The sequence below is a fragment of the Ktedonobacter robiniae genome, from assembly GCF_016587375.1.
Taxonomy (GTDB): domain Bacteria; phylum Chloroflexota; class Ktedonobacteria; order Ktedonobacterales; family Ktedonobacteraceae; genus Ktedonobacter; species Ktedonobacter robiniae.
Map to the genome: position 1 here is coordinate 1,149,068 of NZ_BNJG01000003.1, position 230,686 is coordinate 1,379,753.

The 230,686-nt window shown below is 52.8% G+C and carries 196 protein-coding genes, 2 rRNA genes and 2 pseudogenes (1 of these 200 only partly in view); 114 read left to right on the plus strand and 86 right to left on the minus strand.

The features are described from left to right. Positions 1-154: 154 nt before the first annotated feature. Entirely contained in the window at positions 155-1,906 is a 1,752-nt protein-coding gene (locus JMJ04_RS37580; protein ID WP_201375483.1) for a DUF262 domain-containing protein, read from the plus strand. A gap of 215 nt (positions 1,907-2,121) precedes the next feature. Here JMJ04_RS37580 and JMJ04_RS49205 read toward each other — a convergent pair whose 3' ends face one another. From JMJ04_RS49205 to JMJ04_RS37620, 8 genes and pseudogenes are all read right to left on the minus strand, one after another. Next, complete coding sequence (locus JMJ04_RS49205) at positions 2,122-2,679, minus strand: putative phosphothreonine lyase domain-containing protein (protein ID WP_420799567.1); 558 nt, start codon at positions 2,677-2,679, stop codon at positions 2,122-2,124. A 232-nt stretch (positions 2,680-2,911) separates the two neighbouring features. Beyond that, positions 2,912-3,334, minus strand: coding sequence for a hypothetical protein (locus tag JMJ04_RS37590; protein ID WP_201375485.1), 423 nt, complete (start codon positions 3,332-3,334; stop codon positions 2,912-2,914). Between the two features lie 77 nt (positions 3,335-3,411). After that, complete coding sequence (locus tag JMJ04_RS37595; RefSeq protein ID WP_201375486.1) at positions 3,412-4,815, minus strand: ATP-binding protein; 1,404 nt, start codon at positions 4,813-4,815, stop codon at positions 3,412-3,414. Between the two features lie 752 nt (positions 4,816-5,567). Continuing rightward, a complete protein-coding gene (locus tag JMJ04_RS37600; protein ID WP_201375487.1) occupies positions 5,568-6,173 on the minus strand; it encodes an HD domain-containing protein in 606 nt (201 codons plus the stop codon). A 116-nt stretch (positions 6,174-6,289) separates the two neighbouring features. Then, a pseudogene (locus JMJ04_RS37605) lies at positions 6,290-6,429 on the minus strand (transposase); the annotation flags it as partial. Positions 6,430-6,445: 16 nt separating this feature from the next. Next, positions 6,446-7,579, minus strand: coding sequence for a glycine oxidase ThiO (gene thiO / locus JMJ04_RS37610; protein WP_201375488.1), 1,134 nt, complete (start codon positions 7,577-7,579; stop codon positions 6,446-6,448). A gap of 304 nt (positions 7,580-7,883) precedes the next feature. After that, positions 7,884-9,122: an NAD(P)/FAD-dependent oxidoreductase gene (locus JMJ04_RS37615; RefSeq protein WP_201375489.1), complete on the minus strand. Its 1,239-nt coding sequence runs from the start codon at positions 9,120-9,122 to the stop codon at positions 7,884-7,886. Between the two features lie 299 nt (positions 9,123-9,421). Then, positions 9,422-9,574: a hypothetical protein gene (locus tag JMJ04_RS37620; RefSeq protein WP_201375490.1), complete on the minus strand. Its 153-nt coding sequence runs from the start codon at positions 9,572-9,574 to the stop codon at positions 9,422-9,424. A 1,829-nt stretch (positions 9,575-11,403) separates the two neighbouring features. Here JMJ04_RS37620 and JMJ04_RS37625 point away from each other — a divergent pair. The 3 genes from JMJ04_RS37625 to JMJ04_RS37635 all read left to right on the plus strand — a co-directional run bounded on the left by JMJ04_RS37625 (position 11,404) and on the right by JMJ04_RS37635 (position 14,195). Next, on the plus strand, positions 11,404-12,765 hold the full coding sequence (locus JMJ04_RS37625) for a hypothetical protein (RefSeq protein WP_201375491.1): 1,362 nt from the start codon (positions 11,404-11,406) through the stop codon (positions 12,763-12,765). Beyond that, complete coding sequence (locus JMJ04_RS37630) at positions 12,765-13,532, plus strand: PKD domain-containing protein (RefSeq protein ID WP_201375492.1); 768 nt, start codon at positions 12,765-12,767, stop codon at positions 13,530-13,532. Before JMJ04_RS37625 ends, JMJ04_RS37630 begins: the two co-directional genes overlap by 1 nt. Before the next feature lie 225 nt (positions 13,533-13,757). Beyond that, positions 13,758-14,195, plus strand: a complete 438-nt coding sequence (locus tag JMJ04_RS37635; RefSeq protein ID WP_201375493.1) for a DUF4383 domain-containing protein — start codon at positions 13,758-13,760, stop codon at positions 14,193-14,195. Positions 14,196-14,308: 113 nt separating this feature from the next. Here the strand turns inward: JMJ04_RS37635 and JMJ04_RS37640 are convergent, their stop codons facing one another. From JMJ04_RS37640 to JMJ04_RS37650, 3 genes are read right to left on the minus strand one after another with little or no spacing between them, the layout of a single operon-like run. Continuing rightward, positions 14,309-15,163, minus strand: coding sequence for a sugar phosphate isomerase/epimerase family protein (locus JMJ04_RS37640; protein ID WP_201375494.1), 855 nt, complete (start codon positions 15,161-15,163; stop codon positions 14,309-14,311). A 12-nt stretch (positions 15,164-15,175) separates the two neighbouring features. Beyond that, a complete protein-coding gene (locus JMJ04_RS37645; protein WP_201375495.1) occupies positions 15,176-16,339 on the minus strand; it encodes a dihydrodipicolinate synthase family protein in 1,164 nt (387 codons plus the stop codon). 18 nt (positions 16,340-16,357) lie between these two features. Continuing rightward, positions 16,358-17,518, minus strand: a complete 1,161-nt coding sequence (locus JMJ04_RS37650; protein WP_201375496.1) for a Gfo/Idh/MocA family protein — start codon at positions 17,516-17,518, stop codon at positions 16,358-16,360. A gap of 289 nt (positions 17,519-17,807) precedes the next feature. Between JMJ04_RS37650 and JMJ04_RS37655 the strand changes: the two genes are divergently transcribed. From JMJ04_RS37655 to JMJ04_RS37680, 6 genes are all read left to right on the plus strand, one after another. Continuing rightward, positions 17,808-18,860, plus strand: coding sequence for a LacI family DNA-binding transcriptional regulator (locus JMJ04_RS37655; protein ID WP_201375497.1), 1,053 nt, complete (start codon positions 17,808-17,810; stop codon positions 18,858-18,860). Between the two features lie 213 nt (positions 18,861-19,073). After that, a complete protein-coding gene (locus JMJ04_RS37660; RefSeq protein ID WP_201375498.1) occupies positions 19,074-19,607 on the plus strand; it encodes a (2Fe-2S)-binding protein in 534 nt (177 codons plus the stop codon). Further along, on the plus strand, positions 19,604-21,556 hold the full coding sequence (locus JMJ04_RS37665) for a xanthine dehydrogenase family protein molybdopterin-binding subunit (RefSeq protein ID WP_201375499.1): 1,953 nt from the start codon (positions 19,604-19,606) through the stop codon (positions 21,554-21,556). The genes JMJ04_RS37660 and JMJ04_RS37665 overlap by 4 nt, the downstream gene beginning before the upstream one ends. Beyond that, a complete protein-coding gene (locus JMJ04_RS48260; RefSeq protein ID WP_268887419.1) occupies positions 21,541-22,122 on the plus strand; it encodes a molybdopterin cofactor-binding domain-containing protein in 582 nt (193 codons plus the stop codon). Before JMJ04_RS37665 ends, JMJ04_RS48260 begins: the two co-directional genes overlap by 16 nt. Next, a complete protein-coding gene (locus JMJ04_RS37675) occupies positions 22,122-23,108 on the plus strand; it encodes an FAD binding domain-containing protein (RefSeq protein ID WP_201375500.1) in 987 nt (328 codons plus the stop codon). Before JMJ04_RS48260 ends, JMJ04_RS37675 begins: the two co-directional genes overlap by 1 nt. Before the next feature lie 64 nt (positions 23,109-23,172). Next, positions 23,173-24,447 (plus strand): phenylacetate--CoA ligase family protein, encoded by a 1,275-nt coding sequence (locus JMJ04_RS37680; protein WP_201375501.1) that lies wholly within the window; start codon positions 23,173-23,175, stop codon positions 24,445-24,447. Positions 24,448-24,482: 35 nt separating this feature from the next. Here JMJ04_RS37680 and JMJ04_RS37685 read toward each other — a convergent pair whose 3' ends face one another. Continuing rightward, a complete protein-coding gene (locus tag JMJ04_RS37685; RefSeq protein ID WP_201375502.1) occupies positions 24,483-25,382 on the minus strand; it encodes a class I SAM-dependent methyltransferase in 900 nt (299 codons plus the stop codon). Positions 25,383-25,754: 372 nt separating this feature from the next. On the opposite strand from JMJ04_RS37685, the gene JMJ04_RS37690 reads away from it, so the two are divergent. The 3 genes from JMJ04_RS37690 (at position 25,755) to JMJ04_RS37700 (ending at position 29,201) form a co-directional block, all read left to right on the plus strand. After that, the gene (locus JMJ04_RS37690; RefSeq protein ID WP_201375503.1) at positions 25,755-27,863 is read left to right on the plus strand and encodes an ATP-binding protein; all 2,109 of its coding nucleotides are present in this window, start codon (positions 25,755-25,757) and stop codon (positions 27,861-27,863) included. Positions 27,864-27,895: 32 nt separating this feature from the next. Then, positions 27,896-28,642, plus strand: a complete 747-nt coding sequence (locus JMJ04_RS37695) for a GntR family transcriptional regulator (protein ID WP_201375504.1) — start codon at positions 27,896-27,898, stop codon at positions 28,640-28,642. Between the two features lie 259 nt (positions 28,643-28,901). Then, on the plus strand, positions 28,902-29,201 hold the full coding sequence (locus JMJ04_RS37700; RefSeq protein WP_201375505.1) for a GlsB/YeaQ/YmgE family stress response membrane protein: 300 nt from the start codon (positions 28,902-28,904) through the stop codon (positions 29,199-29,201). A 266-nt stretch (positions 29,202-29,467) separates the two neighbouring features. Here the strand turns inward: JMJ04_RS37700 and JMJ04_RS37705 are convergent, their stop codons facing one another. Together JMJ04_RS37705 and JMJ04_RS37710 are read right to left on the minus strand one after the other, a co-directional pair. Continuing rightward, positions 29,468-30,793: a sulfatase family protein gene (locus JMJ04_RS37705; protein ID WP_201375506.1), complete on the minus strand. Its 1,326-nt coding sequence runs from the start codon at positions 30,791-30,793 to the stop codon at positions 29,468-29,470. A 132-nt stretch (positions 30,794-30,925) separates the two neighbouring features. Next, positions 30,926-31,516, minus strand: a complete 591-nt coding sequence (locus JMJ04_RS37710; RefSeq protein ID WP_201375507.1) for an HNH endonuclease signature motif containing protein — start codon at positions 31,514-31,516, stop codon at positions 30,926-30,928. A 466-nt stretch (positions 31,517-31,982) separates the two neighbouring features. Here JMJ04_RS37710 and JMJ04_RS37715 point away from each other — a divergent pair, with 466 nt between their 5' ends. The 4 genes from JMJ04_RS37715 to JMJ04_RS37730 all read left to right on the plus strand — a co-directional run bounded on the left by JMJ04_RS37715 (position 31,983) and on the right by JMJ04_RS37730 (position 37,247). Further along, the gene (locus JMJ04_RS37715; protein ID WP_201375508.1) at positions 31,983-32,990 is read left to right on the plus strand and encodes an ABC transporter substrate-binding protein; all 1,008 of its coding nucleotides are present in this window, start codon (positions 31,983-31,985) and stop codon (positions 32,988-32,990) included. 215 nt (positions 32,991-33,205) lie between these two features. After that, entirely contained in the window at positions 33,206-34,138 is a 933-nt protein-coding gene (locus tag JMJ04_RS37720; RefSeq protein WP_201375509.1) for an aldo/keto reductase, read from the plus strand. A gap of 529 nt (positions 34,139-34,667) precedes the next feature. After that, the gene (locus JMJ04_RS37725; protein ID WP_201375510.1) at positions 34,668-35,231 is read left to right on the plus strand and encodes a hypothetical protein; all 564 of its coding nucleotides are present in this window, start codon (positions 34,668-34,670) and stop codon (positions 35,229-35,231) included. 237 nt (positions 35,232-35,468) lie between these two features. Further along, a complete protein-coding gene (locus tag JMJ04_RS37730) occupies positions 35,469-37,247 on the plus strand; it encodes a GGDEF domain-containing protein (protein WP_201375511.1) in 1,779 nt (592 codons plus the stop codon). A gap of 334 nt (positions 37,248-37,581) precedes the next feature. Here JMJ04_RS37730 and JMJ04_RS37735 read toward each other — a convergent pair whose 3' ends face one another. From JMJ04_RS37735 to JMJ04_RS37745, 3 genes are all read right to left on the minus strand, one after another. After that, positions 37,582-38,313 carry a pentapeptide repeat-containing protein gene (locus tag JMJ04_RS37735; RefSeq protein WP_201375512.1) on the minus strand — a complete coding sequence of 244 codons (732 nt, stop codon included), beginning with the start codon at positions 38,311-38,313 and terminating at the stop codon, positions 37,582-37,584. 301 nt (positions 38,314-38,614) lie between these two features. Continuing rightward, a complete protein-coding gene (locus JMJ04_RS37740) occupies positions 38,615-40,486 on the minus strand; it encodes an ABC transporter ATP-binding protein (RefSeq protein WP_201375513.1) in 1,872 nt (623 codons plus the stop codon). Beyond that, a complete protein-coding gene (locus JMJ04_RS37745) occupies positions 40,483-42,411 on the minus strand; it encodes an ABC transporter ATP-binding protein (protein WP_201375514.1) in 1,929 nt (642 codons plus the stop codon). The genes JMJ04_RS37740 and JMJ04_RS37745 overlap by 4 nt, the downstream gene beginning before the upstream one ends. Positions 42,412-42,837: 426 nt before the next feature. On the opposite strand from JMJ04_RS37745, the gene JMJ04_RS37750 reads away from it, so the two are divergent. Together JMJ04_RS37750 and JMJ04_RS37755 are read left to right on the plus strand one after the other, a co-directional pair. Continuing rightward, positions 42,838-44,520, plus strand: a complete 1,683-nt coding sequence (locus tag JMJ04_RS37750; protein ID WP_201375515.1) for an ABC transporter permease — start codon at positions 42,838-42,840, stop codon at positions 44,518-44,520. A gap of 174 nt (positions 44,521-44,694) precedes the next feature. Beyond that, positions 44,695-45,681 (plus strand): helix-turn-helix transcriptional regulator, encoded by a 987-nt coding sequence (locus JMJ04_RS37755; protein WP_201375516.1) that lies wholly within the window; start codon positions 44,695-44,697, stop codon positions 45,679-45,681. A gap of 52 nt (positions 45,682-45,733) precedes the next feature. On the opposite strand, the gene JMJ04_RS37760 is transcribed toward JMJ04_RS37755, so the two are convergent. Continuing rightward, positions 45,734-46,948 (minus strand): glycosyltransferase, encoded by a 1,215-nt coding sequence (locus JMJ04_RS37760; protein ID WP_201375517.1) that lies wholly within the window; start codon positions 46,946-46,948, stop codon positions 45,734-45,736. A gap of 186 nt (positions 46,949-47,134) precedes the next feature. On the opposite strand from JMJ04_RS37760, the gene JMJ04_RS37765 reads away from it, so the two are divergent. From JMJ04_RS37765 to JMJ04_RS37795, 7 genes are all read left to right on the plus strand, one after another. Next, on the plus strand, positions 47,135-50,341 hold the full coding sequence (locus JMJ04_RS37765) for a HEAT repeat domain-containing protein (protein WP_201375518.1): 3,207 nt from the start codon (positions 47,135-47,137) through the stop codon (positions 50,339-50,341). Positions 50,342-50,595: 254 nt separating this feature from the next. Further along, the gene (locus JMJ04_RS37770; RefSeq protein WP_201375519.1) at positions 50,596-51,183 is read left to right on the plus strand and encodes a hypothetical protein; all 588 of its coding nucleotides are present in this window, start codon (positions 50,596-50,598) and stop codon (positions 51,181-51,183) included. Positions 51,184-51,452: 269 nt separating this feature from the next. Then, positions 51,453-53,552, plus strand: coding sequence for a PAS domain-containing sensor histidine kinase (locus JMJ04_RS37775; protein ID WP_201375520.1), 2,100 nt, complete (start codon positions 51,453-51,455; stop codon positions 53,550-53,552). Further along, positions 53,542-54,036, plus strand: a complete 495-nt coding sequence (locus tag JMJ04_RS37780; protein WP_201375521.1) for a response regulator — start codon at positions 53,542-53,544, stop codon at positions 54,034-54,036. The genes JMJ04_RS37775 and JMJ04_RS37780 overlap by 11 nt, the downstream gene beginning before the upstream one ends. Then, the gene (locus tag JMJ04_RS37785; protein ID WP_201375522.1) at positions 54,002-55,159 is read left to right on the plus strand and encodes a hybrid sensor histidine kinase/response regulator; all 1,158 of its coding nucleotides are present in this window, start codon (positions 54,002-54,004) and stop codon (positions 55,157-55,159) included. Before JMJ04_RS37780 ends, JMJ04_RS37785 begins: the two co-directional genes overlap by 35 nt. A gap of 186 nt (positions 55,160-55,345) precedes the next feature. Next, entirely contained in the window at positions 55,346-55,939 is a 594-nt protein-coding gene (locus JMJ04_RS37790; protein WP_236038867.1) for a nitroreductase family protein, read from the plus strand. A gap of 156 nt (positions 55,940-56,095) precedes the next feature. Further along, positions 56,096-57,268 carry an alpha-hydroxy-acid oxidizing protein gene (locus JMJ04_RS37795; RefSeq protein WP_201375523.1) on the plus strand — a complete coding sequence of 391 codons (1,173 nt, stop codon included), beginning with the start codon at positions 56,096-56,098 and terminating at the stop codon, positions 57,266-57,268. A 103-nt stretch (positions 57,269-57,371) separates the two neighbouring features. Here JMJ04_RS37795 and JMJ04_RS37800 read toward each other — a convergent pair whose 3' ends face one another. Then, the gene (locus JMJ04_RS37800) at positions 57,372-62,807 is read right to left on the minus strand and encodes a type I polyketide synthase (protein WP_201375524.1); all 5,436 of its coding nucleotides are present in this window, start codon (positions 62,805-62,807) and stop codon (positions 57,372-57,374) included. Between the two features lie 733 nt (positions 62,808-63,540). On the opposite strand from JMJ04_RS37800, the gene JMJ04_RS37805 reads away from it, so the two are divergent. Then, positions 63,541-64,674 (plus strand): hypothetical protein, encoded by a 1,134-nt coding sequence (locus tag JMJ04_RS37805; protein ID WP_201375525.1) that lies wholly within the window; start codon positions 63,541-63,543, stop codon positions 64,672-64,674. 165 nt (positions 64,675-64,839) lie between these two features. On the opposite strand, the gene JMJ04_RS37810 is transcribed toward JMJ04_RS37805, so the two are convergent. Continuing rightward, positions 64,840-65,376, minus strand: coding sequence for a hypothetical protein (locus JMJ04_RS37810; RefSeq protein ID WP_201375526.1), 537 nt, complete (start codon positions 65,374-65,376; stop codon positions 64,840-64,842). A gap of 639 nt (positions 65,377-66,015) precedes the next feature. Further along, positions 66,016-67,041: a LacI family DNA-binding transcriptional regulator gene (locus tag JMJ04_RS37815; protein WP_201375527.1), complete on the minus strand. Its 1,026-nt coding sequence runs from the start codon at positions 67,039-67,041 to the stop codon at positions 66,016-66,018. A gap of 179 nt (positions 67,042-67,220) precedes the next feature. Here JMJ04_RS37815 and JMJ04_RS37820 point away from each other — a divergent pair, with 179 nt between their 5' ends. Continuing rightward, complete coding sequence (locus tag JMJ04_RS37820; protein WP_201375528.1) at positions 67,221-68,165, plus strand: DMT family transporter; 945 nt, start codon at positions 67,221-67,223, stop codon at positions 68,163-68,165. Here JMJ04_RS37820 and JMJ04_RS37825 read toward each other — a convergent pair. Together JMJ04_RS37825 and JMJ04_RS37830 are read right to left on the minus strand one after the other, a co-directional pair. Continuing rightward, a complete protein-coding gene (locus JMJ04_RS37825; protein WP_201375529.1) occupies positions 68,162-68,704 on the minus strand; it encodes a hypothetical protein in 543 nt (180 codons plus the stop codon). The two genes, JMJ04_RS37820 and JMJ04_RS37825, sit on opposite strands and share 4 nt — an antisense overlap. A 203-nt stretch (positions 68,705-68,907) precedes the next feature. Next, positions 68,908-70,440, minus strand: coding sequence for a chitinase (locus tag JMJ04_RS37830; protein WP_201375530.1), 1,533 nt, complete (start codon positions 70,438-70,440; stop codon positions 68,908-68,910). Positions 70,441-70,852: 412 nt separating this feature from the next. Here JMJ04_RS37830 and JMJ04_RS37835 point away from each other — a divergent pair, with 412 nt between their 5' ends. Both JMJ04_RS37835 and JMJ04_RS37840 read left to right on the plus strand, forming a co-directional pair. Continuing rightward, positions 70,853-71,872 carry an AraC family transcriptional regulator gene (locus JMJ04_RS37835; protein WP_338001080.1) on the plus strand — a complete coding sequence of 340 codons (1,020 nt, stop codon included), beginning with the start codon at positions 70,853-70,855 and terminating at the stop codon, positions 71,870-71,872. An 85-nt stretch (positions 71,873-71,957) separates the two neighbouring features. Continuing rightward, complete coding sequence (locus JMJ04_RS37840; protein ID WP_201375532.1) at positions 71,958-72,482, plus strand: nitroreductase family protein; 525 nt, start codon at positions 71,958-71,960, stop codon at positions 72,480-72,482. Between the two features lie 131 nt (positions 72,483-72,613). On the opposite strand, the gene JMJ04_RS37845 is transcribed toward JMJ04_RS37840, so the two are convergent. The 4 genes from JMJ04_RS37845 to JMJ04_RS37860 form a co-directional block, all read right to left on the minus strand. Beyond that, positions 72,614-72,823, minus strand: a complete 210-nt coding sequence (locus JMJ04_RS37845; RefSeq protein WP_201375533.1) for a hypothetical protein — start codon at positions 72,821-72,823, stop codon at positions 72,614-72,616. Between the two features lie 182 nt (positions 72,824-73,005). Beyond that, positions 73,006-73,665 carry a response regulator gene (locus tag JMJ04_RS37850; protein WP_201375534.1) on the minus strand — a complete coding sequence of 220 codons (660 nt, stop codon included), beginning with the start codon at positions 73,663-73,665 and terminating at the stop codon, positions 73,006-73,008. 144 nt (positions 73,666-73,809) lie between these two features. Next, positions 73,810-74,511 (minus strand): sensor histidine kinase, encoded by a 702-nt coding sequence (locus JMJ04_RS37855; protein ID WP_201375535.1) that lies wholly within the window; start codon positions 74,509-74,511, stop codon positions 73,810-73,812. Then, complete coding sequence (locus JMJ04_RS37860; RefSeq protein ID WP_236038870.1) at positions 74,444-74,680, minus strand: hypothetical protein; 237 nt, start codon at positions 74,678-74,680, stop codon at positions 74,444-74,446. Before JMJ04_RS37860 ends, JMJ04_RS37855 begins: the two co-directional genes overlap by 68 nt. Before the next feature lie 350 nt (positions 74,681-75,030). Here JMJ04_RS37860 and JMJ04_RS37865 point away from each other — a divergent pair, with 350 nt between their 5' ends. After that, complete coding sequence (locus JMJ04_RS37865; protein ID WP_201375536.1) at positions 75,031-75,900, plus strand: LLM class F420-dependent oxidoreductase; 870 nt, start codon at positions 75,031-75,033, stop codon at positions 75,898-75,900. A gap of 19 nt (positions 75,901-75,919) precedes the next feature. On the opposite strand, the gene JMJ04_RS37870 is transcribed toward JMJ04_RS37865, so the two are convergent. From JMJ04_RS37870 to JMJ04_RS37895, 7 genes are all read right to left on the minus strand, one after another. Beyond that, entirely contained in the window at positions 75,920-78,097 is a 2,178-nt protein-coding gene (locus tag JMJ04_RS37870; protein WP_201375537.1) for an FUSC family protein, read from the minus strand. Between the two features lie 36 nt (positions 78,098-78,133). Next, complete coding sequence (locus JMJ04_RS37875; protein ID WP_201375538.1) at positions 78,134-78,700, minus strand: GNAT family N-acetyltransferase; 567 nt, start codon at positions 78,698-78,700, stop codon at positions 78,134-78,136. A gap of 127 nt (positions 78,701-78,827) precedes the next feature. After that, the gene (locus tag JMJ04_RS48265; protein ID WP_307811807.1) at positions 78,828-79,127 is read right to left on the minus strand and encodes an FAD-dependent oxidoreductase; all 300 of its coding nucleotides are present in this window, start codon (positions 79,125-79,127) and stop codon (positions 78,828-78,830) included. Beyond that, positions 79,112-80,014 (minus strand): FAD-dependent oxidoreductase, encoded by a 903-nt coding sequence (locus JMJ04_RS37880; RefSeq protein WP_268887420.1) that lies wholly within the window; start codon positions 80,012-80,014, stop codon positions 79,112-79,114. Before JMJ04_RS37880 ends, JMJ04_RS48265 begins: the two co-directional genes overlap by 16 nt. Positions 80,015-80,121: 107 nt before the next feature. Continuing rightward, a complete protein-coding gene (locus JMJ04_RS37885; protein WP_307811802.1) occupies positions 80,122-80,928 on the minus strand; it encodes an amino acid ABC transporter ATP-binding protein in 807 nt (268 codons plus the stop codon). 27 nt (positions 80,929-80,955) lie between these two features. Next, a complete protein-coding gene (locus JMJ04_RS37890) occupies positions 80,956-81,699 on the minus strand; it encodes an amino acid ABC transporter permease (RefSeq protein WP_201375539.1) in 744 nt (247 codons plus the stop codon). An 83-nt stretch (positions 81,700-81,782) separates the two neighbouring features. After that, positions 81,783-82,664 carry an ABC transporter substrate-binding protein gene (locus JMJ04_RS37895; protein WP_236038872.1) on the minus strand — a complete coding sequence of 294 codons (882 nt, stop codon included), beginning with the start codon at positions 82,662-82,664 and terminating at the stop codon, positions 81,783-81,785. Between the two features lie 467 nt (positions 82,665-83,131). Here JMJ04_RS37895 and thiO (JMJ04_RS37900) point away from each other — a divergent pair, with 467 nt between their 5' ends. Beyond that, positions 83,132-84,256 carry a glycine oxidase ThiO gene (gene thiO / locus JMJ04_RS37900; RefSeq protein ID WP_201375541.1) on the plus strand — a complete coding sequence of 375 codons (1,125 nt, stop codon included), beginning with the start codon at positions 83,132-83,134 and terminating at the stop codon, positions 84,254-84,256. Between the two features lie 83 nt (positions 84,257-84,339). Here thiO (JMJ04_RS37900) and JMJ04_RS37905 read toward each other — a convergent pair whose 3' ends face one another. Next, positions 84,340-85,149 carry a phytanoyl-CoA dioxygenase family protein gene (locus JMJ04_RS37905; protein WP_201375542.1) on the minus strand — a complete coding sequence of 270 codons (810 nt, stop codon included), beginning with the start codon at positions 85,147-85,149 and terminating at the stop codon, positions 84,340-84,342. Positions 85,150-85,324: 175 nt separating this feature from the next. On the opposite strand from JMJ04_RS37905, the gene JMJ04_RS37910 reads away from it, so the two are divergent. From JMJ04_RS37910 to JMJ04_RS37930, 5 genes are all read left to right on the plus strand, one after another. Next, positions 85,325-86,185 carry a helix-turn-helix domain-containing protein gene (locus JMJ04_RS37910; protein WP_201375543.1) on the plus strand — a complete coding sequence of 287 codons (861 nt, stop codon included), beginning with the start codon at positions 85,325-85,327 and terminating at the stop codon, positions 86,183-86,185. 36 nt (positions 86,186-86,221) lie between these two features. Continuing rightward, positions 86,222-87,229, plus strand: a complete 1,008-nt coding sequence (locus JMJ04_RS37915) for a phosphotransferase enzyme family protein (RefSeq protein ID WP_201375544.1) — start codon at positions 86,222-86,224, stop codon at positions 87,227-87,229. Positions 87,230-87,477: 248 nt separating this feature from the next. After that, on the plus strand, positions 87,478-87,912 hold the full coding sequence (locus JMJ04_RS37920) for a hypothetical protein (RefSeq protein WP_201375545.1): 435 nt from the start codon (positions 87,478-87,480) through the stop codon (positions 87,910-87,912). A 131-nt stretch (positions 87,913-88,043) separates the two neighbouring features. After that, positions 88,044-88,556: a pentapeptide repeat-containing protein gene (locus JMJ04_RS37925; protein WP_201375546.1), complete on the plus strand. Its 513-nt coding sequence runs from the start codon at positions 88,044-88,046 to the stop codon at positions 88,554-88,556. Positions 88,557-88,752: 196 nt separating this feature from the next. Further along, positions 88,753-88,983 (plus strand): heavy-metal-associated domain-containing protein, encoded by a 231-nt coding sequence (locus JMJ04_RS37930; protein WP_201375547.1) that lies wholly within the window; start codon positions 88,753-88,755, stop codon positions 88,981-88,983. Between the two features lie 64 nt (positions 88,984-89,047). Here JMJ04_RS37930 and JMJ04_RS37935 read toward each other — a convergent pair whose 3' ends face one another. After that, the gene (locus tag JMJ04_RS37935) at positions 89,048-89,572 is read right to left on the minus strand and encodes a DUF1326 domain-containing protein (protein ID WP_201375548.1); all 525 of its coding nucleotides are present in this window, start codon (positions 89,570-89,572) and stop codon (positions 89,048-89,050) included. A gap of 326 nt (positions 89,573-89,898) precedes the next feature. Between JMJ04_RS37935 and cbiM the strand changes: the two genes are divergently transcribed. From cbiM to JMJ04_RS37950, 3 genes are read left to right on the plus strand one after another with little or no spacing between them, the layout of a single operon-like run. After that, complete coding sequence (gene cbiM / locus JMJ04_RS37940; RefSeq protein WP_201375549.1) at positions 89,899-91,209, plus strand: cobalt transporter CbiM; 1,311 nt, start codon at positions 89,899-89,901, stop codon at positions 91,207-91,209. A gap of 42 nt (positions 91,210-91,251) precedes the next feature. Continuing rightward, positions 91,252-92,127: a cobalt ECF transporter T component CbiQ gene (cbiQ, locus tag JMJ04_RS37945; RefSeq protein WP_201375550.1), complete on the plus strand. Its 876-nt coding sequence runs from the start codon at positions 91,252-91,254 to the stop codon at positions 92,125-92,127. Beyond that, on the plus strand, positions 92,124-92,942 hold the full coding sequence (locus JMJ04_RS37950) for an energy-coupling factor ABC transporter ATP-binding protein (protein WP_201375551.1): 819 nt from the start codon (positions 92,124-92,126) through the stop codon (positions 92,940-92,942). The genes cbiQ and JMJ04_RS37950 overlap by 4 nt, the downstream gene beginning before the upstream one ends. A 145-nt stretch (positions 92,943-93,087) precedes the next feature. On the opposite strand, the gene JMJ04_RS37955 is transcribed toward JMJ04_RS37950, so the two are convergent. Then, complete coding sequence (locus JMJ04_RS37955) at positions 93,088-94,125, minus strand: hypothetical protein (protein ID WP_201375552.1); 1,038 nt, start codon at positions 94,123-94,125, stop codon at positions 93,088-93,090. Continuing rightward, positions 94,118-94,663 (minus strand): RNA polymerase sigma factor, encoded by a 546-nt coding sequence (locus JMJ04_RS37960; protein WP_201375553.1) that lies wholly within the window; start codon positions 94,661-94,663, stop codon positions 94,118-94,120. The genes JMJ04_RS37955 and JMJ04_RS37960 overlap by 8 nt, the downstream gene beginning before the upstream one ends. 495 nt (positions 94,664-95,158) lie before the next feature. Here JMJ04_RS37960 and JMJ04_RS37965 point away from each other — a divergent pair, with 495 nt between their 5' ends. Next, a complete protein-coding gene (locus JMJ04_RS37965; protein ID WP_201375554.1) occupies positions 95,159-95,440 on the plus strand; it encodes a hypothetical protein in 282 nt (93 codons plus the stop codon). A gap of 117 nt (positions 95,441-95,557) precedes the next feature. Here JMJ04_RS37965 and JMJ04_RS37970 read toward each other — a convergent pair whose 3' ends face one another. Further along, entirely contained in the window at positions 95,558-96,529 is a 972-nt protein-coding gene (locus JMJ04_RS37970; protein WP_201375555.1) for a carbohydrate kinase family protein, read from the minus strand. Positions 96,530-96,596: 67 nt separating this feature from the next. Next, positions 96,597-98,009 carry a glycoside hydrolase family 32 protein gene (locus JMJ04_RS37975; protein WP_201375556.1) on the minus strand — a complete coding sequence of 471 codons (1,413 nt, stop codon included), beginning with the start codon at positions 98,007-98,009 and terminating at the stop codon, positions 96,597-96,599. Positions 98,010-98,337: 328 nt separating this feature from the next. On the opposite strand from JMJ04_RS37975, the gene JMJ04_RS37980 reads away from it, so the two are divergent. The 3 genes from JMJ04_RS37980 to JMJ04_RS37990 all read left to right on the plus strand — a co-directional run bounded on the left by JMJ04_RS37980 (position 98,338) and on the right by JMJ04_RS37990 (position 101,697). Further along, positions 98,338-100,035, plus strand: a complete 1,698-nt coding sequence (locus JMJ04_RS37980; protein ID WP_201375557.1) for a phospholipase D-like domain-containing protein — start codon at positions 98,338-98,340, stop codon at positions 100,033-100,035. Between the two features lie 91 nt (positions 100,036-100,126). Beyond that, positions 100,127-100,759 carry a serine/threonine protein kinase gene (locus JMJ04_RS37985; protein WP_201375558.1) on the plus strand — a complete coding sequence of 211 codons (633 nt, stop codon included), beginning with the start codon at positions 100,127-100,129 and terminating at the stop codon, positions 100,757-100,759. Positions 100,760-100,896: 137 nt separating this feature from the next. Next, the gene (locus JMJ04_RS37990) at positions 100,897-101,697 is read left to right on the plus strand and encodes a hypothetical protein (RefSeq protein ID WP_201375559.1); all 801 of its coding nucleotides are present in this window, start codon (positions 100,897-100,899) and stop codon (positions 101,695-101,697) included. Between the two features lie 400 nt (positions 101,698-102,097). Here the strand turns inward: JMJ04_RS37990 and JMJ04_RS37995 are convergent, their stop codons facing one another. After that, positions 102,098-102,634 carry a DinB family protein gene (locus JMJ04_RS37995; RefSeq protein ID WP_201375560.1) on the minus strand — a complete coding sequence of 179 codons (537 nt, stop codon included), beginning with the start codon at positions 102,632-102,634 and terminating at the stop codon, positions 102,098-102,100. Between the two features lie 277 nt (positions 102,635-102,911). Between JMJ04_RS37995 and JMJ04_RS38000 the strand changes: the two genes are divergently transcribed. After that, on the plus strand, positions 102,912-103,793 hold the full coding sequence (locus tag JMJ04_RS38000; protein ID WP_201375561.1) for a LysR family transcriptional regulator: 882 nt from the start codon (positions 102,912-102,914) through the stop codon (positions 103,791-103,793). 232 nt (positions 103,794-104,025) lie between these two features. After that, entirely contained in the window at positions 104,026-105,081 is a 1,056-nt protein-coding gene (add, locus tag JMJ04_RS38005; protein ID WP_201375562.1) for an adenosine deaminase, read from the plus strand. A 79-nt stretch (positions 105,082-105,160) separates the two neighbouring features. On the opposite strand, the gene JMJ04_RS38010 is transcribed toward add, so the two are convergent. Together JMJ04_RS38010 and JMJ04_RS38015 are read right to left on the minus strand one after the other, a co-directional pair. Continuing rightward, positions 105,161-106,144: a DMT family transporter gene (locus JMJ04_RS38010; RefSeq protein WP_201375563.1), complete on the minus strand. Its 984-nt coding sequence runs from the start codon at positions 106,142-106,144 to the stop codon at positions 105,161-105,163. Positions 106,145-106,270: 126 nt separating this feature from the next. Next, a complete protein-coding gene (locus tag JMJ04_RS38015; RefSeq protein WP_201375564.1) occupies positions 106,271-106,906 on the minus strand; it encodes a pyridoxamine 5'-phosphate oxidase family protein in 636 nt (211 codons plus the stop codon). A 404-nt stretch (positions 106,907-107,310) separates the two neighbouring features. Between JMJ04_RS38015 and JMJ04_RS38020 the strand changes: the two genes are divergently transcribed. Further along, the gene (locus JMJ04_RS38020) at positions 107,311-107,607 is read left to right on the plus strand and encodes a hypothetical protein (protein WP_201375565.1); all 297 of its coding nucleotides are present in this window, start codon (positions 107,311-107,313) and stop codon (positions 107,605-107,607) included. A gap of 174 nt (positions 107,608-107,781) precedes the next feature. Here the strand turns inward: JMJ04_RS38020 and JMJ04_RS38025 are convergent, their stop codons facing one another. After that, positions 107,782-108,114 carry a hypothetical protein gene (locus JMJ04_RS38025; protein ID WP_201375566.1) on the minus strand — a complete coding sequence of 111 codons (333 nt, stop codon included), beginning with the start codon at positions 108,112-108,114 and terminating at the stop codon, positions 107,782-107,784. A 793-nt stretch (positions 108,115-108,907) separates the two neighbouring features. Between JMJ04_RS38025 and JMJ04_RS38030 the strand changes: the two genes are divergently transcribed. From JMJ04_RS38030 to JMJ04_RS38050, 5 genes are all read left to right on the plus strand, one after another. Further along, on the plus strand, positions 108,908-109,246 hold the full coding sequence (locus tag JMJ04_RS38030; RefSeq protein WP_201375567.1) for a PadR family transcriptional regulator: 339 nt from the start codon (positions 108,908-108,910) through the stop codon (positions 109,244-109,246). After that, the gene (locus JMJ04_RS38035; protein ID WP_201375568.1) at positions 109,239-110,060 is read left to right on the plus strand and encodes a sugar transferase; all 822 of its coding nucleotides are present in this window, start codon (positions 109,239-109,241) and stop codon (positions 110,058-110,060) included. Before JMJ04_RS38030 ends, JMJ04_RS38035 begins: the two co-directional genes overlap by 8 nt. Continuing rightward, on the plus strand, positions 110,053-110,991 hold the full coding sequence (locus JMJ04_RS38040; RefSeq protein WP_236038874.1) for an ABC transporter ATP-binding protein: 939 nt from the start codon (positions 110,053-110,055) through the stop codon (positions 110,989-110,991). Before JMJ04_RS38035 ends, JMJ04_RS38040 begins: the two co-directional genes overlap by 8 nt. Continuing rightward, the gene (locus JMJ04_RS38045) at positions 110,951-111,739 is read left to right on the plus strand and encodes an ABC transporter permease (RefSeq protein WP_201375570.1); all 789 of its coding nucleotides are present in this window, start codon (positions 110,951-110,953) and stop codon (positions 111,737-111,739) included. Before JMJ04_RS38040 ends, JMJ04_RS38045 begins: the two co-directional genes overlap by 41 nt. A 417-nt stretch (positions 111,740-112,156) precedes the next feature. Next, the gene (locus JMJ04_RS38050; RefSeq protein ID WP_201375571.1) at positions 112,157-113,335 is read left to right on the plus strand and encodes a S53 family peptidase; all 1,179 of its coding nucleotides are present in this window, start codon (positions 112,157-112,159) and stop codon (positions 113,333-113,335) included. Positions 113,336-113,452: 117 nt separating this feature from the next. Here the strand turns inward: JMJ04_RS38050 and JMJ04_RS38055 are convergent, their stop codons facing one another. The 3 genes from JMJ04_RS38055 to JMJ04_RS38065 all read right to left on the minus strand — a co-directional run bounded on the left by JMJ04_RS38055 (position 113,453) and on the right by JMJ04_RS38065 (position 117,266). Beyond that, complete coding sequence (locus JMJ04_RS38055) at positions 113,453-114,430, minus strand: ABC transporter permease (RefSeq protein WP_201375572.1); 978 nt, start codon at positions 114,428-114,430, stop codon at positions 113,453-113,455. Between the two features lie 14 nt (positions 114,431-114,444). Further along, positions 114,445-115,431 (minus strand): ABC transporter permease, encoded by a 987-nt coding sequence (locus JMJ04_RS38060; protein ID WP_201375573.1) that lies wholly within the window; start codon positions 115,429-115,431, stop codon positions 114,445-114,447. 152 nt (positions 115,432-115,583) lie between these two features. Beyond that, positions 115,584-117,266 carry an ABC transporter substrate-binding protein gene (locus JMJ04_RS38065; RefSeq protein WP_201375574.1) on the minus strand — a complete coding sequence of 561 codons (1,683 nt, stop codon included), beginning with the start codon at positions 117,264-117,266 and terminating at the stop codon, positions 115,584-115,586. 349 nt (positions 117,267-117,615) lie between these two features. On the opposite strand from JMJ04_RS38065, the gene JMJ04_RS38070 reads away from it, so the two are divergent. Together JMJ04_RS38070 and JMJ04_RS38075 are read left to right on the plus strand one after the other, a co-directional pair. Beyond that, complete coding sequence (locus JMJ04_RS38070; protein ID WP_201375575.1) at positions 117,616-118,695, plus strand: LacI family DNA-binding transcriptional regulator; 1,080 nt, start codon at positions 117,616-117,618, stop codon at positions 118,693-118,695. 59 nt (positions 118,696-118,754) lie between these two features. Continuing rightward, a complete protein-coding gene (locus tag JMJ04_RS38075; protein ID WP_201375576.1) occupies positions 118,755-119,411 on the plus strand; it encodes a nitroreductase family protein in 657 nt (218 codons plus the stop codon). Between the two features lie 53 nt (positions 119,412-119,464). On the opposite strand, the gene JMJ04_RS38080 is transcribed toward JMJ04_RS38075, so the two are convergent. Next, complete coding sequence (locus tag JMJ04_RS38080) at positions 119,465-120,109, minus strand: hypothetical protein (protein ID WP_201375577.1); 645 nt, start codon at positions 120,107-120,109, stop codon at positions 119,465-119,467. Between the two features lie 248 nt (positions 120,110-120,357). On the opposite strand from JMJ04_RS38080, the gene cobT reads away from it, so the two are divergent. The 3 genes from cobT to JMJ04_RS38095 all read left to right on the plus strand — a co-directional run bounded on the left by cobT (position 120,358) and on the right by JMJ04_RS38095 (position 124,895). Further along, on the plus strand, positions 120,358-121,416 hold the full coding sequence (gene cobT, locus JMJ04_RS38085; protein WP_420799568.1) for a nicotinate-nucleotide--dimethylbenzimidazole phosphoribosyltransferase: 1,059 nt from the start codon (positions 120,358-120,360) through the stop codon (positions 121,414-121,416). A gap of 344 nt (positions 121,417-121,760) precedes the next feature. Continuing rightward, positions 121,761-123,602 (plus strand): S8 family serine peptidase, encoded by a 1,842-nt coding sequence (locus JMJ04_RS38090; protein WP_201375579.1) that lies wholly within the window; start codon positions 121,761-121,763, stop codon positions 123,600-123,602. Positions 123,603-124,019: 417 nt separating this feature from the next. Beyond that, a complete protein-coding gene (locus JMJ04_RS38095) occupies positions 124,020-124,895 on the plus strand; it encodes a metallophosphoesterase (protein ID WP_201375580.1) in 876 nt (291 codons plus the stop codon). A gap of 4 nt (positions 124,896-124,899) precedes the next feature. On the opposite strand, the gene JMJ04_RS38100 is transcribed toward JMJ04_RS38095, so the two are convergent. Then, positions 124,900-125,736, minus strand: coding sequence for an isocitrate lyase/PEP mutase family protein (locus JMJ04_RS38100; protein ID WP_201375581.1), 837 nt, complete (start codon positions 125,734-125,736; stop codon positions 124,900-124,902). Positions 125,737-126,086: 350 nt separating this feature from the next. Between JMJ04_RS38100 and JMJ04_RS38105 the strand changes: the two genes are divergently transcribed. From JMJ04_RS38105 to JMJ04_RS38135, 7 genes are all read left to right on the plus strand, one after another. Further along, positions 126,087-126,632, plus strand: a complete 546-nt coding sequence (locus JMJ04_RS38105; protein ID WP_201375582.1) for a hypothetical protein — start codon at positions 126,087-126,089, stop codon at positions 126,630-126,632. Positions 126,633-126,797: 165 nt separating this feature from the next. Beyond that, the gene (locus tag JMJ04_RS38110) at positions 126,798-127,421 is read left to right on the plus strand and encodes an RNA polymerase sigma factor (protein ID WP_201375583.1); all 624 of its coding nucleotides are present in this window, start codon (positions 126,798-126,800) and stop codon (positions 127,419-127,421) included. Beyond that, positions 127,385-128,491, plus strand: a complete 1,107-nt coding sequence (locus tag JMJ04_RS38115) for a HEAT repeat domain-containing protein (protein WP_201375584.1) — start codon at positions 127,385-127,387, stop codon at positions 128,489-128,491. The genes JMJ04_RS38110 and JMJ04_RS38115 overlap by 37 nt, the downstream gene beginning before the upstream one ends. A 74-nt stretch (positions 128,492-128,565) precedes the next feature. Beyond that, positions 128,566-129,303 carry a hypothetical protein gene (locus JMJ04_RS38120; RefSeq protein WP_201375585.1) on the plus strand — a complete coding sequence of 246 codons (738 nt, stop codon included), beginning with the start codon at positions 128,566-128,568 and terminating at the stop codon, positions 129,301-129,303. Positions 129,304-129,307: 4 nt separating this feature from the next. Beyond that, positions 129,308-130,099 carry a hypothetical protein gene (locus JMJ04_RS38125; protein ID WP_201375586.1) on the plus strand — a complete coding sequence of 264 codons (792 nt, stop codon included), beginning with the start codon at positions 129,308-129,310 and terminating at the stop codon, positions 130,097-130,099. A gap of 19 nt (positions 130,100-130,118) precedes the next feature. Further along, entirely contained in the window at positions 130,119-131,009 is an 891-nt protein-coding gene (locus tag JMJ04_RS38130) for an ABC transporter ATP-binding protein (protein ID WP_201375587.1), read from the plus strand. Between the two features lie 173 nt (positions 131,010-131,182). Next, the gene (locus tag JMJ04_RS38135; protein ID WP_201375588.1) at positions 131,183-132,139 is read left to right on the plus strand and encodes an alpha/beta hydrolase; all 957 of its coding nucleotides are present in this window, start codon (positions 131,183-131,185) and stop codon (positions 132,137-132,139) included. An 85-nt stretch (positions 132,140-132,224) separates the two neighbouring features. On the opposite strand, the gene JMJ04_RS38140 is transcribed toward JMJ04_RS38135, so the two are convergent. From JMJ04_RS38140 to JMJ04_RS38150, 3 genes are all read right to left on the minus strand, one after another. Next, on the minus strand, positions 132,225-133,190 hold the full coding sequence (locus JMJ04_RS38140) for a D-alanyl-D-alanine carboxypeptidase family protein (protein ID WP_201375589.1): 966 nt from the start codon (positions 133,188-133,190) through the stop codon (positions 132,225-132,227). Positions 133,191-133,223: 33 nt separating this feature from the next. Further along, positions 133,224-134,486: a phospholipase D-like domain-containing protein gene (locus JMJ04_RS38145; RefSeq protein ID WP_201375590.1), complete on the minus strand. Its 1,263-nt coding sequence runs from the start codon at positions 134,484-134,486 to the stop codon at positions 133,224-133,226. Positions 134,487-134,692: 206 nt separating this feature from the next. Beyond that, positions 134,693-135,904: a 6-phosphofructokinase gene (locus JMJ04_RS38150; RefSeq protein WP_201375591.1), complete on the minus strand. Its 1,212-nt coding sequence runs from the start codon at positions 135,902-135,904 to the stop codon at positions 134,693-134,695. 225 nt (positions 135,905-136,129) lie between these two features. On the opposite strand from JMJ04_RS38150, the gene JMJ04_RS38155 reads away from it, so the two are divergent. Beyond that, complete coding sequence (locus JMJ04_RS38155) at positions 136,130-136,399, plus strand: hypothetical protein (RefSeq protein WP_201375592.1); 270 nt, start codon at positions 136,130-136,132, stop codon at positions 136,397-136,399. A gap of 90 nt (positions 136,400-136,489) precedes the next feature. Here the strand turns inward: JMJ04_RS38155 and JMJ04_RS38160 are convergent, their stop codons facing one another. Continuing rightward, on the minus strand, positions 136,490-137,401 hold the full coding sequence (locus tag JMJ04_RS38160) for a hypothetical protein (RefSeq protein WP_201375593.1): 912 nt from the start codon (positions 137,399-137,401) through the stop codon (positions 136,490-136,492). 329 nt (positions 137,402-137,730) lie between these two features. Here JMJ04_RS38160 and JMJ04_RS38165 point away from each other — a divergent pair, with 329 nt between their 5' ends. The 4 genes from JMJ04_RS38165 (at position 137,731) to JMJ04_RS38180 (ending at position 140,572) form a co-directional block, all read left to right on the plus strand. Further along, positions 137,731-138,246, plus strand: a complete 516-nt coding sequence (locus JMJ04_RS38165; protein WP_201375594.1) for a MarR family transcriptional regulator — start codon at positions 137,731-137,733, stop codon at positions 138,244-138,246. A gap of 3 nt (positions 138,247-138,249) precedes the next feature. Beyond that, positions 138,250-139,503, plus strand: coding sequence for an epoxide hydrolase family protein (locus tag JMJ04_RS38170; protein WP_201375595.1), 1,254 nt, complete (start codon positions 138,250-138,252; stop codon positions 139,501-139,503). Positions 139,504-139,641: 138 nt separating this feature from the next. After that, positions 139,642-140,001, plus strand: a complete 360-nt coding sequence (locus JMJ04_RS38175) for a thioredoxin family protein (protein ID WP_201375596.1) — start codon at positions 139,642-139,644, stop codon at positions 139,999-140,001. Between the two features lie 226 nt (positions 140,002-140,227). Then, a complete protein-coding gene (locus JMJ04_RS38180) occupies positions 140,228-140,572 on the plus strand; it encodes a PLD nuclease N-terminal domain-containing protein (protein WP_201375597.1) in 345 nt (114 codons plus the stop codon). Here JMJ04_RS38180 and JMJ04_RS38185 read toward each other — a convergent pair. Further along, positions 140,460-141,806: an MFS transporter gene (locus JMJ04_RS38185; RefSeq protein WP_201375598.1), complete on the minus strand. Its 1,347-nt coding sequence runs from the start codon at positions 141,804-141,806 to the stop codon at positions 140,460-140,462. The genes JMJ04_RS38180 and JMJ04_RS38185 overlap by 113 nt on opposite strands. Positions 141,807-141,909: 103 nt before the next feature. Here JMJ04_RS38185 and JMJ04_RS38190 point away from each other — a divergent pair, with 103 nt between their 5' ends. The 3 genes from JMJ04_RS38190 to JMJ04_RS38200 all read left to right on the plus strand — a co-directional run bounded on the left by JMJ04_RS38190 (position 141,910) and on the right by JMJ04_RS38200 (position 144,979). Beyond that, the gene (locus JMJ04_RS38190) at positions 141,910-142,509 is read left to right on the plus strand and encodes a CGNR zinc finger domain-containing protein (RefSeq protein WP_201375599.1); all 600 of its coding nucleotides are present in this window, start codon (positions 141,910-141,912) and stop codon (positions 142,507-142,509) included. Positions 142,510-142,697: 188 nt separating this feature from the next. Then, positions 142,698-143,174, plus strand: a complete 477-nt coding sequence (locus tag JMJ04_RS38195; RefSeq protein ID WP_201375600.1) for a PLD nuclease N-terminal domain-containing protein — start codon at positions 142,698-142,700, stop codon at positions 143,172-143,174. 179 nt (positions 143,175-143,353) lie between these two features. Beyond that, positions 143,354-144,979, plus strand: coding sequence for a thiamine pyrophosphate-binding protein (locus JMJ04_RS38200; RefSeq protein WP_201375601.1), 1,626 nt, complete (start codon positions 143,354-143,356; stop codon positions 144,977-144,979). 35 nt (positions 144,980-145,014) lie between these two features. Here the strand turns inward: JMJ04_RS38200 and JMJ04_RS38205 are convergent, their stop codons facing one another. From JMJ04_RS38205 to glk, 4 genes are all read right to left on the minus strand, one after another. Further along, entirely contained in the window at positions 145,015-145,764 is a 750-nt protein-coding gene (locus JMJ04_RS38205; protein WP_201375602.1) for a YjbE family putative metal transport protein, read from the minus strand. Between the two features lie 655 nt (positions 145,765-146,419). Further along, a complete protein-coding gene (locus JMJ04_RS38210; RefSeq protein ID WP_201374085.1) occupies positions 146,420-147,667 on the minus strand; it encodes an IS110 family RNA-guided transposase in 1,248 nt (415 codons plus the stop codon). Positions 147,668-147,998: 331 nt separating this feature from the next. After that, positions 147,999-148,196 (minus strand): helix-turn-helix domain-containing protein, encoded by a 198-nt coding sequence (locus JMJ04_RS38215; protein WP_201375603.1) that lies wholly within the window; start codon positions 148,194-148,196, stop codon positions 147,999-148,001. A gap of 820 nt (positions 148,197-149,016) precedes the next feature. Beyond that, positions 149,017-149,994 (minus strand): glucokinase, encoded by a 978-nt coding sequence (glk, locus tag JMJ04_RS38220; RefSeq protein ID WP_201375604.1) that lies wholly within the window; start codon positions 149,992-149,994, stop codon positions 149,017-149,019. A 617-nt stretch (positions 149,995-150,611) separates the two neighbouring features. Between glk and JMJ04_RS38225 the strand changes: the two genes are divergently transcribed. The 3 genes from JMJ04_RS38225 (at position 150,612) to JMJ04_RS38235 (ending at position 156,628) form a co-directional block, all read left to right on the plus strand. Further along, positions 150,612-151,973 (plus strand): hypothetical protein, encoded by a 1,362-nt coding sequence (locus JMJ04_RS38225; RefSeq protein ID WP_201375605.1) that lies wholly within the window; start codon positions 150,612-150,614, stop codon positions 151,971-151,973. A 152-nt stretch (positions 151,974-152,125) separates the two neighbouring features. Next, positions 152,126-153,469, plus strand: coding sequence for a hypothetical protein (locus JMJ04_RS38230; protein ID WP_201375606.1), 1,344 nt, complete (start codon positions 152,126-152,128; stop codon positions 153,467-153,469). 177 nt (positions 153,470-153,646) lie between these two features. Then, positions 153,647-156,628 (plus strand): ATP-binding protein, encoded by a 2,982-nt coding sequence (locus JMJ04_RS38235; RefSeq protein WP_201375607.1) that lies wholly within the window; start codon positions 153,647-153,649, stop codon positions 156,626-156,628. Positions 156,629-156,638: 10 nt separating this feature from the next. Here the strand turns inward: JMJ04_RS38235 and JMJ04_RS38240 are convergent, their stop codons facing one another. Then, positions 156,639-157,001 carry an STAS domain-containing protein gene (locus JMJ04_RS38240; RefSeq protein WP_201375608.1) on the minus strand — a complete coding sequence of 121 codons (363 nt, stop codon included), beginning with the start codon at positions 156,999-157,001 and terminating at the stop codon, positions 156,639-156,641. Between the two features lie 229 nt (positions 157,002-157,230). Between JMJ04_RS38240 and JMJ04_RS38245 the strand changes: the two genes are divergently transcribed. From JMJ04_RS38245 to JMJ04_RS38270, 6 genes are all read left to right on the plus strand, one after another. Beyond that, positions 157,231-158,901, plus strand: a complete 1,671-nt coding sequence (locus tag JMJ04_RS38245; RefSeq protein WP_201375609.1) for an ATP-binding SpoIIE family protein phosphatase — start codon at positions 157,231-157,233, stop codon at positions 158,899-158,901. Then, positions 158,882-159,253, plus strand: a complete 372-nt coding sequence (locus JMJ04_RS38250; RefSeq protein ID WP_201375610.1) for an STAS domain-containing protein — start codon at positions 158,882-158,884, stop codon at positions 159,251-159,253. Before JMJ04_RS38245 ends, JMJ04_RS38250 begins: the two co-directional genes overlap by 20 nt. Before the next feature lie 54 nt (positions 159,254-159,307). Continuing rightward, positions 159,308-159,718: an STAS domain-containing protein gene (locus tag JMJ04_RS38255; RefSeq protein ID WP_201375611.1), complete on the plus strand. Its 411-nt coding sequence runs from the start codon at positions 159,308-159,310 to the stop codon at positions 159,716-159,718. Further along, on the plus strand, positions 159,715-160,461 hold the full coding sequence (locus JMJ04_RS38260) for a hypothetical protein (RefSeq protein WP_201375612.1): 747 nt from the start codon (positions 159,715-159,717) through the stop codon (positions 160,459-160,461). The genes JMJ04_RS38255 and JMJ04_RS38260 overlap by 4 nt, the downstream gene beginning before the upstream one ends. Before the next feature lie 226 nt (positions 160,462-160,687). Continuing rightward, entirely contained in the window at positions 160,688-162,127 is a 1,440-nt protein-coding gene (locus tag JMJ04_RS38265; protein ID WP_201375613.1) for a phytoene desaturase family protein, read from the plus strand. A gap of 318 nt (positions 162,128-162,445) precedes the next feature. Next, positions 162,446-163,072: a hypothetical protein gene (locus JMJ04_RS38270; RefSeq protein ID WP_201375614.1), complete on the plus strand. Its 627-nt coding sequence runs from the start codon at positions 162,446-162,448 to the stop codon at positions 163,070-163,072. A gap of 54 nt (positions 163,073-163,126) precedes the next feature. On the opposite strand, the gene JMJ04_RS38275 is transcribed toward JMJ04_RS38270, so the two are convergent. The 3 genes from JMJ04_RS38275 to JMJ04_RS38285 form a co-directional block, all read right to left on the minus strand. Next, positions 163,127-163,585, minus strand: coding sequence for a MarR family winged helix-turn-helix transcriptional regulator (locus tag JMJ04_RS38275; protein WP_201375615.1), 459 nt, complete (start codon positions 163,583-163,585; stop codon positions 163,127-163,129). A gap of 60 nt (positions 163,586-163,645) precedes the next feature. Further along, positions 163,646-165,301: an FAD-binding dehydrogenase gene (locus JMJ04_RS38280; RefSeq protein ID WP_201375616.1), complete on the minus strand. Its 1,656-nt coding sequence runs from the start codon at positions 165,299-165,301 to the stop codon at positions 163,646-163,648. 174 nt (positions 165,302-165,475) lie between these two features. Then, positions 165,476-166,366: a LysR family transcriptional regulator gene (locus tag JMJ04_RS38285; protein ID WP_201375617.1), complete on the minus strand. Its 891-nt coding sequence runs from the start codon at positions 166,364-166,366 to the stop codon at positions 165,476-165,478. Positions 166,367-166,486: 120 nt separating this feature from the next. On the opposite strand from JMJ04_RS38285, the gene JMJ04_RS38290 reads away from it, so the two are divergent. From JMJ04_RS38290 to JMJ04_RS38300, 3 genes are all read left to right on the plus strand, one after another. Then, on the plus strand, positions 166,487-167,458 hold the full coding sequence (locus tag JMJ04_RS38290) for a DMT family transporter (RefSeq protein ID WP_201375618.1): 972 nt from the start codon (positions 166,487-166,489) through the stop codon (positions 167,456-167,458). Positions 167,459-167,610: 152 nt separating this feature from the next. Next, positions 167,611-168,006, plus strand: a complete 396-nt coding sequence (locus JMJ04_RS38295) for an NUDIX hydrolase (RefSeq protein WP_201375619.1) — start codon at positions 167,611-167,613, stop codon at positions 168,004-168,006. A gap of 48 nt (positions 168,007-168,054) precedes the next feature. After that, a complete protein-coding gene (locus JMJ04_RS38300) occupies positions 168,055-168,546 on the plus strand; it encodes a pentapeptide repeat-containing protein (protein ID WP_201375620.1) in 492 nt (163 codons plus the stop codon). Between the two features lie 554 nt (positions 168,547-169,100). Here JMJ04_RS38300 and JMJ04_RS38305 read toward each other — a convergent pair. Both JMJ04_RS38305 and msrB read right to left on the minus strand, forming a co-directional pair. Then, the gene (locus JMJ04_RS38305) at positions 169,101-169,307 is read right to left on the minus strand and encodes a TOBE domain-containing protein (protein WP_201375621.1); all 207 of its coding nucleotides are present in this window, start codon (positions 169,305-169,307) and stop codon (positions 169,101-169,103) included. A gap of 31 nt (positions 169,308-169,338) precedes the next feature. Further along, complete coding sequence (msrB, locus tag JMJ04_RS38310; protein WP_201375622.1) at positions 169,339-169,764, minus strand: peptide-methionine (R)-S-oxide reductase MsrB; 426 nt, start codon at positions 169,762-169,764, stop codon at positions 169,339-169,341. Between the two features lie 627 nt (positions 169,765-170,391). Between msrB and JMJ04_RS38315 the strand changes: the two genes are divergently transcribed. Continuing rightward, positions 170,392-170,556 carry a hypothetical protein gene (locus JMJ04_RS38315; RefSeq protein WP_007919565.1) on the plus strand — a complete coding sequence of 55 codons (165 nt, stop codon included), beginning with the start codon at positions 170,392-170,394 and terminating at the stop codon, positions 170,554-170,556. 138 nt (positions 170,557-170,694) lie between these two features. On the opposite strand, the gene JMJ04_RS38320 is transcribed toward JMJ04_RS38315, so the two are convergent. The 3 genes from JMJ04_RS38320 to JMJ04_RS38330 form a co-directional block, all read right to left on the minus strand. Continuing rightward, a complete protein-coding gene (locus JMJ04_RS38320; protein WP_201375623.1) occupies positions 170,695-171,210 on the minus strand; it encodes a hypothetical protein in 516 nt (171 codons plus the stop codon). Positions 171,211-171,216: 6 nt separating this feature from the next. Next, on the minus strand, positions 171,217-171,627 hold the full coding sequence (locus JMJ04_RS38325; RefSeq protein ID WP_201375624.1) for a hypothetical protein: 411 nt from the start codon (positions 171,625-171,627) through the stop codon (positions 171,217-171,219). A gap of 135 nt (positions 171,628-171,762) precedes the next feature. Then, complete coding sequence (locus JMJ04_RS38330; protein ID WP_201375625.1) at positions 171,763-172,398, minus strand: YIP1 family protein; 636 nt, start codon at positions 172,396-172,398, stop codon at positions 171,763-171,765. Between the two features lie 215 nt (positions 172,399-172,613). Between JMJ04_RS38330 and JMJ04_RS38335 the strand changes: the two genes are divergently transcribed. Next, entirely contained in the window at positions 172,614-173,303 is a 690-nt protein-coding gene (locus JMJ04_RS38335) for a CPBP family intramembrane glutamic endopeptidase (protein WP_201375626.1), read from the plus strand. 16 nt (positions 173,304-173,319) lie between these two features. Here the strand turns inward: JMJ04_RS38335 and JMJ04_RS38340 are convergent, their stop codons facing one another. From JMJ04_RS38340 to JMJ04_RS38360, 5 genes are all read right to left on the minus strand, one after another. Then, on the minus strand, positions 173,320-175,866 hold the full coding sequence (locus JMJ04_RS38340) for a LuxR C-terminal-related transcriptional regulator (protein ID WP_201375627.1): 2,547 nt from the start codon (positions 175,864-175,866) through the stop codon (positions 173,320-173,322). A gap of 423 nt (positions 175,867-176,289) precedes the next feature. Beyond that, positions 176,290-179,257 (minus strand): 23S ribosomal RNA (locus JMJ04_RS38345). A 290-nt stretch (positions 179,258-179,547) separates the two neighbouring features. Next, positions 179,548-181,026 (minus strand): 16S ribosomal RNA (locus JMJ04_RS38350). Together the 16S and 23S rRNA genes form the textbook arrangement of a ribosomal RNA operon. A gap of 83 nt (positions 181,027-181,109) precedes the next feature. Next, a complete protein-coding gene (locus JMJ04_RS38355) occupies positions 181,110-181,340 on the minus strand; it encodes a hypothetical protein (RefSeq protein WP_201375628.1) in 231 nt (76 codons plus the stop codon). A gap of 475 nt (positions 181,341-181,815) precedes the next feature. Continuing rightward, positions 181,816-182,823: an NADP-dependent oxidoreductase gene (locus JMJ04_RS38360; protein ID WP_201375629.1), complete on the minus strand. Its 1,008-nt coding sequence runs from the start codon at positions 182,821-182,823 to the stop codon at positions 181,816-181,818. A 282-nt stretch (positions 182,824-183,105) separates the two neighbouring features. On the opposite strand from JMJ04_RS38360, the gene JMJ04_RS38365 reads away from it, so the two are divergent. Beyond that, a complete protein-coding gene (locus JMJ04_RS38365) occupies positions 183,106-183,951 on the plus strand; it encodes a sugar phosphate isomerase/epimerase family protein (protein ID WP_201375630.1) in 846 nt (281 codons plus the stop codon). A 112-nt stretch (positions 183,952-184,063) separates the two neighbouring features. On the opposite strand, the gene JMJ04_RS38370 is transcribed toward JMJ04_RS38365, so the two are convergent. Both JMJ04_RS38370 and JMJ04_RS38375 read right to left on the minus strand, forming a co-directional pair. Further along, a complete protein-coding gene (locus JMJ04_RS38370) occupies positions 184,064-184,888 on the minus strand; it encodes an SDR family oxidoreductase (RefSeq protein ID WP_201375631.1) in 825 nt (274 codons plus the stop codon). Positions 184,889-185,007: 119 nt separating this feature from the next. Then, entirely contained in the window at positions 185,008-185,787 is a 780-nt protein-coding gene (locus JMJ04_RS38375; protein WP_201375632.1) for a GNAT family N-acetyltransferase, read from the minus strand. 149 nt (positions 185,788-185,936) lie between these two features. Here JMJ04_RS38375 and JMJ04_RS38380 point away from each other — a divergent pair, with 149 nt between their 5' ends. After that, the gene (locus JMJ04_RS38380; RefSeq protein ID WP_201375633.1) at positions 185,937-186,905 is read left to right on the plus strand and encodes a GNAT family N-acetyltransferase; all 969 of its coding nucleotides are present in this window, start codon (positions 185,937-185,939) and stop codon (positions 186,903-186,905) included. Between the two features lie 21 nt (positions 186,906-186,926). Here JMJ04_RS38380 and JMJ04_RS38385 read toward each other — a convergent pair whose 3' ends face one another. Together JMJ04_RS38385 and JMJ04_RS38390 are read right to left on the minus strand one after the other, a co-directional pair. Then, positions 186,927-187,769 (minus strand): helix-turn-helix domain-containing protein, encoded by an 843-nt coding sequence (locus JMJ04_RS38385; RefSeq protein WP_201375634.1) that lies wholly within the window; start codon positions 187,767-187,769, stop codon positions 186,927-186,929. 262 nt (positions 187,770-188,031) lie between these two features. After that, positions 188,032-188,994, minus strand: coding sequence for a class I SAM-dependent methyltransferase (locus JMJ04_RS38390; protein WP_201375635.1), 963 nt, complete (start codon positions 188,992-188,994; stop codon positions 188,032-188,034). A gap of 336 nt (positions 188,995-189,330) precedes the next feature. Here JMJ04_RS38390 and JMJ04_RS38395 point away from each other — a divergent pair, with 336 nt between their 5' ends. Then, positions 189,331-190,011 (plus strand): thiamine pyrophosphate-dependent enzyme, encoded by a 681-nt coding sequence (locus tag JMJ04_RS38395; protein ID WP_201375636.1) that lies wholly within the window; start codon positions 189,331-189,333, stop codon positions 190,009-190,011. Between the two features lie 77 nt (positions 190,012-190,088). Next, positions 190,089-190,988 carry a transketolase family protein gene (locus JMJ04_RS38400; RefSeq protein WP_201375637.1) on the plus strand — a complete coding sequence of 300 codons (900 nt, stop codon included), beginning with the start codon at positions 190,089-190,091 and terminating at the stop codon, positions 190,986-190,988. A 37-nt stretch (positions 190,989-191,025) separates the two neighbouring features. On the opposite strand, the gene JMJ04_RS38405 is transcribed toward JMJ04_RS38400, so the two are convergent. Continuing rightward, positions 191,026-192,054 (minus strand): phosphotransferase enzyme family protein, encoded by a 1,029-nt coding sequence (locus JMJ04_RS38405; RefSeq protein WP_201375638.1) that lies wholly within the window; start codon positions 192,052-192,054, stop codon positions 191,026-191,028. A gap of 227 nt (positions 192,055-192,281) precedes the next feature. Here JMJ04_RS38405 and JMJ04_RS38410 point away from each other — a divergent pair, with 227 nt between their 5' ends. From JMJ04_RS38410 to JMJ04_RS38420, 3 genes are all read left to right on the plus strand, one after another. Then, the gene (locus tag JMJ04_RS38410; protein ID WP_201375639.1) at positions 192,282-192,731 is read left to right on the plus strand and encodes a GNAT family N-acetyltransferase; all 450 of its coding nucleotides are present in this window, start codon (positions 192,282-192,284) and stop codon (positions 192,729-192,731) included. Between the two features lie 90 nt (positions 192,732-192,821). Further along, positions 192,822-193,514 carry an HAD family hydrolase gene (locus JMJ04_RS38415; RefSeq protein ID WP_201375640.1) on the plus strand — a complete coding sequence of 231 codons (693 nt, stop codon included), beginning with the start codon at positions 192,822-192,824 and terminating at the stop codon, positions 193,512-193,514. A gap of 105 nt (positions 193,515-193,619) precedes the next feature. Next, positions 193,620-194,057, plus strand: a complete 438-nt coding sequence (locus JMJ04_RS38420) for a hypothetical protein (protein ID WP_201375641.1) — start codon at positions 193,620-193,622, stop codon at positions 194,055-194,057. Between the two features lie 30 nt (positions 194,058-194,087). Here JMJ04_RS38420 and JMJ04_RS38425 read toward each other — a convergent pair whose 3' ends face one another. Both JMJ04_RS38425 and JMJ04_RS38430 read right to left on the minus strand, forming a co-directional pair. Beyond that, positions 194,088-194,585 (minus strand): YiiD C-terminal domain-containing protein, encoded by a 498-nt coding sequence (locus JMJ04_RS38425; RefSeq protein WP_201375642.1) that lies wholly within the window; start codon positions 194,583-194,585, stop codon positions 194,088-194,090. Between the two features lie 192 nt (positions 194,586-194,777). Then, entirely contained in the window at positions 194,778-195,968 is a 1,191-nt protein-coding gene (locus JMJ04_RS38430) for an IS256 family transposase (protein WP_201372653.1), read from the minus strand. 416 nt (positions 195,969-196,384) lie between these two features. On the opposite strand from JMJ04_RS38430, the gene JMJ04_RS38435 reads away from it, so the two are divergent. The 6 genes from JMJ04_RS38435 (at position 196,385) to JMJ04_RS38460 (ending at position 205,374) form a co-directional block, all read left to right on the plus strand. Next, positions 196,385-196,882: a hypothetical protein gene (locus JMJ04_RS38435; RefSeq protein WP_201375643.1), complete on the plus strand. Its 498-nt coding sequence runs from the start codon at positions 196,385-196,387 to the stop codon at positions 196,880-196,882. 1,293 nt (positions 196,883-198,175) lie between these two features. Further along, on the plus strand, positions 198,176-198,982 hold the full coding sequence (locus JMJ04_RS38440) for a hypothetical protein (RefSeq protein WP_201375644.1): 807 nt from the start codon (positions 198,176-198,178) through the stop codon (positions 198,980-198,982). A 112-nt stretch (positions 198,983-199,094) separates the two neighbouring features. Beyond that, positions 199,095-201,224, plus strand: coding sequence for a hypothetical protein (locus tag JMJ04_RS38445; RefSeq protein WP_201375645.1), 2,130 nt, complete (start codon positions 199,095-199,097; stop codon positions 201,222-201,224). A gap of 98 nt (positions 201,225-201,322) precedes the next feature. Further along, entirely contained in the window at positions 201,323-202,957 is a 1,635-nt protein-coding gene (locus tag JMJ04_RS38450; protein ID WP_201375646.1) for a protein kinase family protein, read from the plus strand. Positions 202,958-202,999: 42 nt separating this feature from the next. Then, positions 203,000-204,568: an amidohydrolase family protein gene (locus JMJ04_RS38455; protein WP_201375647.1), complete on the plus strand. Its 1,569-nt coding sequence runs from the start codon at positions 203,000-203,002 to the stop codon at positions 204,566-204,568. 107 nt (positions 204,569-204,675) lie between these two features. Continuing rightward, entirely contained in the window at positions 204,676-205,374 is a 699-nt protein-coding gene (locus JMJ04_RS38460; RefSeq protein ID WP_201375648.1) for a hypothetical protein, read from the plus strand. A 78-nt stretch (positions 205,375-205,452) separates the two neighbouring features. Here JMJ04_RS38460 and JMJ04_RS38465 read toward each other — a convergent pair whose 3' ends face one another. Further along, positions 205,453-207,192, minus strand: coding sequence for an ABC transporter substrate-binding protein (locus JMJ04_RS38465; RefSeq protein ID WP_201375649.1), 1,740 nt, complete (start codon positions 207,190-207,192; stop codon positions 205,453-205,455). A gap of 325 nt (positions 207,193-207,517) precedes the next feature. Between JMJ04_RS38465 and JMJ04_RS38470 the strand changes: the two genes are divergently transcribed. Next, a complete protein-coding gene (locus JMJ04_RS38470) occupies positions 207,518-207,949 on the plus strand; it encodes a MarR family winged helix-turn-helix transcriptional regulator (RefSeq protein WP_201375650.1) in 432 nt (143 codons plus the stop codon). Between the two features lie 113 nt (positions 207,950-208,062). Here the strand turns inward: JMJ04_RS38470 and JMJ04_RS38475 are convergent, their stop codons facing one another. Then, on the minus strand, positions 208,063-208,854 hold the full coding sequence (locus JMJ04_RS38475) for a DUF1838 family protein (protein ID WP_201375651.1): 792 nt from the start codon (positions 208,852-208,854) through the stop codon (positions 208,063-208,065). A 264-nt stretch (positions 208,855-209,118) separates the two neighbouring features. Between JMJ04_RS38475 and JMJ04_RS38480 the strand changes: the two genes are divergently transcribed. The 10 genes from JMJ04_RS38480 to JMJ04_RS38525 all read left to right on the plus strand — a co-directional run bounded on the left by JMJ04_RS38480 (position 209,119) and on the right by JMJ04_RS38525 (position 224,136). Then, positions 209,119-210,408 carry a hypothetical protein gene (locus JMJ04_RS38480; protein WP_201375652.1) on the plus strand — a complete coding sequence of 430 codons (1,290 nt, stop codon included), beginning with the start codon at positions 209,119-209,121 and terminating at the stop codon, positions 210,406-210,408. 2,113 nt (positions 210,409-212,521) lie between these two features. Then, positions 212,522-214,549, plus strand: a complete 2,028-nt coding sequence (locus tag JMJ04_RS38485) for a hypothetical protein (RefSeq protein WP_236038878.1) — start codon at positions 212,522-212,524, stop codon at positions 214,547-214,549. Between the two features lie 129 nt (positions 214,550-214,678). Next, complete coding sequence (locus JMJ04_RS38490; RefSeq protein ID WP_201375654.1) at positions 214,679-215,647, plus strand: P-loop NTPase family protein; 969 nt, start codon at positions 214,679-214,681, stop codon at positions 215,645-215,647. Between the two features lie 8 nt (positions 215,648-215,655). Beyond that, positions 215,656-217,053: a replicative DNA helicase gene (gene dnaB / locus JMJ04_RS38495; RefSeq protein ID WP_201375655.1), complete on the plus strand. Its 1,398-nt coding sequence runs from the start codon at positions 215,656-215,658 to the stop codon at positions 217,051-217,053. Positions 217,054-217,148: 95 nt separating this feature from the next. Then, positions 217,149-217,463, plus strand: coding sequence for a hypothetical protein (locus JMJ04_RS38500; RefSeq protein WP_201375656.1), 315 nt, complete (start codon positions 217,149-217,151; stop codon positions 217,461-217,463). 271 nt (positions 217,464-217,734) lie between these two features. Then, a complete protein-coding gene (locus JMJ04_RS38505; protein WP_201375657.1) occupies positions 217,735-218,493 on the plus strand; it encodes a ParA family protein in 759 nt (252 codons plus the stop codon). Beyond that, positions 218,477-219,484, plus strand: coding sequence for a hypothetical protein (locus JMJ04_RS38510; protein WP_201375658.1), 1,008 nt, complete (start codon positions 218,477-218,479; stop codon positions 219,482-219,484). Before JMJ04_RS38505 ends, JMJ04_RS38510 begins: the two co-directional genes overlap by 17 nt. Before the next feature lie 1,178 nt (positions 219,485-220,662). Next, the gene (locus JMJ04_RS38515) at positions 220,663-221,853 is read left to right on the plus strand and encodes an IS256 family transposase (RefSeq protein ID WP_201375659.1); all 1,191 of its coding nucleotides are present in this window, start codon (positions 220,663-220,665) and stop codon (positions 221,851-221,853) included. A gap of 503 nt (positions 221,854-222,356) precedes the next feature. Then, complete coding sequence (locus JMJ04_RS38520) at positions 222,357-222,605, plus strand: hypothetical protein (protein WP_201375660.1); 249 nt, start codon at positions 222,357-222,359, stop codon at positions 222,603-222,605. A 115-nt stretch (positions 222,606-222,720) separates the two neighbouring features. Then, the gene (locus JMJ04_RS38525; RefSeq protein WP_201375661.1) at positions 222,721-224,136 is read left to right on the plus strand and encodes a PP2C family protein-serine/threonine phosphatase; all 1,416 of its coding nucleotides are present in this window, start codon (positions 222,721-222,723) and stop codon (positions 224,134-224,136) included. An 82-nt stretch (positions 224,137-224,218) separates the two neighbouring features. Here the strand turns inward: JMJ04_RS38525 and JMJ04_RS38530 are convergent, their stop codons facing one another. Both JMJ04_RS38530 and JMJ04_RS38535 read right to left on the minus strand, forming a co-directional pair. Continuing rightward, positions 224,219-224,635, minus strand: coding sequence for an MGMT family protein (locus tag JMJ04_RS38530; protein ID WP_201375662.1), 417 nt, complete (start codon positions 224,633-224,635; stop codon positions 224,219-224,221). 76 nt (positions 224,636-224,711) lie between these two features. After that, positions 224,712-224,951: a hypothetical protein gene (locus JMJ04_RS38535; RefSeq protein WP_201375663.1), complete on the minus strand. Its 240-nt coding sequence runs from the start codon at positions 224,949-224,951 to the stop codon at positions 224,712-224,714. A gap of 134 nt (positions 224,952-225,085) precedes the next feature. On the opposite strand from JMJ04_RS38535, the gene JMJ04_RS38540 reads away from it, so the two are divergent. Further along, on the plus strand, positions 225,086-225,595 hold the full coding sequence (locus JMJ04_RS38540) for a pyridoxamine 5'-phosphate oxidase family protein (RefSeq protein ID WP_201375664.1): 510 nt from the start codon (positions 225,086-225,088) through the stop codon (positions 225,593-225,595). 186 nt (positions 225,596-225,781) lie between these two features. Here JMJ04_RS38540 and JMJ04_RS38545 read toward each other — a convergent pair whose 3' ends face one another. After that, positions 225,782-226,741 (minus strand): sigma-70 family RNA polymerase sigma factor, encoded by a 960-nt coding sequence (locus tag JMJ04_RS38545; protein ID WP_201375665.1) that lies wholly within the window; start codon positions 226,739-226,741, stop codon positions 225,782-225,784. 412 nt (positions 226,742-227,153) lie between these two features. Between JMJ04_RS38545 and JMJ04_RS38550 the strand changes: the two are divergent. Together JMJ04_RS38550 and JMJ04_RS38555 are read left to right on the plus strand one after the other, a co-directional pair. Further along, positions 227,154-227,489, plus strand: a pseudogene (locus JMJ04_RS38550) (pentapeptide repeat-containing protein); the annotation flags it as partial. A gap of 89 nt (positions 227,490-227,578) precedes the next feature. Then, on the plus strand, positions 227,579-228,568 hold the full coding sequence (locus JMJ04_RS38555; RefSeq protein WP_201375667.1) for a pentapeptide repeat-containing protein: 990 nt from the start codon (positions 227,579-227,581) through the stop codon (positions 228,566-228,568). A gap of 117 nt (positions 228,569-228,685) precedes the next feature. On the opposite strand, the gene JMJ04_RS38560 is transcribed toward JMJ04_RS38555, so the two are convergent. Together JMJ04_RS38560 and JMJ04_RS38565 are read right to left on the minus strand one after the other, a co-directional pair. Then, entirely contained in the window at positions 228,686-229,300 is a 615-nt protein-coding gene (locus JMJ04_RS38560; protein WP_201375668.1) for a TetR/AcrR family transcriptional regulator, read from the minus strand. 76 nt (positions 229,301-229,376) lie between these two features. Then, a complete protein-coding gene (locus JMJ04_RS38565) occupies positions 229,377-229,880 on the minus strand; it encodes a nitroreductase family deazaflavin-dependent oxidoreductase (protein WP_201375669.1) in 504 nt (167 codons plus the stop codon). Positions 229,881-230,318: 438 nt separating this feature from the next. Between JMJ04_RS38565 and JMJ04_RS38570 the strand changes: the two genes are divergently transcribed. Then, a protein-coding gene (locus JMJ04_RS38570) for a zinc-ribbon domain containing protein (protein ID WP_201375670.1) crosses the window boundary here: on the plus strand, positions 230,319-230,686 show its 5' portion. 1 nt of this gene lie beyond the right edge of the window; the window shows 368 of its 369 coding nt (coding positions 1-368); it begins with the start codon at positions 230,319-230,321; only part of the stop codon is in view: it crosses the right edge, with 2 bases visible at positions 230,685-230,686.

Here is a 230,686-nt window from a genome sequence, read left to right on the forward strand (position 1 = left end):
GGTTATCTTTTATCTTCTCAACAAATCCACTTTAACTACTGAAATAAATATAAAATTTTAAATATATCAATAAATTGAAAACACATCATAAATATATTAAAATTAAGAAAAGCAGTATATCGAGAAAAAGATTAAGTAGAGGGGAAATAAAGAGATGGAATGTTACATCCATACTATCTCACGCATCTTTAATAACGGCGGTAATACTCACTACGTTCTCCCCCATTTTCAACGGGAGTACATTTGGGAAAAGGAACAATGGAAAGAACTTCTTCGAGATCTCTTCTATGTTCATCAGGAATATGAGGCAGGAAAACAAAAAATTGTTCATTTTCTTGGCTTGATGGTTATTGTCCCGGATGGAATGATTAGCGGCACTATCCCCAAATCTCGCGTTGTTGACGGTCAGCAAAGGTTGATTACAATCTCCCTGATTCTATGTGTGTTAAGAGATTTATGTAAAAAGAAGAAAAAACTGAAATCATATGCGCTACGGATTGAAACCATGCTGATCAATCAGTACGAAACTGGCTACTCACGCTTCAAAGTTTTGCCAAGCTCACGTCGTGAGGATTGCTCTGTCTATACGACGATTGTTGATAACCACTCTTTGGGAAAACGTCCATCTCGTATTCTCGATGCCTATCGATACTTGTACCGCGAGATCAGCCGTCGTATTTCTGCCAACGGCATCCTTCCAGAAAAGTTATACGAGGTTTTAGTGAACTGTTTCCAAGTAGCATTAGTCATTCTCAATCAAGATAATGACATTGAAAGCCCTTATAAAATCTTTGAGAGCCTTGATGGGAAAGGCAAGATTCTTTCTCAGGCAGATTTAGTACGTAACTATATTGCCATGACCCTACCCCTCGATTTGCAAAAGCAGGTCTTTGAGGATGACTGGATAAAGATAGATGAAATGCTTCAAGAACAACGCGAACATGGAAAGCCTGGACAATTGACTGTGTTTCTCCGGCACTATCTGGCGATGCGTCGTAACATCCTCCATCCAGAAGAGCGCGTTTATATTCGCTTTCGCGACTATATCGAACAATATTATCAAGAAAGCGAAGCATTTCGGCAAGAAATTTCAAATCTGCGTCTCTTTGCTGAGTATTACCACAAACTCCTTCTTCCCAATAAAGAGGTGCATGAAGGTATTCAGAAAACGCTCATTCGTCTTATGCCTTTAGATCTCTCTATTTCTTATCCGTTTCTTCTAGCAAACTACCATGCCTGTACGAATGGCCACATCACAACACGCGAATTCATTCATGTCCTTGAAATAATAGAAAATTTGCTGGTACGTCGCTACCTCTGTGGCCTCAGCCCAAGTATTCTAGGGAAATGGTTTGCAGGGCTCTGGAGAGAAATTGAGCAAGAACAAAACGGAAATAATCTTGTTGAAACATGTCAAAAGCATATTGCTTCAACAAAATACTATCCAACCGATCGACAAATTCGTCAAGCTATCCAGGAAGTAAGACTTTATGGAGGAAAACTGCCACAAAATCGCGCCAAAATTACATTTGTGCTGAGATCAATTGAAGAATCATTGTGGCAACATACTGACATTGTCGCTCAACTTAAAGGAAACTCAACTATTGAACATGTGATGCCCCAAGTCCTCACTCAGGCATGGAAAGAGGAGCTGGGCGATAATTGGGAGCAGGTACATAAAGATTTCTTGCATACGCTAGGAAATTTGACCCTGGTGACACAAGCAAAGAACGGGCAATTAGGAAACTCTTCATTCAAAGAGAAAAAACAGCTTTTATTAAGTCAAGGTTTACGACTCAACGCGTATTTTGATCATCATCTTCCGTGTTGGGATGAAAATGCTATCTCCACACGAGCACAATGGCTGACACAGCACATACTAACAATCTGGCCGACATTAGTATGACGCTATCAACAAATAGCTCAAACGTATGAAACGGCATTATATATCCCCGCTTGCTCCTGAAGGAGGGAGGATGTAGAGGGTACTACATGAAGTAGAGGGGCTTATATGCGCCTCTATAACGACCTCGACGGGTATCCTCATCGCGTTTATATTCTAATGGTTCGCAAATCCCTAGATTTCGTAATTGATCACGAATACGCATGACATCTTGTGTGTCATGCGTATTCGTATGAATACACACAAATCACAAATGCTGCTTCTCGCTTACTGTGACAAGAAGCGGCAGTCGAAACCTTGGCGACGTCTCCCAAATACTCTTGTAAAAGAGCTGTCCGTACTCGAGACCACACCTCGTCAACGTTGTCCTGAGAACAGAAAATGAGCCACTTCCCACCTGTATAGGTTGCCTGAGGGTAGCTCTGCGTGCACCGCCACGCATACAACCATTTCTGTCGGTATTCCTGAGAGGGAGGATTTGCCTGATCGTTGTCATCCATATTCACACCTATCAGTGCCAACCTGAAGCTCCAGACGTTTGCACATGCGTTGGAGCAACAATGACCTTCCCTCCCCCAGTAGCGCATTCCATCAATCCATTGTGGAGACACGAAGAGGCTCACACTCTTTTTCCCAAGGACGTTAAAGCAATTACTACAACGAGGAGGGTACGGAAGGTGTTTATATTCCTCCGGTGCGTTCAATGGGTAGCGCTCAATAGGGATATCCTCAGAACCTGCTTGTGGCTCCTTTCTCCATTGTGACATGTCAAACATATCGTGCTTCCTTTGTTGCAGTCCTTTTACAAAATAGTTCGAAACTCGGATATATAAACATTGTTTCTTGTTCGTCAATCAGGCCAAATCGCTGATGATGCTTGAATACAGCATTCACTCATTCTGAAGGGATCAATGCGGATGAAGGAGCGATCCTTATACTCTTGAATGATCAGCCCTCACTTCAATTCTTCTCGCCCCTTGGGGTTATTACCAACTTCAGCCTCTGGTTTTACTCAACACTGACATGTTGCTCGATAATTGTTGCGCTAAAACATTCGCGAATACTCTGCGAAATCTCATTAAATTCTACCTTTTCGTAGGTACAAATCCTTTGCCATTCTGATCCATAAGGTTCTAGAAGTTGTTCAATGGCATCACGTAGACAATATCGAGGTAGTTCCCCTTCATCACATGGATAGCCAAGAATTTCTTTGCTCACCCCCTCAATTTGGTAAAAATCTAATGCATTCACAGCGGCATCCGCTAATAATAAATCAGCTTTCTCCGGAGAGGATATAATCAGTTGATGGAGCAATGCCAGGTCGAGTTGCTTCACCTCATCATCATTTCCTGACTCGTGGATGCTTTTGTCGTCTATGGTTGCCTCCAGAGTAAATGTAATTTGAATACGTTTTTTATAGAGCCCTGTCATTTTTCTCCGCTCTCTCGCAAGGCATTTATCGTCCACGTTACAATGAATCTCATAGTTACTAGTAGAGGAAAATTTCGTTAGAATTCCTTGCGATTAAATCCCATATCGCGTCGCCTTGAAGGCGGTGGGGCAAAACGCTCAGCATCGCCCGCGATTTCGCGGCCTCGTAAAATAGCATTGTGTGCCTGCAAAAGATCACTCCCTAGAATATTGTCTCGCCCGTCATTAAGCGCAAGTAACACCGCTCGAGAACAAACCTCTTGAAGGTGACTACCAGTTTGCTTAAGCAATTTGGAGGCAACAGGGGCATGCTCCTGCTCGCAATAATCCTTGTCCAAAAATCGTCGGAGAAAACGAAGAACGAGATCTTCTTGCTCCACCGGACCAATTTCAATAATCGCGTCCACACGGCCAGCTCGATCTTTGATACGAGGATCAATGCGATTTGGCGCATTGGTTGAAGCCAAAATCATGGTTCCTGCGGGATTATCTGGTGTGTTCACGCCGTCCAGCACATTCAGCAACTCATGCATATTTTCTACGTCGCAGATGCTTTCAAAATCGTCAACCACAAGAAGTGTCGGGAGTTGACTCTCGGCAGCTGTTTCTAGTGCCTGGGTAAACAAATCCCAAGAAGCACGGAAGCGCTGTCTTTTGACAAGCATGTAAAGAACTGAGCCTCCCTGTTGTGCATGATCCGTAGCTACAGCTTTCAAAAGAGTTGTCTTGCCAGTTCCAGGAGGGCCTGCCAGAAGCACCAACCGCTTCCGAGGCAAATGACGCGATGCGTAGCGTTCTAATATCTCTGGCCGGAAGAATGATCGATGCATCTGTATCTCATTGAGAATAGATTCAGGGAGAATGACATCTTCGAACCTGGTGTGTTCAATGACTTTGACAATGTCATCACTCCCATCCTTACTATCGCTCATGACATCAATGATTCCCCGACGATTTTTATGGCGCCTTTCATCAGAAAGCGTCTTAAGGGCCTGTAAAAACGCCAGCCATTCATCTTGCCGTCCGTAGGGAATAGCAACAAGTGAGATAGCATCTCCGCCTTGATCTGGAGGCAGCATGACCGCAAATGCCGTCCAACCTCCAAGAAATGTATACCGATACCATCCTGCCACCGGACCAATAACAGTGTTACGATCATCAATACTCGCAATATCGTATGCATTTGCTTGAAGAAGTGGACCAGATAATGGAGCCTCAGCGATACCATAGGCATCAGGAGGAGGTGCGAAACGCTCCCATATAGAGAGAAGGCAGTACTCGTCCTTTGCAGCCCTCTCAACCACCATATTTAGAAAAAAAGCCTGATGATGCCTCAGAGAACCATATTTTGCTCCAAAGAAGAGCAATAATTCTTCTTCAGGAAATTCCCTTTTCCACAGCCGTTGTAGCACAGTGGCTACGATTTCTTCGGGTAGAGTAGCCTCTATCGGGCGAGCAGGGCTCGCTTCAGTTTCAAGCATATGGTCAGTTCCCATTTTCGTGTTAGGCATCCTTTCGCAGCCCTTTGTGATAACTAAAGCTATTCGTAGCTTCTGAGACACCTCTTCGCCAAAGAAAAAACCGCCTGGCTCCCTGCAACGAATGAACAGGAATATGCGGCAAGTCCAATTGATCAGATTTATTTCCCCTAAGCTCCAGTCCCTGTTATCTCTTATGCATGAATAATAGACATACTTGTAACTCGTTTAGAGCTCTATTATAACCATATTAGAACATTTTGTCTACTCATACCTGCGCTAATACTAATTGATGACATATGCAACGGAATAAACTCGGCACTGGTGTTAGGAGTAACAATGATCGCCCCTTAAGCGTTGCCAAAACCATCTAGACCAGATAGTTTAAACACCAACCATTATTGTTATAAAAACAGTTGGATCGAGGCTATTGAGGATTAATATCCAGCAAGCCACCTCCACCACTTAATCTCGCTAGAAACGTACTGTCGCCCGAAGCTAGTCTTGCTCCATTTGTCATTGTCTATCAGGAAAAACGTTTTATGATTGCATTGCGAAGGCCGCTTGATCCCAAAGTGATACTTGAGGTGATAAAACGGAATCGTTATTGATATGTATTGCGGAAAGCAGTAAAAGACCAAAGAGGAACAGAGGGCAACCTAGAGGTAGGAAGGAAGAGCCCTGACGATGGTATACTTTGTCCAGAACATAAGACGAGGCTCCTAGCATAACAATCGGAATGCATGCCAGGGGCCTTAATTGGTAGCATCAGTTGAGCCAGAAGAGGGATTCTCCTGCAAGGTTTCGAACCACTGCCCTGGGTCGGCGATCAGGCACTCTCTCGCAAGGTTTTGAGCGGTTTCTGTGCGCAGTCCCGCATAACACATATCTGCCCAGGATTGGGCTTTTACATATCCCTGCATCGCATACTCACGACATTGCAGTAAACATTCTAATAGGTCAGCATCTTTGGCCAATTGTGCTTCACGTGATACACGACTATTGAACTCTTCGGACAGCGCAACCACTTTTTGCGCTATAACCTGAGGGAGTTGAGCTGTTTGTTCAAGGATTGCCTTTCGCTCCCCCTCTTTTGCGCCTGCAATATAGCGCTGATTGAGCCAACTCAAGTCACCTGTTCTGGTCTCTGATGTATCATGGAACAAGCAAAGTACTGCTACTCGCTCTGCGTTAACTCCCTCTTCGAGAGATGCAAGTATATATCCGATAACTGCCGCCCTGTGACTATGTTCCGCAACCGATTCGGGGTCTTTGACCATCATGCGCCACCATCCCGTGCGCTTTTGATGTTTAAGGAGCCCAACCTCATAGAGGTAGTTTATGATTCCGTTCAGTTTCAAAATGTCCTCCTTGCTTGATGCAGTCATACGTCAAATAAGAGCTAACCTTCCGAACTCCTCCTGAGTATCAGGATTAAAAACATCTAGATGTAATGCTTAGAGCTGGTTTGAAAAGGTCACCCTTTAGCCAAACGTCGGATCATCAAGCGAGCCAAGGCAATAAAATCATCGTTTCGCTGCTCTCTGTCAGGGTCTCGTAATCCTTACTCAAACGACGACATTGGGTCATCCAAGCAAACGTTCGTTCGATAACCCAGTCACACTGCCGTCTGTCAACCCAGCCGTGGGGCAAAAGGGCCGATCACTTCGGATGTTTGTCCACTTGCGATCAAATGAGCGATGCATTCCCCGGTGAGTGCGCTCATCGTCACGCCAAAGCCACCATGTCCCGTGGCGAGGGTTACATTCTCCCACGCTGGTATCCGGCCCAAAATAGGGCGCGAATCTGGCGTTTTCGGGCGCAGGCCAGCCCAGGTGCGCTCGATGGTGCAGTGTGCCAGAGCGGGGATGAGGCGCGTGGCCACATCGAGCAGATGCAACACCCCTCCGACCGACACCGACGTGTCGTATCCGACCTCTGCCTTGGTGGCCCCTATGACGACTGTCCCATTGGGTTTCGGGGAAATATACACATCGATGTCGTAGACCCCCTCGTCAAATATCATCCGCTTGAGAAGTGGCGGTGAAGGCTGGCGCAGCGAGACCAGTTCTCCACGCACGGGTCGCACCGGTATTGGCATGCGAAGCCAGGAAGAAAACTGTGAGGACCAGGCTCCTGCCGCAATCACAAGATGACCGCAAGTAAAGAGCTCACCCCTCCTCGTCTGGACTCCAGTAACCCGATTCCCGTCTTTGCTTATCTGAATGCTCACGACCTCGGTATGGTCGTGGAGAAAGGCTCCTTGTGCCTGCGCTGCCCGCGCGACTGCACTCATCAGGAGAACCGGGGTGACCTGGGCCTCGTCGGCAATATAGACCGCGCCTTGTACTCCTGGAAAGAGGTGTGGCTCGCAGTCCCTCGTCTCTTCGGGCGAAAGCGTCTCTATCTGAAAGCCCTTGCCGCACCATTCTCTTGCCCATTCCTTGGCTGAAACAATTTTTTCGGGCGGGAGAATGCGCAGCGTTCCAGTCCGCTCGTACTCGACAGAGATGCCGCTGACCTCTTCCAGTTCCGGAACAAATGAGGCGAGGCGCCGCATTCCGGCAATCTGGAGCAGTTTAAACGCATCTGCCTCACCGAGTGGCCTCATGGGAGCCAGCAATCCGGCAGCGGCGCTCGATGACTGGGCACCGATCTCCCCTTTTTCGAGTACGATCACCTCAATACCCAGTTTCCGGAGGAAATACGCGATAGAGCACCCAATCACACCACCACCTACAATAAGTACATCAGCAGACTGCTTCATCTGAGTTGCGCCTCCTCATTCTTTTTGTCTCTTCAGAAGCGTACCACGCGCGCTGGAAGGTTTTCAAGGACAAAGGAGAAAGGCGAGGCGCTATCATCTCCATAGGTCAAACAGAGCGGTGACCTGGAGGAGCCTCCAGAAGCTGAGCATGTCAATTGATCAGGCCGGTGAAAAAAGCATGAGAGACGAGTATTTTGGACAGGTGCCTTTCCCCGGAGCCTCATGCACCATGACAAAAACGTTCACGCATGGCTATTTGGAGAGCATTATCCAGCATACTCAGGATCTTCACTATTCCTCTCTTTCACGAACCAGGCCAGAGAAATAACGAGGGGCGATTCAGTCGAAAAGGCCACAGTTCTGTTGCAAGAACACCGCTCGTCACACTTTCTGCAAGCAACTGTCCCAAACGCAAGCCAAAAGGCATGCCATGGCCGGAGAATCCTCCGACAAAGATCACGCCTGGGAGTCCTGGAGCCCTATCCACAACCGGATGAGCATCGCTGACACAACCCATCAGGCCCGCCCAGCGGGCAGCAACGCTGAGTTGGGATGAAAGTCTGGGAAATAGACGCGGTACAATCTGCTCCAGTGCCTCCTGAACAACTGCGAGCGGTCGTGATTCCCAGACGCCTACCCCCGCATCTGGAGCAAGGACACCACAACCACCAACCAATAGCGAGCCATCTGGAGCCTGCTGGAGATACTCCCCATCCACCACATCTACCCCAATCCCAACCGTAAAAAGCGGCGGAAGTGGTGCATAGGCCAGCATTTGTTCGAGGACCGGCACCAGGATCGGAGCCAATTCAGGGAGCAGCTTGCCGGTCCAGGCATTGACAGCCAGCACAACTTGGTGAGCCTTGAGAGTGCCCTGGTCTGTCTGGACAAAAAGCCCCTCCTTTTCACTCCCCACCTGAAGCACTTCCACCCGATACAAAGCAGCTCCATACCGCATGGCAGCCTGCGCGAGTCCCTGGACCAGGAGGGCTGAATGGACCAACCCTTGCTCGGGACGAAAACGCGCGCCGACGATCTCTTCTCCCAGGGGCGTTTGGATCAGTTCTTGCGTTTGCCCCCGGTCCAACCAGAGCGCGTCATAGCCATCGGCCACAAGCTCGGCAATCTCCCGGCGAAACTGTCTCGCTTGTTCCTCCGAAAGCGCAAGGCGTAAAGAGCCTGGCTCCCGATACGCACAGGCAATTGCTTCCGTCGAAAGCACCTGCCGGAGCAATGTCCGATTCTCAGTGGTAATCCTCATCACCTGTCGGACAATCTCCTCGCCCAGGCGTTCTTTGGCATCCACATACGAACCAGCTGGCCCAATACGGACAAAACCTCCATTACGTCCGCTCGCGCCAGATGCCAACCCTTCACGCTCCAATAAAACAACGCGCAAGCCTGCGCGTGCCAGCCAATAGCAGGTTGCCGTTCCAAGAAGACCTCCGCCAATGACGGCAACCTCGACGGCAGAAGGGAGAGGAGAGGCAAGCGCAAACGCTGGGGCAGTGCGCTGCCAGTAGGAAGGAGGTACGTCATTCATGAAAGCAATCCTTTCTCGTTTTGGCAAGCGAAAGCATGGTCCCAGCGAAAGTATACCATAGAGAACGTTTCTCTTGCTCTCCATAACGCTTCACTTTTGTTTTGTTTTTCTTCCCTCACATGCTTCTTTTCACTTTCCAAGACCCCAACAAGGATGAGAAGAGTTTTTTTCTATACACACCCTTGATCTTCAAAGCAGGATACTCCTCGCACTTGAAAAAGGTTGATCTCGCTGACTAATTTGTGGTTTATCAACGGTATCTTACATTGCCAAGACTCGCTAAATGATCCGACACTTGGCTAATCAGTGGAGCCGGGAGTACTGGCATAGGGGAAACCATTGGGCGCGTCATTGGTCACAACGCTAAAGAAAACCAGTGGCGTCCAGTCAGGAGCAGTGGGAATAAGAATACTAAAAAGTATACTTTTAAACGTTGCATATTTATCAGACACATATTTGTAATAGTATCCTTGATTAACAAAACATGGAATTTACGTTATAGATGTAACACTTCAAGAGGTTCAGGATATATTAGGATAGACACTCCACCAGTGGGGTATTGATCTCTTTCTGTAATAAAGAAGGGCATGCAATGTTTGGTCTTATTCCACTTCACATGATTGAAGAGACCTTCTCTCAAAATCCCAAAAGAGGAAGCAAATCAATTTCTCAGGATAAGGCTCAACCTCTGGGGATGCGAAAAGGCCACAAATGGGGATGGAAGCAGTATCTACCTACTCACCACTGACTGTCAATTTGACAGTAATGTGCTTAGTCAGGGGTAGACACAGTTCAACACATTTAGGCAACGTTGCAGCTTCTGCAAGCGGAAAAGCCCTGCTCAACTCTTGGTCAAGCAGGGCCTAAAATGGCTTGTATGCTACTTTATGTAACATAGGTGCTATTCCTCTCTTTGCTTTTTTATTGATTATACGATACTTCTCAGCGCCTGTGGCGCTTCGCGAGTTGGTAGAGTATCGTGGCCGTCGCTGACGCGACGGCCACGATACTCTACCAACTCAGTTTGCTTTGCGTGTAGATATATCACCAGTTCGGTTCGCTTTGCGTGTAGATATATCACCAGTTCGGTTCGCTTTGCGTGTAGATATACCACCAGTTCAGCTCGCCTTGTTTACAAAGACAAATATGTGAGTTATTTCACACTTTATACAGCAAACACCTTTTTTCCTTGATTGACCCCAATAGCTCTGTTATAATTAGGGCGCTTCAATACATTGCTTTCAATATAGTATCTACAAGCAAAAACATTAGGAATGTAAGGTGGTATTATTGCTATGTTTTGTCCCCAATGTGGCAAAGGAACGCTACCAGATGGATTATTCTGCAATTATTGTGGAACGCGATTACCCACACCAGGGAGTACCTCGAAAGAGGATGTAGAGGATGATAAGACTGTACGCGTCAATACCCAACCTGGTGCCAGCGAAGCTGAAAACAAGGTTTCCAGCCAATCAGCACAGGCAACCACCATCCAGGCTCAGTCTCCTGTTGAGGATGCGCCTGCAATCAACGCAACTGGGCCGATCAGTACACCTTCTCCACAGGTTACGCCTGCCTCATCCCAGCCTTTGACAAGCGGCACCTATCCCTTCCATCCATCCGTGCCAACAATGCCGGGCGGGTTTTCGGGTGCCTATCCTCCTGTACCCCAGGCTCAACCTGCGTTCCCTCCACAGGCGACTTCGGGCGCCCACTATGCTCAGTCCTCCTATTCAGCCCAGCCTGGAGCGCCAGCTCAGCCCCGACAGCCCATGATTATCGTGCTGCCAGAGCGACCTAACTGGGCACAAAAGTTTAATATTCGTCTCTTCCAGCCCTACCTAGCGAGCAACGCCATTTTCGGTATCATCCTGGGCGCGCTAGTCTCGACTCTGCTTGGCATGCTCTGTTTTTTTTGCATTATCAGCCTGTTAAGCAATGCTGTACCGGAAAACATTTCCCGGCAGTACTATAATGCGTCTGGCAACACTCAAAAATCAAATGGTGGAGAGTTTACTGCTGGCAATCTGCTCCAGTTTCTACCACTACAGAGTCCTTTCCGCGATACCGCTGAATTATTCTTGATCTCCCAAAACGCGCAGACGACTCTGCAAGATACCTTTCCTGGGGGTTCGAACGGGACGGTTACGACCTACACTGAGACGATGACCTCGCCCTTCCATGGCCTCCTGCTACTCCAGGCTCTACTACTGGTATTGGGGGGTATATCGCGGCCAGCACAGACTTCCGCAATAGACGTGGCGCTTCCCTGGTACGAGGCATGGCCATTGCTATTCCTTATACCGTCCTGCTCTTCCTGCTCGCAACCCAGGTCAACGGAAACATTCCATTGGCGACCAGTACTTCTGCGACACAACAGAGTACTTCCACGTTCTCCGTCGATAGTACGACTCTGCTCCTATATGGTCTACTGTGGGGCGCAGTCTTTGGCTTTGTAGGCGCTACAATCAAGCTGGGGCAGGGACAGATGCGCCATCACCTGCATAGCTATCTGTATACTCAGAAACATCCCCAGCTAACTGGTATCATCACCGGCGGCCTGAGCGCGCTCCTGCTAGGGCTCTCCCTGGCTTTGATCTTTGGCTATAGCTTGTATTCACAGATCAATCATTATGCCCTCAATAGCTCCATCCCCGACGTAATTCTGAATCCAAACACACCTACAGATCCAAATACTGGGCCACTCCAGGCCGTGGCAATTTTTGTGCAGGGACTGGCAAGAGCCGTTGGCCTTCTCGCCTATGCCTGTGGTATTCCTCTTGTTGTTCAGCACGCTAAGGGACAAGATAGCTACTTTAATGCAGAGCCAGGTTCCTACCAGGTATGGAAACAGCTTGGCATGGGAGTTCTGGCACATCCGTGGGTCTTCGTGCTGCTGCTGGTACCTATCGTGGCACTCTTCCTGGGCGGGCGAGTAAGTGTGGCTATCTCACGCGTGCGTGGTGTCGGACCCGGCGCTATCCAGGGCGCACTTATTGCGCTCCCCTTTACCGCCTTGCTGCTGCTCTTTACTGCGATTAATACCAATAGCATAACCCAGTTCTCTACAGCCAATATAGCCAGTACGGGCACCATCTCTATTGGGACACAAGCAGGAGATGTGTTGCTCTGGGGCCTGGTAAGCGGGGTACTCTTGGGAACACTCGGTGGAGCCTACCAGAATAGCAGCTTACGCTCGGTCATAAGTAGGGTGCTTGGCCTCCTGGTTAAACCGGTCACGCTCCTCTTTACCCCACTCTATATCTTCTTCGATCTGCTCCTGGGGCGTCCTCGACAGATGAAGCGGAGTAGCGCCTATGTACTGCTCTATACAGCACTGATTGTGGCAATTGTGCTGGGTATTCTCTCTCTCTTCGTTGGATTGATGCTGGTCCAACAGGCCCAGGTGCTTACCCGCGAGCAGAGCGAGAATTTCCGCAATGCTATGGCGCTCTTGTTGATCGCTCTGCCTGGTATCTTGCTTGTTAGTTCGGCAGCAACGGCCCTGGCTCACGACCCGCTATTGCCCTACTTTGCATCACTTCAGGGGCAAACTGGAGCGCAACCTCAACCTCCGACGTCGCCGCCAGCTGAAGCATCACAGCCGCTTACAGAATCAAATATTCAGGGAGGGAACGCATAATGCAGCCCGGTACCACCATCCCTACATTTACACCCACAAATTCAAGCTTTTATCCACTGCCAGCGGGATTGAGCACACGACGACGCATTGCGCTGGTACTCACCATCCTGGTGATCATTGTGATCCTGGCTGCCGGCTTGATCTGGCTCTCCTGGTCAGGCCAGCAAGGATTGGAACTGGGATATCCCCAGCCAGTCGTGCACATCAATCAATTGACGGCACAAACCTACCATACGCAAGACGAAATCCAATTTAGTGCCCAGAGTACCGGACGCGATTTGAAATACACCTGGGCCTTCGACGATACGCCCTCTGCGAACACCAGCGATACCTCAAACACCAGTAGCAGTGGAACAAATGTCGTAAATAAAGAGGGCCAGCACGTCAACTTTGTCTTTACAAGCGTAGGCTCACACAACGTCACAGTGACCGTGACCGATCCGCTAGGACATACGAGCCAGGATAAAATGTCTGTCACTACCTATCCACCCAAACCGGTCGTTACCTTTACGACAGATAACACCTTTTACACGTATGTTTACTTCCGCGTTGATACCTCAAATATTGATGAGAGTACATCAATTGCTAGTTGCACCTGGGACTTTGGCGATGGCACCGTCGAGGACGATACTAGCTCTTATAACTGTACTTCAAATTCACACAGTTATAGCAAAGGCGGAACCTATACAGTAAAACTCGTGGTCACCGATACTTTCGGCCAGAAAAGCGACCCGGCCACGCAGACTATCCAGGTTCAGGATTCTTAACGCCCTTTTACACAAACCTGATAATGAAGCATCCAAGAAAGAGGTGTATGCATGGGAAATTGGGCAATGCCCAATTTCCCATGCATACACCTCTTTCTCCCTGCACGCCGTAGGCGCGAAAAATTAGATATCCACGCTTGCTTTATCCATTCACACATACTAAAATAGATTTATACACCTCTTCTATGGTCTTCCTGCTCAGTTGCCACACAAGGAGGCGCGGATATGCCCTGGACAGTCAATCGCTACTTCACCCTGGCTATCGCGATTATATTCCTCATCGTAGGCACCACTGGTATTGCGTACTCCGCAGATATGCAAACAGGACACATGCTCATCTTCGATGTCGATGTTGTACACAATATGATGCACTTCCTGACCGGAGTGGTAGCTATGGTCGTGGCTATTATGGGTCCCATATGGTCTAGGACCTTTAACCGTACGATAGGCGTGATCTATCTCCTGGTAGGGCTTCTCGGCCTGGCCTATCCCGTTCTCTACTTCGATGGTCGCCTGCTGGGCATTATGCATGCCAATCTGGAGGATCATATCCTCCATCTCTTACTCGGCGTTATCGCCCTGGCCATTGGCTTTGCCACCGAACGCCTACCTGGCGTGGCATCATCCACAGTCTCAGAAGCCTCGGTACAGGACGCTAGCTGACGCCATATGCAATTTGCTGGCATGCCTTCTCGCGCCTGCGGCGCTCGTCTAAGGTAGAGGGTATGCTGCGGGTTGACAGCCGTAGGCTGTCAACCCGCAGCATACCCTCTACCTTAGACACATTGCTTGTAGCGCTCGCTCATCAAGTGTAGGACCTCCATGCCTGGTAGCTCCCAGAGCGCTTGATTGAAGATCTCCACTTCAATGGGACCGCTATAGCCTGCGGTCTCCACCAGGCGCCGCAGGCGGCGCAGGTCGATGACGCCATCGCCCATCATGCCCCGACCATTCAACATATCGGGCGTGGGTACAAGCCAATCACAGACATGGAAGCCCAGGATATGCCCGCCCGCTGCGGCAACCTGTTCTTCCAGTTCGGGGTCCCACCATACATGATAGGCATCAATGATGACGCCGATGCCTGGATGAGCCAGGCGCTGCACAAGCCGATTTGCCTCGCCCAGGCTGACGATCACTGAGCGGTCGCCCACGTACATGGGATGTAGTGGCTCAATACCTAGCTTTACGCCGTGCTCTTGTGCATATGGCAGTAAGATGCTTATCGACTCTTCGACATAGGCACGCGCCGCGGGCAGATCCCGATCCGCGGCGGGGCCGCATACCAACACCAGCGTCTCTGTCCCCAGGGTTGCCGCCTCTTCTATGGCGCGCCGATTATCGTCGAGGCGCTCCTGGCGCTCCCGCGCGCTCGCGGCACAAAACCAGCCCCCACGGCAGAGACTGGATACCTTGAGACCCGCATCACGTACAAGGCGCGCGCTCTCCTGTAGCCCCGTCTCAGCCACCTTGTCGCGCCAGAGACCAATCGAGGGGATACCAGCGCAGACGCAGCCCTCAACGGCCTCGCGTACGCTCCAGGGCTTAGTGGTCATCTGATTCAGGCTCAAGCGCGAGAGATCCGAGAGATCTGAGGGATCTGAGAGATTTGTAAATATGTCGTCGTGCATGCTTCTTCCTCTCTAGGCCATGCCAGCCACAGCCAGCACACGCCGCATGCGTTCACAGGCCATAGCAGGATCTATAAGTAGGCCTGCCTTATCCGCCAGGATAAACAGGTCGGCCAGATGCACAAGCGAGCGCGCGCTCTCCAGGCCTACAACCAGGCGAAAATGCTCCTGGTGCCCATTCAGGTACGCCATAAAAACGACGCCGGTTTTGTAGTAGTAGGTAGGAGCCTGGAAGATATGACGCGAGAGTGGCACCGTGGGTGCCAGGATGGCTTCATAGCGCTCCCATTCCTGGGCGTCTAATGCTTGAAAAGCGGCGGCGGCAGCGGGCGCAATGGCATCAAAGATCCCCAGCAGAGCGTGACTATAGCCCTGTTCATCTCCACGAATGAGGCGGGCAAAGTTGAAGTCGTCGCCGGTATACATGCGCACTCCCTCTGGCAGGCGACGCCGCATCTCGACTTCGCGTTCAGCATTTAAGAGAGAGATCTTGATGCCATCAATCTTGCTAGCGTGGCGCTGAATGAGGTTGAGGCAGACTTCCATAGCCGCGCCATGCTCAGCATACCCCCAGTAGGAGGCAAGAGCGGGATCAAACATCTCGCCAAGCCAGTGCAGAATAACGGGTTGGCTTACCTGCGAGAGAATGGTGTCGTAGACGTAGACGTAATCCTCTGGCGCACGCGCACAGGCGGCAAGGGCGCGACTCGCCATCAAGATGATGCGCCCACCCTGCCCTTCGATAAAGGCGCACTGCTCCTGATAGGCCTCTATGACATCGGCGAGGGTCAGGCCTGGCCTGGACAGTAGGTGATCTGTACCTGCGCCACAGGCGATCTCGCCTCCACAGGACCGTGCCTCAGTCAGCGAACGGCGTATCAATTCCTGGGATACCGTCCAATCCAGGCCCATGCCGCGCTGCGCCGTATCCATGGCTTCCGCGACTGAGAAGCCCAGGCCCCAGAGATAGCGGCGATAGGCCAGGGTCGCATCCCAATCCAATGTCGCCCCCGCGCCAGGAGTATTATCGGCGAAGGGGTCGGCAACCACGTGCACAGCGGCGTAGGCCTTGCGCTGGCGTGCTGGCGCGCTTGTCAGGGAATATGGTGAGACCTCTGAAAGGGTGTATGTTTCCAGCGTATGGTTAACGCGTGGCAGATGTATCTGATAGGTCATGTGTGCTTCCCTCCTCACCTAACTCAGTTCAGCAGTCAGGTCGGGAACGTCTACCCAGCGTCTCTCCTGCCAGGAGCGTAGCCCCAATTCGGCTACCTGCACGCCTCGAGCACCTGCCAGCAAATCCCATGGGAAGGGGGTATCACAGGCGACATGCTTGAGAAACATCTCCCACTGGACCTTGAAGGCATTCTCAAATATGGCATTATCTGGCACGTCCTGCCAGTTGGCATAGAAATCAATGGGGTTTGGAATGTCGGGGTTCCAGACCGCCTTTGGCGTGTTCACGCGGCTCTGCACCTTGCACTCACGCAAGCCAGCTACCGCGCTGCCATGGGTGCCATCAACCTGGATCGAAAGCAGTTCATCGCGATACACACGGACGCACCAGGATGAGTTAAAGTGAGCTATAATACCGCCCGCTAGCTCAAATGTGGCATAAGCGGCATCGTCAGCGGTGCTGGCATAGGGCTGGCCCTGCTCATCGACGCGCTCAGGAATATGTGTAGCTCCCAGGCAAGAGAGGGCCTGAACCTCACCAAAGAGGTTCGCCAGGACATAGCGCCAGTGACAGAGCATGTCTACAATGATGCCACCTCCATCCTCCTGGCGATAGTTCCAGGATGGTCGCTGCCCGGGCTGCCAATCGCCCTCAAAGACCCAGTAGCCAAACTCGCCGCGCACCGAGAGGATACGCCCAAAGAAACCACTATCGATCACACGTTTGAGCTTTAAGAGGCCCGGCAAAAAGAGCTTATCCTGCACCACGCCATGTTTGATCCCCGCCTGGCGCGCCTGGACTGCCAGCGCGAGGGCTTCGCGCGTATCGGTCGCGGTCGGTTTCTCGCAGTAGATATGTTTCCCGGCGCGAATGGCGGCACTGACGCTCTCATAACGCTGCTTCGTCGTCTGGGCATCAAAGTAAATCTCGTCTTCCTGGTTGCGCAAACAGCTCTCCAGATCGGTGCTCCAGCGCGTGATACCATACGCTCGCGCCAGGGCCTCTATCTTTTGGGCATTGCGCCCAACCAGAATAGGATCGGGCATTAATACATCGCCATCAGGCAGCTTAACGCCCCCCTGCTCACGAATGGCGATAATCGAGCGGATCAAGTGCTGATTCATGCCCATGCGCCCGGTAACGCCATTCATAATGATGCCAATTCTACGCGTTGCCATTGTCCATTCCTTTCGCGGCTATGCCACACTATCTCGTCATCGAGAAAACGTTATCCTCTCGCACTCATATTCAGAATAAAATAGAAGGGCTTTATAAGCTCCTATCCCCAAGATATGACTACTTTCAAATTCACTTTACAGTAAACGTTTACTACCACTAACTATAAACAACCTGGAGTATTTTTGTCAATATCTTGACAAAAGTGGGGGACTCAGGAATACTTGCATAGTAATCCATTACTAATACAGCTTGCGTATGTGCGCAATGGGAGAGTAGAGAGTTAGAGCGATGGGGAAACAGTTAGTCTCAATTGTGGATGTGGCCAGGCGCGCCGGGGTCTCGGTGGCCAGCGCCAGTCGTGTTTTAAGTAACGCCTCCTATCCTGTCAGCGAGGAGACACGCAGCAAGGTGCTACAGGCCGCCCAGGAGTTACATTATGCACCCAACTCTCTGGCACGTAGCCTGCGCGCTCAGCGCAGCAACCTGATCGCGGTCCTCGTGGGCGATAACGCCGATCCCTATTTCGCTGAGATCACACGCGGCGTCGAAGAGGTGGCGAACGATTGCGGCTATCTCACTATCGTCTGCAATACTGAGCGCAAGGGTGAGCGCGAGCTACACTATCTCCAAATGCTCCAGGACTACCGCGCCGATGGTGTCGTCTTCGCGGGAAGCGGCCTCAATGAACCTGGCCATACCGAGCGCCTCAATACCATAGTGCAAACTATGCGTGAGCGCGGGGCGGCAATAGTAACCCTGGCTCAACATACACTTCAGGTACCCGCTATTCAGGTTGATAACGCTAGCGGAGCGCGCGCCATGACACGCTATCTATTGGAGCTGGGACACCGGCGAATCGCGTTTATAGGCGGCCCCTCCAACCTGATCGCGGCCAATATGCGTCTACAAGGCTACATGGCCGCGCTCATTGAAGCAGGCCTGGATGTTGATCACACGCTTATCCTGGCGGGAAGCTTTGACCGCGAGGGAGGCGAGCAGGCGGTGCGCAACCTGGAACAGTTGCCTGAGCCTCAGCGTCCCAGCGCGATTTTCGCCGCCAACGACGAGACAGCCTTTGGCGTTCTTCGAGGACTTAACAGCCTCGGCTGGCGCGTGCCAGAAGACATCTCCGTCTGTGGTTTTGGCGACCTCCCTATGGCCCAGGTGGTTGTTCCCTCCCTCACGACGGTCCATATTGGCCTGCGCGATTTAGGCCGAAGCGGCATGCGCAAACTCCTGGCCCAGCTTCAACACGATGATACCGCAGACACCGAACTGCTACCCGTACAGGTCGTCCCCCGCGCTACAACCCAGACCTATTCACCACCCATCACAGGCTAACTGTGCACCTGCGGTGCTCAGAAGGTACATATGTGGTATGGAGGGCGTGCGAATGCACGCCCTCCATACCACATATGTACTTATAGGCGAGCTTGTGAGCCGAGAAGGTACAGCTCTTGCATCTGCTCACCCCTGAACATATACTTGTTCTTATGAACTAACAAAATATTCTTCAGTTTGAATAACGGGCTTCAAAAGGAGCGAGCACTAGCTATGCAACGAACGCTCATTACGCTCACTATCAATGGCGAAGAGAGAGAAGTCGCGGTCCTGCCTCATCATACCCTTATGGAAGTGTTGCGCGAGGATCTTGGGCTGACTGGCACTAAGCACGGCTGTGAACTGGGCGAGTGTGGGGCCTGCACCATCCTACTGGATGGCGAACCTGCCCTCTCCTGCCTGGTGCTACCTCTGGCAGTGCAGGACCGTGCTATTACAACTATAGAGGGTCTGGAACGCTCTGGTAGAATTCACCCCCTACAGGAGGCCTTTGCGGAACTGGGCGCGGCCCAGTGTGGCTATTGCACTCCCGGAATGCTCCTGGCGGGCGCGGCCCTGCTGGCAAAAAACCCTCGACCTACCCCCACAAAGATGAAGGAGGCCCTGGCAGGTAATCTCTGCCGTTGTACTGGCTATACCAAGATCTATGAGGCTCTGGAAAAGGTGGCTGAACGAGGGGAGGTAGAAAAGCACGAGACTGCCACGCCAGCTTCATCGTCGAACGGGATAGGAGGCAAACGACAATGAAAGAACAGCAATTGGACAACAGGCAGCCTCACCCCTATAGTATAATCGGTACGTCCAGACCTAAAGTCGATGCCTACCCAAAAGTTACTGGCCGCGCCCTGTATGCAGACGATATCTCGCTGCCACGCATGCTCTATGGCGCCTTGCTGCGCTCCCCTCATCCCCACGCCAATATTCTCGCCATTAATACACACCGCGCCCTCGATCTTCCAGGCGTGATTGCTATCCTCACAGGCTCAGACCTTCCACGCAAGTTCGGTATCCTCCCCTCCAGCCAAGACGAGTACGCCCTGGCGCGCGGTAAAGTACGCTATGTCGGCGATCCCGTGGCCGCCGTGGCTGCGCTCGATCCCGAGACCCTTGAGCAGGCCCTGAAGCTGATCGAGGTTGAGTACGAGGTCCTGCCCGCCTTGATGAACATCGACGAAGCCCTGGCTCAACCCGATGTCAAGGTCAATGAGGAGGCACGCATCGGCAATATCCACAAGGCCGTCGCCTACGAATTTGGAGATGTGGAGGCAGGCTTCGCTGAGGCCGACTACATGCGCGAGGACTGGTTCTACTACGAGGGCAATACACACGCGCCAATCGAGGAGCACGCCTGCGTGGCGAACTGGGAACCTAATCCCAGCGACCCCATAGGCGGCAAGCTGACCCTCTGGAGCTCAACGCAAACGCCTCACTATGTGCATCGCGAGTTGAGCAAGGTCCTGGGCCTGCCTCAATCGCATGTGCGTGTGATCGTCCCCAATGTGGGTGGCGGCTTTGGTGGCAAGTCTGATCCTTTTTCACACGAGATCTGTGCCGCCGAACTCTCACGACGCACTGGACGACCCGTAAAGATTACTTGCACACGTGAGGAGGTCTTCCTGCTGCACCGGGGACGCCATCCCGTTAAGATGTGGATTAAGACGGGCGTAAAGCAGGATGGTACGCTAACAGCTATGCACTTCCGCTCCTTCCTGGATGGAGGGGCTTATGGCTCCTATGGCATCGCGACTACCTATTATACTGGTGTGCTCCAGACTGTCACCTACAAGTTGCCATGCTATAAATTCGAGGGCATGCGTATCTTTACCAATAAGCCTCCCTGTGGTCCCAAGCGCGGACATGGCACGACCCAGCCGCGCTACGCCCTGGAGATACACCTGGACAAGCTGGCGTGTGACCTCAACATAGATCCTCTCTCTTTGCGCAAACACAATCTGATCCAGCCCTACACCCGTACCATCAATGGGCTACGTGTAACCAGTTGCGCCCTGGACAAGTGCCTGGACGCTGTCACCGAGCGCTCCCACTGGTATGAGAGGCGCCAGAATACTCCAAATCAACCGTCTGTGGTGAGTCCATTTCGCCGGGGCCTGGGCATCGCCGCCGCCTCCTACATATGTGGAGCAGGTAAACCTATTTACTGGAACGATATGCCGCACTCCGCAGTGCAGATTCGCCTGGACCGTGGCGGCGGCGTGACCATCTACTGCGGCTCAACGGATATCGGGCAGGGCTCGACATCGATTCTGGCCTATATCGTCGCCGAGGAACTAGGCATCACACCAGAGCATATCCACGTAGAGACCGCTGACACCACACTTACTCCCGTTGATTTGGGTTCCTACTCCAGTCGTGTGACCTTCATGGCAGGCAACGCCGCCATCAGCGCCGCTCGTAAGCTCAAACAGCAGCTTTTTGAGGTCGCCGCCACACGCCTGGCTGTTCCAGTTGAACGCCTGCTCGCAGCAGAAAACACTCTCTACGACGAGGCTGATCCTGGTCGCTCACTACCCTTCACTTTGGCAGTCCAACTTGCCGAGACGAAGTTTGGCGCGCTGGTCGCGGCTGGAACATACGCACCCCCGAGGGCATTCACGGCAATTATAAGGGCGCGGGCGTCGGCCCATCACCAGCCTACTCCTACTCGGCTTGTGCAGCCCAGGTGGCGGTCGACATAGAGACTGGCGAGCTGACCGTTGAGAAGCTCTGGCTGGCCCATGATGTTGGGCAGGCTATCAATCCCCTGCTTGTGGCGGGTCAGGTCGAGGGCGGGGCATATATGGGCTATGGCGAGGCCGTGATGGAACAGCAAATCTTCCGCAAGGGTCGCCATAAGATCCCTTCACTGCTCGACTATAAGCTTCCTACAACCCTGGATACGCCCGAGATCGAGACGATTCTTATCGAAGAGGCCGACCCGGAGGGGCCCTTCGGAGCCAAGGAGGCGGGGCAGGGGCCGCTCAATCCCGTGATTCCAGCCATAGCCAACGCCGTTTACGACGCCATAGGCGTCCGCATTGATGAGACGCCCATCACTCCCGATAAGATCCTCCAGGCCCTCAAGGCCCTCTCTGGTCAACGCGTCCAGGCACGCAGGATACAACCTGTTACCGCCCCCAGTCCCTGGCCCACTCGCCTCATTCAATGGCAACCCGACGAGCAGGCAAAAGTTATTGAGCCTGCATCACGTTATGGCTATAAGAGCAATCAGCGCGCTACGTTGATGAAAGGAAGAGATATCTGATGCTTCGCCTTCCCCCATTTCGTTACCTGGCACCCTCCACACTTGCTGAGGCCGCGCATATGCTCAGTGAGGAGGGCGAGCAGGCCATGCTGGTCGCGGGCGGTACCGACCTCTTCCCAAATATGAAACGCCGCCAGTTTACCCCGCAAGTCCTCATTGGCATCGGCAATCTTCCTGAGCTAAGCCATATCACAGGCTCGCCCGAGGGTGGGATGCACATTGGCGCGGGCGTGACACTCGCCAGGCTCTCCGAGCGGTCCGACATCCAGAGTGCTTACTCTTCCCTGGCCAGCGCGGCTAGCTCGGTCTCGACGCCTCAATTACGCGCTATGGGTACGCTTGGCGGCAATATCCTGCTTGATACACGCTGCAACTACTACAATCAGAGCGAGTTCTGGCGTCACTCCATTGGCTATTGCATGAAGAAAGATGGTGAGATCTGTCTGGTCGCGCCGGGCAGTCCACGCTGCTGGGCCATCTCCTCCGCCGATACCGCACCTGTACTGCTCAGCCTGAAGGCCCAGGCGCGACTCGTTAGCGCACGTGGAGAGCGCATGTTACCAATCCAGGAACTTTATTGCGACGATGGCATGCATCCCTATACCCACGAGCCTGATGAGATATTGCGCGAGATCTATCTTCCACCTGCTGAGGGCTGGAAGAGTACCTACCTCAAGCTACGGCGTCGTGGTTCGTTCGATTTTCCCCTACTGGGTGTAGCCATCGCTCTGCGTCAAGAGCACGATGGCACCATACAAGAGGCGCGCATAGTACTTGGTGCAGTCGCCTCGTATCCGATTGTAGCAGAGAAAGCCGCAGCGCTCCTACATGGTCAGCGCCTCAGCGTCAATCTCATTGAACATGTCGCCCAAGAGGCCACCAGGCTCGCCAAGCCACTCGATAATGCCGATCTTACCATCAACTACCGCAAACAGGTCACGCCCGTCTACATCCGGCGCGCCCTCAGCCAGTTTCTCACTGAATAACGATCAATACGTAGAGTAGAAATTATCCGCATGAACACATATGTTCAGAGAGGATGACGGGACCATGATGGACCTAGAAGGTGCTATGAGAGCACAGATCGCTGCTCATCAACTACAACGGCTCCAGGAAGGGCTACGCCGTATCTCCACTCATAACCGCTTCTATGAGCGCAAGTTCGCCTCCGCCGGGCTTAATATTGATGGTATTCAATCTATAGCCGACCTGGCGCGGCTTCCTTTTACTGTCAAACGTGAGTTGGTGGCCGATCAAGAGGAATATCCCCCCTTTGGGAGCAATCTGACTTATGCGCCATCGGCCTATATACGCCTGCACCAGACCTCAGGTACTACAGGCCACCCATTGAAGATTCTTGATACACAGGAGAGCTGGGACTGGTGGGCAAAGTGCTGGGAGACTGTATATAGGGCGGCAGGCGTAACGAAGGAGGACATTCTCTTTCTGGCCTTTGGCTTTGGCCCTTTTATTGGCTTCTGGTCGGCTTATGAGGGGGCTAAACGCATAGGCACATTGACTGTGCCTGGCGGCGGCATGACCTCGCTACAGCGATTGCAGGTCCTTCAGGATGTGGGCGCAACCGTCCTGGTTTGCACACCAAGCTATGCTCTGCACCTGGCCGAGATCGCTCGCGAGCAGCATATTCCTTTACATAAGAGCCGCATCCGCCTGACCATTCACGCAGGCGAGCCCGGGGCCTCAATTCCCGCAACGCGCAAACGGATTGAGGAGGCCTGGGGCGCGGAGATCTTTGATCATGCAGGTATGACGGAAATGGGAGCCTATGGCTTCACCTGTAGCGCCCATACCGGCATTCATGTCAATGAAGAGGAGTTTATCGCCGAGATCCTTCAGCCCCATTCTGGGCAAGCAGTCGCGGAGGGCGAGAAGGGCGAGCTGGTACTGACCAACCTGGGGCGCTGGGGCAGTCCCGCCTTGCGCTATCGCACGGGCGACCTGGTTGAGCATGGAGGCTATGCCTGCGCCTGTGGACGAGGCGCTCTCCTGCTGAAGGGAGGCATTCTCGGACGCGTGGATGATATGCTTATCGTACGCGGGGTCAATCTATATCCCTCGGCCCTGGCAGATGTACTGCATCGCTTCTCTGAGATTGCGGAGTACCAGGTGCTCGTTACTCGTGATGGCAGGATGGATGAAATTACCCTCAAAGTCGAGTGCCCCATAGAGCTTGTTCCTCGCCTTCAGGAGAACCTACGGCTTGCTTTCAGCCTGCGCATCCCTATAGAGGCCGTTGAGCCGCAGACGCTGCCGCGCTTTGAACTAAAGGCCCGGCGTGTCATCGATCAACGACCTCGTGCATGATTTAGGGAGAGAAGGCTACCCCTTTCTCCCTTAGATCAAGCCTTATTTGGATCGGGAACTTCACCAAGCACGGTCACGAAGGTCCAGAGGGCGCAGAAGTCCGGCGAATTCATGTCTTCCAGCGCCAGGTGATAGAGGCGGTCTAGCTCTTGCTGCGTCGCCAGTCCCAACTGGAGCAGGTATGGCTGTACCAGTTTATAGACCGTCTGCCCATTCTGATAGGCTCTCACACGCTCAAGGCTGCTTGCCGAACAATCAATGGCATAGCTAAAGAGGCGCACATTGTGACAACCTGCGTCCTGCAACAGGCGCTTCATCACTGGTATCAGACCAACGTGGCGCCCATCAGGTGAGAAACCAAGTCCCCCAACCTTCATGCTCTGGGCAATCAACGCGTTCAACTGTTCACAGGCGGCACTATTGGTGAGCGGCGCCTCCGCTTCTACGACGCGAATAGCTCCGCCCGGTCGCGTGATACGCGCACATTCCCGCAAAAAGGTGGGCCATTTGCTCGTTGGCATAAAACTAGAGAGCAGCCTCGCATTGACAAGGTCGAATGTATTGTCGGAAAAATCCAAAGGCCCGGTTGCGTCCATGAGGTGCAAGTGCAAATTCTGTACATCCTCTTCCTGAGCCTGTGAGCGCGCATATTCGAGCATTCCCGGGTTGATATCAACGCCCGTCACCTGGACAGTCGGGTGCTCAAGCGCGATATCAACGACCCATCCTCCGGCACCACACGCAATATCAAGCACATCTTGAATATAGGAAAAGTCGCTTATCTCTGGCAGGGCACCTCCCATGCCATTCGCCAACAGGCGATGCTGTTTACACAGGCGCGCGACCTCGCCGAAATTATCGGCATCTATAAAATATGTGCTCTCACCAACCTGTTCTTCTCTCTTCGCTTTAATAGCTTCCCATTGCTCCGACATAGAGTCCTACTTCCTTAAAGTATCAAAAATAACCTCTCTCCAAAACAATTATAATATGCTGACTTTAGTACCGCAATATAGCTTAACCTCTTGACACATGTCCTAATTACGGTTTAGATTACAACAATTGTGTATTCAGTTGCCTCTCATCCGTTATACATATATGTTTAAAAAAAGTCCTGAAGTAGAACGCAGAAAGTAGCTACTCAGATCCTCTCTCCAAGAGACATTGCAGCGTCTGCGACGCTGCGCAGGGTTATGGGATGTGGAAAAAAGGCCTTCGGCTTTTTTTCCACATCCCATAACCCTGCGAGCCACGTAGTGGCGAGAAGTCCTGAGCAGTTGCCGCAGCAATTTTAAGCAGGTGCGCTTATGAGTTCCCTTATTAATACCAGACCATATCACTATGCGGAGACAATGTTAGAGCATACTCCAGTAGGTATGGCTATTTATGATGCCGCCGATTTTCGTTTGCTTGAGGCCAATTCGCGCTTCCTGGGCTTTTTTGATACCCACTTTGCGACTCAACCGGAGCATAAGCTCCGGCCCGATCAGACTGTTACCGATTGGGTATATCATCCCCAGAGCGCGCAGCTTCTCGCCATCTTTCAGCAGGTCAAAGCCAGCGGCCAGGCCTATCAGAACCCTGAGTTTTGTTTCCACAGCGGCGAAGGCGTTTCTTATTGGAGTTGGACTCTCCAACCGGTCTTTGATGATCAGCAGAATATCACGCACATTATTCAGAGCATTACGGAAGTAACTGAGCAAGTCCTGGCACGCCAGAAAGCTGATGCGACTCTCAGCACAAAGAGCGATTTAGCCGAAATAGAGCACCAGGCGGTGGCAGTCATCGAACACATTGCGCGCAGCCTGCGCAACTCCCTCGAAATCGAAACCGTGGCTCAGACGGCTATTCATGCGATTGCACATCATATCCGTCCCCTCAAGGCCAGCCTCTTTGTCAGCGACACCACGCACCGCGCGCTACGTTGTCTGTCCTCGCACCAAGACGCCCAGGCCAAGCATCACCTGCTAGACGTTGACTACCTGCCCTTCGAGAGCCAGGATCTCCCCCTTACTTCCTCAATTCTCCAGCAGCGCGAACCTGTACTCATTACTGATCTCCAACTGGCCGCCGCTCAGGAGCGTGTGCCCGCCAGAAACCCATTCGTGACCGCCGGGATACTGGGCTATGCCTACCTGCCCCTCTGGCATAGCAATCGCTTTGAGGGGGCGCTCTGTGTACTCTTCCAGACCCCCATCGATCCCGCCGGACCTGAGATCCGCATCTTACGCGGATGCAGCGCGTATATCGCCTCGGCTATGGCACATGCGCGCATCCATACCTCTGTAGAACGCGAACAATCCTATCTCCAGGCCGTTTTGGATCAGCTCCCTGAAGGCATCCTGATTGTTGAGGCAGCCAACGCGACCATCAGTTACGCGAATGAGGCCGCCGCTAACATCCTCGGTTTAGAGTCACAGGATGTTATTAATCAGCCATTGCACCATTATCGACGGCAAATGAAGAACGAGGATATGCGCGTGGGTGGGCAAATGCTCACGCCCTGGACGGTTATCGTGGTGCGGGCACTCTGTGGCGAAACCATTAAAGGCAAAGAGGCTATCGTTGTGCATGCAGGAGGAAGTCGTCTGATTACACTTGCTTCCTGCGCGCCCTTCTACACAGAAGATGGTATTATGAAGGGCGCGGTCGTCGTCCTGCAGGACGTCACAACCCAGAAGACCTTCGAACAGCATAAAAATGAGTTCTTCTCTATCGCCAATCATGAGCTACGCACACCAATCACGGTCATTCAGGGCTTTGCGGAGATCCTCCAGATGAAGGCCCAACAAGAGCCCATCTTTGATGGCACAACGAAATATGCCTTGAGCAGCATCTCGGAACAGAGCCAACATCTTACCCACTTGATCGAAGAGATGCTCGATATCTCGCGGATTGAGCAATCTCGCTTCACCCTTCAACGCCAGGCATATGACCTGCTACCCATTATCACCAATGTGTTTCAGGGTCAGCAGGTAGCAGCTCGCCAGCACCAGCTTCACTTCATACTGCGTGGTCTCAGGGCCAGCGACCGCCTGCTGGCCCTGGTGGATGAAGAGCGTTTAATCCAGGCGCTCAATAATCTTATTGGCAACGCGATAAAATATAGCGCGCCAGGCAGTGAAATTGAGGTTGGTTTGCGTTACAATAGAGAGCAAGAGGGAGATCAGGAAGTTGTTTTCTGGGTTAGGGACCAGGGCATTGGCATCGCCAACGATGAAATCCCGCTGATCTTCAAGCGCTTCTATCGAGCGCGCAACGTTGATCAGAGCCAGAGCGGCTTCGGTATTGGCCTCTACCTGGTCAAAGAGGTAATTTCCAGGCACGGTGGGCGCATCTGGGTTGAAAGCAAGGAGGGCAAAGGGTCAACGTTCTATTGTGCCCTCCCAATCGTAACGCTCCAAACCACACCTTAACAGTGGTGTTCTTACATTGGGAAGATGTTTGCATGAGTATTATTTCTAGAAATAGTCCTTTACCGCGCTATTATCAGTTAAAAGAGATTATGCGCGAAAAGATCCGCAACGGTGAGTGGCAGCCAGGGAACCTCATTCCCTCGGAACGCGAACTAAGCGAACAATACGGTATCAGTCGCATGACAGCGCGCCAGGCCATCACTGAATTGGTCAATGAAGGACTCTTTTACCGTGAGCAGGGGCGCGGCACCTTTGTGAGCCACCACCGCATTACGCAGCACCTGACGCAGCTAACCGGCTTTAGCGAGGACATGCACGCGCGCGGACAACGTCCCAGCGCTCACGTCCTCTCGGCGAAGATGTGGCCTGTTGACGAAACAGTGGCTGAACGCCTGCATATTAAACTAGGCGACAAGGTCTTTCGCCTGCACCGTCTGCGCCTGGCTGATGGCGATCCACTGGCCCTGGAGACCTCATTTATTCACTTTATGGGCTGCGAACGGCTGCTTGAAGAGGACCTCAATCAGCACTCGCTCTACTACTTGCTAGAAACAAAATATGGTCAGCCCCCCATGGAGGCCGATCAAGAGCTTGAGGCGGGCCTGGTGGGGCCAGAGGAGGCCAAAGTCTTAAAAATCGCCGTGGGTAGCCCCGTCCTCTACACACGCCGCACCACCTATACCGAGCGCAAGCAGCCTCTTGAGTACGCAACCTCCATGTACTGTGGCCACAAATATACCTTCTACACCCACCTGCAACGCGAACAACTTACACGCTAGAAGGTAGAAATAAATTATAAACACAATTTATGGGGCACTGGCGAAGCTAGCCACCTCATAAATTGTGTTTATAATTTATTTCTTAAAAAGCTTAACGCCGCTTTAGAGTATAATAAATTCCTCTATAATCGGTTATGATGCTGAAACTTTTTCTATCGCTAGCCCGTACTAGTAAATGTAAATGATACAGCAATGGTTTTTCATAAAAGGTATCAATTAAGTCACTTTTTCAGAGCAAGGAAATGGAGGATCTAGAGTTATGTTTACACAGGCTACTCTCGTACTTGCGGCCCTTGACCTTACCAGCATTGTATGGTGGCTGCTCGTCGGCTTGATCGCCGGTTTCCTGGCCAGCGTAGTGATGCGTGGTGGCGGCTACGGTATCGTCGGTGACATCGTCGTCGGTCTGATTGGCGCCTTCATCGGTGGCTTCCTGGCCAGCCTGGTGGGTATGGGTTCGAGCGGTTTCATCGGCACGATTATCATCGCCTTCATTGGCGCTTGTGTGTTAATCGCTCTCTTGCGCCTCGTCTCCCGTGGTACGGCTCGCCGCTACTAATAGCGCCTCGTCAATCCACGAGAAAAAATAGACAGAGAGAAGGAGCAGCCTCGCGAGGCTGCTCCTTCTCTCTGTCTGTTACTGCTGAAGACTTCTCGCCACTACGTGGCTCGCAGGGTTATAGGGTGTGGTGGAAAAATGCCTGAGGCATTTTTCCACCACACCCTATAACCCTTTATGGAGGGCGCGTAGTGCCTGATGAGCATGCTCTTGAGGCTGAAAATTCAGATACCTGATAAAGTCAGGAGTTGAATTCACGTTTTTGTCTATTCAATAAGCTGTGCAGGCTCCTCGGGTGAGGTTTGGTCAGGACTGTTGGCTAGTGCGCCTGTGGGCAAAGGGATAGCTCCATGCAGTAAGGGATCGTGTGTGGCCTGCATCCATTGCATTAAACGCTGGCGCATGGCATCGGCAATTGTGGATAACTCAGGGTCATCGATGCGGTTACAGGCTTCATTTGGGTCAAAGAGCAGGTCATAGAGCTCTTCATCGCGCCTGGTCGCCTCCCCCCAGCCAGAACGCATCAGGAGATCCTTGGTGGGACCATCATCGCAATTGGCCAGGATTGGCCTGCGATGGTGCGTATCGAAGTAGCGGATATACTTCCAACGCTGCGTACGTACGGCCCGCTGTGGCTCGTAGGCGGCGTGATAGTTCACCTCGGCGAAGATGGCCTCGTTAATCTGCTCACGCTCCTCGCGTATCAAGGGCAAGAGGGAGCACCCCTGCACCCACTCAGGCCTGGGCACATGTAGCAACTCGCAGAGCGTTGGATAGATATCGATATGCGAGACCAGGGCATCACAGACCTTCCCGCCACGAAATCCACCTGGGCCGCGCATCAAGAGCATCACCCCGATACCATGATCAGTCAGGTTACACTTCATCCTGGGAAAAGCGAGGCCGTGATCGGTAGTACAGATTACCAGCGTATGCTCCGCCAGACCACTCTCCTCCAACGCCGCCAAGACCGCGCCAATGGCTTCATCAAGCTTTTGCACACTGGCCTTAAAGGCCGCCATGTCGCGCCTGACTTCAGGCGTATCAGGCAGTGGCACGGGTGGCAAGATATACTTTTCATCCTGGGTAGAGAGCGGCTCGTGAAAGGGGCGATGCGTCTCCGAAAAACCAATGGAAAGAAAACAGGGTTGAGGCAGGCCACTCTTCAAGAGTTGAACCGCTCTGGGAACAACATCTTTCGTATCTGCACTGGCGACCTCTACTATCTCATCATAGCCAAGCAGAGTAGGATCGCGCGCCTCATGCTGCATACCAAGCAACAGCGAGGAGTAGCCCGCCGCGCGCAAAGCGTTCGCCAGGTGTTGTTGATAATCATAGAGTGAGAAGCCGCGATGAGCCAGGCCTAGCATACCCGCCGAATGAGGACTCTGCCCGGTAAGCAGAGCGGCGCGACTGGGAGAGCAGGTAGAAGAGGCAGAGAAGGCCTGGCGAAACAGCACCCCCTGCTCCGCCAGGCGTTGCAGGTGTGGCGTGAGCAGAGCATGCCCATACGGTTGAATATAGCGACCTGTATCATGCGAATGAATATACAAAATATTAGGCTGCAAAATATTGGGTCGTGCTTGCTCCATAATTTTGCTCCTTTTTCTAGCTATCCGCTTACCTGGGTGTTAAAAGTCCATGTCTGCATGGATCCTATAAATATAACATAAGGTCCATGCCTAGACATGGACCTTATGTTATATTCCCAGCAGGCAGGCTCATTAATTGCCGCCCATTTTGTTATAGACGTCGAGCCAGTTGGTCGCGATCTCAATCTGGGCGTCTTTCAGGCTGATCGCGCCGGAGCACACCTGATCGTGCAGGTAGTTCTCAACCTTGTCTTTCTCATGGAAGCCCGGCTTAGGGCTGGCAGCCTCGGGCCAGAGATTGGAGATGTCATTAGAGCCACCCAGCTCCAGGCTTACCAGGTGGTCGACCTCATACTCGCCCGTCGAGTGATGCGTAATGCCATACTCCTGGTAGACCTGATTCTTCTCGCTTGTTGGCACGTTGCGCACCGAGGAGGCATAGCCCGAGCGACAGATATCCGTCTTTGTCACGTTGGGAAAGATGGCGCCTGGCGAACAGGCTTTATCCTGAAGCGGCCCCTGGACCTGGCAGCCAGAGGTCTTGCTTTGCACGCCCCAGTTCGGCGCACCGCCGCTGCTCGAGCCTGAGTTTGAACCTGTACTATCAGGACTTGAGGTCACACCCGGAACATCTGAACCACCATAGCTAGATGAGTTACATGCTGTAAGCAAAAGTGCTGCAATCATGCAGGCACCAAGCAGATGAATCCATACTTTGCGCATATTCCTTATCTCCTGTCGTCTACTCCACCCAACATTCACCCCTGAGTACAAAGACTCATAAAGGGTCCATGCTTGCATGGACTAAAACGCTCAGGCAAGCATACTATTGCTATATATACATGCAGGGTCCATGCTTGCGTGGACTAAAGCGCTCAGCAAGCATACTATTGTGTTATATATAAAGGCTCTAGCTTATATACGTTTGTACAGTAGCAAACGGACGCACCTGTATTGAGCTCAATTCAGGCTCATCCGCCATTTTGGTATAAGGAGAATATCTGAGCGGCAATGCGTATTAAAAATCCATCGATTTAGTTGGATGGAGCAGTATGTTTAGCGCCCAGGGGAATAATATCAAATTGTGTTTCTGTTTATAACTCTGATCGTTCGCCTTATCATCCAGGTGGCTGAATTGGTCATGGCTAAATTCGCTTATATTATATTTCACATATGGAGTAGGTAATTAATGTTCCGACGTCCTCGTTCGTTTTCCCTTCTGGTATTCGGCTTGTGGTTGTTGTCCATCAGCCTGTTAGCGAGTGGTTGCGGAGGAAGTACAACCACGACAACGGCCTCTTCAAATAGAGTACAACAGGTTTCTATTGGTCTAGGGTATATACCAGACATCCAGTTCGCACCCTTTTATGTTGCTCAATCAAAGGGGTATTATAGTGAGTCAGGTCTAAATGTTACCTTTCATCATGGTATCGTTCCAGATCTCGTCGGTTCGATGGTGGCCGGAAAAAATACATTCGTCATGGCTGGCGGCGATGAATTGCTTACCGCCCGCAATGAGCATATACAGGCAAAAAATGTCGCAACAATTTTCCAGAAGTACCCCATCAGCTTAATTGTTCCTGCCGACTCACCAATTAAGTCTCCAGCTGATTTAAAGGGACACTCTGTCGGCATACCCGGCCCCTATGGTTCAAGCTATACTGCGCTGCTAGCATTCCTCTACAAGGAACATCTCTCGCTTTCTGATATCAAGCTTCAATCCATAGGTTTTACACAGGTTGCGGCCTTGCTGGCTCATCGTGTGGATGCGATTATAGGCTACTCCAATAACGAACCACTACAGCTCGCCAGGCGCAACGTACAGGTTCGCACATTCGCTGTCTCGGATTATCAACCACTCGTCTCAGAAGGAATTATTGTCCCTGAAACAACACTTCAGGAACAACCACAGGTAGTCCATGAGTTTGTGCTGGCCACATTAAAGGGGCTACAGTATGTGGTCGATCATCCTGAGGATGCGATCACGCTGAGTAAGCCTTATATTCCCGGCATGACCAATACTCAACAGACGCTGGAGATATTGAAGGCAACCATTCCTATTTGGCAAGGGAATGGAACGCTTGGTATCAATGATGAGGCAGCCTGGCAAGCGATGGAGCAATTCATGGTTGCACAGAAGATGATAGGTCCCATCCAGAATGTCTCGGACGCCTATACCAACCAATACACAAAATAAACACCACTCTCTTGTTTACCAGGGTTTCTTGGATGTGGCACGAAAGGTCGCTTTTCGTCTCAACCTCGTTCGTCATTGTGCAAGTGGCAAGATTGAGGTGGAGATGGAATACGTTACATCCCTGTTCCATGTAAAGCGCCATTAGTGCTGAGAAGCCTTCGGCAAACAGGCACTGAATAGCCACTACTAATGAAAAAATGAGGAGATCACTCACCATGCAAACACATCAGTTTGGCAGAACAGATATGCAGATTACAGCCATCGGGCTGGGAACATGGGCACTTGGTGGAAATCAATGGGGTCCTCAGGACGACCAGGAGTCTATAGCAACGATACAACGAGCTCTAGACCTGGGTATCAACTGGATTGATACAGCTGCTATTTATGGGTTGGGAGGATCCGAGAAAGTGGTGGGAAGAGCTATTAAAGGGCGCAAACAACCTTATATCTTCACGAAATGCTCACTGATCTGGGATGAGGAGATGCAGGTAAGGAGCAGCCTGAAAGCTAGTTCGATCCGTCATGAAGTTGAGGAGAGTTTGAGACGACTCAATATCGAGACCATTGATTTGTACCAGATACACTGGCCCAATCCCGATCCAGAGATTGAAGAAGGGTGGAATACGCTTGCCGAACTCAAACAGGAAGGGAAAGTACGCCATATAGGCGTATCAAACTTCAACGTAGCACAACTGCAGCGCGCGGAGAAGATAGCGCCAATTGAAACATTACAGCCACCGTACTCATTAATTCATCGCCAGGCGGAGCACGAAATTCTGCCCTATTGCCAGCAAAACACGATTGGTACGATCGTCTATTCCCCTATGGCATCGGGCCTCTTGTCTGGGCACATGACCCGTGAGCGCATTGCACAGCTGCCAGATGGTGATTGGCGCAAACAGGGTCAGGAGTTTCAGGAGCCGCGCTTGACGCGTAATTTGGCGCTCGCCGATCTCCTCACATCAATTGGAAAGGCACGCAACGTCACAGCGGGAACGATCGCTATTGCTTGGGCGCTACATAACCCAGCAGTGACGGCGGCCATTGTTGGCGTGCGCCACCCATATCAAGCCAATGAACTGGCCTTCGCTGCCGATTTCCATCTGAGCGAGGCTGAATATCAGCAAATTGAACAGTTCTCCGCCTAAGCGTTGATCGGGGAAACACGCCAACCCTGGTGAGCGCCTGCAATATGCAGAGAAGAAGGCCCGGATTTAGCTTCTCCAGCAGATTCAGACTATGCAGCAAGAGAGGCGAACTGGCAAACATAGTGTACGCATTGTCCCGTGCTGATTGCCAGCAAAAGCCTCTGCTCAGCTGGATTGAGCTGAAGCGGGTTCAAGGCAAAAGAGTGATTGTCGAACCCGCTCAGTTTTTGACTGCTCGGGTACTCTCCATCAATTATTATTCCACACTATCTGAGGCACAGGGTATAACGAGGAAGTAGATTATATTCGCGTCTACTTGCATACTCTGCGCCTCAAGTGCGAAGACGACCCCAGGCGCCCTTGACCTTGCCACGCTTTTGCGGAAGAGTAAAAGCTTTGGATATACTGTTCCTCAAGGAGGGTAAGAGGTTTGCCCGCCTGATGCGCGAAATGAAACCAGTTGCGTGCCGTCCTCGACAGCAACACTTACTTTGCGCCTTACACAAAGTGAATATGTGGGAGAATCTTCATGCATGATGCAAAGACAGTCGTTACCAGCCCCAGACCAGTGTCAGCCCTTAAATACGCTCTCCTCACGGCCCTTATCATCTTTGTGCTGAGAGTTATCCTCTTCGTGATAATACCACAAAAGGCTATGTTCAGCTACCATTCAGATATGTCACTCACTTTTAAGACCAATGATGTCGTTGCTCTCACGGATACCCTCATCCTGAGTTTCGTTAACCTCCCCTTTTATGCCTTCGCGGGGTGGCTCATAACCAGGAAAACAGGAAGCATTCGTACCGGCCTGCTAACAGGGCTAAAGGCTGGCCTCTTCAGCGGGTTGGCTATCTATATCATTATTGCGATTATTGCCATTTCGTTTGCCTCATTGCTCATGCTCGTGGCATCGGGCATCCCTCACGGCCAGGGCACTTTCCCTCAACTTGTGGGCAATACGACGTGGTGGGTTGTCAGGACAATACTCGTCAATAACCTCTTGTTCATTGCCTTCGACATGGCCTGCGGTACTCTCATGGGTTGGTTCGGGGCTATGCTAGGCCTTACGAGCAAGAAGACTGCTTGCTCGTAAGGAATATCAACAGGTTCCGCCAAAAATTAGAGGTTGAAAAAAGTTCATTGCAACACAACCTTATTCATCATATATCGCCAGTGTGTCCGCTGGCGGATAACGTTCTGACCATTGGAGTATATTGCAAAGAAGAGGGGCAAATCATGGGCCGGTAGAGATATTTTCAGGGAGCAATGACAGCCGAGAAATGATACGAAAATTCTAAAGCAAAGGAGATGCAGGAAAGGAAGAACAATCATGGACCACGAGAACCATGGACACCACAGCAACACGTCCGAGCCTATCCCACGCTCGTCTCCTGATCCGCTGCTTGTGGCCAAGTTCCTTCTCCCGGTATTTGTCAAAATCAGCCTTTATCGCCGCCGCTTTTTTAGCACTGCGGCCATGACTATGGCTGCCTCCCATGATAGTGAGACACCTACTCCTACCACATCCATCCCCCCGCGTGTGTTTGTGGGGCTCCTTCTGGGAAGCCTTGTCTTGGGGGCTTTCTCTTTTCTCAGACCGTTCAGCCTGACGTTTGGTGGCCAACTCCTTGACGCTTTAAGCATCTTGTACGCACTGTTCCTGGCGCTGGTGTGTTTTCGCGGCTCATGGGAGCGGCTTCGTATGGTTGGTCCCCCTGGGACTGGCACGCGGACCGGACAGCATTTCATCCCATTTCTGTTGGGCATGAGTACATTGTGGGCTGCGCTTGCACTCCTTGGCTGGGTGTCCGAGACCATGTGGACCCAGCGGGCATCGACCTATCCTACCCTCTTTCATGTGCTCGAATTGGGAGTGTATCCGTTCTTCATTGCGGCGGTTCTGCTTCTGCCCTCGCCAAACCTCTCCCGGCTCTCGCGCCTGCGGATCCTGCTTGATAGCTTGATCATCCTGGCGACGGTCGTGACCCTCTATGTCTATGTGTTCGCAGTTCCCATGCTTGTCACTACCAGGCTAACACTCCTGGAAAAGACCTTGGGGAGTCTCTTCGTCACTGCCAACCTGGTGTCGCTCTTTTGCTTGCTGTTCGTCGCCTTCCAAACGGTCCATGTGGGTATCCGACAGGTCATCGCTCTGCTCACGCTGGCCATGGTCATTTTCCTGGTCGGTCATGTGGTCTACTACACGCTCTTGCATTCGGCAGAGGCGATCCTCACAACCGGACCAACCCCTGGCCTGCTTGGAAGTCTCACCCTGATCGCTGTGGCAGCCCAAAGGATGCGGCGCGTGCTGGTTCAGGGCACGCCTGCGGAACGTGGTCCCACAGTGCTTTTAGAGGAAACATGGGCATTTGCCCATTGGAAAATCTGGCTGGTGTCTATCCTGGTGCTGATCTTTGCACTGCTGCTGGTGTCTCTCGCGATCCAGCCTGCCAATGTGTACACCCCCGCAAGGTTACAGGTCGTTGAGTTTGGTGGAACCGGTATTCTGACCTTGCTTGTTCTACGGCAGTTGCTAGTAACACATGAATTGTACAGCTTGAAGCGAGATCTCCGAGAGAAGAATGCACAGTTAGACAGGCTGGCGGCTTCTGATCCCCTGACCGGTGTGCCCAACTATCGAAGGCTAGTGAACACGCTTGACGAGGAGTTGGAGCTCGCAAAGGCCCAGCAGGCGCCGTGCTCCGTCCTGTTCATGGATATCGACCAATTCAAAGCTGTCAACGACCAGTATGGGCACGCTTTGGGAGATCTGGTCCTGTGCCAAGTTGCCAGGTTGGCAGCGTCACTTCTGCGCTCAAAAGATTGCCTGGGGCGGTGGGGAGGTGAGGAGTTTGTTGCTATTTTGCCAGGACAAGGTCCCACTGAAGCATTCATAGCAGCTGAACGAATACGGATGCGGGTCTCAGAGCAGGTATTTGCGGATCAAAAAGATCTCCACGTGTCCTGTTCGCTAGGAGTGGCAACCTATCCACAGATGGCCACTGAGCGGGAACAGTTGCTGATTTGCGCCGATCAAGCCATGTATGAGGCCAAGCGTCTCGGACGCAATCAAACCTGCCTGGCGAAGTTGGAAAAGAACATAATATAGAGTCAGATGCTAGTGTCGCAAAAAATTTAGAGCAAAGAAAACGAAGTAGACAATTACGACATAAGAATCATTTTACCGACCTGTAAGCAAACACAGGCATTGCTCAAGTTTGTCGAGGGCCATAAGCTGGAATTCCTTGTCACGTTGGTGCTGGCAACTGGTATGTGCAAAGGCGGGTAGATTCCTTGCACTGGTCAGATTTGGGCACTAAGAACGCTCTACAAGCGGGTTACGAGAAGACATACTCTCAAGACTCTAGCCTATATACGTTTGTATAGTAACAAATAGACGCACAAACGCTTACAAGCTAGAGCCACACTATGCACCTCTGCCATCATGACAATTCATCTGTCTGCGGTTGAGCATATGGCCACTCAATGACGACCCCTAACGCTTGAATCAGCGCCACCGCCTGCACGGGATCTATGACCAGACCTTGCAACTCGGTTGGTCCAATATGTACGCCCTCGATCTCACAGCCTGCCAGGTTCACACCCTTGAGCCTGGTACCCGAAAACTGCACATGGTTGAGGCGGCAGCGCTCGAATACAGCACCTGCCAAGTCCGAGGCCTGAAAGTCCACGTCGCTAAGATCACACTCTTCAAAGCGGACCGAGCGAAACTTACTAAAACGGAACTGCGCCAGGTTCAAGGTACAGCCCTGAAATACCACGTCCTGGAAGCGCGATTCGTTGGCCTGCAAGCCAGTCAGAAGGCATGAGCGAAACTCGACCCGGTCCATATTGACCTGCGGCCAGCAGGCGCTCGCCATTTCACACGCCTCCAAGCGGCAATCCTCCAGGCGCGCAAGGTCGAACTGGCTCTCGTTCAGCTTTACCCGCTTGAGCAATACCTGCTCGATATGGACATGGGACGCGACCTGCCCGCTCAACTCCTCACGCGCAAGGACGAACGTGCTATAGTGCCCATGATCTTCCACATACGGCGTCGGCAACGCATGCGTCTCCATCCGCCGAGGCAAGAGCGGCGCTTTGATCGCTCTGACTACGGGCAATGGCCCGGTTTGACCAGCGGGAAGTGGACCAGATTGGTACTGGCTACACATTTCACTTCTCTCCTTTCAGCGAAGAACACCTACAGCAAGCGACACAAAAAAATTGGAGGGCGATCTACTCACCCTCCAGTGTACACTAAAATTTTTCGCTTGTCGTCTTGCTCTACTTTTCAATCCTCGGCGGTTCATAGGAAATTGCCGCAACGTTTGCTTTTCATCTTACCATACTGAAAGCTCTCACCTTTTATACGACAAGTCCACCCCCATCCATCACAAGCATTGTTCCCGCAACAAACAGGCCCGCGAAACAGCATGTCGTGTTTCGCGGGCCTGTTTTGGTGTGATACAGCGTTTAGACGGCTTCGGGCAGCGTCTCCTTCACATCCGTGTGACGGAAGCCCATCGCGTAGAGCGAGGCATAGGCGCCATCGGCCTTCAACAGCTCATCGTGCGTACCCTGCTCCATGATCTCGCCCTTCTGCAAGACAATGATCTTGTCCGCGTTCTTGATGGTCGAGAGGCGGTGCGCGATGACGAAGGCGGTACGTCCATACAGCAGGCGGCGCAAACCCTCCTGCACCAATACCTCTGTGAAGGTATCAATACTGGCTGTGGCCTCGTCGAGCACCAGAATACGAGGATCGGCCAGCAAGGCGCGCGCGAAGGAGATCAACTGGCGCTGGCCCACGCTCAGGTTGCGCCCACGCTCGCGAATGACGGTATCATAGCCATCGGGCATGCCAATGATCAGATCATGTACCCCCACAACCTTCGCGGCCTCCTCCACCTCGGCGTCGCTGGCGTCCAGGCGTCCATAGCGAATGTTCTCGCGAATGGTACCCGTGAAGAGGAAGGGTTCCTGCAACACGATGCCGATCTGCCTGCGCAAGGTCTGCTGCTTCACCTCGCGAATATCGTGCCCGTCAATGAGCAAGGCGCCATCCAATACCTCATAGAAGCGAGGCAAGAGACTGATGATTGTGCTCTTACCCGCGCCTGTTGGTCCCACAATGGCAATGGTCTGGCCTGCCTGGGCCGTGAGATTCAGCCCACGCAGCACGGGATGCTCTTTTTTGTAGCCAAAGACCACGTTCTTGAACTCGACGTTGCCCACGACCTCTGGCATATCATAGGCATTTTCACGATCCTGAATGGAAATTGGTACATCCAGAATCTGGAAGATACGCTCAGCAGCAACGCCCGAGCGCTGCAACTGGGTATACAACATACTCAGGTCGCGAATGGGATCGAAGAAACGGTTGATGTAGAGCGTGAAGGCGACCAGTACGCCAACCTGTAAATCACCATGCGCGACCAGCCAGCCGCCATAGACCACCGCCAGGGCCGTAGCCACCGCCGCTACGACCTCAACTAGTGGCAGGACAAGCGCGGCCACCCGGCTCGACTCCAGGTTCGTATCCAGGTTGTAACGATTCAACTCGTCGAACTCGCTGCGGTTGCGATCCTCACGCGCCAGACTCTGGATAACGCGCATGCCGGAGATGTTCTCCTGCAAGGTCGCGTTTACCAGCGAGATGGCGGCACGCGTGCGACGGAAGGAACGCTGCGCGTAACGCTGCCAGAAAATGGCAATGATGACCATGATTGGCAGAACGGTAAAGGTCAGCAGGGCCAGACGCACGCTCAGCGCCAGCATGGTTCCGATAATCCCCACCAGGGCCACCAGCGAACCCAGCATGGAGAGCAGGCCCGAGCTAAGCATGGATTCCATGACATCGATGTCGCTTTGCAGACGCGACATGACACGCCCAATCTGCGTGTGGTCATAGAAGCTCAGCGAGAGCCTCTGCAAGTGCGCGAACATGTCGGCACTGATTTTATACAGGATGCGCTGGCCCGCCCAGGACATGCTCCAGATCTGCCAGTACTGCGACTGCCACATCCCCACATTTACGAGCAAAAGGATTCCGCTAATCCAGGCCAGGCCAACCAGGTCGCCATGACTGATATAGCTATCAATTGCTACACCAATAAGGTAGGGGTTCGCCAGGTTGAAGGCGGTATACAGCAGCACCAGGACACAGCTCAGAATGGTCGCGGTCTTGTATTTACCAACATAGGGACCAAAGCGACCAATCAGCTTCCAATCAAACTTGCCTTCTATATCTTCATCTGAGCCCGCCAGGCTATTCTCGCTCCAGGTACGGCGAGCTGAGAGCTTATCATACAAGTCGGACTTGGGTTTACTCTTGCGCAAAATCACCGCATCGCCTCCCTTTTCTCAACATTCTCGGCATCCAGGCGAGGACGCTGCTGCTGCTCCTCGCTCGCCTCTTTCTTCTCTTTAGAGCTCTTGCGCAGGTCCTCGTCCACCTGCTGCGCGAGCAGGCGAGCTTCGAACTCCTCCTGCTCACGGAGCTGTAGATCGTACAGGTGAGCATAGGGGCCATCCTGCGTCACCAGGGTATCGTGCGTGCCGTGCTCGACGATATGCCCGTCCTCGATCACCAGGATCTGGTCGGCATTTTTGACGGTACGCAGGCGCGAGGCCACCACAAAGGAGGTGCGCCCCTTCATGACCGCTTCCAGCGCCTGCTGGATCAAGTATTCCGTCTCCATATCCACGCTGGAGGTCGAGTCATCCAGGACCAGGATGCGCGGATTCAGCAAGAGGGTACGCGCAATAGCAACACGCTGCTTCTGGCCGCCCGAGAGGGTGACACCACGCTCACCAACCCAGGTCTCATAGCCATCAGGCAAGCTCAGGATAAATTCATGGATACGCGCCACTTTGGCCGCCGCAATAATCTGCTCCTCGGTGGCATGCTCTACGCCATAACCGATGTTATCACGAATCGTCGCGTTAAAGAGGAAGACGTCCTGCAAGACCAGACCAATATTGCGCCGCAGTGAACTCTGCGTGACCTCGCGTACATCCAACCCATCAACCGTGATCGCGCCATTGGTGACATCATAGAAGCGCGGCAGCAGGTGCAACAGCGTGCTCTTACCGCTACCCGTCACACCTAGCAAGGCCACAACCTGACCTGGCTGCGCATCAATATTCACATCATGAAGAATCTGGCGGCCACGGGCGTAGGAGAATTCTACGTGATCAAAGCGTACATGGCCCTCGATATTCTTCAGTTCCTTGGCATTGGGGGCATCGGTTACTGTCGACTTAGTATCCAGCACGGAGAAGATGCGCTCACCGCCCGAGAGACCGCGCATAAACCAGTTCACCATAAAGCCAAAGGTACGCACGGGCGTCGCCAGCAAGAGCGCGTACTGCGTCACCGCGACCATCGTGCCCAGGCTCAGGTGATGCTGAATAACCGCGATACCACCGACCCAGAGCACCAGCACAGTCACGACGTTCAGCACAAACACCAGCAGAGGCTGGTTCCAGGCCATGAAGCGCATGGCCTTCAGGCTGTAATCACGCAGATGCTGATTCTGCTTATCGAACTTCTCCATTTCGAACTCTTCGCGCGCGAAGGACTTGACCACGCGCACACCACTCAGGCTCTCCTGCATAATGGTGCTGAGTTCGCCATTCTCATTCTGGACAGCCAGCCAGAGCGGGCGAATACGGATCGCCACCTGAGAGGTAAAGATCGCCAGAAAGGGGACGCAGATCAAGGTCACCAGCGCCAAAGCCCAGTCCAGCGAGAAGAGAATCGCCGCCACCGTGACAAACGTGACGAGGGCCAAGGCAGCGCGCATCAAACCAAAAGGGAGGAAGTTACGCACCGCTTCAATATCCACCGTCATACGCGACATCAACTGTCCCGTCTCTGAGTCATCGTGAAAGGCGAAGCTCAGGCCTTGAAGGTGGTCATACATCATGTTACGCAGGTCATACGCGACCTGGTTCGAGACTGCCTGAGAGAGATAGCCCTGTCCATATGAGAAGAGACCACGCAATGAGCTGGCCCCTAAAATCGCTACTGCGGCAATGATCAGATCAGTAAGGTTGCCATTCCGCACACCGACATCGATCACCCACTGCAACAACTGCGGCACCACCAGTGAGGCGCCAGTTGCCAATGCGACACATACGAGAGTAGTAATGGACCAGAACCAGTGAGGGCGTAATAAGCCTAGAATACGAGTAAAGATACGCCAATTAAACTTAAATGATTCAACATACGATGAGAACAATTTTTGCTTTTTTTCTAATGGCATTGCAAGCAGGTCCTTTCTTGACATGCCTAACCGCTACGCACATCCACTCCTTCTCTTAAAAGTCTAGCCTGCAATGGCTGACAAGGGGGTGTCAGTCTTTCGATGAGATTTGAGGAGGTATAAAAAAGAGCGACATGAGGTTGTGTGCACCTCGTGGCTGCACGCTGGCTTTGGCTGGCTATGCCTGTACAAGCAGAAGCGCATAATTCGTTCCTACCAGCCAACCTATTATCGTACATACACAGCTATTTGTCGCCTATATAAGAAAATTGGTATAGTTCTACATGGGCACTGTATGGAAGCAATGGGCGTAACGGAAAAGCTTGCTGGCACGTATCTGTTTTGGCGACATCCCTGCTTTATTGCTTTAGATAAACGTCAAGAAAGGCGATTGGATACCCAATTCAATCGAGAAACTGGTCTGTTATGCGGATTCGTGGAGATAGAGTACGTTGGCTCTTCTGGCTGCGTTGGAAAATGTTCTCGCGTATGTTTACCGCCCGCCAGACCAGGCAAATTACCGGTCTGGTACTCTCCCTTCTCATCATCGTGCCGCTCTCACTGGGCATCGCTGCTGCGACATATCTCGCGTATCGCTTCTTGCCAGCACCAGCCAATGCTGAAGTCCTAACCCTTGTGTTAAGCGGCTTATTCATTTTGTGGCTCACTCTACCACTTTTCGAATACAACGTCAATGAAGGGCTGAATGTCGCGAAATTAGTCCTATTTCCGCTTAGTCGCGAAGAATTAATGCTCAGCCTGTTGCTCTCAACCTTGTTTGATGTTCCCACCCTCGGTATGCTCCTGCTCTGCCTCGCGGTCATCATTGGCTGGGCCAGTTCGCCTCTCGTGGTCCTTATGTCGAGCGTGACCATGCTCATCTTCTTCGCCCAGCTTATCGGATGTAGTCAGCTTGTACTGGCCCTCCTGGGGCGCGTAATGCAGAGCCGCCGCTTCCGCGATGTCAGCATCCTGCTGGTTGGCCTCTTCTCCTCCTCGTGCTATCTCATCCAGCAACTGGTCTTTCGCGGCCTGGGCGCACGCCAAATGATTCACGCCCTCTATGACCAGGCCTTCTCGCGCTACCTGCAATGGCTGCCACCTGGCATGGCGGCCCAGGTGATCTTACAGGCTACACGTGGCAACTGGCTTTTGAGCTTTGTCTGGCTGCTTCCGCTGCTGGCCATTACCCTACTCGTCCTCTATCTCTGGCAGATCGTCGTCGAACGCGCGCTTACCGCTACCGAGGGCGCTGGAGCCGTCCGTGTACGCCGCGCACCTGCTAGCCAGCGTGCCCTCGCCACCGCTGCTCCCACGATGCGCTCACGCCTGGTGCACTGGCTGCCGGAGCAGACCAGGGCCATCGCACTCAAGGACTTGAAGTACTACCGACGCGATCCCATGCTCCTACGCCTCATCATTCAATCCCTGATCTCGATGGTGGTGCTGATTGTGATTACGCTTTTTAGTCCCACGCGCTTTGGCGATGGCCTGCAATCCTCCTGGACCGTGCTGGCTGTTCCCTTTTACGCGCTCTTTTTCGTCACTAGCTTTTCGCATAATGTGCTTGGCCTTGAGCGCCAGAGCCTGGCCCTACTCTTTATCTTTCCTATTAAGCCTCAGCATTTACTCCTGGGCAAGAATCTAATTGCCTTTGTCCTGGGCACTCTCAATCTGCTCATAGTGATCCTGCTAGGAGCATATGTCGCGCACAGCTGGGAGTACGTGCTGCCCGCGCTGACTATTGGGCTAGCTGGTCTGGGGATTGTCCTGGGCTGTGGCAATCTCTCTTCCGTCTATTTTCCCAGCCGTATGCCCCAGGAGCAACGCGGCTACCAGGCCAGTGCCATCACGACCTCGCAAGAGAATGGCTGCCTGCGCCTGATTCAGACCTCGGCCCTCTTCTTGCTGATGCTGGTGCTCCTGACGCCTGTGGCCGCCGCCCTCCTCCTACCTGTCTTCTTCCATGTACTCTGGCTCTGGAGCCTCTCTATTCCGGCCTCCCTCGTCTACAGCTGGCTGCTCTACTTTATAACCACCCACCTGGCCGCCCAACGCATGCTCCAGAAAGCCCCCGAAATCCTCCGCATCACCACCGCCCGCGAGTAAAAAATATGTATGCTGGGCGTTCCTGGGCAACGCCCAGGAACGCCCAGCATACATATTAATCAGGCGCCGCAGACGCAAAAAGTTTTGCCATACAAAACTTTTTGCGTCTACAATACCTTGCCTTTTGGCACAGCTTCATGCCACAATACAAGTATGCAAAAAATCGAGCGTCTCGTGGCTATTACACTGCTCCTGCAAGCACGTGGAAAAATGACAGCCAGGAGACTGGCCGAGATTCTGGGGACATCCACACGCACCATCTACCGGGATATAACCTCGCTTTCACTGGCTCACGTACCAATCTCAATGGACTACGGCCCCGGCGGAGGCTACTATCTACCGGCGAACTATCAATTCGATTCGACTGTCTTCACACGTGAAGAGGCAGTCTCGCTTATTTTAAGCACAGATATTGCGGGCAACTATAGTCTCTTCGCGGGAGACGACGGGCTACAGCGCGCACTCATCAAACTGGAAGCGACGCTGCCGGAGGAGTATCGCGATAACGTACGCGCCGCGCGTGAGCGTATCTTCTTTGATACCAGCGCCTGGCACTATGGGAAGGCACAGCACACGACCTATCTGGAACGCATTCGTTCCGCCGTGCTAGAGGCCTACCAGGTTGAGATTCTCTATCCCTGCGTCTCGTGCATTGATAAGCCTGGCATCAAATGGCGTCGGCTTGATCCCATCGGTCTGGTCTTCAAGGGCCTGTCGCTTAAACATATTCGTTCAGGTATCTGGTATCTCGTCGCGTATTGCCACACCTGTAGTGCGTACCAGACCTTCCGCGTAGCCAATATCGAGAATATGCGTGTCCTGAATGAGGCCACGTATACTCACCATGACTTCGATCTACAAAGCTACTGGGAAGAGGAGCATATCACTATCGATGCCATTCAGGCCCCCATCAATGTCATTCTGCACATCGACGCCCAGGGCCGCCACAAGCTTGAGGGACGCTATACCATTCTGGACTCCCGCCATGACGGCAGCATCGTTGTGGAGGTCAAAATGAACTCTATCGAGAGCGCGGTTCCCTACGTACTCGCCTTTGGCACCGAGGCACTTGTGCTCGAACCCCGCGAGCTACGTGACGCAATCGAGGTCGCCGCACGCCAGATTGCCGAAAAATATCTTGAAAATAGTGAATGCTGCTAGGCAAATGGCCGCGGCCATTTGCCTAGCAGCATTCACTATTTTCTTACCTCTTTTATTCCTCGGCCCCGTGATAGGTGCGCCCACGCCACTGTACGCCTTTGCGCGAGAGCACAAGCCAGGCCGAGCGAGCCAGGATACCCTCGAAGACTGCCGCGCCCAGCGGGTGGGTCAGGGCCTGCCAGCGCGGTAAGCCTAGCTTGCGATTGAGCCAGAAGCGATACGAAAGCAGCGCCCATAACTCCAGGGCCGTCGCCCGCGTAATATCCCTCTTACTCAGACCCTTGATTCGTGCAAAGAAGAGCAGTGGCAGGAGGAAGGGCATGATGCAAACGTTAACGAGGCCAACAAGCTGCACTACTAAGAAGGGTAGGCCTCCGCGATTGCCGAGATAGGCGTTCTTGAGCCAGCCACGCCAGATCTCGCCAAAGGTGCGATACATACGCACAAAGACCAGGCCGCCCCCGTCCAGAAAACGCGTGCGATAGCCCTGGGCTTTGACCGTACGCGCCAGGTCCAGGTCATCAAGTACGGTGGCACGCAGGCGTGGTGCGGCATAGCCACCGATGTGCTCATAGACCTCGCGACGAATCAGCATAAACTGACCGGCAGCGATAGCCAGCGGGTTGTTGGGATCATTGACCTGTCGCGGTGGATAGAGCATGCTGATACCCATATAGGCGATAGGAATCAGCGCCCTCTCCCAGAAGGTGGGTAGCTCCTGCTCCGCTCCCATGCTAAAGAGATCCGCGCCCTCCTCCTGCGCCCGCGCAAAGGCCGAGCGCAGCGCCTGAGGCGCGTGACAGGTATCAGCATCGGAGAAGACCAGCCACGCGCCACGCGCCGCCAGCGCCCCCTGGTGCATGGCGTGTGGCTTCCCCGCCCAGCCAGTGGGAAGTTCCTTTACCTCAACCACGCGCAGTAAATCGCCGTGTGGGTGCTGCTGCTGTATAGCTTGCAGAATCTCGCCCGTCCTGTCCTGTGAGTCGTCGTTGACAACAATGACCTCAAAGTTACCATAATCCTGCCCCAGGAGTGACTCAACACAGCGCTGAATATTGTGCTCCTCGTCACGCGCCGGGACAATGATGGAGACCAGCGGAAGATCACTGACTCTGGGGCGCGCGGCAACCGAGAGGCTCTCCACCCGGTCGCTCTCGCGCGGCCTTGTGCGCCACCAGTTGATCATATAAAAGCCCGCCACCGCTATAGCATGACTCCATAACAACAGGCGCGGCCAGGATTGCTTCCAGAAAGGTGTTTTTCGCATATCCCTTAATTGATTACTTTCTATATAATTTCTTTGTTTAGATTGTATCCTACCGACGCTGCTGAAGCACGCGTCGCGTACCAACCCTGGATATTGACAGGCAAACTGCCTTCGCGTACGATGCTCAAGCATACAAGAAAACATAATAGCTACTCTTTGCTAAAGAGACGTGATGGAGAAGAAAGCATGACACTGGAAGATTTGTTACAAGAGTGTGAGACTTTAACGCATCATGGGCGCATGTACCGCATGGTAGAACTGGGTCTCCTGGCTGTACAGGATGCCAGCATGCGCGAGCTTATAGCAGCCCTGGCTCGCGGCAACATCTATGAGCGCACCCTGGCGCTCCAATCCTACTATGGCAGCCAGAACTCAGCCCTGGCTCTCCAGGCGCTCTCCGACCCCTCGCGTTGCGTGCGCTCCCTCGCGCTCCCCCTCGTCTCAATACTATGCAGCGATACAGAGATACAAGCCGCGCTGGATACAATATCTAATGACTTACAAGTTATAATCCTTACTAACCTGGCACGCCGCCGTAGGCAAGAGCCAATCAATATGTACATCGAGGCACTTGCGGCACGCCAGGATGCACGTCTCAAGCGGTTGCTCCCTTTCGCCTCGCTTGACATCGTCACGCACCATCTTGGACAGGTCATTGACAAATTTGAGCTTGATGATTGGAAGCGCTTGACCAGGAGCCATCCTGCCTTCGCGAGCACTCAGTTACGCGCTCGTATTACCGCCAGCGATGTCCTGGATCAGCAATTCATCCTTCAGGTCAACGCTGTCATGCCCCTGCTTGCTCAGCTAGATCCCGATGCCGGGCTTGAGCTAGTGCGCGGAGCGCTCACGCTTATTCCCTTTCAACGCTTGAGCATACAATCGCTCGTTCTCAGACGCCCCAGAGAGATTTTCGACCTACTCAGGCATTCAGGTCAGCAGAGCAGCATAAACTTTAGCAGGGCCATACCCATCCTGGATACAGAGCAGATTATCGCTCTGTTTACTCATTACGCGACAAACTTTGGCAGCCACCACTTTTTCCATAAATACTTTCGCAAGCTTAAGCCAGAACAGCGCCTTGAGATCTATACTGCCTGTGCACGTGGTTGGCGCGATAAAGATGGTATTTTACCATTAGACATTATCAAATCTCTGCCGACTGTTCAACGTATGCAGGAGGCACACCGCCATATAGCACTTCCGGCGCTGGCAACGTCCCCTATCTCCAGACTACGCTATGCCGCCTTCCTACCCTGGGATGAGGCCCAGGAACTGGTGAGTAGCTACCTGAACACCCCTGACGCCGATCTGCGCGCTGCGGCTCTTAGCGCCTTGATTGCCTCAGCCCGCTATCAGCGGGAGCGCCTTAGTAATGTGCTGCAACTTGTCCGCGTCCGTCGCTATGAACAAGATCCTGTACGGCTCGCTTTACTTAATGCGCTTTCGGAGCTGCCGCGTCATATATGGTCTTCCGCAGACCTGGACAATCTTGAACAGATCATTCTCGATGCACTCAATGCCCGAGACCTCTCAGCCGCTACTGCGAACACGCTTGAGCGTATTGTGCTACAACTCTTTTCCTTCCATCCTACATGGTGCTCAACGCAACTGACCAATCTCTATCGTAAACGCGGGTACACGAGCGTCACTAAGCTCTACACCTATATCAGTAAAGCCCATACACAGCTCTTTGCAGATACACTCCTACCGTTGATAAAGGAATGGAAAGGACGCGAACGCGAGGCCGCGCTAGTAAGTCTGGCAAACGCCTTTGGTCCGCGCTTGCGCGTGATGAGTGAACTGGCAGATATTCTAGAATCTCTCCTGAGCCAGACGCGTCAAGCCTCAACCATAAACACGGCCCTTGAGCTCTTCGCCGAATATCAAAGGCCACGCCTGTCCTCGCTTATTCCACGCTTGCTGGAGCAGGATAAAAGTTGCATTACGCTTACCTCTGTCTCCGCCTATCTCCATCGCAATCGGCAAGACTTGCTGACCCCCTTCCTGGGACAGCAGGCCTATCAAGGCAGATTTAGCACCGGCAAGACTCGCTATGTCCTTTCCTTTAGCGAAGGATTCTACCGCTGGACACCAACGCAACAGGAACTCTTTGCGCTCACCCTGCTTGAGGTCGCGAACGATGAGAAGCGCCCTACCTCTTCTCTCACCTACACTATTCATCAACTGGCAGCCATGCCAGCGCTCGACCCGGCTTATCTCATTCCCTTCGCGAGCGATACACGTGAGCCAGTACGCGATACAGCCCTGCAAGTGCTGGGTAAGCTGGATGCCGGTCAGGGTATCCCAATCCTACTTGAAGCCTTAAATGATGCACGCGCTCGTGTCGCTATTTATGCCCTGCGCAAGGCCCTGCTCTCATTGCCACAGGCTGAAGCGCTCAAGATTTTACGCGGGGTGCCAACCACCCAGGTCACAGTCGCCAAAGAGACCATACGCCTGATCGGAGAACTGGCAACAGAGGAGGCGTATCGCGAATTGCTCACACTCAACACACATGAGCTCCATCGTGATGTACGCGTGGCCCTCTTGCGTGCTTTCTGGTCCTATTTGGAGCGAGATGAGACCTGGGAGATATTCAACCAGGCGGCCCATGCCTCCGATATCTCCATCGCGCGTGGCGTGATCCAAATTCCTGCCGATGGACTCTCACCTCAAGCTCAGAAACGCCTGGCAACCCTGCTCGCCACCTTACTTAACCATCCAGATCCCACTGTGCGTATGCATGTGCTTCAGCGCTGCATGCATCATCCAGTAACCGATACTGAGCATACCCTGCTTACCCATCTCTCTGCGCTGCTGAATTCTCCACTACCAGGTGAATGTGCGCTCGCCTCCAGGGCCTTTTTTGCCATCTATATGGGAAGAGATGCCAACCTTGTCGGAGAAGCTATACGCCAGCTCCTCAATAACCGCCAGGCGTTATATGTTGCCTACAACAATTATCTGCCCACGCTACACAACGATCAACGACGCCTGGTACCCACCACGCGGGCCATCTTAAGCGCACTCGCCAGTGATCGGCTTACCATATCCATGCGCCTTAACCTTATTATTCAGGGCCTCCCCTGGTCGGAGGTAGCACCGGAAATTATGCGCCTGGCAAAGGATCTGCACCCTGATGCCCTGGCAAGAGCAATACAGGCTATCGAAGGGGTCGCGAAACGCCCTGATATTGATTTAGCAACCCTGGAGCAGGCACTTGCAAATAGTCGCGACGAGCGTTTACGTCGTCTCGCGCTCGCTGCTCTCATCACGCAAGGTAGGCAAGCCAGCGGCTGGACAGATGAACGAATAAAACGCCTGGAGCGCTATAAAGCCGATCTCTCACCCCTGGTCGCTGAGACCGCGCAATTTACCTTTGTCTCCTAGCATGAAGTGTGGAAGCGATCTCTCGCCACTGCGTATGACTCGCCGGATAGAGGTTGTTGATGGCGCACTGGCTTCGCCAGTGCGCCATCAACAACCTCTATCTATGTAAAACGTCCCAGGTGCTAGCTTAGTAAGAAGCACACACGCACCTTGAGAGAAGCACTCAGAACATAGCCAGCTACACCGAGAGACGCTATGCTTGTTATGGCAAGAAATAGGAACAAACCTGAGCGTGCTTCAAGGAGGAAATCTCGATGCTCAAAACTATCCTGAAATACTGGCTGCTAACAGCTATTATTATCTCTGGTCTCTTTGTCATTATGTACGGTCTGGCGCAGCAGGTCGAGCGCCTGGGCGCGGATGATCCGCAGATCCAGATGGCCGAGGATGCAGCGGCACGCCTGGCAAATGGGGCCTCTCCACAACAGGTGGTGCCTACGGAGAAGGTCGATATCGCTACCAGCCTGGCTCCCTACCTTATCGTTTTTGATCGCGACGGCAAGCCCCTTGCCTCCTCCGCGGAACTCAATGGCGGGACTCCTACTATCCCCGCGGGCATATTTGAGAATGTAAAGCAACAGGGGGAGGATCGGATCTCCTGGCAACCACAACCCGGTGTCCGCAGCGCCATCGTTGTCACCCAGATAAAAGGGGGAGCAGGCTTTGTGCTGGCTGGTCGCTCCCTACGCGAGGTAGAGAAGCGCGAGAACGGCCTTGAAGAAATCGCCCTTCTTGGCTGGGGCGGTCTCCTACTTGTAACGCTCCTCGCGATGTTTCTCCTCTTCTGGTGGCGCCCCCTGAAAGGCGCGACACCTGTTGCCACGCCTCAAGCTCAAAATTAAAAAACTGAACATATGTACTGTTTCTTGCCCAAACCACTAACCTTCTGCTACCATAGACATATATATTCACAATCAAAAGTAAGGCCCTTTCCCCAGCCTCATCTATTTGCGCTTCCCTTACGTGTTAAGTAGTATATGTCTTAGACACCGGCTATGAGAAACCCTATCGGGCCATTTCCCATCTTTTTCAGCACCACCCGTCTGCGAAGACGCCAAAGTGCTCATCTCATCCTTATAGAAACATAGGGAAAGGGAGAACAAACAGACGCATGACACAAAATACGCATACTTCCTCCTCGCAAGAAGATCCAGGCTCCATTTCACAACTCCAAAACAATGTACGCCAGGCTGAACGTCGCTTTCAAGGCGTCTTCGACCAGGCCGCTGTCGGAATGGCTCTGGTCTCCCTTGATGGGCAATGGTTACAGGTCAACCAGAAACTATGCGATATTCTGGGTTATACACGTTTAGAGCTTCGTCGTATGACCTTTCAGGATATTACTCATCCTGATGATCTAGATGCAGACCTGGCCTATGTTCAGCAGTTGCTGGCTGGCAAGATCGAAACATATGCCATGGATAAGCGCTATTTTCGCAAAGATGGCTCTCTCGTCTGGGCACATCTTACGGTCTCCCTGGCTCGGGATAAAACCGAAGCGGCGCAATATTTTATCTCAGTTGTCGAGGATATTACCGAGCGCAAGCGCCTGGAAGAGGCGCTCTATGAGCAGCAAGAGGCCACACGTCAGATGGCGGCAAATGCTGAGGCCGAGCGTCAACGCTTCTATGATCTCTTTACTCAGGCTCCGGCCTTTATCTGTCTACTTCAGGGACCACAACATGTGTTCGAGTTCGCCAATGACCACTATCGTCGCCTGGTAGGAAATCGAGGTCTCTGGCAGAAACCAGCACGTGAAGCTTTATCAGACTATGATCCACATTTCTTCGAGCTACTCGACACTGTATATACCACCGGAAAACCATATATTGGCAAAGAAGTGCTCGTGTATAACGGCGGGCAGGAAAGCTATTTTGATTTTGTCTACCAGCCTACTCGCGACGCTCTGGGCAAGGTCGATGGCATTCTTGTACATGCAGTCGAAGTCACGGAAAAGGTTCGCGCCCGCGAAAACATTAAGAAAAATGAGCGGCGCCTGCAACTGGCACAGCGCGTTGGGCGCATCGGCACCTTCGAGTGGAATATTCCCAGCAATAAAATCATCTGGACGCCAGAGCTAGAGGCACTCTATGGCCTACCAGCAGGTGGCTTCGAGGGCCGGTACGAGAACTGGGCACAGCGCGTTCATCCCGATGATATCGCGGAAGCCGAAGAGAATCTACAACGTGCAGTGGCAGGCGGACCTCCTTACAACGTAGAATTTCGTGTGATCTGGCCTGATGGTACGACTCACTGGTTGCGTGGTATGGGCGAGATCATCTCCTACGACGGCCAGGGCCGTCCCCAGGATATGGTTGGCATTAATATTGATATCACCGGACGCAAAGAGACTGAACAGCAGCTGGTACGCGTAACCCAGGAGCTACAAGACTTCGCCAGCATGCTAGAGGACCGCGTCAATCAGCGAACAGAAGCTCTGAACCAGACCAATAAAGAGTTGCAGCGCAGTAACCAGGAATTACAGGAGTTTGCCTACGTCGCCTCCCATGACCTACAAGAGCCGTTGCGCAAAATCCAATCCTTTGGTAATCTCCTGGAAGAGGACCATGGTAAGGAATTGGGTTCAGGCAAAATGTACCTGGATCGCATGCGCCAGGCCGCCGCGCGTATGCAGGTCTTGATCAACGATCTGCTTACCTTCTCACGCGTGACAACGAAGGCCCTCCCGTTCTCTACCATTGACTTAAACCAGATTGCCCAGGAAGTCGTAGATGATTTAGAGGTACAAATCCAGACCACACAGGGAACAGTCGAGATCGGCCAGCTACCAACCATCCAGGCCGATCCCGTACAAATGCGTCAGATGCTACAGAATTTAATCGGAAACGGGCTTAAATTCCACCAACGCGACGTTCCACCTGTAATTACCGTGTCGGCTGAACTTCTTCCCGCGACAGAAGAAGAAGGACAGGCAGAGAACCCTGCACCCGCGTATTGCCAGCTTACCATCAAGGATAACGGCATTGGCTTCGATGAGAAGTACCTGGATCGCATCTTTATTGTCTTCCAGCGCCTGCATGGCAAAGGACAGTATGAAGGAACAGGGATTGGCCTGGCCGTGGTACGCAAAATTGTCGAGCGCCACGAGGGCACCATCAATGCCACCAGCACCCTTGGCGAGGGTTCAACCTTCGTTGTAACCCTCCCTATTTCTCACGCAGCACAACAGGAGTACACATATGACGAATAAAGAGACCCTTGTCATTCTAATGGCTGATGATGACGATGATGATATTTTGTTAGCTCAGAAGGCCCTGGAAAAAGGCAAACTACTCAATCCTCTCTACACAGTCCATAATGGCGAAGAGTTGCTCGATTACCTCTTACGCAGGGGCGAGTTTACTGATCCAGCCAAGGCGCCACGCCCGGGAGTCATCCTGCTTGACCTCAATATGCCCCGCATGGATGGGCGCGAGGCACTTAAAGAGCTGAAATCTCACGAGGAATTGCGTGATATCCCCGTTGTGGTCTTTACTACCTCGAAGGCGGAAGAGGATATCTACCGTTCATACAAACTCGGAGTGAACTCTTTCATTACCAAGCCAGTTACCTTTGAAAACCTGATTGAAGTAATGCAGATGCTGGGAAAATACTGGTTTGAGATTGTTACTCTACCTCCTGAAGAAAAGAACAATGCGTATGACGATACCAATAATCAGAATTCTGCTCATTGAGGATGACGAGGAGGATTTTATCCTCCTCCGCAAGCACCTCTCGCGCATCTCGGGAGTGCGCTATGAGCTTGAATGGGAAACCTCGTATATCCATGGCCTGACGCGCATGCTTGAAGATACCCAACATGATCTCTGCATGCTTGACTATCGCCTGGGTGCTCACAACGGTATTGAACTACTGACAGAGGCCCGCGAACATGGATATGTGCGTCCCATCGTTCTCCTCACGGGTGCGACTGAAGGCGAGATCGATATCCAGGCCCTACAGGCTGGCGCGGATGATTACATCGACAAGGGTCATTTACAGGGTGAACTCCTGCATCGTATTATTCGCTATGCCATCGAGCGTAAAAAGGCTGAGATTGAGCGCGAGAAGCTGATCAGCGAAAAGATGGCAGTCCAGGAACTGGAGAAACGCAAAAATGAGTTCATGAGTATGGTAGTTCATGAGGTCAAAACGCCACTCACCAGCATCAAGGGCTATGCTCAATTGCTCAACAAACGTTACAAGCGCTCAGAAGATGATCAGGCCCTGCAACTGGTAAATCGCATGAACGCCCAGGTCTCTAAACTCACCAGCCTGCTCGATGACCTCCTCGATGTCACACGCATCTCTGGTGGAATGTTTTCGATCTCCGAGGAGTTTTTCCCCTTCGATGAGCTGGTAAAAGAGATCGTAGAAGATCTACAGGCAATCAATGAGCAATTTACGCTTGAGTTGGAAGGCGAGAGTGGCATTACAATTTGGGGTGACCGCATGCGCCTTGGCCAGGTCATTACCAATTTTCTGACCAACGCCATGAAATACGCCAGTACTAGCCAACGCGTAGTTGTGAAGACCCACCTCTCGGATCAGGATGTAACGCTCTGTGTACAGGATTTTGGTCCGGGCATTGCTAAAGATGTTCAGGAGAAAATTTTCACGCCTTTCTTTCGCCAGGAACGCCCCGAGCAACGCTCAATCCCGGGCCTGGGACTTGGCCTGCATATCGCTTCGGAGATTATCAGACAACATGAGGGTCGCATCTGGGTCGAGAGCGAAGAAGGCCAGGGCGCAACCTTCTGCTTCTCCCTCCCCCTTGAGCGCAAGGAAAGCATCGTCACCCAACCCGAAACTGTGTAGGGCAAGGATAAGGGGCATGTATGTGGAAAATGAACTTAGCTCGTTTTCCACATACATGCCCCTTATCCTTTTGACGCAGATCTAGCCAAAGGGCTTGACAACCTCGCAGGCTTATGGTGAAATAATACAAGCGACTAATAATAAGTAACCTATATACGCAAATATAGGCAATAGAGGAATAGAATAGTGACAACAACAACCCACTATAAACCTGCTGACAACCTGCATCCCATCCATGATTTGATTCGTCATCGCTGGAGTCCTCGTGCCTTCTCCAGTCGCTCTGTCGAACAGGAAAAGCTCGATAGCGTCTTTGAAGCCGCGCGCTGGGCCGCTTCCGCCAACAACATGCAGCCCTGGCATTTCATCTACGCAACTAATGAACAGCCAGAGGAGCACGCTCGCCTGACCTCGATTCTCTTTGAGCGCAATGCGATGTGGGCGCAGAAGGCCCCCGTCCTGGTCCTCGTCGTAGCCAAACTCTACGAAGCTCCTGGCAGAGAGACGGTCAGCTTCTATGATGTGGGCATGGCCTCCGGTGCCCTGGTTACGCAGGCGGTCGATCTTGGACTGGCTACGCACCAGATGGGTGGCTTCGACGCCAGCAAGGCTCGCGAAGAACTCAACATTCCCGAGGGCTATGTCCCCCTGACCATGATCGCAATCGGCTATCCCGGTCACGCTGACGACCTATCTGACGACTTCCGCGAGCGCGAACTGGCTCCTCGCGTCCGCAAAGAGCAGAAAGACTTCGTCTTCCAGGGCCGCTGGAACGGCTAATCCTACACTCATACTTATAATAGTAGGAGGGAGTCGAGCGCCGCTTGACCCTCTCCTACTATTATTTTCGCCCTTTTTTCTTGTGTGATGGGGTAGCTATAAGGCATACTTAGAGTGGTGGCGACACCGCTAACCGCACAGAGAAAGGATGACGACATGAGTTCTCTACCCCCTCCCTCTTCATATGGGCTACAGCGCCAGTTTCAGGTCTATATGGCTGGCCTGCAAGGTCAACGCCCCAGTCTACCAGTCGATCCCGAAGCCCTGGAGCAGGCAGCGAATAGGGCAATGACGCCCGAGGCCAGTGGCTATCTCAATGGTATGGCGGATAGCATGCGTGCCAATCTGGCGGCCTTTCAGCGCTGGCGCATCGTTCCTCGCATGTTGCGCAATGTAGCGGAGCGCGATCTAAGCATCCAACTTTTCAATAAGCGCTATCCAGTCCCGATCTTGCTCGCGCCTATCGGTGTCCAGTCGATTGTCCATACGGAAGCCGAAACAGGGGCCGCACGCGCGGCAGCTTCGGTTGGCCTACCCTTTATCTTCAGTACAGCCTCCTCGACGCCACTCGAACAGGTGGCACAGGCAATGGGCGATGCGCCACGCTGGTTCCAGCTCTACTGGAGTAAGGACCCGGAATTCAATCAGAGCATTGTTCAGCGAGCGGAACGGGCCGGGTGCGAGGCTATCGTAGTCACGCTTGACACATATCTCCTGGCCTGGCGTCCCTCTGATATTCAAAACGCCTATCTCCCCTTTATCCTGGGCCAGGGCATTGGCAACTATCTGAGCGATCCCGCCTTCCGCAAGGGCCTCTCACAGCCGCCCGAGGTCAATCCCCAGGAGGCCATTCAGCGCTTCCTCGCTATTTTCACCAATCCCTCTCTGACCTGGCAGGACCTGGCTACCCTGCGCCAACAAACAAAGCTCCCCATCCTGCTCAAGGGCATTCTCCATCCCGATGACGCGCGCAAAGCCATCGACGCCGGCATGGATGGTGTGATCGTTTCCAATCACGGTGGCCGCCAGGTAGAGGGCGCCATTGCCTCGCTCGACGCGCTTCCCGCCATCTCCGAGGCAGTACGGGGAGAAGTTCCCATCCTCCTCGATAGTGGCATTCGGCGGGCATCAGATGTACTTAAAGCCATCGCCCTGGGAGCACAGGCGGTCCTCCTTGGACGCCCCTACATTTGGGCTTTGGCTCTGAATGGCGAACAGGGCGTTCGCGAACTACTGGCCAACCTGCTTGCCGACCTGGACCTCACCCTGGCCCTCAGCGGCTGCACCTCCTTTGCCGAGGTAGATGCCAGCGCCGTCGTGCGCATGTGACGACTCCACATGCCTGGTGGAACTTTGTCAATGAAAAAAGTGATAGGCCCAAGTAGTCGTGTACGCCAGTAGCTAGCCAGCTACTGGCGTACACGACTACTTGCTACAATTGTTCGCTGACCTGCGTGATAAGTTGCTCGAAGGTCACACCTTGCAGGAAGGTGGTGACTGGCACAGTTATCTTCAGATCGGAGTTGATGCGATTCTTGAGTTCAACGGACATGAGCGAGTCGATGCCCAGGCGGTTGAGCTGCTGCTGCGCGTCAAGCTTGAGCGAGGTGTGGCCCAGCACACGGGCGATCTGCGCGCTGAGGTACTGACTGAGCTTTTCCCGGCGCCCCTCATCGTTGAGGTCAGTCAATACCGCGCGCGTCACGCCTGAGTTCTGGATTCCACTGGCTTCCTGGGCCTGGGCTTCTGTGACCAAGCGCGTGAAGAGTGAGGAATTGCGGAGATCGGGATAGAACTGACTCCACCTGGGCAGGTCAAAGGACATGACGCCGACCTGCGGTGGGCTCTGGCGCAGCAGGCTCCCCAGGACCGCTAGCCCCTCCTTTGGCTTCATGCTGGCAAAGCCACGGAAGTCCAGGCGCTCTCCTCGATCACCCTTTGTCGCCTGGCCGATCTCACCCCAACGCCCCCAGTTGATACAGAGCGCGGGATACCCCTGCCGCCTGCGGTAAAAGGCCAGCGTATCCATGAAGGCGTTCGCCGCGGCATAGTTGCCCTGTCCCGGCGAACCGATAAGCGAGGCCGCCGAGGAGAAGAGGACAAAGTAGTCCAGCGGGTCTTCCAACGTCAGGCGATGCAAGTTCCAGGCGCCATCAACCTTGGGCGGCATCACGCCCAGGAAGCGCTCCTGATCCAGTTGCAGAAGAATGCTATCATCCAGCACAACGGCAGAGTGGAAGACACCACGCAGGGGTGGCATAGTCTGGCGTATCTCGCTGAGAGCACTCGCCAGTTGCTCTTCCAGGGCCACGTTCACCTGCATAGCACGCACACTGGCACCCTGGCTCTCCATGACTTGAATGGCCGCACTGGCCTCTTCGCCAGGAGTACGCCTTCCCATAAGAACGAGATGACGCGCTCCCTGCTCGACCATCCACTGCGCGCTCCGCAGGCCGACGCCACTCAGGCCTCCCGTCACCAGGTAAGTTCCATCAGCGTGGAAGCGTGATTGATTCGTCGTTTCCGGCTCCACCAGGGTAGCATGCGCCAGGCGAGCCTGGTAGCGTCTCTCGCCGCGCAAAGCCACCTCGTCCGCACCGACATCTGACCAGATTTCGCGGAAGAGCGCCTCAACGGTGTGCTCGTTGGCTGTGGCGTCGAGATCTATGAGCGTACTGTGAAGGTCCTCGTGCTCGTAGACGATGACGCGCCCCAGGCCCCAGAGTTGGCTTTGCACCAGCGCGCTCGAGCTGTCGCGTGCCTCTATTCCCTGAACGCCACTCGTGATGATCCAGAGGCGTGTGGAGTGCTCGCCTTTAGTGGCGTTTACGGCCTGAACCAGGTGCAGCAGACCGAGGCTGGATTGCTCCATGTCGATATAGAAGGCCTGGGACGCCAGTTCTTCACTGGCCGGTTTCGTTCCCAAACCCCAGAGATAGACGATGCCGAGCGCCTGCGTACCATATGCATCATAAACCTCGTGAAAGAGCTGGTGGAAGTCAGCCGCCGAGGTCGCTACCAGCTCGTAATGCCCCGTATCTATCGAACTATAGGAATATCCAGGAGTAACAGTAAGGCAGCGTCCTCCAGAGGCTCGCAGGCACTCAGCCAACGCCCGTCCTGGCCCCTCGGACTCACTAAAAAGTAGCCAGGTGCGCGGCTGTGCTGGCTGTTGCACGGCGTTCAGAGCCTGCTCTTCCCATTCAATGGTATAGAGCAACTGGTTGAGGCGCTGGCGCATGAGATCCTGCGAACCGCTGTCCAGCGACTGCAAGCGGAAACCCAGCACCTCCAATAAGACCTGGCCTTGCTCATCCAGCAGGAAGATATCTCCCTCCAGCATACGAGGATCACGATTCTTCTCCATATCCACAAGCGCGTGCGACCACAGACCGACTCCAGGCACGGGCCGCTGGTGAAACTTTATACGCCTGGCTTCGACTGGGACATAGCTATCATCATTTTCCTCCGGCAGGAAGGGTGTGATCGCCTGGAGAATTGAGTCCATCAGCGCCGGGTGAAGTTGATAGCCAGCCATATCGTAGGCGACATCTTCCGGTAACGATAGGTGCGCCATGACCTCGCCCGGGCGCCGCCAGACATGCGTCACGCCCTGGAAAGGCTCACCGTGTTGAATGCCGCGGTTACGCAATCCCTGATAGTAGATTGGCGCCTCCATAGCTAAGGTCCAATCACGCTGCACCTCTTCGGGAATTGGATGCATCACACTCTCAGAGCTGAGTGCCTCCTCTATGCGACACACAGTAACCCTGGCGTGCTCGCTCCAGGTGAGCGCCTCACTGCTCTGTCCCGCCTGGGTACTAAAGAAACGTAGCTCCATATATTCCGACTGTTGTTCCGGCATCATAATAAGCTGGAGCGTGAAGGGGGGCGCGCCTTTGGGGAAGAAGAGCGCCTGCTTCAGTTCCAACTCCTCCACCAGGAACTGCTGGGAACCGAAGATCTCTGTGGCCGCCGCCAGGGACAGTTCAATATAGGCCGCTCCCGGTAGCACCGGTACATCATAGACCCGATGTTCACCCAGGTAGGGGAGGATGTCGGGGCCAATCTGGGTGGTCCAGAAATAGGTGTCAGGGTGAAGCGCCGACTGCGTGCTCAGCCCCAGGATCGCATGAGCCGTTGCGTTCCTGGTACCCTGATGCTGAACTGGCGAGCCATAGAAGTAGTGCTCGGCATTGGAGTTCCAGTAGCGCTGGCGCTGCCAGGGGTAGGTTGGAAGAGCAACATGCTGAACGCTTGTGGGAAACAACCTGGCCCAATCAGGATCATATCCATGGGTATACAGCGTTCCCAGAGTCCCCAGCAGGGCCGCGCGACCTTCCTCCTCACGCCGTAGCGAAGCCAGGGCCAGGCCGGGTATTTCGTACTCCTCCAGCGTCTGTCTGATGGCTCCAACCAGGATCGGGTGCGGACTTATCTCCATAAAGACATCGATACCCTCCGCCAACAATGCCCTGGTGGCTTGCAAGAACAGCACGGGCTGGCGCAGGTTATCCACCCAGTAGGGGGCCACCAATTCAGCGCCCTGAAGATAGGCACCGCTAACGGTCGAGAACATAGGTATCTGGGCCGTGCGAGGTTGTACACGCTGCATCAAGGCCAGCAGGTCATCGTGTAAGGGGTCCATCTGTGGACTATGCGAAGCCACATCCACGCGCACGAGGCGTCCAAAGATACCATTGCGTTCCAGCAGAGCCAGAATCTCTGTTAGCGCCTGAGGGCCTCCCGAGAGAACCGTTGAGTGAGGACTATTGCTTACCGCGACGGAGACGCGTCCCTGGTAATCACGCACGAAGGCCTGCGCCTGACCCATTGAGAGTTCTACGGCGGCCATCGCACCCTTGCCACTGACGCGTAATAATAGTTGACTACGCGCACAGATGATCCAGGCAGCATCCTCCAGACTCAGCGCACCCGCCACATACGCGGCTCCCACTTCGCCCATTGAGTGACCAACAACCACATCTGGTTCGATTCCCCACGAGCGCCAGAGGGCTGCCAGGGCCACTTCGATGGCGAAGAGCGTCGGCTGCACCACATTGATCTCGTTGAGCCGGGAATATACCTCGTCCGCCTGCAATTGCTCCAGCAACGACCAATCGACATAGGTACGCATAACCCGGTCGCACTCCTCAATCATGGCTCGAAAGACTGGTTCGCGCTCCAGCAGATCGTGCCCCATCCCCAACCATTGCGAACCCTGGCCGGGAAAGATCCAGGCTACTCTGGGCCGCTGATCATTGCGCTTACACCCACTCATAATCTCCAGACCCGTCTCGCCGCGTGTAAACGCCTCAAGCTTCTGGCGCATATCCTGGCGCGAGTGGCCAACGATGGTCAATCGTTGCTCAAAGTGTGAACGATGCTCGCTGGCTGTGTAGCAGATGTCGCGCAGGGCCTGGTCCGCGTATACCTCATCTTCGAGATGCTGAAGATACTTCGTCGCCAGGTCTTGTAGCGCCTGCGTATTCTGCGCTGAAAGGGGCAGAAGATAGCTGGTCGGCTCAGCATCCGCCGTTGGTATGACAGGCTCGCGGACAGGGGCCTCCTCCACAATCACATGCACATTTGTTCCGGCGATACCGAAACTGCTCACACCCGCCAGGCGTGAACCCTCGCTCTCGGGCCAGGGCGTCAGCTCCATCGGCACCTTCAATGCGTAATCATCCCAGGGAATTTTTGGGCTGGGTTCTTGAAAATGCAGGTTGGGCGGGATCATCTTGTGCTTAAGGCAAAGTACGACCTTGATCAGGCCTGCGAGACCAGCCGCTCCCTCAGTGTGACCGATATTGGTTTTCACTGAACCTACCAGCAGCGGCCTGACAGGTGAGCGACCAGCGCAAAGGACGCTGCCCAATGCATTGATCTCAACCGGGTCGCCAGCCTGGGTGCCTGTGCCATGTGCCTCGACATACTGCACCTGTAGCGGGTCGAGACCCGCATCCTTGTACGCCAGGCGCAGGCCAGCCTGCTGTCCCTGTACGCTTGGCGCCATAAACAGGTCACAATGTCCATCATTATTAGAAGAACTACCACGGATGACGGCGTGAATCTGATCCCCATCCGCCAGGGCCTTCTCAAGCGTCTTCAAGGCTACGACACCGGCGCCCTCGCTACGAACATAGCCATCGGCCCTGGCATCAAACGCCTTACAATGCCCATCGGGAGCCATCATACGCCCTTGCGAGAAGCCAATGGTATGATCAGGATTCAGGATAATATTGACGCCCCCGGCCAGGGCCATAGTGCAGGCACCTGTACGTAAGCTCTGACATGCCAGGTGGACCGCGACCAGCGAGGAGGAACAGGCAGCATCGAGGGCCACACTCACACCTTGCAGACCGAGAGCATATGAAATACGACCAGCGGCACCACTACGTGAATTCCCCGCCGTGCTATAGACATCGAGATCGGTTGGATTGCGGAACTGCCTATCCCAGTAATCACTAGTAATCACACCAATAAAGACTCCGGCAACCTCGTCACGCAGCTTTCCCGGCACCAGGCCAGCATCCTCCATCGCCTCCCATGCCACCTCGAGCAATAAGCGATGCTGGGGGTCCATACGCGAAACTTCGCGTGGAGAGAGACCAAAAAACGCGGCGTCAAACTGATCTACCTGGGCTAAAAACCCACCAAAGCGGCTCATCACTTTCCCTGGCGTCGCGGGGCGCGAATCGTACACAGCATCCACGTCATACCGATCACGTGGTACCTCTGTAATCGCATCTCCACCCTCAGCCATTAATTTCCAGAATGCATCGGGGTTGGGGGCTCCAGGAAAGCGACAACCCATACCAACAATAGCAATCGCATTTCCGGGTACGTTGGACAAAGTGGTACTCAAGCTTTATATATCCTTCCTGGTTACAGGTCATAACGACTACTATTTGACGCCTACTACTTTTCTTGTGTACTACCGCTGTAACAAAGCAAACAGTTAGCATGCATATTTGCACATAAGAAACTGCAAAGATGCAAACATATTTTAACTAAATTTTTATAGCAAAATATACTTACATATGCTATCTTATACTACAAATACGACAATATCATAATAACATATCCCTAAGGAGGTAAGATCCCTAACATAAGCTTTTCAATACAATTACCTTTACTGCTGATACGAAGACGAAAGAGAAGCGATCAGGAGCAGGCTAGTTTTTACCATTTCTTGTCACAAAGAGACCATACGATACCTTCTTTGTTGATGGTATAAGACAGCTTATCCAGCGCATCCAGAGGAAAACGAAAGGAAAAGCTACCGTTTCACCTGAAATGACTTTGCGCACACATCTCCAAAATACATCTGACTGCTTTTGTACAACATACGAGCACAAAATTTATGCATTTAAATAGAGTTGTTGTTAAGAAGGAAGGCAGAGATGTGAGACAGTCTGGCAGGTTGAAAGGTTCAACGCGTAAAGTTGGTATCGCACATACATAGTGCAAATTTTTAGATATAGAGCTTTTCAGGGCTTTATCGCACACAAAATGCTGCTTCGTGGAAGTGGCGCGAGCATTTTGAAGCTTGTTTTTTTCTGCTCTCTTGCTTGTTGATGATGATGAGGAGGTTCTTTGTGTCGATGTCCACTAATAGTCAGTCCACTCAGGATCGCTGGTCTCCGTCCGATCTAATTGAACCAGATGTGAAAAAGAAAAGCAGCCTGATCCAACGCTGGAACGAGTTGACCTCTATTCCTGATGCTCCCCCTGACGCCGACTTTGCCAGGCGCGAAAACGTACGCAAATCGCAGATGACCAGCAATATCCTCTTCTTTTTCACGATCATGGTCATCTTTCTCTTGCCTGCTTGCTACTTTGCTCCCTACCCATCCTACTTCTGGTTAGATATAGTGCTTAGCATCACCTGTATCGCCGCTTTGCTACTGAATCGAAGAGGAATGTCCCTGACGGCGGGTCTACTTGTGACAATTGGTAGTTTTACGGTGCTCACCGCCGCGCTCTTCTCCAGCGTCCCCTTTGATGAGACGACCCTTCAGGGCTACGATATGTATGTGATTGTCGAACTGCTCGCGGTCTCGCTATTGCCCAGTCGCAGTATCTTCGTTGTCTTTGTCGCAAGTGTGGGTTGTACGCTGGCAACACTACTCTACATGCCACATACAGCAGTGCTACAACAGGATATCCATGACCGCCTCCTCATCATTGCGGCACGCCCGGTAGGAACGCTTCTGCTGGTCGCGGGTGCGGCGTATATTCTCTCCACCACCATGACAACCGCGATTAAGCGTGCAGGGCGGGCTGAACTGATCGCGAAATTGGAGCACGAGTTAGCGGACCAGAAGAACGATCTAGAGGAAGGCATACAACAGATTCTGGATACACACGTCTCCGTTGCCAATGGAAATTTAAGTGCGCGCGCGCCTCTCAACAAGGATAACGTTCTCTGGCAGATCGCCCGTGCGCTTAACGTACTGCTGGTGCGCCTGCAAAGGGCTGTGCAGGCAGAGAGAGAGCTTCAGCATGTTGAGCAGGCGGTAACGCACTACGTGAGCGCAATCCAACAGGCTGAGGCACAGCGGAAGACTCCAACCCTTCCTCTGAGCCATACCAAGATCGATCCCTTGATCGCGGCCTTGCAAGGCCAAACTATCAACCGTGCCCATCTGCCTTCGCCTACACCTCCCCCCATGCCTATGCCCAGCCAGGGATGGTCACAGCGAACAACGTCATTTCCCCACTCCAAGTGAACGCGTAGGCGCGTACGTAAGTAGCTTACGTACGCGCCTACGCGTTTCCCTATGATGCATCCATCTGGCTTTGTGCACACAAAAAGCAGTGCATCGGCTTTGATACACTGCTCCGTCAACTCAAACAATTGACTGTTGGAGAAAAAAAGTGGAGATAATACAGGATTAGTTAATCGCAATAACCCCCAGGGAGAGAAGCACGCGTAGCGCCTCTTCGGTGACATTGGCCTGTAAAGGAACCTCCTTCTTCAAGGACTCAATATCCTTGCGGCTATCAATCGCCTCATAGACGGTCGAAAGCATTAACTTCTGCTTCGCGGACCACCCTCGCAAGAGTTCAAGATCCAATGGCGCAATCACTTTCGGCACAGGCGTATTATATGTGGCATGCTCAAAGGTGTGCACAGCTTTCGCCGTCGAAGGTGGCGCGGGCAGGGGTGCAAGTTGCCAATCAAAGGGTCCGCGCTCGTCATCCACGGCAGCCAGGATAGTAGCCGAGATCGAGTGACGTCGACCCTCCCTGTCCTCAACATAAGAAGAGGTGACCTTCCCCTCAACCAGTTGAATATACCCCTTACACCGACCACGTATACCAGGAACATGCTGTAATTCTGCCCGGAGCACACCATTCTTTCGATAGCGCTCAAATAAGGTCAGACTAAAACGCAACCCGACACTTGCATCAATGTGTTCCTTACCCATGCCAAGCCCTCTAACCCAAACTGTTCGACACTACTTCGATACATAGAATACCCTTGCTTCAAACCAAGTATGACACATAGCAGGCTATCTCTACCCCGTTAAACAGCCAGACACAACAAAAAACACCGTCTCACCTGCTAAAATGAATGTAACATATTTGTATATATTAGTCCATTAAAGAAAAATGAATATTCCTCTTTTTTATTCATTGAAAGGTCATAAAAGGTTTAAACAGTAACAAGCTATTTCATATTTTTAGAGAATTTACGCTTTTTGATCAGCCTACAAAGCCATATCAGAGCAGTCGCGACATTCTCATCTCGAGAATGTCAGCCATTAGCTAGATGTATTTTTTTTCATTTTATGGTGCAGAAGAAGCTCAATTTTTCTTTTGCAAATAGTAAGAAAGTCATAACAACAGGTATTTTCTTTAAACTATATTTCATGTAGGAACCGTACTTCTCTTGATGTAACTGCCAAATATCTATCCTACAACCCCTTCTGCTGACCCCTGGCCGTGGCATTACTTTCTCTATGAACATTTTGTAACTTGTAGATAGCATGATGCTGCTCAAGCACGCGTCTACATATAGACGTCATATGTAGACGCGTGCTTGAGCAGCATCGGTCGGATACCCTCTATGCCTTACCTGCAATCGCTGTGGTCGAGCCGCGAACGTGCAGTTCTAGGGGAATAACCTCGCTATGCAGCTGTTCTAAAACTTCGAAATCGGCGAGTAAGACTTCGATGGCGCGCTTTCCCAGCGCAGCTGTGGGGATGGAGACCGTGGTAAGCTCTGGCGCGAGGGTTTGCGCGATGAGGCCATCGCCAAAGCCGACAATTGAGAGCTGGCGTGGCACCTCCCACCCTAGCTCAGCCGCCGCTTTATAGGCTCCAATCGCCAGCAGGTCATCGTCACAAAAAATCGCCGTGGGTGGCTCGGAGAGATGCAGCAGCTTGCGAGCCGCCTGAAGGGCCGAGGCAGGATTGAGAGCCGCACGTGCGGTATAGCGTGCCTCCAGGACAAGACCACGGAGCGCCAATTCCTGCTCATAGGTGCGCTGGCGCTGGCGAAAGGTCTCCACATTGACATCCGCCGCCAAGTGGGCAATCTGGCGATGACCAAGCCCAAACAGATGGCGCATAGCCGCCTGCGTGCCGCCAACGATGTCCAGGCTCAGCGAAGAGAGGCCAGTCCAGGTTTCATCTACAATAACGGCGCGTGAACGCAAGATGGCAATATCCATATCGCCGGGCGGGCGAACCGCGCATAAGACAAAGCCTTCAATAGAATGCGTGGTCAGAGCGTCCATCACGACACGCTGCCACTCCTGGTCATCACCCGTACTTACCAAAATCACCGTATAGTTATGCAACCTCGCGGCCTGCTCGGCACCTTTCAACACGGCGGCAAAGAAGGGATTGCTCACATCTGGAATAACAAACGCGATAATGTTGGTATGTCCAAGGCGCAGAGTGCGCGCCACTGTGTTGGGGCGATATCCCATCTCCTCAGCTATACGCAAGACTTCCTGCTGCGTCTGAGGAGAGACACGTCCCGACGCTTTGCCCGCAAAGACAAGCGAGACGGTCGATTGCGAGACACCCGCTTTACGCGCGACATCGACGCTGGTAATACTCCTGCTCTCTTTTCCTCGTACCATGATGTACCTTCTCTTGCTTTAAGATGTGCTCATTGTAGCGCAAAGTGCTTTCGGTATAAAGGGTGCGTGATATCAGGCTGGCTACTCCAGCCTGATATCACGCACCCTTTATACCGATTTTTTCTCTATTGACAAAGTCATACGTATGACGTACTCTACAAGGAGAGAAGAGAAAGGATATGATGGTGAAAATAAAGGGATTTCTGTTGACGCTCGCTACGGCGTGTATGTTTGGTCTGGGTGCGGTTCTGGGCAAAATGGCCTCTTCCGTACTCAATCCGTTGCTGGTAACGTTCTTAAATTTCGCGGTGGGGGGTGGCTTGCTGCTTATTTTTCTCCTGGTACGCAGGATCGCTCTCTTTAAGCGCTTGGAGCGACGTGACTGGCTGAATTTACTGTTGCTGGTGGTCTTTGGCACAACCCTGCCTGCCTGCTGTGTACTCTATGGACTCGCCTTGACCAGCGCCATCAAGGCTGGCTTTCTCATGCAGATGCAGGGCATCTCGTCGGTCCTATTCGCGGTACTCTTCCTGCGCGAACGCCTGAACTGGAAACAGGTGGGGGGAATGTTGCTGCTCCTGCTTGGCAGCCTCTTTGTAGTTATGAAGACTACGCAAACGTCGATCTTGAGCGCCTTTAACCTGGGGGATATACTGGTTATTTTAGGGGCTATTGGCTTTGGCTATGCGATTCTCCCGGCAAAGGCACTAACAGGAAAAATAGATTCGCTGCCATTGACGGTCTGGAAGTTGTTGATCAGCGCCCTGATGATTCTGCCATTCCTCTCACTCCAGCCCACTGCCTGGCCGACATATCTGTCACCATTTCTGCTCTGGCTGCTGCCTGTTTACATTATTTCCAATTTCTGTATTGGCTATGTGACCCAGCAGGAGGGCCTCAAGTACCTGCAAGCCTGGGAGTCGGCAACAACGATGCAGAGTACGCCCATTTTTTCCACATTCTTCGCCATGCTTCTCCTGGGAGACAGCCTCTCGCTGCTGCAACTGGTTGGAGGCATCATTGTGCTTGCAGGTGGCTGCGTTATCGCCCTGGGCGGGGCAAACCTTTCGCGTAAGTCCCTGACACGCACCAGCCAGGTCGCACCAACAGGCCAGGAAATCTAAATGGTTTGCTCACGAAAAACCTTATGTGTCACCTCACGAAAATGCTCTAAATTGTGGAAATCTCCTGCTTTCTGGCTTTCTTCGATATATGTCAGCGCGTCCTGCGCCCATTCCTCTTGAATGGATTGAAGGTAGCTTACTGTAGAAGCAACGCCAGCTCCGACTAGAAACTGGACATCAAAACCGCACATGGTATCAAAGCTCGTGGTTTTGGCCTCCCACAAGAGACCTACATCCTCTACCTGGGCAAGAAGAGAGAGGAGGAAGCCACACAAACGGATGCTCTCATAAATGCACCAGGCATTTTCATGAAAAGTAATTTCTTGCTTCAGGAGAAAGCGGACGAGGGGCCAATCTCCTGGTGAGAGGGTTTTATGCAATTTTTCCAGGACCGCCAAACGGAACTCAGCATTTTGATCCCCTCTCTCTTCGGTATTAGGGAAAATTTCTTCTTTGTAGGCAACCAATTGGAGTAGCTGTGGGGAAAGAAACTCGAACTGCGTGTTTCGAACCTCGCGAACAAAATCTTCTGCCTGCATCTGGCCTCTCTTTTCTCCTGGTTCTTCTCAGCAAAACTCTCCCAGCAGTATACAGGCAACAAAGCAATTGCTCAAGCCGACAAGAAGCAAAAGAGCGTAATCCCAGTAGCTACGTACGCAAGTAGCGGGTCCGCTACTTGCGTACGTAGCTACTGGGTTGCCTATGGCTTCACATCTATTGGTGAAACACAGAGGCGCGCGTGCTAGGGCAAAGAGTTGAGGTGCGGTTTGACAGTATTGGCGAAATTGTAGCTATTGGAGGCATCCCAGCTTATCGACCATGTCATTGCGCCGCGAATGCTTGGATAGGTCGTAGCCGGCTTGAAGGAGCCGCAATTTGTACCGTAAGCGAGGCAATCGAGCGCGGCATTGACCACCGAGGGCGAGACATAGCCGCTACCTGCTGCCGAGCTTGAGGCGGGTAGACCAAAGCCGACCTGGTCCGCGCGCAGTCCTCCCTGGAGTTGGATGCAGGCCAGGGCGGTCAGGAAATTCACGCTTCCCTGGGAGTACACATTGCCGTCGCAACCCAGCATAGAACCGGAGTTATAGTACTGTGTATTGACGACGGTGAGGATATCTTTGATGTTGAGGGCCAGTTGGAAGTAGGTCCCGCTCGTGGATTGCATATCAATTGTCTGAGGAGCCAGGGTGATAATGAGGCTTGAGCCAACCTTGGTGGAGAGCTGACGCAATGCGCTCGCCATATAGGTCGCATTAAGCCCATTTTCAAAATCGATATCTACGCCATCGAAACCATACTGCTGGATCAGACTATAGACGCTGTTGGTGAAATTGGTCGCGCTCGTCGCATCATTGACCGTGACCGTTCCGTTCTGACCACCCACAGAGAGAATGACCTTTTTCCCCCTGGAGTGAAGCGTCGCGATATCGCTGGTAAACTGCGCATCGCTATAGCCACCAAGCGCGCTGGATAGGCCTGAATCGATGCTAAACGTTACGCCACCCGTCTTCGACGTATCGGCATTGGCGAAGGCCACGGCGATCAAGTCATAGTTTGCATTGACATTGCTTAAGCGCAGAGGCGTAGCTCCATTAACGAAGTCCTGCCAGTAACCAGTCAGGATATGCTTGGGGAGGCTACCTCCACAGGTGGGACATGGGGTTGGAGTGGGCGTGGGCGTCGTGGTTGGGCTGGGCGTTGGGGTTGAGGTTGGAGTCTTTGTCGGAGTAGGAGTTGGCGTCGTTGGCGTTGGGGTAGGCGTGCTAGATCCCCCGGGACCGCTGAGCGTCACGTCGTCCACATAAACGTTCCCCTGCGCATACCAGCCATGCAGATAGATTGTTACGCTGGTAGCAGAAGCACCTGTGGTAAATGAATACGACAGCAGGGTATAGCTGCTGCTGCTAGTCCAGTTATTACTGTAGCCATTGACTCCAATATAAGCATAAGGGCCGTTTACATACGCGCTAAGCGTGTACGCGGTATTGGGCTGCACACTAATCGTCTGAGTACACTGACCGGTGGTAGAACTGCTGGGGGTAAGCTGGCCCGCGTAAGATCCACCATGTACGGGAGTCGAGGTCACGACGTCCCCGGGATCACAGCTCCAGCTAGTGAGGTTGCCTGTTTCAAAACCAGGATTACTAACGAGGTTGTTTCCAGCGGCATGAGCCTGGGAAGGTTCATAAAAGAACGAAATAGCGCCAATGCTACTCCCTACAAGAAAGAGGGCGAAGGACATAAGCATGACGAGACGACGGTAACGCAACATAACAGCTCTCCTTGCATGAATGCGCGCAACAATACTTTCAGGTCCGCACCACCATTGGGCGGGCCACATATCCCGAGAACGCGATCCAGGCAATATGCCTGCAATTATGGCTTTCTTGCCAATCATCGCGTAGATCTCATGCATAAGATCTATGCTAAGCATAGCCAAAACAAGGTTACGTTGTCAAGTCATCTAGACCAATAAATCAGGGAACATCCAATACTTCTCTCATAACCAGCCTCGGCTCGCTACGTAAGTCATTGAGTAAGGGTATGCATGCGGAAAATTGGGCAAAACTTAATTTTCCGCATACATGCTCTTACTCCTGAGTGCCGCAGGCGCGAAGGCAGGAATTCGTGATAAAATAAGCGCATCTTTGCTACAACTGTTCTTGCATAGAAAGATCTCTATTATGCTACTGGACTCAATCAATATCCCGATTTATTCTCTTAGTACATGTTCTGGTATACTCTGGCGCAATTCACAGGGTCTGATCGGCTATGAGCCCCTAACTGCAAGAGAGAAATTCACGGGGATGCACCTCGATGATATGTATACCCTGGAGTTGGTCTGCCAGGGTATGCAGGAGATCTATCTTGATGGGTGCTGGCGTCCTGTGCCTCCTCTACATGTTGTCTGGACGAGCCCCAGAATTATGCACGCGCATCGCACCTCAGGCGAGTTGGAAACCATTTTCGCGCTCTTTCCATCGGCTATGGTCGAACATGTATGGGAAGAACTCTATGGAGGCTGCTCATTGCAGGTTCCACATGCCGCCATTCTTCCCTCTCCCCCTCAACTACAAAATGCGCTACACCATCTTCTACAAGAGGTTCGTAGCTGTAATCAGACCCCCGACTATATCATCTCCCTTCTTCTCCATCTTGCATTAGCAGAATTTCTGCGCCTTGCGGTTCAACCAACGCCGCCCGTTCCTTCAATTGCTACGCAGCCATTACCTCAAGAACGTATAAGTAGTGAGATGCTCCATGCTACCCAACTTTTGAAGGAGTCACATACCTGTTCTTCGCTCTCACTAGAATGTACAGCGCAATATGTTGGTCTAAGCGTGTTTCACTTCTCACGTCGCTTTAAACAGGAGGTTGGCATAACACCTGGTCACTATTTGCGCCAGCAGCGTTTGAATCATGCATTGCAACTTCTCTTTAGCACGACACTAAGCATGGAAGAAGTTTCTTATCTGAGTGGCTTTGGTTCAGCTCGCCAATTGACTGAAGCGTGTAAAGCCGCCTTCGGGCAATCCCCATCAACACTGCGTAAAGAGCGTGGTTTCTTCTTTCTTTCCAGCAATTCATCTCCTTCACTATATGTTTTGCCCTCTCCAGAGCATATCCATCCCTTGAGAGAGTCACAAGCGCTTCTCATCACTAACGACGCCAAAGAGCAAAAATCCGTGGCAGAAGCGCAATAAAACGCGCGCCCTTTCCCTTTATAACCAATATAATTCTATCGTAACCACTCAGTTCTATCATCAATGATAAAAGGGAAAAGGTATTATGCAAGAAATAAAAGGCAAAGCACAGGTAGCAGAACTTATTCGTACACAGCGCGCAACACGCCAGTACAGCCAGCAAGCGGTATCAGAAGAGAATATCCGGACGATATTGAACGCGGGTCGGCGGGCGCAAAGCTCAAAAAATACTCAACCATGGCAATTCATCGTGGTTCGCGACCGTGAGACACTCAAACAACTGGCGGAAGGCGGCATGTATGCTGCTCATGTGCCTCATGCCGCCTTTGCTATCGCACTTGTCACGTCGGAGGCTGGTCGTCCTAATTTTGATCTGGGACAGGCCGCTGCCTATTTGCAACTGGCCGCGTGGGATCTGGGCATTGGCTCATGCATTACCTGGATGCATTATCCGGAGAAAGCTAAAGAAGTGCTGCATGTTCCCGCTGACCTGGAATTTCACGTAGTTCTCTCCTTTGGCTATCCAGCACCGCAAGAGCATCCCCAGCCCCCCAAAAAGAATGGGCGCAAGCTCTTTGATGAAGTGGTCCATTGGGAACGTTGGTCATAGAAACCCAATCCTACTAAACAATCTATGGCCTCTTTTTGTGAAGCATAAAATAGACAGTAAAACAAGTGGCCTTCCGAACAATGCGTTCGTTGGCCACTTGTTTTTGGTGCTCACCATTGTTATGGTGTTTACTATTGCTGGCCGTTACCGCCACTGCCCAGGAGGCCACCGAGAAGAGAGTCCAAGACAGAAAGCATGGGGAGTGATCCAAGCAGGTCGCCTCCAAGGCCACCTTCCACGCCTTCCAACTCCACATCATCTAATTCTCTCACCTGAGGCTCCTGTACAAAGGTTTCCTCGCTGGCATAGTTACGAGAGAAAAGATTTTTTACCCACTCCATGTGTGTCGTCCTTTCCTATTATATCCAGGATTTTTGAATGTAACCTGGATAAAAAGCTGTATTTTTGTATGTGCTTGAAGCATCTCTCGAGCATTACTTGCTCTAAATCTAATTATACTTGCTCATGTAAATCATATTCTTTTATATATCTATAAGCGTTTAATATGGATAATTGTTTGTCTTTATGGATCATACCGCATGGCCAGCCCCTGTTGCCAGGCAAAGACCGCCGCCTGGGTACGATCTACCATGTGCAGCTTGCCAAGGATATTGCTAACATGCCCCTTGACCGTCTTCTCACTGATAATGAGTTTTTGCGCAATCTCGCTGTTCGAGCATCCATCCGCGATGAGGCGCAGGACATCTAGCTCACGATCACTCAACTGTGTAAAGGGATTGGGCGCGTCGCGTCGGTTACCACGTAACGCCTCGACGACACGCGCCGCCACGCGCGGGTGCAAGACCGACTCTCCACGCGCCGCTTTGCGTACCATGTCAGCCAGTTCCTCTGGACCAACATCTTTTAGCACGTAGGAGAGCGCCCCGGCACGCAGAGCGGGAAAAATATATACGTCCTCGTGATAGGAGGTCAGAACGATAACCTGCGAGCGAGGACTGACCTGCTTGGCCTGCCTGGTCGCTTCGACGCCTCCTATCCCGGGCATGATCAGATCCATCAGTACGACATCGGGGGCAAGCTCTCCCGCCAGGCGTACAGCTTCTTCGCCCGAGGAGGCCTCCTCAAGTACCGCCAGGTCAGGCTGCAATTCTAAAAATACACGTATTCCCTGGCGGACGAGCGCATGATCATCAGCGATGATCAGCGCGATCTCATTTGGCATATATGCTCCTCGCTTGTAAGGTTTACTTGCCGCCTGCGGCGGCAAGTAAAAGAGGGGAGATTTTGTGGGGACACCCCACGCCCCGGCAAAGGGCTAGCCACTCTTGGCAATCCCGCTTCGGAGACACCTGTGCTCTGCTCAAGGCTAGCCGCCCTTGGCAATCCCGCCGCTGGCATGTTCTGCGAAATATTCAGCGGGCTCTATGTGAGCATCTTGTAACAAGCGTTTACAACGCGCGACAATGCACACTCCTTTCGTGACGACACTCTCAATCTGGACATCTCCACCCAGATGCCGCATACGCTCTTGCATGGAGGACAAACCTATACCCGGATGATGCTCCTCGCCAACAGCAAACCCCTGACCGTTATCTCTCACGGTAAGCGTTACCAGGTCATCCTCGACCTCCAGAGAGATCTGAACGAGTGTGGCATGACTATGGCGCGCTACATTCGCCAGGGCCTCCTGTGTGACGCGGAAGAGCGCCTCTTCCACGGTAAGCGCGAGGATCTGCATCTCTCCAATACGTACATTTGCCACGATGCCGGTCTGCTGCGTCCACTGCGTTGTAAGTTCACGTATGGCTGCAACCAGGCCCTTCCCCTCTAGCGCGGCCGGGCGCAGCTCACGAATCAACGACGTTAACTCCTGCTGGGCCTGGCGCACAAGCTTCTCCGCTTCGAGCAAGCGCTTTTCGGCGGCATCTATATCCTGCCTGAGGAGAAAACGAACAGCACCTATTTGCATAGCTGCCGCGAAGACCTGCTGCTTAACACTATCATGTAGATCTCGGGCCAGGCGATTCCGCTCTTCCAGCGTCGCGATCTTCTGACGAACTTGTAGCAACTACAATCGAGACAAACTCGCCGCTCATCACCTGGAAACTGATACCCTTCAAAATTTCAATCTTCTCGCGACCGAGGGGGAGGCTCTTCCTGATCTCCTGAACCTCTATGACTGCGTGAGCTTCTGGCTTCTGCGCCTGGTCATCTGTAAGATTCGTGCTGGTTGTCATGTGCGAAATCCTTTCAAAATGTTTGAATATTTGTATTATCAACTAGAAGTTCTTGAACAGTTATCGTGCTCTAAGCATAAATTGAAAACCAAGATTTTCCATGCGTCTGTAGGCGTGTTGTGAGCGGGGCTTTAGACGGGGATAAATGACAAAGATTTCGCGACTGAAGGAGTATCCAGGAAACCAAAGGTTATATAGGGATGTTGCGCTGTCCGGCGCGAACGCACCGGACAGCGCAACATCCCTATTACCACATGCGAGCCACCGCAGGTGGGGAGAAGTCATAGACCGCTGGTCTGAGATATACTAAAGAGTTATCTGAAAGCTATTTAATGGAGAAAGGAAACAACATGACAGCGAAAAAGCCCTTAAGCTTTGGCATCAAGACCGCCCCACAGCATACGACCTATGAGGATATGCTGGCCATATGGCTGGCGGCGGATGCCGAGCCGGCCCTGGAACATGCCTGGCTCTTCGATCACTTTATGCCTATCGTTGGCGACTATAAAGGTCCCTGCCTGGAGGGCTGGTCGCTCCTCTCCGCCTTTGCCGCGCTGACCAAACGTATTCGTATCGGTCTGATGGTCACCGGCAATACCTATCGCCATCCCGCCGTACTCGCCAACATTGGGGCAACTGTGGATGTGATCTCCAATGGGCGCCTGGACTTTGGTATTGGCGCGGGCTGGAATGAGCGCGAGCATAGCTCCTACGGTATTCCTCTCTATACGACGGGTGAGCGCATTCGCCGCTTTGGTGAGGCCTGCGAGGTCATTCGTCAGATGTGGACCGAGGAGGCTCCCACCTTTGAGGGCCGATATTACCAGATCAAAGAGGCCTATTGCGAACCCAAGCCAGTGCAGAAGCCCTATCCACCCTTTGTTATTGGCGGGAGTGGCGAAAAGCTCACGCTGCGTATCGTGGCCCAGTATGCCGACATCTGGAATATGGCGGGTGGCTCTATCGACGACTTTAAGCATAAGAGCACGGTCCTGGATGAGCACTGTGCCGCCATCGGTCGTGATCCCAATACGATCTCGCGCTCAATCCAGATTCCCATTACGCCCAACGACCTGGCCCAGACACGTGAACTGACGCAGCAATTCATTGATGCGGGCGCGAACCATTTTATCCTGAACCTGCGCCCTCCCTTCCCTGAGGGCATCGTCGGTCGCCTCGTTGCCGAGGTAGTCGAGCCTCTCAAGGCCACAAACCAGTAGCATCTACTTACACCAGAGCCTATGCGCGCGACTTCTCTCTCTCCGCGAGAAGTTGTGCCATAAGCGTTATAGCATTCACGATATGCCTGAGTTCGGCAACAATAGCTCGCATATCCGAACATTCCATATAACCACGTGCCTTTACTGCGCAATTCAGGTCATGCAGGGTCTGCTTGATTGGTGGCAACTGCTGGGCTGGCCTCTGCTCTCGTATCGCTTCTGCGAGCAGATGGAGCGCCTCCTCATACTGTTGTTTGAATGCGACCATCTCTGTTAGCTTGTGATTCACCGGGTGCGCTAAGAGGTGCGCCTCCAGGGCAAGCAGACTTTGCGCTATTGCGTCCTCTGCTTCAAGCAAGCTCTGGGCCAAATCGGGATCAAAATGATGGGAGACTGGCTCTTCGAGAGAGCGTCGAATGGAGACATCGGCATTGGAACGCGCCAGGCGAGCCTGCTGCAACAACTCGTGGGACCGGACTGACTCATATGGCTGCGAAGTGGCATAGGCCGTAAGCACAGTAGAGCCATAGGCACACAGTGACTCCAGGTGGGCCGCAAGATCCCGTGGAACCTGTTTGAGTTGCCAGGTAGGCCAGGCGGTGTAGATGAGTAGCGCTAGTATCCCTCCTATAAGCGTGTCTAAGGCGCGATCCAGAGCGGTTGTGAGTGGTTGGGGAATCACAAAGGACAGGAGGAAGACGATCTGCATGGTAATAAAGGCTGAGAAGATGGCATAATTGGCATAGAGAAAGGTAAAAGCCAGGTAGGCCATAATCGCGTCGATAACTACCAGGACTTCGTTTGCTGGCGCCAGCAATGCTATCAGTAATGACGTCAAGGCCGCCCCCAGCATAGTGCCCAGCATACGCGCCAGTCCCCGAGTAAAGGTCGTGCTAAAATCGGGCTTAAGCACAAGGAGAGCCGTCAATGGTATCCAGTAGCCACGCTCAATCGGCCAGGGGCCAACCCGGTAGAGCGCGGTCGCCAGGGTCAGAGTGACACCCAGGCGAATGGCGTGCCGAAAGATAGTTGACTCCAGGGAGAGGTTAGCCCTTAGCGTTACCAGGGCATTATGCCATTGGAGGCGATTAGGATGCCGATTCCTGAAGCTCCCCAATAATTCCTGGGGTGGGTGAAGTTGCTTATACCGCAAGGATTTCGCCAACTTCTTCGTGGCATGCAACTGATCGCGCAAGGCGCTACTATAGCCAAACACCTGTTGCATGCTTGCCTCGTCGCAGAAGGCTCCCAGTTCCTGCCGTAAGCCTGTCAGAGCCTCCTTCAACTCTTGCTGTGGCTTGTGAAAATGTACAAAGCCCTTCCGCGGCTCTAGCTCATCTGCGATATTATTCAGTTCTTCAGCCGTTGCTTCTAGCACGCGGTCCAGATATGACGAACAGTGGGCACACCTCTCATCATCACTATCTATACTCTTCCGTAATTGCTGCAAGGCAAAACAATATAAGCGAATACGCTCCGCCGCCTCTAAAAGCCCATAGAGAACATTGCCTTCCCTCTCTGATATACTGCTCTCCGCCAGCACTGTCTGGGCATTTGACAGGGCATCTCGGGTCTGGGGAAATGTGCTACCGGGATCACTTGCATAGTCGGCAAGCTGCCGGTACGCCGTCGCCAGGACATGACGCTCAATCTTGGTGCGCTGCCAGCGGGCCGTCAGCAGGCCCAGTCCAGCTTGAAATAAAGCTCCTACAAACATCAATAACGCCTGGAGTGCTGCGTCAAGCGGATCAAGCTTAAAATGAGAAAGAATGATCAAGGCTATCGTGGATTGCAGGCCAATAATCATGGCAAAGCGATTGAGCGCCACAAGCACGCCCGCACCAAAGCCCCAGATACCAATTACCAGGATCGCTAGCCAGTCAATCTGGCTCGTAACGCTGCCCATAAAGGCAGAGACCGCGATCCCCACACATGCCAGAAACATGGTGCGCGTACGCGCCGACGAAGAGGCATCCAGGGCTACGGAGCCAAGGCTAGCCGCGCCGCCCGCGATAGAGACGCCCTCCACGACGTGTCCAGTCGCCACACCAAGAGCCAGTGGAATGACGAAACCTAGCATACTATACAAGGCCTGAATCGCCATGATCTGCGAGCGATCAATGCGCAAGGCTGTGCGCCAGGAAGACCTCAATGCCGAGAACCAGGATGTAATTTCCGTGTTTAGAACATAAGCCAACGTTGTCCTCCCTCCCACTCACCTGCTGCTTTATTCCTATTTTATATCCCTGTTCAACCACTTACCCATAAATACAAGATCGATATACTGGCCTTCAGCAATCTTTACCTGCCGTTGCAGGCGCCCCTCCTCGACAAAGCCCAGCGCCTGGTAGAGGTGGATAGCGCGCATATTAGTGGCCACCACCTGCAAAGACAGCTTCTCGATACGTGGGTGTTTCTCGGCCCAGACGAAGAGCGCCAGAAAAAGCTGGCGCCCCAGACCCTGATCGCGCCACTCCTGCTTGACCGAAATACTTATCTCACCCTGGTGCGCCAGACGCTTGAGATGCCCGTTGTTGAAACTGATGAAGCCGACCACGTCCCCCTGGCTCTCCGCCAGCAGCAAAACCTTCTCTGGCGCCTGCTCCAGCATCTCCACCCACTTGCGTTCATGCTCCCTGGTGGGCAGATCCTCCAGCGTGTTCAAGTCGTGCACTTGCTCCTCAAGGACCGAGGCCCTGACAAGCGCGAAGACCCGGTCGGCATCCGCGCATATGCCTGAGCGTATAAGCACCTCTCGTCCGCCTGGCAAAATGCATTTATACGCATCAATACCGCTCATACCTGTGTCTCTCCGATTCGTAGGGGCAGAGCTTGCTCGGTCTTCTTTCACAACCGAGCAAGCTCTACTCTGCATGCGTTTTTAGTCCATGCAAGCATGGACCCTACATAAGATGCGCCAATACAGGTCAGGCACCAGCGTGGTGTGTACTAAGGTGCTCGCGGATCGCGATGGCGGCGGCGGCACCCTCACCGGCCGCGCTGACCAGTTGCTTGGTGCTTCCGGCGCGTACGTCGCCCGCGGCGAAAATGCCCTCGATGTTCGTCTGGAAGTCCGCGCCTGTCCGTATAAAACCCTGGGCATTGGAGGCAACGGTGGCGCGAAATGGCTCGCTATTGGGCTGGAGGCCGATAAAGATAAAGGCTGCGGCAGGATGCAGTTCCTCTTGCTTCCCACTCTGCGTGTCTTTGACTACAAGCGTCGTGATGCGATTATTCTCCCCTTGAACTCCACAATCTCGGTATTATAGCGTACCTTAATCTCGGGGGTCGAGAGCGCTTTATCAATCGCGAGCTTGCTGGCGGAGAGGCGCTCTCCTCGCGCGAGGATGGTCACCTGAGGACTGAAGCGCGTCAAGAAGACGGCCTCCTCTACAGCGCTATTGCCACTGCCCACCACTACAACATCCTGCCCCTTGTAGAAGGGCCCATCGCAGGTGGCACAGAAATGGATGCCCGCGCCAATATACTCACTTTCGCCGGGCACATCCAGGCGCTTATAGCTTGAACCTGTGGCAAGCAAGATGGCATTACAGCGATAGCGAGTCCCATCCTCGGTCTCGACGAAGTGCGCGTCGAGATCGTTGCCCACGCGCACTACGTTCTGAGCCGAGATCATCTCGACGTCGAAGCGCTTTGCCTGCTCGATCACGCGCTCGGCGAACTCACCACCCGTCACACCGTGGGGAAAGCCGGGATAGTTGTCCAGGCGCTCGGTAATGCCCGCCTGCCCACCCAGGCTCGAACGCTCAATCACCAGCACATCATAGCCATCACGAGCAATATAAATCGCAGCGGTAAGAGCAGTGGGGCCACCACCGACGACGATGAGATCATAGAAGGTACACTGTGCCTTGATATCCAGACCCAACTTCTCGGCAAGCTCCGCGTTAGATGGCTCTATGAGCACACCCTGGTCATCAAACACGATGGTTGGGATCGACATTCCACCCTTTTGCAGTTCGCGCACATACGCCTGCGCCTGCTCATCCTCTTCAATGTCGATGTAGTCATAGCGCACCCGCTGTTCGCCCAGGAACTTCTTGCTCCGCTTACAATCACTGCACCAATTGGTGCCATATAACTTAATGGTCATACCTGGCCTTCTCCTCCCTGTAGTCACTATACCTTTCTTCAGCATACCCGATAAAGAGCAAGAAAAAAAGCGGCTCGTGTGAGCCGCTTTTTTTCTTGTTTCTTCATCTAACCAAGCACACGTCCGAGGAATTTGCGCGTACGCTCGTTTTGTGTATCATTGAAGATCTGTTGAGGGGGACCTTGCTCCACAATCTGGGCCTTGTCCATAAAGACCACGTGATCCGCGACATCGCGGGCAAAGCCCATCTCGTGAGTCACGACGACCATGGTCATGCCCTCTTCGGCCAGCTGGCGCATAACGGCCAGTACCTCACCCACCAACTCGGGATCCAGGGCCGAGGTCGCTTCGTCAAAGAGCATCAATTTAGGGTTCATCGCCAGCGCACGCGCGATTGCCACGCGCTGCTGCTGACCACCGGAGAGCCGGTGTGGATAAGCATCGGCCTTCTCTGACAAACCAACCTTGCGCAATAGTTCATGGGCCTGCTCGATTACTTCGGCCTTCGGGCGGCGCTGAACCTGGATAGGGGCCTCGATAATGTTTTGTAGGGCGGTCTTATGCGCAAAGAGATTAAAGCGCTGAAAGACAAAGCCAACCTGCGAGCGCATACGCGCGATATTAGCCTCGCTATCCTCAATCAGCTTACCGTTCTTCTCGCGATAGCCAACGAGCTGCCCATCAATATAGATACGCCCACTATCGATCTTCTCAAGATGGTTCAAACAACGCAGCAGGGTTGTCTTGCCCGAGCCGCTGGGGCCAATGACGACGACCACCTGTCCGCGATCAACGGTAAAATCGACGCCGTCAAGCACAACGTTGCTACCAAAGCACTTCACCAGTTGTTCGGTGCGCACCATGTGCGTTGCTGTCTGCACCTCTGAGGCCGCTGTCTGCTGTACATCTTCCATTAGTGCATCCCTCCTCTATCTAGCAAATTAACGTATACGAGGACTACCAAAACCAAGGACACGCTGGCTAAAGCTCTTGTTGACGCCGATTGCTGGCTTACGATCAGGATCCAGGCGGCGTTCAATCCAACGCTGGATCACATCCCAGATGGTGGTCAGGACCAGGTAGTAGACGGTCGCCACGATGAGGAGTTCGAAGATGTTGAAGGTTGGCGCACCAAAGGTACGCGCGGTGCCAGTCAGCTCAAGCATACCGATAACGGTCGCGATAGAGGTTGTCTTGAGCATGTTATTGAATTCGTTGCCCAGAGGAGGAATAACCACGCGCGCGGCCTGAGGAAGAATAATACGCCGCATCGCTACCCAGTAGCGCATGCCAAGCGCCTTAGAGGCCTCCATCTGGCCGGGATCAACCGCGCCAATAGCCGCGCGAATAATTTCGGACATATATGCGCCTTCGTTAAGAGAGAAGGCTACCAATATACAGGCAAAGTCGGGGAGCAAGAGGCCAGGCACGATCTTCGGTAGACCGGTCCACAGGAGCAGGACCTGCACCAGCAGCGGGCTACCACGGAAGAACCAGATGTATGCTCGTGCGATCCATCGCAGCGCTGGCCACTTAGACATCTGCATCAGGGCCAGGAATAAGCCCAGGATGACGCCCAGCGTCTGAGCCACGACGGAGACCCATAGCACGAGCCAGGCCGCCTTTAGGAAATAGAGATTGGGGTCCTGGAAAAGGTAGAACCAGACAAGATCCCAGTTAAACATGAACGCCCTCCTGATAACGTAGGCTGATGTGTTTTTTTCAGCCCTCCTGACGTATATCAGGAGGGCTGAAAAAAACACATCAATTATATTTTCTCATCATTGGTTAAGCCCCACTTTGTAAAGAGCTTATCGTAGGTGCCATCAGCTTTCAGCGCCTGAAACGCCTTCTGCACCGCATTCTGCATCTCCGCGTCTCCCTTGCGGATGACTATCCCACTGGGAGCGGCCTCAATCACGGGACCACCGTATGCGAACTGCTCAGGATGGAGCTTGTTATAGTAACCAGCGGAGAGCGAACCCTGGAAGGTCGCATCCACACGGCGGTCAACCAGCGCCTGAATAACATCGGTCTCCGTACCCAGTACCGTCACCTTAATCGCAGGCTTCCCTTTGGCCTCGCAGGCCTTTGAGGTCGCGGTCAACTTCTCCTGCTGGCTGGTACCGTTCTGGACACTGACATTCAGGCCACACAGGTCATCAACACCTTTGACGTTCTTGGGGTTGCCGTCCTGGACGAGAAGCGCCGAACCAGCCTGCATATACTTGACGAAGTCAAATTTCGGCAGGCGCGCAGGGCTCATGTAGACGCTCGACACGATAATATCGAAGCGCTTATTATTCAGATCATCGAAGATGGTGTCAAAGCTCGTCTTCACGACGTTTACCTTCACCCCCATATGCGCGGCCAGGGCCTGAGAGAGGTCGATATCGAAGCCAGTATACTGATTACTCGTTTGATCGACATACTCCATAGGGAAATAGGTTGGATCAGTGCCAATAGTGAGCGTATCTGCGGTCTGGAGGTCCTTGGGCGCGGGTACGTTGGGTGTTACCTTGGCCAGCTGGTCATTCGAGGTTGTGCTACTGTTGCCACCGCAGGCAGAAATAATGAGGGTGAGCAGCAACATACACATAAGCATAGATAGGCGAAGGCGCCGAAGAGAAGCGTTCTTCTGCGAGTTCATGAAGTACATGTACCTTTCTCTTGTGCTTTGTGTCAACAGTTACGTTTCCACGCAGCACTCTTCTGCCCGCCCGATTCAGGAACAAATAGCTCTCTCAAATAAGACAACCCGAGGTACCATAGGAAGACATTAACAAGACACAAATTTACAAAAATCGATGTATTAGAACACACCTTAAGGAGGAATGATAACACACCTCGCCCCTGATTAAAAGAGCAACACCCCAGCCAGGGAAAAGTATACGCACTATATTCGGATGGAGTGGCATAGTAAAAAAATACCTACGGCCTTCTCAATCACGATTACTTTGTACCATTAACCAGAATACTTGAGCTTGTATAAGCGTTATGCTTGTATGTATGCTTTAAAGAACAGAAGTAAAGAATATGGGGATTTGCGCAAGCCAGGAATATCGGTTTGCGACAATGCCGGGTGAAGGTCATGACATACAAAGGAGGATTCTGTAAATGACCATTACAAGCAACGCAGACACCATCATTATGGGAGGAGGAGTTACAGGCTGCTCTATTGCTTATCATTTGCAACAAGCAGGGGCCAGAGTGACAGTCATAGAGCGCGAAGAGATCGCTTCCGAGTCTTCAAGTGCCGCCGCTGGTATGCTAGCACCCATTGGAGGGATGCGCCAGGGAGATGCCTTTACCGACCTGCTCATTGCCGGGCGCAAACTCAACCTTGAGTTGCTACCACAAATCCAGGCAACCAGCGGCGTTCAGACGGAATATCATCGCCCGGGCTCACTACGCATCGCCAATAGCGATGCGGAGGCACAGCGTTTACGCGAGCGCTTTAACGACTGGCAAAATCTGCAACAGGAGGTGCGCTGGCTCAATGGATATGAGGCGCGAGAAATTGAGCCCTTACTCGGAGCAGAGACATGCGCAGCTGTCTACGCGCCTCACGAGGGATCGATGAAACCCGCGGGCGTCACCCGGGCGTACGCAGGCGCAGCACGTGCCATAGGAGTGCGCTTCATTGAACGCTGCGAGGTAATCGGCATCGAACGCGAGGACTATATGGTTACTGCTGTTCGCACCTCAACCGGAGATATCCTGCCCTGCCAGCACCTGGTTGTCGCAGCAGGAGCCTGGTCGGGACGCTGTGGCGATTGGCTAGGCTTTGATCTCCCCGTCACGCCGACACGGGGACAAATCCTGGCCCTGCATCAGCCCGAGCCTCCCCTGACCCATATCCTCTCTGGCGAGAGCGTCTACCTGATTCCCAAGCCAGACAATACTATATTTGTAGGCGCAACAGTCGAAAAAGCCGGGTTCGACAAGCGCCTGACCGCTGGCGCCATCGCGTCGCTACTTAATAGCGCCATTCGCGTCGCACCTTCGCTAGAGCAGGCCTTCATTGCCAGAATGTGGGCGGGCCTGCGCCCAGGCACACCTGATAACCGTCCTATCCTGGGACCCGCCCCCGGCTGGCACAATGTCACCCTGGCAACCGGCCATAATGGCGTGGGTTTCGAATTGAGCGCAATAACAGGCAAGCTAATTTCCGAGCTAATCCTGACGGGTCAAACACCCTTCCTCCTCCAACCCTTCGGTGTCGAACGTTTCACACAGTAGAGTAACGCTACTAAAGAACGCGTCTACGTATAATAGCGCTATTATACGTAGACGCGTTCTTTAGTAGCGTCTTGCTCCTCTCTCTAATGCGGGCCGCCGATCTCGACCCCACATGGGCCGCCGCCAGTGTTCTCATCGATTGTGACCTCTGCGCCCTGCATAGTTAGGATGGGGCGATACCAGCGCGACATGCGCTCGGATGAGCGGCCGATGTAGTGACAGATGAAGGAACGCCGGAAGCGGTCACGAGTCGAATTCGGCTGTGATCCATGCACTAAACTGCCATTGAAGAAGAGAACATCGCCAGAAGCTAGATTGACCGGAACAGCCTCTAGCCCCTCGGGGATTGGCACAAAATCGCGTGTAAAGGAGACGCTGGCATCCGCCTCCTCGGGGCAGAAGATATCCATCTTATGTGTCCCGGGTACTACTTCCAGACCGCCATTGGCGCGATCCGCGGAATCAAGCGCGACCCAGGCCGCGATACAGGTCCCAGGCTCAACGCGCAGGTAGAAATTATCCTGGTGCAGAGCCTGTCCACGCCCGCCAGCTGGCTTGAAGTAGAGCATACTCTGTGCCGCCAGTGGCTCCTCGTCAAAGAGGTCCTGTAAGATAACAGCCAGACGTTGATCCAGCAGGTAGCGTCGCGCCATCTCGTTAAAGCGATGAGGATGCATGATGCGTGGATACTGCTTGAGAATGTCGCCACCACTCTGCTCAGGCGCCACTGGCTCAAAGAAGCCGGGTACGGGACCCTGTGCATGGATGTCCATAAAATTGTCAATCAATGCCTGCACCTCGTCCTGGTTAAAGACTCCAGGTAAGACCAGGTAGCCCTGCTCATGAAAGCTTGCAAGCTGGTCAGGTGTCAAACGTGTAGCCGCCGTTGCCATAATCTAGTCATCCTTCCTTCTAATTCTATGTTCATGTGTGGTGTGGATTGGCAGCCGCAGGCGCGAGAGGTCAAGCGAATCACTCGTACATAGGCATGAATCCTAAGAAGAATACTACCCAATAAAGCGCAGAAGAAGAATAGACACGACAGTCAAAAATATGTACAATACTGCTATGCCACATTATGAGACACCCTCCCCACCCTCAGATATTTTTGTCAGTGGACATTTTAGGGAGCAGTATGGGTACGCGGTACAACGCTCCCACGGCTCAAGCAATTGGCTGATCACCTATACGCTGGAGGGAGAGGGACGCTACCGCCTATACGGCAAAACGATCTCGGCCAGGCCAGGTGATATTATTCTGCTCAAACCTGGCACGCCTCATGACTACTCCGTGCCACTGGACGGCCTATGGGACTTCTTCTGGGCACACTTCCAACCGCGCATCAACTGGTTTAGCTGGTGGAATCTGCCCGAGCTGCAACTCGGCCTCTTCAAAGCAGCCCTCCGCACATCACACAGTCAGGAGAGAGCCTACCAGGCCTTTCTCCAATTGCATACTGATAGTAACGCCTCGCTCCTGGAGCAAGCTCATCAGGCAGCCAGCGCCAGCGCCCTCCTACGGCGCGAATTAGCCCTCAATCGGCTGGAAGAGCTACTCCTGCTCACTACGCTAGAGACAGAACAGGAGAGACAGCACCTCCTCGATCCACGTGTGCAACAGGTCCTGGACATCATCAGTAAAAACCTGAGCGCCCGGCATACCGTGGCAACCCTCGCCCAGGAGGTCGCACTCTCCCCCTCCAGACTGGCACATCTCTTCAAACAAGAGGTAGGCGATTCACTCATCAATACACTTGTAGGACTGCGCCTGACGCACGCGGCACGCCTGCTGATCTTCGCCAACGATAGCGTTGCCACCATCGCCGACGAAGCTGGCTTCCACTCTGCCTTCTACTTTAGTCGCCAATTTCAGCAACACTTTGGCATGAGTCCACGCGCATATCGAACTACCCAGAAGCAGCATTCGTAGATAAATGAAAACGCCAGCGCAAGGAGAAAGCAGAATATGCAACCAGAGGAGCAAAGAAACCAACTGGCTCAGTTGGTAAGGGAGAACTACGATCTAGGAGGCGATATCACACTGCACGATGTAGCCCACTACTGGTTTGAGGACCGAGGCATCTACCAGGTCAGCTCACCTGATAACAATGGCTTTCTCTTGCGCGCCTTCGGCTACGATGCCACGCCATGGTTAATAGGACAAACCACTGTCCTTTCATATTTCCACCAACAACAATATCCCGCACCCAGAGTACAATACACACGTCAGGGCGAGATTATCGCTCATGCCGGACAGTGGACAGCCATCCTGGTCTCCTTCATTGAGGGCCAGATGGCAGATTTTACTCCGGAAACACTTGCCGCTATGGGCGAGCAGCTTGCACGCCTCCACAAATTACCAGCTGTAACTAACACTATGCTCCCGCTCTCGCGTCTGCATCCTACACTGGTAACGCCAGAGCAAATGCAACAATTAGAGCAATCCCTGGCTTCTCTTCCCCAAGAGCTACAAAACATGGGCGACGAGTTTCTCGCCTCACTGCAACGCATACAGCAAGCCCATGATCTGCCACAGGGCCTGCTCCATGGAGACTGCTGGCCCCACAATGCCATATGCACCACTGCTCAAACGCTGGCCTTTATCGACTGGGATGGCGCGGGACTCGGTCCACTGATCCTTGATCTCGGCTATCTACTCATGTATTGTCACCTGGGCAAGCCTCAACTGCCCTCGCTGGAGGCCGAACCGGCCCTCATTCAGGCTGTTATCGAAGGGTACCTGAAAGCGCGCCCCCTTACTGCTCATGAGCAGACCTATCTTCTCGACGCCATCCGCTACAATCTGGCGCGTCGGGCTGCCAGCGAGAACCTGTTCGCCGCCCTTACTGCATCCACTCCCTGGCAGGAGCAGCTCTGGCTACAAAAGATGCGCTCTCAATTTGAGACCAGTGCAACTATCGCTAGCATGGCCAGGGACGCCATTCGCCACCTCTCCCTCTCACAAAATGCGTAGTCACAAGCCCTGAACCGGACAATACAGGTATTGCTGTATTGGTGAGTCACCTTTCTTTATAGTAAGGCGTGATAAGCATGGACAAAACAACAGGTACGAGTTTATAACTGAAAGAAGCATTATTTTTCCAGGCTGTTAGTGGAACTTGTAGTGCATTAGCGTGTGTTTTACGTATAAATGGTTAATTACAATGGCAGAGCATGCTTCAAATTGAAGCGTGCATATTGCTGCATCATCTGGAGGCACTTATGAAAACGACTACAAGCTCCATTGTCGTTGGTATTTTTACGGATATACATAGGGCAACCCAGGCCGTAGAGCAGCTTTGTGTGGCAGAATTTCATAACTGGACACGGTGTAATGCCGCCATGCTCATCGCCCGAGATGTCGTAGGTACACCTATCAAGCTTAGCACCATTACCATCCAGGACCTGTTAGACACCCTTGCCTTCACTCCACTCAGCCAGGACGAGTGTTGCTATTACCAGAAAGAGTTGCTCAAAAAGAATCGCATTATTGTAGTTGTTCAGCCTCCCGAGCGCGTCCAGGAAGCCAGAGATATTTTGTTGCGACACGGCGCCTATGACGCACTCACACATATACCCTGTCACATGCCAGAAACCGTCATGAATATACACATCGGTTTCTATAATCCCAACATTCCACAGGGAACGCTCCTGTAAACCATACTCACCTGTGCTCCCAGGATGCAGGAACTCGCGCCTGCACGCTCCTGGCAGGCTCCCTGACGAGCCTTCCATCCTGAAAGCAAATTGCTCTCTCTAGCCGAAGAAAGCAAAGTTGAGGTCTAAAAATGGCAAACCTGAATCACCTTGAACTGCTGAAGCAAGGCGTAGAGGCATGGAATCTCTGGCGGCAGCTTCATCATGAAATTCGCCCCAACCTGGCAGGGGCCAACTTGCGTGGCTGGTCCCTCTCGCATATCAACCTGAGTGGTGTCTACCTGCATGAAGCCAACCTGAGCGAGGCCGACCTCAGAGAATCGCTCTTTATCGAGGCCGATTGCGGTGGCGCAAACTTCCACCGCGCCCGCCTCAATAGCGCCAATTTCCAGAAGGCAAACTTACGTGCCGCTATCTTGAGCGATACAGACCTGCGCAACGCGCTCCTGGTAAACGCAGATGTGAGCGATGCCGATTTGCGCGGAACTATCCTCGCGGGTGCCAATCTGGAACAGACCATCTTCCGCGGGGCCGCCTTCAAGGACGCCATCTTGAACGACGTTGATCTAAGCAAGGCCCATCTGCAAGGCGCACATCTCCTCAACGCCTACTTCTGCTCACGCCCTTTTGAAGATCTTAGATAGCCCGATATGCAGATTGCTTCTCAGGCTTATAATAGATAGGACATCCCTAATTTAGGCTCATATTGTGTTATGTGTTGTGATGCTGTACAGAGCGTAGCATCACAATGCATAACACAATACGATAATTCAGGGAATAAAAGATCTGAGCTAGTTCTGAACTATTTTGTACAAAACACGTTGAAGGGAATAGAGAGCTATGCAAACTACTATGAGGCTGACCCTACCAAAAATTGGCTGTCAGGGCTGTATGAAGAAGGTTGTCAACGTGCTCAGCGCGCTACCGGAAGTAGAGATCGTACAAACCGATGTCCCCAGCAAAACCGTCGTCCTGAGCTACCCAGCCGAAGAGATCTCCCTGACTCAGATCGAGGGCGAACTCGACAAGATCAAACACATCATCGGCAACGCCGAACCCTGCGCCATTTAAAACATGAGGTGTGCTGTATTATGGTAACTTGCGACTGCCACAATACAGCACACCTCATACCTATCTACCGCAACGCCATAGGTCCGCTGTAGCGCCATTCTTTGAAGAGGCTCTCCGCGCTCTCGCGTAAGGGAAGCGCCTGCTCGGGCATGAACTCGACTTCAAGCCAGGAGCGTTGCTCATCACGATGGTAGCTCATTGGCACCTGGTACACTGAGCGCTGCCCGCTGAAATGGGTGCCGATCTCCGCAGGGATGCTCGCCAGCCGCGCCTCAAAGGCGTTTAGCAGAGCAGCCGCCTGGGAGGTGCTAGCTCGGCTGTCTATGAGCAGCACCTCCTGCCATGCGCCAGCCTCGCTCTCACCACACGGCTGCGCCAGAGAGAGTATCAGCAGTCCCGAGACATCCAACGCTTCAAGCTCGCCCTTCTCTACAAAGTATCCACTGACACGCCAACGCGGAATCGCTACGCCATCACCGCAGTTACAAGGATTACAATCACAGGGATCGCAGGTACAGCCAGAGCAGCCTCGCGCGCCAAAGTTTTCACACTGCATTACATAGCTTTGCTTCTCTAAGCTTACTTTCATGTCGCATCCTTTCTTGGCAAACTCACGCTCCCGCATAATGATTTACGTTTTCCATCACGACGAAGCTAGCAGGCACTATTTTTGCTTTCAATATCACTAAATGCATCTTAGTTTACATAAATATAACTTACACTATCTACCATTAGAAAATCAAGCTATTGAACACTGGACATTCAACACTTCCAGCGTGTACACTGCTTATTGCGAAACATTTGCAATAAATAATATTTGTCAAAAGTTTCCAATTCCCATTATTCATCCTCCGTAACACGTGTATCTTAGTATCTTAGATGAGCTATTTTTAAGTAAAGGATTCGGAGGTCTCTATGCACATCCCTGACGGCTATCTCAGTCCCGTCTTTTCGCTTGGTACAGGTGTTATCACCGTGCCGGGCTGGGCCATTGCCGCCCAACGTGTGCGTTCTGTACTCAATAATCGCACCATTCCGCTGCTCTCAATCTTTGCGGCGTTCTCTTTTACCATTATGATGTTTAACATTCCCGTGCCGGGTGGCACCACGGCCCACGCCGTTGGTGGAACGCTGATCGCGATTATCCTGGGTCCCTGGGCCGCTATCATTGGGGTCAGCATCGCCCTGATCATTCAGGCCCTCTTCTTTGGTGATGGCGGCATCCTGGCTATCTTCACCAATTGCCTCAATATGGGGATTATCTTGCCCTTCGTGGGCTACTTCGCCTATCGCCTGATCTCTGGTCGCTCACCACTCCTCTCGACCAGGCGCGTCTGGGCCGCGGGCATTGGCTCTTACATTGGCATTACGGTAGCGGCCCTGGCTGTCGGCGTTGAACTAGGCGTACAACCTCTGCTCTTCTCCGATGGAGGCAGACCGCTCTACAGTCCCTATGGACTTGAGGCCGCCATTCCAGCCATGCTGCTCTCACATGCCTTTGGGGCCGCGCTCGTTGAAGCCCTGGTGACCGCGCTAGGCCTGGCCTACATCCAGCGTAACCATCCTTACTACCTGACTTCGCTACGCACCATAGTCGCTGGGAAAACAGTCGAGGAAGGCGAACCAGCAAAGATACCACAGTGGCAGCTCTATACAGCCGCGCTTGTAGGTATCGCTGTGATCCTCTTGATCGCGGGCTTTATCACAGGCGGAGGCAGTATCAACCACCTCTTTGGCGCGGACTGGAGTAGCGTCAACTGGACGGATGTCGGAGTAATGCTGCTGATAGTGCTGATCCTGGCCCTGGTACTGGTCCCCCTGGCCTGGTTCCTGCTTCCACACTCAATACGCAAGGTAGGCACGGTATTCCTGGCTATCGCCATCATCGCGCCTGTTGGCCTGATTGCACCTGGCTTTGCCTTTGGCGAGGGAAGCACGCAGGATGTCCAGCAAGCCTTCCACTACGTCCCAAAGGGGTTGCAAGAGTTCTCTGGCATCTTTAGCGCGCCATTCTCTGGCTATAACCTGCCGCTTCCATTCTTTAATGGTGATAGTGCGCCGCTATGGCACCAGGCAATCGGCTACGAGTTTTCAGGGATCGTTGGTATTCTGGTCTTAGGAGGGGCGGTCTTTGGTCTCCTCACGCTCCTAAAGCGACTACGCGGCAATGAACCAGCGCCTGTGAGAGAACCCCAGACAGTTGCAGCTACCGAGCATAACAAATAACTGGCCTTTGATAGCAAGTAATCGCTGGATAAGAAAGAATATATGCTTTCACACACCAATCAATCAACCAACAAAGAGCACAGGCGGCAATTTGGCTGGATCGAGAAGACCATTGGCGGCATCTCCGAGGCCATTGAGCGGGCCGTCTTTACGGAGGAGCATGCGCATAAGGCCGGCTGGCTCCAGAAGCTCGATCCACGTGCCAAGCTGGGCATGTTCCTGGTGACAGTGCTGGCGGCTAGCCTATCGCACTCGCTCTTCATGTTACTGGCCTTCTACCTCGTGCTACTTCTGGTGGCGCGGGGTAGCCAGGTCCCCTTCGACTTCTTTGTGCGCCGCGTCTGGCTGGGCATTCCCTTCTTCGCGGGAATCGTGATTCTCCCCGCGATCTTCCTGGTACCCAACGGGCCACGCCTCTTCGATCTCTCCCTGGGAACCTGGCACCTTGGTCCAACGTATGCCAGCATCCTGAATGGCTTGATTTTTATCGCACGTGTGGGCGTCTCCGTCTCGCTGGCTGTGCTCCTGATTCTCACCACGGCCTGGGCCGATATTCTAAAAAGCTTGCAGGTCCTGCGTGTCCCCCAGGTCTTTACCCTGCTGCTTTCCATGACCTATCGCTATATCTTTCTCTTTCTCCATACTGCCAATGGTATGTTTGAGGCACGCAAGAGCCGAACCGTGGGCCGCTTGAGCGGGAATGAACAGCGCAAATGGATTAGCGCTTCAATGGGAGTCTTGATGAATCGCTCGTTTCGCATGAGCAATGATGTCTATGCCGCAATGATGGCACGCGGCTTCACAGGAACCATCCACACGCATCAGGACTATCGCATGAGCACCAATGATTGGATGGCGCTCTCGCTGGCAACCGGCCTGGCGCTGATTATCTTTTTCGTGGGAGGATACATATTATGAGCATTTCGCCTGATCAGCCGCGTCAGCAGCCACTCTTTCACTTACGTGATGTATGCTACAAATATCACAGCCAGCGCATGGCCCTGGCTGGCGTCGACCTAGACATCTACCCTGGCGAACAGGTAGCACTCCTGGGAGCCAACGGTAGCGGCAAATCGACCCTGCTCAAGCTCATGGACGGTATCTACGCTCCTACGTCTGGCACAATGCGTATGCTGGAACGTGATATTAAGGCGGTAGCGGCGGGCGAGGAGGCCTTCTCCTTTCACCGCGAGGTTGGCCTGGTCTTTCAAGACCCGGATATCCAGCTCTTTAGCGCGACGGTCTATGATGACATTGCCTTTGGCCCGCTTCAGCTGGGCCTCTCGTCCGCGGAGGTACGCGAGCGCTGCGACGAGGCGTTGGAGCAAATGGAGATCACACACCTTGCCAGGCGTGCCCCCTTCGAGCTATCCGGTGGTGAGAAGAAGCGTGCCGCCATCGCCTCTGTACTTTCCCTCCGCCCCGATGTCATCCTACTTGATGAGCCTACGGCGGCCCTCGATCCCCGCACCAAGTGGGTCCTGGTGAACCTCATCCGCAAGTTGGGTCAGGCAGGCAAGACAATCATTACCTCCACACACGAGCTAGATATTGTGCCCATCATCGCCGAGCGCGTCATCGTCCTGGGCGAGGAGCGACGCATCCTGACCGATGGTACGCCTGAGCGCGTTCTCAGCAACCGCGATCTCCTGGTACAAGCCAACCTGATCCACCCGCAACTCCACCAGCTTGGCATAGAACAGTCACCACTCCAGGTAGTCGCCAATCTATAAATGGCCGATGCTGCTCAAGCACGCGTCTACATATGACGCGCCATTTCGGTCTCCTACTAGCTTTGAGCTCCCAAAGCTAGTAGGAGACCGAAATGTCTGAGGACTCCCCTTTCATTCCAGGTTCCCCTGGATACGCGAAAGGAGATCAGGCTATCTGACTGCCTGAGACAATTGAATACCCAGGAGCGCTCACAATGTATTCCCAATGTGGATGTGTTGTGGGGCAAACTGGCTCATGCAACACGATTGTCGAAAGAGGCGCCCATTGATTACCACGACTATCATGATAACTCTCACAGGTAATGGTTTGCATATAGAGCAGATGAGCCTTCGCGCCTGCTGGTATGTTAATTATTACCTGTCTCTGTTGCCGCTGGAGAGAAAGCGCGCGGTTCTGGGGAACCTGCGGATTGACCTGTATATGGACAGTGGGCCAGTGCCCATCGAGCGGGTCAGAGAGATGAGAGGATGGCTCCATGGTCAACGTGACCTCTCTGCTCCTGGTAAGTGGAATATATTGGTGAATTGTGATCGTCTGGCCAGGCTTGATCTCAGTGACAAACACTGGGTTGATGCAGGCAACCTCTAGCCTCGGGAAAGTAAAGGAGGGATTGCTTCCCGCTGTTACCTGAACCATCAGTGCGGAGGAGAAGCACAGATCGGCTGTACGATTGATGCCTTCAAGAACAATGGCCTGATGTGTATGGTTCGTCAGCGAGACATCGACAGGAAGCAACTCGCTGAGAAAGTACGGCCCACTGATCAGCACATGCATTGATGCTTGCAGACCACCGGCTTGAGTCTGAGCGGTAGGGCCTGACCCAGAGTCGGATATGAGGGTAGGCGTGCCGCTTGAAGATGGATACGCCCTGAAAAGTGCCCAGGATCCAAGGATAAGTCCAACCACTACCACCGCGGCCAGGAGATTGGAGACAAATCGCGTGGATGTTCTCGCGTGTCTCGTTGGTATGTGAGACACGAACGGGCTCTGCGGTGTAAATGCGCCCACATCAGGAAGTGTAGGAGCGGATGTCGCCTGTGCAAGGCGTTCTCGCACCCGTGCAAGGATTTGCATCTGTTCTCCGGCTGTGATCGAAGCGCGACTTTGTGAAGAAGATCGGAAAGCCGCCAGGAGTTGGTGATACTCTTGCGCTCTCTCCTCAGGGACCAAATCATCACTCACGGTTCTCTCTCCTTTCGTTCTGTTCGTAGAACGTTTTTAAACGGCGCAATGTTCGCGAAAGCATTGTTCGCACACTTCCTTCGGGTTTCCCCATCAAGGCTGCGATTTGGGTCAGGCGTAATTCTTGAACATAGCGCAGGCGAACCAATTCTCGTTGAACCGGGGAAAGGTGCTCGATGGCCTGCAAGAGCCAGGTCCACTTTTCCTGCTCTTCAACTTGTTGTTCAGGTGTCAAGCTCTGGTCTTCAGTCTCCTGTGCTTGTTCTAACGGATGGATGATAAAAAGTGCTTCACGCCGGTAGTGATCGATGACCTTGTTTCGAGCCACACGTCGCAACCAGGCCAGTTGGCGTGGGGCTGTGAATCTGGCAAGCGACGTGTTCTGGAGCGCAGCCAGAAAGACCTCCAGTAAAAGGTCCTCGGCGTCCTGCCGATTAGAAACCTGCTGGCATACATAGGCCAGAAGCGGTTCAGCAAAACGCTCATAGAGCATGCTCTTTCCCACATTTTGCAGTTCATCTGTATCAAGTGGTTGCATACGCTCTCCTCAGAGGTTGTAGGATCAGGAACGATAAGATCCATCGAGGCATAAGTCGGATGAAGAGGAAAAACGCAACAAGGAGGGTCACAAATGAATGAGATGAGCTCTTCTTCACAAGAAAACGCATGCAAGGTTGGTAGAGTGGGCAATTGTGACTCTGGTAACTGCCGCCATCCATTTTCTGTTGCCAATTATCAGGCAGTGACCATCGGATGGAGAATTTCAGGCTCAATCTTTGTGAAAACCGCTGTAGCGGTAGTTTGTGGACTCGGGAAATCGCGTCGATTTCGGGCGCATATGCTGAGCAATTTGAGCTCAGATGATCACCATTCGATGGGTCTAAAACGAGACAAAATCCCGAGTCCACAAACTACCGGTAGTGAGCGCCGCAGGCACGAAAGGGCAAGCATAAGCATCTGTCTATAATAGAACTGTAAACGACCAGCGTAGATCAGGAGATCCATACAGGCCCTCTCGCAGGAGAACATACATATGACAGATCCACATCGGCCCGAAAACGAGCAGCCAGGACAGTTTGATGAGCAGATAGATTCCGCGCGCAAAGTGGCAGAAGAGCGAATTGACAAGGTCATTGGCGACTTCGCGAAGAAGGTTCCAGGTGGGCAAAAATTCGAACAGCAGGCCAAAGACATGGCAAGCGGAGCGCTGAACGTGGTGCAAGACCAGGCACACAAGCACTCCGGCAATATTATTGGGCAGGCTGGCAATATTATCAGTCGCCTCTTTAGAGGAGGGCGCGGGACAGAGCGCTAACTCTCTGGCATTCTTCATTCCTGCAACATAACAGGGCTCTAGAGCAAGAACTTATGCAGAGAAAGATGTTCTTGCTCTAGAGCCCTGTTATGTTTTTTCAATAGAAATGCATAGGATCTAAGCCTTACGCAAAAAGGCTTCGACTTCCGCGCGCTGGGGTGGATTAGCTCCTGGCCTGGTGCAGTTGAGAGCGGATACGCCTGAGGCGAAACACAAAACCTGGCTCAACTGTTCCGGGGTGAGGCTCTCCAGACGGCCGCGCTCGTCGATTCCAAGCTCGCTTAGTCGCGCCAGCAGGCCCGCGCAGAAGGAGTCGCCCGCGCCCACCGTATCCGCGATCTCTACTGGAAATACGGGAACTCGCACAACCGGGCCACCTATGCGCGCTGCCAGCACGCCATGCCCTCCCCGGGTGATAACGACGAGCGCGGGTCCCTGTCGCAACAGCTCGGCAAGCGCCTCTTCATTGCCAAGCCCGGGATAGATCCACTCCATGTCGGCATCGCTGCATTTGACGATATCCGCCAGGGAGAAGGCCCGCCTGAGTAGTTCGCGATACGCCTGCTCATCCTGCACCAGGTTAGGGCGTAAATTAGGATCAAAGGAGAGTAGCGCCTTCCCGCGTAGTCGCTCCAGTATGTGCAACACGGCCTGAGGCGTACTACCGCGCAGCAGACTAATGGAACCAAAGTGCAAGATACGTGTCTCAGTGTACAGTGCTTCAGGAATTTCATTCGCCATGAGAAGCGCGTCCGCCGCGCCCTCACCATAAAAGCTAAAGGTAGGATGGCCGTCTTGCTCGGCAACAAAGGCCAGCGTCGTGCGCGTACCAGGTGCCTCGACGAGAAAACGCGTGTCGATCTGCTCGCGCTGCATATATGTGCGTAAATACTGTCCAAAATAGTCATCTGCAACTTTGCAAGCAAAGGCCGTGGGCTGCTCCAGACGCGCCAGGGCTACCGCGACGTTAAAAATAGAGCCGCCCGCGTACATGCGAAAATCGACGCCATAACCCAGGCTATGCTGGCCCTCTGCCAGGGGCATAAAGTCAATCAAGCATTCACCAACACAAGTAATCAACCTACGCATAATATTTTTGCTCCCTAAGTTCGTGAACAGATCACTTAATCGCGCACCTCCCTATTATACTTTGCAATTATTGTTTCCAGGCAGAGCTCATGTGATACAGATCCAGAGAATGGAGTATCGTCTCGCCACCGCTAGTATAGAGTTCGATGCTCTGGCTGGAGACATTGGGAAAGATCAGGTCACTGATTACGACCTCTCCATCACTAGCAAAGACCTCGATGGAGGTACGATCTAGCAGAATACGCAGCGTAAGCATGTTGTTCTTCAACAGCAGGGGAGCTTCGTGCCGAGCCGCGAACCTGTTATTGAAATCGCTACGACCAGACTGAGTACGATCAACAAAGAGCCTGGAGGTTCGCGTGTCATAACCGACGAGGGTCTGCTCTTCCCCGCCTGCGCGCAGCTTGAAGCCAAACTCTCTGCCACTCCCAGGCTGGAATGAGGCCACAATATCCAGCGTATCACTCCTCATGTCTGCAAGCAGGTTTGTTCCCGGCGTGAGCTCGCTACGATCCAGGTGTACATGCTCGCTCCGCAGTTGCTCCAGCTCTCGTATGGGCATTTGCACGAGCCGCAAGCCCTGCGGGGTTGTTTTCAGCTCCAGGCTGCGCGGTATAGATATAGTTCCACGCCAGGATGTGGCCGGAGTAACATGGGCATAGCTCAGATCAGCCATCCAGCCGATCCAGATACATCGCCCGTCGCTAGCGGGAATGTTGCTCCAGGACTGGGCCGCGTAAAAGTCTGACCCATAATCAGTCGTCAACAGATCAGACTCTTTGCTGAAGATATGACCATCAAAGCTACCAACATAGTAGAAACGCCCGCCGAGGCTAAGTACCCATTTCTGCTTGTTGGGATCACCATCTATCGCCAATGGAAAGAGGTCGGGACACTCGGTATGGTCATCTAACTGGCTCTCCAGGAGCCAGCTCTTTAAATCGGGCGAGGAGTAGAAACGAACCTGGCCGCCCGCGACCACCATAACCCAAAGCTGCTCTGACGCATACCAGAAGACCTTGGGATCGCGAAAATCGCTCACACCTGGATTCGCGATGACAGGATTGTACTTATACTTCGTCCAGGTTCTGCCCCGATCACTACTATGGGCAAGGCACTGCTGCTGTGGCACCGTATGAGCACCTGTATAGAGTGCGGCCAATCCTGAACCACCAGGAAAAAAGCCACTGGTATTGTTCGCGTCAACCACAGCGCTCCCTGACCAGGCATCCCCCTGTTCATCGGGATAAAGCGCGATGGAGAGATGTGTCCAATGCACCAGGTCACTGCTCACGGCATGCCCCCAGTGCATCGGTCCCCAGACAATACCACCAGGATGATGCTGATAAAAGAAGTGATACTCACCCTGGTAATAGACAAGGCCATTGGGATCATTCATCCAGTTTGCCTGTGGCGAAAAGTGAAACTGCGGGCGCTCCGACTCATTAAAAATATCCCCTAGATTCGCATTTATACTCATGACTGCCAGTCACTCACTTTCAATTGCTACTCAGGCACGATAAGTATCAAGATCGCCAATTAGTATCAATCACACTTGACTTGTAACCGATACTACATCGTCCTGTCAAGCGTCGCTAGTTCTCATAATTTGCAATTTCAGCTATTTGGTGCTACATTACTTCTACGGCAAAAGGTACAAAACAGTCACTTTCACATAAAAATCTCTTTCATTGCATAGCACAATGACGACCTAGAACTAAATCTCTGCCTGATAAGTAATAAAGATATAGTTATGTCTAGCACGCGCGTAATATATGCTGACAAAACGCTTATAGAAGGTGGCAATTATGACGCAAGAAGCAAATATCAATACCCAACAACGGGACTGGTGGGCACAGGGCGATACGCCTGCCCGTGCTAACGATTCGCTTGTAACTTACCTGGTAGACGGCAGACAGGCGATGTGGACTATATGTCGTCACTGTATTAAAGCACAGAAATACATCTATTTAGCCAACTGGGGTATGACGGCTAAAATGGAGTTGGTGCGAGGAGATGACTATCTCGGCGGCCCCGATGGCAGTCCCCAACGAACAGCATTAATCGAGGGGCTGCGCGCTGAAGATTTCTCTGAGGCTGATATCCAGTTCTGGCTGACGCATAATCTTTCGGTTCAGGCCGTGCTGGGCTACGCGCGCAGCAAGGGAGTGGAGGTAAAAGTGCTCCTCTGGCACAGCCAGGAGGCTTTTTCACACTACCAGCCACTTGAGACAAAACAGGAGCTTGAAGCAGTTGGAGTACACTGCATCCTGGATGATAGCGCACGCGGCCTGGTTCACCATCCCGTAGAGTCGCTGCATCAGAAGACGGCGGTCATCGATGGTACACATGCCTTTGTGGGTGGCGTGGATCTTCTGATTGAGAAACAGGGTGATTATGACCGCTGGGACACGCCCATGCACGCCTTCAATACTCCTCTCAGGCTCAACGAACAGCAGAAGACGCCACATCCCTGGCACGATGTCCACTCCCTCATTGAAGGCTGCGCAGCCGGGGATGTAGAGCTTAACTTCCGCCAGCGCTGGAACGATGTCGTCGCTCGCCAGCGCCTGGATACCAGCTTTACTATTCCAGAACGTCCCTTGCCTTCACCTGTACAGGGGGCGCAGACGGTTCAGGTCGTGCGCACGATTCCACAGCATACCTACGATTTTGATCCCGATCCCGGTCTGCAAGACATCGCGCAGGTCTACGCTAAGGCCCTGGGTAATATTCAGCGCTTCGCCTATCTAGAGAACCAGTATCTCTGGCTGCGCACCTTTATCGGCGTCGACCTGCCCCTGATGGGTTCCGACAGCCCGGACATGGAGACAAACCTACGCACTCTGGGGGCTGCGCTCCAGCGTGGAGCCTTCGCCAGTATCATCCTGCCCGACCATCCCAATGTTGGGCGCGCCTTCAGCGACGCCGGTCTACAGCGCTTACACACTGAGGCGCCCCGGGCCTTTGAGGAGGGGCGTTTTGAGGCCTTCTGCCTCGGCAGTAGTGGTCAGATTGATGGTAAGACACATTACCGCCCCATCTACGTACACGCCAAGGTAGCCATCATCGACGACCTCTGGTCAACTGTAGGGTCCGCCAATCTCAACAATCGTGGGATGCGCGACGATACGGAGATCAACGTTGCCGTTCTCGATAGCAGGCTGGCCCGTAACCTACGCCTGCTGCTGCAGGGTGAGCACCTGGGCCTGGTACAGGATGCGGACCTCTTTGTTCTCTCGCGCCTCCTGGGTCGCCAGCGCCTCTCAGCCAGCGAGCAAGAGCGCGCTGTATACATCCATGATTACCTGGAGGAGCGCCTGGGCGAGCCACGAGCCGCGCTCCAGGCTATGCACGAGTGCGCCTGGAATAATCTCCAGCGCTACAAAGAGAACCAGCCTCTGATCGGACATCTCCTGCCCTACCTGAGCGCCGCCGAGGCCGCTAACCAGGGTCTGAATTTCCGCGAAGAGCATGGCTGGCTTGAGGAAGAGGCTCAGAAATAAGCTCTTGTCTCCCTTTGGCGCTTACCACGCGTAATAAAATATGGGGCAGTAGACGCTGCCAGGATATGTACGAGGGAAAGGACTAGCCACTGTGTACGTTGATCTCCCAGCCGAAAATATCCTTTATGAGCGCTATATGGTAGATGAAGTGCTGGGAGAGGGGGGCTTTGGGTCTGTCTATCGCGTCCGAGATATGCAAGACAACGACCAGGTCTATGCGCTCAAAGAGGTATCGATTCGTCAGAAGACGGAATGGAAAAGCGTACAACTTGAGGCCGAGCTGCTCAAGCAGCTCGACCACTACGCTATTCCGCGCTTCTACGGCATGGTTGAAGACCCACTGCGCATGCGCGCCGGTATTTTAATGAGCTATATCGCTGGACCCAACCTGGAGAGTCTGCGCAGGCAACAGCCTGAGAAACACTTCAAACCCGCGCAGGTTTTCTCCATGATGACGCCGATTGTCGATGCCATTATCTATTTACACCAACAAACGCCATCCATCGTCCATCGTGATATCAAGCCCGCCAATATTATCATGCCAGCGTCGGGCCAGGGAGCAGTCCTGGTCGACTTCGGCATCGCCAAGGCCTACGAACAGGATAGTACGACCAGCATCCATCGTGTCTGCTCTGCTGGCTATAGCGCGCCTGAACAATATATGACCGGCACCTGCCCCAGACAGATATCTATAGCCTGGGCGCAACCTGCTATACCCTCCTGACAGGCGAGGTACCCGCCGACGCCCTGACACGCCTCTCTCATATTAGCACCCACCAGGCTGATCCGCTCACACCAGTCCTGCAACTGGCATCCAACCTCCCTGAGCATATTGCAGAGGCCATCGAATGCGCCCTAGCCATGGAGCCGCAGCACCGTTTCACCTCCGTCAGTGACTTCTGGCAGGCACTCCACACCCCCCTACCTATCGGCGAACAACCCACACGTAAACGGCCCGTGCCTGAAGCCATTATGTTAGGCACACCCGCAAACTCCTCGATCTCGAGTGTCGCTACGCAAGCACACACCCTACAGCGATCCTCACAGGCAAAACCCAGCCAGGAGCGTCCATGGAATGTGCATCGCGGCCTGGCAGCCCTGGCCCTGGTCGTAGTCCTGGCACTCATCCTGGGCACCATGATCTATGCCACAGCCCAGCAGGCAACGGCCAGGGATACACACGCACAAACCATCACACCTACCAGCACACCCTCAATGTACAGCGCCCTCGCCAACTACTACACCGGAACAATGACCCCCAAAACATCTATCCATCACACCGCGCTCACCCTGAGCCAGATCCAGCAACACGACGCTAGTTTCAACGGAACCCTGACTATGGCAGGCCAACCCGGCTCCCTGCATATTGAAGGCACAACCGCTATCGATCACGCTCTCCAGTTCAACGTCGCCAGCAATAGCGGAACGCTTCTCTTCAAGGGCCAGATCTACCCCGATGGACATCTCGCCGGCAGCTACTGCCCCCAGACCCAGAGCACCACCTGCGACACCGGCACCTGGAGCGCCACCCCCACGTCTCCCCCACCCACGCCCACGCCCACGAAATCTGTCACACCCCCTCCAACCCCAACCAGTAGAGGTGGAAACAACAAGGGTAATGACAACGGTAATAAGAAAAAACACAAGGGAGGGGAAGCCTAAGTAGGGCCTACGCCCATGCAGGAAGACAGATCCCAGTAGCCGCGTACGCTAGTAGCGCCCTACGCCATCGTCGTGTAGTAAGCATGCAGAACCGCGTCTAGCAGGCCGGGGAAGCGGGCTTGCAAGTCTTCGCGCTCGCGTTTATCCTGCTCACCTCGCGCATCGGGAGACAGGCAAAAGAGCAGGGCGTGATCAAGGCTGCGTAAGCCTCTGACAGTGGTACAAGATCCAGGTCGTGGGTAAAAAGCCGTCTGTTCCTACACCTGAGTTGAGGCGTAGAGCCAGGCGGCTCTAGAAATACATCTGCGCATAGGTCAGTACAAAGAGAGGAGAGCTACCTGCCCCTTCACATTCATGATTTGATCTTGTTCCTGCTCTGTAGCAGCGTGGGTAGACCCTTTTATTTCCCGGCCCGCTTCATCATGGCCTTCAGCGCCTCTATCTCGCCCAGGTGCCCACAGCTGCCCAGAAAGACTGTTTGCAGCATTTGCTGTTTTGTGAGTTCAGCTCCCGGATATATCGGCTGCTGCAGTGGTTCGGAAGAAGGCAGGGAACGCAAGAATGTGCATATGACCTCACATAGCTGGTCCAGGTACATGAGCAGGTCCTGGGCACTAAGCGGCGGGATAGCAGCGACCTCTTCCAGCGTATAGCCAGTTACCGCGCCCAGGCCTTTCTCACCAATGCCTTGCGGATTATAGCCTGTGCGTTCAGCCCAGCCACGTGTAAGCCAGAGCTCCTCTGCTGGCTTTCTCCCATCTAGAAGACGCGCGACGACATCAAGCCAACGGCTAAAATGCCAGACCGTCACGCCAATAGAATTCCCTTCCGCGTCCGGCTGCCAGGCCAGCTCCCGCTCTGAAAGGCCCTCCACCTCAAGATGCGCCCACTTAGACAGCGACTCTATAAGCTCGGCATAAAGTTCGATATCCTGCATTATGATTTTTCTCCTTTGTTCATCCTGTCAAACAAACACTCTTCCCTGGCACTACTTTCCGGCTCTCTTCTATCTCTTGTCTCGGCTCACTGCGCGAACCACGGGGAAAGGACAACCTTCCCTTTGAGCACCTCAGGCATGAAAGAGAGAATTCTCTCTTCGAGGCTCCACTTGTGGCGCGCCAATTGGCCTTCTCAAGCATAGGGTTTATTATGATATAGTGTCAATATCAAGTTTCTGAGCATTTATTTCATTTTTACTGAACGAAGGAGGCAGGATGGAACTACGCTACCTTGCGACATTTCAGACTATTGTGCGTGAAGGGAGCTTTATCAAAGCCGCCGAGACGCTTTCCTATGCCCCATCGACCATAACCCTACATGTACAGCACCTGGAGTCGGAGCTAGGATTCAAGCTCTTTGTGCGCCAGGGGAAACAAATTCAGCTCTCAACTGCTGGGCAGGCACTCTATGAGCAGGCAGATACTCTGCTTCAGCACGCCCGCACACTTGAGCAAACCATGAAAGAAATCGTTGCCGGCGAAAGCGGCAGTCTGCGCATAGGAGTTATCGAGCCTGCCGCCAGTGTGTACTTCATGCCCCTGCTGGCCGAATTCTGCCAGGAATATCCCAAAATGCATGTGACATTGGAGGTTACAAGCACGCACTTTATCTGTCAATGTGTAGCAACAGGCAAGCTGGAAATCGGCCTCTGTTCTCCTCCACCAGCCGAACTGGGCTTAACCTTTGAGCCGCTCTTTTTTGAACCCATCGCCCTCCTCATCCCTGCGACACACCCCCTGGCCCAGCTTTCGCGCGTGACGCTAGCCGACTTGCAAGATCAACCCCTGCTACTTACTGGTCAGTACTGCGCCTACCGTGAAACCATTGAGCATTTCTTCACTCAACGCGGCCTCAATATGCGCCCATGCATGGAGATCAGCAGCTTTGACACCCTTAAGCAAGGGGTAAAAGCCGGTATTGGTATCGCGGTTGTTCCCGCCAGAGCCGTCACACCTGCTCCAGAAGGAACTGTTCTCCACCCCCTTGCCGATTTTGAGCTGCGATTGCCCGTAGGCCTGATTCGTTCATCACAACACTACGTCTCCCGTCCTGTACTGGAAAAACTCATCACAAAGTTACGCACACAGGCTGAGTGATGAGAGTTCCCCCAGTGTCTTCAAAAGAATAGACTGTTACATTTCCTCTGATCGTGACGTTTGTTGAGGTGAGATCTCTAAAAATTGAGGAATATGATGCATCAGCCCCAACATCCTATAGCAGCGCAGCCCCCGCACGCATCGTCTCCCACAATTTGCATCTCCCGCCAGAACCTCATACACTGTATGAGAGATCAATGAGACTATGTTTATTCAGCATTGGGAGAGATGTATGTCGATAGAACAGTATTTACGGGAGGCACCGAAGGCGGAACTGCATGTCCACCTGGAGGGCGCGGTCCGTCCCGATACGCTGTTAAAGCTGGCACAGCGCAATGGAGCATCCTTGCCGAGTAAGAGCGTGGAAGAGCTTCAGCAGTGGTTCCAGTATCGTGATTTCAAGCACTTTATTGAGATTTACCTGGCTATTTCGAGCTGCCTGAAGCAGGCCGAGGACTATGAGCTGATTGCTTATGAATTTGGCGAGACGATGGCGCAACAGAACGTGTGCTATGCCGAAGTGACCTTTTCGCCCTGCACACATGCCTTTACCCTGGGCGTGCCCTTCGATACCTATTTCGCGGGCCTGACACGTGGCCGGGAGCGGGCGCACCAGGATTTTGGCGTCGAGATCAACTGGGTCTTTGATATCGTGCGCAATCTGTGCAACGAGCCAGGCGTCTCTGAGCGTGCCGACTACACCGTCAAGGTGGCAAAAGAAGGAATGCGCGACGGGGTAGTAGCTCTCGGCCTGGGCGGCAACGAGGTTGGTCATCCTCCTGAGTGGTTCGAGCGCTGGTTTAATGAGGCACGCGCTGCTGGCCTGCATAGCGATCCTCACGCAGGCGAGATCGCGGGTCCCGAGAGCGTCTGGGGCGCGGTGAAGGTCCTGGGTGCTGAACGCATCGGGCATGGTGTACGCTCAGCCGAGGATGAGAGCCTGCTGACCTACCTCGCCGAGCACCAGATTCCCCTGGAGGTCAATCCAACCAGCAATATCTGCCTGGGCGTCTATCCCGATTACTCACACCATCCCCTACTCAAATTGATGGACGCAGGCATTCCCGTCACGGTCAATACCGACGATCCACCACTCTTTAATACGACACTCAACCACGAGATAGACCTGCTCCACAGCACCTTCCAGCTCGAAGTGGCTACCATCAATACGCTCCTATTAAATGGGATACGCTACAGCTTCCTGCCCGCCGAGCGCAAAGCTACCCTGCTCGCGAAATTCGAGGCTCAGATGCTAGACCTCACCAAGCGCCACTTGCTGGCAGAGTAACCTCTGATACATGTGATCAATATTTTTCATGTAACATAGGCACTAGGTTCATGGCGTGCCATGAACCTAGTGCCTATGTTTAATCACGTGCGCGTACCGGGCGGTTGATCAGGGCGATGCCAGCGGCAACCGCGACCAGGCCCAGGGCGTCGCGCAGTGTGAAGGGTTCGCCCAGCAGGAGGGCCGCCAGGGCCAGACCCGCTATCGGCGTCAAGAAGTAGTAGGCGCTGACCACGCTGGCCTCACCTCGCTGCAGGAGCCAGAACCAGAGCAGCGAGGCCCCAATGCTGATCACCAGCACAAGGTAAAGGAAAGACTCGATCAGTGGCGCGTTCAGGGTAAACTGCTCAGGATGCTCAAAGAGCAAGGCTGGTATCAGCAACGCGAGGCCAGCAGCCCCCAGTTGCACAGTGTTGACGACGAAGGCGTGCTCGCGTGGAGGATAGCGCTTGTAAAAAAGCGTAGCAGCAACCAGTCCAATGACGCCAATAAAGGAGATGAGCATACCACCCACAGTATCGAGCTGCCCATTGCCATTCAGCCTGGCTCCCATGACAAAGAGGACGCCGCCAAAGCCCAGGAGAAGTCCCAGGACACGCCACCATGTCAAGCGCTCACGCAGCACAAAAGGCGCAACCAGGGTCAGCAGCAGCGGATTTGTCGCCGCGATAATCGAGCCCATACCTGCCGAGAGAGAGCGCAACGCCTCATAGTTACAGCCCAGGTAAAGGGCACAATTGAGCAGACCAAAGAGGGAGAGGCGTCCCCAGGCGGCCCAGCCACGCGGCCAGGGCACACGCCAAGCCCACGCCAACAGCGCCATCAGCAGCGCGGCCACCAGAAAGCGGATCGCGAGAAAGGTCAGCGGCGGGCTATAGCTCACGCCAACCTTGGTGGCGATAAAGGCCGAACCCCAGAGCAGAATATAGAAGAGTGCCACAGCCACAATCAGCGGTGAACGCCGAGTGAGAGAGGCAACCTTCCCGACCGTACTCTCATTCTGCCGAGAAAAATCAGTTGAGGGCTCCTGCCGCACCGCGCGCGCCTGGTCCGCTGTATCCATCTAGTTATGACTCCATTCTAATTTGCATATGTCAAAGATAATGATAGCCGTCCAGATGCGCTTTTGCTACAGCCAATCGCACGCAACCTACATTATATTGGCTGTAACCCGGCGCTACACATCTTACTAATACAGGCGCTTGCGGTAGCTTTCCTCCAGATAGGCATCCATGTCTGCAACAGAGGTGTTCGCGGGATGAATCTGCTCTACCAGGATTCGTCCCAGGGAGGGGATAACCGAGCGCTCAGGCCAGGTTGTGGGATCCCAGAGATGTGAGCGTTTGGCCGCTTTGGCGCAGTGCATGAAGCACTCCTCGACCTCAAGTGCGATGGCGGCGAGCGGAAGCTTCCTCTGGGCCTCCATCCCTTCGAGCAATGCGCGATCACGAATAATCTGCGCGCGCCCATTCACGCGCAGTATCTCCTCAACGCCTGGAATCAGGAAGAGCAGGCCAGCCGCCGAGGTCTGGAGGATGTTGCGCAAGGAGTCGAGCCTGCGATTCCCGGGACGCTCAGGAATGAGCAGCGTCTTCTCATCCAACACCTGGACGAAACCGGGGGCATCACCACGCGGTGAGACATCGTAGTGCCCATCAGCGCTCGCCGTGCCAAGCAGCAGAAAGGGAGAGTGAGCTATAAAATTACGGCAGTGGCTATCCAGCGTGGAGAGCTGTTTGCGCACCACCAGCTCGCTTGGAAAACCTAGAAGTTCGCGCAGCTCTTCCTCAGAGGTAATGACCTCTTGAAATTGGGACGTGCTCATAAAATAAATACAACCTTTCGCTCTCGTTTTTTCAATCCATCACTCTAGCATACCACTAGAATGCTTCAGAAATAAAAAGAGGGGAGTATCGAGTGCAACCAGAGAAGCGTTGTAGCACGCCACAACGTATACTCTAGTAACAGAGGCTATTCTGTGAGGAGCAGACTCAATGCCAGTGCATCTGTTTTATGTTTGCTTACCAGTGTTTCTCTTGTCTAAGCGTAAAGTATCAGGTTCCTTTGTATCAAGCTGAGAATTATTCGCCTGAGCAAACAGAGAACGGTAAGGCTCCTATCCATACCCGGTAGTGAATAAAAGCTTACACTCAGGTACAATAAATACTAATAGCTTGCTTTTAGCTACTTGTGGTTCAGCCTTATCAACTGAACAAGAGAGAGAGATTGATGAGTATAGCGATAAAACACATGGATATAGATCAGTTACCAAAGACACCCTCTACATTTGCGAATGTTGTAGAGCAATTCTTGCAAGAATGCTGCATATTGGAAGAGCAGCAAAGCATTGAGGATGCTCAGCTCTTCGCCAATTTCCGTGCATACTACAAACGAGTATGGCAGGGCGAGCCGCATCCGGCGCTGCTTGGCCAGTTTCGCGTTGAACTTACACAGCGAGGCTACCACTCCAGCAGCGACAAGCATCCTACCTGGTACGGCCTTACGCTTCGCCCCAAAGATACATAGATAGAACAGATATCTCGGTTGGAAGGCTCTGAACGCCCCTTTCTAGTTGATGAACATAACAGGGCGCCTCGTGCCTTGCTTCAGCCCCAATCTTCCCTCGCCTCTACCCAACTGATCTTTAAGGCAAAGTTTCTTAGCCAATCAACATAGCTCTCCAATATCGTCATTCCCTTATCACTCTCGCTCTGGCGTATCCTCTTTCTCTGACTGGGCCTGATTCCAGCTACACAAAAGCTGCACAGCCATTTCTTTCTCTATGCTTGCGCGCTCTTCTTTGCTCGAAAGAGTCCAGTTCATGAGACGGTAAGAGCCCCCAAACGAGATAATAAACGCTGGAAGCGACACCAATACAATCAGGCTTCCAAACAAGAGATCGTGTGTGATAGCGAGTAGAATTCCACAGACAAGAGTCGCTAAACAACTTACCAGGGCAATACCTACAAAAATAAACGTCTCCTTGTTTGGCACCAGGCCTATGTTCCACAGCAGGCGTCGTACTTTCTCCATAGATGCGTCCTTTCATTTTTTATAACTATTAGCAATACAATTTAAAACCATTTGCTATATATAGTTTTAACATGTTGGAAAGCGCTTTGTCAATGAATAGATGCAACTAAGAATAACGAGAAACACAGGCGAAAACTGGCAGCACTACTTCATATCTCATTTAGTAGATGATGTGGAGTGGCAATGCTGCGGGCATTGCCACTCCACATCATCTATTTCTACTTAGCGTCGCAGACACTAAACAGTGATTAGAAGAAGAATAAGAGAGAACCAAACAACACGGCAACAGTAAAAGCGATCAAAAGAACATATATAGCATGTTTAGCATTGGAGCCACCATAATTTAAATTTGTCATTTCATACCCCCCAATAAACAACTGGTAGGATCAGAAAACCTTCAGGTATCAACACGAACGATAAGAGGAAAAAGTATTCAAAGAAACGCAATGAATCACTAAAACATAGTATGTACTAAACGCTCACGCTCCTCAATGCGTCACTTCATAAATTTTCTGTGAGTTTGCTCACATCACTTCCCATTCTCATCTGCTTCTTGCCTCGGCTCGTTACGCTCGCCGAGGGGGAAGGGGGTGTGGGTGGAAAACGGCTTTGCCGTTTTCCACCCACACCCCCTTCCCCCTGAACGCCTGCGGCGCGAAGGGCTCCATATGCATGAGGATTGGAAAGCCCTGATTTCTATACAGCCTGGTTTGACAGTGCGCTTCTCTGCGTGTATGCTAATACATAGAAATCCGAGGTATATAGATTTGCATAGTATATGGTACTACGAGGTATGAAAGTGGTACAGATAAACCGCGAACTGATGAAAGGAAGCCTTGAACTGCTGCTGCTGGCTGTTCTGGAGCAGGAGCCAATGTATGGCTACCAGATTGTGAAGGAGGTCAGAGTCAGTAGCCAAGACGTTCTTCAGCTCAAGGAGGGCTCGCTCTATCCCGCGCTCCATCGCCTGGAGAACGCGGGCCTGGTAACCAGCGCCTGGCAAACGCGCGATGATGGCTCACCCCGTCGCTATTATCAGCTTACACACCTGGGACGCGAAGCAGTCAGGGCGCGCCGCCAGGAGTGGCAGATGTTTACCAGCGCTATAGAAGGAGTGCTCCGCCATGCATGATCCCCAGAAACAACCCTTTGAGCTGTATTTAGCGACCATTGACTATATGCTGGTAGGCATTCCCCAGCGGCGACGGATGGAAATTCGCCGGGAGCTTCTCACACACCTGGAGGACGCGGCCACCGATCAAGGGCTATCATCCGCAAATCCTGAGCTCCAGCGCGAGGTTATCAAAACCCTTGGCTCCAGCCTTGACCTGGGAGTGGAGCTTCACCAGGCTCATTATGCACGTTATCTTACTCCCAGACGCATCTTCGATATCACGACCGCGATCATATTGTCTCTGCTAATGAGTCCCTTCTTCCTGGTGGCGGCACTCATCATCAAATTGGAGACGCCGGGACCAATTTTCTACACCTCAGAATGGCTGGGACAATATGGGCAACGCTTCAGACTCTATCGCCTGCGCACTATGACGCATACAAGCGACGAAGCCTTGCGCATCACACACTTTGGTGCCTGGATGCGCAAGACTTCGCTGGATGAGGCTGGCGCGCTCATCAATGTCCTGAGGGGCGAGATGAATTTCTTTGGTCCACGCCTGCTACGCCCGGGCGAGACCAATTTGAGTGATCCACGTTGCCGCCGCATCCTCCAGGTTCCTCCGGGCTTGAGCAGTCCCAGCCTGCTGCGTCATGGCTTCCCCCCGCGTCGATCTGCAAACCCAGCTAGCGCTCGACGAAGATTACCTCAACAGGCATTCCCTACGCTACGACTTCTATCTCTTCTACAAAACCCTACGCGTCATGCGCCATCAGTCCCGCGTGTAATAATAATGTCGACCATTAAGAATGGAAGTAATATGTATGAGTGATTCAGTGTATGTTGTTCGTGACCTGGTCAAGCAGTATCCGGGGCAGGAGCAGCCAGCGAATAAGGATATTAATCTGGCGATTGAGCAGGGTAAGATCTTTGGTATTCTGGGCAGTAATGGCGCGGGCAAGACGACGCTGGTACGCCAGATGGTTAACCTGCAACGCAGCACCTCGGGCCAGATCACGCTCTATAGCAGAGATATTCGTCAGCATCCCTATCTCATCGCGCAATATGTTGGATATATGCCCCAAGATAGCGAGGCGCTCAATAATATGAGCGTAAGCGAGGCCCTCTACTTTACGGCCCATTTGCGCGGAATGAGCCGATCAGATGCACGCCGCGAGCGCGACGAGTTGCTCAAGCTCTGGCAGATCGAGGAGTTGCGCGATAAATATAGCTCCAGACTCTCAGGCGGCCAGAAGCGTATCCTGCGCCTCGCCGTCGCCACCGCCGCGCACCCACCCATTCTGATCCTCGACGAACCCACAAACGATCTCGATCCCCAGAAGCGCAAGCTGGTCTGGGATGTGCTGCGCCACTTGAATAGCGCGTATGGCACGACAATTATCTTTATCACACACGATGCCATCGAGGCCGAGAAGATCGTGCAACGCGTGGGCATCATGCGCCAGGGTAGTTTCGTGGCTATGGGTCCCCTGACTGAGCTTAAACGCGAGGTCGGCGAGAAGATGCGCCTGGAGCTCTTCTTTCCGGCTGAGTCTCCGCCACCACTGCCAACACACCTGCAATACAACGAACTCGCGCCTGGGCGCTGGCTCGTGCTCTTAGAGCGCCACGAGGCTGGCGCGGTCATTGATGCCCTTCCCCTGCATACTATTGACGACTTCCACCTGTATTCCGCGACACTGGAGGATATTTACCTGCACTATGTCACAAAACATCCAGCTACCACAAACGCTACCCGGTGAGCGCCGCGCGCCCTCACTGCTCACGCAATTTCTCGATGTGTTCTTGATCGAGTTGACCAACTGGCGCTGGTCCTGGCGCTCGCTTATCACCCTGGGCATGATCTCACCGTTACTGAGCACTACGGCTCTTGGCACCTTCGCCCGCGATTCTGGCTCCCTCTCGCTGAGTTATGTCCTGGTCGGAAATATCGTCCTGGCACTCCTCTTCAACAACATGAATAACGTGAATGGGCATGTCTTCTTTATGCGCGAGCATGGAACACTCGACTATTTCGCGACCCTTCCCGTCCGGCGCTATATCTTGATTCTGGCGATCCTGGCGGCTTTCCTCCTCCTCTCGCTCCCCTCGCTCCTGGTGACGATCATCGGCGGCACGCTGATCCTGGGCGTACACCTCCAGATCAGTCCCTTGCTGCTCATCGTGCTACCCCTGTGTACACTGCCTTTCTCCGCCATTGGGGCGCTGATAGGTGCTCGCATGCGCACGCCCGAGACCGCTAACGCCTTCAGCTATATCCTGACGCTGGTGCTACTTGCCCTCGGTCCCGTAGTCATTCCACCCGATCACCTCCCGCCCTTTATGATCTTCATTGGCCGCTTTAGCCCGGCGACCTACGCGGCTTCGGCCCTACGCCAGGTCTTACTGGGACCCATCACCAACCAGTTCCTCATCGATATAGGCGTCATGGCTGGTCTCACCGTCATTGCCTTCTGGTTCGTCAACCGCAAACTGGACTGGAGTATCTAGCAAATACTTGCTCGTGTAGTTTATGAGGGCTTACGTATTGTACGTAAGCCCTCATAAACTACATGACGACTTCTTGCATCTGTTAAAAAAGATTAAAATCAGGTTAATCCCTTTAACACTTTTTGCTTGACAATAATCAATATATGTTTATACTTCTTTCTAGGACACAATTCCTTGTGGTAATGTCGCAATTACTGCATCAAGTATTTTGTGCCTTCTCTTAGGAGAGGAAATGTTTGTGCCAGGCATGGAAGTCACCTCGCGACTTTTATGTGCCATTTCTTCTAAAGAACCTCTTTGCATTGTGTTTGATGCATTCTTCATGCGAAAAAGGACGTTTCGCAGGCAAGAAGCTGCTCACCCACAGGAAAGCTCTCTTGCTGAAAGAGGAATTCGCATTAGCGAAAGGAAGGCACATTGAAAAGGCTTATCAGTCTCTTCAGCATCGCAACCCTACTTTCCTTTATGCTGCTCAGCTTTAGCACCAGTTACGTATTTGCTCAGCAGCACCCATCCAAACTTCGCTTCCATAGTGTTTGTGGCATTAAAGTGGTTGACCTCGCGCAATGTAACGCCATCCAGATTGATGCCAACACCAGCGGCGTGAAGCCCAATGCTAGTAGTCCCTCCGGTTACAATCCTGCCGATCTTCAGTCAGCGTACAAACTGCCATCTGCCAGCGCAGGCAGCGGGCAGACCGTCGCCATCGTCGATGCTTACGACGATCCTAACGCAGAGTCAGACCTGGCCGTCTATCGCTCAAAGTTTGGTCTCCCCGCCTGTACCACAGCTAATGGCTGCTTCAGGAAGGTCAACCAAACTGGTGGCACCTCATATCCCCGCGCCAATAGTGGCTGGGCTGAGGAGATCTCCCTCGACCTGGACATGGTCAGCGCCATCTGTCCCAATTGCCACATCCTGCTGGTTGAGGCCAAATCCTCTTCATTCGCCAACCTGGGCACAGCTGTAAACACAGCTATTAGCCTGGGCGCTAATACCGTCAGCAATAGCTACGGTGGCAGCGAGTCCAGCGGCGAATCGTCCTACGCCTCGTACTACAACCATCCCGGCCATATTATCACCGCCAGCTCTGGTGATAGCGGCTATGGTGCACAGGTTCCCGCAGCCTACAACACCGTTGTTGCGGTTGGTGGTACCTCGCTCAGCAAGAGCAGCAATAGCCGTGGCTGGACTGAGACGGCCTGGAACGGCGCAGGCAGCGGATGCAGCGCCTACATCTCCAAGCCGAGCTGGCAGAAAGATACTGGCTGCTCCAGGCGCACCATCGCCGATGTATCGGCGGTTGCTGATCCAAACACTGGCGTCTCAGTCTATGACACCTATGGGAATGTCGGCGGCTGGCTCGTCTTCGGTGGCACCAGCGTTTCTTCACCCATTATCGCCAGTGTCTATGCTCTGGCCGGCAACGCCAGCAGCGTCAACGCCGCTTCTTCTCTCTACAGTCATACGGGTAATCTCTTTGATGTGACCAGTGGTAGCAATGGCAGCTGCGGCGGTTCCTACCTTTGCACAGCCGGTACTGGTTACGATGGACCCACTGGCCTGGGTACACCCAATGGAACCGGAGCCTTCTAGTTTGTAATTTCTAGCTTGTGATTTCTAGTTTAGAAAAAAGCATTTCTTCTCTTTCAGGCCTTGCCGCGAGGTGGCAAGGCCTTTTCATATGCTCATCACACGCTTTATCAAAGCATGCTATGCCTGCTCAACTGGAATTTGTGCCTCATTGAGCTCGGGCGGCGTGGCAGACCTCTTGTCGCTCTCCTGCCTCTTCTGTTTTCTTTTGCCTCGCAGGCGTGGATTGGCAATCTCGTCAATGCCAAAGTTGATAAAGGTGAGGCCCGCACCCAGCAGGGCGATACAGAGGCCCGGCGGCAGAAACCACCACCATGCACCCAGTAACAGAGCATCGTTGTTCCCAGCCCAGTAGAGCATCGTTCCCCAGCTCACAGCCGTGATATCGCCCAGACCCAGGAACTCCAGACCCGTCTCCGCAAGAATAGCGTAGATAATGGTACCCAGCAATTGCGCGGCCACAATGGCAATCTCATTAGGCAAGATCTCATAAAAAATAATGCGCCAGTCGCTCTCACCACTGGCACGCGCTGATTCTATACACTCACGACTGCGCATCGAGAGCGTCTGAGCGCGCAGGACACGTGCTCCCCAGGACCAGCCGGTAACCGTGAGCACGATAACGATGGTCAATGGCCCTTTATAGGCAATAAAAGCCGCCAGCAGGATCGCCAGGGGCAGGGTAGGGAGCACGAGAAAGATATTCGTGATCATTGAGAGAATTTCATCTACCCAACCACCATAATAGCCTGAGGCCAGGCCAATCCCAATAGAAATAAGCATGGTCATAACGCCAATAGCTATGCCCATGAAGACGGAGATACGCGTCCCGACAATCACCTGTGCCAACACATCCTGTCCTGTCTGGGTTGTACCCAGCCAGTGGGAGGCTGAAGGCGGTGCCAGGCGATCCGGGCTAAAGGCATTGGGATCCTGCGCCACAATGAGAGGTCCCACAATCGCCAGGAGTAAGAAGAAACCCAACACAATCAGGCCAAAACTTACCTTGCGATTCTGCGTCAGAAGGCGCCAGAGGTCACTCAAGCGCAAGCTTCGAGCCGAGGGTCCGGTCGCTGTTTCACTCGTTGTTACCTGCATATACATTTCCCTCTCTAGCTTCTACTTATGCGCACACGCGGGTCGAGCACAACATAGAGCGCATCCGCCATGAGATTCGCCGCCAGCACGGCAACCGTAATTACCAGGAAAATTCCCTGCAAGAGCGCGTAATCCAGGTTATCCACCGCCTGCAAGATGGCAAAGCCAATCCCAGGATAGGAGAAGACAATCTCGGTCAAGAGCGAGCCGCTAACGACAAATCCCAGCGAGAGCGCAAAGGCAGTAATATTGGGTAGAATGGCGTTGCGGGCGGCATAAGAGAACATGACCCGCCAGGGCGAGAGACCTTTGGCCTCCGCCATCAGCACGTAGTCCTCGGCCAGCGTCGTAACCATGGCATTACGCATACCTAGCAGCCAGCCCGCCAGCGAGCCAATAATAATCGTCAAGGCGGGAAGAACGGCGTACCAGGCCGCACTCAGGATAAAATCGAGGTTCCAGCCTGGATCGGCTACGTCCGAGTCATAGCCGCCATGAATGGGAAACCAGTTCAGCTGAGAGCCAAGCACATAGAGCAGCACCAGTGCTAGCCAGAAATAGGGGATTGCCGAGATAAAAGTAAAGAAGGGCGAGAGTACCACGTCCATCAGCGAGCCACGCCGCCAAACAACGATGATGCCCAGTAATGTACCAATAATAAAGCTGATAACGAGGGCCGTCCCCACCAGGACCAGCGTCCAGGGCAACTCTTGCATGATTACCTCAGAGACTGGAGTCGGCAGGTAAGTAATGGACGTCCCTAGATTTCCATGCATCAGATTGTTTATGTATTGTCCATACTGCGACCAGAGCGAGTCATGGTTGACGCCCAGAGAGATCTCCAATGCGTGCTGGGCCTGCGGCGACAACTTACCACGCATGCGTGACATCATAGCGCTGGCTGGATTGCCTGGCGAGAGATGTGGAATGAGAAAATTGAGCGTGACTGATGCCCACAGGGCCAGGATGTAGAAGATAATACGGCGAAGCATATGGCGCATGCCTGCCTCCTTCTAGATGAAAAAATCACTGTACAAAAAGCCTTGTCACATGCAGAGAACACTACCAATAGGGGACCGGGCTGAGCGGCCATCAGCGACCCAACCCGGTGTATAAACGCTATGTTGATATAGCGTCCATAAGCTCGAAATGCCTACTCAACCGGGTGCAGGTTAAGCACAACATACTCGATATCTGGATAGGTGGCCGTGCCAGGAGCCGCATAGGGATGCTGCGCGTCCGGCCAGCCCGTGAACTTCTTAGTACTGTATTGATACCAGTACGGCTCATTGGTCAGGGGAATGCTGGGCAGTTGCTCGACCATGATCTTCTGCAAGGCCTGAATGGCCTGTTTCTGCGCGTTGGGATCGGTCGATGAGGCATATTGATCCAGCAATTTATCCGTATTGGGATCGTTCCAGCGCTCATAGTTCGAGGGTGCGGCCTGGCCATTGGGCGCGCTATTAGTGCTCCTGAGCAAACCATCAAAGATGTAGTAGGGCGTCGGGCCGGGATTGGTCCAGAGCATCGCCAGGTCATAGTTGCCCTTCTGCAAGGCATCGTAGTATGCATCAAAGGCGATGGTATTGACCGTCACCTTAATGCCGATAGCCTGCAAATCACTCGCTATAAGCTGACAATCGGTAATCCAATCGGTATAGCCGCTGACGACATTGAGGTTGAAGGTCAGCTTCTTCCCCTGTTTGTCGGCATATATGCCGTCTCCACCCTTGCTAAAGCCCGCGCTCTCCAATAACTGTTGCGCCTTCGCAGCATCCACCGAAAAGGACAGCCCGCCATACTCAGGCGCCGTATAGTCTTTATTGGCGGGAAGGATCAGCGTCGGACTGGCGGCAGGTTCATAGCCACTCTCGCCAACCTTATTCAACTGGTCGCGATTGATAGCATCGCTGATCGCCTGGCGCACCGGGAGCTGGTTGAAGGGATACTTTGTGATGTTCATGAAGAGCATGACCACGTCACTGGAGGGGAACCAGTAATGATTATGCACTGGATCGAGCTTGATGTATGTTTTCTCAATATCGGGAATATAGAGATTGGTCCAGTCGATCTCGCCCTTTTGAAGAGCCAGTTCAGCACTGGTATTGGAGTTATAGGCTGGAATCTTTAGTTCGCTTACCTCGGGTTTACCAGGTTGCCAGAACTTGGAATTCTTGCTCAGGGTCACCAACTGAGGTGTGAAGGATTTCAGCACAAAGGGACCGGTGCCAACGGGATTGGGATCGGCATACTGTGACGGATCTCCCTTCACAGCAGACCAGACATGCTTGGGTAGAATATAGGTCTGTCCGCCTAGATACCAGATAATGGGATAGTAGGGAGCGTTCAAAGTCACCTTCACGGTGCTACTATCGGGCGCGACAACGTCTTTGAAGCGAGACGAGATACCACTGACATCAATCGAGGGGTTCTGCTTAATCAGATTGAGGGTAAATACGACATCGTCGCTAGTAAAGGGCTGACCATCCGACCACTTTACATCTTTGCGCAGGTGGAAGGTAATGCTCGTAGCATCGCTGGCAAGGTCATAGCTCTGGGCCAGCCAGGGTTTGATGTCGCCATTGAGGCGATTAAAATACAACAACGTCTCATAGATCATACCCGGTGTGCCGCTGATCACGCTGGATGAGTAAGGGTTGAAGTTCCGTGTGTAATCTCCTCCGGCATTCGCTAACATCGTCAAGGATGTGCTTTTATTGCTTTTGCTTGTAGTGCTACCACCACAAGCAACAAACAAGAGAGAGAGCAGCATGAGCAGAGAGAGGCATACCATCGTGGTTCTGCTCTTGCGCGTCAGCAAATTAGTGTGTGCCACCAGACACCTCCTGAAGCGACTGAGAAATACGCTCAGCTAAACAGAGTAGACAAAACGCCAATGAACCTCTTGCGCTATATTAATGATGAAATAACTATGTATCATTTTTACGCTCTTGTCAATATTAACCCTTCTCAAATATAATAATATACATAGCACCGTACCGCTTCCAAAGCCATTTTATTTAAAACATGAAATCTGCTACATTCACTTCTGCTATCCATGATAAAAATATGTTTTGGGCTCAAATAGCAAAACACTATGTTCATGCATTGACTTTGAGGTGAAATTTGCTTATCATACTTTCATGAACTTATTGCGCATCATTTTTGCCGGAAAGTAGGAGAATGTGACAAGCTCAGTAACCGCCAGGGATGTCGCTAAACTGGCTGAAGTGTCCGTGGGAACCGTATCACGGGTCTTCAACAACCACAGCAACGTCAGTGAAGAGATTCGGCAACGTGTCCTCAAGGTAGCGGCCGAACTGGGCTACTACCGGAACATGGGGGGACAGGCAATCTTACCGCGTACACAAAACAGGATATTGAAAGAGGTAGGCTTTCTCTATTGCTCAAGCATTGAGCCAACTCCTGCCACGATGGACCCCTACTGGGCGCCGATATTTCACGGCGTTGAAAGCGCTTCCCGGCCCTCAAATATTAAAATCACCTACCGCACCATCACCGATATTTACCTCAACCCGGCTCTGCTGACAACCGTTCTGTATGAGATGCGCCTGGGAGGTATCATCCTGGTTGGGCAAGCCAATGCTCAGACCATCGCGGCCATTCATGCCACACATACACCGGTTGTCCAGGTGGACAATTATGTCGCAGATCTGCCCACACCAATTGATACGATCCTGCCTGATAATCTCCAGGGTGCCCGGCTGGCTATGGATCATCTCTTTGAACGGGGACACCAGCAGATTGCTTTTATTGGCGGCCCAACACTTCCCGGACCCGCGCCTGCACAACAAATTTACTCCATTCAACAACGCTGGATGTGCTACTGTATGGCCTTCCTCGACCGTAACTTGCCCATCAACTTTGATCTCGTGGAGGCTGGTAATCTTACGATGGAGGGAGGGTATGCGGCCTGCAAACGCTTACTCAAGCGTGAGGTCACCTTCAGTGCGATCTTCTGTGCAGACGATATTACGGCCATTGGCGCGATGAAAGCCCTACGCGAGGCTGGCTGCCGTATACCAGGCGATGTCTCACTGATTGGCTTCGATGACATTGAGCTTGGACAACACGTCACCCCAGCTCTCACAACAATCCGCGTCGATACTACTACGATGGGAACCACCGCCCTACATACGTTAATCGAACGGGCAAATAATCCCGAGGCCCCCTATATAACCCGGCTGATAGGCACAGAACTGGTGATACGAGAATCGGTGGCTCCGCCTCAGCACTCACGCTGAACAATGTAGTATGCTATGCAAGAAGGATCCATTTTATTTCTCGTCAGAAGGAGTAGAACATGTCATTACTCGACCTCTCGCCCGACCAGCTACTCACCACCACGCGCTCAGTACGTAAGCGGCTCGACTTTTCACGCCCCATTGAGCCAGAGATTCTGCAAGAATGCCTGGAGATCGCGCTCCAAGCGCCAACTGGCAGCAATATGCAGTCCTGGCACTTCGTTATGGTAGATGATGCGCAGAAGAAGGCCGCCCTGGCAGAGCTTTATCGCCGCAGCTACAAGGACTACCGCCAGGCCACTGCCGCCACGTCAGGTACGGCCTTCGCTAATAATCCCGAGCGCGGTCGTGTGCAGGAACGTGTCGGCAACTCGGCGGACTACCTGGCCGAGCATATGCACGAGGTTCCCGTCATGCTCATCCCCTGCTTCCGTGGCCGCACCGAAAACTTGCCGAGCGGCATTCAGGCCAGCATCTGGGGTTCCATCCTGCCCGCCGCCTGGAGCTTTATGCTCGCCGCGCGCGCCCGTGGCCTGGGCAGCGCCTGGACCACCCTCCACCTTACCTATGAGAAAGAGGCCGCCGACATCCTCGATATCCCCTACAACAAAATCACCCAGGCCGCACTCTTACCCGTCGCCTATACCCTCGGCACCGACTTTAAGCCCGCCCCCCGCGAGCCGCTAAGCAAAATCCTGCACTGGAACCAGTGGTAAGCTCTAGAATATGAGAAAAGAAGTAGCTCTCAGTACATAGGGGCATATAGCCCCTATGTACTGAGAGCTACTTCTTTTCTCATACTTAATCGTTCGTTGATTATCTTCGCTAGCGCGGTGATGGGCACACGCAGCATTTTGCCGCTGGTGGCTACTACATAGGCGCTTTGGGCTGGCGGGATGCGATAGCGTCTGTAAAGCTCTTCGACCTGGTAGCGCAATTCACATATCTGCTCCCAGCGGAGCGCGGCCTCTACCCTCTCGCGCCCCCTGAGCAAGAGAAAGCCCTCCGCGCAGATATAGGCTCGCTCCTGCATGACCAGGCGATTGATCACATTCATCAGCAGAACGCCTGCGCTCACAACAAGTAGCGCCCCCAGCACCAGCAGAAATATGTAGCTCCAGTGCGAGCGCGCCCACAACTCCAAATCAATCACACTTCCATCACACTCAAAAACCGCGTCGAAGCGCCTAAAAGGTCCCAGCACGTAGAGACTGCCCTGGTGGTCACCAAAATAATAAAATAGCAACGGGCTGGTATATAGGACAAGCTGATACCCGCCATAGAGAGCGGGCAACGCAAATAACAGGCTTAGAAGCGTTCGACGCACGCCTCCGCGCCGGAAGCAAAGCTGAGGCACACCCAGGCGATACTTCTCCGCCAGGCGATAGGCCTCCAATGGCAATGGTCGCACCACTATTGCCTCCTCAAAAAATAAAACACTTACACATACACTGAATAAGCTCTTGTGTACAAGATACTATAACATGAAATGAGGTATGTGTGGTGATCTCTGGCGCAGCCAAGCCACTACACATATCTTACTTGGTAACACTGTAGGTGCGAAAATCCCTCTGGGAAGGATTTCGTCCTTCTTTGTGCGCTATAATAACAGGCATCTATTTCGTATTTATGAGATATACACGAGAGGATTTTTCTATGTCTATAGAGCAGATTCAAGAGCGGCTCGCGTCGGTGCAGCCACTCGATAAAGAGGCCATGCAACAGGCTGCGCAGCACCAGCAACAGCTTACTAAGCCAGCGGGGAGCCTTGGTCGCCTCGAAGAGATCGCCGTGCGCCTGGCTGGCATTCAGGGTACACCTCTACCACACATCCAGCAGAAGAGCGTGATCGTGATGGCAGGCGACCACGGGGTAACGCGTGAGGGCGTCAGCGCCTATCCCGCCGAGGTGACGCCTCAGATGGTGTTAAACTTTCTCGCTGGGGGCGCGGCCATCAATGCCTTGGCGCGTCAGGCCCAGGCCGAGGTCGTCATTGTCGATATCGGCGTGGCCGCTCCCCTGACACATCCTCAACTTATTTCGCGCAAGGTAGCCCCGGGCAGTGCCAATATGGCCGAGGGGCCTGCCCTGACCCGTGAGCAACTATTTGAGGCCTTTCAGGTAGGCTTTGAGGTCCTGGATGTCACCGTTGAGAAGGGTTGCGATCTCATCGCGATTGGCGAGATGGGCATCGGTAATACTACCGCCGCCAGTGCTATCAGTGCCACGCTCCTGCGCCTGCCTGTTGATACCCTCACCGGTCATGGCACTGGTATCAGCGCCGAACAGCGCCAGCACAAGGTTCGCGTGCTCGAGCGCGCGCTTGAACTTAACCAGCCTGATCCCAACGATGCTCTGGATGTTCTGGCTAAGGTTGGCGGCCTGGAGATCGCGGGCCTTACCGGCGTTATTATTGCCGCCGCCGCGCGCCGCATTCCCGTCTTGATCGATGGCTTTATCTCTAGCTCGGCCGCTCTTGCCGCCTGCGCGCTCAATCCCGCTATCCGCAACTATCTTTTTGCCGGTCACACCTCGGTTGAACCCGGCCACCGCCTGATCCTTGAGTATCTTCAGCTTCAACCCCTCCTCAATCTAAATATGCGCCTCGGCGAGGGCACGGGCGCGGTGCTCGCCATGCACATCCTCGAGGCCGCGCTCCACACCCATAACGAGATGGCCACCTTCGCCCAGGCCGGCGTCTCCGAAAAAGAAGAGGGATAAGATATTGGTATAGTTGGCGGGCAACTGCCCGCCAACTATACCAATATCTTGCCTACTCAGGACTTCTCGCCACTACGTGGCTCGCAGGGGTATGGGATGGTGGCGTGGAAGTGCCTCTGGCACTTCCACGCCACCATCCCATACCCCTGCGAAGCGTCGCAGACGCTGAGAAAACCTCGTAAGGAGAGGAGTTGAGGAGTTACACAATATCTTATCAGCGTATTTAAAATGTACAAAGTATTATAAAACGCAACTAATTCGCAACCAGACCGTAACTTCAAGCTATTGCCTGAATAGCACCTTTCGCCAATAATGGGGAGCAATTGGACGAAAGGATCAAAGTAATGCGTATTTTTCGGCATCGCCTGACTCTCCCGGCACTCGTAGCCCTACTTGTGTTCGGAGTGGTCATCGTGTTCGCACCAACCTTTATCTCCCGCGCGGAGTTCCGCCAGAGCGAGGATAATTATATCGTCGTCTTCCAACCCAAACTTCGTATTGATACCCAACAGCTTCTCAATCATGGTCATAAAATTCTGCGTGACCTGAGCAAGGCGAATATGCTGGTTGTACGCTCAAGTAACCGGGATGACCTGGCCGCGCTACCCGGAGTAAAGAGCATCGCTCGCGACACCTTTACTCTGGCCATGCCAGACGAGAAACCCACCACCTTTACGCGTAACGAATCTCTATCTAGCACCGACAGCTCAACTACTTCTCAAGGGTGCGCGACCACACAGAAAGCCTGCCCCCTCCAGTGGGACCTGGCCCTCATGAATATTCCCCAGGCCTGGCAGAAAACACAGGGCTCAGCCAAAGTGCGTGTCGCCAATCTCGACACAGGCCTGCTCTCAACTCACGAGGCCGTAGGCATGAACTATGACCACGATCATAGCCGCTCCTTTGTTGAGGCCTCTTCCTCTTGTAACAAGACCGATGATCCCAGCAGCCTGGAAGACTTCGACGGACACGGTACCTGGACCGCCACGCATATCGCGGGCAAGGATGGTCCCCAGATCAGTGGTATCGCGCCCAGTACGACGCTTATCAACGTTCGTGTACTCAACGCCTGCGGCAGCGGCGCGTTAAGCTGGCTGCTCGATGGCATGTATTACGCTAATAGCGTCGGCGCCCAGATCATCAATATGTCTATGGGAACCTACATCTGCGCTGATGGCGTTATCCCCGGCTCCGCTCGCTGTGGCAACCAGGAAGACGTCGGCAACGATGAGGCCATCTGGGATGCCTTCGCACGCATGGTTGACTATCTCAAGCAGAACGGTACCACCGTCATTGCCGCCGCTGGTAATGATCACGTCCAGCTCGACCAGAATGGGCGCGTTATCAGTGCTGGCAGTCTCCCCAGTGGTGATGGTGGGACCACTGCCGACCTGCGTGGCACACGCATGGTTCCCGCAGGCGTTCCAGGAGTCGTGGCCGTGAGTGCGGTCAATCGCGCTACAGGAACGGGCGATACCAGCACGACCAAATACGGTCAGTATGGCTCCTCAAAACGTGAACAGCTTGCCTACTACAGCAACTATGGGCCTCGCATAGACCTCTCGGCTCCCGGTGGGGCACGCAACTACAATGTTCCCGCAAGCGACTGCATCTCCAAAGAGTGCAGCCGCCTGGAGGCCAGCTCCTCGCTTATTGGTGCCAGCGACAACCCCGGTGTCTTCGGTGCCTATGGAACCGATAGCAATGGGCAGAGCTGCAATAACTGCTATGCCTACCTGCAAGGAACCTCAACCGCCGCGCCCCAGGTGGCTGGTGTAGCCGCGCTGGCCCTGGCAGCCCATCCCGATATGACGCCTACCGAGCTGGCCTCATGGTTACATCAATCAGTGAGCAAGTTCACCGATCCTAACGCGACTCCGCCCTTGCCTACAGATTCCAATAGCACCTACTACAGCGCGACCCTGGACTACAAGGCCTCGCCCATCTCCAACACCGAAATGGGGACCGGTATCATCGACGCCGCCAGCGCCGTCAATACCAGCGATCAATATCAGCCCCAATATCAGCCTCAGAACCAGGGCCAGGATCAATCGCAAAACCAATCCACCAATCAACAGCAGCAGAACCAGGCACCAGATCAGGGGCAGGACACACCTTCTTCGCCCCCGCCAGCAACGCTGCCCCAGGGCCAACTGCCGAACACACCCCAGTCCCAGTTTCCGTGACGAATGTAGCATCGGCCCGACGCAACTAAAATACGCGTCTATATATCATGGTACGAGGTGCTCCGTACCATGATATATAGACGCGTATTTTAGTTGCGTCACCCCACTACTGTTCGCGCCAGGCGAGGCCCTCGCGCCATATGAGCAATTCAAAGGAGTCAGGTAGCTCACTCCAGGTTTGTACTTCCGCGCGCATCGCCTCTAATTCGTCGCTACTCATGCCCTGCTCTTTTAAGGTTATAAGAATATCCGGGCCACATCATTTTCGCTATTCATCACACTACTAACTTACTATATGGCCTGCTGAACACGCATAGCTGTGATAAAATACGAGAGAAATAGAGATATAAAACGCGATTTGAACGTATATGAACTCTCATCAATGCCTTGAAGTTATGTGAAATGAGTTTACTGTATATGCATAAACGTCAATTTCTCAAAGTGGCTGGCGGGACTGTCGCTGGCACTGTCCTTCTCGGGACGGGTACCTCCTTCTACAGCACGCATATTGAGCCAGCAAATATAGATTGTACTCAGCTCTCACTCCGCTTACCACGCCTATCTCCCGCCTTCCATGGCTATCGCATCGCTCAACTCAGCGACATTCACATCGACGATACCTGGATGGATTTTAAACGTCTGAGCGATATCGTCAAACAGGTGAATGCGCAACATCCCGACCTGATCGTGATCACTGGCGATTTTGTCACGCGCTACTATCCCTGGGCAGCGCGTCCCCTGGCGGCTCTGGGAGATCTGCACGCCCGTGACGGCATCTTCTCCATCTATGGCAACCATGATGCCTGGAGTGGCACAGACTGGCTTGGCGCTCTCATCAAACCGCTTGGCATCAACGATCTCACCAACGAGTTTCACACTATCAAGCGCGAGAATGGCGCGATGCTGCATATCGTTGGCATCGAGGATCTCTGGCCAGATCCCTCATACATCAACTCGGTCTGGGAGTACAGCGATACCATCGCGGGCCTGGTCAAGCGCCTTCCTTCGGAAGGGTCCGCCATCCTGCTCGCGCATGAGCCGGACTTTGCCGATGTCGCCACGAAAACGGAACGCTTCGATCTCCAGCTCTCCGGCCATACCCATGGCGGGCAGGTGCGTATTCCTCTTGTCGGCACTCCCAGAACGCCGCCCCTGGGACACAAGTACGTCTCTGGCCTCTACTCGGTTGGCTCCATGCTCCAGTACACCAATCGTGGCCTGGGCATGGTCAAGCCCCAGGTACGCTTCGACTGCCGCCCCGAGATCACAATCATAGAGTGCCAGGCCTTGTAGCGATTTAGGAGAAAAGCGCCTTGAACTCCGTGCCTGAGAGAGCCTCGGCATGCAGGCTCTCATAGGTGCCATGCTCAAGCAACTCACGCGCAATTGTGCGCATATGCCCGAGTATTGAGAGCATCAACCTGCCGGCAAGGCTAACGCGGGCAACTCCGAGTTGCGCAAGCACTGGAAGTGGGAGGTCAGGAGAGCTACCAAGAATGTTGATGGGTCCATCGATGGCCCTGACAAGATCAGCAATCGTGGAGCGCTCAAGGAAGCCAATAGGATAGACACAATCGGCACCCGCTTGCAGATAGGCATTAGCTCTCTGAACGGCATGCTCAAAGCGGCTCTCTGGCTCACCAATAGCGAGTAAGAACACATCGACACGCGCGTTGACGACGAAGGGCACGCCCAGTGACTTCGCTAATTCACGCAGCGCCTGTATCAATTCAACCTGGTAAGCAATATCGACCAGCGTGTTTTCCTGGTGCTTGAGCGAATCTTCGATATTGATACCTACAACGCCAGTCTCAATCACCGCTTTGACGGTTTGCAGTACCTCGTCAATGGAGTTTCCATACCCCGCCTCGATATCCGCTGTAACCGGGCAATCGACCACACGTGTGATCCGCGCAAGCGCTTCTATCAGCATATCTCGGCTAATGTGCTGACCATCACTATAGCCCAGGGCAGTGGCAACTCCAGAGCTAGTGGTGGCAATAGCAGGGAAACCTGCCTGCTCGATAATTCGCGCACTCGCAGCATCCCAGACGTTTGGCAAGACCAGCAGAGGCGCATCGTGATGCAACTGGCGAAATTGTGTCGCTCTCTCTTGTTGTTTCTGATAATTCATAGATAGAACTCCCTCTATGCTCTCGCACAATATTAACAGGCTCTTTTCTCATCACTGTAGAGTAATACTGGCCTTAATACAAGGGCCGATTTTCACAATGCTTATAGGGCCATTATTATGTGAAGCGGCTTCTGCCTCTGCGCCTGTTCAATTACGACGTTTTAGTTTTCGCATGAAGCACTGATGTGATAATATGGAAGACAATAAATATTCTTCCTCAGAAACGCAGGGAAGCCACATCATACCTTGCGTTTCGCTTTACTTTAAGCCGTTCAATTCGACCTCGTACACTTCCTCAATGCTGCGGAAGGGTCATTAATATATCTCTATCTACAGAAGGGGGATCTCTAGTGCAAGAGGCTGTGATATCGCCGCTTCCCACCTGGCAAAACTTTTACGTCATCGTCGGTTCCTCTGCCGCCGCGCTGACTGGACTGATGTTCATAGTCATCACCTTGATCGCAGGGCTTCGGGGTAGAAGATCAGGCGAGGCTATCGCGGCATTTAGCACGCCAAATGTCGTGCATTTCTGTGCTGCACTCTTTATTGCCGCGACAATGACTGCTCCCTGGCAGGCGCTCTGGAACATGAGCTTCCCGCTTGGTCTCGCCGGTGTGGCAGGGATGATATACATCATAATCATCGTACGACGAACGCGCCGTCAAAACGACTATCAACCAGTTATGGAAGACTGGATCTTCCATACCATCCTACCGCTCGCCGCGTATACCGCACTCCTAGTCGCCGCCATAGTGCTGCCAACATACCCGGTGCCCACCCTGTTCGTCATCGGCGCGATGACGGTCCTGCTCATCTTCATCGGTATCCACAACGCCTGGGACAACATCACCTATATTGTCCTCACCCAGTTCAACCAATCAGAAGAAGAGAAGTAGCCGCGTACGCCAGTAGCGGGCGAGGAGGCCGCTACTGGCGTACGCGGCTACTGTGATTTCTAGCCACTATGCCAACACCCCTTAACCATGCGCAAAAGATGCAACCTTTGTGGGGCTTTCTGGTATCTACCCATAGATGACAATTTCTTTCTGTGAAGGACGGATATGGAAGAGAGCGAGCAGGAACTACTGGCGCTGTTGGCAAGCGATCTACACGGCAATTTTTTGCACGTGGTGGAGCATTACCAGCATCGCCTCTATACCTTCGCCCTACGCCTGACGCGCAGCTTTCAGGATGCGGAAGATATTGTGCAGGAGGCTCTGGTGGGCGCGTATGTCTCGTTGGAGAACTATACTCCCGAGCGTATACGCGCACTCAAGCTCCAGGCCTGGCTCTATCGCGTGGTCTTTAACATCTATAGCCACTCCAGGCGCAATACACAGCTACACCTGGTGCCACTGACGGCGCTTGAGGAGCATCCCGAGCTAGACCCGGCGGACCGCGAGGAGGAACAACCCGAGCTACTCTGCACGACCTGGGAGCAGCAACGCGAGCTGGAGGACCTCGTGGCCCGACTACCAGAGCGTTATCGCGTCGCGATTACCTGCTACTACTTTGAACAGCTCAGTTATCGCGAGGTTGCCGAGCTGCTCGCTCAACCCATGGGAACCGTGAAATCAACCATCTCAAGGGGGCTACGCCTCTTGCGCGCCAGCATCGATACCCAAGAACAGGAGAGGGAGGAACAGTCATGGAGCCAGAGAACGCCCAGACACAAAAATCCGTAAGCAAACCAACGACATGGCAGTATGCCGCGCCCCCCTCGCTCCTGGCAGGTGTCCAGCAACGCCTGAACCAGCGAGAAGCCCTGCTTTCTTCCGATGTAACGAAGCGCCCTGGTGAGCAGGAGTTGCTTGAGGCTCTCCGACACCCAGCGTGGGAGATGCGTAGCGCCGCTGCGAAGGCCCTCGCAAATCATGACACATCCGCCGCTGAGGCCGCGCTTGGCGAGGCTCTGCATGATGAACATCCACTCGTGCGTGTCGCAGTCTTGCGCGCCCTGGCAGCCTTGCACCCAAACTCTTCGCTTGTGTATGAGTACATTATCCAGGCGCTTCGGGATGACAACGATGAAGTACGCGAGATAGCACTCGTCCTACTCAATAAGCAACCACGCGTAGAAAAGCTACCAGCGGTCTCACCACTGCGGCTCTTCTCCCAGCCCTGGAGCTATGCCTGGGGCCTCTTGTGGGCACAAATTCGCGTTCTTCCCAGGAGTATCTGGGCGAGTTCGGCAACAGTCCTGTTTATGATCCTGGCTTTGCTCCTGTTACGAGGCAACATGGTGCTTATTCAGGACCATGTAACGCGCGACCTGCTGGCGATCAGCATTACTGCCGCCTCTGTAATCAATATGGCCTATGTCTATGGGCGCGCGCACGATCCAGGCCTGGAGTTCGCCCTAGCGACCCCCACTTCGCCACGCCTGATCCTGCTCTGCCGCATGCTGTTGGTGACAGGCTATAATCTCACCCTGGCTGTAACCTTCTCGGCGCTGCTCGTCCTGCTCAACGGCGGTACGCTCTGGAGCATCATTCAGCTCTGGCTTGGCCCCCTGCTACTGCTGTCGGCGGCCAGCCTGGCCATCTCGATGTTGCTAGGTTCCCTGGTGGCCATTATCACCACCCTGGCCTTTGAGCTGACCCAGATGCTCACAATACAGGTTCATGAGGGCATCCCACATCTAAATATGGCGCTCTCAGATCTCTGGCAAACTCAGCCTGCTGTGCTCCTGATAGCGACCCTGTTACTCATCTTTGCCTTGCTCTATACACCCAAGAATATGCGTTTCGCCTGATCTCTTAACCTAAAAAGCTTTTAACACAACCTTACTCAAGACAGATTCAACTATATATGAAAATGGAGTTCCCGATGTCTCTTGATCGACTGCGCTATGAATTGAAGCTCATGGGAGGGAAGGTTACGCTCACTCCCATTGTGAGCATGCTCAGCTTTGGCCTGCTCTCGCTGCTACTCATCTACCTGCGCAATAATGATGTCCTTCCGCGCTTCCTGATGGGCGGACTGGAGATGATTCTCCCCCTGGCAGCAGGCATCATTACCGTGATGCTTACGAGCTATGACCAGGCCATTGAGATCCAGCTTACGGTGCCTCGCCTCTACCATCTGACGGTGCTTCGTCGCCTGCTGCTACTGCTCGGCTGGTGCATACTGGTCGGACTGTTTACCAGCTTAATCATCGCTACAGTCAATCTCAGCCTGCTCCATCTCGATCTGGGCAGTTGGCCGTTGGTACTCAGCTTCCTCCTGGCGCAACTGGGTTGGGTCGCGCCATTGGCCTGGTTCGTCTGTGCGGGCTTCTGCCTGGGCGCACTCCTGCGCAATTGGGTCGCGGGCACAACTGTCCTGAGTGCCATCTGGCTTTTGGAGATCGTCTTCAAGGACTATCTGAAGGCGACAGACTGGCTGCACTCGATCTTCTTCTTCGCGACGACGCTTACGCCCATTGAACTGGTGACTGCAAGCACATTTGGAGCCTGGCTGACTGCGCGCTGGCAGATGTGCGCCATTGCGGCGGCGCTCCTCTTCATTGGCTGGCTGCTCACGCATAATACTGAGGCTGTGTTGAAAAGTTCAAGTGAGGCATAAAACTATGAAACAGTTTGCAAGCTTCCTGGGTGCGTTCAGCTACGAGTTCCGCATGCAGATTCGTCGACCAGCGCTCTGGATTACGATGACGATTATTATCATCCTCATCCTCGCCTCGACAGGCCGCAGTACATTTCTCGTTTCCTATGCACAACATGTCAATAAGCAGTCTGCGGCCTCGGCACTGGTGGTATGGATGGACTTTCTCAGCATCCTGCTTCCCATTGGTATCGGGCTGATGATGGCAGATCGCCTCTATCGTGACCGCAAGACGCAGGTGGAAGAACTCTTTACCTCTCTACCCAATGCGCTGTCTTCGCGCTTGCTTGGTAAATACCTGGGCGGCCTGGGAGCCGCCGCACTCCCTTTGTTCACCATCTATATGCTTGGCGTTCTCTATATCCTGTTTCAAACCAGCGACTGGCTGGTACTTCCCCAGGCGGTGGCCGTCTTCGCCCTGGTCAGTCTGCCGGGCCTGCTCTTCATTAGCGCGTTCTCGCTGGCTTGCCCACGTGTGATATGGGTGCCGCTCTACCAGTTCCTCTTCGTTGGCTACTGGTTCTGGGGCAATCTCTTGCACAATCCCCAGATCCCCTCCCTGAGCTATACGCTGCTCACACCCATAGGCGATAATCTTAGCCGTGCCTTCTTTCCCGGCCGCGATCAGCTCTTCATTTCATCCAACCCCACCCCTCTAGTAAATGGCTTTATAAGCCTGGGTCTGCTCGTGGGCCTCGCGGCCCTGGTCCTAATCGTCCTTGTAGCGCTCATGAAGTGGCAACAGGCACAGCAATAGTTTAAGGAGAATAATTATCATGCAGATAGAAATTCAGCATCTAACCAAGGTCTATCGCGGAGGCGTACATGCCCTTCAGGATCTAAACCTGACTATTCCCAGCGGGATGTTTGGCCTGCTTGGCCCCAATGGCGCGGGCAAGACTACGCTTATGCGCATCCTGGCGGGCATTCTGCCAGCTACTGAGGGCACAATTCGCGTTGGTAGCTATGATGGCACTACTGAGCGTGGGCGCACAGCCATCAAACGCGTCCTGGGCTACCTGCCCCAGGACCTGGGGATGTATCCCGATCTCTCGGCCTATGAGTTCCTGGACTACATCGGCATCCTCAAGGGCCTCGACGAGCGCCAGCAACGCCAGCAACGCGTCAACGAGCTACTGGAAACCGTGGCGCTCAGTGATGTCGCCCGCCGCAAGCTCAAGACCTTCTCCGGTGGCATGAAACGCCGCGTGGGCATCGCGCAAGCCCTGCTCAATGATCCCCAGCTCCTCATCGTCGACGAGCCGACCGCGGGCCTCGATCCTGAAGAGCGCATCCGCTTCCGCAACCTGCTCTCAGACCTGGCGGGCGAGCGCACCGTGCTCCTCTCCACACATATTATCGAGGATATAGCCCAGACCTGCCAGCAACTGGCCCTGATGAAGAATGGCCACGTCCTCTTCCAGGGCACAATCATGAGCATGCTCGAGGAGACACATGGCAAGGTCTGGCAGGTCATCACTCCAGGCCAGAAGCCCGAGGGCAACTTTACCGTTGTCTCAACCCTCAACATGGGCAACAGCGTCCAGTACCGCATTGTGGGCGAGAAGCCCTCCAGCCCCGACACCATAGCTCTCGATCCCAGCCTGGAAGACAGCTACGTCTGGTTTATGCGCGACTCCCGACGCACGCCTGTTCCCGCCAGGTAGACACTTGTTACTATGGTGATGAGATGTGCTTCCGGGTTGCTTGAAGCAACCCGGAAGCACATCTCATCACCATAGGATTTCTGTAGCTTGCTTCACAATTCTTGTCTATGCTTGCCTGCTATAATCTGATCAGTCGCAAGGATAAGATAAGAGTGTGAAAGAGAGCATTTGCATTGACAAAAGAACATATATATGAGAAGGATACGCAACCCGTATCCTTCACTATAAAAAGGGCGCGCAAGCCCTTTCCCATCTTCAAGATTCTGCTTGGTCTCTGCTTTGTTGTGTTATTTCTGGCCTGGGCGATTATCCCTGCCATCCGGGGCTATACGCTTGTAGAGAATAAGCGTCACTTTGTGCCCCAGGCCACCTCAGCCGGTATTCCAGTACAGGATGTCCAGTTTCAGGCCGTAGATGGGGTGCGCCTCTCGGGCTGGCTGGCCCTGGCCTCGCCCAAGGCGCCCACGATCATTCTTGTGCATGGCTTTAAGGAGAATCGCATGGGCATGCTGCCCGATGCACGCTTCCTCTACCAGGCTGGCTATAATGTCCTGCTCTATGATAGCCGGGGCTGTGGCGCGAGCGATGGCTGGGAGATTACTCTGGGCGCACGCGAGCCAGATGATGTATTGGGAGCTGTGCGCTACCTCAAAGGGCGCTCAGACCTGCTGAACAAGCATTTTGGCCTGATGGGGAATTCGCTTGGCGCGGGAATTGTCCTACTGGCGGCGGCCCGCGAGCCAGCAATCCTGGCAACGGTGGCCGATAGCTCCTGGATCGATGAACATGCCCAGTTAGACCGTATGTATGATCTCCCGGTCGGACGCCTGACGCTGCCTCTCCTACCCTACGAGCCGGCTCTCGTCGACCAGCTTATAGGCGCAAAGTTGGCCGATACACGTCCCCTGGCGGTCATCAATCAGATCGCGCCCCGGGCCGTCTTTCTTATTCACTCCGCCGACGACCAGAACGCGACCACACCTCCCTCAGGTGAGCACCAGCTTTTCGCGGCAGCCGGGGAGCCAAAACAGGAGTGGATCGCACCCAGTGGCGGCCACACAGGCGCACTCAAGGCCCATCCCCAGGAGTACACCCAGCACGTACTCAGCTACTTCGCGCGCTATCTGTAAGGGTACGCCACCAATAATCGCTTGTGGTAAGGGAATGTGCTGAACTGGCTCCGCCAGTTCAGCACATTCCCTTACCACAAACCTCTTACTGTTTGGGCGCAGGAGGCGGCAGGACTGGGAGGGCAAAGGCCCAATCGAGCAGTGAACTGGCGTCCTTGAAGCGCTCCTCTTCATCCTTGGCATCCAGGACGGCCCCCACGAGGCGATGACCTGAACTATAGGCCGAGAAGACCAGGCAGTAACCAGCCTCGCCTGTGAAGCCCGTCTTCACGCCCGTCAGGCCCGCGTAGGTGCTGAGCATGGTGTCGGTGGTCTCCCAGTCATAAGCATGATGCACGCCATTAGCAGGCAAGACATACTTTTGCAACTGCACAATCTGAGCAAAGAGGGGATTGCGCATGGCATAGCGTGTCAGCTTGACGAGATCCTCGCCTGTGGTGTAGTGGTTGGGATCGGGCTTGCCATCCTTGCCCTCATAGGTCAAGCCATCGGCGTTGATATAGTGAGTGTTCTGCAATTTGAGCTGTTTGGCATAGGCGTTCATCATGGTGACAAACTGCGTTTGGGAACCCGCGACGGAGTCGGCGATGGCGGTGGCAGCGTCGTCGCCCGAGGGCAACATCAAGGCGTAGAGCAGGTCCTTCAGGCGAATTTGATCGCCAACCACCAGTTGCGCGTTGCTCCCATTGTGAACCTTGGCCTCGTCAATAGCATCCTGTTTGATGGTAACAACCTGGTTCAAGTCGGCCTTGTCGATGGTCAAAATAGCGGTCATGATCTTGGTTGTGCTCGCCATGGGTACGCGCTCGCGACCTTTGACGTTGACCAGCACATTGCCGGTATCGTCATCTACCAGATAGGCGATCTTGCTGCCTATAGCGGGCGGCGTGCCGCGAACCGTGAGCACGGGCCGCGGCGTGGGGGTCGGCGTGGGTGGCGAAAACAGGTTAGTAACCGTGCCGCCTACCGGAGTGAAGAGGGCCACTGGAATACTAATAATGATTAAGAGCGCCAGGCATAAGAGGATAATTCCGAGGATTTTCCGTCCCATTATGTACTTCATCCGTCCTTTAAAAAATAATTCCTACATCATAAAACGCCAGGGGGCCAAAATTCTCTCGCTCGCTTTTGTGTACCAGGGACGCTCCTGCCAGCTCTCCTGTGTCAACTCAAAGGTATCCGAGGTATCGCACTCAAAGAGTTCGCGCATCTGAAGGGCCAGTTCTTCGCTGTAGATCTCGACATTGATCTCATAATTACCGATAGAACTCAGGCGGTCCAGGTTCGCCGTGCCAATGGTGGTCCACTGATCGTCAATCATGCAAGTCTTGGCGTGCAGCATGGCGTGGCGATAACTGAAAATGCGTATCCCCGCCTGGAGACACTCCTGAAAGTAACCATGCGAGACCCAGTCTGTCAGGATATGGTTCGAGATCCAGGGCACCAGGACGCGCACATCTACGCCTCGCCTCGCCGCCGCCTTTAAAGCTTCTAAAAGCGTATGATCGGGCACGAAATAGGCATTGGTAAGCAGAATACAGCGCTGCGCCCGGTCGATGGCATCGATGTACATGTCGCGAATTGGGAAGATCAGACGTAAAGCATTATTTCCATGCACCGTTACCAGGGGATCAAAGCCAGTCGGATAACGTCGCTTAATCATATGCCCCCGAGACTGAAAGCGATTCCAGAACTGGATAAACGAGTTGGCCAGGTATCCAGCACCTGGACCCTTGATGCACAGGTGCGTATCGCGCCACTCCGTCGCATAGAGGCTACCAATATTATAGCCTCCGATAAAACCCGTCTGACCATCGACTATCAACAGCTTGCGATGGTCCAGCGAGTAACAGCGTGGATCAAAGATATGCCAGGGACGGCGAATGGCTTTGTATTCAAGAACATGCATATTTTTGGAAAACGAGTGCTTAAATGCACGTGGCACCACGAGGTTGCCAAAGCCGTCGTAGATGACATATACCTCGACGCCCTCATCCGCCTTGCGCGCCAGGTGATCTCTGAAAGCACGCCCAACCTCGTCATCCTTCCAGATAAATGACTCGATGAAGACACATTCCTGCGCACTATCAATGGCCGCAAGCATATCGTCATATAGCTCACGCCCAAAGCTATACAGCTGCAAACGATTCTCCCCTACACGCACCTCGCCTACATGAAAGTGGGGAAAGGACTTGAGACGCTGGCGCTTATGGCGCAGCGAGGAGATTACCAGCAAGACAAAGGCGGTTGCAAGCTGGAGCAGAAATAGACCAATACCTGCTCGCTTTCCTACTTCAATAAGCGATGCCCGCCAACGCCTTAGCCTGATCTGCTTGAACAATCTCACTGGTTACCCTTCTATCAATTTCGTGAGAACCGATTTATTCGCTTGCTTCGACATATACCTGCACCTGCTCCCACTTTTTCTCTAACTATTTAACCTCTTACTTTGAGAACGTTTCAGGGGAGATAAACGCTACATAAAAGAGTAGAATCATAGTTCAGCGTCGGGCCGCCTTCAGGTGGCCCGACGCTGAACTATGATCACATTCTCTACTGGGGCTGGTAGACGCCGCTGATATGTTCGAAGCGGGGGCGATAGCGCTCCTCGTGGTATTCGGCGGGATCGACACGGCGCGCAGGAATATTCTTGCCGGGGATATCTGTGGCGATGAAGGCACCATTGCGATAGGCCGCCATTACGCTATGCTCGCCATTCTCGACCATGCTCATGATCAGGTTAGCGAAGAAGATGGCTATGTGCTTATCGTAGACTTCAGGCTCGCCGCTACGCAGGAAGTAGGTCAGGTCGATAGGTAGGAAGCGCACGCCATGGATGCGCTTGGAAAGCTCTTCGCCTAAAAATTCGGCCACATTGACCTTCTTGCGATGACCATAGGCATCCGCCGGTCCAGTCTCGGGGACAGGTATACCAAGGTTGGCACCCTCGGAGAGGACCACCATCGAGTAGTGCATCGGATTATGCCGGTCGTGCATCACCAGGTCAGCCAGGCGATCAATGTTGACTGGCACCTCGGGAATAATCAGGCGGTCAGCCCAGGTGACAACCGCTGTTTCCAGCGCGGTAAAGCCCGCGTCGCGGCCAAAGATGCGGAAGAGCACCGTCTGACTATGAGAACCTGCCGTTGAGCGGATGCGATTAATATACTCAGTCGCGCGGCTGATCGCCGTCTGGAAGCCAATACAGTAATCGGTCCCGGGGACATCGTTATCCATCGTTTTGGGAATGCCCCAGACCGGGATGCCACGCTCGACCAGCTTTGCGCCATAGCTCAGCGTATCATCGCCACCGATCACCACCAGGCCATCCAGGCCCAGGAACTGCATGTTGGCGATCACCTCATCCGTCAGATCCACGCGCTCCTCAGGTTCGCGCCCCTCGCCATATTGCTTTAGATGCGCGGGCAGGTCCTTGACCTGCATTCGTGCTGGATTGGTACGCGTGGACTGCAAGATTGTGCCGCCCTCGCGGTCGATATCACGCGTGTTCAGCCGCGTCAGGGGGACGACATAACCGCCATCCCAGGTATTGGGATCTTCGGCGCGAAAGATAAGGTTCTCGAGCCCCTGCTCACGTTGGAGGAGCGTAACGCCCTCCCAACCAGCGCGTAGACCTACCACGCGTATCCCCATCGTCTCCGCACGATACACAATTGCCTTGATCGCCGGGTTCAGGCCCGGCACATCGCCACCACCAGTTAGCACACCTAGCGAGCGAATAGGACTCGTCACTTTAGCGGGCATAAACTTCCTCCTCAACAAGAAACACTGTGCTATCGAGCACACAACCCAGCCCAATAACACAGATAGATACACAAACTAATATTTTGCGTCTTTTACAATTATTCAGCATACCATATCACGCCTACTATTTAATTATAAAACCCTACATCTCTAGCCTTTATGGACCTCTTTTGCAAGTCTTCTTAGTGCCTTGGCGCATCATAGGGGTAAAGAGTGTAGTTGCTGGTGATGGACTGGCTCTGCCAGTCCATCACCAGCAACTACACTCTTTCTTCTCAGGGTTCGAGCTACTATACCTTCTCTTCTCAGGGTTCGAGCTACTATACCTTCTCTTCTCAGGGTTCGAGCTACTATACCTTCTCTTCTCAGGGTTCGAGCCACTACACCCTCTCTTCTCAGGGTAAGGGGATGTACACGTGGAGAACGGGCCTGCGCCTGTTCTCCACGTGTACATCCCCTTACCCTGGCGAGCGCCGCTGGCGCGAGAAGTCATGAGTAGAAGAAAATACAAAAGATGCCCTGAAGGTCCTGGCAAGCACCTTCAGGGCATCCCACAGCCAATCGTGGACAAGGAGTAATTCTTCGTTAGCGCGAGGGGCGCAGATCTCCGTTGACGGTTACTCTGCCGCCTGCGGTAATCGTCAGGGAGGCGCTACCGTTACCGTACACAACATTAGCGTGCTGGCCATATCTGCGTTCAAGCGCGCTCCCGCTCACGGAGCCTCCTGCTATGGCATTTACGGCAATATCGCTATTCGCGGGCAGAGTGAGCGTGGCGCTGCCGCCGACCGCGATCCTGTTATGGCTGCCTGGGGAGAAGGCTCCCGTCAGAGTGGCGCTGCCGCCCGCAGAGACCGAGTGCAGGACCGCGGCGCCATCAATATTCACGCTCCCTCCGGTAGACCCAACCTCGACCTCGGCATTCTGGCAGCCCAGGACCGTCGTGCTTCCGCCTACATGCTTACAGATGAGCTTCTCATCGACATTCTGCGCGTCGAAGCTGCCACCAACGTTATCGACCTCAGCCACGCGGACATATCTCAGTGAGACACTACCACCCACGCCGCCCCAGGCTTGAATATAAGGGGCGTTCACTACGGTCAGGCTCCCACCAACGCTATGCAGCCGCGCCAGCTCGCTCAGGTCCTCCAGACGCACGCTGCCATGCGTCTGCTCTAGATTGACATTACCGCTCACCTGGCGCAGTTCAACGCTTCCTACGCGATCCGTACTCACACTCCCGGTGATGCGCGAGGCAGTAATCGAGGTCGTCAGCCTTGAGAGGATATTGCGTATAAAGGGTACACGCAGGGTAATGTCACTGCGATAACCACGAATATAGAGCCGCTCGCCCTCCTGCTGGATACCCTGGATCGGCTCAGCCGTCTCAATAGCGATCTCTTCGCGCTCCCACGGCAGCACGGTCACATTCCCCTCAATATCTTCAAGCACGATATGGGGTCTCCTGCCCAGCACGGTAAATGTCTGTGTCGCCATATGTCTGCTCCACCTTTCTCTGGCTGTTGAATATACTCTCTAAATCTTTAAAATCTCTTGCTTTTTTAAAACTTTGCTTTTCAATTGGTATTTTTTACCGATCACATGCACAATATTAACATACACAGGTTTAGAATGTCAACCCTATTTTGGATAAAAATACCAAATAATTGCAAAATATTGCCAATCTGTAAAAACTACTTAGCATCTACGGCGCTTCTCGCTGGGTAAGGGGGATGTGGTTGAGTACGCTAAGTTCCGCTTAACATGAGGAAGACCATTCTTAATTTCAATAAGAAATTTATATAAATATATGATATAATAGGGGCATGGGAGATCATTTTTCTGATGCTGACTTGAATGTCAGCGATTTGACGACCATCATTGAAGAATTTACGACGATCTTTATTCGATTACCCTCGGTGGAACGACTGAGCTTCACCACTCTTTCAGTGTTGCATACGCTCTCTCGCAAAGGCTCCATGCGGCTGACCGAGTTGACTGCAACAGAACAAATGACGCAACCGGCTATTACGCAAATGGTGAGACGGCTCGAACATGACGGATTGGTCAAACGCCGAGCAGATCCCCGCGATGCCCGTGCGGTACTGTTACAACTCACCACACGTGGCGCACAGATCATCGAAGTACGCCACGCCGCGCGTGTGAAGCAACTTACCAGCTTGCTCGACCAATTGCCCCAAGAAGAACGTGGGGCAATTGCAGCTGCCTTGCCAGCTCTGGCCCATACAATCGAATTGGGAAGAAAGGCAGAGCTACCATTGCACCCACTTCCTTCCGCCAGCGGCGAACAGCACACGGAACGCGCAAAAGAAAAGGAATGAACTATGCCTAGAAACCAGGAAGGAGCCTCTCTGGCAGGCTCCTCGTTTCCACTTCAGCCCACACCAATCCACATCTCGGACGAACAACTCTCGGACCTTCGCGCACGACTGAAGCGCACCAGATGGCCTTTGGGCGTTGGTAATGACGACTGGTATTACGGTGTTGGTCGAAGCTACCTTGAGGAACTTGTTGACTACTGGCTCAATGTCTACGACTGGCGCAAAGCAGAGGCAGCAATTAACCGCTACGAACATTACCAGGTGAACGTCGATGGCGTTCCTGTGCATTTCATGCGCAAATCTGGTGTGGGACCGAGCCCAGTTCCACTTATCTTGACTCATGGTTGGCCATGGACCTTTTGGCATTGGTCCAAGGTCATTGATCCGCTTGCGAACCCCGGCGCATTCGGTGGCGACCCTGCCGAAGCGTTTGATGTTATCGTACCCTCACTTCCCGGTTTCGGCTTCTCGACGCCCTTGCGAAACAACCCGGACATGAATTTCTGGAAAATTGCTGATCTCTGGCACACCCTTATGACGACCATCCTCGGCTACGAAAAGTATGCTGCTGGTGGATGTGATATCGGGGCTCTGGTGACTGGCCAACTTGGGCATAAATACGCCAACGAACTGTACGCAATCCATATTGGCTCTGCACAAAAATTAAGTTTGTTCAATGGGGATCGTGCATGGGATCTCAGCGGCTGGCATCCCATTCCAGAGAGTGTTCCTGAGCACATCCGGGCCGGGATCATCTCGCTCGATCGCCGTTTCGCTGCTCATCTAGCAGTGCATGTGCTCGATTCGAGTACTCTCGCATACGGACTCAGCGACTCCCCAGTGGGGATGCTCGCCTGGATTCTTGAACGATGGGCGAAATGGAGCGATAACGATGGCAATGTTGAGCACATCTTCTCGAAAGACGATATCCTCACGCACGCCATGATTTTCTGGGTAAATAATGCCATCGAAACCTCCATGCGCGTGTACGCGAATGCAAACCGCTATCCGTGGACACCCGCCCACGACCGCTGGCCAGTCGTCGAAGCTCCCACCGGTATCACATTCGTGGGCTATGAGAACCCGCCTGGTATTTCTACGGAGAACCGTGTTCAGCATTTCCTGAGCAGCGATCGGGCATCCTGGTACAACCACGTGAACGTCACCGCTCACGATCGCGGTGGTCACTTCATCCCCTGGGAAATCCCGGACGGTTGGATTGACGACTTGCGCCGCACCTTCCGTCATCATCGATAGTCGGGTGCAGGAGGAATAGCTTGAAAACGAAAAGTTCTGGTTACCTATTGACTTCAAGTTAGCTTTAATAGCTACACTCCTTAGATGCTAATATCAACGTCAGTAGTTGAAGTTTTCGCAACATGAGGAGATCAAATCATGCAGGAATACAACAATCTCTTTGCCGTAAATGACCAGGATTTTGAGTCGCAGGTATTGCAATCCACGCTGCCGGTTATCGTCGATTTCTGGGCTGAGTGGTGCCCCCATTGCCATACTCTCGCGCCTGTATACAGGCAGTTGAGTACAACTTACGAGGGCAAATTACGCTTTGCTACTATCAACGCTGATGAAAGCCCACGCGTTGGCGCCACCTTCGGCGTACAGGGACTACCAACCTTAATAGTCTTCCATGCTGGCAAGCCCATCGCACGCATCGTTGGGCCACATCCCACGCGTTTACAACAGCATATCGAGCGGGCGCTTGCAGAGATTAGCGCATCTCAACCCTCCTCGTAGGCTTGTAAGCTCGCTTAGTAGATAGGGTGTCATGGAGTGAAGCCCAGCATTCGCTGGGCTTCACTCCATGACACCCTATCTACTCTCTTCTGACTCTTACCTTGGCTCGCAAGCTCACCTCGCGAAAGCAAGCGCTCAACATGTGTGAAATATGAGTTCCCCTCAAGGGCAAAATAGAGTATAGTGAGAGGAAGAAACGGTAGACAAGAGTAAAGGAGCGTAGAGCATGCAAAGCGACAATATTATGGGGTTTATCATTGTCAGCGTGGGCATTATTTGCTGGATCTGGGTCTTGCTGGACTGTATTCGCGATCCCGATCTTGATGCGGCAAGCCGAAAACGCTGGATCGCTTTCGTCGCGCTTGTACCCGCGATTGGCGCGCTCTTCTATGTCCAGCACCGTCGCTCCGAACATAAGGCCCAGAACTTTCCCGCAACAGAGGCAGCCAGGCAAGCTGCTACCTCCGCTCCTTTTCAGCACCTTGAGCACTTCTCGCATCATGCCCACGCCGAAGATCCCATAGTCGAAGAAGCCTCGGCGCAAGAGCAGGAGCCACATCATGAACTCTAAAGTCCTGTAAAAAGGGCATCTTGATGCGTAAGTCTTTTGGGCGCGCGACGATGAGTGCAACGAGCAACAGCACCACGCCCTGCAAGCTATAAAGGTAGCGCTGAGAAAGCACTTCCTGCAAAAGTCCCATGCCCAGGTAAATTACCAGTGTGATCAATGCGAAAAAGGTTGCAAACGTTGCATACACCCGTCCCTGATAATCAGGATCGACGCGACGCTGCACGCTTGTGTTGTAAAAGATACGAGTCTCTATGAATACACCAATGCAAAAGTTCGCAACCATTGCCGCCAGCAAGCCTTGCGCAAAGGCGAAGAAGAGCACACATAGCCCTGTCGCAACGACTCCATAGACCATCAGCCGCTTCTCACCAATACAATATCTTAGTAACGGTAACAAAATGCCTCCCACAACTGCTCCAATGGCGAAACATGCATCGATGGTACCAAGGCCAGGTGTTCCCACCTTCAAAACGCTCGTGGCAAAAGGTACAAGCAATGTATTGATCACAGCAATAGTCATGGTAAAAGTGAGCAGAACAATATACAGTGGAACAATTGCCAGATGTTGCCGAACATACCCAATCCCATCTCGCAGATCATGAAGAAAAGGGTTGGGCGTTGCAGAAGATGCGGGCGAATGATAACCTCGACGCGTGTTGAGTAGGCAGATGGCGGAAATCAGATAGCTGAGAGCATTAAGCCCTATCGCCGCGCCCGGCGAGTAGAGAGCCATAAGCATTCCTCCACATCCAACGCCAAAGGCCGTCCCGAGCTGGATCATCATAGCAACTGTCGCGTTGGCGGAAAGGAGCTGCTCTTCCGAGAGGAGTTCACGCATCAAAGCCGTCGTTGCCGGAATATATACCTGATCTCCGATTGCAATCAAAAAGGCCATGAGATAGAGATGCCAGGCCTGGAGTTGATTGGTCCCCCACAACACGAAGATCACCGCTGTAACAAGCATACGAAACAGATCTACGCTCACCGCTAGAAACCTTCGGTCTAGCCGATCCGCACAGATACCAATGATAGGTGAAAGAAAAATACCTGGAAGGGCAGAGAAAATAAGCAGAAAAGCCACACTGGCATTAGAGCCGGAAAGCTGGAGGACCAGCCAGCTACTGGCAAGAAACTGCATGCCACTACCAGCATCTGAAATCATATATCCGATAGCATATAAGACAAACGATTTCTCATGAAATATATCGAGACGTTCTTTAAGGGCACTGTACATAAATGATCCTCTTTTTACTAGTCAATAGCGGAAAGCCAGTCGACGTAATGATCAATTTGACATATGGGCGTTACTTCGTTTACATTACCAGGAGTACTTGTAATTGTCAAGAACGGAAATGGGGATTACGCCGATGGAGGCACTCTGCCTGCAACTGCTCAATAGTGAGCGATACGATTACCGTGGCGATGGTCAATTAATCGAGGATCAGTTATATCAACCTGGCTGGCTTGAGGCTTTGTTGAAGCGCTGGGATCTCACATTAGAACACGCTTCTCCACAGGAAGGACTGCCTATATTAAGCGTTCTCCGCAGTCGACTACGGCCCCTGGTAGAATGTCTGAATCAAGGTCAGGATCTTTCGGAGAAGGATCTCGCTCTCCTCAATGACGCGCTAAATGCCGTACCACGCCGCCGCTTAGTGGTACACAATGGGAAGATGTATACGCTACAGGAGGAGCCACTGAGAAAAGATTGGTTATGGGTTGAGGCTGAAATTATCGCCTCTTTTGTGGCAATGCTAGAGCACGATCCTTTGCGCATCAAAATTTGCGAGAACCCACACTGTAGGTGGATCTATTACGACGAGAGTCCAAATCACACGCGCCGTTGGTGTGAGGATACCTGCGCGAATATGATGCGTGTACGTCGCTTTCGTGAAAAAAAGCGTGCTCACGACTTCTCGCCACCTCTAGCACACTAAACTGGATCAGTTGAACGTCTACTAAACTGAACAGACCTCGACGCACACAGGGCGCTTTCCTTGCGCCGCGAGCAACAAGCGAGCGTGACGCGCAACCGCGATTTGCTGCTCTTTGTGCTTGCCTTGTAGAGAAAAGATCCTTATAATAGAGGCGTGTCTATACAAGAGCAAGCAAGGAGCCAGCCATCATGCAGATCGCGACATTCTGGTCTAATTCTCTGGCATACCTCTTCCCAACAGCGCTACCCCTGGCCGATGCGGGAATCGCTGTTCTTATTATTGGTGTGATATTCATCGCCGCGCTTTTCGGGCTGGCTCTTACCGCTTTTTGGATCTGGATGCTTATCGATTGCGTGCGCAACCGCTACTTGAAAGACGATGCCAGAGTCGTGTGGGCGCTGGTCATCTTCTTTACGCACCTGATAGGCGCCTTCGTCTACTACCTGACCGAGTACTCCGGTCGCAAGAGAAACGCCCCGCTGTATGTGTCTCCCTTTGTTCCCAATGCTCAGGTACAAGCTCAACAGCCACCCCTCTATCAGCAGGGCTATCAGGCCTCGCGAGAGCAGGCGTACTTGCACGAGGCACACCAGCCAGACTGGCACTCCTCCGAGCTGCCTCGCGCCTCTTATCCCGAACAAGCCGAGCCGCCACTGCAACAGTAGAGGTACCTATCCCCCATATTACCCGCCTGGGCCAGGCTTATACCCACTTTTGTTGCCATTGTCCGCTATTTGAGGTTAAGATATAGTGACTAAAGAAGGGGCGTGTATTGCGCTGTAAGAAGAAAAATATCAATCTATCCCCCTCTTGGCACTGCGAAACTTAAGGAGGACCCTCTAGCGTGAACAACAGGCAGCACCTGAGTGGTGCGCAGGCAATTATCGCCACCTTGCAGGCATTCCAGGTCGATACTATCTTCGGCATTCCCGGCATTCATACGCTTCCCCTCTACGACGAGATCCACAAGACACCCGGCATACGCCATGTGCTGGCACGCCACGAGCAGGGCGCGGGCTTTATGGCTGAGGGCTATGCTCGCGCCACGGGTCGCCCCGGCGTGGTCAGCACGATCACTGGTCCCGGCCTCACCAATGTCGCGACCGCCGTTGCTAGCGCCTTCGCCGACTCTATCCCGCTCCTCGTCATCAGCAGCAGCGGACCCCGCGCCACTGCCTCTCGCGGGCGTGGCGAGCTGCACGAACTCAAGAATCAGCTTGGGGTAATGGAGTCGCTCGCGGGCTGGGCGCGTGCCATGGAGTGTGTAGAGGAGATTCCTGGAGCCATTCAAGATGCCATGCGCATCATGCGTTCCGGTCGCGCCAGGGGAGCCTACCTGCAAGTACCTTATGACCTGTTTCGCGCATACGCCACCGTCACCCTACCCACGGCGGAAGACCTCTTCTTTGAACCACGACGCCCACAGGAGGCGGATATTATACAGGCGGCCCAGTTGCTGCGCGAGGCGCGCAAACCTGTGATTCTCGCGGGTGCAGGTGTCACCATGGCACACGCCAACCAGGAGCTGATCGTGCTAGCGGAACGCCTGCAAGCGCCGGTCATCCTGGGCAGCAAGAGCCACGACGTCATCCCCAATGACCATCCCCTGACCGTCCTGACTACCACCTATACCAATACAGAACTGCATCCGCTTCTGGAGAGCTCTGACCTGCTCCTGGTAGTGGGAAGCAAGCTGGGAGCCGAACGCACAGCTTATGGGCAATATCCCCTGCCACCTCGCCTGGTGCATATCGATATCGATCCCACGGTCATCGGGCATACCTATCCCGCGATGCTGGGAATTGTCGCGGATGCCCGCGAGGCTCTACAAGCCCTCAATGCTCAACTAGGTGATCTCGCCAGCGCCCGCCCAGAGCTAGAGACTGAGTTGAGCCAGGTTAGAGCCGAAATTCGCCAGGAGACGCGAGCACGTTTCGGCGAAGAGGTCGCCCTGCTGGATAGTGTGCGTGCCGCCGTCCCGCCTCATGGCATGATTGTCGCGGATATGACCATGCTTGGATATGCCAGCACTGTCTTCCTGCCGGTCTACGAGCCTAGCAGCTTTATTCATCCCTGCGAGTTCTGCACGATTGGTTGTGGCCTGCCCCTAGCACTCGGAGCGCAGGTCGCCCAGCCAGAGCGGCCCGTTGTCGCGCTCTGCGGCGATGGCGGCTTCCTCCTCAACTCCAGCGAACTGGCAACCGCTGTTCAGGAACAACTTCCCGTGGTCATCGTGATCTTCAACGACTCAACCTTTACCTGCGTCAAGACTGAACAGCGCCAGGCCTACGAGGGTCGCTATATCGCGACCGACATCGTTGAGCCAGATTATGTGGCCCTGGCCCAGGCCTTCCACGTGCGGGGCATACGTGCCGAGGGTCCCGAGGCGCTCCAGGCCGCTATACAGGAAGGCCTGGCCTCCCGGCGTCCCACCCTGATCGAGGTTCCCCTACCATCTAAACCCTGGTAAGTAGCCGCGTTGGGATCCGCTACTTGCGTACGCGGCTACTTGCGTACGCGGCTACTGGGGGCGGCCTGTTTGGCCAGTGCTTCGCGTCGCCATATAAAGACGTCTGCGATCAGGACCAGCATGATTGTCACGATGGGAAATACAATATCTGCCGAGGGGATATGCAGCAGGATAGGACCAATCTGGTGATCATCGAGCAGCATATGGCCCGCCGTCCAGGCCAGCACCAGGGCCGCCAGATCCAGGAGTAAGGGGATGCGCGACATCAAGGCGGATATCAGTGCGCTTCCCAGGAGCAATAGAGCCACGCTCAGCAAGAGGCCTACAATCAGAGTAGGAATATGACCGTCAGCAACGCCAGCAACGGCCAAAACATTGTCCAGGCTCATCGTGACATCGGCGACTAGGATCGTCAGTAAGGCACTCCGCAGGCTATTACGCTTCTTGCCAGGTTTCTCCTGCTCAGAGACCACCTGTTGTCCCTGGTCTAATTGGGCCCTCTCGCCCCGCTCCAACAGAAGCTTGATCGCGATATAGAGCAAAATAGCGCCACCAATGGCCTGGAGAAGCGGCAAGCCTAACAGGACCGAGGCGATTACTGTGAACACAATACGCAACAGAATGGCGCTCCCACCACCAAGCATGATAGCCCACCAGCGACGCCGTTTATCCAGGCCCGCCGCCGCGGCGCCAATTACTAGCGCATTATCGCCACTAAGCGCCAAGTCCGCCAGGATAATCTTTAATAATTCTACAACACTAAAACCCGCTATTAATGAGAACACTGTATCTATGCCTTTCAGCGAACGTTGATTGTATTACAACCTGCCTACAACAGCCCTGTATCCCCTGAGCAAAGGTTTACATCCTCATGCGCTTCCGCCTCTTCCCCTGACATTTCTATACTATAGTAGTATCACATTTTTAGCACATTACAAACATCGGATGTACCTCTTTACTCATTACCATGCAATAAAGAAACCTCCACCTCCTGGCGTGGTTTCTCACTTCTCTATAACTCTTCGACTATGTGCGTCCATCCATTTATACGGACGTATGTATAAACGCAAAGTCCGTTTAGATATCAAATCATGGGTATCAGATCTCAAAGTGGAGAAGGACACTACACCACACCAGCTCATCAATAACATTGCCCCTGTAACTATTCAGCCTCCTCAGCTGGTAGGTCTTGCCGCGCCTGGATACAATTCCTGACTGCGTAAGGCTTCTGTATGCATGCGAGGAGTACTGAATAGAAGCCATAACATTTGTCAAGCCCCCTTTTTGGGGAGGGGCATTCTTCTCATCCGACACAAAAAGATCTGTTTTGAGAAAAAACACAAAGCTTCCCCCTCGCACCTGGAGAACTTCCAGGTTCTCCTCCCATATTCCCAGAGGGAAGGGCGGGGGGTGCCTTCAATGGGTGAGGTAGCCGCGCGGCTACCTCACCCATTGAAGGCCAACCTTACTGGCATCGTAACAGTCCTGAGTTTTGAGCAGGTGAACAGCGACGATGATCATTTTGCGCATCACGGCAACCAAAGCTGTGCCTTTTCTCACGCCACGACCTATCAGACGTTGATAGTAGTCCCTGAAGGGAGAGCATTTTTCATGCAGCGAGCGCAAGGCCGCCAGGTAGAGCAAGCGACGAACTCTTCCACTTCCTCGTTTGGAGAGCTTGCTTTGTCCTTTCCATTTCCCGCTCTGCTTGACCTGGATATCCAACCCGACATAGGCTACCACTTGATCCATACGGCTGAAGCGCTGCACATCCCCCAATTCGGCTCGCAACACCGCAACGGTCAGTGGTCCAAACTCGGCAACAGCCAGCAAGCGTTTTGCCTGGGGATCGTTGCTCAGCAACTGATCAATTTCCTGCTCCAGCTGAGCCAGATTGATGAGCGTATGCTCCAGCTGATCACACACAATCGAGAGACTTTTCGAGCGCGCCATCATCGCCACCCCGCTGGCAATCGACGTTTGAGCCAAGGCAAAAAGGGCTTGAGCAGTCGAACGGCCATAGTGATGGGGAGCCAACTCGTGCAAAAGGCGAGCCAGCGCATCGACTCCAGCTTCCACAATGGCCTGAGCACTGGGATAGCGCTTGAGGACCGCCAGAGCAGTGTGACGTGTTGGGTCAGCAAACACCTGCACAAATTCCGGGAACAACACGACCAGAAGCGCATGCAGTTCGTTTTTGTAGCGGACCCCATCCTCACTCAGTTGTTGCTGCAAGCGAAGCAGTTCGCGGTAGGTCCCAACCTGGTCATCGGGCAAGTAGCCAAAGCGGGCTTCTCCACTGAGCAAGACGCGTGCGATGGTGCCTGCATCCAGTTGATCCGTTTTGGCACGCAGGCCGCGTTGCTGGGCAAAGGCATGGACTTGAGCGGGATGCAACAGACAAAGCCGGTATCCAGCCTTGAGCAGGGCCTGCGAAAGGTTTTCTCCATATCGCGAGGTCGCTTCCAATCCCACGAGAATCGAGGTGGGATCACTCTTGAGGCTCGCAAGTTTCTCAAAGAGCCCGTCAAAGCCTGCTCGCGTATTGGCAAAAGTGGTTGGTTTGAAGACCTGCCGTTTCTCAGGGGTCAAACAGCACATGGCGCAGCTTTGGTTCCCAATGTCGATGCCAACCACGTAGCGAAGCGATGCTGGTTCTGGCGTCGGGGTAACGTTGCTCTTGGACATGATCGCCCTTCCCCTTTCTCATGGCGTTGGTTCTCGCATACAAACCGATTCTCCTCACATGGTCACAACAGGAAGCCTGTCCTTTCAGGAGAAGCGAGAACTCACACTGGATCGGTAGTCATCTCATCTGCAAGAGACGCTGCAACAAGCCCAATGGTCGTTTGCCATCCTGATGGACAGGGAGCCGTCTATTCACGGCGGTCACCGTTGGGATCAACAGGCCGCATGTTACCACTCAGGCTCTCCTGTTGGTTCCATCATCGAGAAGAGATGAGCGTTTGCCTACTCTCTTCTCTCCTAACAATTAGTATATGAGTTACCCTGCTCTCGATTATGCGGGCAGTGTGGAGTTATTGAGCAAGGTATCGAGGGTTATTTTGCGCACACGATAGCCACGGCGCTTGCCACGGTGCGGCAGCGTCACCGCCTCCAGAGCGCCACTCTTAATCCAGCGCCGTACCGTTGTATCGTCCACCCGCAGATGGCGCGCCACCTCGCGCACCGTCAATAGTTCATCACCCTGAGTCATTTCCTTCTCCTCATGTAGAGTTGCTTTCACGATCCTAACCTCCTGAATTCGACGTATGTTAAAAGATACTTTTGTGCCGTGTGTAGCAGGCAATTTTGTACGATGCTACATAGTGTAGTCGCAACGTATTAACTGATACTTAGAAGAAACTGAAGTCATCCTGAACATGCCAGCATTGCCTGCAATACCTGGATGTGCTATCAGCACCTTCACCACATCAATCTACCCTGGTGCATTTATGTCTTCAGTATAAAGACACCATATATATGGGTTCTTGGACCCATCGAGGGAATTTTTGTATATTTACCCCCTGGGCAAGTGTAAGGTGTGACATCTCACACTTGCCCAGAGGGTAAATATACAAATTGTAATTCTCAGATCTAATTCAGCTTTGTCACAGTATCAGTTCATCTTTATGCGTTATAGTATGGGCATAAGGGAGACATAGGAAGAGACAACTCACATTTACCCTTCTCTCGTATCGAGGCCACTGCTCCGCACCAGGCAGTGGCCTCGGTCATTTTTATTTCCCTGCCAAAGTTTCGAGGTGAAAGCGCAAAAAAAAATTTGCCCTCGTTTTCTCGGGCAAATTAAAAGGTATCTCTTCAAGAGCAAAGACATCGATCAGCCCCTTTAGCGTATCGACACATAACAGAACACCCGCCAGAAATACCTTGTCCCTATTGTACAATCCAGCCCTGAAAACAGGCTGAGATTTTCCTGAGATTAAACTGAGATGAAAAATCCCTAGTCAGAGGGTAAGGAAAAGAGGGGCGAGGTACAGGCGCTTGCCTGTACCTCGCCCCTCTTTTCCTTATTATTAGAGGGTGAAGCCGTGGGCGGCGGCGCCGATGAGGGCCACGTTGGGATATAAGATAATGTATACCGGATAGTGTGAGAGCATCTGGCCCATGCGTCCTTTGGCCAGGAAGGCTTGCATGAATGAGCCATCCGTGAAGAGGGAGAGGAAGCGTGGGGGCAGGCCGCCACCGATATAGACGCCACCGCTGGAGAGCACTTTGAGGGCCATGTTTCCCGCCTCAGCTCCCAGAATCGCGACAAACGTCTTAAGGGTCTCGATGCAGATGGGGACCGCCGATTCTACGGCGCCCTTGACGATGATTGGCGTGTGGTCTGAGACCAGCGAGAGCTGATCGCTCAGCCAGTCCGGCTCCTCATAGGCTCCCGTTGATTGCAGGAAGGCATAGAGGTTCGGCAATCCGATACCCGAGCAGACATGCTCATAGCTAACATGCGCCGAACGCTGCAACATAAAGCGGAGCAGGTCGAGTTCGCGCTCATTGAGTGGAGCGAAGTCGGCGTGGCCGCCCTCGCTGGGATGCGCGATGTAGCGTGAGCCATTATGCACCAGGAAGGCCTCGCCCAGGCCAGTGCCCGGCGCGACGACCGCGATTGTCCCCCCCGGTTGAGGCGTACCCGCGTTCAGGGTATAAATATCTTGCTCCTCTAATAGAGGCACACCATAGGCCATGGCGCTCAGATCGTTGAGTAGGCAGATCTTAGGAATGCCCAGGCTCTTCTGCATCTCCTCTTCATCCATGACCCAGGGCAGGTTCGTAATCTTGGCTTTTCCATTCATGATGGGGCCCGCGACGCCGAAACAGGCCCGATCGACCTGGACATCAACTTGTGTGAGAAACTCTTTAACCATCACCTCCAGGCTTGCATAGCGCGCGCTGGGAAAGGTTTTCTCTACTACAGGTGTGCGCAGTTCGCCTGGTGAGGAGAAAATCGCCAGATGGGTTTTGGTGCCACCAATATCACCCGCCAGTAACATAGTAAGATCTCCACTCTATTTTTCGTTTATATACTTATAAGCCTACTTATAAGTCCGTAAGCAAATCCGTAGGCCAAATCAGGCAGCCATCCATAGTTTAGAGCATAGCCACAAAAAAATATAGATGATGATTATCGCCATAACCACCATAATATACGGCTATCCTCCTCATGAATGAGGCCCAACAATTTTCATTGTATCCTAGAAATAGTACTAAACAATATTTATTCGGCCCTAATTTCCTATACTTGGACCCCTTACCGCTCGTCTGCTTAAGCTCAGGATCACCCCAAAGTTGTAAAACGGTGTCAAATAAAGCGCACCTGTGTTAATCACATTGGGTACACACTTGCGTGCAGCGTCCAGGTAATGGAGAAGAGCGCTCAGGGGGCGCTGAGCAGCAAGGAATTGGGTGCGCCCACGTACAGTATACCTCGAAAAAGGGAACATCCAGAGAAGCCAGAAAGTCTATGTGCAGCACTTACGTGAGTATCTTGGTGGGGTCAGGTAAAAATGGTTTTGGTATGGACAAATAGCGTTGTGGAGAGCCGTAACGTTTTTCGGACGTTCGCTCCGTTATACTCATAATACCCACTCAAGTAGAAAAGAGAAAACGTATGGCGAACTCACGGAAGAAACAGGCAAAAGAAGCGAGTACAGCGAGCACCAGGGGGCCTCAACCCCTGAGAGGGTGGGGGCTGGTCATTGCCAGAATAATCTGGGCAGCCATCGCATTCACCGATCTGATCGTTCTGATCCTTGGTGTCCCTGCCCTGACAATCCAGGTGCAGAAACCATGTCTTGATCTGACCAGGGCCACTTGCAGCAGTCTTCAACTTCTTCCCACACAAATGGCTACGGCCCAATTCCTGGGGATCTCCCCCGGAGCTTACGCAGCATATACTGTAACGTGTGATTTGCTGATCACACTGCTGTTTTTGATCATTGGGGCCTTGATCTTCTGGCATAAATCGAACGACTGGATGGGACTCTTTGTCTCGATCCTGCTCATCACTTTTGGCGGTTTGGGGATTGACCTGGTACACACAAATGCACTTCCTGGCCCTCTGCCCTCGAACAATCTCATTTTTCTGATCTACGATTTCTTGAGCATTTTGAGTGGGGCGCTAAGTTTACTCGTATGGCCTGCTCTCGGTCTGTTCTTTTGCACCTTTCCCGATGGACGCCTGGTCCCTCGCTGGTCCTGGATTTTTCCCTGCCTTTTTGTTGTCCAGTTTGTTTTTTACGTTTTACCCTCGCCCTGGAACTTCCAAAACTGGCCGCCATCCCTCCAATTACTAGAGATACTTCTGGTCTATGGAGGTTCAGTAGGGGCGCAAATCTATCGTTATTTCTTTGTCGCCTCGCCTCTCCAGCGTCAGCAAATTAAATGGCTGGCGTTTGGTTTTGGATTGGTTGTCTTTGTACTCCTCCCGCTTGAAAATATTCTTCAGATTTTGAACGGACCACATTCCATACTACAATTGGCTGACCCCTTTACATTGATGTTCGACTACTTGCCAATCCCCCTCGCCATAGGCGTGGCCCTGTTGCGTTATCGCCTCTGGGATATTGACCGCGTGATCAATCGCACACTGGTCTATGGTCTGCTCACGCTCATCCTGGCGGGAATCTACCTGGGGTTGGTCTTTAGTGGAGAGGCGCTGCTGGTGGGCATCGTTGGGAAAAATGATGATCTTGTGATCGTGGGATCAACCCTGATCGTGGCTATACTTTTTCAACCGTTGCGCCGGGGCATTCAGAATGGCATCGACCGGCGTTTCTATCGCCAGAAATACGACGCCCAGCGCACTCTGAATGCCTTTAGCGACACCCTGCACCAGCAAACTGACCTGGCACAACTCAGTGAACAGATTGTTGCCATCGTGCAAGAGACCATGCAGCCCACTCACATTTCGCTCTGGCTGTGTGGCCCTGTTGGAAAGGAGAGCGACGGTGCGCCACCAGGGCAGGAATGAGCAGAGGCAAAGCAAAAATGGCTCTGGCGCGAAGAACCTGAAGAACCTTATATAGACATCGTTTTTACTTGGCTTGCTATTTTTATATCGCGCACCTGTTGCCAGCGGCAAGAAACCAACAACTGATTTTGCAGGAAGAGAGGAAGTTGTTTATGTCACAATCTACTCTTACATCGCCAAAGATCTCGCTTCCGACAGAAGTAAACAAAGGAGAGATCCAACTTCGTGGGATGTGGCTCCGTTTCTTGCAGGCGATCTGGGTTATTCTTGTACTCAATGATCTCTATACGCTTATCGTGAGCTGGGCACCATACTACCAGATGCTACACACCGTCTGCGTTGGGCCTGTGGCGGATTGTCAATCTGACCAGCTTACTCCCCAGCTTGTCGCAGCACTCCAGCGGGCCAACCTCTCGATCCATGATTATGCCCTCTATGTCCTGAGTTGGGAGATCCTGACTACGTGCATCTTCCTGCTATTTGGCGCGTTGATTATGTGGCATAAGCACACGACCTGGATGGGCCTGTTTATGTCCTTCTTCTTGATCAACATCGGGTCGCTTGGTGCCTCGTTTGCGCGTGCAGACGCTGTGCCAAATGATGGTCCCCTCGTTTTCCAAATTTTTGGGATAGTGTTGACGCTAGTCTACTATCCCTGCCTGGCTTTTTTCTTCTTCACCTTTCCTGATGGCCGCCTGGTTCCGCGCTGGTCGTGGGCTTTGATTAGCCTCTGGGCCATAAACGCCTTCTTCTGGCTTGCTCCAGGATCTCTTAATATTCTCAACTGGCCGCTTCTGCTCCAGAGTTGCTGGCTATTTCTAGTGTTTGGGGGATCGGCCTCTACACAAATTTACCGCTACAGGCGAGTCGCCTCTCCACAACAGCGCCAACAGATCAAATGGATCATCCCTGGCTTCGGCCTGTTGCTTCTGACAACTGTATTCTCTGCTCTGGCCTTCCAACTCTTTCCGGCGCTCTCTTCTCGTGATTCTCTTCTGCAAGTCGCGGTTGTTCCCCTGTACCGCTGTTACTATCTGCCTGTACCCATTTGCGTCGGCATTGCTCTGCTGCGCTACCGCTTGTGGGATATCGACGTGTTGATCAATCGCACATTGGTTTATGGCTTGCTCACGCTCATTCTGGCAGCGGTGTACTTTGGGTTAGTCTTTGGTGCGCAGGTCCTACTCGTGGGCTTGATCGGCAAAAGCGATGGGATTGTGATCGTGGGATCAACCCTGGTCGTGGCGGTGCTCTTCCAGCCTTTGCGTCGGGGCATTCAAAATGCGATTGATCGGCATTTCTACCGCCAGAAATACGACGCCCAGCACACCCTGCAAGCCTTCAGCGCCACCCTGCATCAGCAGACCGATCTGGTACAACTTAGTGGGCAGATTATGGCGGTTATACAGGAGACAGTGCAGCCAGCATCAGTCTCGCTCTGGGTGTGTAGGCCTGCGGAAAGGGAGAGTGAAAGCGCTTCACCAGGGCAGGAATGAACTCCCTCCCCTACCCCCTCTTTCCACCCGCCAAATCACGAAATATGCTTCTATTTCTTAATTACTCTTCTCTTGTAATCCTCCATTGTATAGCTTACAATAACATCTATGGCAGAGGTGCGCACTTAAATATCGCCATGATACAGATCTCTATTATCTCCAAACTGAGGGTGCTCGATGTCTCGGTTGACTCTCTCGCTCTTTGGGCCACCGTCGATAGAACTCGATGGCAGCCCCGTCACTACCGATACACGCAAAGCGGTCGCGCTCCTGGCTTATCTGGCGATGACACGCCAGACGCACAGCCGCGATACGCTGGCGACATTACTCTGGCCGGAGTATGACCAGCCCCACGCGCGTGCCACCCTGCGCCGTACGCTTTCCTCCCTGCATAAAGCCCTCGCGGGCGCATGGCTCCAGATTGACCGTGAGACAATCGGACTCAAGCAGCAAGATGGTTTCTGGCTGGATGTCGAGGCGTTCAGGTCCCTCTTGACCGATTATCACACGCATCAGCACCAGGCAGGAGAACTTTGCGCGAACTGCCTTACAGGGCTGAATCGTGCAGTGACGCTCTACCGCGCTAGCTTTATGGCTGGCTTTTCGCTCTCAGATAGTGCGCCCTTTGACGATTGGCAGTTCTATCAGGCCGATAGTTTACGGCGCGAGTTCGCTGGCGCCCTGGAGCAACTGGTCCTCGCGTATATCGCCAGGGGAGAAATTGGCCTGGCGATCACTCAGGCCCGGCGTTTACTCTCCCTGGATCGCCTCCATGAACCAGCGCATCGCTATTTAATGCAGCTCTACGCCTGGTCTGGTCAGCGCTCCACCGCCATCCAGCAATACCAGGAATGCGTCAAAGCACTCGATGAAGAACTGGGCGTGACTCCTTTGGAAGCAACCATACAGCTCTATGAAGCCATCAAGGAAAACCACCTATCACCACCGCCAGAGCGACGCCAGCCATTTTCCCAAAACGCGGCTACCGTCAGTCACACGTTGCCGCTAGAGCGGTCAGATGAACCGCATCCGGCCTCGTTCGATTATCCCCTGGTTGGGCGCGAGAGCGAGTGGGCAGAACTGCTCTCTATTTACGCTGAAATGGCTCCCTCTGGATATATTGTCGCGCTTGAAGGGGAGGCCGGGATCGGCAAAACACGTTTAGCCGAAGATCTGGTTGCCGAGGCAAAAGCCAGGGGTGCCCGGACGGTGAGCGTGCGCTGTTACGAGGGTGAAGTCGATCTCGCGTACGGGCCGATTGCGGCAGGGCTACGCGTTGCCATCAATCAGCAACAAGATTCTCACTGGCACGACCGGCTTGCTTCCCACTGGCTGAGCGAAGCCACACGGCTCCTTCCCGAATTGGCGCAGCAGCGTCCCGATGTGCCCTCGCCCCAGCCACTTGCCAGTCCTGGTGCGCAGAGTCGCTTTTTCGAGGGACTGCGCCAGGTCTGGCTTGCCCTCTGCACTGATACGCGTCTATCTGCGCCTGGCCTCCTCTTTTTTGATGATATCCACTGGGCCGATGCAGCCTCACTGGAATTTCTCGGCTATCTGATCAGAAGGTTTGACGAAAAACCACTCTTCCTGCTCCTTACCTGGCGCAACAACCAGCAGACTATCAGTCAACGTTTTCAGCGTTCCTTAGCAGAGGCCCAGCAGAGCGGCAAAGCGCGGCTCCTCACCCCGGCCCGCCTGGATCAACCAACCGTTGAGCGGCTGGTACGCCATATTGCGGCCAGTGGTGTGGATCTCCCGCCGCATTTTACCAGCCAGCTCTACCAGGAAACCGAGGGCGTGCCGCTCTTTCTGACTGAATATCTCACCGCTCTGACTACTGGAGCGATCAAGGCAGAAGACACCGAATGGAGCCTGCCCGGTGGCGTGCGTAACTTGCTCAACTCGCGCCTGGAAGCAGTTGGGGAGACCAGCCGACAACTCTTGGGGACCGCCGCAACCATCGGGCGTTCCTTCGACTTCGATACCCTTTGTGAGGTCAGCGGTCGCAGCGAGGAAGAGACGGTGAATGGTTTGGAAGAACTGATCAGCATGGGTCTGGTTAAAGAGATGGGCAATCTGCCCACATCTTACCACTACCCTTTAAGCAACGAACCCACGCTCATCTACGACTTCTGTCATGAAAAAATGCGCAGTCTGGTGTACGGCGGGATCACTCTGGCTCGCCGCCGCCTGCTTCACCGTCGCACCGCAGAGACACTGGTAGCGCGTATGCGTGGACAACGTGAGCTCGGGATACTCGCGGGCCAGATCGCTTTGCACTATCAGGCAGCCAACCAGCGAGCCCTGGCCGCCACCTATTTTTGTCAGGCTGGCGAGTATGAGCGTTCTCTCTACAGACACTCGGAGGCCCTGGCCCATTTTCACACCGCCTTGGCGCTGGGCCATCCCACAAGCTCCGAACTGCTTGAAACCATTGCTGACCTGTATACCTTCCTGGGGGAATATGAAACAGCCCTCAAAAGTTATCGGGCTGCCAAAGCCCTGAGTGCCACGCCACGCGCTATTCTGGAGCAGAAACAAGGCAAGATCTATGAGCGTCGGGGGATTTGGCAACTTGCGGAAGAACACTTTGCCCTCGCCCTCCACTTACTCCAAACGCAGGCTGGATCAGAGGAGGAGCAGGCACGAGTATGCGCCGATTGGAGTCTCTCTGCCCACCATCATGGACATATCCAGCAGGCATACGATCTGGCACAGCAAGCACTCGACCTGGCAGAACAGACCAACGATACTCATGCACTGGCCCAGGCACACAATATGTTGGGTATTCTTGCCAATAGCCAGGGAAAGATGACCACAGCATATTTTCATCTGGAACGCAGCCTGGCCCTGGCGGAAAATCTGCAAGACGCCAGCATTCAGGCCGCCGCCCTGAATAACCTGGCCCTGGCTTACCGAGCCAGCGGGGAGATTGTACGCGCCATTGCGCTCACGGAAACGGCCCTGGCACTCTGTCGTTCCCAGGGTGATCGCCACCGCGAAGCTGCCCTGCATAGCAACCTGGCTGACCTCCTGCACGAAGCCGAGCGCACCGATGAGGCGATGGGTCAGCTTAAGCTTGCCGCCCACATCTACACCGAAATCGACGGAGAAGCAGGCGCGATGCAGCCAGAGATCTGGAAATTGGTCGAGTGGTAGCCACTCAAATCTATGATCGAGATGGAGGGATACTATTCAATGCTTGTGCCTCATCGGAGAAGATGAGCATAAAATCGGCCAGGCGCGTAATACGAAAAATCTCCACAAAATGCTCACTCAGACCGTACACCATCAGGGGACATCTGGCTTTAAGAGCGCGTTTGAGCATCCCAACGATCAGCGCGATGCCAACACTGTTCATATACTTTACCTGACTGAAATTCAGCAAGATCGTTTCAGGGTGCCCGCTGATAGCTTCCGTATACGCACTATCCAGCGCATCTGCCGCGAAATTGTTGATTTCACCCTGTAAATCGATAATCGCAACCCGCGTCCGGTGCCGAATATGGGCCTCGAAACTAGCCGTTGCCATGACAAATAGTCCTCTCTTGTAGTAGAGCGCTGCTGAAAAGCTCTCTCTCGTTTTTGATTATAATTCCTGGTCGTCCTAAAAACGTTACGAGAAATTATTCTCTCTTATTGCTGGCGAAAAACGTTACGAGAAAGGTGCGAGAACATTCCTCTTTACCGTAACGTTTAGAGGACGTGCAGACTCTATACTACGAAGGAAAGATACATCGTAAAGAATATTGGAGTTCGAGATGGCAACATTTTTCCAGTACATTCGCCAGAGAATGCCTTTCCGGCGAAGCACCCAAAAAAAGCAAGCTCTCCCGACGCCTGCATTACCCGCAACTCAGCGCGTTGTTTCACAGGCGGTGAACATCGCGCCCAACGACGCGCTTGTTGCCTATTTCCTGAGCTCGCCTAGCGCGATTGAGGTCGAGAAACTGCATCTCGATTCGCCAATTCTGCGCGAACTCAAAGAAGCAGGAGTCAAGCTGACGATGCCGCTGGTGAGCCAGGGTGAGTTGGTTGGGCTGATCAATCTAGGAGGACGTTTGAGTGAGCAGGACTACTCCAGTTATGACAAAGGACTGCTGAACTCGCTGGCAACCCAGGCCGCGCCCGCTCTCCGTGTCGCCCAGATGGTTCTGGATCAACAAGCACAGGCTCGCGAACGCGAACGCATTGAGCAGGAATTGCGGGTGGCGCGCATCATTCAACAAACACTGCTACCCAAAGAACTGCCCGACCTGCCCAACTGGCAAGTGACTGCCTATTATCAGCCAGCGCGCGCGGTTGGCGGCGACTTCTATGACTTCATCCCTTATGAAGATGGCCGGCTGGGGATTGTCGTTGGCGATGTGACCGATAAGGGCATTCCTGCCGCCCTGGTTATGGCGACCACCCGCAGTATCCTGCGTTCCTCGGCCCAGGAAGATCTCTCTCCCGGCGCCGTTCTGGAACGCGCCAACGATTTACTCTTTCCCGATATTCCGGAGAGGATGTTTGTCACGTGTTTCTATGCCATTCTCGATCCTCAGAGTGGATTCCTGCGCTATGCCAATGCCGGGCATGACCTGCCCTATCGCTGGCACGAGGGCGAGGTAGGCGAGCTACGCGCCACAGGTATGCCCCTGGGGTTGATGCCTGGCATGTTCTATGAAGAGAAAGAAGTCACCCTGGCGCCTGGCGAAAGCATGCTGCTCTATAGCGATGGCCTGGTTGAGGCGCACAATTCTACTCGCGACATGTTTGGCTTTCCGCGCTTGATTACATTGCTTGGCGCGTACCAGGACAAAATTTCTCCTATTGATTACTTGCGCGCAGAGCTCAGCACCTTTACTGGAGCAGGCTGGGAACAGGAGGATGATATCACCCTGGTGACCTTACAACACGTCCCAGTGCAGAACCTCCAGGAAACAACCGAGATTCTGAGGAAGCCCGAAATCCATGAAGGATCCATCGAAAGCGGAGATGACTGGCAGCCCTTAGAAACATGGTCTATCCCCAGCGCAATGGGCAATGAACGGATCGCAATCTCATATATAACCCAGCGTGTTCAGCCCTTTCATCTGCCAGAACGTCGTCTGGAGCAGCTCAAAACAGCGGTGGCAGAGGCCACGATGAACGCTATGGAACATGGAAACCACTACCACCCGGAGTTCCCTGTCACTCTCCAACTCCTCTCGTCAGAGCAGGCCATCGCGATACGGATCAGCGATCAAGGTGGTTATCAGCCCACCCAGGCTCCGGAAACGCCTGATATCGAGGCCAAACTGGCTGAATTACAATCGCCCCGTGGTTGGGGCCTGTTCTTGATCCAGAATATGGTCGATGAGATGCGCATTCTCAACGACGAACATACCCATACCATCGAACTTGTGATGTCCCTGGAAGGAGGCCCCCATGCCCCCCAAAGTGCTTAAAGCCGCGATCCGTCACCAACCAAGCGTCTCTATTGTGGACCTACATGGCGAGATCAACGCCCAAGCTGAAAGTGTGTTGAACAACGCTTATGCCGAAGCTGAGGCATATGGCTTAGAGGTCATTCTGCTCAACTTTCACGGTGTGAACTATATCAACAGCACCGGTATCGCGCTGATTGTCAGTCTGCTCGCTCGTGCCCGCAAACAGCACCGTCGTCTGCTCGCCTGTGGCCTGAGCGAACATTATGTGGAAATATTCCAGGTCACCCGCCTGGCCGATTTCTTACACATCTTCCCCGATGAGGCAAGCGCTCTCACACAAGACATGAGTAAATCCAGCCAATCTATGTAAAAACAGTGTCGTTTTTGTTACGTTATGTAGCAATTGCAGGAGGCAGAGAAAAGCATGCCAGAAGCCAAAGTAACTATGCAAGCACGCACGGTCAACGGGATTGCCGGCATCATCGATATCCAGGGCGAACTCAATGCGTTTGCGGAAGGCATATTGATGGAGATGTACAACACTATCAACACGCCAAATATCCACGCGATTATTCTCAATTTTAGCGAAATGGAGTATATGAATAGTAGTGGCATTGGTCTGATCGTCACGCTGCTGATTCGCGCAAATCGCCAGAAACAGCGACTCTTCGGGTATGGGTTAAGCGAACATTATCAGAACATTTTTCAATTGACCCGTCTTAACGATTCTATCCAGCTTTATGCGAACGAAAACGAGGCCATCAAAGCGCTCCGTTCCGCTGTAACCGTGACGGAGAATCGGCCACGCTTCTTTAAAAGGAGAGAGACCCGATGACAACTCCACAACCGCCTGCGAAAGAGGGCCAGCCCCGCAATACGGCAAACTGGGCACCACAACATACACACACGCTACGGATACAAAATGCCCCGAGCGGAGCGCTGAACCTCAACGTCGATGGTCGACAAATCACCGGGCCACTCCAGGGCTTTGGCTCGATGTGGCAGAAAACCTACCGTGTCACCTTAGCAGGCACAAAGGTAGAACCAGAGACCGTCATTGCTGTCTGGAAAGAGCACTTCGCCGAATTCTGGCCCGCGAATTCGCGCTTCTTTGGCCCACTGACAGGGATTGCACCGGGTGAAGTGGCACTCCTCAACCTGGCAGTGGGCGGGATGCCACTCTCAACTGGCGTGCTGGTGTTGTATGCTGATGATGAGAGCTTTACCCTGATGACACCTCAAGGCCATATGTTCGCTGGCTGGATTACCTTTAGCGCGTATAAAGAGAAAGGAGAGACCCTCGTCCAGGCTCAGGTCTTAATGCGCGCCAGCGATCCCATTTATGAACTAGGACTGCGTTTCGGCGGACATAAGCAGGAGGATATCTTCTGGGAGCATACGCTAGGAAAGCTGGCGAAGCACTTCCAGGTGGAAGCGCCTGTGCAGACGGAAACCATCTGCGTTGATAAAAAATGGAGCTGGTCACAAGCCAAAAACATCTGGCATAATTCGGCCATTCGCACACAAGTTCACCTGCTGACCCATCCAGCGCTCTGGTTTCGGCGACATGGGAAATAGCTGTAAGCGGGCGAGAGTGCGGCGCACTTTCACCCGCCTTTTTCTGACTACTACTTCTCCGAAAATCCTGAGCGCGCTTGCCGCGCCACCGCTTGCCCCGAATGGGGGTTAGGTGGTCCCCGAATGGGGGAAGCGCTCGTCACGCAAGTGACACCATGAGACCTTCAGGTGGTTGGGATTCGGAATAAGATCTTAGTAGAAAATAGCTTCTGGAAAGACTCTTTTTATGATTACAAAACCATCGTATGACGCGCTTATCATCGGCTCAGGGCCCAACGGCCTCGCAGCCGCCATTACCATTGCGCGCACAGGTCGCTCGGTCCTCGTGCTTGAGGCCAAAGAACAGATCGGCGGCGGCGTCCGGTCAGCCGAACTCACCCTGCCTGGCTTTACCCACGATGTGTGCTCGGCGATCCACCCCATGGGGCTGGCCTCACCATTCTTTCGCACCCTACCGCTCGCTCGCTATGGCATCGAGTGGATTCAGCCAGAATTTGCCCTGGCCCACCCACTCGACAATGGGCAGGCGGCACTGGTGGCCCGTAGCCTGGAGGTGACCGCCGCCAGCTTGGGCGTGGATGCCGCAGCGTATACCAAACTGATGCAACCACTTCTCGATAATTGGGAAAGCATCATCAACGCCTTTCTCGGACCATTGCGCCCGCAGACAATGCTGCACCCATTCAAAATAGCGCACTTTGGCCTGGCGGCCTTGCGCTCGGCCAGTGGTCTGACGCAAACTCAATTTAAAGGAGCGGCAGCTCGCGCGATCTTCGCGGGCATGAGCGGCCATTCGATGCTCCCTCTCAATACGCCCTCCAGTGCGGCGGCGGGCCTGATGTTGGGCCTCTTGGCCCACGCGGTGGGCTGGCCTATCCCACGTGGGGGGTCACACAAGATTGTTGATGCGCTCGCGGCCTATCTGCGCGACCTGGGCGGTGAAATTGTCACGGGCATGGAGGTAAAATCACTCGACACGCTCCCCCCGGCGCGCGTCATCCTCTGCGATATCACCCCACGCCAACTTCTGCGCATCGCAGGAAGTCACCTCTCCGGCCTCTATAAACGCCAATTGCAGCATTATCGCTACGGTCAGGGCGTCTTCAAGCTCGATCTCGCCCTCGACGGCCCCATTCCCTGGAGTGCTGACGCGTGCAGGAGAGCTGGTACAGTCCATGTCGGTGGCACCTTCAACGAGATTGCCAGGAGCGAACGCGCGATCTGGCGAGGGGAACATCCTGAGCGTCCATTTGTTCTACTCGCACAACAGAGCCTCTTTGATGAGACTCGTGCCCCCCAGGGCAAACACACAGTCTGGGCCTATTGCCATGTCCCCAATGGCTCGGATGTCGATATGAGTGAGCGCATCGAGGCACAGATTGAGCGTTTCGCCCCTGGCTTTCGCAACCGCATCTTGGCTCGACACACCACCAATGCCATGGAAATGGAACGCTACAACGCCAACTATATTGGTGGGGATATTAACGGCGGCACGCAGGATCTCACGCAGATGTTCACCCGCCCAACCATCTCGCCAACGCCCTACTCCACCCCCGATAAGAGCCTCTATATCTGTTCCTCCTCCACACCGCCAGGAGGGGGTGTCCACGGTATGTGTGGCTACTTTGCCGCTCAGGCTGCCCTGCGTCACCTGGATCAAAACTGAACATTGAGCAACCTGGTACGGGACCTATTATGATGGTGGCAGAGTTGGAACGAATATTTACAGCCATGTTATGCCATCAATGCATAGCGCGGCAGTGGAAGACCTAAAAACAAAGTTTAAAAACAGGGCAAATTCGAGGTAAGAAAATACGATTTTGAGGCCATTAGGTGCAACGCGAGATTATGGCCTAGTTTAACTTGGCTTAAGCTAGCTTATAAGGCGATTTCATCGAGCTGGTTCGTTTGGAGCAGTACTCTATGCTAAAGGGAGAAACAATAACATAGAACATGTACTGCCTTCAAAGGAGGTTTCAATCTTATGCTCTCTCCACAAGTGCTCTTCCGTTTGAGTGGATTTGGCCTTATAAGTGCGTCCGGCCTGATTATTCTGGCTCACATCTGCCAGCTCTTGAGTGGGCAGAATGATACACTGGCCTTGGCAGGTGGTCTCCTTCTGCTTGTGGGTGGACTCATAGTCTGTCTGTGCTTGCCCGCACTCTTCCTTCGGCAGGTGCCAGGTATAGGAATTGGAGGGTTGATTGGCTTCATTGGCTTTAGCCTGGGGATGTTCCTTTTGAAAATTGATGCCACTATGCTCAACGTTTTTCTGGTTCCCTGGTTGGCAAATATGGACCCCAAGCTAGCTCAAGGACCTGATGGGTTGGGGGGGCTCTTCCTGGTCAGTTCCCTGCTCCAACTGGTGGGAGGCATCATCTTCTGTCTCTCAAGCCTACGCACAGAAATTTTTCCTCGCTGGCCCATTCTCTTGCTCCTGGCAACGCTTCTCGTTCAAGCCATAGGAGGCACGCTTCAGGAAGCAGGCATTGTAACTCTCATTGCTTCACTTGTCTTTTATTGCGCACTTGTATGGATGAGCATGACGCTCTTAAAGGCACCAGAAGCCTTTTCAGATAGGGAGGCTTCTTTTTCTGAGGTACGTGCCTGAGTGAATAAAAGCTAACATTGCTGGCGACCGTTTGGCCACCAGCAATGTTAGCTTTCACTCCTTTATCTTCTCCAGATAAGCCTCGACATTGAGACAGACCGCTTGCAGAGATGCCAGGATTGCCGGTAGATCGTTGGGATCTATCACGCCCAGGTGCTCCTGAATGCGCGCATCGTACTGCGTCTGCAAAGTATCTCGCAACTCACGCCCCTGGGGAGTAAGTGTGATCAGGATAACCCGGCGATCCCTGGAGTCCGCCGTACGTGCTACCAGGTGCAGGCGCTCCAGACGGTCTACAATACCCGTCACATTACTCTTGTCCGTAAATAGAACCCGACTCAAGTCTACCATTGAACGGCCCTGCTGCTCATCCAGATGTTGCAGCGTCCAGTACTGACGCGTACTCAGGCCATAGGCTGCGAAGAACTGGCGATCACTATCATCCAAAAGAAAGAATGTTTTGATAAGCAGGTGATAAACACTTTGTTCATTTACTGCCTCCTTGCCAGGCATATGCTATACCTCCAACCGCTCTCTATTTTTGGATCTCTCTTATAACTAAGCTGATATTGTTTACAACACGCTTTGCGCAACTGCCCGGCCTGCGGTTCGGCCAGAGAAGATGCAGCCGCCAAGGAAGGTTCCCTCCAGGGCACGGTAACCATGCACACCGCCTCCGCCAAAACCGGCCACTTCGCCCGCAGCGTAGAGGCCTGGTAGCGGCTCACCATTGGCCTGAAGCACACGACCAGAGAGATCAGTCTCCAGCCCTCCCAGCGTCTTACGCGTGAGAATTGAGAGGCGTACGGCAATCAAGGGGCCAGCCTTGGGATCAAGGATGCGGTGCGGCTTCGCTACGCGGATAAACTTATCCACAGAATACGCACGCGCGCCACGGATAGCCGTGACCTGCAAGTCCTTGGCGAAGGGATTCGCAATCTGTCGATCACGCTCTTTAATTTCACGTTCCAGCTCTGCCTCATCGATGAGGGTATTGCCAGTCAGCTCATTCATACCTTGTACGAGTTCTGGCAGCGTCGAGCGCACAATGAAATCGACGCCGCGCTTTTTAAATGCCTCGATCGGCGCGGGCGCTCCAGGTAGAACGCGGCTAAAGACGAGGGGGATACTACGGCCAGTCAGGTCGGGATTCTGCTCAGAGCCAGAGAGGGCAAACTCGCGCTCAATGATGCGCTGGTTGAGCAGGAACCAGGAGTAATCATATCCACTGGTGGTGATATGTTGCAGAGATCCCAGCGTATCGAAGCCGGGGAAGAGTGGCACAGGTAGGCGATGTCCGCGTGCATCTAGCCAGAGCGGAGAGGGTCCACTCAAAATACGAATAGCATGGCGCGTCCAGATCGGCGCATAGTTGATAATACCCTCGGGATAATGCCACATGCGATCAGGGTTGATAATGTGTCCGCCCTGCTGCTCAACTACCTCAAGCATGTGTCCATCCACATGATCGGGTACACCTGAGAGCATATTTTTCGGAGGTGGCCCCATACGCTGCGGCCAGTTGCGTCGTACCAGTTCATGGTTGCCACCAATGCCTCCTGAGGTGACAATCACCGCCTGCGCACCGAAATCAAACTGGCCTACTACCTCCCGCGAACTGCGTTCACCCCGTTCGACATTACTGGTCTCAAGCACCTCGCCGTGCACGCCAGTCACCACGCCACCGCTGATAGCAAGCCTGGTAACGCGATGGCGGAAACAGAGGCGCACCAGCCCGCGCTTCTCCCCCTCGCGCACACGCCGGATAAACGGTTCCAGTACCCCTGGGCCTGTACCCCATGTAACATGGAAGCGGGGCACAGAGTTGCCGTGCCCACCTGCCAGGTAGCCACCTCGCTCCGCCCATTGGACTATAGGAAAGAGACGCAGACCCTGAGCACGTAGCCAGGAGTATTTCTCGCCTGCCGCGAAATCAACATAGGCTCGCGCCCACTGCCTGGGCCAGTGGTCCTCCTCGCGGTCGAAGCCCGCGCTCCCCATCCAATCCTGTAGCGCGAGTTCATGAGAATCGTGAATACCCATGCGCCGTTGCTCAGGCGAGTTGACGAAGAACAGGCCACCGAAGGACCAGAAGGCCTGCCCACCAAAGGATGCCTCTGGCTCCTGTTCAAGGATGGTGACGCGTCGGCCCGCGTCGACAAGTTCCGCGGCCGCAACCAGGCCAGCCAGCCCGGCCCCGACGATGATTACATCAGCCTCATTGCTCATTGCTCTTCCCCCGTCTTTGAAATAATGTTGTGTTGAGATTGTATATAGATAAAGCTAGGAACGTCAAGTAACTGCCTTCGCGCCTACAGCGCTCAGGGGAGGGTATTTAGATGGACGTGGCGAATCCCACGTCCATCTAAATACCCTTACCCAAAGACTTGCTATGCGGGCGCCTCAAGGCTGCATCAGTATCTGGCGTGTGATTTGTAAGAAGGCCTGAAGAGTGGGCGACAGCCATTTTTGTTTGTGCCAGATCATTTGAGTCACCAGGCAAATCGGCTCTCCGCTCCATGGAAGAACCACTAATCTCCCCTGGGAGATCTCAGTGGCAACTACAATAGCCGGCAAGACCGCGATTCCCATGCCCACCAGAGCACATTGTTTGATGGCCTCGACACTATCAAATTCCAGCATAGTCGCTGGTTGTACTCCTGCTGCACTTAACTGGTGCTGAAACTGCGTGCGATAGCTACAGCCTGCCTCTGTCAGCAGTATAGTTTCATCCTCCAGATCCGAGGGCGAAATAGCGGACCGCTGCGCGAACGGGTGGTCGGGTGAAGCCACAAGGTAAATGGATTCGGAGAGAAGTGGTTCGGCTTGTAGCGCGGCAGCTGTAAGCGGTTTCTCCATAAGAAATGCCAGATCAACCTGGCCTTCAGTGACGAGACGGCGCAACGCGGAAAATGGAGTTGGGTAAAAGAGGAGTCTAACCTGTGGGTAAGAGAGACGAAACTGGTGGAGCACGGCGGGAAGACAGTAGGTGCAGAGTGTTTCGGTCGCGCCTATCGTCAGGGTACCGGTGCATTCCTGGGGTTCTGATACTGCCTGGCGCGCCTCTTCAGCGATCTTTAGTAACTGTTCAGCATAGGGAAGCAGGCGCTCTCCAGCATTAGTCAGCGTTACATGCCTGCCCAGCCGATCAAAAAGGCGAGCGCCCAATTCTGCCTCTAGCGCTTGAATCTGCGCCGTAACCGTTGATTGAACATATCCCAGACGTTGAGCTGCCTGATGAAAATTTAAGGTCATGGCGAGAACGCGAAAGGTCGCAAGTTGACGAAGATCCATACGTCCCTCTAAATGATCGAAATAGGCGATCAATATAATCAAAATTAATCGTTGGACATGATTATATCGCGACACTTATAATGGGCGCAAGTATTAATGAGCATCAATGGAGGAACAGGTATGAAGTCAATACACAAGCAACAGACCACAGAAATACTTGTCCATGAAACGATTCCTGCACATAAAAGTCAAACACGTTTGGGAAGAGGAACGCTACTAGCGCTCGGCATAACAATTTTCTGCTGGGCATCCTCATTTGTGGGCATTCGGGCTGGACTATATGGGTATAGCCCAACCCATCTCGCACTGCTAAGGTATCTCGTCGCCTCTCTTGTGCTTGCTCTCTATGCGAGTGTAAAGCGCATGCCACTCCCCCAATGGCGCGACTTACCAGGCCTGACACTTACCGGCATTGTAGGGATCGCTTTCTACAATGTCGTGCTCAATACGGGCGAACTCAGCGTCTCTGCCGGAATCTCTAGCTTTCTGGTCAATACCGGGCCCATTATCACCGCGTTACTGGCGATGATCTTGCTTAAAGAACGCTTGCGGACCCTGGGATGGGGAGGAATTCTTCTGAGCATCATAGGGGTATCTATCATCACTTTGAGCACTGGCGAAGGCATACATCTCTCCGTCGGCGTGTTATTCGTTTTATTAGCGGCCCTGGCACAGAGCCTCTATTTTGTCTGGCAAAAGCCCTATCTTGCACGTTACAGCGCGCTGCAATGTACGACCTATGCGATCTGGACGGGCACGCTTGCGCTGCTGATTTTTTCCCCTGGACTTATACCAGAGATACAAGCGGCATCATGGTCTGAAACTACAGCCGTGGTCTACCTCGGAATCTTCCCAGCCGCCATTGGCTACGTAAGTTACGCTTATGCCCTGGCACGCATCCCTGCCACACGCGCCGCGAGCTTCCTATACCTGGTCCCGGCGGTGACACTTGGCATTGCCTGGTTCTGGCTGGGAGAATGGCCAACATGGTTCGCCCTATTAGGAGGTGTGATCGCTATCTCAGGCGTGATCATTGTAAATATCTTTGGAAAAATTCAGGCTCGCAAAACAGGTGGAGTAGACCCTTCTTAGCAGATCCACTCCATGATGCCGCCTGCTGAGGAAGGGAAGGAAATCCAGGGGGAAATTCCGCATATGGGATTCTCTTGATAGGGTATCTGCGATACAATAAGAAGCGCTCATACCAAGCAAGCAAAGAATATTATCTAGAAGGATACTAGAAAATGCTTATTGATAAACTGGCCTGGATTTATATCGTAGATGGACGCATTCTCAGCACACGCTCCAGGAACAAAGACACCTACTACATTCCTGGCGGGAAAAGAGAGCAGGGGGAGAGCGACCAAGAGGCCCTAATGCGGGAGATTAAAGAAGAACTGAGCGTAGACCTGATACCTGAAACAATCAAGTTTTTCGGCGAGTTCGTAGCCCAGGCACATGGACATGCTGAAGGTATAGAGGTGCAGATGCGCTGCTACACCGCAGACTTCGACGGTCAACTCACAGCGGCAAGCGAGATCGAAGAGATTGCATGGCTCACCCACAGCGACCGGGAGAAAAGCTCCCCAGTAGACAAGATTATTTTCGATCACCTTAAAGAACAGAATCTTTTAAGTTAAGCGCGAAAGGTCTAGCGCTAAACCTCAATCAGCCAGAAATTGGAGATTATGGGACAGAACGAAGATCGCTTACGGAGAAGAGCCATTAGCGCGATTAGGCAAGGAAAAGGGGCTTGGGAGAAGTGGTTACAGCAAGATCGACATGCTTACTCACGTATCTCCGGTAGCGATCTAAGCGGACTCGACCTTACAGGTATCGACCTGCATCTAGCTCAGTTGAGTGGCTCAAAGTTCAATCAAGCCAATCTTACAAGAGCTAACCTTGGTTTTGCCTATCTTATACAAATTAACTTCAGCTCTGTCAACCTTACCAAAGCCAACCTGGAAGAAGCGGATATGACAGGTGCCAATATGGTGGGAGCAGACCTTACCAGGGCGCGCCTGTATAATGCGAACTTGACAGATGCCAGCCTTGTCAAGGCTAATCTGGCTTATGCGGACCTCACAGGTGCCTGTTTGCTAAGAGCTGATCTAAGAGGAGCACAACTAACCGGAACAAATTTTACTGATGCCGATCTCACCGATACACTCTTCGACTAAACAACAGTCAATCCGACTTAAGGATAACTCCTATGGATACACTGCAACAATGCACGCTTTTTAATATGCTCCATGATGGTGTTTTTAATACCCTACAAAACAGGGAAATGATTTGGAGCTTGAAATCGAAATCCAATATCTCGCAGAAATGATCGATCCAGACTACACCTACTTTAAGATAACTCTCATAGATTGCGACTACTACGCGTTTGAGTCCTGGAAAAAAGGGACTATTCACAATTCGGATGCCGATCAGATACGCTCGCGCATCATAGATATGGATATATCAAATGCAAAAAACGAAAGCAACTAGGTCAACGTCTTTTGCAATGGAGACGAAAACACTATCGGCGGCACATTTCGCTTCTCCTGTGAGGAGATTAGCATCATTGACCAGGGCGGAAAGACTGTGACTTTTGACGGACTACTGAAGGCAGCTCGTCAATATTGGGACAATAAAAGACAATAGTTGCAAATACCAAGATCTAAAAGTGGAGGGGCACTGGCAAGTAATTACACGCCAGTGCCTTTGAAGTTCTAATAGCCTCTACAGCCTACTTCCCAATCATAACCTCGGTGGATTTGATGATGGCGTAGACGGTATCGCCCTGTTGCAAGCTGAGGGCCTGGGCCGCATCTCGAGTGATAACTGAGGTGATGCTCTGACCATCTGGCAGTTCAACGGTGACCTGGGCCATCAGACCATCTTCCTTGAGCGACTTGACGGTTCCTTTGAGGCGGTTGCGCGCGCTCATCTCCATAACAATTATCCCTCCTTTCGCAAGTATTACTCTACTCGCCGGACCTTAACTTCTGGTCTTTGGGCTGAAACTTGAGGGAGACCGAGTTGATGCAGTAGCGCTGGCCTGTCGTATCACGGGGGCCGTCATCGAAGACATGGCCCAGGTGCGAGCCACAGTTCTTGCAGGTGACCTCGACGCGGTGCATGCCATGGGAGTTGTCCTCGTGGAATTCGACATTGCTCTTGCTCACAGGATCATCGAAGCTGGGCCAACCACAGCCAGAGTCATACTTGTTATCGGAGTAGAACAGCGGCTCTCCACAGGCGACGCACTGATACGTTCCCTCTTTATGATTATAGTAGAGCTCACCAGTGAAGGGTCGCTCTGTGCCTTTGAGGCGGCAGACCTGGTATTGCTCAGATGTTAGCTTCTCTTTCCAGTAGGATTCGGGCATATTCTTGAGGTCATTGCTCATGCTTTTTGCTCCTTCTGCTTTCTCTTTTCTATGTATATCTTAATTGTATTTTATTCACATCTTCAAAGTTTTTGCTAAAAAGCCATCCTTATCGTTCATAGTGATTTCTCACAACATCCCCTTACCAGCATGTTATTGATGTTTGCTCGACATAAGGATGACAATGTCATTTGCAGCGTTTTGACGTTTTCCTACAGTTTGCCGATATTCTTCCTATTTATGTCAACAATGTTTCGAAAGTAAAAATTTCAAACGTCTTTTTGGATATGACGGCAACAAAGACATACCACCTCTCGGAAACCTGAGCGCGATTACTCTGTCTACGATAGAGACGCTAATTTCTGCATGAAAAGATAGTACTTCCGCACCAGAAAGTCGGGGGAAGTTGAGGATCGAAAAAATACCATATAGAGTCAGTGGCAGAAGCAAAGTTCGAACTATTGCAGACAGATCTTATTCCGAAACCCAACGTCACTCACGTGACTAGCTCTTCGCACTCAGGGTTTTCGGAGAAGAAGACACCCGGTTCGCCAATTACAAGAGGCACCCTCTTACCAAATAATTTCGAGAGGGATGGGTCTCGTCGCGGAGTATGTCGTTGCTTGTTTCAAACACAGGAGACTCAAGATGAATCTGGAGCAGATTAAATACCACAGTTGCCCAAACGATGATGAAGATGGCATCCTGCTCGTCGACATTGACGAAGATATGCCCGAGACCGACGAAAACGGCGATCTTCAGTACTATTGCCCTGGCTGCCATAGCACCTTCTCGTCTGACGACGATGACTAAGCGAACGGTCGCGAAAGACGTTTTTCCCTTGTTCCGTCGAAGAAAACTCGTTGACTGCTTTCTTCCGACCGCACTGGAATGCCATGGACCCTACTGGCTCACCCATGGCATTCTCTTTTTTTACGCTTGCGTGGCACACTACACGCTGGGAACTACACTCGCGGTACTCCAGGCGGTATCCTCATCCTGTGCACGGTTGAGGTACCAGGCAAGCGCGACCAGCAAAGCTAACTCGGAGAGATCACGAGCCGTCTCCTCTATATACACTCGTTTCCCCCTGACTGTGCGTAGCAATGGCACACGCTCGCTGGTAAACCAGGTCCACTCGCCACGCCAGAAACCCGTGTTGGCCCAGCAATACTCGTCACCCTCTCTCAAAGAACAGGTAGCACTACCGCTCATACTCCGCCGCCGTACGCGCGCGGTCTCTTCTTGTGTGGCAGCGTCACGTACATTGATTGCCTGCCCCAGGGCCTTACGTGAAAAGATCCACTCTCCGCGCTCCACTTCGATCAACGCCTCCTGACCTAGCTTGCCACGCAGTGTGATTCTCATCAAAAGCTCTTCACCAGCCTTTAGCTCGAATGGGTGAGGCTTACTCTTTGCTCGCGTCCAGCTTAATTCTTGCCCAGCATAGACCTGAATGTTCTGCATAGTTAGCTACCCCTTTCTGCGGCTCCGAGCCTCCTGGTAGAGACCCAGGAAGAAGACCAGCAATGGCACAAGCAGCAGCAACGATTGAAGCGTATATCTACGTACATATCTGCCTTTATGCTCCACCTCAAAGGCGACCTCCTCACGCGCGCTCTTACGCTTGCCAATAGCGATAGCATAGATCAGCAATGGCACATAGTTCAACGCCATTCCCAGCAGGTAGCAACCAACAAAGATGGGATACATGCCATGCGAAAGGAAGAAAAAGATTGAGAACAATCCCAGCGCGCTGGCACCTACGACCGCCAGCGCGAACTCGCCAATAATAAACACTGGCCCATGAAAGACAATATCCAGGGCCACAAGCTTGCGAAAGTTGATGATGGCACCCTCGCTTCGCGCTGGAGCATCTCGCATATGCATATAATCCTTTCCCCTCTCTAGTAGATTGTAGAGTCCATTCTTGCATAGACTCTACAACTTCTTTAATTAAATGTCTCGAGTTGTTCCTTTGTATAGGGATCGCTGAAGAAGCAGTACATGTTCATGGGATTAGTGGGCCAGCGAGACATACAGCACGGCGCCGATGACAATCAATAGCAGCAGTGCACCTACAGGCAACAGCATTGTGATAATGGCACGGCCAGTCAAGAAGTTATGGACAGCACGCAGGGCCAGGATCATCAGCACGAGGGTGTACACATGCGGCAGGTAAGAGAGCCAGCTGCTAGTCGCAGGCAACAGGAGCAATAGGTAGCTCAATATCACCATGGGAACGCCAAAGAGAGTCATGGTATAGAGCTGTTCCAGGTAAGCCCCTTTCCCTCTGAGCAAGCGCGCAAAGAGGTAGATGACTCCGGCCGAGAAGAGAAACGATAACGGAGTAATGATCACAATTCCAATAGTGGAAGCAAGCATAAGCACGCCCAGTTGCACTCCGCCTGTCATGCCCACCAGGGTGCTTGGATCTATCCAGAAAGCCAGCCCCTGGAGGAGGGCGCATATGACGCCAAGTGTGATTAATTGCAAAAACGTACTTCCCCAGCTCGCAGCATACTTCTCTTCCTCAAAGCGTCTCACGGAGGGCCGGATGATAATATGCAGGTAACGCTGTGGAAGGGAGCGGAATTCTATACCGAGAGAACGTTTGTGTGACCAGGTGTGATTATTAGCGATTTCGCTGGCCATGGCTTCATCCTTTCGCACATAACGGCTTCACGTTTATCTGAGAAGAATATACCTTGAGCCACGCCTGTCGAGCATCGGTAATTTCGCCTATTGGTAATACCTAATTTGGGGATTATAGACACATAAATGGTGGCACATAAAATGGTTTTCATTGACTCAATGCATGAGCTCGTGGTAAAACTGGAGGGAAGCAATGGATTAGGAGCAACCAGTTTATGAAAGCGCAAAGCAAACCTCTTTTTGAGAACACAGTACAACCTCAAAAAGCCTTCCTCCCCTTTATCATCTATCTCTTACTTTTCTTCTCGCTCTGGACAGGCTGGGTTCTATGGATTTATCCACGAATGGAAGCGCTCGGTGATACGACCCTGGTATATGCAATACTCAATATTAGTCTGAGGTTGCTGCTCTGGGTACTACCGGTATTTCTCTATCTCCGCTACATTGATCGAGTTAATCCCTTTGAGTATCTCAAACTCAAGCAGTATTGGCGCAGAGGCATAGTAGTAGGGTTGGCGCTTTCGCTGGTGAATTTTCTTGGGATGATGCTCCGCTTCGGTCTACCACATTTTAGTATGCACTATGTAACGTGGAACAGCATCCTGAGCACTTCTTTCCTGATTGGCTTTGTTGAAGAAATTCCTTTTCGCGGCTTTATTTTCCAGAAGTTTCAAGAGAAGTGGCATTTCTGGATAGCTAATCTATTCTCATCCTTGTTATTTTTAGGAATACATCTCCCCGGATGGATATCGCTACACATACTCTCTCTCAATGATGTGCTCTCGATTTTTCTCCTTGGCGCCATTTTTGCCACAGCTTTTTACTACTCGAAATCCCTCTGGGCCTCTATTATTATGCATAGTCTCAATGATTTTCTCTTGAGTATCCTTTTCCATGCATCATAAGCTATGCCATAATATATCAACAGAGGTGGTGCTCGAGGGCGTAGCGGGCCACGGCGGCGCGCGAATTGAGGGCAAGCTTGTTATAGATAGAGCGGACGTGGGCATCAACGGTCCGCGGGCTGATAACCAGTTGCGCAGCGATCTGCTTGTTGCTCAGACCCAGGGACAGGAAGCGCAGCACTTCTAGCTCGCGCTGGCTGAGATCGGTAGAGTGAGTCATTGGAGAATCTTGAGGAACTGGCTGTCCTCTGTGGCGTACAGTGAAGACTTCTGTTAAGGACAGATTTTGCCCTTCAGCATAAGCCAGTGTGAGGGATTGCTGATCGCTCTGCTTACCCAGGCGGGCAATATATTCTTTCCCTGGTGAGTCTAGAGCGCGTTGACGCAATCCCTCACACATACCAGCGATGCGTACCCCCCAGAAGAAGTCGCCCTGCGCTGTCGATAGGCGCACAAGTTCGTCAAGCAGATTAAGCAGGCTACCCAGGTTCTTTTCCAGGGGAAGGAGGTTCAGACAGCGTCGCCAGTAGCGCTCCACCAGAATCTCATCGTCACGTAAAGTATAGATGTAGGCCAGGAGGAAACACGTCTGAGCCAGGTAGCGCTGGCGAGCCAGCGCGGTAAAGAATCGCTCACTCTCTTCAAGGGCAATAGCGGCCTGCTCGCTCTGGCCGCGTCGCAGGTGGAGCATAGCCTGGAGGTTCAGGGTACGCCCTATGCCTTCGCGTAAGCCCATGGCCTTGAAAAGCCGCAGACTCTCTTCAGCATATTCAGCGGCTTGCTCCTCTTCATCCTGCATGAGCAAGGATTGCGCCAGCATCGAGAGCGACCAGGACTCTCCCTCGATATTGCTCACCTCTCTAAATAGCCGCAGGCTCTCTTTAAGCGAGAGGATGGCCTGTTCATTCTCGGCGCTATTAAGCTGCAAGCCGCCCACAGCCATAAGCGAATAGGCCTGACCGTTAAGGTCAAGAGCATCACAATAGCAGGCAATACTCTGCATAAATAAGCTGTGAGCTGTCTTCTTCTCGCCTTTTGTCAGGTGTAAGAGGGCGAGGCGATGCAGAGCCAGGCCCTCACCGCGTTTATCTCCCAGGCTTTGAAAGATTTGTAAGCTCTTATTACAGAGTTGTTCGGCCTGGGAAATATCATTTGCGAGCGAGGCTAGCCAGGCGGCGCCAACCAGGGCTTCAGCCAGCGTAGGCAGTTCACAAGAGGCAGAGAGCACGAGCGCGCTGTGCAACCACTGACGCCCCTCGTTAATGTGTCCCCGAATAGACCAGAAACGCACCAACCTGGCGGCAAGGCGAAGAGCACATGAGCCATCGCGTAGCTCTATAAGAAAGCGCAGCGCGGCGCGTATATTCTCATGGTCATGTTCAAGGACAGAGAGCCAATGGGCCTGCTCGGGTCCAAGCAGGTGCTCCGCAGCCCGTTCAACCAACTCTAGATAGTAGCGCGCATGAGCCTCCTGCACTTGCTCAGCTTCATCACAGGCCAGCAACTGATCCAGGGCAAATTCGCGTAGAGTCTCCAACATAAAAAGGCGGGGTTCACCCGCTTCCTGCTCGCGTTGAATGAGAAGGCTCTTATCCAGGAGCGAAGCCGCAAGCGAGAGATCAGGGGCCTCGAGCTCGCTCAGGAGTGTATAGAGGCCCTCAATTGCCTCGATAGTACCGCCTGCACAGAAAATGCCCAGGCGACGAAAAAGGGTACGCTCCTCCTCATTCAGGAGTTCGTAGCTCCACCCAATAGTATCGCGCAGGGTGCGCTGGCGTGCGGGAATATTGCGAAGACGAGTAGAGGGAAGTGGCTGGCGCCTCTTCAGACGCTCCAGAAGGGCGCGTGGAGAAAGCAATTTAGCATGAGCGGCGGCCAGTTCAAGCGCCAGGGGCAGACCATCCAGACGTCTACATAACTCAATGATATCATTCTGGTTCTCGGGTGTGAGAGCGAAATCAAAACGGGTTTCACGAGCGCGCTCACAGAAAAGAGTGACCGCCGGATAGCTCTCCAGTGAGCTTTCCGAAGCCAGTTCTAGCGCATCCGGCAGCGCCAGAGGAGAGACTATATACTCATACTCACCCTGGATATGCAATCGAGCGCGACTGGTAACCAGTAGCTGCAAGTGAGGACACGAGCGGAGCAGAAGCTCGATCTCAGACGTAGCTCCTATAACCTGCTCGAAGTTATCGAGCACTAAAAGTACGCACAGAGGGCGCAAGCGCTCCTGAAGTAATGCTAAAATCGACTGTGAGCCATTCTCTTTAAGCGATAGAGACTGGAGGATAGCTGGCAACACCAGATCCACATCATTCACGGCGGCGAGAGAAACAAAGCAAATGCCATGCGTAAATGTGGGCAAGATCTTCTCCGCTATACGAAGAGCCAGGCGTGTCTTGCCCACGCCCCCTGGTCCTGTGAGAGTTAGCAGGCGAATAGTATCGCGATTGAGGAGTTCGCAACCTGCTTCGATCTCTTCTGTACGCCCTATAAACGAGGTGAGTTGTAGAGGTAGGTTATTGTATGCGTGGGGGATGGTTATAAGCTCCTCAGAATTCATATGGCTGCATGCTCTCTCTTTAAATGCTTTTCCTGTGTAGTAAGACGCATTTATCTGAGCATACCTAAAAAGTTTGTGAACAGCAAGACCCTTCTCGCCTGCGGCACTCACAGAGTAAAGGTATGAGCATGAAAAACCGGGCAATGCCCGGTTTTTCATGCTCATACCTTTACTCTGAAAGAGGGTTGGCGATTCAGGAAGATTTCGCAAAAAAATAAAAAGAGCGTTGGCAACACAAAGTCTCTTGTTGTCAACGCTCTTGTCGATACCTGTCCAAAGAAGTATTCCCTCAATTTTGCTGAGCCACGCTGGCCTGCTCACGCTCCCCGTGCCGCGATGTCCTCTCACTCGTGCTCAGATCCGATCTCAGACCGCTCTCACTCACACCACAAGGACTCACCACATACGCGAAGAAACAGAATGGGAAACAAGCCGTACGATCATTAGTACTGCTCCGCTCCACCTGTTACCAGGCGTCCACGCGCAGCCTATCCACCAGGTCTTCTTCCTGGGATCTTGACTCTTCTTGAGAGTGGGAAAAGTTATCTTCGGGTCGGCTTCGCGCTTAGATGCTTTCAGCGCTTATCCCTTCTTGACGTAGCTACCCAGCTCTGGAGGAGGCCCCCCAACTGGCGCACTAGCGGTCAAGCCATCTCGGTCCTCTCGTACTGAAGATGACTCCCCTCACTTTTCCGACGCCCACGACGGATAGAGACCGAACTGTCTCGCGACGTTCTGAACCCAGCTCGCGTGCCGCTTTCATGGGCGAACAGCCCAACCCTTGGGACCTACTCCAGCCCCAGGATGCGACGAGCCGACATCGAGGTGCCAAACCTTGCCGTCGATGTGAACTCTTGGGCAAGATAAGCCTGTTATCCCCGGGGTAGCTTTTATCCGTTGAGCCACACTCCTTCCACACGGGAATGTGGGATCACTAAGCCCGACTTTCGTCCCTGCTCGGCCTGTACGCCTTACAGTCAAGCTCCCTTGTGCCTTTACACTCTACAGAGGGTGATGTCCATCCACCCTGAGGGAACCTTTGGGCGCCTCCGTTACTCTTTGGGAGGCGACCGCCCCAGTCAAACTACCCATCTGGCCCTGTTCACGTCCCGGATCACGGTGACGTGTGAGACACAAACCATGGTGAGAGTGGTATTTCACTGCTGCCTCCCTCACCCCCACAAGGATGAGTTCTCCGGCTCCCACCTATGCTACGCACACCATACTTCGTTTCCAGGCCAAACTGTAGTAAAGCTCCACGGGGTCTTTTTGTCCTGTCGTGGGTAACCCGTATCTTCACGGGTACTTCAATTTCGCCGAGTCCTCTGTCGAGACAGCGCTCAAGTCGTTACTCCTTTCGTGCGGGTCGGAACTTACCCGACAAGGAATTTCGCTACCTTAGGACCGTTATAGTTACGGCCGCCGTTCACCGGGGCTTAGATTCGTGGCTACGCACACCACTCCTCGTAACCTTCCGGCACTGGGCAGGAGTCAGCCCCTATACTTCCGCTTTCGCGTTCGCAGAGACCTGTGTTTTTGGTAAACAGTCGCTTGAGCCGATTTCTTGCAACCTTCTCACCATGTGTGCAAGCACACACAGCTACGCAGGCACCCCTTCTTCCAAAGGTACGGGGTTAATTTGCCGAGTTCCTTAACAGAGGGTCGCTCGATCACCTGGGGAGATTTCCCCCTGCCTACCAGTGTCGGTTTGCGGTACGGGCGGAACAGTTTCTGGCGAGAGGCTTTTCTTGACGGCCTGGGGACCAATGACTTCCGCACCCTCGCGGGCGCTCGGCCTCAGTGTCACGCATAATGTGTCCGGGATTTTCCTCGGTCACGCGCTTCAGCAGAGGCACCGATCCTGTCCATTCGATCGGCTCACCTTCCCTACCGCGTCCCCCCATTGCTCATAACGAAACGTTCCGGTGCAGGATTCTCTGACCTGCTTTCCATCGCCTACGGCATGACGCCCTCGGCTTAGGGCCCGACTCACCCTGGGACGATTGACGTTGCCCAGGAACCCTCAGGCATTCGGTGTGTCTGGTTCTCGCAGACATTGCGCTACTCATTCCGGCATTCTCACTTCTCTTACCTCCACCAGTCCTTGCGGTCTGGCTTCTCAGGCGTCGAGAACGCTCCCCTACCAATATAGGTAGTCCTATATTCCACGGCTTCGGTACGATGCTTTAGCCTCGATACGTTGTCGGTGCCATTGCACTCGACCAGTGAGCTATTACGCACTCTTTAAATGGTGGCTGCTTCTAAGCCAACATCCTGGCTGTTTGGGCGCATTGACCCCCTTTGACACTGAGCATCGATTTGGAGACCTTAGCCGATGGTCTGGGCTGTTTCCCTTTTGACGACGAAGCTTAGCCCCCGCCGTCTCACTCGCGATAAACACGTAGTGGCATTCGGAGTTTGAGTAGGGTTGGTAACCCGCACAGGGCCCCTAGCCTATCCAGTGCTCTACCTCCACCACGCTCTTGGTCGCGGCTGTACCTCAATACATTTCGGGGAGAACCAGCTATCTCCGTGTTCGATTAGCATTTCACCCCTACCCACAAGTCATCCCCCAGTTTTGCAACACTGGTGGGTTCGAGCCTCGACGGACTGTTACATCCGCTTCACTCTGCTCATGGGTAGCTCACACGGTTTCGGGTCGCATCGCCGCTACATACCCGCCTGTTTGAGACTCGGTTGCCCTCTGGCTCCCCAGCTTTAGCGCTGGTTAACCTGCAACGTGCGATGCACTCGCCGGATCATTCTACAAAAGGCACGCCATCAGCCCTTGGTGCCTCGTGGCACAGTGGCCTCTGACTGCTTGTGAGTACGTGGTTTCAGGGACTCTTTCATCCCCCTCTCGGGGTACTTTTCACCTTTCCCTCACGGTACTTGTTCGCTATCGGTCGCTGAAGTTCTTTAGCCTTGGAGGGTGGTCCCCCCAGCTTCCCACAAGATTGCACGTGTCTCGTGGTACTCAGGATGCCAACCACGCTCATATCCTCGTCCTCTACGGGACTCTCACCCCCTCTGGTGGCACCTTCCAATGCCTTCGAGTAAGCACATGATCGCTACTGTTGGTCCTACAACCCCGCCTATTCACGAAGAATAGATGGTTTGGGCTCGTCCCGGTTCGCTCGCCACTACTACGGGAATCTCGGTTGATTTCTCTTCCGCAGGCTACTGAGATGTTTCAGTTCACCCACGATCCTCCATATCGCCTATGTGTTCAGCGATAGGTCTCCAGACATGACTCTGGAGGGGTTGCCCCATTCGGATTCTCAGGGCTCATCGCTTGGATGCAGCTCCCCCTGAATGTTTCGCCGGTCTCCGCGTCCTTCATCGGTCTTCAGCGCCAAGGCATCCACCTCGTACTCTGTTTCGCTTGTTCTGCCTTGTCTGCTTCTTCTTGTGTTAACCCTTGTTGTATGGGATCTCGGTCTTCGTTCTTCACTGTCACGAGCTTCGAATGACTCACGTCACGGTTGGGCACTTGCATGCCAACGTGCTCGCTCAGCAAAATTGAAGGATACTTCTTTGGTTGTTCAGGTACAATGCGGGCTTCGGATCTGGGTTGAACCAGCGGCCGAACCGCTCAAGAGTGGAAGCAGGGGACAACGGACAGGTCGTTCCTGTTCGACCTGAGAGTGCAGTGCTACGTGAGCACTGATGACTCCCTAGAAAGGAGGTGATCCAGCCGCACCTTCCGGTACAGCTACCTTGTTACGACTTCACCCCAATCACCGACCCCACCCTCGACGCCTGCCTCTCACAAGGAGTTAGCCTGGCGGCTTCAGGTGTTGCCGACTTTCGTGGTGTGACGGGCGGTGTGTACAAGACCCGGGAACGTATTCACCGTAGTGTGCTGACCTACGGTTACTAGCAACTCCACCTTCATGCAGGCGAGTTTCAGCCTGCAATCTGAACTGAGACCAGGTTTTTGAGCTTGGCTCCCCCTCGCGGGTTGGCATCCCTTTGTTACTGGCCATTGTAGCGTGTGTGTCGCCCAAGTCGTAAGGGCCGTGCTGACTTGACGTCATCCCCGCCTTCCTCCCGTGAGGGCAGTTCCGCCTAGAAGTTGTAATAGGCAGTAGGGGTTGCGCTCGTTGCGGGACTTAACCCAACATCTCACGACACGAGCTGACGACAGCCATGCAGCACCTGTGCAAATGTCCCGAAGGAACAGCGCATTACCGCTGGTGCATCTGCATGTCAAGACTTGGTAAGGTTCTTCGCGTTGCATCGAATTAAACCACACGCTCCGCTGCTTGTGCGGGTCCCCGTCAATTCCTTTGAGTTTTAATCTTGCGACCGTACTCCCCAGGCGGACCACTTATTGCGTTTGCGACGGCACGGAAGGGGTCGATACCTCCCACACCTAGTGGTCATCGTTTACGGCTAGGACTACCAGGGTATCTAATCCTGTTCGCTCCCCTAGCTTTCGCACCTGAGCGTCAGATGCTTCCCAGGACACTGCCTTCGCCATTGGTGTTCCTCCGGATCTCTACGCATTTCACCACTCCACCCGGAATTCCGTGTCCCTCTGAAGCCCTCAAGTCTCGCCGTTTCCAAAGACCTTTCCCAGTTGAGCCGGGAACTGTCACTCCAGACGTACGAAACCGCCTGCGTGCGCTTTACGCCCAGTAACTCCGGACAACGCTCGCCCCCTACGTATTACCGCGGCTGCTGGCACGTAGTTAGCCGGGGCTTGTTCCTTGGGTACCGTCCTTACTCGTCCCCAAGAAAAGCAGTTTACACTCCGAAAAGCGTCCTCCTGCACGCGGCGTTGCTCGTTCAGGGTTGCCCCCATTGACGAAAATTCCTCACTGCTGCCCCCCGTAGGAGTCTGGGCCGTTCTCAATCCCAGTGTGGCTGACCATCCTCTCAGACCAGCTACCGATCGTGGCCTTGGTGAGCTCTTACCTCACCAACAAGCTAATCGGCCACAGGCCCATCCCAAGGCGCCCTTGCGAGCTTTGCTTCCGAAGAAGCATATGCGGTATTGTCGGCGATTTCTCGCCGGTATTCCTCACCTCGGGGCAGGTACCCATGTGTTACTCACCCGTCCGCCACTCCCTCTCTTGCGAGAGGGCGTTCGACTTGCATGTGTTAGGCACGCCGCCAGCGTTTATCCTGAGCCAGGATCAAACTCGCCATTCAAGTGATGAATGTATCTCTCACAGACACCACCAGGCATCTGTAATGATCATGTAGTTTGCGTCCAGGCTAGAAGCACGTTGTCGTTACTTCATTGCTTTGTTCGCAGAATTGACAGGAACGGTGTTCTCCGCGATTGAGACATGCTCAACCAACGAAGTTCCGTTGTACTTCTGCATTCCACTCTTCAGTTGTTCAGGGTGCTCTGGTTCGTTCTTCTTTTGTTGTTGAACCGCAACCCGGCAGGCCTCGTGGGCTTGCCTCTTGCGTGTCGCTCCGGCGCTCGCGGTGTTCGTGTTCGCCGTTGACTTCGTCATTATCGCATACACTTTGCGCTTTGTCAAGTAATTTTCTGACGTCTTTTTGCGATCGCTGAAAACTCGTTTTCAGGCGTGCAAAATCTGGTCAGATCCCCTCTCTGCATGCTGTCAAAAACAGCACAAAGCCACGTCCACTCTTCTTGGGAGAGAACGTGTGATGCAGCGGGGGAAGTACCCGTGGCGAGCCACCTTAGCGTGGCACCTGGGCATCTGTTCACCTGCGATTCAAAAGCGAGGTAGAGACGCCGGGTAAATCGGACAGGAGCACCGATCAGACCGGTGATTGTCGCTGTTTACCATGTGTTGGAGCGAAGTGCATTATCCCACAGCCACCCCGCGCTGTCAAGCTGTGCAAATAGACCCACCCATATGGGTAATATCCCCAGCCCAGTAGCCACTACTGGCCACGCGGCTACTGGGCTGGGGATGTTAACCCATGCAAGCATGGACCCTACATTTGTCGATCGTGGGGTTAGTGATCGGCGATTTTTACGAGCTGCTTGCCGAAGTTTTCGCCTTTGAGCATACCGATGAAGGCTTTGGGAGCATTCTCCAGGCCTTCGGCGACGCTTTCGCGATACTTGAGTTTGCCCGAGGTATAGAGCTGCGTTAGCTCCTGCTGCGCCTGCGGCCATAAGTTCATATGTTCTCCAACAATAAAGCCTTGAAGCTTGACACGGCTGGCGAGGAAGGCTCCGAAGTTGCGCAACTGATACGGCTCAGTCACGTTATATTGCGATACAAAACCACAGAGCGGGATGCGCGCGTGCGCGTTGAGTTGCGTCAACACAGTATCGAGAATTTCGCCGCCGACGTTCTCAAAGTCGATGTCGATGCCATTGGGAGCAGCTTGCTTGAGATCCTGGTCCAGGTTTCCGGCTTTATAATCGACGCAGGCATCAAAGCCAAGCTCATTGACAACATAATCACATTTGGCCTTGCCACCCGCGATACCCACGGCACGGCAGCCCTTCGCTTTGGCAAGCTGGCCAACGACGCTACCAACCGCGCCCGAGGCAGCTGAAACGACGACCGTCTCGCCAGGTTTGGGTTCGCCAATCATGTTCAGGCCAACCCAGGCGGTGATACCAGGCATGCCCAACACACCCAGGAAGGCGGAGAGGGGGATTTTGTCCGCAGGTACCTTCAGCAGGTCCTTCCCGTTTGAGAGACCGTATTGCTGCCAACCAAAATAGCCAAGTACAACATCACCCGGCTTAAATTGCTCATTCTTAGACTCAACGACCACGCCGACTGTACCACCAACCATCACATCACCAATCTCCATGGGGGCGGCATAGGATTTGCCAGCACTCATACGACCACGCATGTAGGGGTCAAGCGAGAGATAAATATTTTTGACCAGGACCTGGCCCTCTTTGGGCTGGGGAATCTCGCTCCCGACAATTTTAAAGTCGCTCTCCTGCACCCACCCTTTGGGCCGGTTCGCGAATAAAATCTGCATATTTTTACCACTCATGATGAAATCTCCTTTTGGATTAATAGGCAAGCGCTGTGAGCGCAAGCAAACAAGCGTCATAATAAGTCTACACACATCATAGTCGCCTAGACCACTATCTTCTTACACGAAAACCAACGTCACTGCCGTGACTAGCGATACCACGCTCAGGTTTTCGATAGGCAATACATAGAAACGAGTTGATGCATCGTTTATTCCCCTGGCTTGAAACACAAGCAGCCTTAGATGCGCGTATAATGAAGTAGCAAAATATCGATGACGCTGAAGAAAGAGGTGTGTAATATGAAGATTGCCTTTAGTACGCTCTCCTGTCCCAACTGGAGCCTGGAGCAGATTATCGCGACTGCTCAGCAGCTTGGTTATCATGGCCTGGAGTTGCGTGTGCTGGACAATACTGTGTTAGAACTTGAACGTGACCGTGTAAAAATTGGTGAAGCGGTCAAGCAGATACGTGATGCCGGGCTGGAAGTATGCGCCATCGACACATCGTGTACGCTCAATCAGCCTACTGAGGAGGAGAGACAGGCCCAGATCGAGGGAATGCGTGCCTGGATCGGACTGGCAGGAGAGCTACATATACCCTTGCTCCGCGTCTTTGGTGGACAAAACAAGGCTGGCAGCGCAGCCGAACCCTCTGAAGAAGAGGTAAATACCTTGATCGCTGAAGAGCTAAAGGCTGTGGCTGCGGAGGCCGAACAGGCTGGCGTTACGATAGCGTTGGAGACGCATGACGCCTTTTCATCGGCCTATCGCGTCGCCAGAGTACTGAACAAGGTGCAATCGCCCAATATCGCGGCCCTCTGGGATAGCATGCATACCTACCGTGTCGGTGAGACATCGGAAGAGGTGATTCACGAGTTAGGCTCACGGATCGCCCATTACCATGTCAAGGATGCGGTACGCACAACAGACAATGGCTGGGAATTGAGGCTGTTGGGCGATGGCGAGGTACCCGTGGACGATCAACTGACACAACTCAAGCTTCTAGGCTATGATGGGTGGATCTCAGTAGAGTGGGAGAAGATGTGGCATCCTGAGATCCCCGAGCCAGAGGTCGCACTCCCCGAACACATCTCCTGGCTATCCACATTCCTGCCCACACTTGAGAGCATCCGCCTGGAACAGTAGCACATCCGTAGCATCAACACCCACTAATCACTATGGTACACGCTCCCCTGAATGGTCAGAGGGAGCGTGTACCATAGTGATTGACATCTTTAGTGATTGATATCTTTTTAGATTAGACACCGCTGAAGGCTGCAAAGCCACCATCAATGGGAACTACAATGCCGGTGATGAAGGCAGCAGCAGGGCTGACGAGCCAGAGTAACGTACCTACGAGATCTTCAGGTTGGCCATAGCGTCCCGCGGGGGTATGCGAGAGGATGGCTTGGCCACGCGCGGTAGGCGCGCCCTGCTCATCTGTCAGCAGAAAACGATTCTGCTCAGTAAGAAAGAAACCGGGAGCGATAGCATTCACACGGATACGCGCATCGTACTCCTGGGCCATATGCACAGCCAGCCACTGCGTAAAGTTATTGATTGCTGCCTTGGCCGCGCCGTAAGAAACGATGCGTGTCAGGGGGCGTAGCGAGGCCATAGAAGATATATTGATTATGCTTCCGTGGCCCTGGCTGGCCATAAGACGCCCAAAGACCTGGCATGGAAGCAGGGTTCCCTGAAAGTTGAGGCCGAAAACGGTATTGACGGCCTGCTCATCCAGTTCAAAAAAGGACCGCTCGGGTGAGACGGTCGCGGCTGACTGATTGCCTCCCGCACCATTGATAAGGATATCAATGCCGCCAAAGTGCTGCTGTATCTGTTCAAGAGCGCGTTCCAGGTCTGATTTGCTGGTCACATCACAGGCAAGAGCAAGGGCCTCACCGCCATTGGCCTGGATAGTACGCATAACATTCTCACAGGCCTCCAGGCGCCGACCTATGACGACGACACGTGCGCCTGCTCCGGCTAGCCCCTGAGCCAGCGCACTTCCTAGCACACCACTGCCACCTGTGACAATGGCGGTTTGTCCATTGAGCGCAAATAATGAAGAGAGATTTTGCATAAGATAACCTCTTAGCTCTTATTCCGAAACCCTACCCCCATTCGGGGGTAGGCGTCACTCTCGTGACTAGCGCTTCCCCTATTCGGGGACAAGCGCACTCAGGGTTTCGGATAGATAGTTTACTGATAAACTTTGAAGAGACAGGTCGTGCGAAAGCCAAGACGCTGGTAGATACGCTGGCCCTCGCCCGAGGCCTGTAAGACACCGATAGTATAGCCCACAGCTTGCGCGTCCTGAAGCGCGGCCAGTGTGAGCGCTGTACCAATACCACGTTTACGCGCGTGAGGAGTGGTGGCTACGGAGTAGATACCCGCAACCCCAGCATTCAGGAAAACGGCACTCGTCGCCACTGGCTCGCCGCGCCAGTAACCAAGAAAGAGGCGCAGGGGACCATCCTGGCTTAAGGCTACCGCTTCAACACGCTTGTAGAAGAGGTGGACATTGGTATCGGGTGGTTCAAAGACCCGCGAGACGGCCTGGGCAAACTGTTCTAATTGCTGGGATGAACTTACACGTTGGATAGAGAGGTCCTCTGGAACCGTCACAGTGCGTGGCAGAGCGCGCAGGTCGGCTACCATCCCCTCATCCACCTCCACAGAATCCAGTCCAGCCTGTTCCAGGTAAGCACCCAGGTTTCCAGGCTGGCTGGCTGGTCCAACCCACCAGGCGACAGGCAAGCCGCGTGCAGTGAAGTAGGAGATAGCTTCCTGTGTACGCGCCTGAACCTGATTGACGTTTAATTGAGCACGACAGATATAGTTAAAGGTATCCGAGGCTACGCCAGAGTCCACGAGCAGGAGATCGCCTTCATCCACTACTCGCATGCCAGGGGTATGCACAGCAAAGTAGGTCAGATATCCAACCGAGTTGGCTTCCATGGCGGCATTAAGCTCTTGCACTGATAACTCTTCCAATATTTAGAGGCCTTTCCAAACAAGAATGTGCATATTCTAGCGTTTACACTATTAGAGACCACTCAGGTTCAGAGTACAATAGAAAAGAGGTGGGATAGTTGTTGCTTCCTTTGTAGCAGAAGAAAGGCCATTTTATGGACATCCGATTGCGCACCCTCAATCCAAACCAGGACTATCCTCGCCTTGCTGACCTGCTGAGTACAACGGAGCTTGAGCCAGTCAGTCCAGACATGCTCCTCGCACGCCAGCAAAGTGCTCCCCCCGCTCAAGTTCAACATACCACACTTGCGATCAGTACACAAAATAGTGTACTGGGATTTTCGCAAATTCTGCATAATCCATGGGTGCATAGAGGTCAATTCTGGGTCTCTATTGTCGTCGATCCCGCATGGCGACGGCGCGGGATCGGTAGCGCCTTGTATGACCATGCGCTCGCATTTCTGGACACACAAGAGGCTAATCTACTTATCACCCAGGTGCGCGATAACTCCGCGCCCGGCCTAGAGTTCGCGCTCCACCGTGGCTTTACCCTGACCAGCTATACCCTAGAATCCTGGCTCTATCTCTCTGACTTCGACGATGCGCGCTTCCATGATTTCCCCGAGCGCCTGCAAGCCTCTGGCATCCAATTCTTTACCCTGGCTGATATAGAGGCGACAAATGAGCACCAGAGATGGCTATACGACTTACACCGGCGTATTTATGAGACTGGCTCAAACTCGGCTCACAAGAAACGCGTCTCTATCTCCTCATTTCATGACTTTCAGCGCATGCTCTTTCTCGCGCCCTGGTTTCGCCCGGAGGGCCAGTTCATCGCCGCTGATGGCGAACGCTGGGTGGGCACAGCTACTGTGGGCCATTACATAAACTGCAACTCGATGCACAATACATTTACGGGCGTCGAGCGGGCCTATCGAGGCCGAGGCATCGCGCTCGCACTCAAGCTCCTTGCCATCCGCTACGCCCGCCAGCGCCGCGCCGACTATATCCTCACACGCAACGATGCCGAGAATGCCGCCATGCTGGCAATTAACCGCAAACTGGGCTACCAGGTCAAGGGTGGATACTTTAGCCTGGCCTGCCGCATTGAATTTGCGCATTAATGAGGAAGAAAATGCTATTGCTTAGGATTCGAAAGGGGCGCCGCAATTGAAGCAGTAGTGGAAGTAGGTGGGGCAACGAGCGCTGCAGACGGAGCAGGTCAGGGCCTCCTCCTGCTCACCGAGAAGCGATTTGGCTTCTTCGGGAATAGGAGGAATATTTTCGGCGGTTACGCCCTCCTGGTCGAGTATGCGTAACACCGCTTCACGCACGCTATCTAGCCGCTCAGTACGCAAGACATCTCGGAGCACGTGGGCAGCGATACCTTCACCTTCACGAATAAGGCCTAAGAGGATATGTTCAGTGCCGACAAAGGAATGTCCAAGGCGCTTGGCCTCATCGACCGCGTATTCGATAACTTTTCTTGAACGTGGTGTCAAAGTTCCTTCGCCAGCGGATGGTTTATCCCCCTTGCCAATAATAGAGGTGATTCGCTCGTGTACCTGCTCCAGGCTTACGCCTTGTTCATGTAATACACGCCCTGCGATACCTCCATCTTCTTTTATCAAACCAAGCAATAGATGTTCAGTGCCAATATAGTTATGATTGAGACCGACCGCCTCCTTTTGGGCCAGGGCTAAAACATTACGAGCGCGCCTGGTGAAGCGCTCGAAGCGATCATGTCCGCCTGTCGGCTTACCCATTAATCTACGCATAAAGCCTTGAAAACCATTAGGCTCGGAGCGCTCACCTTTGGCTGGGAGGCGCTGGCGCTGCAAGTATTGCTCCAGTTCGGTCTCGGTAAAGCGAAACTCATTGCCTACACGGTAGGCGGTGATCTCCTGGCGATTGACTAGGCGGCGAATGGTAACGACATCGACCTTGAGAATGGCGGCTAGCTCATCTGAAGTGAGTAAAGGATCCATAAGAAACCTCGCTTTTTGCTAACTTCCTATCACTATGAGTTACTTTACATTACTATAAAGTAATTACCATTACTTCTGGATACTTGTCAAGGCTTTAGGGAATACAAAATAAAAATATCGTAGAATTTGACCTTCAGAATAACTTTTCGCGTCTGTAATGCTCAAAAAGAGGGTGTGTAGAGGTATTGTGTGAGCCATAGCTCACACAATACCTCTACACACCCTCTTTGGTCTGATTTCTTGTAAATTCGTCTTTATTTCACTAAATTTCGCCTATCGCTTCGGCGAGGGGCTGTGATTCCTGATGCTTGATTGCTTCTTCCGCAACCTGGAAGGCAGCCTCTTCGAGTTTGAAGGGTTTTATGCCCCAGACGGTTAACATATACCAGAGGGCACGAAAGTTCTCTGAAAGCATCTCCTGTTGCATGCGCTCATAAAGAACCTGGAACTCTTCATCCGTCGTCAGATTACACTTTTTAAATAGGGGCAATAAACTCATAAAGCCGCTACGCCAGTTCTCGTACTGGCTCTGGTTAAATGTGGTGCCATATGAGAAGTCAAAGGCGTGTGGACGATGTTGAATTTGCTCGCATCCTGCAACATGCAAAAACTTGCCCAGCAGAGGTGTAATGCCAAAGGAGCGGCCATGCGGCGAGAAACCATAGCCCAGTTGATGAAGCGCCATGGCTGCGAAGCACATCAACTCTTCCAGGGCCAGGCTATTAGACGTTCCCATATCATCTGGCTCGGTCAGGCGAATAATGCCACCGGGCCGTACAATACGATAGAGCTCTCCCATAACCTGCGGCCATACATCACGCATGATCACGCCAACCATAAAGCGCGCATTGACCAGGTCAAACGAGTTATCGGGAAAGGGTAGCGGCTTTAGCGCATTCCCTTCCATAAAAATAGCATTCTCTCTGCCCTCAGTCTGTGCCTGAGTGTGAGCGTACTTGATCATACGTCTACTGACATCCAGCCCAACCACTTCAACCTCAGGATATTCGTATGCCACATTCAAGACCCAATTTCCTGGTCCACAGCCGATATCGATAATACGCTCGTAGCCTTTAGGGAGCTGATTATCGAGTTCAGGGAATAGTCCCCCCATTCCCTGAGTAACAAGTCGATCCTGGTTCATCAGGCGAAGCATCTCCGCTGTATCCTCAGGATCGAGCGCATACGTATCCTCGCGTTCTCTCTGGTGAGAATCTCTGCTCATTTCGGAAACTCCTTTTTCGTCGCTTTCCGCCCTATAGCGACGTTCCCTTGCCCATAAACACGCATGTATGGCTGCTTTTCGCCTATAGCATCCATACATCTGACAATGAGGTGCATAGAAATGTTTAAAGCACTCCTATTTACCATACTGTTCTTAGTATACATTTACACGCATTTAAACACAAATATCCTAACAATAGGGTACGTTGTTTCCTATCTGTTACGGAGCAAACGCTTAAACTGTCCGATGGGACAGGAATAATCTGCCCTTCAGACCATATATGCAACGGGTCTACGTGCGCTACACTTCAAACACATGAAAGCGAGGATAAATTCTATGGATACGACAACATCAACCGCATTGGATGAGGTAAAGCAACTCATGCGTATGGCCGTGGGTGATGAGAAACACGATGTCAGTGCCCACTCTACACTCGATATACTCTGGGTGTTATATGACCGTGTTTTACGTTATATCCCTGACAAGCCAGAGGCAAAGGAACGCGATCGCTTCTTACTCAGCAAGGGGCATGGACCACTAGCTCTATACGCCATTCTAGCTGCGAAGGGCTTCTTCTCTACCACGGAACTGGAACGCTTTGAGACGTGGGAGGGGATTTTAGGGGGACATCCTGACCGCCAGCAAGTACCGGGGGTAGAGATCTCTACTGGCTCATTGGGGCATGGGTTACCTATGGCGGTAGGAGTGGCCCTGGCGCTACGCGCGAAGAAAGGTGAGCAACGCGTTTTCGTACTCATCGGCGATGGAGAGTGTAATGAAGGCAGTATATGGGAAGCGGTAATGCTGGCTGGGCAGCTTAACCTGGCAAATCTGACCTGCATCCTGGTAAACAACCACTCCAGCCTCTACAACTTTAGCGATCTGGAAACAAAATTTAGCGCCTTCCACTGGCAAACTACCAATGTTGATGGGCGTAATCACGAGCAGCTTTACCAGGCATTAAGCATGACCGCTACCACGCAACCGCATGTGATCATTGCTGATATCGCCCGGTGAGCTAATGTAGCAAATACGAATGCGTACTCTTTGAGAGGCAGAAGAAACAAACACTAGAGTGAAATGGATAAAGAAGAATGACAACAACACAGAAATTAAGTATGCGCGACCAGATGGTCGCCACAATAGCCGAATTATTCGAGCGAGACGAGCGTACAGCCTTGGTCCTGGCTGCGGTAAGCGCCACACAATTCGCACCTATCTTGCAGCGTTATCCCCAACGCGCACTAAACCTTGGCATTATGGAGCAGAGCATGATCGGCGTTGCCGCGGGCTTTGCCCTGGAAGGCTTTATTCCCTTCGCACACACGATTACCCCCTTCCTGGTTGAAAGACCACTTGAACAGCTTAAAGATGACTTCTGTTACCAGGGACTGGGTGGTAACTTTCTCAGCATTGGTGCCTCCTACGACTATAGCACCGATGGTTCGACACATCATGGGCCTGCAGATGTTCCCCTGCTCATGCAACTTCCAGGCATGCAAATCGTGGTTCCTGGTACGGCTCACGAATTAGATCAATTATTGCAAGCAGCGTATGCTAATGGTTCGCCCACATACTATCGCACATCAGTCGCTGAGCACAACGAACATCTGGATATCGAGTTTGGAAAGCTCAAGGTTATCAAACAGGGAAGTCAGGCAACGGTGATCGCGGTTGGCCCTTCACTGGAGTACGTGCTTCCAGCGGTCGAAGGATTGGATGTAACGCTGCTCTACTGTACAACGGTCGCTCCTTTCGATAAAGAGACCTTGCGCGCTCACGCTGGCAAGGGAGAGATAGTCGTGGTCGAGCCATACTATGAGGGAGCGCTTGTACCAGACATTAGCGCGGCGCTAGAAGACACACCTACACGCATTAAGGCTATTGGTGTTCCACGCCAGTTCTTACATCGCTACGGCACATTAGAGCAATACAATGCAGCACTCAAACTTACACCTGAGGAAATACGTCGGCGCATCGAGCAGTTTCTATAAAGCGTAATGTGGCTGCATGCCAACGGCGCACTTATAGTTAAAGGTGCAGGTATGCGCGCAGTTGCTCGGCGGCCTGTTTGATCTCACGCACAAACGCGGAGCGGGCTGGGACGCCTCGCGGCCACATCGCACGTAAGAGCGGCTCAAGCATATGGATAGCGGTAAAGAGGCGTAGGCGTTCTTCGTAATGATCAGGGAGGACACGAATCTGGGCATAGCCATTAAAGAAGGCATCGCGCAGGGCCGCCTCATTTTCGCGACCTTGCAGGCAGAGGAGTGCAATCGCCATATCATAGAGATAATAGCCGAACTGACATTTCTCGAAGTCAATGGCACGTACCTCGTCTTTATAGAAGAGGTAATTAGTGGGCTGAAAATCGCTGTGAATCAATCCATAGGCTGTCTTATTTGTTGTCAATTGATTAAGCATGTCCTCTGTCTGCTCAAAGAGAACGGCAAAGGTCGCGGCATCGCGTCCCGAGAGTTTGGCCTTGCCACCAACCTCGGTCAGCTCAGGTTTGACTAACGCCTGCCAGTCCCAGCGTGGTCGCTCAAAGTCAGCAGGCAGCATATAGTTCTCCGCATGCTGGTGCAGGCGCGCCAGAAACATACCCGCGCGCTCAAGTCGACCAGGGCTGAGCAAGGTTTCGGCGAAGCGCCCCTCTACCCAGCGAAAGAGGACACAGCGTGGCGTCTCGGGAATATCGGCAATACATACCTGGATCAGTAGCGAGCCATCGCGCATGAAGACTGGCTCTGGCACGAGTAGCTCAGTATCGCGACGCAAGGCAAGCAGCCAACGTAGCTCTGAGAGAATCGCCTCTGTGCTCACCTCCTCGTGGCCATAGAAGCGGAGGATATACCGCGCCTTCTCCAGATGCATGCTCAAGCTATCTTCATTAAAGACGCGCCTTTGGGCAACGACCTGAAAGAGGGTATCCACACCGGCATTGATCAAACTTAAACGCGCATTTCCGATATCATAGTAGGCAAGCGCCGCCTCAGCCAGCTCGCGCAAGCGCCGCACGCGCCCATTATAAGTTAATTCGTTTATCGCAGTCTCCATCCACCTTGACCCATACAAACTAGCCAACACAGTTTCAACCTCAAATATATTACCATACTTCGTTGCCGTTACAAGCGCTTTCAGCCAATTCTACTACCTTCATCTTATAGAATAAAATAGATCTTGATCCTTTTTACAGATGGGGATGCAAAGATATATGATACGATGAAGCATAGATATCCTGGCAATATTCGTTTGAAACATACTGAGTAGAGGTAGGTTTTCACATGCCAACTGTAACCTTTCAACTGGTTACTCTCGACACTTTGAATACTCTGATAGAGTTTATGCGCCAGTTTTACGCCCACTTTAATTACGCTCTAGATGAGAGCAAGCTCGCCGCCGTTGAGCAGCTTCTTCAGAGACCTGACTATGGACGCATCTGGCTTATCTACTATGATCAGCAGCCCGCAGGCTATATAATTCTGACGTTTGGCTATAGCATCGAAATGCATGGGCGTGACGCTTTAATTGACGAGCTATTTATTGATGGGCAGTATCGGGGCAAGAAAATTGGCGAACAGACGATTAAGTTTATAGAAGAGACCTGTAAACAAATGGGCATGCATGCTCTTCATCTTGAGGTGGAACATGAGAACATCGGAGCACATCGCCTCTATCGCAGGCTGGGCTTTGAAGAGCATGAGCGGCACTTTATGACTCGGTGGCTGGAATAAAGCAGACCCAGACTCTGGCCCGCTCGCTCCCTGTGTTATATGATGGATGAGGAAATCAGATAAAGTCAAATATATATTAGGAAGAGACATATGCTAAAAGCAATTATTTTTGATTTTGATGGTCTTGTTATTGATACTGAGATGCCAGATTTCACTTCCTGGCAAGAGATTTATCAGGAGCATAACATCACCTTTGCACTTACGGACTGGCTGCCCCTGGTTGGTACCGGACCCAGCACCAGCCCCTTCAATCCCTATGATTACCTGGAAGAGAAGAGCGGCAAGAGCTTTGATCGCGAGATCCTGCGTATGCAACGCATGAAACGGCATCATGAGCTAATCGCCAACCAACCTGTGCTTCCGGGGGTCGAGGCGCTTATACGCCAAGCAAAAGAGAAGAGTCTCCTGCTTGCTGTCGCTTCAAGCTCCTCACGCGCCTGGGTCACAGGTCATCTCAAAGAGCGGAATCTCCTGCACTACTTTGATGCCATCGCCTGTGGTGACGAGGTGAAGCATGCCAAGCCCCAGCCCGATGTTTACCAATCAGCACTGACCCAATTAGGAGTACAGCCACATGAGGCGATCGCCCTTGAAGACTCGCTCAATGGTATGCGCGCCGCGCGAGCCGCAGGCATCTTCTGCGTAGTCATCCCCAATGAGCTTACCAGGCATTTCGACTTTGCCGGGGCTAGCTTGCAACTCAACTCGCTGACGGAGCTTTCGCTTGAGCATATTCATACGCTCATAGCCAACATCGAGACCAAGGCTTCAGAGAGCCACTAGCATAGCATTCATAATAATGCTGTATTAGCATGTGCAGCTTCTTACGGCACTTATACTGGATAGAAATATGGGTTTTGTGGATGGTGGCTGGAAGGGCTCGTACATATGCATATCCCTGGCGACGTAAAGCTATTTCTAGTGCTGCTGACAATTGCTTGTATCCTGCTCTTTGTGGTTATGCCCCTTGGTATCAGTTATTGGCGTCTCGCACGTGCTCCGCGAGACGCCAGGCCATCATTGAGAGAAGCTGTTGCCATCCTCGCTGGCATGCTCACGGGAGATATCGCGGCCCTGGTATATGATCATAATCAGGCAGATGTCTTCTTCGGCGCTCATCCCAAGCTTGTCCTGGTTCTGCTCCTGCTTATCAATCTCCCTGGCATGCTTTTCCTCTTCGACTACTGCGCGAGTTATTATCTTCTAACCAGGCGAGCAGTGTGGACCCAGAAACGCCTCGCAAGGCTCAAGAAAGCCTCTCCCTTGCTACGTATGCCGCCCCTTTTTAAAACTCCACCACCTGTAACCGACAAATTTAGACTATAGGAAATTCGTGTAGAACAGGCGAAGGGACTATTAGAAGATCAGGTTACTATTGTAGGGCGAGTTGGAGTTATGCTGCTCACCATCGTTGTATACCACATAGCGACCGGTGAAGGAGACAACGGTGGTTGTGCCTTCCACAATATCAACCTTGAGTTCCAGGCGTCCTCGGCCTCGCCTGCGAAGCATACGCGCGAACTGTTCAATACTCTGCTGCTGTGGGCGAGCACATATGGTTACGAAATCCTGCGTCACAGGTGCGAGATAACGACAACTACTATCTTGAATGACAATCTCTCCAGCTAGCTCCAGCTCTTGCATAAGCAGCCAGGTCATGCCCCAACCAGTTAGAGTGAGAAGGGCGTTTAAACTACCGGCGAATACAGTACCTGCGTGGTTGACGTTGGCAGTCAGGGGCGCAGTAAAGCAGAGGCGTTGGCCATCGTAGGTATCGACCTTCAGGCCTAGCTGTCTGGTAATAGGGATGTAGGTCCAGAGCATGTCCTGCAATTGGGCTAAACGTTCTTGCATCTTTTCCAATCTTCTCCGTAACAAGGTGTTATTGTTCAGTTATAACAGAAATAGATATATTTGCAAAGCTCATATGGCAGTATAACAGGTTCTCGTAAGGGTCTGCGGGCTCTCGCACCTACGGAGCTCAGGGGTATAAGTGGTAGGCGCATGGCGTGGGCAATTGCCCACGCCATGCGCCTAGGCAGTATGTCAAGTACTGTGTAAAAGGACAAGATCTGGCTGAGCTTGCGATGCTGGTGGCATCGTGAGCTTGTGGAAGGTCAAGCCGCGAATGACGGCATAGAAGAGCAGCAGACAGCTCCCCTCATTGCGAAACGCGGCAGCCATCTTGTGCGAACGACGTTTGACTTCTCCAAAGAGCCGCTCACTGACATTGTTGGTGCGAATGGTCTTCCAGTGCGTCTTCGGAAAGGCGTAAAAGGTGAGACAAGCCTCCAGATCCCGCTGCAAGCACTCTACCGCGGTGGGATAGACCTTCTGGTACTTCTCAAGGAAAGCAGCCACGGCTTGATCGGCCTGCTGTCGGCTTTCTTGGGAAAAGAGGGCTTTGAGCTCAAGTTCAAGCTGTTCTCGCTGCTTGCTCGGAACGTAACTGAGCACGTTCTCCATCTTGTGCAGAACACAGCGTTGTCTCTGTGCGGTCGGGAAGTGCTTGGTGATGGCATTGAGCATGGCTCGGTTGCCATCACTGATCCAGAGCCCGATTTCCTTGACTCCTCGTGCTTTGAGATCCTCCATGAGATCTTCCCACGCCTGCTGATTCTCCCGATCCCCCACGCGAAAAGCCAGCACTTCTCGCTCTCCGGTGATGGCAATGCCCACCACCGCCAAGATGGGCATCTTGCAGCCTTCGCTCTGGTAGATCACGGTGAAGTAGGTCCCATCGGCAAAGGCGTAGGCATAGCGCTGAGCTAGGGGACGGGCTTTCCACTGCTCATACTCCTCTTGCAGCGTATGAAACACCCGCGAGACGGTTGAGGCACTCGGATGCAAACCGGTTAATGTCTCGATGATCTCTCCGACTTGAGCCATGCTCACTCCTTTGATGAACATGTCTTGCATGGCGCCATCCAGCTCGTCGCGGCGGCGATGATAACGCTCAAACAACTGCGTGTGATACCCTCCTCGCGTGCGAGGAACGGGCACATCGGCGATTTCTCCCACAGTGGTGTCCAGATGACGGCTGTAGTGTCCGTTGCGTTGATCTCGACGGTGTTGGCTGCGCTCATACGGCTTGGCTCCAATAAAGGCCGTCACTTCTTCTTCCAGCACATTGATGAATGCGATGCGAACGGCGTACTGGAGTCGCTCTTTCACCAGCTGCTCAAAGGCCTCTTGACGGGTGATGATGTCTTCGCTAGAGTGATCGTAAAGGGTCATGGCTATCCTCCTGGTTCAGTTTTACTACATTTTCCAGTTCAGGATACCAGACCTTTTTTTTACACACCACTCAGAATACTGCCTGCGCCTACCACTTATTATAAAACATATTTAACAAATATTAATCAGAAAATAGACTAAAGCGAAAAAGCCTTGATTTATAACGTTCAATTAGGTAATGTGTATTTGAATGCACTACTTTGATAGTTTTATGGAGAGCGTCTTATGAGTTTCAAGGACGTCCAATTTTTGGATGTCTGCCAGCGGAAAGGAGGAGGGGATATAGAACGAGGAGAGACTGAACAATTGCGATATCGATGACAGGCTGTTATCGATAGCACAAGGGAGCAGAAGATGCATCCTTCGCCGCTTTACATGTGATTGTAAGCACTACCACCCAGACAAGGAGCACCAGTATGCAAAAAGTGTCCCTGCGCAAGGTTAAAACGCCGATGAGCTATATACAGGACATCGACGAGGAGGTAATGCACTTCTCCTTACAGGGGCTTCTGCCGCCTGGCCATACGCTTGCGTTGAACACGACACTTGGCACGCTTTCCCATCTCGTCTGCGAACAGGATCGCCCACATATGCTGATGGAACAGCAATTTACCACCAGCGAGATCTGCGTCCTGCTACCCCTGTTGGAATCTTACCCGTATTATTGTCCCTACGAAGTGCTACTCGCCAGTTTCGCCAGTGGCCGTGTCACTGAAACGACCATTGCTCGGTGTCGCGAACGCCTGCAAGAGGCTCAAGAGGCAGGTGTGTGGGACCAGGAGATGCGTCCCGTGCGCAATGTGCTCTCGCGCACGCGTATCAAAACACGCTCCTTCGGTATTGAGATTTCATCCATTTTAGAAACTGGCTATATACTCATGTATATGCCGAATCGGAGACGCGCAGAAATTTAATCGTATGCTGTTCGACTAGGAACGTACATTGTAGTACAAAGTCTATACAGGCTACTTCCATTTCTAGCTTTCTACGCGCGGTGCATATACCTGCCGGTACCCCGGGCTGGCAGGTATCGGTTCACAAGAAATAAATGCGCTTCACAACGCCAAGTGTGGTTTTACACGTGGTGATCTTCCTCCCTACCCTTCGCCCCACCCCCAACTATTATTAGTGCAGGCGTTCTTTTCTTGAGGTGCTATGGCATGTAAGCAAGCTCCAGTGGCCAATCGACTATAAAGTATGGCTGTCCTGCCGCGCCACCGCAACCCACCCAGTTCGCTCGCTATTGCGGTGACGCAACAAGTACAAACCTCGGAACAAATGAAACATCGTCCTTCTCCAGAGTAACACATTTCCAAGCACAATTCCAGCGAAAAGTATAAAAAATTTATAAAAAATGTGCGTTGCATTTATACAGAAGATTGGTATAAGACATTACAAAGCTTATACCAAAAGCTTTGTAATGTCTTACTGAAGACTTCTCGCCACTACGTGGCTCGCAGGGGTTATATGCTGCGGTGAGGCAAGGCCTGCGGCCTTGCCTCACCGCAGCATATAGGGGGAGTTTAGTGATTTTGATGGCTTATCCGCAAAGAAAAGATAGCAGGGTTCAAGCTGGTCTGTTAAATAAGGGTATGGAACGCGGGTGAAGGCTCGCGCCTTTCCCATCGCACTATATAACCCCAATATCGATAAGGGTATGGAGCACAGGCGAAGGCTCACGCTCCATACCCTTATTACCCGCGCCGCAGGCATGATAAAGATGAGAAGACAGCTAGGAGATGACAAGAAGCCGAACACCCTATACTTCATCCAGGTGCAGTGCAAAAGAGTGCCTGTCTCCTTGTTCGCGCAGAGATAGGTACTTACGGAGTATTGTCAGCGTATTGCGTTCTCCGTAGGGATACCGTGCCAGGCCCTCAAGAGAGGGAGAGCTTCCACGTTTGTTCGCGTTCATGCTCACCTGGACTGCGACCCAGGGCGAGCTCCGTTCTCACGGATGACTCTTCATCGATGGGTGGAGATGCAAGAGTCACGCGCACAATGCAGAAGACACTCTGTTACACGGTAGAAGACGCTAGTTACCTACAAGGTATGCCAGGCAGCAAGGCCGCGTGGTATAAGACGCGGCAAGGGGGTAGAGAGCAGTCGCTATGGGAGGTCATAGCGCGCGGCTCTCCCGCCCTGGCTGCGGGGCATTAGTACCTTATTCGATGGGGATTGGCTGTGTTTTCGAAGGGAGTAACCTTGTGTTTCAGTTGCAGCTCTGGCGGGTGCGGGGGATCAACGCCATTCGTGTATGCTTCGGCCTCACCTGGCTGGTCAATGCCTGGTTTGCCTGGCAGCCTGGTTTCCTCACGGCGATGACGGCACATGCCGTGGCGACATTGCCTGGCCAGCCCACGTTCATTCAGAGCTGGATACACCTTTGGTTGTCCATCCTTAGCATCAATCCTGCCTTCTTTTCCGGTCTTATCGCCTTGTTAGAGACAGTCATCAGTCTAGGTCTGCTGGCAGGCACCCTGACCAATGTGATCTGCCTGGTGGGAATTGTGCTCTCACTCTTTCTCTGGTCGACGGCTGAAGGCTTTGTGTTGCCTTATAACGTCATCAGCCCCGGCGCGATGCTGACGTATACCCTGGTCTTTCTTGGTCTCATCGTCGGAAACGCGGGTTATCCCTTTGGGCTTGACCGCTTCCTCTGTACGTGGCTGGGACGCTGGTATTTTCTTTCATCCGCATCCAGCCAGGTGATTCATAAACCACAAACGCAATTCGATTTACAAGATCCATATAACCAGGTACTCTGGCTTCCCCCACGTGGCTCCGCGCATATGAGTACACAAGTAATGCCCGCAACTCGCGCCTCCAGGTTCTCAAGAGATGAAACGGGTCACCCAGACCAGGCCTTCGAGACATATAGTAGCAACACACAATCGCGCTTAAACGCCATTCGCGGACAACGCCTCTCGCCCTTGTATATAGATCGACTAGATCGACGCGACCCACGCTCACATGACGCACACACACAAACACCTGGACCTATCGCTCACTAACATGCCCATTTAATATGTCGTATGGCATTTCCTGGTTCACCTGGCATTGCCAGTTCAGCGCCTGGCTGTCCGTCTGAAGAGGTAGACAGCGAGAGAAGTGGAGTAGGTAAGTATGTCTTCGTACCAAGACTCGGCTCGATTTGCCAATTCGCGCCCACTAGGAGTACTTAATCCAGCATCTGGTGCTGGCTTTATGCAGTCGCTCAATGCGCCAGACAACAAGGCGGCAAGCTCTGTCCAGGAGAGCTTTACCTTTACTGGCGAGGCCCTGGCTCGCGATACCTGGGGCGAGCGCTATGGCTTCTGGATTGTGCTCTGCTTTACCCTGGCCTTTGCGCTCTTCCTGATCGTCATGATCCTGGCGGGAAATGTGCCTGGCAAGAGTTTCCCACTCAAGAGCATCTCTGATATCATGCAATTTGCCGGCGAATGCATTGGTCTCTTCTTCTGTGTACGCGTCGCCTTGCGTCTACAGCGTGTCACGCGCCAGCTCAAGCAGGAGCTAAGACAGAAAGAGGCCTGGAAGCATAGCCCCAACGAGACAGCGCAGGCCCGCGCGACCTACCAGGCCGCTCAACGCGCCTTCCTGGCCTGGACCTGCCTGGCCATCGCTATCGCCCTCTACGCCAGTGGCCAGGCCGTCTGGACCAGCTATGATGTACGCATGAACTCCGCTGATGTGCCTTTTCCTGGCCTCTATGATATCGGCTTCGTCGCCTGTTATCCCTTCTTCCTGCTCGGCACACTCTTGCTCACACGGCGTAATAAAGCGGCAGTGGGGCGTGTGCGTCTCCTGCTAGATGCTCTGGCGGTTATCGGGGCCGCGCTGGCTATCTCCTGGTTTTTCCTGCTCAATCCCTTGATCGCAAGCCTTGCTCAGCAGCCAAGTCAGGGTGCGGCCTTTCTCTCGGTCTATTTTCCGACAGGCGATCTCTTCCTGGTGGCAGTCGGCGCACTACTGATGTTCAGCCCACTCTCGAATCGCGATCAGCAGTCTGTCTTTATGCGCCTCTGTCTCGGCCTTTTCTGCCTGGCTGTGACAGATAGCCTGCTCGCCTACTATTCGCTCTCGTTCAGCTTCAACACCGGCACCTTGCAGGATGTGCTCTGGCCGCTGAGCATGGCCCTCATTGGCCTGGCCGCTATCGAATATCCTCTAAGTATCGCACGCGGACAGGTGCAGCAGGCCAATACACAGAACGCTCGTATTGTGGCAACCTCGCTCTCTGCGCGCAACCAGAACTCGCAGACGGCAGGTATCGCTCAGGCCATCGCGCCCTTTATCCTGATCCTCCTGACCTGTGCCCTGCTGCTAACGGTTGTGGCCCCTAAAGGTGGCCAGATTCTGATGCAGGCTGACCTGGTTGCCCTCGGACTGGTACTCATTATCATCGTACGCCAGGCGTTGACGTTGATTGAGAATAACCGCCTGACCATGCAGATGCGCGGCGAGCTGGTTATCTCGCGCCGCGAGCTCCAGGTGACGCGCCGTGAAGCGGACGAGGCCTCACGTAGCGCACAGAATAAACAGGTGCTCGAAGAGGGCATTACACTCTTGAGAGAGGTGCATGCACGCGTAGCCAGGGGCGATATCGCGGCTCGCGCACCCACGGTTCCTGGACCCTTGCTCCCAATCGCTATCAGCCTGAACCTGATGCTTGACCGCCTAAGCTCGCTCTCAGAACGCGGCTCACGCTATGATCGCCTGGTACAGGATTGTCGCGCGCTCCAGCAAGGGATCGAGCGCCTGACACAGGGCAAACCAGTTATGCCAAATAATCAACCTCCAGTGAATCATCCCGAATTGCGGGCGCTCTTCCTTGGTCTCAGTCATTTACAGCGCTCGCAGGATAGCCAGCAGCGTCGCCAACAGGGCAGTCTCTCGACCTTAAACAACCTGATGCGTCGCTTCCGCGATTCCATCTACGAGATTCGCCGCTCGCCCCTCTTTGAGGAGCAGGCCCAGGTAAACTTTGAGCGTATGCTCCTCGACCGCGTCATACGCGAGCTAGATCTGATGGAGCAACAGATTCAGAACCTGCTCGGCAAGAACATCGACGCCCAGGCACTGACACCTATCTCCATGCCACAGGCATATCAACTGGAGGCGCCTACTCCGTCGAGACGTGCTCAAGAGGCGGGAGCAAGCGAACGTGTTCAGCAAAGCCAGCCGTTCAACGGCAAGTCACAGCGTCTTTATAATCCATATCAGCGTATTCGTCGTAACACAGACGAGCAGTAGGTAGCCAGTTCGGGGTAGGTCCTCCTTGTGTGGGAGACGAAAACTACCCCCGAGCACCCTGTTTTGTTGCTGGGCAGTGCGCAGAAAGGTCGGTCGAGATGAACTCGCGTAGGGATCAGGCGGACTCACAACTCTATTCGCAGCAGTATGCCAGGGAGACCCTGGAGCATAGCTCCCCCTATCAACGGCATACGAGCGGCATTCGCTCCTCAGGTGTTCGCGAGAACGCGATGTATTCTTGCCTGGGGCAAGAGACGCATCCAATGCAGCCGGGCGAGATGATTTGCCAGTTCTGCGGCCACCTGACGGCGGGCGCACAATTGGGTATTTACCAGGTCCAACGCTTACTCGGCAGTGGACGCGGAGGTCATGCCTATCTCGCTATCCATGCGCGCTCCAAACAGCAGGTCGTGCTCAAGCTGTTTCCGCCTGATTCTATGAGTACGCCGTTGTGGGAGGAGGCACGCCGGGAGGCCAGGACCGCTGCCACGCTCAACCATCGCTCTATCCTGCCCGTCTTTAGCTGCACACACTGGCAACCAAACGGCCAGCAGGCTCCTGGCAAGCCCTTGCATGAACTGATCACAAAGTATAGCGCCAGGGACCAGTATCTGCTCACGCTGTGCCAGTATACCCATGCTAACCTGACACAGTTTATCGCATACTATGAGAAGCGCGAGGCGCAACAGGCATTAAAGGCGCGTGGTATCTCGCTACGTAACCACCTGGTGACGCTTATCCAGCAAATAGGTTCGGCCCTCAGTTCCGCGCATGCACATCACCTTGTGCATGGCGCGCTCCTGCCCGGCAACATCTTACTCGATGGACGCGATCGCCTCTGGATCGCGGATTTTGGCCTGGCGCGGCTACACCCTCCCTTTGAACCTTATCTGGCCCCCGAGCTACAAGACGTGGTACGTAGAGGAGCGCAAATCGGGCACTGGCAAGACTTCTGGCGAGTGGTTACACCTGCTAGCGATCAGTATATGCTGGCACAGGTCTGCGAGTTGCTCTTCACGCGTTTGCTCTCCTCTGAAGAGTATGAGAAGGCGCTGCCAGTCGTACGAAACGCTGCGCAGGCACTACCAGAACGCCGCTTCTCCAGCGTCGATGCCTTTCTTCACGAGCTGCTACCACAGTTGCGCTCCACCTCGGGGACAGCCTTCCCCACCGGTGCTAGCAACCCAATGCTTTCACAAAGTTCTAAGGCCACATCAGGTAGCAATCCAGTCCATGCTCCCCTGGCCACGAGTGCTTCCAGTCATGCTAGCTATCAGCGGGGAAGCTCGCCAGCGCAGGTACGAGCTACTACTTCAGACAATTGCTATCTGCCATCGACTCTTCCTGGCAGCGCGCCCTCGTCATCAGAAATTGAGCAGTACCAGAAGATGATGAACTATGATCTTGCCGTATCACTTCCCTCCTCACCTGTTGACGAGTGGGAGAAAAAAGGCGACAAATTATTTACCGCCCACGACTACACCGGGGCTGTACGCGCCTATCGCCAGGCCCTGGCCCTGGATAACTATCGTTCAACACTCTGGCTCGCGCTAGGAGACGCCCACTTCGCGCTTGAAGAGTACAAAGAGGCCCTCTCAGGCTATGAAAAGGCCTTGCAGCTCAATCCTAACGACGCGCAAGCGTGGTCGAATCGTGGCACAGTCCTCGACGTCATGGGACGCAGGCAGGAGGCATTGGAATGTTATGAGCGCGCGGAACAGCTAGAGTCATAGCATATTAGCATAATATCTAGAAATCCAGAAACGAGGCATGGAATGCGTAAACTTGAGTTGGCACATGATGTACCTCATATTCATAAGCAGCCTGGTAACTCTACCTCTATTAATGAGCTACCGCATATCCTTGTACAAGGCTGTAGTGTGCTTGCACCCAACCAGCCGGAACACCTGCTCACGAACCAGGATATTCTCATTGTTGGCGAGCGGATTCAGGAGGTTGGTCCGTCTGGTTCACTCTCCTACAATCCCTTACGGCTCGACCAGGTCATAAGTGGCAAGGACCGCCTGGTCATCCCTGGGATGATCAACGCCCATACGCATTCGTTGGAGAACGTGCTCAAGGCAACGTCCCCTTCGCTACCGCTTGAACTCTGGCTGGTGCCTCTCTTTGGCAATACCTTTGAGTGGACGCCACGCATGGCTTATCTGAGTGCGGCCCTGGGCGCCCTCGAAATGCTAAAAAGTGGCACAACGGCCGTTCTCGATCACCTCTGGACTCCCTCGGGCGTCTCTGAACCATTTCTTGACGCAGTCATGCAGGCATATGAAGATGTAGGTATTCGCGCAGCCGTCGCTCCCTCTATTGAGGATCAAGACCTGGTACTGAATTGTGGCCTGCAACGAGGTCTACACTTCCCTGAGCATCCCTTTACAGATCGCTTCGAGCTCTGGCCTCCCATTGAGGAACAACTGGAGACACTGGAGCAGTTCATCACCCGCTGGCACCAGAGTTCTTCTGGTCGCCTGAGCTGCCTGGTTGGCCCAAGTGGTATTCACTGGTGCAGCCATATGCTCTTGGAGCACTGTAACCTGCTCGCCGAGCGTTACGAGACAGGCATGCATATTCATGCCGTCGAGACAGCTCTACAAGCGCAAGTGATCCGTGAGTACCTGGGACAGGAAGGTATTGCCTATCTCGCCGATCAATATATTATGCGCCCCGGAACATCGCTAGCTCATGCCATCTGGCTGGCGCCCGGTGATCTGGAGCGTATCGCCTGCTCAGGGGCTACGCTCGTACACAATCCAGTCAGTAATCTGCGCCTGGGCAGTGGGCGCTTCCCTCTCAAGCGCGCGCTCGACCTCGGGGTAAGCGTAGCGCTTGGCTGCGACGGTTCCGCCAGCAATGATAACCAGAATATGTTTAGCGTGCTCAAGCTAGCGGGCTTGCTCCACAACTATCCACGTCTAGACTATAAGAAGTGGCCTGGCGCGGCGGCGATATTCTCGGCAAGCACAACTGGCGGGGCCGCAGCTCTGGGCCTCGCCTCAGTGCTGGGCGAGATTGCGCCAGGCCAGCTGGCAGATCTCGTTATGCTCGACCTGAACAGTACGGCCTTCCTACCGCTACGCGATCCCTACCTGCACCTGGTGTACTGTGAGCCAGGCTCAGCGGTCGAGACAGTCATCGTGCATGGCGAAACCGTGGTCGAACATGGTAAGCTGGCGCGGCTCGATGAAGCGGCGCTTATCCAGGAGGTCCGCGAGCTATGCCAGAAAGACTGGCAGACACAAATGCCAGCCATAGCAGAAAACACACACGCCGTTATGTCGCAGATTGATACATTACGACATATGGTTTTACATCACCAAAATAAAGAGTGAAATATTCGCTCAAAGAGTGTTAATATATATAAGTCTCGATATAAACCTTGATATGGCACTCTGTAGTTTGATATCTGATAGTGTTCCATCTTACCAAAGGAAAGGACATGTATTTTATGGAAGACGCGATGCCCGAGAACCGCCTGGACGCTCCCGCTGATTACACAGAAGAGGCTCGTCCTGCACGTGTAAGCTATACGCTGCGCTACACCGGCCTGCCAGCGCTCGGACAATTGGTAGCCGTAGCGGTGGCCGCCGCGGTCTACACGGTGCTCTCCTGGCTCTCCATTCCGATTCCTTCAGGCATCCCCCTGGTTTCGGCACTTTTTATTGCGATCGGTTTTGGTATTCCCTTCGCGCTCTGGTTTGGTGGTTGGGCGTTTGTGATTGCCTATCTGGGCAACTTCCTGGGAGCAGGCCTGCTCTCGCCCCAGCCCTTACCGCTGCCAGTGGCGCTCTGGTTCGGCACCGTGGACCTGATCCAGCTTGGTCTACCAATGATTCTCTACCGCCTGCTAGCACCTCGCTTCGGTGTTAGCTCCATCGGTAAGGACGTCCTGACGGTGCGCGGCTTTATCTTCTTCGTGCTCTGCGCAGTCCTCCCCAACAATATTCTTGGTGGACTCTATGGGAACTTCATCCTGGTCGCCACGGGCACGGCTCCCGCGAACACGCTGTTACCTGGCTGGCTGGTATGGTCGCTCTCGAATATTGTAGTAACGATCATCATTGGCCCCATCCTGCTACGCGCCCTGGGTCCAGTCGTGGAGCGCTCTGGCCTCACCATCCGCAACATGCTCAATTAAGGATTTGATGTTAAAAACACGGGAGCATCCAACTTGTAGCTGGATGCTCCCGTGTTTTTAACATCAATTGACTAGTTGCTACACCTTATGTGCGCAACTGGCATTGCTGCTCAAGGAGATCTTAGCCCAATCGTCGGGCGCGACCTGGTCGAGTGGGCTATCAGTCCAGCCCTGCACACATGGCTTAACCACCGTGCTCTTCACTCCTTGAAAAAGGGGAAGCCAGGCCACATCGTCGACCAGGCGCTGCTCAGCCTGGGCGTAGAGCTGATAGCGCTGCTGCTGGTTGGTGGCAGCATCGGCCTGAGTAAGTAAGCGCTGCGTCTCCTGTTGCTGATCCACATTTAAGGCATTGTTCTGTCCATAGTTCTGAATATTATTGGACATTCCCTGGCCAAACTGTGACGAGAGAACAGAGTGTGGATCGGGGTAATCAATATTCCAGCTCAAACGCCAGATAGCCAGGCCTTTAGCATTATTTACGGTATTCTGTAGATCGCTATAGTACTTGGCTTCGCTGGTATCGTTGATTTTGACATCGATACCCAAAAAGTCTTTCCACATGGTGCGAATAGAGTTGTACTCACTCTTGATATTCACATCAGAGGGAATGCCACTAAACACCTCAAAGCTCACATTTTTGAAGATGTCCCGCGTCACCCCTTCCTCATGCAGGCCCTCATCGAGAAGCTGGCGCGCCTTCTGAGGATCACCCTTCGTGCTGGAGACACCGAGCGGTCCACTTAGTTGTGGCGTATAGCCGGGAATTCCCTCCGGCACAATATGATTGGTAGCCAGCATCGTACCACTATAGACATCGTGTGCCAGAGCGTCTTTGTTAATGGCCAGCGCCAGGGCCTGACGCACCTTGAGGTTATCAAAGGGCCTCGTGAGGTAGTTCAGGCCATAATAATACATAGTAAGTCCAGGTACCTGGTGCAGCTCGCCCATGGGTAGGGCGCGCGCACGTCCAATCTGGTTAGATGGGACAGGCGCAATGTCTATCTGGCCGGCTTCATAAGCACGATAGACCGTTTGAGGATTGATATAGTAAGTCACGATGGCCTTTTTCAATTTAGGCCTAGGTCCATAGTAATAGGTATTGGGAGTGAGCACGATATAACGCGTGGCCTGTTTGATAGAGCGTGCTATTACCCAGGGGCCTGTGCTACCGCCCTCATTAACGTGATCTGTCCAGGCGCTTCCGTATTTCTCGATCAGTTGCTTCTTAACCACGGAGGCACAACCATTCGTCAAAGCCGAGAGGAAAGATTGATCTGGTCGCGCCAGTTGAATAATCACGGTCTGAGCATCAGGCACCTGAAGACTGTCGCCAATGAGGGTCTGTATCTCTCCTCTACGCAACTTGTCCGCGTCTTTAATAGAGCCAAGAAATGTCGAGGCTGTCGACGAGGCCGTCAAGGGCTGTAAAGCTCGATCCAGGCTATACACAACATCTTGCGAGGTCAGGCGTGTGCCATCACTAAACTTGAGGTTAGGCTTGAGCTTAAAGGTCCAGGTCAGACCATTATCGCTACTGGTATAGGATTCTGCAAGTTGCGGCCGGATTTGCAAATGGCTGTCCAGGCTTACTAGCCCAGTGAAAGCCATGCTTGTCACCTGGGTTGAGGCGTGATCGCTCGCACGTGCCGGGTCCAGGCTGGTAAAATCTGACTGGCTATTCTCTCCCACCGCCGGAAAAACGCCTGTCTGCTGGTTTACCGCCAGAGGTGCATTCGGCCCATCCAGGGTGTTATCCTGCTGATCACAGCCCGCAAGCGCGAGCAGGAGCAGGCACAAAAATAGGCTAAACGCCATAGAGGGGCCTCGCCCCTTGTTTACAATCTTTCTCCCTTGCATATATCCTCTAGAGCATGAAAGCTTTGCACAGCTGCTTTATATTTATTCGTATCTACTCAGAACTTCTCGCCACTACGTGGCTCGCAGGGGTCAGGGGGCGGTGCTGGACTGGCTTAGCCAGTCCAGCACCGCCCCCTGACCCCTGCGAGCGTCGCAGACGCTGAAAACTCCAGGAAGCATCTTTCATTATAGCAGACGTGTAGCGGAAACTTCTCATCAATAGCATTACCTTGACAAAATAGATTGCATATCCTACACTCCTCGTTAATATAGAGGTTTTACTATGGCAGAAAATATGAGTAACGATTTACATCTTTCCGATTATCGGGAACTGGCCGAGTTTCGCTACCAGATTCGTCGCTACATTCATTTTAGTGAGCAAATGGCGCGTTCTGTGGGCCTGGAACCCCAGCAGCATCAACTCCTCCTGGCCATCAAGGGTCTGCCTCAGCAACAAAAGCCAACTATAGGCTACCTGGCCGAACGCCTACAAATTCAGCATCATAGCACCGTTGAACTAGTGAATCGCCTGGTCGAACGCGAGTATGTGGAGCGCAAACGCGATACCGTCGATCAGCGGCGCGTCCTCGTACAGCTTACTCACAAAGGAGAGGATGTGCTCCAGCGCCTGGCGGCAACAATGTTGGCCGAGCTAAGTACAACCGGCCCCCTGCTGGTCCAAACACTCAACAAGCTTATCTCTCAGCATGGCTAACAGATAATAGAGAGAGGAGTTGCCACCTGTATGTGACGACTCCTCTTTTATTATTCGGCATCCACAACGGATTAGACACGGTGGAAACCGACCGACGTCACTTGCGTACGCGTCTACTTCTGGCTCTCAAGGTATTTCTTGAAATACGTCCAGGAGGTCTCGTTGGGACGTGTAAATTCCGTAGGGGCCTGCGTGTAGATTGGCTGATGCTGCTCAACATAGGCGCGTGCATCTTCAGGAAGAGCTGCATAGCCACCTGCTACCTTACAGCCAGCACACTGGTAGAGCAGATTGCCTGGGCGATCCGCCATCGCCATCCAAGGGAGCCAGGGACCAAGGCGCGTCCAGGAGATCTCACAGGGAATGGAGGCAAGCTCATCGTTCTCCAGGTCCCGGCGGCTGATAAAAAACTGAAAGAGCTCTGCACCCTGGTAGAGATCGCTCTGCGAGTATTTGGGATATTGTGCGCATGGCAGTGGAGAGGGATAGGCCAGCATTATATCGAGAGCCAGGCATAGACGATCCTCACCTACAGACAGCGCTGGCATCATAAATGGCCCATAAGGACCATTGAGCAGATACGTCTGGTTGACAGGATCATTCCAGACATGCACAACGGGGACCTCTTCTTCGGTAAAGGGGTTAGACCAGCGCTCAAGGATCTCACCCGTGGAGGGATTTTTGTAGAATGTAACCTCGCGCATGAGATGTTGGTACCCTCCCTCTACCTCCATACAGCGACCAATATTGTAGCCATCAATCTTGAAGAGGAGGCGATTTTTCTGCCCGGGAATGACGCTATAGATATTGCCGCTCCACCAGAATACAATCTCTTCGGGCTGTAGGGACGCACGAGCCTTGATATATGCTCGTAGGTTATGTTCAGGTTGCGTTAAATCGAGCATAATTTTCTTCCGAATCTCTTGGTACATATGAATAGGCCATAATCAGTATAGCATGCTCACTACTTGAGTCCCGCTCTTGCGAGTAGGGCTTACTATTCGGCTATAAGAATTTTATCGCGTTTCCGTCCATACGCTCTCATGGTATACTATGAAAAGCAATCGTGAACGCCGCTTCGTAGTGGCTAACTCCGCCGCCACGTTCAGCACAGAAAAAGGAGGCTTGCGGTAAGGCTCTTGCTTAGTAGGATCCAACCGCAGACGCTTATGGAGGAACACAAGCAGCCAGATCTTGGCCTGATTCCACAAGATGCTGATGACGCTGATCTCACTTCCCAGGACGAGGAAGATGAGTACGATACTGAACTAGAAGCTCTGCTTGATCAGACCTTTGCCGATGTCACTGACTATATGACAGAGGAGGAGGCCACGGAATATCTCGCGACCATTCTCGAAGGCGGTGAGATTGAACATGAGTCTTCCCTCTTTGATCGTATTACTCCATATGTGATGGAGAACCTCAAGGTTACAAATTACCGGCCCGACCAGGCTGTGCGCGAAGCCTCGCTGGCTCAGAAAAGCATGTGGCGTCCTGGCGATGGTGAGATTTCTTACCTGGCTTCCAATACGCTTGAGGTCTATCTCGGCACACCCGAACGCCCACTGGAGATCCCCCAGGCCTTAAAACAAATTCGCCAGTTGAGCGAGAGTACAGTACTAACGGCACGTATCGTCCTTGGCCTATGGAATATTCGTCGCCATAATGATCGCGTCTCCAAAAATGGCAGTGTGCCTGTTCTCCTCGATGAGATCCTTCAGTGGCAGGGGCTACAAAAGCATAGCCGCGTCGCGCATCCTGGCGCCAATAAGCGCTATACCGATGGCTATCGCACCGAGCAGAAGCGCCGCGTGCTCCAGGACCTGACCCTGCTGGCATCCTGTAATGTGCGCGGCAATTGCACAATCACGGTACGTGGCAAGGCCGTGCCTATCCAGGTCGATGGTCCCTATATGCGCTACTCGGTTGTCAGCCGCAAGACATTAACAAATGATAAGATTATCATCGGTTTCCTGGTTTCGCCCGGCGACTGGATCAGTACCTATGAGCAGCATCAGAACTACTATCTTGCTGAGATTGATAGCCAGATCTTCAAGCTCAATCCACAAAATGATCGCTATGCGCTGCGTATCGCTCTCTACATGACTGAACGCTGGCGCGAGCAGGCTAAACAAGGCAACTTTAGCGCGCCAATTACCATGTCAGAATTGCTCGCCTCCAGTATGGTCGAGGTTGATGAACGCCATATGACAACGCGCTTCGTCCCAGCCATAGAGAAATCCCTCTCCAAACTGGAGCAAATGGGAATTTTAGGTAAGCAAATTTGTCTGACTGAAGTCAATAAAGAGCAGGCGCGCTGGAGTAAAGATTGGCTAGCATCACGTTGGGAGATCCTTCCTCCGTTGAAACTGATCCAGGAATATCAGGCCCTTAATAGCGCACAGAAAAAACGCCCGCGCCGTATACGCGCTCGCGAAGTACCAAAAGAGAAAGAATAAAGCAGAAAACCTTTTTGCAATAAAGGCGAAGAGGGCAGCGGGAAATATCCTAACAGGCGTTTCCCACTGCCCTCTTCGCTTTTATCGTTAGTTCCATGCTAAAACTGCCATACCTCTCTTTGGACATTCCCACTTGTATCCCAACAGACTACTCCTATATAAACTAAACAGGTTAGGTAGTGCTTCCGTCTATAAAGGTCTTTTCACGTTTACGCACATTTTCCCTCGCATGTTTGCCTCAATTTCTGCTTTCCCCACCGGGGTATGGTGCATTCCAACCCCTAAAGACGACAATTTGAGGCCTTCAGGTGCATTTCACGTGACGCCAATTGTACAATTATTTGACCTCTGGTAAGGGAATTCACAGCCCTTGCTTTAGCTCCAGTTGATAAAACTCCCCCACCCAGGTTAGGTGCATCAATGCACTCATTATGCCATATAATTACCACCAGAGTCAGGTGCATTTTTCCCTCCCTGGCACTGTTTACCCCCACCCAGGTTAGGTGCATTACTACCAATCTTTGGCCCTGATACCCCCACCGGGGTTGGGTGCATTCCACCATCCTTTTTCTCCTCTCACCCCCACCCAGGTTAGGTGCATTACTACCAATCTTTGGCCCTGATACCCCCACCGGGGTTGGGTGCATTCCACCATCCTTTTTCTCCTCTCACCCCCACCCAGGTTAGGTGCATTACTACCAATCTTTGGCCCTGATACCCCCACCGGGGTTGGGTGCATTCCACCATCCTTTTTCTCCTCTCACCCCCACCCAGGTTAGGTGCATTACTACCAATCTTTGGCCCTGATACCCCCACCGGGGTTGGGTGCATTCCACCAAGTAAAGCTTGCATCTGCAAATAAAAATATATTACTTCTTCCCCACCAGGGTTGGGTGTATCTCTCTGGCTCTAAATAGTGCCGTATCGCTCGCTTTTAAGCTCATTTGAGCTTAAATTCCCCACCAGGGTTGGGTGCATTCACTCATTTTTCTGCCTTTAGAAAAAACCGCCTATAGATTTTTTTTATCCAATATTCCCCACCAGGGTTGGGTGCATTACTACAAATATTTGCTCTGATACCCCCACCGAGGTTGGGTGCATTACTACAAATATTTGCTCTGATACCCCCACCGAGGTTGGGTGCATTCCACCATCCTTTTGGCCCTGATACCCCCACCGAAGTTAGGTGCATTACAACACCCCTTTGGCCTGGATACCCCCACCAGAGTTGGGTGCATTACTACAAATATTTTGTCTTGATACCCCCACCAGGGTTGGGTGCATTACAACACCCTTTTGTCTTGATACCCCCACCAGGGTTGGGTGCATTACAGCAACCTTTTGATCTTAATACTCCCACCAGGGTTAGGTGCATTCTGCCATATCAGAGGGCAGATTTGAAAATTTTGCTGGCCGGAATTTCTTCCGTATTTTGTCACGTTTGCCCCACCAGGGTCTGGTGCATTGAATGACTTTTGCGGCATTTTAATTACACTAAAATCAAATTCCTTTTAGCAAGCGTTCGCGATTCTCATTTATTTATAATTTACATAGATTTGTTGAGAATCCCCACCAGGGTTAGGTGCATACGTATTATTTATAGAATATGACAAGATCAAGGTACTTTTTATTTGCTCCGCTATTTTCTTCATTTGCAAGCTTTCGCTGCTAAAAACACAAAATAATGTTCTGGAAAGAATTGCCCACCCAAAAGTCATAACGCGACCCCACCGAGGTTAGGTGAAAACCCCACCGGGGTGTGGTGAAAACCCCACCATTGTTAGGTGCAAAACTGAGCTCAGAGGCCAGACACCAGGAAGTGGTTTTTTGCGTATTACTCCACTAGTAAAATCCGTTTTCTGAGTGTAATATGTTCTCTACATAAGAGTTGAAAATTGGCAGGCTAAAGTTATCTTTGCTTGTCGATCAATGGTTAAAATTTTTTAAAGTTTATAAGGTTGGATGCTTTCTAGCCTTCGCTTATTTACACAACCTAATTTATGGCCTAAGCGGTTCATTAGCACTAATAAAAATAAACAAACAGGCAACGACGCCTGCTGCTTTACTGGCTCTTCCCAGATTTTTGGTAGATAGTGTTTTTAGGGGGTTTTGTATGACCGAGTCGTATTCGTCACATCAGCCGTATAACGATGGAGATGGCTGCACGTTACCTATCACAAGTACTCACAGTGACTGTGAGGAGACGCCCATATGTAACATAGGCGTTGATATCCAACAAGTTAATCCCACTATCTTCCATATTGTGGAGAAAGTCTTTGCTAAGCCCTTAAAGGGGCTTGAATTTCTTGCCCTGCTCCTGACACAGGCTGTGGTAAAACAAGAGGCTCTCCCGACCTCCTCAACGCAAACTCCTATCGCGTTTGCGGTCGTTTCACTGCAAAATATTCGCGAACTGGCACAACGTATTCATTGGGGTTATGACACAACCCACAAGTATGTTGTGACGTTTTGTGCGCTCGATCTGCTGATCAAGCGTCGCTCGTCTGACCAGATTGAACTGCTTTTCCCGCTCCAACACTACGACCCCCCCAGCTCGTTACATGAACTAGATCGCCTGCTTACCAAGAGCCGACCCAAGGTTCAGCAATTTGCCAAACGTGTACGCGAGCGTTGTCTTATTTACGACGTTGTTGCCATATCTACGACCGCGCTCACACCGGGTTCTAGCATTACCCCTCCCTCGTCGCCAGAGCAAGAACTCATGACGCGGCTGCATAGCATTTTGCGCACGGAAAATATCGATGCTGAGCGCCGTCAGCGCCTGGTCATGCGCATTTCCAGCGAGATCATTGGCAAGTTGCTAACCTATCCTCCCGTGCAAGTCTCCTCTCCCAAACAAGGTAGACTCGCGGCACCAGGCGTTCAGGCAAGGGTTAACGAGCTTGAGTCTACCACTGAAGGTAGACTTTTCCCTGAAGTTTCTTCTTCTGACAAGCTGGAGTCTACCATGAAAGTAGACTCCGCTCCTTTGCCTATTACAAAAGAAGAGGAGGAGTCTCCCTTTGTAGTAGACTCCTCACCACCACAGATGACAAAGCAACAGGAGTCTACTTTCACGGTAGACTCCTCAAAGGCTCCACAAGGGTGTGCTCATTCAGAGTCTACGCCAAAGGGAGACTCCTCCACACAGATGACACCAACAGAGAAAGAGTCTCTTCTATCGAGTAGACTTTCTCCTGAAAAAACGGCTGAGAACGCACCAGAGTCAACATTGCACAGGCAGGGAGACTCCAGAAAGTCTACCTATCCTGCTCAAAAGCAGAAAACTTCCAAGAAGCCATCTATGATTGGTACCTTGATCTCACGCTCACCAATACACAGCACATTCTTGAAGTCTACCCATTCAAAGGCGGTAGACTCACAACCAGAACAAGTAGACTCATTTCCCACTCAGGTAGACTTTGATACCCCAATGCCGGAGTCGCTGGAGAGTCTACCCACATTGGTAGACTTGCCGATTGAGCCAGCTTCACAGGCCGATAGAGAGCTAGAGTCTACCAAGATAGAGTCTACCGCTCAGAACATTCCCTCGGTAGACTCTGAAGCTCAAACAGGTAAAATGCTGGTAGACTTGAACTTTTACTCTCAAGAGTTTGCGGAGCTATACGTAACGTTAAACGTAAGTAAGTTATTTAATAATATTTTAAATAAAAATAATACTAACGTTACGTTACGCATGGAGCTACAAAAGTTTGTAGCTGAGATCTTTGACAGAAATCGCCAGGCTGGAAACAAATACAAAAAAATGTTTGCAACAACCGATATCTCTACTGTTGTTGCAAGTTTTATCTATTCCCTGCAATGTATGTCTAGTTCTGGCGGCCACACTATCGAAAATCCAGGAGCTTTTTTTAATAGCAACTGTAGCAAAATCCAGAACAACAAGCTATCAATTAGCCAGGAAGATATAGATTTCATGGGACAGCTTACCTGCGAACAGATATATGACTACTTGACTAATCCAAACAGCAAGGTAAAATTGGCCCCACTATTTGATCAACCTGACCAACAGGAACTTGCCACCAGAGATCGCCATGGCCATGTAGTACGTCGAAATGGCAAATTAGTGTATCGTGCTAGCAAATTTACTCATGGCAATTTGGGTAGCACAGAATCATAACTACGCAACCAGAATTTGCATTGATGAGTTTTTAATACATTTTTTATTGCCCTTTCGCGAAATTTCGTGTACAATCGACGCGATTTGAATTTATGTTCGATTGATGCGATGTTGCAAGGGAGGAAAAGGATGACATTTGATTTCCAGAGCAGACGCTCGCCCAACTACCAAAAACCCAGCCACATACCAGGAAAGCGCAGTAAAGCCTTTGCTGGATATATAGTCTCCATACCAGAGCAGAAACGTAGTTCTCTCCAACAGCGAATGCTTATACGTCACAATAATGGTGAATGTATTGGTTGCACTCATCAAGGGGTACCACTAGGCGTCAATGGGATGGAGCTTCCCGTTGTGCGCGTGATGCGCGGTTTTTTTGCCCCTCCCGAGTTTTGCGATTGCGAACTAGGTGTACGCTATAGCCAGCGTATTGAGCGCCAACGTGAAGAGTTTATTCATAAGGATAGGCTTGAAAGATATACTTATGCTTGCAAACTTTTTACAACGGCATTAGTGCCTCCCCTCCCAGAAGGTCATACTCTTGAGAGCTGGCCAGTAGCTTTCGAAAAGCCACCTGCTGCACAGGATGAAGAATATCTGGAAATTATAGCGGAACGTGAGAAAGTCAGAAATGCAGCTATAAATTTCATGCGTGCAATCGAGGAACCAGAGCTTGTTAAGAAAAAGGGACTATGTATTCAGGGCTATCCAGGAGTAGGGAAAACAGGTCTGGCTCTGGGTGTGGCTGCCTTTTTGCCACAAGCTGACTATTATATGCTTTGTCTTAATGCTCCAGCATTACTTACTCTTATTCAGCGTTCAGAGCAGGAAGAACAGATGGTATATACTCTACGAAATGCACATATCGTGCTTCTAGATGATCTGGGTGATCCTGAATCGATGGATCTAGCGCCTTATACAGTGCGTCGTATCCTGACAGACGTCTTCGAGGCTCGCTATAATGCTTCGTTGCCTACTATAGTTACGACTGGGCTGGATAATGAGCAATTGCGTGAACAGTTTAGCGATAGCGTCTTCTCAATCATGGAGGGCCTGTGCTACTTTTATGAATTGCCCGGTATCAATTTCCGCAAGGAGTGAGTGTTTTCATGGAGCGTCTTTTACCCCAGAATGTTGAGGCCGAGGCTGGTGTGCTAGGTAGCCTGCTTATCGATCCCGAGGCAATCGTAAATGTAACCAGTTTTCTGCGCGTGGAAGATTTCTATCGCGATGGACATCGCCTGATCTATGAGGCGGTTGTCACACTCTATAATCGGCATGAGCCAGCCGATTTTGTGACGGTCTGTCATGAGCTTGAGCGTCATAACAAGCTGGAGGAGGCTGGAGGCGAAGACTATGTCATCTCGCTGATCAACCAGGTTCCTACCAGTGGAAACGCCGAGTACTACGCGCGTATTGTTGAGCAAATGGCGTTGTTGCGCCGCTTGATCCATGCTGGTAGCCAGATTGTGACCACGGCCTATGGTGAGGAGAACGCAGAGGCAGCCCTTGAGCAGGCAGAACAGATCCTTTTCGCTGTGCGCCAGGGATATACCCATAAACGCTCTGAGAGCCACCATATTCGTGATGTAATCACAAACTACATGGAGAGGCTTACCTCCCTCTCAGAACGCCAGGGGGAGCTTGTAGGCGTTCCTACGGGCTTTGCTGACCTGGACCGCATGCTGGGAGGCCTGCAACGCTCTGACCTGATTATTCTGGCCGCCAGGCCCGCTGTGGGCAAGACTAGCTTTGCTTTGAGTCTGGCGTATAACACAGCCCTGCTGAGTAAGAGCATCGTGGGCATCTTTAGCCTGGAGATGAGTTCTGAGCAACTGGTGCAGCGCCTGATCTCTATGGATGCCCAGATCGATCAACAGCGCCTGCGTATGGGCGACCTGTATGACGAGGATTGGAATGTGCTGGAGACCTCTATGGCCTCGCTCTCCAGTGCCAGCATTCTCATCGATGATACGGCTGGCATCTCGGTCTCACAGTTGGGCAGCAAGGCTCGCCAATGGATGTCCGAGTATGGTGGGCTGGACCTGCTAATTGTCGACTACCTCCAACTTATGCAGCCCCCCGCCTCTGAGAGACGCGCCGAGAATCGTGTCCAGGTGGTTGATGAGATGAGCCGCCAGTTGAAGGTTCTGGCGCGTGAACTGAATATCCCTATCATTGCCCTGTCTCAGCTCTCGCGTGCCGTCGAGTCACGCCAGTCCAAGGTACCTATGCTCTCCGATCTGCGCGAATCTGGCGGCCTGGAGCAGAACGCCGACGTTGTGCTGTTTATCTATCGTGACGAGGTCTACAACCCCAATACCGAGCGTCCGGGCCTGGCGGATATCATCATCTCCAAGCATCGTAATGGTCCCACTGGCGAAGTGTGCCTCCTGTTTAATCGCAGCCAGACGCGTTTTCAGGACTTCGATGTACGCACCAGGACTCCTCTTTCCTCCTCAGGCACTCAGAGCGATTATATGCTCGTGGAGAGTGAAGAGGACTAGTCCCCCCTCAGCAACCATTGCCAGGGCTTGCAGTTTGGTGATAAAAAGAATCAAGGTTCTTTTTATTGTCTCGCTAGCTAAAAATGGGGTGCGTCATGAACGTAATGCGAACAACCACTGAAGTTGCCAGCCAGGATGTATTTGAGGTGATGCTGGTAGTCGCAGAGGCCGCGGTCCTACTTGGGGTGAAGTCAGGTCGTGTACACGCGCTTATCGAGAGTGGTGCCCTACCCTCGCGCTTTGCCACTCGCGACGAAATCGCGCAATTACTCTCTCTTGGTCGTGTGCGTGGAGTGCCCGGAACTGGCATTCGCTTGGTGCCCAGATATGCCGTTGAGGCGGCCCAACATCGCCCGGGTCGTGGGTGGCGCAAGGGACGTTCACGCAAGCCAAAGGATGCCCAGGCTTAATTACCTTTCTACCAGACTACTTGTCACACATAGACGTGTACGTGTACGTGACGTATACGTTTGTGTAATATGCCTTATAGCTCATTTTAAGCCTTTTTCTGGTACACAAACAGAATGACATATGTTACAATGTGGAGGAATAGGCGTTTTCTATGGTAAACATCATAGTATACGCCGACACAAACGTAGACGTAAACGTGAGCTGAATGTCGCTGAAGAAAGCAGGCATCACCACTATATTTAGTAGTTATTTTGTTAAAAGGAGTGTGCCTTGAAGATTATTAGCCTTGCGAATAACAAGGGAGGCGTGACCAAGACGACCACTACGGTCAATCTGGGATATGGCTTGGCGCGAGCTGGGCGGCGTGTGCTTATTATTGATACTGACGCCCAGAGCAATAGCACCTATAGCCTCCTGGGACACCTGGATCAGGAGCCAACCCTCTTTGATGTCTTGATCAATGGTGTAAAGATGACCGATGCCATTGTGCCCACACAACATGAGAATCTCTTCCTGGTGCCCAGTTCCATCAATCTGAGTGCCGCCGATCTCTTGATGGCCTCGGCCGCGGGTCGTGAGCGCAAACTAGCGCGCGCTCTCTCTACCGTCAAGGACTTTGATTATATCCTGATTGATACGCCACCTAATCTGGGTGTGCTGACGGTAAATGCCTTCATGGCTTGTACCGATGTGATCATTCCAATTGCCCTTACCACCTATGCCCTGATCGGTATTGGTATTCTGGAAAGCACCATGCAGGAGTTGCGCGAGAACCTGGATGTGGAACTGCCTATCTTTGGTGTGGTGGCTAACCTCGATGATCACACGCGCTTGAGTACCGATGTGCTGGCGGCTGTTCGCGATCACTTTGCTGGCAAGGTTTTTGATACGGTTATCCCCCGTAATATTAAGGTAGAAGAAGCCCATAATCAGATCGCCTGCCTCTTCGATTATGCCCCTGCCAGCACAGGCGCCCAGGCATATAGCAAACTTGTACAGGAGGTTTTACATCGTGCCGAAGGAGCCTAAGAAATTTATTAATCCCTTGCTGCGCCCCTCTCCTGCCGCTGAACAGAAGCCAGAGCCTGAGCAAGTAGTGGAGAAGCCTTCTCGCAGAAGCTCTGCCGAGAAGTCTGCTTCTCCCCCTTCTCAATCTGGATCACAGGCAGAGAATGTTGTTCCTGCTCCTGTACAGACCACCAAGATCCGTGAGGAGCAGCCTCAAGAACAACAGCTTCCCTCGCCTGAAGTGTCGCGGAGTACTATCCCTTCTCACGTTGAGGAAGATGAGGTAGAGGCGGAAGTTGAAGTTCCCACCAAGGAGCCAGCTTTTAGCGCAATGTCTGCCCAATCCCAGGCGTCGACGAAGACACAAACATATGCAGCTCCGTATACGTATACATCTCAGCCAGAACAGCAAGCGCCTGCCCAGAAACGCCAAACCCGGCCTAAAGAGGCACGCCTTGAGCAAGCGCAGGTGCCTCAGTTTCCGGCTCCGCCACCACCAACTCAGTTGCCAGCGTCAGCCTATGCTACTGAGGAGCGACGTCCTATGTATGAGCGCCAGCAGCGGCCTTTTGAGCCAACTGCATATAGTGAGCAGGTACCGGAGCGCCAAACCGTTCCTTATAATAGAAATATATCTACTGCTCCTGGCTATACTCAGGATGCTAGAAGCGTGTCGGGCCCCCTTGGTTATACCCAGGCAGAGATCGGCGATTATCCATCTTCATCTTCCCAGTTCTTACCATCTCAATCGACAGCACCCTTGCCTGCCCTGTCGGAGTCGTTTGAGCATCGAACGGGCGAACTTCTAGAGACGACTGAGTTTTCTGCTCGAGGTTCGTTGCGGCGACGGCGCGGTGCCCAAACTTTTGAGCGAACCCATGAGCGTATCACTCTCTGGATCGATAAACGCCTGAAGCAGGCTTTTGATGAACTGGCCTATGAGAGCGAACTCCCTAAGACGGCTCTCCTCAACGAAGCAATCGCGGACCTCTTGCGTAAATATCGCGGTTAGCTCTCAATGCCCCCTTTTAAATGCTTACGTAGATGGCTCGAAGCCGCAAAAATGTCTACGTAAGCATTTTTGTGTATGATGCTGTAACCGTACACGTGTACGTTCTTGCTCATTGTTGAATAAGATCTTATTCCGAAGCCCAACCCCATTCGGGGGCGCAGCGCCACTTGCGTGTCTAGCGCTTCGCGCTCAGGGTTTTCGGAGAAGTAGTAAACCACTAATTATTTTACAAACGTGTACGTACACATATATGTAGCTGTATACAGACATGAAGACATTTTATTTGATAATTTTATGCTGCGAGCTCATAAACGTATAAGTCTCTGTCATCGACTACGCTTTTGGCTACGATGACGCATCCAGTAACGACAACGTTGATAGCAACATAGTTGTTGTCGTCTCTGTACTTGTTGTCGTGCGCGATCTCGTACACGTGCACGTATGTGCAATTGTTTCTGTAGCTGTAAGCGAAGATAGGTATGTAAGCATAGCTGTAGCTGTAAGCGAAGATGTATTTGTTTCTGTACTTGTAAACGCGTCTGGCAACGGAAACCTATGCGTCTACGCTCTCGTTTTTGTAATCGCACACATTTACGCAACTGTTTCTGTAAACGCAAGCATAAACGCATACGTATACGTTGCTGTTTGCGATGGCGTAGATTTATATGACAGCATCTTCATTTACATAGTCGTTATCGTCATTGTAGTCGTTACTGTAAATGGAAACATTTGTGTAAGTGTACTTGTAAGCATAAACGCATATGTCTTTGTTTGTGTAAACGTATACGTATGCATAAACAAAGACATATGCGTAATTAGATACAGAGATGTATTCACAAACAACAACGTGTATGCACACGAAAATGTTGTTGTAAACAAGGATGTTAGCGTATGCATCAACGTCCTTGTTTACGCTGAACTATTCTGATGCCCTTCTCTTGACCCTGGTATAATCCCAGGTGTTTCCCGATTACGTTGAGCTATTGGTTACGCATAATCATAAACGTAAACGTAAACAAGTACGTTTACGTTTATGATTATGATTACATTTACATTTACATTTGTCTGTAATGCTAAATGTTTTGCTGGTTGAGGGGCAGTATTCTGAGTGGTGTGTAAAAAAAAGGTCTGGTATCCTGAACTGGAAAATGTAGTAAAACTGAACCAGGAGGATAGCCATGACCCTTTACGATCACTCTAGCGAAGACATCATCACCCGTCAAGAGGCCTTTGAGCAGCTGGTGAAAGAGCGACTCCAGTACGCCGTTCGCATCGCATTCATCAATGTGCTGGAAGAAGAAGTGACGGCCTTTATTGGAGCCAAGCCGTATGAGCGCAGCCAACACCGTCGAGATCAACGCAACGGACACTACAGCCGTCATCTGGACACCACCGTGGGAGAAATCGCTGATGTGCCCGTTCCTCGCACGCGAGGAGGGTATCACACGCAGTTGTTTGAGCGTTATCATCGCCGCCGCGACGAGCTGGATGGCGCCATGCAAGACATGTTCATCAAAGGAGTGAGCATGGCTCAAGTCGGAGAGATCATCGAGACATTAACCGGTTTGCATCCGAGTGCCTCAACCGTCTCGCGGGTGTTTCATACGCTGCAAGAGGAGTATGAGCAGTGGAAAGCCCGTCCCCTAGCTCAGCGCTATGCCTACGCCTTTGCCGATGGGACCTACTTCACCGTGATCTACCAGAGCGAAGGCTGCAAGATGCCCATCTTGGCGGTGGTGGGCATTGCCATCACCGGAGAGCGAGAAGTGCTGGCTTTTCGCGTGGGGGATCGGGAGAATCAGCAGGCGTGGGAGGATCTCATGGAGGACCTCAAAGCACGAGGAGTCAAGGAAATCGGGCTCTGGATCAGTGATGGCAACCGGGCCATGCTCAATGCCATCACCAAGCACTTCCCGACCGCACAGAGACAACGCTGTGTTCTGCACAAGATGGAGAACGTGCTCAGTTACGTTCCGAGCAAGCAGCGAGAACAGCTTGAACCTGAGCTCAAAGCCCTCTTTTCCCAAGAAAGCCGACAGCAGGCCGATCAAGCCGTGGCTGCTTTCCTTGAGAAGTACCAGAAGGTCTATCCCACCGCGGTAGAGTGCTTGCAGCGGGATCTGGAGGCTTGTCTCACCTTTTACGCCTTTCCGAAGACGCACTGGAAGACCATTCGCACCAACAATGTCAGTGAGCGGCTCTTTGGAGAAGTCAAACGTCGTTCGCACAAGATGGCTGCCGCGTTTCGCAATGAGGGGAGCTGTCTGCTGCTCTTCTATGCCGTCATTCGCGGCTTGACCTTCCACAAGCTCACGATGCCACCAGCATCGCAAGCTCAGCCAGATCTTGTCCTTTTACACAGTACTTGACATACTGCCGGTTGAGGAGATAAGTGCTACTTAAGCGCCGGCTATTCTTATAGCCTTTGGATGAAATGTTCGTAGGATGATATTATGATTTTGTCTACGTCTACGTCTACATTTACCGAGAAAAGGCCTAAATGGCTTGTTTGGGATGTATTTCTTCCTCGGACTTAGTAAACACATCGCTACCAATTTCTGAAACTATGAAGTTCTGTTATAAGACAGGTATAAGACTCTTATATGTGCGCTAGAGCTTGTTATGCTTGAGGGCGTTAGAGGCGTAGGAGCGCGCTTTCTCTTATACTTTCTCCGGGATAGGGGTGGAGCGTGGCAGGAGGATATTGGGAGATCGAGCTAAGTGTCATTCTTATACTTAATCTCAGAAAAGGTTAGCATGTATTTCTGTGTCTACTGGGTGCAAAGCCTGGGATAGGGCGACACCGGTAGTCAGTAGTCAGCCGTTCTTAATAATAAGCTGCGTTTGTTCTTGAGCGAGAAAGGACATGGGAATGAACACAAGCGAGGTCGCGCTCTTACGCCAGCAGATTGAGCAGGAGATGCTGGCGATGAGGCGCGCGTTATCCGAGGTGGCGCTTGGTGTGGCACGCCACGGCTTTATTAATGCTCGCATGGAGCGCGTGGGTTCGTTTCAGGGCGCTCTGGCACGCCATGTAGGTGCAGATGAGGCGAATCTCGTAGTGTGTGAGCTATATGTGCAGGCGATGGAGCAGGAGGAATCCACTCTCGCGATCTTATAAAATTCTTATAGTCTAAAACCCTTTTCGTTTCTGTCTTCTCTGCCTGTTTGCCAGATATTTGTTACTTGCTGTTGAAGGTCTTGCTCTTTATTTGTTCTGGAAGGGATTTCGCGCGATGTTGGAGGAGCTGAAAGCCGCTTACGATCTCCATGTAAAGTTACGCTGGTGCGCCTGGTGTGTACTGGTGCTATTACCTATATCGTTTGTGCTGCTGGGTGGCTTTCCTCCGCGTACCTGGTCGCTCTGCCTTCAGGCGCTTCTCAGCTGGTCCATGCACTGGCGGGAGATGATGTACCAGGCGACGCTCGTCGTGCTGGTCCTGGCATCTCTCTTCTGGTTTATTGCCTGGGGAGGCCTGCTCTGGTTGGCCCTCTGGCTAGTAGTCCATCATTTGCAATTTCGACCTGTAGCCGATATGTCTTCCGTACAGGCAGAGTGGCAGCCTCTGCCCATGTCGACTTCTCCTACGATACAGAAGGTTCCTTCAGCGTCTCTGCCGGGACTGGTGGAGCTTACCCCTTATAGAGGGAGCGAGAGCCTGACGGCACAGATGCAACGTATACGTCTACCGCAACGTACACCACAAATGCAGGCGGGTAACCTGGCGCTTAATCTCTCGCCGTTCCCTTCGGCGCACCCTTCTTTGCCAGATCGATCCGCTCCTCCCTCTGTGGCGACCATGGTTGAGTTGCCGGAGATTCCGACGCGGCCCGCAGGTCGTTCTGCAACGGATCCGCTCTCCTCGCGTTCGTCAATGTTAGAACCTCTGGAGGTGGGAATTGGTTGGAATAGTGGCATTGTACGTATGAGTAAGCCAAATGAGGATAGTGTGATGGTTTTGCAGGGAACCTGTACCTATGAAGAGCAGTTGATGCCTTTTGCTCTCTTCGTCGTCGCCGATGGTATGGGGGGACACGATAATGGACGCGATGCCAGTCGCCTGGCGATGCAGAGTATGATGCATACTGTGCTACAGAATATTGTGATAAGCAGGGAACTTAGCGATGAGTTCTTGATAGATATGCTCATTGGAGGAGTAGAATGGGCCAATCGTGCCATCATGCAGCGTGGCCGCGAGCTAAACGGGAATATGGGGACGACACTGACCGCCTCCCTGGTGGTAGGTCTCAAGGCCTATATCGTCAATGTTGGTGATAGCCGGACTTACCTCTACCGCGAGGGCTTCGGTCTCAAACAGGTTACACGTGATCACTCGGTCGTAGCCACGCTGGTCGCCTTCGGCGAGATTACGCCAGAACAGGTCTATACTCATCCCGAGCGCAATAAGGTCTATCGCAGCCTGGGCCAGGATGAGCATATCGAAGTTGACTGGTTTATGCTTAATCTGCTCTCCCAGGATCGGCTCCTGCTCTGTTCAGATGGCCTATGGGAGATGGTACGCAATCCAGAGATCGCGCGCCTCCTCCAGCAATATCCCAATGCCGTCACCGCCAGTGATGCCCTTACCAAAGCTGCACTCATTGGAGGCGGCGTCGATAACATTAGCGTCATTGTCGCCTGCGTCCCCTGACCTCTCTTGTGATTACGGCATTGTACACGCATACGTATACGTAAAAGAGTAGATATTGCTAATCCAGGAGATAGCCTAGGGATTAAGCGAAACGGGCCAGGTGCCTGGTGAGTTCTTTTACCTTTGGAGTTTTGCCCTGTGTATCAATGGAGATGCCTTCCTCCGCTAAAATTCTGGCCTGGCTCTCTACACCGCCGGGAAAGTTCACAATAAGTTTACCATTGGCATTGATAACACGCCAGTAGGCGACATGCTTGCTTGTGTCTCGCGCAAGGGCTTGAAGGGATTCTCTCATGGTTACTGGACAGGTACCCTGGACCTGGAATTGTTCTGTGAGCTTCTTTCGCAGAAGATCGGTTGTTATAAGCTGCTGCTCTGGTATCTGCTGGATTAATGCCTCCAGCGCCGCAGGACTTAGAAGTAACATTTTCCCCCGTCCACCAAAGAATTTAACCCGGTTCTCGGGAATATCCACAATGGTATCTACCTCTTGTGCCATAAGACCTCCTTATCATGTCTCTGGCTTCCTGGCTACTCTCTACTGAGAGCAGCGAACGAATGTACCAATAGCTGTATTATAGCATAGTAGGATGAAATATATCTACACAAGGGTTTTCCAAAAATACAGGATAATTTCGCCAGGCGGGCAGTTTTCGAGCCTGCCATAGCTGCTTCGTATCTGTATCTGTTTGTAGAAAGAGGCGCCATTGGGTTGGATCTTCTTCTATGTTTCCTATAAGCGAGTATATGTCCTCAAGCGAGTATATGTCCTCAAGCGAGTATATGTCCTCAAGCGAGTATATGTCCTCTGGCATATGTTGCCTCTCCTCTGCTGTTGTGCTTGTGTTCGCTGTGCTCATTATATGATAATAGTGTGTTGCTGTTGAAAGTAGATTAAGTTTTATGTGGAGTAAGTTTGTTTTCCTGGGGGCCTGGAAGGAAGCGTAGTATGCATGAGACGGAAGAAGACCTTGAGCGTCTGCAAACGTTGATGGAGAAAAGTATAGAGCAAGCGGGGACGTTCGTGCGGGAGTCACTCCAGATGCCAGAGCACTCACTCTCTGCTCGCCAGCTTGTCCATCTATGGCAGGAGCCACAGACGGTCGCTTTTGCTACAGTGACGAAGAAGGGGGAGCCGCGTGTCTCTCCCATAGGCGCTCTGCTGATTCATGGCTATTTCTATATTCCTACACTGGAGAGCGCGACTCGTACCCGGCATGTGGTAAATCGGCCTGGTGTGAGCTTTACCCTCTATCAGGGGAATGAGCTTGCCGTTATCGCCCATGGCAACGCCACCATCATCTGGCCCGATCAGGCAACCTTTGCTGAGGTGGAGTCTTGCATGCGCGAGTGCAGTGGCCAGGGTGTGAGCGATTGGGGCGAAGGCGTCTTCCTGCGTATGGACCCGGCTATCCTCTACACCTACGCCCGCGAACTCGAAGCCTACCCCGAAGAGTGAGCGATAAAAAAATCGGATCAATATTAGTGTGGAAGTGTGAGGAATAAAAAAAGCGGGCGACCCTTTGGCGTCGGATCGCTCGCTATACATGCTCTCTCTCGGGTGGTGTCAGAAAAACTGTAGAGGTTGGGGATAACCTCTACTCCCCATCGTCGTAGTGACTCAATGTATCGTCCCTTCGCTAAGTCACCCCAAGAAGTCCTGGAGCCTGCGGTCTCGGCAGGGATGCCCCAGTTTTTTTAGTGCGCGAAACTCCATCTGGCGTACAGCCTCGTGGCTTAAGCCCATTTTCTTTCCCGTCTCCGTTAAGCTATGCTCACCGTTCCCGTTTAACCCAAACCGTAGCTGAAGCACTTTCTTTTCTCGGGGTGTCAGACAATTCAAAATATCCTGAACCTGTTCTTGTAGGGTCTGGGTGAGGACCACACGCTCGGGCGAATAGATCGGATCATCCTCTAATACCTCGCTTAACGAAATTTCGTCGTCACCTCCTTTGCGCGGCATATCCAGGCTGATGGTCTCCTGGTTTGTTGAGAGCAGGGCAATAACCTCGGGGACGCTGATCTCCATCTGGATGGCCAGCTCTTCGAGCGTAGGCTCGCCCGTCTCTCCCTGCTGCATCTTGCGTTTTACCCGCCCCAGGCGTTTGATCTCTTCAATCTTATACAGCGGCACGCGGATCATGTGAGCCTGCTCCGAGAGCGCACGTGTAATGTACTGGCGGATCCACCAGGTGGCATAGGTGCTGAAGCGATAGCCCTTCTTATAGTCAAACTTGTCGACAGCGTGCATAAGTCCGAGATTGCCTTCCTGGATAAGGTCCATCAGGTCGACGCCAAAGCCTCTGTATTTCCTGGCGATGTGCATGACGAGACGCAAGTTGGCCTCAATGAGCTGGCGTTTAGCTTCCTGAGCTTCATTGTCGTCCAGGCGTGCCGAGCGTGAAAGACCGCGCTGTTTTCTGATGTTAGCCTGAGCCTTCTCAATGCGTTGAGCCAGGTTGGTGACCTCATCTTTTGAGAGTAGCTCTACCTGCCCGATCTCATAGCGATAGAAATGGGTGGAATCGCTGATATTCATCGCTTCGGGGTCAGCCTGAATACGGGTCGCGTGCGCTTCTCGACTCGTCACGGTCATGTCAATCATGAGAACTCCCTCCAACCGAAATCTAGCAAATACTGTTGTTTGATGGAAGTATAGGGGAAGGCCCTTTCTATGATCTCCCAATCTCCTTCCATGAAAATCAGCCCTCATGAAGGCCATGAGAAGACATTTTTTGAGCAATGGGTGGTGCCGCCTGGGTAGCCTGCGCCTACCCAGGCGGCACCACCCATTGCTCAAAAAGCATATATTTCTTATACCGGTCTTCTCTAAACGAATTTACGCTACGTGGAAGCAAATCTCATTTGAGAGAATTTGTCTGCTTATACGTTTATGCTTTGTAGGGGATAAAGCCTTGAGATTGAGGCTGTTGTTTACGCGCGGCATGTCTTACAATATCTACAATACAAGCAAAGCTTTTGATTACCACATTATCGCCTGGAGGGGGGCAAGGGCAATGGCAAACCAGCAACATTTAGATATTCTGCGCCAGGGCGTTGAGGCGTGGAATGCTTGGCGCGAGCAGGCACCGGGAATCAAGCCGGACCTGAGTGAGGCCACGCTCTGGGAGATCGACCTGATGGGGGCCGACCTGAGCCACACAAATTTTAGCGGGGCCAATCTTGTGCGTGCATCATTGCAGGGGGCGCGCCTCGAAAATGCCGTCTTCTATCGCACAAGCCTCTTCAAGGCCGATCTAAGCGAGGCAAGCATCCGCGAGGCCAACATGACAGGGGCCAATCTGAGTGGAGCCACCCTTCACAAGGCCGATTTGCAACGAGTTATTCTCTATCGCGCCACTCTCGCGGGGCTAACCTCTTTGACACCACGCTTCACGAGGCCAATCTCTGCCAAGCAGACGTGCGCAAGGCGAACCTCTCTATGGCCCGTATGCATCACACCGACCTGAGCGGGGCGAACCTGGCAGGCGCTATCTTGGAGGGCATTGATCTCAAGGACGCCGTGGCTCATAAAGCCAATTTTACTGGCGCCAACCTGAGCGATGGCTTGCTGGACCAGGCTAACCTGAGCGAGGCCGACCTCTCCAACGCCAACCTGCATAATAGTATTCTCGATGAGACCGATCTCTCCAAGGCCATTCTGCGCGGAACGACCTTGAGCAAGGCCAGCCTGATTGGCACAAAGCTGCGCGGGGCCACGCTGGAACGCGTCGATCTGAGCAACGCTAATCTTGTGCAGAGCGATCTACGCGAGGCTATGCTGGCTCACTGCCTGGTCTATGGCATTAACGCCTGGGACATTCAACTGGAGGGGGCGCGCCAGCAGGAGTTGATCATTACCAATGCCTCCGCGCACGAGCCGGTGATTACCGTGGACGACCTGGAGACGGGCCAGATGCTCTATCTCCTGCTCAAGCAGACGCACTCTCGGGTCGCCTTTGGCTGTGCCATGCCTAAAGGTGTGCTTGTCCTGGCGCGGCGTGATGGCGGTTATGAGGAGGCACAGAGCATCGCCGCCCGCCTGCGTGAACTAGACTATCAACCTATCCTGGTGGAGCTGAGTGCCGCGCAGGGCGAGAAAGCCTGGGAGATGCTCCAGCGCCTGGCAAGCGTCGTTGGTTTTGTCATAGCTGATATCGGCGGTCCCGAGATTGCGCCCGAATTGATCACACTCTCCCAGCGCGGGCAGACACCCATCATCCCTTTCGCCTCGGCGCGGGCGGACAGCCAGGCCCTGCGTGGTAGCGCTCTCTTTGCCCAACCCTGGGTCTATCGTCCCCCCTTCTTCTACCAGCAGCCCGAAGAACTGAGTACCACCCTGCCCGAGCGTATGGTCTCGACCGCCCGGAGCCGCCTGCAAGAGCGCCAACAACTGCTTGAGCGCCTCTTCCCTCACCTTAATGAGGAGTAAAGCCTGCTACTGGCGCACACGACTACCGATTGGGTGGTTGCTTGAGAGTCCATGTTAAGCATGGACCCTACAAGGTGCTCCCAATTTTGGGCGTTCAGTTCCATAATTTGTCTTCTCTCATGAGAAGGCTCTTTGCCTGAGCCCTTCTAAGAAGAAGTGTATGGATGTTTCGACCTGCTTGGCCCACTGGTTGGCCTCTGGATCGACAAAAAACAACAAAGCCAGGCCCTCGTATAGCGCGACCAGGGATGTTGCTGCTGCTTGTGTATCGACGGCACGGAACTCGCCCTGTTCGATACCACGCTCAATGAGATGGGCCAGTTCCTGGCGATAGTCCTGATAATATTGCTTAAGGAACTGGCGGACTTCCTGATCACGTCCGGCAAGGGCATAAAACTCAAAGGCGATGGGCATCATCCTGGCCATCCATTGCATGGCTTGTACCAGTTGACGAGTAAGGGTGATTATTTGCTCAGTAACGCTGCCCTCTTGATGAGCTTCAACAAATGTCTGTAGCAGCTTGAATTCCTGGGCAAAAAAGTACTTGAGCAAGGCCGCAACGATGGCATCTTTACTTTTATAGTAGAGATACAAGGCTCCTTTCGAGAGGCCAGCTTGTCCGGCAATATCCTCCATTCGGCTCTGGTCAAATCCCAGGCGAGCAAACACAGCGATGGCGGCCTCCAGGATCTGATTTTTTCGTTCTTCACTAACATCGAGACGGGGAGACATACTTACCTCCAACTCTTTATTTGTACTATTGGACACCAATAGTGCGCTCCGAACCTGCCCTGGTGTTTCTTTTCGCTCATACATTGCCTCCTGTGCCAGGAGGGAGAACTTCAAAGGTAACCATTATGCTATGATGGGCAATGGCGCGGAGATCCTCCTCTGTTCCATCGGTTTGATAGCCAAGTAAACGCAAAACGAGGCGTAGTAGATGAGGGTATCTGGCGGCATACGCCAGCAAGAGAGCTTCGGCTTCCTCGGGCGCTGGACGTGTGGTTTGAGCGTGAAAAGAGTGGTTTCCGATCTGAATCTTTACCTGTGGTGTTTTCTCCACGTTTTTCACCCAGTCTGATTGTTTTCTCCAACCGGAAAATACCGTATATTTCCCGGCTGTTTTGTCGGCCCGAATCACTTCCAGAACCGTTGTACGCGGTAGGCCACTTTTGCGACCAATATGAGTGAGCAAGAGGAAGCGGCTCTGGAGCAACCATCCCAGATGGAGGCGATAGAGCCAGAGAGGGAGTCGCCAGAGGATGCGGGCGAAGCCACGTGGAGGATGGGTGTCCCTGATATATACAGTCATACACATCTCCTTTAGGACTAAATACCTGTAGTCATCAGCACATTCCACGAAAGGTTTTTGGAAAAGAAAGGCTATATTGGAATAATAACTGACTGGTCAGTTATTATTGTAACTGGATTACGAGTATCTTGTCAATGATTATAATGTGCTGAGATATAACACTGATCTAATGTTGTGCTTAAGTTTTTACGGTCCCTTGCCGAACAAGATAAGCGAGACACAACACATGATTTTTCTTTCAGTGGCTACGGAAGTCTCTTAAAAACGTAGCAATGTGAGATTTTTTATGTTATACTGTCACCAGACACTGTATTGGTGCATAGTTGCTCAAATTCGAGATGACCTTCTGTTATGAGACCCTTGTTTTGAAGCTGCGCGCGCGATACAGAGATTAGTTTATCGGGAAACTTTCCCTTTGTTTAGAATTGAGAGTAACACATGTCTTTAAGTGACCAGGTACTGTATTGCCGCGACTGCAATCAGGAATTCATTTTCACCGTTGGAGAGCAGGAATTTTTCGCTAGCCGTGGTTTGACCAACACCCCCACACGTTGTCCTTCTTGCCGTTCCGCGCGCAGACAGTCTGGTGGTCGTCGTGACAGCTTCGGGTCTCAGGGTGGCGGCGGTTACCAGCAGCGTGAGCCTCGCCAGATGTACACAACTGTTTGTGCGAGCTGTGGTAACGAAGCCCAGGTTCCTTTCCAGCCTCGCGCTGATCGTCCTGTCTACTGCCGTGATTGCTATCAGGCGCAGCCTTCTTCTCAGCGTTCCTCTGGCGGCAGCAGCCGCGGTAGATCGCGCTGGTA

Bases quoted from the DNA above. Each gene is read 5' to 3' on its own strand.
- JMJ04_RS38095 (WP_201375580.1), top strand. From the start codon at position 124,020: ATGCATAAACGTCAATTTCTCAAAGTGGCTGGCGGGACTGTCGCTGGC.
- JMJ04_RS37615 (WP_201375489.1), bottom strand. From the start codon at position 9,122: ATGAATGACGTACCTCCTTCCTACTGGCAGCGCACTGCCCCAGCGTTT.
- JMJ04_RS37735 (WP_201375512.1), bottom strand. From the start codon at position 38,313: ATGTGTAGCCAGTACCAATCTGGTCCACTTCCCGCTGGTCAAACCGGG.
- JMJ04_RS37995 (WP_201375560.1), bottom strand. From the start codon at position 102,634: ATGCAGGATATCGAACTTTATGCCGAGCTTATAGAGTCGCTGTCTAAG.
- JMJ04_RS37810 (WP_201375526.1), bottom strand. From the start codon at position 65,376: ATGGGTAAGGAACACATTGATGCAAGTGTCGGGTTGCGTTTTAGTCTG.
- JMJ04_RS37890 (WP_201375539.1), bottom strand. From the start codon at position 81,699: ATGTTTAACTGGGATCTTGTCTGGTTCTACCTTTTCCAGGACCCCAAT.
- JMJ04_RS38545 (WP_201375665.1), bottom strand. From the start codon at position 226,741: ATGATTGACATGACCGTGACGAGTCGAGAAGCGCACGCGACCCGTATT.
- JMJ04_RS37690 (WP_201375503.1), top strand. From the start codon at position 25,755: ATGAGTTCCCTTATTAATACCAGACCATATCACTATGCGGAGACAATG.
- JMJ04_RS37895 (WP_236038872.1), bottom strand. From the start codon at position 82,664: ATGAACTCGCAGAAGAACGCTTCTCTTCGGCGCCTTCGCCTATCTATG.
- JMJ04_RS38460 (WP_201375648.1), top strand. From the start codon at position 204,676: ATGTATTTTATGGAAGACGCGATGCCCGAGAACCGCCTGGACGCTCCC.
- JMJ04_RS38275 (WP_201375615.1), bottom strand. From the start codon at position 163,585: ATGCCTGGCAAGGAGGCAGTAAATGAACAAAGTGTTTATCACCTGCTT.
- JMJ04_RS37865 (WP_201375536.1), top strand. From the start codon at position 75,031: ATGACAGCGAAAAAGCCCTTAAGCTTTGGCATCAAGACCGCCCCACAG.
- JMJ04_RS38090 (WP_201375579.1), top strand. From the start codon at position 121,761: ATGCGTATTTTTCGGCATCGCCTGACTCTCCCGGCACTCGTAGCCCTA.
- JMJ04_RS38485 (WP_236038878.1), top strand. From the start codon at position 212,522: ATGACCGAGTCGTATTCGTCACATCAGCCGTATAACGATGGAGATGGC.
- JMJ04_RS38265 (WP_201375613.1), top strand. From the start codon at position 160,688: ATGATTACAAAACCATCGTATGACGCGCTTATCATCGGCTCAGGGCCC.
- JMJ04_RS38410 (WP_201375639.1), top strand. From the start codon at position 192,282: ATGCCAACTGTAACCTTTCAACTGGTTACTCTCGACACTTTGAATACT.
- cbiQ (WP_201375550.1), top strand. From the start codon at position 91,252: ATGCTTTCACACACCAATCAATCAACCAACAAAGAGCACAGGCGGCAA.
- JMJ04_RS38380 (WP_201375633.1), top strand. From the start codon at position 185,937: ATGGACATCCGATTGCGCACCCTCAATCCAAACCAGGACTATCCTCGC.
- JMJ04_RS38435 (WP_201375643.1), top strand. From the start codon at position 196,385: ATGCAAAAAGTGTCCCTGCGCAAGGTTAAAACGCCGATGAGCTATATA.
- JMJ04_RS37795 (WP_201375523.1), top strand. From the start codon at position 56,096: ATGAGTTCTCTACCCCCTCCCTCTTCATATGGGCTACAGCGCCAGTTT.
- JMJ04_RS37730 (WP_201375511.1), top strand. From the start codon at position 35,469: ATGGACCACGAGAACCATGGACACCACAGCAACACGTCCGAGCCTATC.
- JMJ04_RS38015 (WP_201375564.1), bottom strand. From the start codon at position 106,906: ATGAGCACGTCCCAATTTCAAGAGGTCATTACCTCTGAGGAAGAGCTG.
- JMJ04_RS37830 (WP_201375530.1), bottom strand. From the start codon at position 70,440: ATGTTGCGTTACCGTCGTCTCGTCATGCTTATGTCCTTCGCCCTCTTT.
- JMJ04_RS38405 (WP_201375638.1), bottom strand. From the start codon at position 192,054: ATGGAGACTGCGATAAACGAATTAACTTATAATGGGCGCGTGCGGCGC.
- JMJ04_RS38390 (WP_201375635.1), bottom strand. From the start codon at position 188,994: ATGAGCAGAGATTCTCACCAGAGAGAACGCGAGGATACGTATGCGCTC.
- JMJ04_RS38445 (WP_201375645.1), top strand. From the start codon at position 199,095: ATGTCTTCGTACCAAGACTCGGCTCGATTTGCCAATTCGCGCCCACTA.
- JMJ04_RS38025 (WP_201375566.1), bottom strand. From the start codon at position 108,114: ATGGAGAAAGTACGACGCCTGCTGTGGAACATAGGCCTGGTGCCAAAC.
- JMJ04_RS38100 (WP_201375581.1), bottom strand. From the start codon at position 125,736: ATGAATTATCAGAAACAACAAGAGAGAGCGACACAATTTCGCCAGTTG.
- JMJ04_RS37875 (WP_201375538.1), bottom strand. From the start codon at position 78,700: ATGAGCGGTATTGATGCGTATAAATGCATTTTGCCAGGCGGACGAGAG.
- JMJ04_RS38215 (WP_201375603.1), bottom strand. From the start codon at position 148,196: ATGACTCAGGGTGATGAACTATTGACGGTGCGCGAGGTGGCGCGCCAT.
- JMJ04_RS37745 (WP_201375514.1), bottom strand. From the start codon at position 42,411: ATGCCATTAGAAAAAAAGCAAAAATTGTTCTCATCGTATGTTGAATCA.
- JMJ04_RS38450 (WP_201375646.1), top strand. From the start codon at position 201,323: ATGAACTCGCGTAGGGATCAGGCGGACTCACAACTCTATTCGCAGCAG.
- JMJ04_RS38125 (WP_201375586.1), top strand. From the start codon at position 129,308: ATGAAACAGTTTGCAAGCTTCCTGGGTGCGTTCAGCTACGAGTTCCGC.
- JMJ04_RS38020 (WP_201375565.1), top strand. From the start codon at position 107,311: ATGAGTATAGCGATAAAACACATGGATATAGATCAGTTACCAAAGACA.
- JMJ04_RS37770 (WP_201375519.1), top strand. From the start codon at position 50,596: ATGCTCAAAACTATCCTGAAATACTGGCTGCTAACAGCTATTATTATC.
- JMJ04_RS38555 (WP_201375667.1), top strand. From the start codon at position 227,579: ATGGCCCGTATGCATCACACCGACCTGAGCGGGGCGAACCTGGCAGGC.
- JMJ04_RS37965 (WP_201375554.1), top strand. From the start codon at position 95,159: ATGACAGATCCACATCGGCCCGAAAACGAGCAGCCAGGACAGTTTGAT.
- JMJ04_RS37595 (WP_201375486.1), bottom strand. From the start codon at position 4,815: ATGCTTGAAACTGAAGCGAGCCCTGCTCGCCCGATAGAGGCTACTCTA.
- JMJ04_RS38255 (WP_201375611.1), top strand. From the start codon at position 159,308: ATGCCAGAAGCCAAAGTAACTATGCAAGCACGCACGGTCAACGGGATT.
- JMJ04_RS38110 (WP_201375583.1), top strand. From the start codon at position 126,798: ATGGAAGAGAGCGAGCAGGAACTACTGGCGCTGTTGGCAAGCGATCTA.
- JMJ04_RS38515 (WP_201375659.1), top strand. From the start codon at position 220,663: ATGACCCTTTACGATCACTCTAGCGAAGACATCATCACCCGTCAAGAG.
- JMJ04_RS37845 (WP_201375533.1), bottom strand. From the start codon at position 72,823: ATGGAGTGGGTAAAAAATCTTTTCTCTCGTAACTATGCCAGCGAGGAA.
- JMJ04_RS37680 (WP_201375501.1), top strand. From the start codon at position 23,173: ATGATGGACCTAGAAGGTGCTATGAGAGCACAGATCGCTGCTCATCAA.
- JMJ04_RS37860 (WP_236038870.1), bottom strand. From the start codon at position 74,680: ATGACAACCAGCACGAATCTTACAGATGACCAGGCGCAGAAGCCAGAA.
- JMJ04_RS38320 (WP_201375623.1), bottom strand. From the start codon at position 171,210: ATGCAGAACATTCAGGTCTATGCTGGGCAAGAATTAAGCTGGACGCGA.
- JMJ04_RS38225 (WP_201375605.1), top strand. From the start codon at position 150,612: ATGGCGAACTCACGGAAGAAACAGGCAAAAGAAGCGAGTACAGCGAGC.
- JMJ04_RS37915 (WP_201375544.1), top strand. From the start codon at position 86,222: ATGCAACCAGAGGAGCAAAGAAACCAACTGGCTCAGTTGGTAAGGGAG.
- JMJ04_RS37630 (WP_201375492.1), top strand. From the start codon at position 12,765: ATGCAGCCCGGTACCACCATCCCTACATTTACACCCACAAATTCAAGC.
- JMJ04_RS38395 (WP_201375636.1), top strand. From the start codon at position 189,331: ATGGATACGACAACATCAACCGCATTGGATGAGGTAAAGCAACTCATG.
- JMJ04_RS38055 (WP_201375572.1), bottom strand. From the start codon at position 114,430: ATGCAGGTAACAACGAGTGAAACAGCGACCGGACCCTCGGCTCGAAGC.
- JMJ04_RS38175 (WP_201375596.1), top strand. From the start codon at position 139,642: ATGCAGGAATACAACAATCTCTTTGCCGTAAATGACCAGGATTTTGAG.
- JMJ04_RS37710 (WP_201375507.1), bottom strand. From the start codon at position 31,516: ATGCGCAAAGTATGGATTCATCTGCTTGGTGCCTGCATGATTGCAGCA.
- JMJ04_RS37910 (WP_201375543.1), top strand. From the start codon at position 85,325: ATGCCACATTATGAGACACCCTCCCCACCCTCAGATATTTTTGTCAGT.
- JMJ04_RS38060 (WP_201375573.1), bottom strand. From the start codon at position 115,431: ATGCGCCATATGCTTCGCCGTATTATCTTCTACATCCTGGCCCTGTGG.
- JMJ04_RS38415 (WP_201375640.1), top strand. From the start codon at position 192,822: ATGCTAAAAGCAATTATTTTTGATTTTGATGGTCTTGTTATTGATACT.
- JMJ04_RS37920 (WP_201375545.1), top strand. From the start codon at position 87,478: ATGAAAACGACTACAAGCTCCATTGTCGTTGGTATTTTTACGGATATA.
- JMJ04_RS38325 (WP_201375624.1), bottom strand. From the start codon at position 171,627: ATGCGAGATGCTCCAGCGCGAAGCGAGGGTGCCATCATCAACTTTCGC.
- JMJ04_RS38430 (WP_201372653.1), bottom strand. From the start codon at position 195,968: ATGACCCTTTACGATCACTCTAGCGAAGACATCATCACCCGTCAAGAG.
- JMJ04_RS38140 (WP_201375589.1), bottom strand. From the start codon at position 133,190: ATGGGACGGAAAATCCTCGGAATTATCCTCTTATGCCTGGCGCTCTTA.
- JMJ04_RS37820 (WP_201375528.1), top strand. From the start codon at position 67,221: ATGATGGTGAAAATAAAGGGATTTCTGTTGACGCTCGCTACGGCGTGT.
- JMJ04_RS37765 (WP_201375518.1), top strand. From the start codon at position 47,135: ATGACACTGGAAGATTTGTTACAAGAGTGTGAGACTTTAACGCATCAT.
- JMJ04_RS38295 (WP_201375619.1), top strand. From the start codon at position 167,611: ATGCTTATTGATAAACTGGCCTGGATTTATATCGTAGATGGACGCATT.
- JMJ04_RS38465 (WP_201375649.1), bottom strand. From the start codon at position 207,192: ATGGCGTTTAGCCTATTTTTGTGCCTGCTCCTGCTCGCGCTTGCGGGC.
- JMJ04_RS37725 (WP_201375510.1), top strand. From the start codon at position 34,668: ATGCATGATGCAAAGACAGTCGTTACCAGCCCCAGACCAGTGTCAGCC.
- JMJ04_RS37720 (WP_201375509.1), top strand. From the start codon at position 33,206: ATGCAAACACATCAGTTTGGCAGAACAGATATGCAGATTACAGCCATC.
- JMJ04_RS37925 (WP_201375546.1), top strand. From the start codon at position 88,044: ATGGCAAACCTGAATCACCTTGAACTGCTGAAGCAAGGCGTAGAGGCA.
- JMJ04_RS38385 (WP_201375634.1), bottom strand. From the start codon at position 187,769: ATGGATCCTTTACTCACTTCAGATGAGCTAGCCGCCATTCTCAAGGTC.
- JMJ04_RS37975 (WP_201375556.1), bottom strand. From the start codon at position 98,009: ATGAGTATAAATGCGAATCTAGGGGATATTTTTAATGAGTCGGAGCGC.
- JMJ04_RS37970 (WP_201375555.1), bottom strand. From the start codon at position 96,529: ATGCGTAGGTTGATTACTTGTGTTGGTGAATGCTTGATTGACTTTATG.
- JMJ04_RS37660 (WP_201375498.1), top strand. From the start codon at position 19,074: ATGCAACGAACGCTCATTACGCTCACTATCAATGGCGAAGAGAGAGAA.
- JMJ04_RS38260 (WP_201375612.1), top strand. From the start codon at position 159,715: ATGACAACTCCACAACCGCCTGCGAAAGAGGGCCAGCCCCGCAATACG.
- JMJ04_RS38115 (WP_201375584.1), top strand. From the start codon at position 127,385: ATGGAGCCAGAGAACGCCCAGACACAAAAATCCGTAAGCAAACCAACG.
- JMJ04_RS38235 (WP_201375607.1), top strand. From the start codon at position 153,647: ATGTCTCGGTTGACTCTCTCGCTCTTTGGGCCACCGTCGATAGAACTC.
- JMJ04_RS38490 (WP_201375654.1), top strand. From the start codon at position 214,679: ATGACATTTGATTTCCAGAGCAGACGCTCGCCCAACTACCAAAAACCC.
- JMJ04_RS38030 (WP_201375567.1), top strand. From the start codon at position 108,908: ATGAAAGTGGTACAGATAAACCGCGAACTGATGAAAGGAAGCCTTGAA.
- thiO (WP_201375541.1), top strand. From the start codon at position 83,132: ATGACCATTACAAGCAACGCAGACACCATCATTATGGGAGGAGGAGTT.
- JMJ04_RS38335 (WP_201375626.1), top strand. From the start codon at position 172,614: ATGAAAGCGCAAAGCAAACCTCTTTTTGAGAACACAGTACAACCTCAA.
- JMJ04_RS37580 (WP_201375483.1), top strand. From the start codon at position 155: ATGGAATGTTACATCCATACTATCTCACGCATCTTTAATAACGGCGGT.
- JMJ04_RS38120 (WP_201375585.1), top strand. From the start codon at position 128,566: ATGTCTCTTGATCGACTGCGCTATGAATTGAAGCTCATGGGAGGGAAG.
- JMJ04_RS38040 (WP_236038874.1), top strand. From the start codon at position 110,053: ATGAGTGATTCAGTGTATGTTGTTCGTGACCTGGTCAAGCAGTATCCG.
- JMJ04_RS38535 (WP_201375663.1), bottom strand. From the start codon at position 224,951: ATGCCAGAGGACATATACTCGCTTGAGGACATATACTCGCTTGAGGAC.
- JMJ04_RS37785 (WP_201375522.1), top strand. From the start codon at position 54,002: ATGACGATACCAATAATCAGAATTCTGCTCATTGAGGATGACGAGGAG.
- JMJ04_RS37905 (WP_201375542.1), bottom strand. From the start codon at position 85,149: ATGGCAACGGCGGCTACACGTTTGACACCTGACCAGCTTGCAAGCTTT.
- JMJ04_RS38530 (WP_201375662.1), bottom strand. From the start codon at position 224,635: ATGGCACAAGAGGTAGATACCATTGTGGATATTCCCGAGAACCGGGTT.
- JMJ04_RS37645 (WP_201375495.1), bottom strand. From the start codon at position 16,339: ATGACCTATCAGATACATCTGCCACGCGTTAACCATACGCTGGAAACA.
- JMJ04_RS38285 (WP_201375617.1), bottom strand. From the start codon at position 166,366: ATGGATCTTCGTCAACTTGCGACCTTTCGCGTTCTCGCCATGACCTTA.
- JMJ04_RS38400 (WP_201375637.1), top strand. From the start codon at position 190,089: ATGACAACAACACAGAAATTAAGTATGCGCGACCAGATGGTCGCCACA.
- JMJ04_RS37715 (WP_201375508.1), top strand. From the start codon at position 31,983: ATGTTCCGACGTCCTCGTTCGTTTTCCCTTCTGGTATTCGGCTTGTGG.
- JMJ04_RS38165 (WP_201375594.1), top strand. From the start codon at position 137,731: ATGGGAGATCATTTTTCTGATGCTGACTTGAATGTCAGCGATTTGACG.
- JMJ04_RS37700 (WP_201375505.1), top strand. From the start codon at position 28,902: ATGTTTACACAGGCTACTCTCGTACTTGCGGCCCTTGACCTTACCAGC.
- JMJ04_RS38170 (WP_201375595.1), top strand. From the start codon at position 138,250: ATGCCTAGAAACCAGGAAGGAGCCTCTCTGGCAGGCTCCTCGTTTCCA.
- JMJ04_RS37930 (WP_201375547.1), top strand. From the start codon at position 88,753: ATGCAAACTACTATGAGGCTGACCCTACCAAAAATTGGCTGTCAGGGC.
- JMJ04_RS38290 (WP_201375618.1), top strand. From the start codon at position 166,487: ATGAAGTCAATACACAAGCAACAGACCACAGAAATACTTGTCCATGAA.
- JMJ04_RS38420 (WP_201375641.1), top strand. From the start codon at position 193,620: ATGCATATCCCTGGCGACGTAAAGCTATTTCTAGTGCTGCTGACAATT.
- JMJ04_RS38130 (WP_201375587.1), top strand. From the start codon at position 130,119: ATGCAGATAGAAATTCAGCATCTAACCAAGGTCTATCGCGGAGGCGTA.
- JMJ04_RS37590 (WP_201375485.1), bottom strand. From the start codon at position 3,334: ATGACAGGGCTCTATAAAAAACGTATTCAAATTACATTTACTCTGGAG.
- JMJ04_RS38500 (WP_201375656.1), top strand. From the start codon at position 217,149: ATGAACGTAATGCGAACAACCACTGAAGTTGCCAGCCAGGATGTATTT.
- JMJ04_RS37705 (WP_201375506.1), bottom strand. From the start codon at position 30,793: ATGGAGCAAGCACGACCCAATATTTTGCAGCCTAATATTTTGTATATT.
- JMJ04_RS38560 (WP_201375668.1), bottom strand. From the start codon at position 229,300: ATGTCTCCCCGTCTCGATGTTAGTGAAGAACGAAAAAATCAGATCCTG.
- JMJ04_RS38565 (WP_201375669.1), bottom strand. From the start codon at position 229,880: ATGACTGTATATATCAGGGACACCCATCCTCCACGTGGCTTCGCCCGC.
- JMJ04_RS37990 (WP_201375559.1), top strand. From the start codon at position 100,897: ATGGAGCCGCAGCACCGTTTCACCTCCGTCAGTGACTTCTGGCAGGCA.
- JMJ04_RS37760 (WP_201375517.1), bottom strand. From the start codon at position 46,948: ATGCGAAAAACACCTTTCTGGAAGCAATCCTGGCCGCGCCTGTTGTTA.
- JMJ04_RS38300 (WP_201375620.1), top strand. From the start codon at position 168,055: ATGGGACAGAACGAAGATCGCTTACGGAGAAGAGCCATTAGCGCGATT.
- JMJ04_RS38425 (WP_201375642.1), bottom strand. From the start codon at position 194,585: ATGCAAGAACGTTTAGCCCAATTGCAGGACATGCTCTGGACCTACATC.
- thiO (WP_201375488.1), bottom strand. From the start codon at position 7,579: ATGAAGCAGTCTGCTGATGTACTTATTGTAGGTGGTGGTGTGATTGGG.
- dnaB (WP_201375655.1), top strand. From the start codon at position 215,656: ATGGAGCGTCTTTTACCCCAGAATGTTGAGGCCGAGGCTGGTGTGCTA.
- JMJ04_RS38280 (WP_201375616.1), bottom strand. From the start codon at position 165,301: ATGAGCAATGAGGCTGATGTAATCATCGTCGGGGCCGGGCTGGCTGGC.
- JMJ04_RS38475 (WP_201375651.1), bottom strand. From the start codon at position 208,854: ATGCTCGATTTAACGCAACCTGAACATAACCTACGAGCATATATCAAG.
- JMJ04_RS38520 (WP_201375660.1), top strand. From the start codon at position 222,357: ATGAACACAAGCGAGGTCGCGCTCTTACGCCAGCAGATTGAGCAGGAG.
- JMJ04_RS38240 (WP_201375608.1), bottom strand. From the start codon at position 157,001: ATGGCAACGGCTAGTTTCGAGGCCCATATTCGGCACCGGACGCGGGTT.
- JMJ04_RS38195 (WP_201375600.1), top strand. From the start codon at position 142,698: ATGCAGATCGCGACATTCTGGTCTAATTCTCTGGCATACCTCTTCCCA.
- JMJ04_RS37750 (WP_201375515.1), top strand. From the start codon at position 42,838: ATGCGGATTCGTGGAGATAGAGTACGTTGGCTCTTCTGGCTGCGTTGG.
- JMJ04_RS37655 (WP_201375497.1), top strand. From the start codon at position 17,808: ATGGGGAAACAGTTAGTCTCAATTGTGGATGTGGCCAGGCGCGCCGGG.
- JMJ04_RS38245 (WP_201375609.1), top strand. From the start codon at position 157,231: ATGGCAACATTTTTCCAGTACATTCGCCAGAGAATGCCTTTCCGGCGA.
- add (WP_201375562.1), top strand. From the start codon at position 104,026: ATGTCGATAGAACAGTATTTACGGGAGGCACCGAAGGCGGAACTGCAT.
- JMJ04_RS38185 (WP_201375598.1), bottom strand. From the start codon at position 141,806: ATGTACAGTGCCCTTAAAGAACGTCTCGATATATTTCATGAGAAATCG.
- JMJ04_RS38000 (WP_201375561.1), top strand. From the start codon at position 102,912: ATGGAACTACGCTACCTTGCGACATTTCAGACTATTGTGCGTGAAGGG.
- JMJ04_RS37695 (WP_201375504.1), top strand. From the start codon at position 27,896: ATGAGTATTATTTCTAGAAATAGTCCTTTACCGCGCTATTATCAGTTA.
- JMJ04_RS37880 (WP_268887420.1), bottom strand. From the start codon at position 80,014: ATGACCATTAAGTTATATGGCACCAATTGGTGCAGTGATTGTAAGCGG.
- JMJ04_RS38370 (WP_201375631.1), bottom strand. From the start codon at position 184,888: ATGCAAAATCTCTCTTCATTATTTGCGCTCAATGGACAAACCGCCATT.
- JMJ04_RS38355 (WP_201375628.1), bottom strand. From the start codon at position 181,340: ATGACGAAGTCAACGGCGAACACGAACACCGCGAGCGCCGGAGCGACA.
- JMJ04_RS38180 (WP_201375597.1), top strand. From the start codon at position 140,228: ATGCAAAGCGACAATATTATGGGGTTTATCATTGTCAGCGTGGGCATT.
- JMJ04_RS38540 (WP_201375664.1), top strand. From the start codon at position 225,086: ATGCATGAGACGGAAGAAGACCTTGAGCGTCTGCAAACGTTGATGGAG.
- glk (WP_201375604.1), bottom strand. From the start codon at position 149,994: ATGTTACTGGCGGGTGATATTGGTGGCACCAAAACCCATCTGGCGATT.
- JMJ04_RS38480 (WP_201375652.1), top strand. From the start codon at position 209,119: ATGGAGGAACACAAGCAGCCAGATCTTGGCCTGATTCCACAAGATGCT.
- JMJ04_RS37675 (WP_201375500.1), top strand. From the start codon at position 22,122: ATGCTTCGCCTTCCCCCATTTCGTTACCTGGCACCCTCCACACTTGCT.
- JMJ04_RS37775 (WP_201375520.1), top strand. From the start codon at position 51,453: ATGACACAAAATACGCATACTTCCTCCTCGCAAGAAGATCCAGGCTCC.
- JMJ04_RS37685 (WP_201375502.1), bottom strand. From the start codon at position 25,382: ATGTCGGAGCAATGGGAAGCTATTAAAGCGAAGAGAGAAGAACAGGTT.
- JMJ04_RS38340 (WP_201375627.1), bottom strand. From the start codon at position 175,866: ATGAATTCTGAGGAGCTTATAACCATCCCCCACGCATACAATAACCTA.
- JMJ04_RS37625 (WP_201375491.1), top strand. From the start codon at position 11,404: ATGGCCATTGCTATTCCTTATACCGTCCTGCTCTTCCTGCTCGCAACC.
- JMJ04_RS37635 (WP_201375493.1), top strand. From the start codon at position 13,758: ATGCCCTGGACAGTCAATCGCTACTTCACCCTGGCTATCGCGATTATA.
- JMJ04_RS38470 (WP_201375650.1), top strand. From the start codon at position 207,518: ATGGCAGAAAATATGAGTAACGATTTACATCTTTCCGATTATCGGGAA.
- JMJ04_RS37950 (WP_201375551.1), top strand. From the start codon at position 92,124: ATGAGCATTTCGCCTGATCAGCCGCGTCAGCAGCCACTCTTTCACTTA.
- JMJ04_RS38525 (WP_201375661.1), top strand. From the start codon at position 222,721: ATGTTGGAGGAGCTGAAAGCCGCTTACGATCTCCATGTAAAGTTACGC.
- JMJ04_RS38150 (WP_201375591.1), bottom strand. From the start codon at position 135,904: ATGCCCGCTAAAGTGACGAGTCCTATTCGCTCGCTAGGTGTGCTAACT.
- JMJ04_RS38455 (WP_201375647.1), top strand. From the start codon at position 203,000: ATGCGTAAACTTGAGTTGGCACATGATGTACCTCATATTCATAAGCAG.
- JMJ04_RS38035 (WP_201375568.1), top strand. From the start codon at position 109,239: ATGCATGATCCCCAGAAACAACCCTTTGAGCTGTATTTAGCGACCATT.
- JMJ04_RS37825 (WP_201375529.1), bottom strand. From the start codon at position 68,704: ATGCAGGCAGAAGATTTTGTTCGCGAGGTTCGAAACACGCAGTTCGAG.
- JMJ04_RS37835 (WP_338001080.1), top strand. From the start codon at position 70,853: ATGCTACTGGACTCAATCAATATCCCGATTTATTCTCTTAGTACATGT.
- JMJ04_RS37935 (WP_201375548.1), bottom strand. From the start codon at position 89,572: ATGAAAGTAAGCTTAGAGAAGCAAAGCTATGTAATGCAGTGTGAAAAC.
- JMJ04_RS38270 (WP_201375614.1), top strand. From the start codon at position 162,446: ATGCTCTCTCCACAAGTGCTCTTCCGTTTGAGTGGATTTGGCCTTATA.
- JMJ04_RS38250 (WP_201375610.1), top strand. From the start codon at position 158,882: ATGCCCCCCAAAGTGCTTAAAGCCGCGATCCGTCACCAACCAAGCGTC.
- JMJ04_RS38365 (WP_201375630.1), top strand. From the start codon at position 183,106: ATGAAGATTGCCTTTAGTACGCTCTCCTGTCCCAACTGGAGCCTGGAG.
- JMJ04_RS37650 (WP_201375496.1), bottom strand. From the start codon at position 17,518: ATGGCAACGCGTAGAATTGGCATCATTATGAATGGCGTTACCGGGCGC.
- JMJ04_RS37840 (WP_201375532.1), top strand. From the start codon at position 71,958: ATGCAAGAAATAAAAGGCAAAGCACAGGTAGCAGAACTTATTCGTACA.
- JMJ04_RS37960 (WP_201375553.1), bottom strand. From the start codon at position 94,663: ATGCAACCACTTGATACAGATGAACTGCAAAATGTGGGAAAGAGCATG.
- JMJ04_RS38230 (WP_201375606.1), top strand. From the start codon at position 152,126: ATGTCACAATCTACTCTTACATCGCCAAAGATCTCGCTTCCGACAGAA.
- JMJ04_RS38305 (WP_201375621.1), bottom strand. From the start codon at position 169,307: ATGGAGATGAGCGCGCGCAACCGCCTCAAAGGAACCGTCAAGTCGCTC.
- JMJ04_RS37640 (WP_201375494.1), bottom strand. From the start codon at position 15,163: ATGCACGACGACATATTTACAAATCTCTCAGATCCCTCAGATCTCTCG.
- msrB (WP_201375622.1), bottom strand. From the start codon at position 169,764: ATGAGCAATGACCTCAAGAATATGCCCGAATCCTACTGGAAAGAGAAG.
- JMJ04_RS38045 (WP_201375570.1), top strand. From the start codon at position 110,951: ATGTCACAAAACATCCAGCTACCACAAACGCTACCCGGTGAGCGCCGC.
- JMJ04_RS37780 (WP_201375521.1), top strand. From the start codon at position 53,542: ATGACGAATAAAGAGACCCTTGTCATTCTAATGGCTGATGATGACGAT.
- JMJ04_RS38010 (WP_201375563.1), bottom strand. From the start codon at position 106,144: ATGGATACAGCGGACCAGGCGCGCGCGGTGCGGCAGGAGCCCTCAACT.
- cbiM (WP_201375549.1), top strand. From the start codon at position 89,899: ATGCACATCCCTGACGGCTATCTCAGTCCCGTCTTTTCGCTTGGTACA.
- JMJ04_RS49205 (WP_420799567.1), bottom strand. From the start codon at position 2,679: ATGTTTGACATGTCACAATGGAGAAAGGAGCCACAAGCAGGTTCTGAG.
- JMJ04_RS38360 (WP_201375629.1), bottom strand. From the start codon at position 182,823: ATGAGTGGTAAAAATATGCAGATTTTATTCGCGAACCGGCCCAAAGGG.
- JMJ04_RS38160 (WP_201375593.1), bottom strand. From the start codon at position 137,401: ATGGCGACACAGACATTTACCGTGCTGGGCAGGAGACCCCATATCGTG.
- JMJ04_RS38330 (WP_201375625.1), bottom strand. From the start codon at position 172,398: ATGGCCAGCGAAATCGCTAATAATCACACCTGGTCACACAAACGTTCT.
- JMJ04_RS37850 (WP_201375534.1), bottom strand. From the start codon at position 73,665: ATGCCAAATGAGATCGCGCTGATCATCGCTGATGATCATGCGCTCGTC.
- JMJ04_RS37665 (WP_201375499.1), top strand. From the start codon at position 19,604: ATGAAAGAACAGCAATTGGACAACAGGCAGCCTCACCCCTATAGTATA.
- JMJ04_RS37815 (WP_201375527.1), bottom strand. From the start codon at position 67,041: ATGGTACGAGGAAAAGAGAGCAGGAGTATTACCAGCGTCGATGTCGCG.
- JMJ04_RS37885 (WP_307811802.1), bottom strand. From the start codon at position 80,928: ATGGAAGATGTACAGCAGACAGCGGCCTCAGAGGTGCAGACAGCAACG.
- JMJ04_RS37980 (WP_201375557.1), top strand. From the start codon at position 98,338: ATGACGCAAGAAGCAAATATCAATACCCAACAACGGGACTGGTGGGCA.
- JMJ04_RS38075 (WP_201375576.1), top strand. From the start codon at position 118,755: ATGTCATTACTCGACCTCTCGCCCGACCAGCTACTCACCACCACGCGC.
- JMJ04_RS38210 (WP_201374085.1), bottom strand. From the start codon at position 147,667: ATGTCCAAGAGCAACGTTACCCCGACGCCAGAACCAGCATCGCTTCGC.
- JMJ04_RS38315 (WP_007919565.1), top strand. From the start codon at position 170,392: ATGAATCTGGAGCAGATTAAATACCACAGTTGCCCAAACGATGATGAA.